Annotated in this window: 229 protein-coding genes, 6 pseudogenes, 3 riboswitches and 1 other annotated feature (1 of these 239 cut by a window edge); of the genes and pseudogenes, 161 read left to right on the top strand and 74 right to left on the bottom strand. The window is 37.2% G+C overall.

From position 1 onward, the window contains the following. Positions 1-323, bottom strand: partial view of a winged helix-turn-helix transcriptional regulator gene (locus tag ACOZBY_RS12085; protein ID WP_422762411.1) — the 5' portion only. 28 nt of this gene lie to the left of the window's left edge; the window shows 323 of its 351 coding nt (coding positions 1-323); the start codon lies at positions 321-323; its stop codon lies beyond the left edge, outside the window. A gap of 111 nt (positions 324-434) precedes the next feature. Between ACOZBY_RS12085 and ACOZBY_RS12080 the strand changes: the two genes are divergently transcribed. Continuing rightward, entirely contained in the window at positions 435-1,490 is a 1,056-nt protein-coding gene (locus ACOZBY_RS12080) for a zinc-binding alcohol dehydrogenase family protein (protein ID WP_012294273.1), read from the top strand. Positions 1,491-1,722: 232 nt separating this feature from the next. On the opposite strand, the gene ACOZBY_RS12075 is transcribed toward ACOZBY_RS12080, so the two are convergent. Next, positions 1,723-2,622: a phosphotransferase enzyme family protein gene (locus ACOZBY_RS12075; RefSeq protein ID WP_422762410.1), complete on the bottom strand. Its 900-nt coding sequence runs from the start codon at positions 2,620-2,622 to the stop codon at positions 1,723-1,725. Between the two features lie 554 nt (positions 2,623-3,176). Next, positions 3,177-3,557 carry a gamma-type small acid-soluble spore protein gene (locus ACOZBY_RS12070; protein ID WP_099805195.1) on the bottom strand — a complete coding sequence of 127 codons (381 nt, stop codon included), beginning with the start codon at positions 3,555-3,557 and terminating at the stop codon, positions 3,177-3,179. Positions 3,558-3,841: 284 nt separating this feature from the next. Between ACOZBY_RS12070 and ACOZBY_RS12065 the strand changes: the two genes are divergently transcribed. The 3 genes from ACOZBY_RS12065 to ACOZBY_RS12055 all read left to right on the top strand — a co-directional run bounded on the left by ACOZBY_RS12065 (position 3,842) and on the right by ACOZBY_RS12055 (position 7,517). Beyond that, the gene (locus tag ACOZBY_RS12065; protein ID WP_012294276.1) at positions 3,842-4,027 is read left to right on the top strand and encodes a hypothetical protein; all 186 of its coding nucleotides are present in this window, start codon (positions 3,842-3,844) and stop codon (positions 4,025-4,027) included. A gap of 390 nt (positions 4,028-4,417) precedes the next feature. Then, the gene (locus tag ACOZBY_RS12060; RefSeq protein ID WP_036215991.1) at positions 4,418-6,502 is read left to right on the top strand and encodes a serine hydrolase domain-containing protein; all 2,085 of its coding nucleotides are present in this window, start codon (positions 4,418-4,420) and stop codon (positions 6,500-6,502) included. A gap of 604 nt (positions 6,503-7,106) precedes the next feature. Next, complete coding sequence (locus ACOZBY_RS12055; protein WP_036215994.1) at positions 7,107-7,517, top strand: hypothetical protein; 411 nt, start codon at positions 7,107-7,109, stop codon at positions 7,515-7,517. Between the two features lie 498 nt (positions 7,518-8,015). Here ACOZBY_RS12055 and ACOZBY_RS12050 read toward each other — a convergent pair whose 3' ends face one another. Continuing rightward, complete coding sequence (locus tag ACOZBY_RS12050) at positions 8,016-8,810, bottom strand: alpha/beta fold hydrolase (protein WP_416277765.1); 795 nt, start codon at positions 8,808-8,810, stop codon at positions 8,016-8,018. Between the two features lie 225 nt (positions 8,811-9,035). Here ACOZBY_RS12050 and ACOZBY_RS12045 point away from each other — a divergent pair, with 225 nt between their 5' ends. The 9 genes from ACOZBY_RS12045 to ACOZBY_RS12005 all read left to right on the top strand — a co-directional run bounded on the left by ACOZBY_RS12045 (position 9,036) and on the right by ACOZBY_RS12005 (position 18,784). After that, the gene (locus ACOZBY_RS12045) at positions 9,036-9,272 is read left to right on the top strand and encodes a DUF3953 domain-containing protein (protein WP_230586158.1); all 237 of its coding nucleotides are present in this window, start codon (positions 9,036-9,038) and stop codon (positions 9,270-9,272) included. 200 nt (positions 9,273-9,472) lie between these two features. Then, positions 9,473-9,895, top strand: a complete 423-nt coding sequence (locus tag ACOZBY_RS12040) for an ester cyclase (protein ID WP_422762409.1) — start codon at positions 9,473-9,475, stop codon at positions 9,893-9,895. Between the two features lie 279 nt (positions 9,896-10,174). Then, a complete protein-coding gene (locus tag ACOZBY_RS12035; RefSeq protein WP_422762408.1) occupies positions 10,175-11,122 on the top strand; it encodes a rhodanese-related sulfurtransferase in 948 nt (315 codons plus the stop codon). A 596-nt stretch (positions 11,123-11,718) separates the two neighbouring features. Then, on the top strand, positions 11,719-15,006 hold the full coding sequence (locus tag ACOZBY_RS12030; protein ID WP_422762407.1) for an S-layer homology domain-containing protein: 3,288 nt from the start codon (positions 11,719-11,721) through the stop codon (positions 15,004-15,006). A gap of 392 nt (positions 15,007-15,398) precedes the next feature. Next, positions 15,399-16,310, top strand: a complete 912-nt coding sequence (locus ACOZBY_RS12025) for a S8 family serine peptidase (protein WP_281487140.1) — start codon at positions 15,399-15,401, stop codon at positions 16,308-16,310. A gap of 22 nt (positions 16,311-16,332) precedes the next feature. Next, entirely contained in the window at positions 16,333-16,896 is a 564-nt protein-coding gene (locus ACOZBY_RS12020) for a hypothetical protein (protein ID WP_281486507.1), read from the top strand. Positions 16,897-16,910: 14 nt separating this feature from the next. Next, entirely contained in the window at positions 16,911-17,186 is a 276-nt protein-coding gene (locus ACOZBY_RS12015; RefSeq protein WP_012294283.1) for a DUF3986 family protein, read from the top strand. A gap of 527 nt (positions 17,187-17,713) precedes the next feature. Next, entirely contained in the window at positions 17,714-18,331 is a 618-nt protein-coding gene (locus tag ACOZBY_RS12010; RefSeq protein WP_422762406.1) for an FMN-binding negative transcriptional regulator, read from the top strand. Between the two features lie 216 nt (positions 18,332-18,547). After that, positions 18,548-18,784, top strand: coding sequence for a hypothetical protein (locus ACOZBY_RS12005; RefSeq protein WP_012294285.1), 237 nt, complete (start codon positions 18,548-18,550; stop codon positions 18,782-18,784). Positions 18,785-19,173: 389 nt separating this feature from the next. Here the strand turns inward: ACOZBY_RS12005 and ACOZBY_RS12000 are convergent, their stop codons facing one another. Further along, positions 19,174-19,266 (bottom strand): YjcZ family sporulation protein, encoded by a 93-nt coding sequence (locus ACOZBY_RS12000; protein ID WP_080695193.1) that lies wholly within the window; start codon positions 19,264-19,266, stop codon positions 19,174-19,176. An 877-nt stretch (positions 19,267-20,143) separates the two neighbouring features. Here ACOZBY_RS12000 and ACOZBY_RS11995 point away from each other — a divergent pair. Then, entirely contained in the window at positions 20,144-21,157 is a 1,014-nt protein-coding gene (locus tag ACOZBY_RS11995; RefSeq protein ID WP_281486505.1) for a S66 family peptidase, read from the top strand. A gap of 61 nt (positions 21,158-21,218) precedes the next feature. Here ACOZBY_RS11995 and ACOZBY_RS11990 read toward each other — a convergent pair whose 3' ends face one another. Further along, a complete protein-coding gene (locus ACOZBY_RS11990; RefSeq protein ID WP_031419681.1) occupies positions 21,219-21,560 on the bottom strand; it encodes a hypothetical protein in 342 nt (113 codons plus the stop codon). Between the two features lie 107 nt (positions 21,561-21,667). Between ACOZBY_RS11990 and ACOZBY_RS11985 the strand changes: the two genes are divergently transcribed. Further along, on the top strand, positions 21,668-22,522 hold the full coding sequence (locus ACOZBY_RS11985; protein ID WP_230584397.1) for a leucine-rich repeat domain-containing protein: 855 nt from the start codon (positions 21,668-21,670) through the stop codon (positions 22,520-22,522). A gap of 456 nt (positions 22,523-22,978) precedes the next feature. Next, the gene (locus ACOZBY_RS11980) at positions 22,979-23,188 is read left to right on the top strand and encodes a hypothetical protein (protein WP_031419684.1); all 210 of its coding nucleotides are present in this window, start codon (positions 22,979-22,981) and stop codon (positions 23,186-23,188) included. Positions 23,189-23,426: 238 nt separating this feature from the next. Here ACOZBY_RS11980 and ACOZBY_RS11975 read toward each other — a convergent pair whose 3' ends face one another. Both ACOZBY_RS11975 and ACOZBY_RS11970 read right to left on the bottom strand, forming a co-directional pair. Continuing rightward, positions 23,427-24,080 (bottom strand): FusB/FusC family EF-G-binding protein, encoded by a 654-nt coding sequence (locus ACOZBY_RS11975; protein ID WP_422762405.1) that lies wholly within the window; start codon positions 24,078-24,080, stop codon positions 23,427-23,429. A gap of 397 nt (positions 24,081-24,477) precedes the next feature. Further along, the gene (locus ACOZBY_RS11970; protein ID WP_031419686.1) at positions 24,478-24,765 is read right to left on the bottom strand and encodes a hypothetical protein; all 288 of its coding nucleotides are present in this window, start codon (positions 24,763-24,765) and stop codon (positions 24,478-24,480) included. Positions 24,766-25,060: 295 nt separating this feature from the next. Here ACOZBY_RS11970 and ACOZBY_RS11965 point away from each other — a divergent pair, with 295 nt between their 5' ends. From ACOZBY_RS11965 to thrS, 10 genes are all read left to right on the top strand, one after another. Next, positions 25,061-25,258 (top strand): hypothetical protein, encoded by a 198-nt coding sequence (locus tag ACOZBY_RS11965; protein ID WP_198696172.1) that lies wholly within the window; start codon positions 25,061-25,063, stop codon positions 25,256-25,258. Between the two features lie 257 nt (positions 25,259-25,515). Continuing rightward, the gene (locus tag ACOZBY_RS11960; protein WP_422762404.1) at positions 25,516-26,163 is read left to right on the top strand and encodes a class I SAM-dependent methyltransferase; all 648 of its coding nucleotides are present in this window, start codon (positions 25,516-25,518) and stop codon (positions 26,161-26,163) included. Continuing rightward, entirely contained in the window at positions 26,164-27,141 is a 978-nt protein-coding gene (locus tag ACOZBY_RS11955) for an HD domain-containing protein (protein ID WP_422762403.1), read from the top strand. A gap of 231 nt (positions 27,142-27,372) precedes the next feature. Then, a complete protein-coding gene (locus ACOZBY_RS11950) occupies positions 27,373-27,771 on the top strand; it encodes a MarR family winged helix-turn-helix transcriptional regulator (protein WP_036161543.1) in 399 nt (132 codons plus the stop codon). Beyond that, positions 27,771-28,118: a DUF3147 family protein gene (locus tag ACOZBY_RS11945; protein WP_012294296.1), complete on the top strand. Its 348-nt coding sequence runs from the start codon at positions 27,771-27,773 to the stop codon at positions 28,116-28,118. Before ACOZBY_RS11950 ends, ACOZBY_RS11945 begins: the two co-directional genes overlap by 1 nt. A 14-nt stretch (positions 28,119-28,132) precedes the next feature. Next, on the top strand, positions 28,133-28,615 hold the full coding sequence (locus tag ACOZBY_RS11940; protein ID WP_012294297.1) for a GNAT family N-acetyltransferase: 483 nt from the start codon (positions 28,133-28,135) through the stop codon (positions 28,613-28,615). Between the two features lie 51 nt (positions 28,616-28,666). After that, entirely contained in the window at positions 28,667-29,128 is a 462-nt protein-coding gene (locus ACOZBY_RS11935) for a hypothetical protein (RefSeq protein WP_031419691.1), read from the top strand. 134 nt (positions 29,129-29,262) lie between these two features. After that, entirely contained in the window at positions 29,263-29,772 is a 510-nt protein-coding gene (locus ACOZBY_RS11930) for a hypothetical protein (RefSeq protein WP_036168112.1), read from the top strand. Between the two features lie 593 nt (positions 29,773-30,365). Continuing rightward, positions 30,366-30,722, top strand: a complete 357-nt coding sequence (locus tag ACOZBY_RS11925) for a hypothetical protein (protein WP_031419694.1) — start codon at positions 30,366-30,368, stop codon at positions 30,720-30,722. Between the two features lie 555 nt (positions 30,723-31,277). Next, on the top strand, positions 31,278-33,191 hold the full coding sequence (thrS, locus tag ACOZBY_RS11920; RefSeq protein ID WP_422762402.1) for a threonine--tRNA ligase: 1,914 nt from the start codon (positions 31,278-31,280) through the stop codon (positions 33,189-33,191). 108 nt (positions 33,192-33,299) lie between these two features. Here thrS and ACOZBY_RS11915 read toward each other — a convergent pair whose 3' ends face one another. Next, a complete protein-coding gene (locus ACOZBY_RS11915) occupies positions 33,300-33,770 on the bottom strand; it encodes a hypothetical protein (protein ID WP_036161549.1) in 471 nt (156 codons plus the stop codon). 165 nt (positions 33,771-33,935) lie between these two features. Further along, the gene (locus ACOZBY_RS11910; protein WP_025117185.1) at positions 33,936-34,106 is read right to left on the bottom strand and encodes an aspartyl-phosphate phosphatase Spo0E family protein; all 171 of its coding nucleotides are present in this window, start codon (positions 34,104-34,106) and stop codon (positions 33,936-33,938) included. 1,019 nt (positions 34,107-35,125) lie between these two features. On the opposite strand from ACOZBY_RS11910, the gene ACOZBY_RS11905 reads away from it, so the two are divergent. Further along, entirely contained in the window at positions 35,126-35,683 is a 558-nt protein-coding gene (locus ACOZBY_RS11905) for a histidine phosphatase family protein (RefSeq protein ID WP_031419699.1), read from the top strand. 154 nt (positions 35,684-35,837) lie between these two features. Here ACOZBY_RS11905 and ACOZBY_RS11900 read toward each other — a convergent pair whose 3' ends face one another. Beyond that, positions 35,838-36,392 carry a GNAT family N-acetyltransferase gene (locus tag ACOZBY_RS11900; RefSeq protein WP_036168120.1) on the bottom strand — a complete coding sequence of 185 codons (555 nt, stop codon included), beginning with the start codon at positions 36,390-36,392 and terminating at the stop codon, positions 35,838-35,840. 173 nt (positions 36,393-36,565) lie between these two features. On the opposite strand from ACOZBY_RS11900, the gene ACOZBY_RS11895 reads away from it, so the two are divergent. From ACOZBY_RS11895 to ACOZBY_RS11885, 3 genes are read left to right on the top strand one after another with little or no spacing between them, the layout of a single operon-like run. Further along, on the top strand, positions 36,566-37,156 hold the full coding sequence (locus tag ACOZBY_RS11895; protein ID WP_232900940.1) for an SMI1/KNR4 family protein: 591 nt from the start codon (positions 36,566-36,568) through the stop codon (positions 37,154-37,156). Then, positions 37,156-37,644, top strand: a complete 489-nt coding sequence (locus ACOZBY_RS11890) for a GNAT family N-acetyltransferase (protein ID WP_036168123.1) — start codon at positions 37,156-37,158, stop codon at positions 37,642-37,644. Before ACOZBY_RS11895 ends, ACOZBY_RS11890 begins: the two co-directional genes overlap by 1 nt. After that, positions 37,641-38,069, top strand: coding sequence for a GNAT family N-acetyltransferase (locus ACOZBY_RS11885; RefSeq protein ID WP_036168127.1), 429 nt, complete (start codon positions 37,641-37,643; stop codon positions 38,067-38,069). Before ACOZBY_RS11890 ends, ACOZBY_RS11885 begins: the two co-directional genes overlap by 4 nt. Before the next feature lie 17 nt (positions 38,070-38,086). Here the strand turns inward: ACOZBY_RS11885 and ACOZBY_RS11880 are convergent, their stop codons facing one another. Beyond that, on the bottom strand, positions 38,087-38,824 hold the full coding sequence (locus ACOZBY_RS11880; RefSeq protein ID WP_036161554.1) for a class I SAM-dependent methyltransferase: 738 nt from the start codon (positions 38,822-38,824) through the stop codon (positions 38,087-38,089). A 903-nt stretch (positions 38,825-39,727) separates the two neighbouring features. Here ACOZBY_RS11880 and ccsB point away from each other — a divergent pair. Further along, positions 39,728-40,897 carry a c-type cytochrome biogenesis protein CcsB gene (ccsB, locus tag ACOZBY_RS11875; RefSeq protein WP_031419871.1) on the top strand — a complete coding sequence of 390 codons (1,170 nt, stop codon included), beginning with the start codon at positions 39,728-39,730 and terminating at the stop codon, positions 40,895-40,897. A gap of 122 nt (positions 40,898-41,019) precedes the next feature. After that, positions 41,020-41,430 (top strand): hypothetical protein, encoded by a 411-nt coding sequence (locus ACOZBY_RS11870; RefSeq protein WP_422762401.1) that lies wholly within the window; start codon positions 41,020-41,022, stop codon positions 41,428-41,430. Between the two features lie 61 nt (positions 41,431-41,491). Here the strand turns inward: ACOZBY_RS11870 and ACOZBY_RS11865 are convergent, their stop codons facing one another. From ACOZBY_RS11865 to ACOZBY_RS11855, 3 genes are all read right to left on the bottom strand, one after another. Next, positions 41,492-41,692: a cold-shock protein gene (locus ACOZBY_RS11865; RefSeq protein ID WP_012294314.1), complete on the bottom strand. Its 201-nt coding sequence runs from the start codon at positions 41,690-41,692 to the stop codon at positions 41,492-41,494. Positions 41,693-41,906: 214 nt separating this feature from the next. Next, positions 41,907-42,533 (bottom strand): response regulator transcription factor, encoded by a 627-nt coding sequence (locus tag ACOZBY_RS11860; protein WP_012294315.1) that lies wholly within the window; start codon positions 42,531-42,533, stop codon positions 41,907-41,909. Then, complete coding sequence (locus ACOZBY_RS11855) at positions 42,508-44,706, bottom strand: ATP-binding protein (protein WP_422762400.1); 2,199 nt, start codon at positions 44,704-44,706, stop codon at positions 42,508-42,510. The genes ACOZBY_RS11860 and ACOZBY_RS11855 overlap by 26 nt, the downstream gene beginning before the upstream one ends. Positions 44,707-44,895: 189 nt before the next feature. Between ACOZBY_RS11855 and ACOZBY_RS11850 the strand changes: the two genes are divergently transcribed. From ACOZBY_RS11850 to ACOZBY_RS11755, 20 genes are all read left to right on the top strand, one after another. Beyond that, positions 44,896-45,819, top strand: coding sequence for a hypothetical protein (locus ACOZBY_RS11850; RefSeq protein WP_325881996.1), 924 nt, complete (start codon positions 44,896-44,898; stop codon positions 45,817-45,819). Positions 45,820-45,897: 78 nt separating this feature from the next. Beyond that, positions 45,898-46,875, top strand: coding sequence for a thymidylate synthase (locus ACOZBY_RS11845; protein WP_012294318.1), 978 nt, complete (start codon positions 45,898-45,900; stop codon positions 46,873-46,875). A 139-nt stretch (positions 46,876-47,014) separates the two neighbouring features. Next, entirely contained in the window at positions 47,015-47,242 is a 228-nt protein-coding gene (locus ACOZBY_RS11840; RefSeq protein WP_230584398.1) for a hypothetical protein, read from the top strand. A gap of 44 nt (positions 47,243-47,286) precedes the next feature. Next, complete coding sequence (locus ACOZBY_RS11835; protein WP_198695974.1) at positions 47,287-47,493, top strand: thymidylate synthase; 207 nt, start codon at positions 47,287-47,289, stop codon at positions 47,491-47,493. Positions 47,494-47,607: 114 nt separating this feature from the next. Beyond that, positions 47,608-48,021 carry an Rrf2 family transcriptional regulator gene (locus ACOZBY_RS11830; protein ID WP_031419864.1) on the top strand — a complete coding sequence of 138 codons (414 nt, stop codon included), beginning with the start codon at positions 47,608-47,610 and terminating at the stop codon, positions 48,019-48,021. A 71-nt stretch (positions 48,022-48,092) separates the two neighbouring features. After that, positions 48,093-48,722 (top strand): NAD(P)-dependent oxidoreductase, encoded by a 630-nt coding sequence (locus tag ACOZBY_RS11825; RefSeq protein WP_012294322.1) that lies wholly within the window; start codon positions 48,093-48,095, stop codon positions 48,720-48,722. Between the two features lie 284 nt (positions 48,723-49,006). Beyond that, on the top strand, positions 49,007-50,428 hold the full coding sequence (aspA, locus tag ACOZBY_RS11820) for an aspartate ammonia-lyase (protein ID WP_012294323.1): 1,422 nt from the start codon (positions 49,007-49,009) through the stop codon (positions 50,426-50,428). 158 nt (positions 50,429-50,586) lie between these two features. After that, positions 50,587-51,831 carry a methyl-accepting chemotaxis protein gene (locus ACOZBY_RS11815; RefSeq protein WP_031419862.1) on the top strand — a complete coding sequence of 415 codons (1,245 nt, stop codon included), beginning with the start codon at positions 50,587-50,589 and terminating at the stop codon, positions 51,829-51,831. Between the two features lie 467 nt (positions 51,832-52,298). After that, positions 52,299-52,601 carry an urease subunit gamma gene (gene ureA, locus ACOZBY_RS11810; protein ID WP_325881997.1) on the top strand — a complete coding sequence of 101 codons (303 nt, stop codon included), beginning with the start codon at positions 52,299-52,301 and terminating at the stop codon, positions 52,599-52,601. A gap of 14 nt (positions 52,602-52,615) precedes the next feature. Beyond that, positions 52,616-52,984 (top strand): urease subunit beta, encoded by a 369-nt coding sequence (locus tag ACOZBY_RS11805; RefSeq protein WP_012294326.1) that lies wholly within the window; start codon positions 52,616-52,618, stop codon positions 52,982-52,984. Next, positions 52,981-54,696, top strand: a complete 1,716-nt coding sequence (ureC, locus tag ACOZBY_RS11800) for an urease subunit alpha (protein WP_012294327.1) — start codon at positions 52,981-52,983, stop codon at positions 54,694-54,696. The genes ACOZBY_RS11805 and ureC overlap by 4 nt, the downstream gene beginning before the upstream one ends. Before the next feature lie 52 nt (positions 54,697-54,748). Further along, entirely contained in the window at positions 54,749-55,195 is a 447-nt protein-coding gene (locus ACOZBY_RS11795) for an urease accessory protein UreE (protein ID WP_012294328.1), read from the top strand. Next, positions 55,137-55,877, top strand: a complete 741-nt coding sequence (locus ACOZBY_RS11790) for an urease accessory protein UreF (protein WP_227256840.1) — start codon at positions 55,137-55,139, stop codon at positions 55,875-55,877. Before ACOZBY_RS11795 ends, ACOZBY_RS11790 begins: the two co-directional genes overlap by 59 nt. Positions 55,878-55,894: 17 nt before the next feature. After that, the gene (ureG, locus tag ACOZBY_RS11785; protein WP_036168136.1) at positions 55,895-56,524 is read left to right on the top strand and encodes an urease accessory protein UreG; all 630 of its coding nucleotides are present in this window, start codon (positions 55,895-55,897) and stop codon (positions 56,522-56,524) included. Next, positions 56,517-57,323 carry an urease accessory protein UreD gene (locus ACOZBY_RS11780; RefSeq protein WP_099805261.1) on the top strand — a complete coding sequence of 269 codons (807 nt, stop codon included), beginning with the start codon at positions 56,517-56,519 and terminating at the stop codon, positions 57,321-57,323. Before ureG ends, ACOZBY_RS11780 begins: the two co-directional genes overlap by 8 nt. A 28-nt stretch (positions 57,324-57,351) precedes the next feature. Continuing rightward, on the top strand, positions 57,352-58,938 hold the full coding sequence (locus ACOZBY_RS11775) for an ABC transporter substrate-binding protein (RefSeq protein WP_422762399.1): 1,587 nt from the start codon (positions 57,352-57,354) through the stop codon (positions 58,936-58,938). Next, the gene (locus ACOZBY_RS11770) at positions 58,928-59,896 is read left to right on the top strand and encodes an ABC transporter permease (RefSeq protein ID WP_036216051.1); all 969 of its coding nucleotides are present in this window, start codon (positions 58,928-58,930) and stop codon (positions 59,894-59,896) included. Before ACOZBY_RS11775 ends, ACOZBY_RS11770 begins: the two co-directional genes overlap by 11 nt. Further along, positions 59,893-60,702 (top strand): ABC transporter permease, encoded by an 810-nt coding sequence (locus tag ACOZBY_RS11765; RefSeq protein ID WP_099805175.1) that lies wholly within the window; start codon positions 59,893-59,895, stop codon positions 60,700-60,702. Before ACOZBY_RS11770 ends, ACOZBY_RS11765 begins: the two co-directional genes overlap by 4 nt. Then, positions 60,695-61,441 (top strand): ATP-binding cassette domain-containing protein, encoded by a 747-nt coding sequence (locus ACOZBY_RS11760; protein ID WP_422762398.1) that lies wholly within the window; start codon positions 60,695-60,697, stop codon positions 61,439-61,441. The genes ACOZBY_RS11765 and ACOZBY_RS11760 overlap by 8 nt, the downstream gene beginning before the upstream one ends. Before the next feature lie 13 nt (positions 61,442-61,454). After that, a complete protein-coding gene (locus ACOZBY_RS11755; protein ID WP_031419855.1) occupies positions 61,455-62,180 on the top strand; it encodes an ABC transporter ATP-binding protein in 726 nt (241 codons plus the stop codon). Positions 62,181-62,222: 42 nt separating this feature from the next. Here the strand turns inward: ACOZBY_RS11755 and ACOZBY_RS11750 are convergent, their stop codons facing one another. Continuing rightward, complete coding sequence (locus tag ACOZBY_RS11750) at positions 62,223-62,441, bottom strand: hypothetical protein (protein WP_236249645.1); 219 nt, start codon at positions 62,439-62,441, stop codon at positions 62,223-62,225. Positions 62,442-62,468: 27 nt separating this feature from the next. Next, positions 62,469-62,615 carry a hypothetical protein gene (locus ACOZBY_RS11745; protein WP_227256842.1) on the bottom strand — a complete coding sequence of 49 codons (147 nt, stop codon included), beginning with the start codon at positions 62,613-62,615 and terminating at the stop codon, positions 62,469-62,471. Between the two features lie 101 nt (positions 62,616-62,716). Between ACOZBY_RS11745 and ACOZBY_RS11740 the strand changes: the two genes are divergently transcribed. The 4 genes from ACOZBY_RS11740 to ACOZBY_RS11725 all read left to right on the top strand — a co-directional run bounded on the left by ACOZBY_RS11740 (position 62,717) and on the right by ACOZBY_RS11725 (position 66,034). Beyond that, entirely contained in the window at positions 62,717-63,097 is a 381-nt protein-coding gene (locus tag ACOZBY_RS11740) for a PH domain-containing protein (RefSeq protein WP_012294339.1), read from the top strand. Positions 63,098-63,417: 320 nt separating this feature from the next. Continuing rightward, positions 63,418-63,681 carry a DUF4190 domain-containing protein gene (locus tag ACOZBY_RS11735; RefSeq protein ID WP_422762397.1) on the top strand — a complete coding sequence of 88 codons (264 nt, stop codon included), beginning with the start codon at positions 63,418-63,420 and terminating at the stop codon, positions 63,679-63,681. A gap of 232 nt (positions 63,682-63,913) precedes the next feature. After that, the gene (locus tag ACOZBY_RS11730) at positions 63,914-64,147 is read left to right on the top strand and encodes a hypothetical protein (protein WP_031419854.1); all 234 of its coding nucleotides are present in this window, start codon (positions 63,914-63,916) and stop codon (positions 64,145-64,147) included. A gap of 712 nt (positions 64,148-64,859) precedes the next feature. Beyond that, positions 64,860-65,043, top strand: a riboswitch (cobalamin riboswitch). A 232-nt stretch (positions 65,044-65,275) separates the two neighbouring features. After that, the gene (locus ACOZBY_RS11725; RefSeq protein WP_422762396.1) at positions 65,276-66,034 is read left to right on the top strand and encodes a hypothetical protein; all 759 of its coding nucleotides are present in this window, start codon (positions 65,276-65,278) and stop codon (positions 66,032-66,034) included. Between the two features lie 108 nt (positions 66,035-66,142). Here the strand turns inward: ACOZBY_RS11725 and ACOZBY_RS11720 are convergent, their stop codons facing one another. Continuing rightward, complete coding sequence (locus ACOZBY_RS11720; protein ID WP_422762395.1) at positions 66,143-68,083, bottom strand: GTP-binding protein; 1,941 nt, start codon at positions 68,081-68,083, stop codon at positions 66,143-66,145. A gap of 174 nt (positions 68,084-68,257) precedes the next feature. Next, positions 68,258-68,445: riboswitch (cobalamin riboswitch) on the top strand. Positions 68,446-68,609: 164 nt separating this feature from the next. Between ACOZBY_RS11720 and ACOZBY_RS11715 the strand changes: the two genes are divergently transcribed. From ACOZBY_RS11715 to ACOZBY_RS11705, 3 genes are all read left to right on the top strand, one after another. After that, positions 68,610-69,605 carry an ABC transporter substrate-binding protein gene (locus ACOZBY_RS11715; protein ID WP_281486488.1) on the top strand — a complete coding sequence of 332 codons (996 nt, stop codon included), beginning with the start codon at positions 68,610-68,612 and terminating at the stop codon, positions 69,603-69,605. A 52-nt stretch (positions 69,606-69,657) separates the two neighbouring features. Beyond that, on the top strand, positions 69,658-70,335 hold the full coding sequence (locus ACOZBY_RS11710) for a precorrin-3B methylase (protein WP_200991277.1): 678 nt from the start codon (positions 69,658-69,660) through the stop codon (positions 70,333-70,335). A 71-nt stretch (positions 70,336-70,406) separates the two neighbouring features. Further along, positions 70,407-72,395 carry a S9 family peptidase gene (locus tag ACOZBY_RS11705; protein ID WP_036161568.1) on the top strand — a complete coding sequence of 663 codons (1,989 nt, stop codon included), beginning with the start codon at positions 70,407-70,409 and terminating at the stop codon, positions 72,393-72,395. An 86-nt stretch (positions 72,396-72,481) separates the two neighbouring features. On the opposite strand, the gene ACOZBY_RS11700 is transcribed toward ACOZBY_RS11705, so the two are convergent. After that, complete coding sequence (locus ACOZBY_RS11700; protein ID WP_422762394.1) at positions 72,482-73,678, bottom strand: class I SAM-dependent rRNA methyltransferase; 1,197 nt, start codon at positions 73,676-73,678, stop codon at positions 72,482-72,484. Between the two features lie 62 nt (positions 73,679-73,740). Further along, positions 73,741-74,658 (bottom strand): alpha/beta hydrolase, encoded by a 918-nt coding sequence (locus tag ACOZBY_RS11695; RefSeq protein ID WP_031419847.1) that lies wholly within the window; start codon positions 74,656-74,658, stop codon positions 73,741-73,743. Between the two features lie 161 nt (positions 74,659-74,819). Here ACOZBY_RS11695 and ACOZBY_RS11690 point away from each other — a divergent pair, with 161 nt between their 5' ends. The 3 genes and pseudogenes from ACOZBY_RS11690 to ACOZBY_RS11680 all read left to right on the top strand — a co-directional run. Beyond that, positions 74,820-75,296 carry a dihydrofolate reductase gene (locus tag ACOZBY_RS11690; protein ID WP_012294348.1) on the top strand — a complete coding sequence of 159 codons (477 nt, stop codon included), beginning with the start codon at positions 74,820-74,822 and terminating at the stop codon, positions 75,294-75,296. Positions 75,297-75,355: 59 nt separating this feature from the next. Further along, positions 75,356-75,850 carry an HIT family protein gene (locus ACOZBY_RS11685; protein ID WP_036161575.1) on the top strand — a complete coding sequence of 165 codons (495 nt, stop codon included), beginning with the start codon at positions 75,356-75,358 and terminating at the stop codon, positions 75,848-75,850. 256 nt (positions 75,851-76,106) lie between these two features. Beyond that, positions 76,107-76,406, top strand: a pseudogene (locus ACOZBY_RS11680) (transposase); the annotation flags it as partial. 123 nt (positions 76,407-76,529) lie between these two features. On the opposite strand, the gene trhA reads toward ACOZBY_RS11680, so the two are convergent. Next, a complete protein-coding gene (gene trhA / locus ACOZBY_RS11675) occupies positions 76,530-77,165 on the bottom strand; it encodes a PAQR family membrane homeostasis protein TrhA (protein WP_422762393.1) in 636 nt (211 codons plus the stop codon). A 274-nt stretch (positions 77,166-77,439) separates the two neighbouring features. On the opposite strand from trhA, the gene ACOZBY_RS11670 reads away from it, so the two are divergent. From ACOZBY_RS11670 to msrB, 5 genes are all read left to right on the top strand, one after another. After that, a complete protein-coding gene (locus ACOZBY_RS11670; protein ID WP_031418146.1) occupies positions 77,440-78,282 on the top strand; it encodes a DegV family protein in 843 nt (280 codons plus the stop codon). A 185-nt stretch (positions 78,283-78,467) separates the two neighbouring features. Then, entirely contained in the window at positions 78,468-79,412 is a 945-nt protein-coding gene (locus ACOZBY_RS11665; RefSeq protein WP_012294354.1) for a GDSL-type esterase/lipase family protein, read from the top strand. 4 nt (positions 79,413-79,416) lie between these two features. Continuing rightward, complete coding sequence (locus tag ACOZBY_RS11660) at positions 79,417-79,998, top strand: YpmS family protein (RefSeq protein ID WP_012294355.1); 582 nt, start codon at positions 79,417-79,419, stop codon at positions 79,996-79,998. Between the two features lie 12 nt (positions 79,999-80,010). Continuing rightward, positions 80,011-80,544, top strand: a complete 534-nt coding sequence (gene msrA, locus ACOZBY_RS11655) for a peptide-methionine (S)-S-oxide reductase MsrA (protein WP_031418147.1) — start codon at positions 80,011-80,013, stop codon at positions 80,542-80,544. After that, on the top strand, positions 80,537-80,965 hold the full coding sequence (gene msrB / locus ACOZBY_RS11650) for a peptide-methionine (R)-S-oxide reductase MsrB (protein WP_012294357.1): 429 nt from the start codon (positions 80,537-80,539) through the stop codon (positions 80,963-80,965). The genes msrA (ACOZBY_RS11655) and msrB overlap by 8 nt, the downstream gene beginning before the upstream one ends. A 218-nt stretch (positions 80,966-81,183) precedes the next feature. Here msrB and ACOZBY_RS11645 read toward each other — a convergent pair whose 3' ends face one another. After that, positions 81,184-83,025, bottom strand: coding sequence for a methyl-accepting chemotaxis protein (locus ACOZBY_RS11645; protein ID WP_422762392.1), 1,842 nt, complete (start codon positions 83,023-83,025; stop codon positions 81,184-81,186). A gap of 247 nt (positions 83,026-83,272) precedes the next feature. Between ACOZBY_RS11645 and ACOZBY_RS11640 the strand changes: the two genes are divergently transcribed. Beyond that, positions 83,273-83,491: a YozE family protein gene (locus ACOZBY_RS11640; RefSeq protein WP_031418149.1), complete on the top strand. Its 219-nt coding sequence runs from the start codon at positions 83,273-83,275 to the stop codon at positions 83,489-83,491. Positions 83,492-83,602: 111 nt separating this feature from the next. Further along, entirely contained in the window at positions 83,603-84,310 is a 708-nt protein-coding gene (deoD, locus tag ACOZBY_RS11635) for a purine-nucleoside phosphorylase (protein WP_422762391.1), read from the top strand. Positions 84,311-84,489: 179 nt separating this feature from the next. Here the strand turns inward: deoD and ACOZBY_RS11630 are convergent, their stop codons facing one another. The 4 genes from ACOZBY_RS11630 to ACOZBY_RS11615 form a co-directional block, all read right to left on the bottom strand. Further along, positions 84,490-84,714: a hypothetical protein gene (locus ACOZBY_RS11630; protein WP_422762390.1), complete on the bottom strand. Its 225-nt coding sequence runs from the start codon at positions 84,712-84,714 to the stop codon at positions 84,490-84,492. Between the two features lie 445 nt (positions 84,715-85,159). Then, positions 85,160-85,501 carry a hypothetical protein gene (locus tag ACOZBY_RS11625; protein ID WP_031418152.1) on the bottom strand — a complete coding sequence of 114 codons (342 nt, stop codon included), beginning with the start codon at positions 85,499-85,501 and terminating at the stop codon, positions 85,160-85,162. A 321-nt stretch (positions 85,502-85,822) separates the two neighbouring features. Further along, the gene (locus ACOZBY_RS11620) at positions 85,823-85,945 is read right to left on the bottom strand and encodes a hypothetical protein (RefSeq protein ID WP_257216131.1); all 123 of its coding nucleotides are present in this window, start codon (positions 85,943-85,945) and stop codon (positions 85,823-85,825) included. Between the two features lie 709 nt (positions 85,946-86,654). Beyond that, a complete protein-coding gene (locus ACOZBY_RS11615; RefSeq protein WP_031418153.1) occupies positions 86,655-86,864 on the bottom strand; it encodes a YjcZ family sporulation protein in 210 nt (69 codons plus the stop codon). Positions 86,865-87,049: 185 nt separating this feature from the next. On the opposite strand from ACOZBY_RS11615, the gene ACOZBY_RS11610 reads away from it, so the two are divergent. Then, positions 87,050-87,520: a GNAT family N-acetyltransferase gene (locus tag ACOZBY_RS11610; RefSeq protein ID WP_416277739.1), complete on the top strand. Its 471-nt coding sequence runs from the start codon at positions 87,050-87,052 to the stop codon at positions 87,518-87,520. Between the two features lie 62 nt (positions 87,521-87,582). Here the strand turns inward: ACOZBY_RS11610 and ACOZBY_RS11605 are convergent, their stop codons facing one another. Together ACOZBY_RS11605 and ACOZBY_RS11600 are read right to left on the bottom strand one after the other, a co-directional pair. Further along, the gene (locus tag ACOZBY_RS11605) at positions 87,583-87,855 is read right to left on the bottom strand and encodes a hypothetical protein (RefSeq protein WP_422762389.1); all 273 of its coding nucleotides are present in this window, start codon (positions 87,853-87,855) and stop codon (positions 87,583-87,585) included. Between the two features lie 51 nt (positions 87,856-87,906). Then, entirely contained in the window at positions 87,907-88,440 is a 534-nt protein-coding gene (locus ACOZBY_RS11600) for a GNAT family N-acetyltransferase (protein ID WP_422762388.1), read from the bottom strand. A 183-nt stretch (positions 88,441-88,623) separates the two neighbouring features. Here ACOZBY_RS11600 and ACOZBY_RS11595 point away from each other — a divergent pair, with 183 nt between their 5' ends. The 3 genes from ACOZBY_RS11595 (at position 88,624) to ACOZBY_RS11585 (ending at position 90,530) form a co-directional block, all read left to right on the top strand. Further along, positions 88,624-88,758 carry a hypothetical protein gene (locus tag ACOZBY_RS11595; protein ID WP_257216129.1) on the top strand — a complete coding sequence of 45 codons (135 nt, stop codon included), beginning with the start codon at positions 88,624-88,626 and terminating at the stop codon, positions 88,756-88,758. Positions 88,759-88,870: 112 nt separating this feature from the next. Next, positions 88,871-89,287: a GNAT family N-acetyltransferase gene (locus ACOZBY_RS11590; RefSeq protein ID WP_422762387.1), complete on the top strand. Its 417-nt coding sequence runs from the start codon at positions 88,871-88,873 to the stop codon at positions 89,285-89,287. 214 nt (positions 89,288-89,501) lie between these two features. Next, complete coding sequence (locus tag ACOZBY_RS11585) at positions 89,502-90,530, top strand: serine hydrolase domain-containing protein (protein ID WP_422762386.1); 1,029 nt, start codon at positions 89,502-89,504, stop codon at positions 90,528-90,530. 32 nt (positions 90,531-90,562) lie between these two features. Here the strand turns inward: ACOZBY_RS11585 and ACOZBY_RS11580 are convergent, their stop codons facing one another. Beyond that, positions 90,563-90,868, bottom strand: a complete 306-nt coding sequence (locus tag ACOZBY_RS11580) for a hypothetical protein (protein ID WP_012294372.1) — start codon at positions 90,866-90,868, stop codon at positions 90,563-90,565. 96 nt (positions 90,869-90,964) lie between these two features. Between ACOZBY_RS11580 and ACOZBY_RS11575 the strand changes: the two genes are divergently transcribed. Next, positions 90,965-91,525 carry an AAA family ATPase gene (locus ACOZBY_RS11575; protein ID WP_422762385.1) on the top strand — a complete coding sequence of 187 codons (561 nt, stop codon included), beginning with the start codon at positions 90,965-90,967 and terminating at the stop codon, positions 91,523-91,525. 28 nt (positions 91,526-91,553) lie between these two features. Here the strand turns inward: ACOZBY_RS11575 and ACOZBY_RS11570 are convergent, their stop codons facing one another. From ACOZBY_RS11570 to ACOZBY_RS11560, 3 genes are all read right to left on the bottom strand, one after another. Further along, a complete protein-coding gene (locus ACOZBY_RS11570; RefSeq protein WP_198695971.1) occupies positions 91,554-92,732 on the bottom strand; it encodes a Ger(x)C family spore germination protein in 1,179 nt (392 codons plus the stop codon). 323 nt (positions 92,733-93,055) lie between these two features. Further along, entirely contained in the window at positions 93,056-94,435 is a 1,380-nt protein-coding gene (locus ACOZBY_RS11565) for an MATE family efflux transporter (protein ID WP_012294375.1), read from the bottom strand. A gap of 17 nt (positions 94,436-94,452) precedes the next feature. After that, positions 94,453-94,932, bottom strand: a complete 480-nt coding sequence (locus ACOZBY_RS11560; RefSeq protein WP_012294376.1) for a DUF6530 family protein — start codon at positions 94,930-94,932, stop codon at positions 94,453-94,455. A 671-nt stretch (positions 94,933-95,603) separates the two neighbouring features. Between ACOZBY_RS11560 and ACOZBY_RS11555 the strand changes: the two genes are divergently transcribed. The 4 genes from ACOZBY_RS11555 (at position 95,604) to ACOZBY_RS11540 (ending at position 100,323) form a co-directional block, all read left to right on the top strand. Next, positions 95,604-96,074 carry a peptide-methionine (S)-S-oxide reductase gene (locus tag ACOZBY_RS11555; RefSeq protein ID WP_036161596.1) on the top strand — a complete coding sequence of 157 codons (471 nt, stop codon included), beginning with the start codon at positions 95,604-95,606 and terminating at the stop codon, positions 96,072-96,074. A 28-nt stretch (positions 96,075-96,102) separates the two neighbouring features. Next, complete coding sequence (locus ACOZBY_RS11550; protein ID WP_422762384.1) at positions 96,103-96,597, top strand: NUDIX hydrolase; 495 nt, start codon at positions 96,103-96,105, stop codon at positions 96,595-96,597. 172 nt (positions 96,598-96,769) lie between these two features. After that, the gene (locus ACOZBY_RS11545; RefSeq protein WP_422762383.1) at positions 96,770-97,108 is read left to right on the top strand and encodes a hypothetical protein; all 339 of its coding nucleotides are present in this window, start codon (positions 96,770-96,772) and stop codon (positions 97,106-97,108) included. A 152-nt stretch (positions 97,109-97,260) separates the two neighbouring features. Further along, entirely contained in the window at positions 97,261-100,323 is a 3,063-nt protein-coding gene (locus ACOZBY_RS11540) for an ATP-binding protein (protein WP_422762382.1), read from the top strand. A 27-nt stretch (positions 100,324-100,350) separates the two neighbouring features. On the opposite strand, the gene ACOZBY_RS11535 is transcribed toward ACOZBY_RS11540, so the two are convergent. Further along, positions 100,351-101,217 (bottom strand): DMT family transporter, encoded by an 867-nt coding sequence (locus tag ACOZBY_RS11535; protein WP_012294381.1) that lies wholly within the window; start codon positions 101,215-101,217, stop codon positions 100,351-100,353. Between the two features lie 215 nt (positions 101,218-101,432). Here ACOZBY_RS11535 and ACOZBY_RS11530 point away from each other — a divergent pair, with 215 nt between their 5' ends. From ACOZBY_RS11530 to ACOZBY_RS11520, 3 genes are all read left to right on the top strand, one after another. Continuing rightward, complete coding sequence (locus ACOZBY_RS11530; protein WP_012294382.1) at positions 101,433-101,903, top strand: Lrp/AsnC family transcriptional regulator; 471 nt, start codon at positions 101,433-101,435, stop codon at positions 101,901-101,903. A gap of 576 nt (positions 101,904-102,479) precedes the next feature. After that, positions 102,480-102,764 carry an ArsR/SmtB family transcription factor gene (locus ACOZBY_RS11525; RefSeq protein WP_419185275.1) on the top strand — a complete coding sequence of 95 codons (285 nt, stop codon included), beginning with the start codon at positions 102,480-102,482 and terminating at the stop codon, positions 102,762-102,764. Positions 102,765-102,811: 47 nt separating this feature from the next. Then, a complete protein-coding gene (locus ACOZBY_RS11520) occupies positions 102,812-103,195 on the top strand; it encodes a VOC family protein (protein WP_422762381.1) in 384 nt (127 codons plus the stop codon). Positions 103,196-103,244: 49 nt separating this feature from the next. On the opposite strand, the gene ACOZBY_RS11515 is transcribed toward ACOZBY_RS11520, so the two are convergent. Both ACOZBY_RS11515 and ACOZBY_RS11510 read right to left on the bottom strand, forming a co-directional pair. Continuing rightward, on the bottom strand, positions 103,245-103,424 hold the full coding sequence (locus ACOZBY_RS11515; protein WP_036161610.1) for a hypothetical protein: 180 nt from the start codon (positions 103,422-103,424) through the stop codon (positions 103,245-103,247). An 82-nt stretch (positions 103,425-103,506) separates the two neighbouring features. After that, a complete protein-coding gene (locus ACOZBY_RS11510) occupies positions 103,507-104,349 on the bottom strand; it encodes a copper amine oxidase N-terminal domain-containing protein (protein WP_031418166.1) in 843 nt (280 codons plus the stop codon). 141 nt (positions 104,350-104,490) lie between these two features. Between ACOZBY_RS11510 and ACOZBY_RS11505 the strand changes: the two genes are divergently transcribed. Then, positions 104,491-104,655, top strand: a complete 165-nt coding sequence (locus tag ACOZBY_RS11505) for a hypothetical protein (protein WP_171821090.1) — start codon at positions 104,491-104,493, stop codon at positions 104,653-104,655. A 130-nt stretch (positions 104,656-104,785) separates the two neighbouring features. Here the strand turns inward: ACOZBY_RS11505 and ACOZBY_RS11500 are convergent, their stop codons facing one another. Both ACOZBY_RS11500 and ACOZBY_RS11495 read right to left on the bottom strand, forming a co-directional pair. Further along, the gene (locus ACOZBY_RS11500; protein ID WP_012294388.1) at positions 104,786-105,268 is read right to left on the bottom strand and encodes a DinB family protein; all 483 of its coding nucleotides are present in this window, start codon (positions 105,266-105,268) and stop codon (positions 104,786-104,788) included. 92 nt (positions 105,269-105,360) lie between these two features. Beyond that, positions 105,361-105,978, bottom strand: a complete 618-nt coding sequence (locus tag ACOZBY_RS11495; RefSeq protein WP_012294389.1) for a LysE family translocator — start codon at positions 105,976-105,978, stop codon at positions 105,361-105,363. Positions 105,979-106,222: 244 nt separating this feature from the next. On the opposite strand from ACOZBY_RS11495, the gene fabZ reads away from it, so the two are divergent. The 3 genes from fabZ to ACOZBY_RS11480 all read left to right on the top strand — a co-directional run bounded on the left by fabZ (position 106,223) and on the right by ACOZBY_RS11480 (position 108,267). Next, a complete protein-coding gene (fabZ, locus tag ACOZBY_RS11490; protein ID WP_036161614.1) occupies positions 106,223-106,648 on the top strand; it encodes a 3-hydroxyacyl-ACP dehydratase FabZ in 426 nt (141 codons plus the stop codon). Between the two features lie 119 nt (positions 106,649-106,767). After that, positions 106,768-107,124, top strand: a complete 357-nt coding sequence (locus ACOZBY_RS11485; protein WP_200991286.1) for a hypothetical protein — start codon at positions 106,768-106,770, stop codon at positions 107,122-107,124. Between the two features lie 396 nt (positions 107,125-107,520). Further along, complete coding sequence (locus ACOZBY_RS11480) at positions 107,521-108,267, top strand: polysaccharide deacetylase family protein (RefSeq protein WP_036168261.1); 747 nt, start codon at positions 107,521-107,523, stop codon at positions 108,265-108,267. Between the two features lie 56 nt (positions 108,268-108,323). On the opposite strand, the gene ACOZBY_RS11475 is transcribed toward ACOZBY_RS11480, so the two are convergent. Further along, positions 108,324-108,596: a hypothetical protein gene (locus tag ACOZBY_RS11475; protein WP_012294394.1), complete on the bottom strand. Its 273-nt coding sequence runs from the start codon at positions 108,594-108,596 to the stop codon at positions 108,324-108,326. A gap of 803 nt (positions 108,597-109,399) precedes the next feature. Here ACOZBY_RS11475 and ACOZBY_RS11470 point away from each other — a divergent pair. From ACOZBY_RS11470 to ACOZBY_RS11445, 6 genes are all read left to right on the top strand, one after another. Further along, entirely contained in the window at positions 109,400-110,914 is a 1,515-nt protein-coding gene (locus tag ACOZBY_RS11470; protein WP_031418171.1) for a S41 family peptidase, read from the top strand. A gap of 71 nt (positions 110,915-110,985) precedes the next feature. Then, entirely contained in the window at positions 110,986-111,888 is a 903-nt protein-coding gene (locus ACOZBY_RS11465; RefSeq protein WP_036168237.1) for a CobW family GTP-binding protein, read from the top strand. Between the two features lie 444 nt (positions 111,889-112,332). Further along, positions 112,333-113,019, top strand: a complete 687-nt coding sequence (locus ACOZBY_RS11460; protein WP_012294395.1) for a CAP domain-containing protein — start codon at positions 112,333-112,335, stop codon at positions 113,017-113,019. A gap of 222 nt (positions 113,020-113,241) precedes the next feature. Next, positions 113,242-114,675 carry a spore germination protein gene (locus ACOZBY_RS11455; protein WP_422762380.1) on the top strand — a complete coding sequence of 478 codons (1,434 nt, stop codon included), beginning with the start codon at positions 113,242-113,244 and terminating at the stop codon, positions 114,673-114,675. After that, positions 114,672-115,700, top strand: a complete 1,029-nt coding sequence (locus ACOZBY_RS11450) for a GerAB/ArcD/ProY family transporter (RefSeq protein ID WP_422762379.1) — start codon at positions 114,672-114,674, stop codon at positions 115,698-115,700. Before ACOZBY_RS11455 ends, ACOZBY_RS11450 begins: the two co-directional genes overlap by 4 nt. Next, the gene (locus ACOZBY_RS11445) at positions 115,690-116,769 is read left to right on the top strand and encodes a Ger(x)C family spore germination protein (protein ID WP_031418179.1); all 1,080 of its coding nucleotides are present in this window, start codon (positions 115,690-115,692) and stop codon (positions 116,767-116,769) included. Before ACOZBY_RS11450 ends, ACOZBY_RS11445 begins: the two co-directional genes overlap by 11 nt. 41 nt (positions 116,770-116,810) lie before the next feature. Here the strand turns inward: ACOZBY_RS11445 and ACOZBY_RS11440 are convergent, their stop codons facing one another. Further along, on the bottom strand, positions 116,811-118,160 hold the full coding sequence (locus ACOZBY_RS11440) for an MATE family efflux transporter (protein WP_099805155.1): 1,350 nt from the start codon (positions 118,158-118,160) through the stop codon (positions 116,811-116,813). 170 nt (positions 118,161-118,330) lie between these two features. On the opposite strand from ACOZBY_RS11440, the gene ACOZBY_RS11435 reads away from it, so the two are divergent. Then, the gene (locus ACOZBY_RS11435; protein ID WP_012294400.1) at positions 118,331-119,407 is read left to right on the top strand and encodes an undecaprenyldiphospho-muramoylpentapeptide beta-N-acetylglucosaminyltransferase; all 1,077 of its coding nucleotides are present in this window, start codon (positions 118,331-118,333) and stop codon (positions 119,405-119,407) included. 72 nt (positions 119,408-119,479) lie between these two features. Here ACOZBY_RS11435 and ACOZBY_RS11430 read toward each other — a convergent pair whose 3' ends face one another. Next, the gene (locus ACOZBY_RS11430; RefSeq protein ID WP_012294401.1) at positions 119,480-120,028 is read right to left on the bottom strand and encodes a GNAT family N-acetyltransferase; all 549 of its coding nucleotides are present in this window, start codon (positions 120,026-120,028) and stop codon (positions 119,480-119,482) included. Between the two features lie 541 nt (positions 120,029-120,569). Between ACOZBY_RS11430 and ACOZBY_RS11425 the strand changes: the two genes are divergently transcribed. The 9 genes from ACOZBY_RS11425 to ACOZBY_RS11385 all read left to right on the top strand — a co-directional run bounded on the left by ACOZBY_RS11425 (position 120,570) and on the right by ACOZBY_RS11385 (position 132,748). Continuing rightward, positions 120,570-122,597: a sensor domain-containing diguanylate cyclase gene (locus ACOZBY_RS11425; RefSeq protein ID WP_036168243.1), complete on the top strand. Its 2,028-nt coding sequence runs from the start codon at positions 120,570-120,572 to the stop codon at positions 122,595-122,597. Positions 122,598-122,710: 113 nt separating this feature from the next. Continuing rightward, positions 122,711-123,388, top strand: a complete 678-nt coding sequence (locus tag ACOZBY_RS11420) for a response regulator transcription factor (protein WP_422762378.1) — start codon at positions 122,711-122,713, stop codon at positions 123,386-123,388. Beyond that, positions 123,385-124,770, top strand: coding sequence for a HAMP domain-containing sensor histidine kinase (locus ACOZBY_RS11415; RefSeq protein ID WP_036161625.1), 1,386 nt, complete (start codon positions 123,385-123,387; stop codon positions 124,768-124,770). Before ACOZBY_RS11420 ends, ACOZBY_RS11415 begins: the two co-directional genes overlap by 4 nt. 232 nt (positions 124,771-125,002) lie before the next feature. Beyond that, complete coding sequence (locus ACOZBY_RS11410) at positions 125,003-127,828, top strand: 2-oxoglutarate dehydrogenase E1 component (protein ID WP_036168246.1); 2,826 nt, start codon at positions 125,003-125,005, stop codon at positions 127,826-127,828. A 91-nt stretch (positions 127,829-127,919) separates the two neighbouring features. Beyond that, positions 127,920-129,176, top strand: coding sequence for a 2-oxoglutarate dehydrogenase complex dihydrolipoyllysine-residue succinyltransferase (gene odhB / locus ACOZBY_RS11405; protein WP_031418188.1), 1,257 nt, complete (start codon positions 127,920-127,922; stop codon positions 129,174-129,176). A 297-nt stretch (positions 129,177-129,473) separates the two neighbouring features. Continuing rightward, a riboswitch (Lysine riboswitch) is annotated at positions 129,474-129,660 on the top strand. A gap of 118 nt (positions 129,661-129,778) precedes the next feature. Further along, positions 129,779-130,636, top strand: coding sequence for a transporter substrate-binding domain-containing protein (locus ACOZBY_RS11400; RefSeq protein ID WP_422762377.1), 858 nt, complete (start codon positions 129,779-129,781; stop codon positions 130,634-130,636). A gap of 170 nt (positions 130,637-130,806) precedes the next feature. After that, positions 130,807-131,532, top strand: a complete 726-nt coding sequence (locus ACOZBY_RS11395; protein WP_012294408.1) for an amino acid ABC transporter permease — start codon at positions 130,807-130,809, stop codon at positions 131,530-131,532. Between the two features lie 12 nt (positions 131,533-131,544). Beyond that, positions 131,545-132,279, top strand: coding sequence for an amino acid ABC transporter ATP-binding protein (locus ACOZBY_RS11390; protein WP_012294409.1), 735 nt, complete (start codon positions 131,545-131,547; stop codon positions 132,277-132,279). A 271-nt stretch (positions 132,280-132,550) separates the two neighbouring features. Further along, positions 132,551-132,748: a DUF6501 family protein gene (locus ACOZBY_RS11385; protein WP_012294410.1), complete on the top strand. Its 198-nt coding sequence runs from the start codon at positions 132,551-132,553 to the stop codon at positions 132,746-132,748. A gap of 46 nt (positions 132,749-132,794) precedes the next feature. Here the strand turns inward: ACOZBY_RS11385 and ACOZBY_RS11380 are convergent, their stop codons facing one another. From ACOZBY_RS11380 to ACOZBY_RS11365, 4 genes are all read right to left on the bottom strand, one after another. Next, positions 132,795-133,868 (bottom strand): toxic anion resistance protein, encoded by a 1,074-nt coding sequence (locus tag ACOZBY_RS11380; protein WP_422762376.1) that lies wholly within the window; start codon positions 133,866-133,868, stop codon positions 132,795-132,797. Beyond that, complete coding sequence (locus ACOZBY_RS11375) at positions 133,865-134,515, bottom strand: 5-bromo-4-chloroindolyl phosphate hydrolysis family protein (RefSeq protein WP_012294412.1); 651 nt, start codon at positions 134,513-134,515, stop codon at positions 133,865-133,867. Before ACOZBY_RS11375 ends, ACOZBY_RS11380 begins: the two co-directional genes overlap by 4 nt. Before the next feature lie 722 nt (positions 134,516-135,237). Next, a complete protein-coding gene (locus ACOZBY_RS11370; RefSeq protein ID WP_031418192.1) occupies positions 135,238-135,519 on the bottom strand; it encodes an acylphosphatase in 282 nt (93 codons plus the stop codon). Between the two features lie 42 nt (positions 135,520-135,561). Then, complete coding sequence (locus tag ACOZBY_RS11365; protein WP_012294415.1) at positions 135,562-137,289, bottom strand: methyl-accepting chemotaxis protein; 1,728 nt, start codon at positions 137,287-137,289, stop codon at positions 135,562-135,564. Between the two features lie 87 nt (positions 137,290-137,376). On the opposite strand from ACOZBY_RS11365, the gene ACOZBY_RS11360 reads away from it, so the two are divergent. The 3 genes from ACOZBY_RS11360 to ACOZBY_RS11350 all read left to right on the top strand — a co-directional run bounded on the left by ACOZBY_RS11360 (position 137,377) and on the right by ACOZBY_RS11350 (position 138,930). Then, positions 137,377-137,697: a DUF1033 family protein gene (locus ACOZBY_RS11360; protein WP_227256844.1), complete on the top strand. Its 321-nt coding sequence runs from the start codon at positions 137,377-137,379 to the stop codon at positions 137,695-137,697. 222 nt (positions 137,698-137,919) lie between these two features. Next, positions 137,920-138,120, top strand: coding sequence for a cold-shock protein (locus tag ACOZBY_RS11355; protein ID WP_004230088.1), 201 nt, complete (start codon positions 137,920-137,922; stop codon positions 138,118-138,120). Positions 138,121-138,444: 324 nt separating this feature from the next. Then, entirely contained in the window at positions 138,445-138,930 is a 486-nt protein-coding gene (locus ACOZBY_RS11350; protein WP_031418195.1) for a YkvA family protein, read from the top strand. A 52-nt stretch (positions 138,931-138,982) separates the two neighbouring features. Here ACOZBY_RS11350 and ACOZBY_RS11345 read toward each other — a convergent pair whose 3' ends face one another. Together ACOZBY_RS11345 and ACOZBY_RS11340 are read right to left on the bottom strand one after the other, a co-directional pair. Then, positions 138,983-139,807 (bottom strand): S1C family serine protease, encoded by an 825-nt coding sequence (locus ACOZBY_RS11345; RefSeq protein WP_031418196.1) that lies wholly within the window; start codon positions 139,805-139,807, stop codon positions 138,983-138,985. A gap of 61 nt (positions 139,808-139,868) precedes the next feature. Beyond that, the gene (locus tag ACOZBY_RS11340; protein ID WP_036161635.1) at positions 139,869-140,477 is read right to left on the bottom strand and encodes a hypothetical protein; all 609 of its coding nucleotides are present in this window, start codon (positions 140,475-140,477) and stop codon (positions 139,869-139,871) included. 169 nt (positions 140,478-140,646) lie between these two features. On the opposite strand from ACOZBY_RS11340, the gene ACOZBY_RS11335 reads away from it, so the two are divergent. The 4 genes from ACOZBY_RS11335 to ACOZBY_RS11320 all read left to right on the top strand — a co-directional run bounded on the left by ACOZBY_RS11335 (position 140,647) and on the right by ACOZBY_RS11320 (position 143,916). Next, positions 140,647-141,117 carry a DinB family protein gene (locus ACOZBY_RS11335; protein WP_031418198.1) on the top strand — a complete coding sequence of 157 codons (471 nt, stop codon included), beginning with the start codon at positions 140,647-140,649 and terminating at the stop codon, positions 141,115-141,117. A gap of 79 nt (positions 141,118-141,196) precedes the next feature. Next, a complete protein-coding gene (locus ACOZBY_RS11330; protein ID WP_012294422.1) occupies positions 141,197-141,754 on the top strand; it encodes a TetR/AcrR family transcriptional regulator in 558 nt (185 codons plus the stop codon). A gap of 19 nt (positions 141,755-141,773) precedes the next feature. After that, complete coding sequence (fabF, locus tag ACOZBY_RS11325) at positions 141,774-143,009, top strand: beta-ketoacyl-ACP synthase II (protein ID WP_197149031.1); 1,236 nt, start codon at positions 141,774-141,776, stop codon at positions 143,007-143,009. A 163-nt stretch (positions 143,010-143,172) separates the two neighbouring features. Then, positions 143,173-143,916 carry an amidohydrolase family protein gene (locus ACOZBY_RS11320; protein ID WP_422762375.1) on the top strand — a complete coding sequence of 248 codons (744 nt, stop codon included), beginning with the start codon at positions 143,173-143,175 and terminating at the stop codon, positions 143,914-143,916. A gap of 49 nt (positions 143,917-143,965) precedes the next feature. Here ACOZBY_RS11320 and ACOZBY_RS11315 read toward each other — a convergent pair whose 3' ends face one another. Further along, positions 143,966-145,570, bottom strand: coding sequence for an ABC-F family ATP-binding cassette domain-containing protein (locus ACOZBY_RS11315; RefSeq protein WP_031418205.1), 1,605 nt, complete (start codon positions 145,568-145,570; stop codon positions 143,966-143,968). 1,163 nt (positions 145,571-146,733) lie between these two features. Between ACOZBY_RS11315 and ACOZBY_RS11310 the strand changes: the two genes are divergently transcribed. Then, a complete protein-coding gene (locus tag ACOZBY_RS11310) occupies positions 146,734-147,270 on the top strand; it encodes an RNA polymerase sigma factor (protein WP_036161640.1) in 537 nt (178 codons plus the stop codon). Position 147,271: 1 nt separating this feature from the next. After that, positions 147,272-148,873: a DUF4179 domain-containing protein gene (locus ACOZBY_RS11305; protein ID WP_422762515.1), complete on the top strand. Its 1,602-nt coding sequence runs from the start codon at positions 147,272-147,274 to the stop codon at positions 148,871-148,873. A 799-nt stretch (positions 148,874-149,672) separates the two neighbouring features. Here ACOZBY_RS11305 and ACOZBY_RS11300 read toward each other — a convergent pair. The 3 genes and pseudogenes from ACOZBY_RS11300 to ACOZBY_RS11290 all read right to left on the bottom strand — a co-directional run. Continuing rightward, positions 149,673-149,861 (bottom strand): annotated as a pseudogene (locus tag ACOZBY_RS11300) (DUF6262 family protein); the annotation flags it as partial. Positions 149,862-150,183: 322 nt separating this feature from the next. Then, a complete protein-coding gene (locus tag ACOZBY_RS11295; protein WP_080695195.1) occupies positions 150,184-150,621 on the bottom strand; it encodes a DUF3021 domain-containing protein in 438 nt (145 codons plus the stop codon). A 4-nt stretch (positions 150,622-150,625) separates the two neighbouring features. Continuing rightward, the gene (locus ACOZBY_RS11290) at positions 150,626-151,072 is read right to left on the bottom strand and encodes a LytTR family DNA-binding domain-containing protein (protein WP_012294430.1); all 447 of its coding nucleotides are present in this window, start codon (positions 151,070-151,072) and stop codon (positions 150,626-150,628) included. A 174-nt stretch (positions 151,073-151,246) separates the two neighbouring features. On the opposite strand from ACOZBY_RS11290, the gene ACOZBY_RS11285 reads away from it, so the two are divergent. The 10 genes and pseudogenes from ACOZBY_RS11285 (at position 151,247) to ACOZBY_RS11240 (ending at position 156,654) form a co-directional block, all read left to right on the top strand. Beyond that, positions 151,247-151,870: a CPBP family intramembrane glutamic endopeptidase gene (locus tag ACOZBY_RS11285; RefSeq protein WP_012294431.1), complete on the top strand. Its 624-nt coding sequence runs from the start codon at positions 151,247-151,249 to the stop codon at positions 151,868-151,870. Positions 151,871-152,300: 430 nt separating this feature from the next. After that, positions 152,301-152,723, top strand: coding sequence for a hypothetical protein (locus ACOZBY_RS11280; RefSeq protein WP_332291399.1), 423 nt, complete (start codon positions 152,301-152,303; stop codon positions 152,721-152,723). 307 nt (positions 152,724-153,030) lie between these two features. Next, positions 153,031-153,993, top strand: a complete 963-nt coding sequence (locus ACOZBY_RS11275; RefSeq protein ID WP_203582582.1) for a helix-turn-helix transcriptional regulator — start codon at positions 153,031-153,033, stop codon at positions 153,991-153,993. A gap of 76 nt (positions 153,994-154,069) precedes the next feature. Continuing rightward, positions 154,070-154,702: a type 1 glutamine amidotransferase family protein gene (locus ACOZBY_RS11270; RefSeq protein ID WP_012294434.1), complete on the top strand. Its 633-nt coding sequence runs from the start codon at positions 154,070-154,072 to the stop codon at positions 154,700-154,702. Positions 154,703-155,136: 434 nt separating this feature from the next. After that, positions 155,137-155,247: pseudogene (locus ACOZBY_RS11265) on the top strand (hypothetical protein); the annotation flags it as partial. Continuing rightward, a complete protein-coding gene (locus ACOZBY_RS11260; protein WP_422762514.1) occupies positions 155,239-155,553 on the top strand; it encodes a transposase in 315 nt (104 codons plus the stop codon). The pseudogene ACOZBY_RS11265 and the gene ACOZBY_RS11260, both read left to right, overlap by 9 nt. Continuing rightward, positions 155,550-155,795 carry a helix-turn-helix domain-containing protein gene (locus tag ACOZBY_RS11255; RefSeq protein ID WP_422762374.1) on the top strand — a complete coding sequence of 82 codons (246 nt, stop codon included), beginning with the start codon at positions 155,550-155,552 and terminating at the stop codon, positions 155,793-155,795. Before ACOZBY_RS11260 ends, ACOZBY_RS11255 begins: the two co-directional genes overlap by 4 nt. Next, positions 155,707-155,973: a hypothetical protein gene (locus ACOZBY_RS11250; protein WP_422762373.1), complete on the top strand. Its 267-nt coding sequence runs from the start codon at positions 155,707-155,709 to the stop codon at positions 155,971-155,973. The genes ACOZBY_RS11255 and ACOZBY_RS11250 overlap by 89 nt, the downstream gene beginning before the upstream one ends. Positions 155,974-155,976: 3 nt before the next feature. Further along, complete coding sequence (locus tag ACOZBY_RS11245) at positions 155,977-156,078, top strand: IS3 family transposase (protein WP_418936748.1); 102 nt, start codon at positions 155,977-155,979, stop codon at positions 156,076-156,078. 3 nt (positions 156,079-156,081) lie between these two features. Then, positions 156,082-156,654 (top strand): IS3 family transposase, encoded by a 573-nt coding sequence (locus ACOZBY_RS11240; RefSeq protein ID WP_325882015.1) that lies wholly within the window; start codon positions 156,082-156,084, stop codon positions 156,652-156,654. Positions 156,655-156,757: 103 nt separating this feature from the next. Here the strand turns inward: ACOZBY_RS11240 and ACOZBY_RS11235 are convergent, their stop codons facing one another. Further along, positions 156,758-157,414, bottom strand: coding sequence for a response regulator transcription factor (locus tag ACOZBY_RS11235; protein WP_012294438.1), 657 nt, complete (start codon positions 157,412-157,414; stop codon positions 156,758-156,760). 184 nt (positions 157,415-157,598) lie between these two features. Further along, positions 157,599-157,958: pseudogene (locus tag ACOZBY_RS11230) on the bottom strand (glutathione-dependent formaldehyde dehydrogenase); the annotation flags it as partial. 1,229 nt (positions 157,959-159,187) lie between these two features. On the opposite strand from ACOZBY_RS11230, the gene ACOZBY_RS11225 reads away from it, so the two are divergent. The 7 genes from ACOZBY_RS11225 (at position 159,188) to ACOZBY_RS11195 (ending at position 166,082) form a co-directional block, all read left to right on the top strand. Next, positions 159,188-159,451: an ETX/MTX2 family pore-forming toxin gene (locus ACOZBY_RS11225; RefSeq protein WP_422762372.1), complete on the top strand. Its 264-nt coding sequence runs from the start codon at positions 159,188-159,190 to the stop codon at positions 159,449-159,451. A gap of 498 nt (positions 159,452-159,949) precedes the next feature. Continuing rightward, entirely contained in the window at positions 159,950-160,930 is a 981-nt protein-coding gene (locus ACOZBY_RS11220) for an epsilon-toxin family protein (protein WP_422762370.1), read from the top strand. Positions 160,931-161,090: 160 nt separating this feature from the next. Then, positions 161,091-161,420, top strand: coding sequence for a hypothetical protein (locus ACOZBY_RS11215; protein ID WP_422762368.1), 330 nt, complete (start codon positions 161,091-161,093; stop codon positions 161,418-161,420). Between the two features lie 24 nt (positions 161,421-161,444). After that, on the top strand, positions 161,445-161,777 hold the full coding sequence (locus ACOZBY_RS11210) for a DUF4288 domain-containing protein (protein ID WP_422762366.1): 333 nt from the start codon (positions 161,445-161,447) through the stop codon (positions 161,775-161,777). 759 nt (positions 161,778-162,536) lie between these two features. Then, positions 162,537-162,974, top strand: coding sequence for a helix-turn-helix domain-containing protein (locus tag ACOZBY_RS11205; RefSeq protein ID WP_036218312.1), 438 nt, complete (start codon positions 162,537-162,539; stop codon positions 162,972-162,974). Next, entirely contained in the window at positions 162,971-164,152 is a 1,182-nt protein-coding gene (locus tag ACOZBY_RS11200; protein WP_422762364.1) for a macrolide family glycosyltransferase, read from the top strand. The genes ACOZBY_RS11205 and ACOZBY_RS11200 overlap by 4 nt, the downstream gene beginning before the upstream one ends. Before the next feature lie 907 nt (positions 164,153-165,059). Next, entirely contained in the window at positions 165,060-166,082 is a 1,023-nt protein-coding gene (locus ACOZBY_RS11195; protein WP_422762362.1) for an alpha/beta hydrolase, read from the top strand. 289 nt (positions 166,083-166,371) lie between these two features. Here ACOZBY_RS11195 and ACOZBY_RS11190 read toward each other — a convergent pair whose 3' ends face one another. Continuing rightward, positions 166,372-167,244 carry a GNAT family N-acetyltransferase gene (locus ACOZBY_RS11190; RefSeq protein WP_196244349.1) on the bottom strand — a complete coding sequence of 291 codons (873 nt, stop codon included), beginning with the start codon at positions 167,242-167,244 and terminating at the stop codon, positions 166,372-166,374. A gap of 668 nt (positions 167,245-167,912) precedes the next feature. Between ACOZBY_RS11190 and ACOZBY_RS11185 the strand changes: the two genes are divergently transcribed. The 3 genes and pseudogenes from ACOZBY_RS11185 (at position 167,913) to ACOZBY_RS11175 (ending at position 171,609) form a co-directional block, all read left to right on the top strand. Continuing rightward, complete coding sequence (locus ACOZBY_RS11185; RefSeq protein WP_422762360.1) at positions 167,913-169,412, top strand: methyl-accepting chemotaxis protein; 1,500 nt, start codon at positions 167,913-167,915, stop codon at positions 169,410-169,412. Between the two features lie 236 nt (positions 169,413-169,648). Next, positions 169,649-169,947: pseudogene (locus ACOZBY_RS11180) on the top strand (MFS transporter); the annotation flags it as partial. Positions 169,948-170,460: 513 nt separating this feature from the next. Further along, a complete protein-coding gene (locus ACOZBY_RS11175) occupies positions 170,461-171,609 on the top strand; it encodes a copper amine oxidase N-terminal domain-containing protein (RefSeq protein WP_422762358.1) in 1,149 nt (382 codons plus the stop codon). A 138-nt stretch (positions 171,610-171,747) separates the two neighbouring features. Here the strand turns inward: ACOZBY_RS11175 and ACOZBY_RS11170 are convergent, their stop codons facing one another. Next, a complete protein-coding gene (locus ACOZBY_RS11170; RefSeq protein WP_031415863.1) occupies positions 171,748-171,948 on the bottom strand; it encodes a hypothetical protein in 201 nt (66 codons plus the stop codon). Positions 171,949-172,538: 590 nt separating this feature from the next. Here ACOZBY_RS11170 and ACOZBY_RS11165 point away from each other — a divergent pair. From ACOZBY_RS11165 to recQ, 5 genes are all read left to right on the top strand, one after another. Further along, the gene (locus ACOZBY_RS11165) at positions 172,539-174,425 is read left to right on the top strand and encodes an FAD-dependent oxidoreductase (protein ID WP_031415865.1); all 1,887 of its coding nucleotides are present in this window, start codon (positions 172,539-172,541) and stop codon (positions 174,423-174,425) included. A 176-nt stretch (positions 174,426-174,601) separates the two neighbouring features. Beyond that, positions 174,602-174,821: a binding site (T-box leader), on the top strand. 45 nt (positions 174,822-174,866) lie between these two features. Next, a complete protein-coding gene (argS, locus tag ACOZBY_RS11160) occupies positions 174,867-176,540 on the top strand; it encodes an arginine--tRNA ligase (RefSeq protein WP_422762355.1) in 1,674 nt (557 codons plus the stop codon). Between the two features lie 100 nt (positions 176,541-176,640). Next, positions 176,641-177,816 (top strand): CynX/NimT family MFS transporter, encoded by a 1,176-nt coding sequence (locus tag ACOZBY_RS11155; protein ID WP_036168277.1) that lies wholly within the window; start codon positions 176,641-176,643, stop codon positions 177,814-177,816. 256 nt (positions 177,817-178,072) lie between these two features. Then, complete coding sequence (locus tag ACOZBY_RS11150) at positions 178,073-179,173, top strand: hypothetical protein (protein ID WP_031415868.1); 1,101 nt, start codon at positions 178,073-178,075, stop codon at positions 179,171-179,173. Positions 179,174-179,180: 7 nt separating this feature from the next. Continuing rightward, entirely contained in the window at positions 179,181-180,953 is a 1,773-nt protein-coding gene (recQ, locus tag ACOZBY_RS11145; protein WP_422762353.1) for a DNA helicase RecQ, read from the top strand. Between the two features lie 77 nt (positions 180,954-181,030). On the opposite strand, the gene msrA (ACOZBY_RS11140) is transcribed toward recQ, so the two are convergent. Then, positions 181,031-181,552: a peptide-methionine (S)-S-oxide reductase MsrA gene (gene msrA / locus ACOZBY_RS11140; protein ID WP_012294459.1), complete on the bottom strand. Its 522-nt coding sequence runs from the start codon at positions 181,550-181,552 to the stop codon at positions 181,031-181,033. Positions 181,553-181,728: 176 nt separating this feature from the next. Here msrA (ACOZBY_RS11140) and ACOZBY_RS11135 point away from each other — a divergent pair, with 176 nt between their 5' ends. From ACOZBY_RS11135 to ACOZBY_RS11125, 3 genes are all read left to right on the top strand, one after another. Beyond that, complete coding sequence (locus ACOZBY_RS11135) at positions 181,729-182,679, top strand: LCP family protein (protein ID WP_012294460.1); 951 nt, start codon at positions 181,729-181,731, stop codon at positions 182,677-182,679. 64 nt (positions 182,680-182,743) lie between these two features. Further along, positions 182,744-183,943, top strand: a complete 1,200-nt coding sequence (locus ACOZBY_RS11130; protein WP_012294461.1) for an AI-2E family transporter — start codon at positions 182,744-182,746, stop codon at positions 183,941-183,943. A gap of 69 nt (positions 183,944-184,012) precedes the next feature. After that, a complete protein-coding gene (locus tag ACOZBY_RS11125) occupies positions 184,013-184,378 on the top strand; it encodes a cupin domain-containing protein (protein ID WP_422762350.1) in 366 nt (121 codons plus the stop codon). Between the two features lie 43 nt (positions 184,379-184,421). On the opposite strand, the gene ACOZBY_RS11120 is transcribed toward ACOZBY_RS11125, so the two are convergent. Further along, on the bottom strand, positions 184,422-185,597 hold the full coding sequence (locus tag ACOZBY_RS11120) for an aminotransferase class I/II-fold pyridoxal phosphate-dependent enzyme (protein WP_012294462.1): 1,176 nt from the start codon (positions 185,595-185,597) through the stop codon (positions 184,422-184,424). A 311-nt stretch (positions 185,598-185,908) separates the two neighbouring features. On the opposite strand from ACOZBY_RS11120, the gene ACOZBY_RS11115 reads away from it, so the two are divergent. Then, on the top strand, positions 185,909-186,724 hold the full coding sequence (locus tag ACOZBY_RS11115) for an ATP-binding protein (RefSeq protein WP_012294463.1): 816 nt from the start codon (positions 185,909-185,911) through the stop codon (positions 186,722-186,724). Between the two features lie 250 nt (positions 186,725-186,974). Here ACOZBY_RS11115 and ACOZBY_RS11110 read toward each other — a convergent pair whose 3' ends face one another. Then, a complete protein-coding gene (locus tag ACOZBY_RS11110) occupies positions 186,975-187,295 on the bottom strand; it encodes a histidine kinase (RefSeq protein ID WP_422762347.1) in 321 nt (106 codons plus the stop codon). 257 nt (positions 187,296-187,552) lie between these two features. Next, on the bottom strand, positions 187,553-188,347 hold the full coding sequence (locus ACOZBY_RS11105) for an enoyl-CoA hydratase/isomerase family protein (RefSeq protein WP_012294465.1): 795 nt from the start codon (positions 188,345-188,347) through the stop codon (positions 187,553-187,555). Between the two features lie 361 nt (positions 188,348-188,708). Here ACOZBY_RS11105 and ACOZBY_RS11100 point away from each other — a divergent pair, with 361 nt between their 5' ends. Further along, positions 188,709-189,584 carry a tyrosine-type recombinase/integrase gene (locus tag ACOZBY_RS11100; protein ID WP_422762345.1) on the top strand — a complete coding sequence of 292 codons (876 nt, stop codon included), beginning with the start codon at positions 188,709-188,711 and terminating at the stop codon, positions 189,582-189,584. A gap of 52 nt (positions 189,585-189,636) precedes the next feature. Here ACOZBY_RS11100 and ACOZBY_RS11095 read toward each other — a convergent pair whose 3' ends face one another. The 3 genes from ACOZBY_RS11095 to ACOZBY_RS11085 form a co-directional block, all read right to left on the bottom strand. Next, entirely contained in the window at positions 189,637-190,491 is an 855-nt protein-coding gene (locus ACOZBY_RS11095) for a transglutaminase family protein (RefSeq protein ID WP_012294467.1), read from the bottom strand. 61 nt (positions 190,492-190,552) lie between these two features. Next, positions 190,553-191,518 (bottom strand): alpha-E domain-containing protein, encoded by a 966-nt coding sequence (locus tag ACOZBY_RS11090; protein ID WP_080720020.1) that lies wholly within the window; start codon positions 191,516-191,518, stop codon positions 190,553-190,555. Further along, the gene (locus tag ACOZBY_RS11085) at positions 191,472-192,959 is read right to left on the bottom strand and encodes a circularly permuted type 2 ATP-grasp protein (RefSeq protein WP_422762342.1); all 1,488 of its coding nucleotides are present in this window, start codon (positions 192,957-192,959) and stop codon (positions 191,472-191,474) included. Before ACOZBY_RS11085 ends, ACOZBY_RS11090 begins: the two co-directional genes overlap by 47 nt. Before the next feature lie 78 nt (positions 192,960-193,037). On the opposite strand from ACOZBY_RS11085, the gene ACOZBY_RS11080 reads away from it, so the two are divergent. The 3 genes from ACOZBY_RS11080 to ACOZBY_RS11070 all read left to right on the top strand — a co-directional run bounded on the left by ACOZBY_RS11080 (position 193,038) and on the right by ACOZBY_RS11070 (position 195,304). Then, positions 193,038-193,451 (top strand): hypothetical protein, encoded by a 414-nt coding sequence (locus tag ACOZBY_RS11080; protein ID WP_422762340.1) that lies wholly within the window; start codon positions 193,038-193,040, stop codon positions 193,449-193,451. A 339-nt stretch (positions 193,452-193,790) separates the two neighbouring features. Continuing rightward, entirely contained in the window at positions 193,791-194,753 is a 963-nt protein-coding gene (locus ACOZBY_RS11075) for a tyrosine recombinase XerC (RefSeq protein ID WP_012294471.1), read from the top strand. A gap of 53 nt (positions 194,754-194,806) precedes the next feature. Further along, positions 194,807-195,304 carry a DinB family protein gene (locus ACOZBY_RS11070; RefSeq protein WP_422762338.1) on the top strand — a complete coding sequence of 166 codons (498 nt, stop codon included), beginning with the start codon at positions 194,807-194,809 and terminating at the stop codon, positions 195,302-195,304. A gap of 80 nt (positions 195,305-195,384) precedes the next feature. Here the strand turns inward: ACOZBY_RS11070 and ACOZBY_RS11065 are convergent, their stop codons facing one another. Then, on the bottom strand, positions 195,385-195,690 hold the full coding sequence (locus ACOZBY_RS11065; protein ID WP_422762336.1) for a hypothetical protein: 306 nt from the start codon (positions 195,688-195,690) through the stop codon (positions 195,385-195,387). A gap of 207 nt (positions 195,691-195,897) precedes the next feature. Between ACOZBY_RS11065 and ACOZBY_RS11060 the strand changes: the two genes are divergently transcribed. The 4 genes from ACOZBY_RS11060 (at position 195,898) to proS (ending at position 200,289) form a co-directional block, all read left to right on the top strand. Beyond that, complete coding sequence (locus ACOZBY_RS11060) at positions 195,898-196,047, top strand: hypothetical protein (protein ID WP_004230023.1); 150 nt, start codon at positions 195,898-195,900, stop codon at positions 196,045-196,047. 203 nt (positions 196,048-196,250) lie between these two features. Beyond that, positions 196,251-196,421 (top strand): hypothetical protein, encoded by a 171-nt coding sequence (locus ACOZBY_RS11055; protein WP_012294474.1) that lies wholly within the window; start codon positions 196,251-196,253, stop codon positions 196,419-196,421. 383 nt (positions 196,422-196,804) lie between these two features. Beyond that, positions 196,805-198,520, top strand: coding sequence for a putative bifunctional diguanylate cyclase/phosphodiesterase (locus ACOZBY_RS11050; RefSeq protein ID WP_227256846.1), 1,716 nt, complete (start codon positions 196,805-196,807; stop codon positions 198,518-198,520). A gap of 332 nt (positions 198,521-198,852) precedes the next feature. Beyond that, entirely contained in the window at positions 198,853-200,289 is a 1,437-nt protein-coding gene (proS, locus tag ACOZBY_RS11045) for a proline--tRNA ligase (RefSeq protein ID WP_036161675.1), read from the top strand. Between the two features lie 43 nt (positions 200,290-200,332). Here proS and ACOZBY_RS11040 read toward each other — a convergent pair. Together ACOZBY_RS11040 and ACOZBY_RS11035 are read right to left on the bottom strand one after the other, a co-directional pair. Then, positions 200,333-200,814: pseudogene (locus ACOZBY_RS11040) on the bottom strand (HAD family hydrolase). Positions 200,815-200,818: 4 nt separating this feature from the next. Continuing rightward, complete coding sequence (locus ACOZBY_RS11035; RefSeq protein ID WP_036161679.1) at positions 200,819-201,316, bottom strand: NUDIX hydrolase; 498 nt, start codon at positions 201,314-201,316, stop codon at positions 200,819-200,821. A 187-nt stretch (positions 201,317-201,503) separates the two neighbouring features. On the opposite strand from ACOZBY_RS11035, the gene ACOZBY_RS11030 reads away from it, so the two are divergent. The 5 genes from ACOZBY_RS11030 to ACOZBY_RS11010 all read left to right on the top strand — a co-directional run bounded on the left by ACOZBY_RS11030 (position 201,504) and on the right by ACOZBY_RS11010 (position 207,569). Beyond that, positions 201,504-202,190: a diphthine--ammonia ligase gene (locus ACOZBY_RS11030; protein ID WP_099805833.1), complete on the top strand. Its 687-nt coding sequence runs from the start codon at positions 201,504-201,506 to the stop codon at positions 202,188-202,190. 238 nt (positions 202,191-202,428) lie between these two features. Beyond that, positions 202,429-202,755, top strand: coding sequence for an ArsR/SmtB family transcription factor (locus ACOZBY_RS11025; protein ID WP_031415897.1), 327 nt, complete (start codon positions 202,429-202,431; stop codon positions 202,753-202,755). Beyond that, a complete protein-coding gene (locus tag ACOZBY_RS11020) occupies positions 202,752-203,162 on the top strand; it encodes an SRPBCC family protein (protein ID WP_031415899.1) in 411 nt (136 codons plus the stop codon). Before ACOZBY_RS11025 ends, ACOZBY_RS11020 begins: the two co-directional genes overlap by 4 nt. A 132-nt stretch (positions 203,163-203,294) precedes the next feature. Next, the gene (locus ACOZBY_RS11015; protein WP_031415900.1) at positions 203,295-206,465 is read left to right on the top strand and encodes an ATP-binding cassette domain-containing protein; all 3,171 of its coding nucleotides are present in this window, start codon (positions 203,295-203,297) and stop codon (positions 206,463-206,465) included. Positions 206,466-206,615: 150 nt separating this feature from the next. Then, complete coding sequence (locus tag ACOZBY_RS11010; RefSeq protein ID WP_031415901.1) at positions 206,616-207,569, top strand: nucleoside hydrolase; 954 nt, start codon at positions 206,616-206,618, stop codon at positions 207,567-207,569. Between the two features lies 1 nt (position 207,570). Here the strand turns inward: ACOZBY_RS11010 and ACOZBY_RS11005 are convergent, their stop codons facing one another. The 3 genes from ACOZBY_RS11005 to ACOZBY_RS10995 are packed head-to-tail and all read right to left on the bottom strand — an operon-like array spanning position 207,571 to position 211,340. After that, a complete protein-coding gene (locus ACOZBY_RS11005) occupies positions 207,571-208,695 on the bottom strand; it encodes a Ger(x)C family spore germination protein (protein ID WP_031415903.1) in 1,125 nt (374 codons plus the stop codon). Beyond that, complete coding sequence (locus ACOZBY_RS11000; RefSeq protein ID WP_012294487.1) at positions 208,682-209,803, bottom strand: GerAB/ArcD/ProY family transporter; 1,122 nt, start codon at positions 209,801-209,803, stop codon at positions 208,682-208,684. Before ACOZBY_RS11000 ends, ACOZBY_RS11005 begins: the two co-directional genes overlap by 14 nt. A gap of 16 nt (positions 209,804-209,819) precedes the next feature. Next, positions 209,820-211,340, bottom strand: coding sequence for a spore germination protein (locus ACOZBY_RS10995; protein WP_012294488.1), 1,521 nt, complete (start codon positions 211,338-211,340; stop codon positions 209,820-209,822). Positions 211,341-211,826: 486 nt separating this feature from the next. Here ACOZBY_RS10995 and ACOZBY_RS10990 point away from each other — a divergent pair, with 486 nt between their 5' ends. The 4 genes from ACOZBY_RS10990 to ACOZBY_RS10975 all read left to right on the top strand — a co-directional run bounded on the left by ACOZBY_RS10990 (position 211,827) and on the right by ACOZBY_RS10975 (position 215,376). Then, positions 211,827-212,708, top strand: a complete 882-nt coding sequence (locus tag ACOZBY_RS10990) for a GNAT family N-acetyltransferase (protein WP_031415905.1) — start codon at positions 211,827-211,829, stop codon at positions 212,706-212,708. A gap of 143 nt (positions 212,709-212,851) precedes the next feature. After that, entirely contained in the window at positions 212,852-213,394 is a 543-nt protein-coding gene (locus ACOZBY_RS10985; protein ID WP_036216250.1) for a glycoside hydrolase family 73 protein, read from the top strand. Between the two features lie 12 nt (positions 213,395-213,406). Next, positions 213,407-214,045, top strand: a complete 639-nt coding sequence (locus ACOZBY_RS10980) for a response regulator transcription factor (protein ID WP_012294492.1) — start codon at positions 213,407-213,409, stop codon at positions 214,043-214,045. Then, entirely contained in the window at positions 214,042-215,376 is a 1,335-nt protein-coding gene (locus ACOZBY_RS10975; RefSeq protein ID WP_031415909.1) for a sensor histidine kinase, read from the top strand. Before ACOZBY_RS10980 ends, ACOZBY_RS10975 begins: the two co-directional genes overlap by 4 nt. A gap of 147 nt (positions 215,377-215,523) precedes the next feature. Here the strand turns inward: ACOZBY_RS10975 and ACOZBY_RS10970 are convergent, their stop codons facing one another. Then, positions 215,524-216,378, bottom strand: coding sequence for a PhzF family phenazine biosynthesis protein (locus ACOZBY_RS10970; RefSeq protein ID WP_036161685.1), 855 nt, complete (start codon positions 216,376-216,378; stop codon positions 215,524-215,526). 157 nt (positions 216,379-216,535) lie between these two features. After that, positions 216,536-217,744, bottom strand: coding sequence for a CynX/NimT family MFS transporter (locus ACOZBY_RS10965; RefSeq protein ID WP_031415913.1), 1,209 nt, complete (start codon positions 217,742-217,744; stop codon positions 216,536-216,538). A 149-nt stretch (positions 217,745-217,893) separates the two neighbouring features. Between ACOZBY_RS10965 and ACOZBY_RS10960 the strand changes: the two genes are divergently transcribed. Then, positions 217,894-218,433 carry a helix-turn-helix domain-containing protein gene (locus ACOZBY_RS10960; protein ID WP_031415915.1) on the top strand — a complete coding sequence of 180 codons (540 nt, stop codon included), beginning with the start codon at positions 217,894-217,896 and terminating at the stop codon, positions 218,431-218,433. Positions 218,434-218,598: 165 nt separating this feature from the next. Here ACOZBY_RS10960 and qoxD read toward each other — a convergent pair whose 3' ends face one another. The 4 genes from qoxD to qoxA all read right to left on the bottom strand — a co-directional run bounded on the left by qoxD (position 218,599) and on the right by qoxA (position 222,374). Beyond that, complete coding sequence (gene qoxD / locus ACOZBY_RS10955) at positions 218,599-218,883, bottom strand: cytochrome aa3 quinol oxidase subunit IV (protein ID WP_031415917.1); 285 nt, start codon at positions 218,881-218,883, stop codon at positions 218,599-218,601. A 1-nt stretch (position 218,884) separates the two neighbouring features. Then, entirely contained in the window at positions 218,885-219,481 is a 597-nt protein-coding gene (gene qoxC / locus ACOZBY_RS10950) for a cytochrome aa3 quinol oxidase subunit III (protein ID WP_012294499.1), read from the bottom strand. Then, a complete protein-coding gene (gene qoxB / locus ACOZBY_RS10945) occupies positions 219,478-221,427 on the bottom strand; it encodes a cytochrome aa3 quinol oxidase subunit I (RefSeq protein WP_422762326.1) in 1,950 nt (649 codons plus the stop codon). Before qoxB ends, qoxC begins: the two co-directional genes overlap by 4 nt. 68 nt (positions 221,428-221,495) lie before the next feature. Further along, positions 221,496-222,374 (bottom strand): cytochrome aa3 quinol oxidase subunit II, encoded by an 879-nt coding sequence (gene qoxA / locus ACOZBY_RS10940; RefSeq protein WP_422762324.1) that lies wholly within the window; start codon positions 222,372-222,374, stop codon positions 221,496-221,498. 350 nt (positions 222,375-222,724) lie between these two features. Between qoxA and ACOZBY_RS10935 the strand changes: the two genes are divergently transcribed. Both ACOZBY_RS10935 and ACOZBY_RS10930 read left to right on the top strand, forming a co-directional pair. Beyond that, complete coding sequence (locus ACOZBY_RS10935; protein WP_197148614.1) at positions 222,725-224,170, top strand: PLP-dependent aminotransferase family protein; 1,446 nt, start codon at positions 222,725-222,727, stop codon at positions 224,168-224,170. 1,417 nt (positions 224,171-225,587) lie between these two features. Continuing rightward, entirely contained in the window at positions 225,588-227,117 is a 1,530-nt protein-coding gene (locus ACOZBY_RS10930) for a DHA2 family efflux MFS transporter permease subunit (RefSeq protein WP_036161689.1), read from the top strand. A 388-nt stretch (positions 227,118-227,505) separates the two neighbouring features. Here ACOZBY_RS10930 and ACOZBY_RS10925 read toward each other — a convergent pair whose 3' ends face one another. Next, positions 227,506-228,414, bottom strand: a complete 909-nt coding sequence (locus ACOZBY_RS10925; RefSeq protein ID WP_422762321.1) for an NlpC/P60 family protein — start codon at positions 228,412-228,414, stop codon at positions 227,506-227,508. 738 nt (positions 228,415-229,152) lie between these two features. On the opposite strand from ACOZBY_RS10925, the gene ACOZBY_RS10920 reads away from it, so the two are divergent. Further along, on the top strand, positions 229,153-230,112 hold the full coding sequence (locus ACOZBY_RS10920; RefSeq protein WP_197148609.1) for a 2-hydroxyacid dehydrogenase: 960 nt from the start codon (positions 229,153-229,155) through the stop codon (positions 230,110-230,112). Positions 230,113-230,177: 65 nt separating this feature from the next. Then, a complete protein-coding gene (locus tag ACOZBY_RS10915) occupies positions 230,178-230,561 on the top strand; it encodes a cupin domain-containing protein (RefSeq protein WP_012294507.1) in 384 nt (127 codons plus the stop codon). The last annotated feature ends 125 nt before the right edge of the window (positions 230,562-230,686 follow it).

The raw sequence follows: 230,686 nt of genomic DNA, 5'->3' as shown, positions 1-230,686 counted from the left end.
CAATCTCTCATCAGTTTGATTATTGGTTCGAGTGTTCGACCGAATTCAGTTAATGAATATTCTACTTTGGGTGGTACTTCTTTAAAGATTTCTCTATGGATTATGCCATCCTTTTCTAATTCACGAAGTTGTAACGTTAGCATTCTTTGAGTAATATCGGGCAATAAACGTCTAAATTCATTGAAACGCTTCGTCCCTGACATAAGGTGATATAAAATCACACCTTTCCATTTACCACCAATTACTGCGAGTGTTGCTTCAACTGGACATCCATAGGCATCCGGACAAGCAGTATATAAAGTTAAATTACTATTATCTGTCATAAAATAACCTCCAAAATATTTAGTATACAAATTGATACTATCCAACAAAAATGTGCGTACTTACATTAAATATATCATCGTATTATTATAGCTGATATAAAGAATTAAAAAATGAATGGAAAAGGAGCAATTTTAATGATGGAAAAAATGAAAGCTGTAGGTCTACATCAATACTTACCTGTTGATGATGCAAAGAGTTTATTAGATATACAAATAGAAAAGCCGGTAGCTAAGGATAGGGACTTATTAATTCAAGTAAAGGCTGTTTCAGTGAACCCTGTTGATTATAAAGTTAGATCTCCGAAAGAAAAGTATGAGGAAATTCCTAAAATTTTAGGGTGGGATGTGGCAGGCATTGTCGTCGAGGCTGGTCCTCTATGTACATTGTTTAAACCTGGTGATGAGGTATATTATGCTGGTGATATAACTCGCCAAGGCTGTAATAGCGAATTTCATCTTGTCGATGAGAGAATTGTAGGTCATAAGCCAAAGTCATTAAATTTTGCAGAATCTGCCGCATTACCATTGACTTCAATTACTGCATATGAGGCCATATTTGATAGAATGAAAGTTAGTCATTTTTCAAACGAAAATAAAAATAAAACAATTTTAATTATTGGTGCAGCTGGTGGGGTAGGTTCTATTGCAATCCAACTAGCTAAATGGGCTGGATTAACGGTTATAGGTACAGCTTCTAGACAAGAGTCACGCATTTGGGCTACTGAACTAGGTGCAGACTTTATGATCAATCACTATGAGGAATTTATTCCACAGCTAAAAAAAATAGGTTTTGAAGCAGTTGATTATATTCTATGTTTGAATTCGACACAAGAATATTGGGTCAATATGGCGGAGGCTATCGCTCCACAAGGAACAATTTGTTCTATTGTAGAAACAGATGAGCCAATGAATTTGACATTACTTAAAAATAAAAGCGCAACATTTGTGTGGGAGTTTATGTTTACACGATCTATGTATCAGACTGAAGATATGAATGAACAACATAAATTATTAAATAGAATAGCAATTCTAGTGGATAGTAATATTTTAAAAACCACAATAACTAAAATTCTATATCCCATTAATGCAGACAATTTGAGAAAGGCGCACTCTATTCTAGAAAATGGAAAAACCATTGGGAAAATTGTGCTTGAGGGTTTTAAATAAGCAATTGTGACTGCCTTTGTATGAGGCAGTCAATTTGCTTATTCAACTAATATGGAGGTAGGGAAAAGCATGTATCCCCAATTTTTTATAAGTGATGATTTCATCCATGAGATTAGAATGCATGTACCTTATCTTTTTAAAATAAATGTGCATAAACTTTATAAATCGTCTGAGGAGTATCTCCAACTAAACCGCAACTGTAGATATAGGAGTATGTACATGTTGAAACAACTTATAAAAAAATGGAAAAATCATTAATACCGGCATATGGTTCTTGATTTCTGATTTTGTCTTCTAAATTCTGTAAAGTATATCCTTGCCATTCTTCTAAATTACCTGTATTCCATTTTTCTTTAAATAATTGATATAAATAAATCTCTCTTATTTTTAAGAAAATAGGAATTTGTATAATTATCTCCTTATGAAGCATATTTTCTGTTCTATAGCCTGCAAAAAAATTACTCATAAAGAGTTCACAAAAAGAATTTGTACTGTCATTGTATGAGCTATGCTGCCAATAAGCATGATAGAAAGCTACTGCAATATCTTGAGCATACCAATTAAAAGAGCAGTCATCAAAATCAATGATAGTTATACTACCTTCCTCATTAATAATGAAGTTTCCTTGATGATAATCATTATGAATAAGCCCGAAAGTATCAGGAGTAATCGTGTATGAAGTGAGACTGTGCCCCAGCTTTTTATATTTCTCGCTAATCCATGGTTCTAACTTGCCTCTAATATTAAATACATCAGGGTTTTCAACTTTCCATTCAGGACGTTCTATCGTTTGTAATTTGAAATCTTTGGATAGTGCATGCATTCTCCCCAAAATTTTACCAATTTTTTTAAACGTTTTTTCATTCCAGTGGGATTTATTTGTAACATCAATGTGATCTCCCTTCATAAATTCAAAATATGTTTTTACCCGTTCTTCCTCATATTCTAAAGGAGTTATTGGCTTGGGTACAAGAACACCTTTTTCATATAAAAAATTCATCCACGCTATTTCCTGTAAAACCATCTCCTTTGTTTTGTTCTTTTCAGAAATTCTAGCGATCTTTTCTTTGTCTTTGATATAAAAAACGTCGTTATTAAATCCTCCATTCAACCTCACACGGTTTTCTTGCATTTTGTTTCCTCCTTTTTAACTATCAATTTACGAGAACATTTTTTATTTAACATTAACCTAGTAACTTCTTTGTCACTTCTTTCGTATTAAATAATAAATTATGCGTCATAATAATAATGTACGATAAATATCCTTTTTTATCTTTCCTATTTAATAAAATGTTAATTAAATTGAAGAAATAGAATTTCGAGTGAAGAGTACCGACAGACTTCGGTAGTATAGGAGGGGGGATAGGTGATGGTATTTCCTCCAATTAAACCAATGCTTTTACATACGGGTAACACCAATGAAATAGTAAACGATGATGAAAATATCTTAAGGTTGCCTTATCCTTTTGACTAAATAAGATAATAGATTTTCTTGACCTAGTAATACTTTGACTGCTGAATTTTCTGAGTTATAGGATGTAGGACTTCTATATAGGAACCATACAGTATTTATTGATTGCGAAGGTGTTGTGCTTAGAAATGGTTACTGGTGTTAAATACTTAACTTACCATGGCAAGTTAAAAAAACAACAGCCAGCAGAGGCTGCAGGCTGTTGTTGATGCGTATTATTTTGAGTTGTTTTCATTTGCAAATCGGCCAGAAGCAAATTTTTTGTTAGCTTCAGCTTGTTGGATTTGCTGTCTGATTTGATTAACATCCGTCTCCATACCAAATTCTTGGCTCATCGAGTTCGTTGAACCAGAAGCTTGGTTTTTGTTAGCTTCAGCTTGTTGGATTTGTTGTTTAATTTGATTAACATTCGTCTCCATACCAAATTCTTGGCTCATCGAGTTCGTTGAACCAGAAGCTTGTATTTTGTTAGCCTCAGCTTGTTGGATTTGCTGTTTAATTTGATTAACATCCGTTTCATTTCCAAATTCAACGTTCATTGCGTTGGGAGTTGCGTTTGGAATTTTTGAGTTAAAGTTTTGATTGTTGTTTGCCATTAAAAATCACCTCCTGAGTTTAGTTTGTACAGAAGGTGAATTAGTATCCGTTTTTTAGTGTGTTAAAAAAATATTATGGTGGTATATCAGGTCCACTTCAATGGTATGATAAAGCTTCAGCAAATTACACGAGATTGACAAGGTGAAATTTAAAACGTATATTGAAAAAGCCTTAAAGAGGCAGATACAACTTTTTCAGATGCCTGTAGAATAGCACGGGATTTCCTAGAATTTAACTATTTTTAAAGTTGTAATCATTCAAGTTATAAAAAAGGACGGATGTAATGAAATATAATAAAACAATTATGCTAAAGCTTATCAATGAACATCGAGCGTTACATGATGAACTAAAAAAGCTAAAATCTGAAATGGGATTAGAGAAAAATTTCGCAGTAAAAGCTTTGTATCATTCATATGTGGCAGAAGATGGCCCTTATATGAAAGAATACCAGGATTTAGAGCGATTATAATAAAAGGCGGTACCACTAAAAAGCATGTTTTGGACAATCATTATTTTCAAAACATGCTCTTTAGATTTGTTCTCATATAAAGGAGAATAGGTACTTTATTATAACAAGTCATTCAATATGGATGGCTTTTTTGTTTTTGTCTTTTTTTGTAGGCGTCATAAGGAATGAGAACAACTGAACTTTCGAACAGTTTAGTGTCATACATAATAGAGGGTGACCAACAAAGCTAATTTAGTCAAATATAAGTCTTAAGACTGATATGGTATAAGCCTATCAATGTATTTACGAGCCTTATAAAACTAAGATATTCTATTTATAGGAAATGTTTCTTGGTTTTGGGAAATGAAAATCTTAAAATCAATCATACCTATCTAAGGAGGGAAATTTTTCATGAAGAAAAAATTATCTGGGGTGTTAGCTGCTACATTAGCGTTAACGATTAGCCTACCAACAGGAGCTCTGGCGGCTTCTGGCAACAATCAGTCTACGGTTTTGGTTAGCCAGGAAGTTGCTAGCCAAGCTCTGCAAAAAATTGCGGCAGAGAAGGCTAATCTACTCATTAAGTCTTATGAGACAACAAGTGTACAGTATGCGCTAATTGATAATGGTCATATTATTGTGTCGGGTCAGACTGGGAAGAACGATATGAAAGGAAAACAGCCGTTGACTAAAGATACCCTATATGGAATTGGTTCAGTCAGTAAAATGTATGCAACGGCGGCTGTGATGAAATTGGTCGATGAAGGAAAAGTTGATTTAGATGTTCCTGTCGTTCACTATGTTCCTGATTTCAAGATGAAAGACGAGCGTTACAAACGCATTACGCCACGTATGCTGCTGAACCACTCATCCGGCTTGCAAGGTACTGGGTATGGTAATAGTTTTTTATTTGACGATAATGATACCTACGCCCATGACAACTTGTTGCAACAATTGTCCACCCAAAGCTTAAAGGCGGACCCAGGTGCATTCTCGGTATACTGCAACAACGGCTTTACGTTGGCTGAGATTATGGTGGAAAAAGTAAGCGGTATGAGCTTTACTGAATTTATACATGAACGGTTTACAAAACCCTTAAAGCTAAATCATACGAAAACACCGCAGGACAAAGAGGAAAACGATAAGCGAGCTGGACTTTATTTTCCTACGTACCATGGGCAACTTCCTGCTGAATCGGTGAATGTGATTGGTACGGGAGGGATCTCTTCCACAGCAGAAGATATGGTACGATTCGCACAAATATTTATGGGACAGGGACAAGGAATTCTCTCTGATAAGGCAGTCAAGGCGATGGAGCAAGAAGAATATAAAAAAGGAATGTGGCCAGAGGATGGAGCCAATATCATCAACTATGGTCTTGGCTGGGATAGTGTGAAGCTATATCCATTCAGTGAGTACGGGATAAAGGGCTTAGCTAAAGGTGGCGATACAGGACTGCAACATGCTTCATTGGTCGTACTTCCTGAACAGAAGATGGCTGTGGCTGTATTGTCATCGGGCGGTAGCAGCTCTACAAATCAAATGATGGCGACAGAAATATTGCTCGCTGCGCTTAAGGAGAAGGGCACGATTAAGGAGATTAAGCCGAACAAATCCTTTGGCAAGCCAATCAAGGCCAAGATGCCTCAAGACATAGTAAAGAAAGCAGGTTTTTATGGCAATAGCTTCAGTCATTTTAAAATAAAAATTACGAACAATGGAGAACTACTTTTACCAGCTATTTCTGAAGAAAAATATGTATATACTGCGAATGGAAGCTTTATTAATGAAACAGGTACCTCCAAGTTCAACTTCGTCACAGAGAAGAATGGCCGAACATATTTGGTGGAAAGCACATTTATAACTTTACCAGGTTTAGGTCAAGTAGCGGTTACTCAATATTTAGCCGAGAAATTAGAAGACAATGTGTTATCGAAGGAAACCGCTGCCGCATGGGCCAAGAGGGAAGGCGTTAAGTTCTATCTCGTCAACGAGAAATTTAGTTCTGCTCAATATCTCTTACCAATGATGCTTACCACACAAATTACTCGCGATGAAGAACTAAAGGGCTATTGGAATGGCAGAAAAATTACAGGTCCAAATACAGCCGCGCATCAGCTTCAGATCCCTGTGATGGCAGGCCGTGATACAACAGAATCTCGTTTCTATACAGAAGGCGGTAATGAATATATGGAGATGTCCGGATTAATATATGTCAGTGGATCCAACTTGAAATCACTGCATGCAGGCCAATCATCCAAAGTTAAGCTGCAAGCAAATGGGCATGCGGAATGGTTTACGATCCCTCAAGCAGCAGCAGGGAAAACAATGACTGTGGAGCTGCCAGCAAAGAGTTCGTTTGCCGTGTATGATGAGGCCGGACAATGCGTCAACTTTACAATTGTGAGCGGCAATAACAAAGTAAAGCTGCCGAAAAACGGAACGGTTGTATTTGCTGGTGCGCCGAACGCGGAAATGGCAATTACGTTGAATTAACTACTCCATTATGTGTGCCATAAACTATGTAGAAGATTATAAATCATACTCAAATGAAAGATAAAATGTAGGGATTCGCCAAAAAATGGCGAGTCTCTTTCCTTTTTAATGATTTTTAACTGTCTATACATAGGAAGAATAATAGGCTCATCTTATGTCGTACAACGGGGTTACTCGCATTAGATTGGCTCCAATTGTTGCTTCGGACATTTTCCCATTATGCGTAGAGGCTGATGATTCTAGTAAGTAATGCGCAGGATGCAAAGTTTATAGGGGACGTGGGAGAGAGCTAGAGCAAATTAGGCATTTGCGTAGGTCGGCTAAGTAAAGAATTGAAACATAAGATGCAGTAAAAATCTACAAAAAATAATTCTTACGGCATAGTGTAGTTTTATAAAAAAGATTGATCGTTCATAATAAAGGTTGATTAAAAATCCTATGCTGATATGCACGATTTTTTTGTTCAATAAACGGGTCATATTATTGAATAACAATTTTTAAAGATATATTTCCAAACGACGCTTTGGTAACTTTATTTGCTTATTTAGACTTGGCTCTTTATTCTTAATAAAGGTTAAACAAGTAACAAGAGGGGCGATAAATAGTGAGGATTCAAGAAGTAGAAGGTTATTTGAAAGGAAAAATAAATGTTGATACAGATTCAGTAGCGTCTATTTGGACAACATTTAAAGAATTTTGTGAGGAAGATATTGTAGGAGAAGATGAAAAGGAAATTTTATTCGAATGTGGTACTTACCGTAAAGAAATGTTTCATTTTTCGTTTGTACGCCAGTTTACTGAATACGAAGATGATGAATATTTAGGAATGAGCCAGCTTCATTGCAAACTATTATTTACTCCTATTGATGAATTTAAAAAATTACAAGTTACAGAATGGTCAATGGATTTTGAAAGCTTAGATGAATTTTTTAGACATATAGAAAATCTTAAAGTATTTAAAAATATAGTTAATTTAAAACCTAAAACAGTTCAAATTTATCAAGATGAATGTTAAGAAGTTGAGCTGTATATCTGTACATCCAATAACGAAATAACGTTCCCAAATAAAGGTTTGGGTAGACACAAAAGCCAAGAAACGCTGTAAAACAAACGTTACTTGGCTTTTTCATTGGATATTGTTTATACATTTTTTATACAAAGGTATATAAAGAGAGTTTACAATAAGACTTTTCAAAATTTTGCAGAAAACATTGTAGGGGTGTTATATGAATAAAAACCTGTATATGGAGACTTTCTAAATCTGTATTCTTCTCAATCCATTATTACAATTGCTGGTGGTTTAAGTGAAACCATCTTCAACAATCGTGCGCGATTGTGGAGCAACACAGGTAATAAATAATCAAACTTTTTTATAAAAACCTAACTTCAAACTGCTAAAGAAAATCCCTTTTGATTAATCTTTTTCAAAAGGGATTCTACTTATTTAACGTAAAATAAGGGTTTTCGAGGTATTTTTGCTCAAACTTTATTGCCAAGCAACACTTATAGAACATTAAATAGTCGTTGATGTGTGGATCAGGTGTTGGTGGATATACTCATTAACTTGATCAGGTCTATCTAAATTAGTTGCGTGATGGGCATTTTTAATTATTTTTAACTGTGACTTTTTAATCTTTATATGTAGATACTCTTGTTGTCTTTGAATCATCGTATCGTGGTCACCATGTAATAATAAGGTAGGACAATTTACTTTTCCTAATTCATGGCCACTTTCCATTCTCGATACGGCATTCCAAATTCGAATCCAATTTTTATAAGACATTGCTGCAACTGTGGAATAAATATAGTGTTTATTTGCTTCGTTAAACTTTGATAGTGTATGTGCCTGTATTTTTGCTAGAAGTGACATTGGAATGAATAAGCTAGAAAATCGATTAACAGGAACTAGTATCTTTTCATACCAATTAAATTTGTTTGTGAAGGGGGTCCCTATTAATGTAAGTGATTTTACGTAATCTGGATAGTGAATGGCGGCTTGTAAAGAAATATGTCCACCCATTGATAAACCACATAAATGGGCCCGTCTAATTTTTAGATGATGCATCAAACCAATTAAATCTTTAGTGAAATCTTCAGCATCTACCTTCCCGTTCGGAAGAGATGAAGCTCCATGACCACGAACATCCCAGGTGATGGTTTGATAATATTTAGAAAAATAATCCACTTGTTTATCCCATTGCTGATGGTCCCATGATGCACCATGAGTAAAAATTAATGGCTCTCCATGTCCTTTTGTTTCATAATACAAATCTACATTATTAATTGTACATTTTGGAATGTAAAACACCTCTCATTTATCTAAGATAATCGTGACTAAATGTTAACATAAAAGTGATTGTCAGAGAAAATATTCCCATTTTACTGCGCCCGATAAATGTGTTAGCGGCAAGACATACATAACCAGCAGATGTTTTACAGATTAGGTATAGAAATTAAAACAAAAGGTTTTTTGGGAATTATATCCATGTTATTAGTTGTATTGTATAATCAAAGATACAATATCTAAAAGGTGATGATTATTTTGCTAACTATATTACAAATTATTTTTTCAATCATAGTAGTATCACTCTCAACTTACGGAATTATCACAGACGATTACCAGTTGAATTTTTTAATGATATTCTTCTTAGGATTATTGATGTTAATTTTAGGGATTAAAGAATTTCAAAGAGAGCAAAAAGTTTATGGTTGGCTTTTTATCGGAGTATTTTTATTGATAGAATATGTATTCATTCAAACTTTTTTATGATTTATTATATCCTATGCACATAGACAAGGTACTACTGCTTTTGCTTTGAAACCTGCATCCAAAAGCAAGAGAGCAACGTTTGGTGGGGCTATGAGAGTGAAAATGGTAGAATTAGATTCCAATTCAATGACTCTTACATTATTATGAAGTATGGGAGATATTAATACCCCCTTCATCATATATAGCAACGGAGGACTATCATGACACCAGAGCATATTGTTAAGAAATTTTTTGAAGAAGTACGTTCAGGCAAAAATCCCGATTACGCAACTGAATTAATGGCAGACCAAGTACTGGCACACCAAGTTATTTCAGAAGAAGAATTAACGGTTAAAAGAACGCCAAAAGATTATGCTGACCATGTAAAAGAAATGGTAGAAGCGTATGGCAATTTTTCATTAGAAATCCAAGAATTTATTGTACAAGATCATAAAGTATATGTACGCTGGAAACAAGTTGGGACGCATGTTGGCGAGGTCGATGGATGTGAGCCAACGAAGCTTCCAGTGATAGAAATAGCAAGCGCAGTTTATAGAATTGAAAATGGAAAAATAGCAGAATATTGGATTCAAATTGATCGTGCTGGTATTGAAAACCAACTCAAACGAAATCAAAGTATTTAACATCCTTCGGGGTGTTTTTATTTTGCCCTGAAGAGTGGGGAAATTTACTCAGGTCTATTGTTGAATAATCTTAATAAACGGAGTCGGACCTAATGGTGGAATTACATTTATTTGTAAAAATATTCCAATGTCCACTTTGCAAATTCTTTATTAATATAGTTATACCCATTTCAGTCTAATTACCGATAGCATTTTAAGTGATTTTCCTTTATGGTTAATAGGTCGTAAAAGACACTATCAGGAATATCCTGCAAATATTGAAATGATAGGTGGAAAACAATGAATTATCAAGTATTATTATATTACCATTACACAACGATTGAAGATCCTGCTGAATTTTCAGCAACGCACTTAGCCATGTGTAATGAAATTGGTTTAAAAGGTCGTATTTTAGTAGCCAATGAGGGCATTAACGGTACTGTGTCAGGTACGATTGAGCAAACAGAGCAATACATGGCAAACATGCAAGCTGATCCATTATTTGAAGGCATAGTCTTCAAGATGGATGCGGCAGACGGGCATGCATTCAAAAAGATGCACGTACGCCCACGACCTGAGTTAGTAAACTTAGGCTTAGAAGAAGACGTAAACCCACATGAATTAACAGGGCGCTACCTGTCACCAGAACAATTCCTTGCTGAAATGCAAGATGAAAATACAGTAGTATTAGATGTGCGTAACACCTATGAATACGATGTCGGCCATTTTCGTGGTGCGATTCGACCAGAAGTAGAAAACTTCCGTGATACACCGGAATGGGTACGTGCAAACCGCGAGTTATTCGAGGGAAAAAATGTTTTAACCTATTGCACGGGTGGGATTCGTTGTGAGAAGTTTTCAGGCTGGATGAAACGTGAAGGCTTTGGCAATGTCGGTCAATTACATGGCGGTGTTGCAACATACGGAAAAGACCCTGTAGCAAAAGGTCAATTATGGGACGGAAAAATGTATGTATTTGATGAGCGTTTAACGGTGCCCATTAATCAAGTAGAGCATGTGATTATTGGTCGTGATCATTATGACGGTGAACCCTGTGAACGTTACATTAACTGTGCAAACCCTGAATGTAACAAGCAAATCATTGCTTCTGAAAAAAATGAAGCAAAGCATTTAGGTGGCTGTACAATCGAATGTACCAAGCATGCGCGCAACCGTTACATCGTGCGTCACCATTTAACAGAAGAGCAAGTAGCTCAAACGATTGAGGCGTTACAAGCAGAAGCATGAAGAGCTGTCTAAGTATACAAAACTTCGTGAAATATTTTTCATAATCTCTATAAATCTTATAGAGATATTTAAAACACTCGAATGAAAGTGTTCAAACTATCCATTTCAAATGGGACTAGTTTGCTCGCTTACGTCGGGTGTTTTTTCTTTTGTATGGAATCATAATGGACTGAGGAAGAGGGGAATAGAGCTAAAGCTGAAGCTGAAGCTGTTTACTATTAGTAATAACATGGGCCTTGTTACTAATGTTTAACTTTCCACGTCCTTCCACGCTGAATAGTGGTGATTTTATAATGTAACATATCTAAAGTGTTGAGGAGTCTTTTCAAGGGGGAATAGGACAAAATAGGACCTATCGCTTTCTGCCATGAATCATTGATGATGGGTCCTTATTTCACATGTTAATCGTTTCAATATTAACATTTGTTAGTATCGATCTATTAATATTTATAGTACATTTAAGAGAGTATACGTATTTATTAATAGAAAGGAAGGATATTCATTATCTTTCTATCAAGGGGGATGTCAATAAGGCATCGAATGAAGTCAGCCTGTGGGGCCAGATAGAAATAAAAGAGAGAAAGAAGGGTAATTCCATGAAAAAAAGAGGCGTTTTCTCCACATTAGCAATAGTCCTATTACTTTTGCCAATAATGGGATCGTTTGCAACATTATTCAATCCAACTCAAGTTAGTGCCGCTACCCTCGAGGGAACAGTTATGAGTAGTTACCAAACAGTTACCAATAATACATACACCGGTACTGTAACCGAATACACATTTAGCCTTCATGGTGTAGTACAGCAAAGCTCTACGCCGCCTACTAATGCTGATTGGGTTACTCCCTCGAACTATTTTGATAACGGTTGGAACCGTAATAGTTGGAATGAAGAGTTTACCTATAGTAACTTCGGTAAAATAACTCAAACAAACAATGCCATGAGTATTCCGGCAACCGCTACCTGGGCAACAATAAATTCTTTTCAGGTTGAAAGCACAAATCAACACGCAATTGGCAATACGATTTTTCAGTATTCCGTTAATGGCGTAGATATACTAACCACAACTAACGCCGTCAACATTCCATCTAATGCGGAGTGGGCCGCCCTTGTTGACTTTAACGATGGTTGGACAAAGACGATTAATCATAGCTTTTCCAAGTATACGATTGATCGGGTCACTCCATTAGTGAAATCACTAAAGATTTCATCTAATAATGGCCATCCTGTATATGCCAAAAAGGGTGATGAGGTAACGGTTTTCTTACAAACAGATATGCCGATTGCAGTCCCTGTTTTGAAAATTGCTGGGATAGAGTTAACGCCTTCAGGAGCGGGAACAGACTGGACAGTATCTCTTGAGTTAACGAATGCTGTGGACGAAGGAGATTTATCAGTGTCTGCTGTTGTATTCTCAGATAAAGGGATTCCAAGCACTGAGCTTACGACCACAACAGATGGCTCATCAGTTATATACGACAACAGCAGCCCAAATCTTTTACATACACTGACGCCTAACCAAGCAACCAATCAAAATGTAACAGTACAGGTGAATTCAACTGATACGATTAGTGGAGTAAAGGTACTAAAATGGGCAGCCGGTACTCACGCAGAGAGTTATTTCACTACTGGTGGTACTGAATTTACTCATAGCTTTACAGCGAACGTCAATGGCCCATACACCGTCTATGCTCAAGATCATGCTGGGAATGAGATCCTATCAGTCATTGTCTCCAATGTTGATCGTCTAGAACCAGATGTGTCACTCACGGCAAGTACAACCGCTGTAACCAATAAGGATATTGCAATAAATGCTACAACAGTGGACAATGTGGCAATCAGTAAACAGCTTTGGGCGGAGGGGCTACAAAGTCCTGCTTATTTTCAAGCAGGTGAAGGAACACCATTCACGAATACATTTTTTGTTCCTAAAAATGGTGTATATACAGTTTATGTAGAGGATACTGCAGGTAATTTTAATCAATCCACAATCAATGTGTCGAACATATTCAAGCAAGCACCCAAATTAACATTAACACCCTCCTTTGTAACACCTACCAATAAAACGGTGTTAGTTGATGTTGAAGGTGAGACGGAGGGAACAACTCAAGGCAATACATTGAATGCTGTCCGCTGGGCAGAGGGAGAGCTGCCAATTGCTTTCTTTGCTTCAGGTGGAGGAGCGGACATTATTGATGAATTAACGTTCGAAGTCATCAAGAGTGGTATATATTCCGTATATGCACGAGATACGGCGGGCAATGAAACCGTTGCAACGATTACGGTGAATATACCACCAGTTACAACAACGGGCCTTGTTCTATCACCAAAAACGGGTCACTTAACAGTAGGAGATACGCAAAAATTCCAGTTAGTAGAACACCTGTCAGATGGGAGCAATCAAGACCAAACGGTAAATACAGCATTTACGGTAAGCGATCCATCCATCGCCACGATGAAAAATAACGAACTCACAGCCATCGCACCAGGAACGGTGACGGTAACAGCAACCTATGGTACGTTATCCGAGACGGCAACAATTACAGTGAAAAAGCCTACACCTACACCAAGTGAGCCAACGACTCCACAGCCAGTAAATCCTGTGGAACCGAAGTCAATACGTACCATAGACATTATTCGTTCTGTTGAACAAGGTATTGTGAAGTATCGAGCAAACGTTTTATTGGATGATGCGCAAATGCTAGTACAACAAATGACGAATCAAGATGCGCAAACAATTCGTCTCATATACCCAGCAGAAACTTCTAAGGCAGAGGCTTATTTGAAACTTTCAAGACATGCAGGATTATTTTTAAACAATCAAAAAACTAATTTTTTCATGCAAACAGCGCTAGCACATTTGAAGGTGCCATCTACATCATTCGATGGCGTGACAGAAGATGTATTCTTCCGCATTGCGCCCGTCAAGGCACAACAGCATGAAGTGATTCATACGAATGCACTACAAAATAAACAAATCCAACAAGCAATGCCCGACGGAGCAGTAGTTTCATTATTAGGAACACCCATGATAATTGAAACGAATCTAAACAATCGCCCCGTAACGATTACGTTACCAATTTCAGCTAAGCTAACAAATGAACAATTGGCTACATTAGTCGTTTATATAGAGCATAGTGACGCTACCACGGAAGTAAAACAAGGGCGTATAGTGGAATTTGAAACAGGCGTGAAAGGGTTCCAGTTTGAAATAGACCATTTCTCTACATTTAGCTTAGTCTATGCCTCAAAAGTTCATGAAGCGATGGAAGTGAATCGATTAGCACCTTATATTCAGGGATACCCAGATGGCACATTTATGCCAAATGCATCAGTAACACGTGCACAAATGGCAATGATGCTAGCGCGTTTCTTAACAAATGGTAATATTCCATCAACGACTGATATTTCATTTAAGGATACAGCCAATCATCCTTCAAAAGATGCGATTGAATTTGTGAAGCAAGTAGGCTTATTTAAAGGTGCAACAGAAACGACATTCAATCCAAATGGCACGATTACACGCGCAGAAATGGCTAATGTAGTGGCGCATTGGACCGAAAGTCTATGTGCACAATATCCATCAAAAGCAATTTGCCATGTCTCTGGAAATCGCCAATCATTTACAGACGTTTTGTCCAATCATTGGGCTGCAAATGCAATCGAACAAGTAAGTACATGGGGAATTATGACGGGGAATAGTGAAACGACATTTAATCCAAACGGTTCCTTAACAAGGGCACAAGCCGTAAAAGTACTCAACCAATTATTTGAACGACCGGCTTTAAAAGGAATCACAACGTCTACATTTAGTGATGTCCCTTCTACACATTGGGCCATTGAAGAAATTGAAGCAGCTGCTACAAAAGGAATAATCAAACCATAAAAAGAAACTACACATGCACGGTATGCGCTAAAGCCGACGTAACATGTGTAGTTTCTTTTTTTGTTCATGCATACCAGTAGAAAATCAGTTATACAACATGAAGAGTTCTAGCATTATGAATAAGCTTTCATAGAAATCTACATAGAACATACTTATTTCTCCAATGCAGAAAGGGAGATAGAGTAAGTATGCGGACTTTTAAACCTTATACCTACTAAAGATGAATAGCCGGCTATCTGATTTTTGGATAGTTGGCTATTTTGAACATTAAAATCTATGATCGTCCAAATAAATGGTACCCCCTCTCTTTGTTATAGTATTCATAAAAAATGTAAAAATATGATATTATATACATTGATAATATTTATAAGGATGGGAATGAATTGTATTTTATGGTAATTAGGAAATTTTTAGTGGTACTAAGTCTTCTGATATCTGCCTCGTTTTTATCTGGATTCCATAGTAATAATGAAAAAGAATTTACATATAGAAGTGATCAATTTTTAAAAGAGAACTGGGCATATAATTATTTAAAAATAGATAATATTAGAGAGAAGTATAATGTTTATGGTAAGGGTATAAAGGTGGGTCTGATTGATACAGGGGTTTCAAATTTTATTGAAGTTACAAATGGAATCAATATTCTTAGTAAGAAAAGTAATTATTATGATGATCATGGTCACGGTACTCACATAGCTGGCATACTAAAAGATAAAGAGTTCGGTATAATTCCTGATTCGGAATTATTTGTTGTTAAGGCTCTGGATAATAAAATGGAGGGTGAAATTGATAACATAGTTTTGGGTATTAATTGGTTAATAAAACAGGATGTAGATATAATTTTATTACCATTAGGGAGTCCGAGTGGTAATGAAGAATTAAAAAAAGTTATTAATAAAGCGATAAGAAAAGAAATATTTGTTGTGTCTTCTGTAGGAAATTTTGGTTTACAAGAGAAATCGGAAGTATTATATCCTGCTAAGTATAAAAACGTAATAGGTGTAGGTGCATTAGCTAAAGATGGGGATATTTGGAGAGGTACAACTTTAGGCAGAGGTGTTAACATACTTCTTCCAGGTCAGTTTATAAAAAGTGTTTCTTTAAAAGGGGAACCTCTTATTTCTAGCGGAACATCCATGGCATCTGCTTATATGGCAGGTATGCTAGCTCTTTATATTGAAAAGTTAAATAGTGAAGGTTACCCTGATGAAGGGGGAAGAATATTACAATTTAATGAAATTTTATATAAATTTACCAAAAATGGTTGTTTAAAGGCGTTTGATAGTGATATATTATTCCCGTAATAATAATTAGGAGGGAATTAAATTGAATTTTAAAAAGTTACTATCAAGTTTTTTAGTATTAACTTTGGTCATTTCCACTTTTAGTTTTTCTAATGTCTATGCACAAGAAAATACTGAAGAATTGGCCGAAAAAGTAAAGCAAGATACAGGGGTAGATGTATCTGAAGTTAGTTTGGAAAATTTTGAATATGATTTTTCTTTCTTAGTAAATGACATTACTTTTAATGAAATGGAAGAATATTTAGTTTTAACAGGACAAGATGTAAATCTTGAAGAATATACTGTTCAAGCACAGTGGGTTCCTGTGGTTGCTGGTGCACTTAGATTATTAACTTCAAAAGTTGGTAAAGAAGGCATGCAAAAAGGTTGGGCAATTGCGAAACCATATGTAAAAAAAGCGCTAGATTATGCAGATGATTATGTAATAGATGGTCCAGGTGGTGGCGGAAGAATTATTCAGGTAAGAAAGAAAAAGGGTGGAGCGCCGATTTTTAGATTAGATTACTACCCTATAAAAACTGGTGGCGATTATAAATTACACTACCATGTTGAACCAGACATGAAAGAGCATCATGTTATATTTTAAATAAAGGGGTATATATGATGAACTTTGAGGAAAATCAACATTTACATGTAGGATTTTACGATAATGGTTTTGATTTAGAAGGAATATTTTTAAAGGTGGAAAACTTGGATAAATGGTGTTTATTTTTCAATTCTACATTTTATAATATGACAATGAAAAATAACTATGATTTGTTTGATACTCACTTTGGCTATATGGTTCGGGAATATGAAATCAAAGAAGTGGATTTAACCTATGAGAAATCTAGTAAGTTATTTAAAGAATTTTTGCTAGAAGAGGGATTAATCTAATATTTTGGTTAAGGAGGATGCTTTCTTTTTGGATATGTTATGTTCTCCAAACCAACGCTTCTTTAATGTCTTTTGAATTTTTTAACAGGACAGCTAGAGGTGACAGCATTAAGAGAATCGGTCGTTTTTTAGCCACAATTGTTATAGCCTTGGATTATAAGAAAACATTGGTTTTTTGATAGTTAAATGAACATACATTATAAACAGTAAATTGCCTCCACCTTTGCTACATACACATAAAGGAGAGGAAAGCCATTATTTCTTCGTTAAAAGAAATAATGGCTTTTATTTTAGGTAACTTAGGTACGAGCATACCCAAAGCAACTTACCTTTAGTAAAATAAAATTTGAAGAGAAATTTGTCAATGAACTATAGAGTAGAGCTACCTAACATAAGTGATGGTGAAGTCTTTATACTGTGATGTTGTGATTTAATTAGTATGGATAATTATTATGAAAATGTTAATAGGAATGGGACTAGAGGGCAATGGTAGGATGGTCCAAAGATTTTTAATAGGAGGGGTTTATATGTTTATTCCAAAATATTATAAAATAACAGATATGAAAGAAATTAATGAATTTATTAACATGAATTCATTTGCAACAATTGTGGCGATAAGTAAGGGGAGACCTATTGCATCTCATGTCCCATTGCTGCTTAATCAAGATCAGGATGACTATTACCTCACGGGTCACTTAGCCTACGGCAATCCTTTATGGAAAGCTTTCGAGGATACGGATCAAATCTTAACTATATTTAATGGTCCACATGCTTATATTTCTTCGTCATGGTATGAGCAAGAAAATGTCCCCACATGGAATTATCAATCCGTTCATATTTATGGAAAAGCAAGTATGATAGATGGAACGGAATTAGAACAGGACTTAACAAAATTACTTGAAAAATATGAAAAATTTCGTGAGAATCCTGTCTTATGGGAAAAGCTTTCTCCTATCATGTTACAAAAAGAAATAAAAGGAATAAAAGGATTTAAAATCAAAGTAGAAGAGGTTCAGGCTGCCTATAAATTAAGTCAAAATCGAAATAATACGGATTACGAAAATATTATAAAAGAGCTATATAAAGAAGGCGACCCACATGCTTTTGCAGTGGCTGAAGCAATGAAGAAAAACAGACATGACTAAAACAAAGGGCAGAAACGAGGTATTAAGAACGTTCCTGCCTTTAAAATTACTTTTAATTAGTGATTTCATCGATTAATAATCAAAAAAGGCTGTCCTATTAATTATTAAAATTATTTAGCTGATTTAAAAAACGGAGCCATTGTATATTGAAAGTGACCTCATAAATTAATTTATATGTAGAATAGAGGCAAGATAAAGTGCAAAAGGGGTGTAAGTATGTGGTGGAAACTTAAAAAAATGATTGATGATGAACAACAAATTGTTTACAGGTATAGTCGCGAAAGTGATGAGTTGGATGGAGAAATTGCGTTTAATAGAGAAACTAATACGTTCCATTGCCTAAACTTAGCAAGTGGTGATACTGAAAGAGGAGTTGAACGGTTCTATCCGCATTTATGGAGAACTATTAGTAAAGAGAATGCGCCAGATGAACATTTTATAGCAATTGGTTAACAGTATTTAGAAAGAAGATAGAGTGAAAATAATCATTCTAATTTATTAAAGCATCCTCTAATGATGAGCCACCTCATAAGTTTGCGACATAAATCTGGGGAGTATATAAATAAACAAACAAAACAAAGCAGTTCAATGATGGATGGACCTAATACTATAAGTGTAATTGCGAGTTCCTTTTAGAGAAACATCGGGATAGGTATTTGAATTCCCAGACAGTTGAGCTGTGAGAAATGAACATTAAAAAAAGGGTCCATTTTCAGTGGCGACCCCTTTATGGTAAATGTAGTAATGGAAGTAGATAAGCATGTTATTTTAAATCGAAGAAGGAAGGTAATTGGGAGACTTTTTGTTATTGTCAAAATAAGACGTTAAATTAATGAACATCACTAGCGCCTTGTGCCGACAATCATTAAAAGTATGAATAGGACAATGATTAGTGCGAATGATAAATTATCATGTTTGCCATAGTTGGTACCCATAATAAATCCCTCCCCTCTATCATCTAGAATATGTAAAGCTAGAGATGGGAGAGATGCTATTCATCTAATATCAATCCCTTTTTTTTGAAAAAATTAGTCATGATAGTATGTTGACTAGGATCGTATGTATGTTAAGTAAATAGAAGATTGCTGAAATCGGTCGCTTAGTGCTGGAATATGAATCGATTATGTCAATTTCTGCGCTTACCCGGGAAATTTTTTTCTTATTTCCTAGGGAAGGAACCTAATACATAAGGGAAATATAAATCATTAGATGTTGAAATAGTGGCGGATAAACAAATTACCGAGGAAATAAGACTGTACATGGAGCCTAATCTTATAGGGATATGATTGCTAACATAAAGGCAACATTCATTCAAAAAGGGAAATATACCTGTTATAGTTGATGCTTTGATAGATAAAAAGTTTGGTGGAAAATAGAGCCAGCATAGTGATTCAAAAGCATTTAAGCGAAGAGTTTAGTGGAAATTTGCTGCTAAAGTTCGTTACTCAGAAACAGCATTTATTAAGTAAATTGACAATCAAACGCCTACTTCAATGAAGATAATACTACCTTTTTTTGTATACACTTGCGGGCACACTTTCTGTTGAAATCAATCCATCATTTATAATAATGAAACGCAAGCACTTGTCTGTGGATATCATGCTAGCATTAAAAATAAAAAATAGCTGGTTCGCAGAGTATTGATAGCTGGATGTAATTATATTGATGTTAAAAGGTGAACTACATTCAGCACAAGGCTTTGGAGATATGAATTACATGAGTGTTATTTGAAATGAAAGGATTGTACATCTCTATAATTTTCTTTGAAAATCTCGCACTTATGTTAAAATGATACAAAATAAAGGGGGGCATATGATGAAATATCCATTATTAAAAGAGGACATCACCATTGGAGTGACAGCACCTTCCTCTGGTGTTCCCGTTGAACTTCATGATTTATTGAAAACAGCCTGTATGCGTATGGAAAATAAAGGGTATAAGGTTGTTTGTGGAGAAACTGCTTGGACTCAGGATAAGGCAAAATCTGCCCCTGCTATAAAACGAGCAGAAGAGTTTAATAATATGATGTCTAATGATGAGATCGACATCATTATTCCACCATGGGGTGGGGAGCTTCTTATTGAAATGCTGGAATATATTGACTTCTCCAATATTCAAACTAAATGGATATTAGGGTACTCAGATGTTAGTCTTTTATTGTTGGCAATGACTTTAACCACTGGTATCGCTACCGCACATGGTACGAACTTAGTAGATTTAAGAGGAGAGTATTCTGATGATACAACCGCTATGTGGCAGTCAGTTTTATCCTTAAAAAAGGGGGAATCCATACTACAGCATTCGTCCAATCAATATCAAAAGGAATGGCAGTTTGATAACCCCACGCCTTATGTTTTTAATTTTACCGAAAAAACGAAATGGCAAACTACATCAGATCATAGGGTGAACATACAAGGGCGGCTACTTGGTGGATGTATCGATACCATCAGACATCTAATTGGAACGAAATTCGGTAATGTTCAAAGCTTTCAAGAAACGCATATACAAGGTGAATCTATTGTATGGTTCTTTGAAAACTGTGAATTATCCACAACTGATTTACGCAGGTCTCTTGTACAAATGAAATTAGCTGGATGGTTTACTAATTGTTCAGGTATGATGTTTGGTAGAAGTGCTGCTAATACATCGGTTGGAAATTACACAATTGAAGATGTGTATCAAGAACTTTCGAAAGAACTACAAATTCCTATTATCTATGACATGGACTGTGGTCATGTGCCACCACAAATCACTTTGATTAACGGAGCTTATGCAGAAATAGATTCATATAATGGTAAAGGCACCATTTACCAACACTTTATATAAGTTTTCCTCAGTGTACAAACACCCTCTAAAAGAGTAGAGGGTGTTTGTATGGTTATGGTGCTTAGATGGAATTACGATAAGCTTTTTGTGTGGAGATGTACGTTGATTTTGATAATATATTTTGGAGATTATGTTTCCCTAATGGACCTAATTTATTTATACTAGAGCCCAACAAACCATCCTTAGCCGCATTTTTAAGTGTTTCAATTTGTTTTGTTGTGAGTTTAGAGGTTTTGCTGCCTTCAATAATTTTATTGACATTATTGATTCTCTCTTTCTCTTTAGAAGTACGGTTAATGTCGTTATTGTTTTGGTTGTTTTGTTTTTGTTGTGTGAGACCATATTTATAAGATCTGCGAGTCATTAAATATTGCATAGTTGCTGAATTTCTCGATGTCATCATAAAATGTTTCCACCTTCCTAATTTTTTAGTATTTACCATACATATCCTATTATCGTCCAAAACTCTCATTACATTAGCTTCAAAATTAAATTATGGAGAAGATGAAGATGAAAATTAACTTAGCACAGATGAATTTAAAAAAACTACCTGATGTAGAGGAATCTCAAATAAAAGAAATAAAGGAATTAAATCTTTTTGATAACGACTTAAGAAAAATACCTACAGAAATATTTGATATGACGAGTATGGAAATACTGAATATTTCAGTCAATAAAATTAACAAATTGCCAGCAGAAATCACGAACTTAAAGAATCTGAGAATGTTAGATGCAGGGCATAATCATATTGACCTCATTCCTCCTGAAATTGGTCATTTAGTGAATATGGAGGACTATTTGTATTTTCATAATAATCAATTGCAATCGATTCCTCCAGAAATCGGCCAGCTTACAAAAGTAAGATATTTAAACGTAAGTGATAATTTGTTGAGTGAACTACCAGAGGAAATAGGGAATTTAAATAAACTGGTAGAACTGCGAATAATGAATAATCGATTAACGGAGTTGCCAGAAGGTTTGAGTAGATTAACGAATTTAAGAGAATTACATTTGAAAAAAAATAAAATAACTATATTGCCTGAAAAGATCGGAGAACTAGCATTATTACGGGTTTTAGATTTAGAAGACAATCAATTACAGAAAATGCCTGATTCCTTACACAAATGTTTAACATTAAGACGGTTAAATGTAAGACATAATAAATTAAGTACGTTACCTGAATCGATAGGTCATTTGAAAAATCTATTGGAATTAGATGTAAGAAGTAATGATTTAAAGGAATTACCGGAGTCATTATTGGCAATGGAAAGCTTAGAACGACTAGATTTAAGGTGGAATCATGAATTAAAGATCCCAAGCTGGTTAGATGAATTAGAGGCAAGAGGCTGTATCGTTTATTTGTAGAAGGGGGATAGTTCGATTTCCGTGAATGCTGCTCTTGAACTTTTAACAACCGTTGTCTATATTGTGATCATAAGTAATCCGAATGTAATGAACCAAGAGTTTATAACTCATATGAGTAAATTATTTACCACAACAACGAAGCAATTTGAAATATGGGTAGTTAGGCGGGGGAATCATCATATTTATTTTATCTGTAGCCATCAATATATTTGATGGATTCCGTAAGGCTCGAATCCGTTAATTCTTTTTGCTATCTTCCATCACTACATCTAGCTTCAATCATTTTAGCTAGTCCAAAAAAGAACATATAGACCAATACGAACGTTGAATAAGATAGCTTCCATCTATTTTTTGTATGCCAGCTCATGTTATAATGAGGAGCTTAAGTTAATTAAGACCTTGAACGGATGCCAAGAAAAGCCTCCGCAGAACGAGACAGTATGGAGGTGTAAGAAAATGAATAAACGTTGGACGATTGGTAAAATTAAAGAATTTGTTGAGAACAATTCGGAAAGTAAGTTGCTAACGACAGAATATCACGGATTTTCTCAAAAGTTACTATTCAAATGTGCATGTGGAAGTAACTTTGAAAAAACATTTACTAAATTTAAAAATAAACATCAACGAAAATGTGATGTATGCCAGCCACCAAAAGAGTCACGCTAAACGTAGTGTCGATACTTAATAAAGCTTTATGTGACCTATAGTATAATAATTTTATATGAGTTTGATTTAAATCACCTTCCTCCTATAGTTCCTTTATAGAGGAGGTGATTTTTTGTGTCTGAAATTATTTCTGAAGTTTTTCCAGGCAGGATGTGGGAGAGGAATACAAGAGTCAAATTGCGCTAGTCATTAAAAAGGCAGAAATGTTGCCTACACAACATTCCCGCCCTTGTTTCAATTATTTATGGGTTATTCGTTGGAAAAATTCGCGCGTTCTATTCATATCTGATACATGCTCATTACATGTTTGGCTATCTGCACAAATATAATTACTATGGTTAGTAAATGTACCCACTACTTGCCCTTTAATGGAAGTCGTAAATAAGCCAACATCTGAATGACGATTACAGACGGCGCAAATACCGCGAACAGTATTGTTGGAAAATATACCTTTAATCCCTTGTAGTTTGTCGTCTTGTTCGAGGACAACGTATTTTCGATGTGTCCCAACATCATCCCATGCTAGGTAACAAATTTGTTGAAAATCAAGTTCATCTAAATTAGGTAGCTTCAGCTTTTTCTCCTTTTTAAACAATGATTTGAGCGTACTAGCTGTCACTGGCTTAAACGGTATGACATAGGCCTTTAACTGCTCTAACAAGGCATCGCCCTGCGCACGATCTGTGACGGTGAAAAGTTGTTCAACAAGCTGTGTTTCCTCAGTGGATAACTCTAATTTGGTAGTAATTTCCGTTTCGACAAGCCCCCGTACTGCAAGAATGACACTTTTGTCCTTCGTTGTGGTAAGGGCATGTAAAATTTTACTTAATTGCTGTTCCAGTAAGTGATAGTTTGCGACCGTTAAGAACGGCTGAATAGTTTGTTTTTCCATTTGAAATCTCTCCTGTTTTATAGGCTAATTTTAAAAGCATTTGGCCTAAGAGATCATTCAATTTCTGTTATGGATATAACTTCATTTAGACCTCTTGGACCTCAGAAGCCGTTCTAGAGCATGCATTACAAGTGAATGCGGACATTTCGATCCCTCCCTTAAGGATTTTGATTTATATAAGTTTTTTATTTTTAGTCTAACAAGTGAATTATCTTGATTTTTTAATTTTATCAAATGTTACGCTTGATTTTCAATAGTCAAATGACCAGTGAAGTGGTGGTAAGTATTTAAACATATATGACCCAATTGCCTTTGAAACTTACTTCATTAACATATTATGCTCATAATCTATATAACAGCCCGTTGGATTTGAAATCTAGAGCTTCTTAAGAGAAATTTAGGATTGTTTGCTTATTTTTAATAAACTAATTATGTTTCTACCATAAAAAAGAATAAAGTAAATAAGTGTAACATCTATAAAGAAATAAAGTATATTAAATTGAATTGAAGTAATACCGTTTTTGGTAAATAAAGAAAATACAGATGATAACTCATTCTCACCGATGTAACTTATAAATTGAAAAGGGGCTCCAAATTTATTGGTACCATAAGATACAAAGAAAATGGACAATAAGGTCATGATAATGCTAATCCATAATAACCCCTTTTTATTTGTAACTTGCATTTAGCCACCTCCTTTTTATAGTTTCACCACCTAATAATTATAACTTAAAAAATTGGAATATGGTATTTTTTGGGAATATTAATTGGAGTATTTTCCAATAAATCTTATTTTTATATGTGTAATTCAAGTTAATAGAAGGAAAATGAGAATGGTACCATTATTAGTAGCAGTAGGGTCATTTTCAGTATAAGTTTTACATCCGCACAGAGTGTTAAAGCGCAGGAGCCAGTAATACAGGAAGAAGTATGCACAGCAGAACAGGGGCTTAGAGAAACTCAACAAAAGTATAATAATATTGAAGAAAACTAATATCGTAGCTGATATTTATGGAGTAAGTGCTTGGACATGGACTCAATCAGGAAAAGGAAAATCAACAATAAGTAACACAACGATTGAAACAGACGGATTTTACACTTTAGGTGTAACTTTAAATGGATTTACCATTGGAGCGAAATTACCAGGTACTATTAAGAGAACTTATGATTTATCATAAATTTTAAAAGTTTATGTAATAGAAAGCCCAGACCTTCCATTAAATTTATGGTCTGGGCTTTTCCTGTTTTCATTAAATTATAATAATATTGACCGTTATCATATGGCAAATGGCTTTATTTATTTTCTGAATTGTTCGGTAAATAAATGATTGCTATAATGGAATGAATTGGTTTATAAAGGAGGAATTGTGATGACACAGAAAATGAATCGTCAACGAAACAATGCTTGGAGAATTTATTCAATTTAGGAGGCACTATGCTATTAAATCAACAAGGTTTTGATCTATGGGCGGATGGTTATGATCAAACCGTTCAACTTAGTGAGGAAAATCAGCAATACCCATTTGCAGGCTATAAAGATATTTTAAATAAAATTTTTAATGAGGTGATGCAAGTCCCAGCTTCGACTGTATTAGATATTGGCTTTGGGACAGGTGTTTTAACAGCTAAGCTTTATGACCATGGGCACATGGTCTATGGTCTTGATTTTTCTTCGAAGATGATGGCTATTGCACAGGCAAAAATGCCACAGGCTAACTTAATCGAATGGGATTTATCGAAGGGTCTACCTGTAACATTGATGAACTATCAATATGATGCAATTGTTAGTACGTATGCCCTACACCATTTTACTGATGAGCAGAAGGTTACGTATATTACACAATTATTACAGCAACTAACACCCGATGGTAAAATTTTAATTGGCGATGTTGCCTTTCAAACAAGAGAGCAGCTAGAACAGTGCCGTCAGGATAGTAAAGGCTATTGGGATGATGATGAGTTTTATTTTGTTCATGAGGAGTTAAAAACTAGGTTGGAGAATTGCTGTCAGCTACAATTTTACCCAATCTCCCATTGTGGTGGTGTTTTTGTCATATCGAACTATACAGAGGTAGAGAGATAAATGCTCATTCAAGACGTTTTATATGGAGAATTCGAAATAGATGGTGTGCTAGAGGAACTTATTCAGTCAGCGCCTGTTCAACGATTAAAAGGAATTCATCAAGCAGGAGCTGGCTATTTGGTGAATCGTCAATGGGCCATTACGAGATACGAGCATTCAATAGGTGTTATGCTGCTGATTAGACGCTTTGGAGGTTCGCTGGAGGAACAAATTGCAGGGTTGTTGCATGATGTTTCTCATACTGCTTTTTCGCATGTAGTAGATGCGGTCCTTGAAAATGCAGAAGAAGATTATCATGATACGATATTGCTAGATGTTACCCAGCCTTCTGCAATTCCAGGAATCCTTAGCAAATACGGTTATAATATGGAGAAAATTTTATGTAATCTAACGAAATGGTCTTTGCTTGAGCAGCCAGCACCAGAACTATGTGCAGATCGAGTAGATTATACATTACGAGATATGTTTCACTACGGACAAGCCTCATTTAAAGATATCCAACGATTTTTACAGGATGTATTTGTATATCAGGGGAAGCTATGTGTGAAAACGATCGATAGTGCAGAATGGTTTGTAAAAACGTATTATCAAGAAGTTATAGATTTTTTTATGGAACCAATCAATATTTATGCAACTAATAAGCTAGCACATGTCCTACAGCTCGCAGTAGCGAAAGGCATTCTATCCATGGTCGATTTTCAAAAAGATGATGCAGCAGTATGGGAGCAATTGAAAGCATCAAATGATGAAGATATTCAACGTTTATTACTACAGCTTCATGAAAAGGTAGAAGTGATTGAGGATGTAGAGAACTATGATATCCATGGCCGACAAAAAGTACGTTTGATTGATCCAAGTGTATATCAATACCAGCAATTGTATAAGGCGAGCGATTTATCAGACTATGTAAAAGAAGTGAACACCTGGGCGAATAAAAAGTTTGAGAAGGGTGTTTATGTGAGAATCATCAATGGTTAGTCTATGACAGATAGGCTAAGGTAATTCATACAAAAGGGGCTATCATAGGATAGCTCCTTTTGCTTGTTAGGCGAACATCGACAAACACAGCATAGACAGCAAGCGTACGTATTTCACTGGCATTTTTGCTCTAGCAAACTATCTGAAAATATAAACTTTATAGGAAGTACTTTTATTATATCGTATTATACGATATAATCGTATTTGACGATATATAGAAGGGGTTCCAATATGATTACAAATATAAATGAGTATTTTACTACGATCTTTTATCATCTACATACAACACATGAAGATGTGATTTCTCACCAAAGCGTGCGGATTTTACAGATGATTCAAAAGGAAGAAGAGGTAACAGTACGCGATATTGCAGGGTTACTGAATATTTCTCCTAATACAGCGTCAGAGCATGTGAAAAAACTAGAGCGACATGGCTGGGTGTCGAAAGAACGTGCGAGCGACGATCAACGTAAGGTAATTCTTCATTTGACAGTCGAGGGCTTACAAGTGCTGAAGAAAAACTCAGAATTAGATGAAGAAAAGCTAAAGCATGCCCTTAATCAGCTATCAGAACAGGAACAACAAGCCATCCTACAGGCATTCCGACGTTTAAGTGAGGTGGCGAAATAATGTACACGTTATTTAAAATTCTTAGCTCAGCAGCAATTATTGGTGTAGTCACAGAAGTGGCTCGAAGATTTCCATCCTATGGGGGGATTATTGCGGCATTACCTTTAGTGAGCATTTTAAGTATTATTTGGCTGACGGTGCAAAGTGAATCGAGTGAGCATATTCAGCGTTTTACAGTTGGTGTTATAGTTGGTTTGCCAGCAACGATGTGCATGCTGTTTGTTATTTACATGGCGATGAAATCCTCTATTCATATTGTCTTCGCTATTGGTTTAGGTATACTTTCCTGGGCGGTTTTCTTGGGCATTCAAAAGGCCATTGCAGGGGTTTTTCATATTTCCATTTAACGAGGAATTCAGACATGACAATCATTGATATTCAACAATTACCACAACAAAATGTACTTCATTTTTTTAAGGAACATTGGGGAACTACAGAAATGGTCATTTCTAGTGGGGTTTATGACTGTAGCCAGTTAGAGGGCTTTGCTTATGTAAATGACCGTCAAGAGGTGATAGGGCTGATTACTTACGTGATTCGTAAGCAAGACTGTGAAATCATTTCCCTCGATAGTCTAGTAGAAGGCAAAGGTATCGGTTCCGGGCTTCTCCAAGCAGTAGAACAGATAGCTTTGGATCACGGTTGTACAAGCATGACGCTTATTACAACGAATGATAATCTACCGGCGCTAAAATTCTATCAAAAACGGGGATATTACTTTATCGAAGTATTACCTAATGCGGTGGAAAAAGCAAGAGCCTATAAATCCTCCATCCCACTTATCGGCAATGAAGGCATTCCAATACGAGATGAGCTACGACTACAAAAACAACTGGACTTGTAAAAAGTCCGGTTGTTTTTTGTTATACTGAAAAAGTGGAAAGAGAGGGAAAGTATGAAAAAAATAGTATTTGCATTATTTCTAAGTGTGCTTTTGGTTGGCGCAGCATTTCTAATTTATCTTAAGAGTAATCCACCACTTGTCATTCAGAGTTACACAAGTAAACAGGGCGACGAAGCGGTAAAGGTCATTGCGATAGAAAATAAAGGATTACGTGAAATTAAGCTTAAGCAACTACTTGTCGGTGACAAACTTCCTGACAGCGCGGAGCTTATCATTAGTAAGTCTGAACCATTTGAGGTCGAAACAAAGCTTGAGGGAAATACAAATATGTCATTTCATAAATTAACGCAAGTAAAGATTTTACCTCGTGCATACATAGATCAACAAGCAATTGGCAAGCAGCCACAGTATTACGCTGTTCAAGTCAAAGCAGCCGACATTGAGAAGGTAAAGATTCAATATGAATATTTACAAATACCTTTTACCCTAACAGCGGAACTCCGAGGCCAATAGATAGATTAAACGCTAATTTTGTCTTATCGCTTATGCGTGTGTCATTTTCTAAGATTGTTTGATGAAAACCACTTACTCCTCCTAAAACATGGTAATATTATAGGAACAGCAATCGTGATACTAGGAGGGACCTAATGGCAATTCTCATAATGGGTATAGTACTATTTATCTGTGTTATCACTGTGGCTTTAGTGTTTATGAAGAAGTTTTCGAGGAATGAAATTATGCTTGAAGTAACAGCCACCTCAGAAGGGAAAAATGAATTAGATCAAGCCATAATGAAAATATATTTTACGTATTCTATCGGTAAACTTGCTAGTAGGAAACGTCAAATCCTAGGCAGTGTTGAGTGGTCTGAAGGATGGATGCCTGTTAGCTATAATCTAAAGGAGAATGGTATGTATCGTGAGGAGAGACTACTTTATGCAACAAAAAATCAGTCTTACTCTACCTTTGAGATTCATGCATCCAATGCAATCGATGAGCAAGGGCGAGGTGAGGGGTATGCAGTTCTCGTATTAGAAAATCCTGAAATTTCCCATAGATCATCTAGAGCTGGTGTTATCCTTGCCGTCACAGCCAATATGATTACATATCAATTATCAGATTCCACTAGCTGGAACAATGATGTTGTCATTAATTAACCTGAGAAAAGCTATCCAGTTTGGGTAGCTTTTTTTAGTGCTAAAAAGTAAAATTAGGCTGATTATGGAACTATATGATGGGAATAACGTATAAAAAGAAGAGGGCCTTGTAGGATGGAGAAGGATATAGGTGAACGAAATGTAAGGAATCGGCGCAAAAATAGGGCTTCGATGACACTTATTTAGAGATGATTTTTAGTATGATCAAATCAGAAAAATACAATCAATTACGTGTTGAACCAGTAGGATTTCGTGAATATAATCCTGTTTTACATCCCAGGAAGTGGGAGACCGAATTTATACGGTTTTCTATGCTCGCTCATACAGCTATTGATTGACTGGGATTAGTAGCAAGATTCCGATCAAGCTATTCGTCAAAGACTAAATCGCCATTTTTTAGGGCTATTTTTAGACCCTCCCTACGAATGTTGTCACACAGGAGCGATTAGCTCAGATGGGTAAGAAAGTATTAGATATGTAGTGACCCTCCATTAGTCAATGACATACAAGGACTCAGCTTTATCTTTACAGAGTACAAGGATAAAAAACCAACTGGATTGACTGTTACCATGCATTGTGAGGGGGAATATAAAATGAAAAAATGGATAATGCCAATGATTCTAGTACTTCTGTTAACAGCCTGTCAGAGCCCTGAAAAGGAAGTTCATTATATCGCCAAAAGTGATCATTGGAAAGCGATCTACCATAGTAATTCTGATCAAGGATTACGCTTATATTATCTTGAAGATAAGGCTGATTTAGGACCATTACAAATCACCATTGAAGGGGAAAAGGAATCCCAAGATATAGTGGATGTGCAGTTGAATAAAGAGGGGTATTATTCCTTTACGAAAAAAGAAAGTGAGAGTTTTTTTAAGCAGAATGCTACGCCAATTATTCATATGCAATGGCAATCTGAAAGTGAGACTTTAGAAATAAAAAATCATTAATGACTAATAATAATACACTATTGATTAACAGGCATGTTTCCTATGCCATAGGCTTATTGTGCATGATGTGCCATGGTATATAATCGACCAGAACAAATGGATAATTTATTTATTTCTATGTTTGACAAAAAAAACTGTATTCGTTATAGTAATTAACAATTTCATGCAAAAATGAAATGGGCAATGATGAGGACAAGAGAATCGATTAACCATTTTCAGAGAGGGAGGCATTCGCTGCAAGCTTCCTAATGTTGTGATCCCTTCTTACTACCTTGGAGCTGTGCTTGGAAACTTGCACCGTCTTTTGCAACGTTACAGCAAAATCAATGAGCCACTAGTCTATTTACTAGTGGGAATTTGGGTGGAACCACGGGTAATGAACACATACTCGTCCCTATGCAGGGGCGGATATGTGTTTTTTTATTTTGATTCCCATTCTAAAGCTGAATGAGGATCATGTCTCGGGTAGGTCCATAGAATTTCGAATTGTGTGAGCACAAACAGGACTTCTATGACGCCAGAGCAAAATTGATAAAAATTAAAGGAGTCGAGAACATGTCAAATCAAGTTATTCACATTCAATTTCCAGATGGTCAACAGCAAGCATTTACAAAAGGCGTGACACTTACCGAAATTGCCCAAGCGATTCGTCCTGAGCTTCGCAAAAAGGCAGTCGCGGGGAGTGTTAATGGAACCATCGTTGATTTGACGCGCCCGATTATGGAAGATGCTCAAATTACATTGTATGATGCAAGCTCTAAGGAAGGGATTGAGGTTATTCGTCATTCAACGGCCCATTTGTTAGCACAGGCTGTCAAACGGCTATACCCCCATGCACGGTTTGGGGTAGGACCCGTGATTGAAAACGGCTTTTATTATGATATTGACATTGCGGATACACTGACACCGAGTGATTTACAACAGATTGAGAAAACGATGAAACAAATTGTGCGGGAAAATGTGCAGATCAAGCGACGAGAGGTTTCACGGAATGAAGCCAAGAAGCTATTTGTTCATGATGCGTTAAAGCTGGAACTGTTGGAGTCTATTCCCGCCGATGAAACCGTGACAATTTATGAGCAGGGGGAATTTTATGATTTATGTCGAGGTTCCCATGTTCCATCTACGGGGAAATTACAACACTTCCAATTAATGCATGTTTCGGGTGCATACTGGCGAGGCGATAGCAACAATCAGATGCTACAACGTATTTATGGGGTTGCCTTTGCTACAAAAGAGGAACTGCAAAAATACTTCGTGTTTTTAGAGGAAGCTGAAAAGCGAAATCACCGTAAACTGGGCAAAGAGCTGTCATTGTTTATGTTTTCAGAGGAAGCACCGGGAATGCCCTTTTATTTAGCAAACGGTCAAATTTTACGTAATGAGCTGGAATCCTATTTACGAAATTTACAAGCAAAATATGACTACCAGGAAGTAAGAACGCCTCTAATGATGAATCAGCGTTTATGGGAACAGTCAGGTCATTGGGATCATTATAAAGATAATATGTACTTTACGCAGGTGGATAATCAAAGCTTTGCCTTAAAGCCAATGAACTGCCCAGGACATATGCTAATCTTTAAAAATAACCTACATTCTTACAGAGATTTACCGATACGAATGGCGGAATTCGGGCAAGTGCATCGACATGAATTTAGCGGAGCGCTGAATGGATTGTTACGTGTTAGGTCATTTTGTCAGGATGATGCACATATCTTTGCTACACCTCAGCAAATTGAGGATGAAATTGCATTGGCACTAAACATAATTGATGAGGTGTACGACGTATTTGGTTTCCAATACACGGTTGAATTATCGACACGTCCAGATGACTATATGGGAGAATTGGCGCTATGGGATCAGGCAGAAGAGGCGCTTGAAAATGTTCTGTTAAATTTAGGCATCGACTATACAATTAATGAGGGGGATGGCGCTTTTTACGGACCTAAAATCGACATCCATATTAAAGATGCTATTCAACGAAGTCATCAGTGTGCCACAGTACAACTCGATTTCCAGCTACCTGAGAAATTCGATTTAACATACATTAATGAACACAATGAAAAAGTTCGACCGATTGTCATCCATCGTGCGGTGTTTGGTTCCATTGATCGTTTCCTTGGTATTCTCATTGAGCACTTTGGAGGGGCGTTCCCCATTTGGCTTGCACCGCAACAAGTGCAAGTCATTGCAGTAGCGGATGCACATCAAGACTATGCCATGCAAGTAGTAAAAGCCCTGCAACATGAGCAAATTAGGGTGCAAATTGACGATCGTCAGGAAAAGCTCGGTAAAAAGATTCGGGAGGCACAATTGCATAAAATACCCTATATCATTGTTATCGGTGATCGGGAGACGGCCAATCAAAACATCTCCGTCCGTAGACACGGACAACAAGCCTCTGTTGAATATACAGTATCACAATTAATGAAAGAAATAACAGAAGCCATCAAACAAAAGAGCTTATAAAAGAAAGCTTGCTTTGAATAGATTTACTATTCAGAGCAAGCTTTTAAAAAAATAATTTCTATTTTTTTGAAATGACTACTAGAATCTAGATGCGATGCATACAATGAATTAAAGGTCCTTGGTCCTCTCTTGGAATTGGGATTGACCAAGTAAAACGGTTTGTGTTTCAGCGTCGATGATTAGAAATTTTCGATAGGTCTCATCGGTATTGTGCTGAAAAGATGCTAAAAAATAAACTTGTCGATTGGGATGAACAAAAGTATGTTGAGAGAGGTCTATTGTTTCTTGTTTACTATTGGTTTTTAAATAAAAGCTTTCCATCGCCTCCGCTATATCTCTATAGGCTATTTTTTGCCGAATATTCCATGAAGCATGGGGATATTCCTCGTAAATTGTACGATTTAGTTGCTGATAAAATTCGTCCTCATCACGAAACGATTGAAATTGGTTGTTTGGGTATTGATATAGTGTATTTATTTCAGTTGGTGTGCAAAGTGTGGGTGCCGTAAGGTCTACTGAATGTTGGGGTGGCAATAATATTTTGGAAACAACCATAAAAGTTAAGATGAATACATGCATTATTCAACCTCCAAATGTCTTCTTATCCAAAACATCGCCTACTTTTTTTGGATCTATACATAAGAGAGGTTGTGCTAGCATGATGCAAAGATAAAACCAGCCAGAATAATGTAGGTTTGGCTTTACCCATATCTATACTTTCTTCTATTATATGCCTCGTTATGATTAGGAAGCTTGTGCTTGTTTTAAATATCTATTTAGTAGGACGTCCAATTCTTGACTGTAATCTACTACAGCCGGGTGAGTGAAACCAAGATCCTTTGCTTTTTTATACATAATTCTACGTTTGATCTCAATTTCCGCCTTCAAGAATTGTTTAAGTAATAAGTTTACCAAGATATTTTCCTCCTAATTTTTTATCCTTATTCATAAAATTAATTCCCTATGACCTCGATTCAACTTTTTCATTGTATATCACTTATATTAAAAAAAATGTCATATTGTGTATCGTAAATCAAATTCGTAATTTAGTCACAGATAGGGACCTTCATCCTGCAAAGTAAAAAACAAACTATTTTTACCTAATAGTAAAATAGTTTCTGATAAAAAACCATTTATTAAATATTAGCTAAGTATTATGACCCTAAATAAGAAGTTATTGGGGTTATTTTCATGTTTTTATTTAGAAAAAATTAAGTGTGAAAAAGATGGGGCTTAAACCATTTATACTATGAAAAAAGTTGTTATTTGATATTGAATTTTCTAACAATTCATGGCGTTATCCGTATCTTGTCACATTTTATCAAATTAGCTTTGATGTTGTTTAGAAATGGGGACATTTCATTGTGTGTGGAGAATTATTGAGAATCTTTGAAATTAATGGAATAATAGAAGGTGGAATGAGGTGGGGAGGTGCATGCTGAAAATGCTAGCTTCTGTCGTTTCTTTTCTATTTCACTAGTAGGAGGAGCCTTTTACAGGAACCATCCATTATGTATATCCAGTCAACCTCCATTCATTTTAGTTATGTAGAAGATTTCCTTTAACAAAAAAGAAGCCTACCCTCCATTTTTAAAATGATGGAAAGCAGGCATTTTCATCAGAGGAAATGCTGTTAATGATAGGAATGAGTGCTGGAGTCCGTATGGATGCATTATATGCCATTACATATAGCGAAAAAAATTTCCAAAAAAAAGCAGTACTATGATGAATCCCTTGAAGGTGATTTGCTCAAAGCGCATGTATTATATAGGTTTATGACCGAATAGTATTCCTGAAGCGATAGGCAGATTGCCCAACTGGAAATTTATGTAGGTAGCCAACGCTATATAGAGGCCTTTACATTACAATTGCAAGAGCGTATTTGGAAGATTCATTTACCTTGATTCAGCAAATGATGAATAGAGCTGACAGGAATGACCGAATTATATTTTGTGAGACATGCACATGCCGATTATTCAGAGGATGAGTATCACCGTCCGCTATCCTTAAAAGGGATTAGGGATGTGGATCGAGTAACAGCCTTATTGAACGATCAGCGAATCGATGCGATATATTCGAGCCCTTATAAAAGAGCCATTCAAACAGTACAGGGTATTGCTAAGTATCATGATGTGCCAATTAAAATAGTGGATGCACTAAAAGAACGACGGCTTGCCAATGGAACGATGGAAGATTTTCAGGAAGCGATACAACGAGTTTGGCAAGAACCAAGTTTTGCGTGGGCAGGTGGGGAATCTAATGAGCAGGCAATGAGGCGTGCTATACAGAGCTTACAATCCATCATTCTTTCTCACCCCCATGACAGCTTAGTTATTGGTACGCATGGCAATATTATGGTGCTGATGATGCAATCCTTTGATGCCCAATATGGTTATGATTTTTGGCAAAGGCTGTCTATGCCTGATGTGTATCGATTATCTTTCCGTGGGCTAACTTTAGTAGAGGTAGAACGTGTATGGCAAAAGGGCTGACAGACAACCAGTGAAGGTTTTTTTAAAGGACTATTACTGAGGCAGTTGGGCAAAACAACAATGTGTCTGTGGGGCAACGTGTTATGCCGATTCGTTAAATCTAGGAGAACTCCAAAGAAGACAAGATTTATGTATCTCCCTTGGGGAACAGCTACTATTTGATTTGTGTCCATTCAGAACGTAATAGACCAAATACTAATATGTCATGGAAGGTGCCGAAGCGGAATATTTCTTTTCGTAAATGCCCTTCCTTAGTAAAGCCGCATTTTTCATAGGAGCGAATAGCTGCCGTATTAAAGCTAAAGACTTGCAGCTTGATTTTTTGGATAGCCATGTATTGGAAAATGAATTCAATAAGTGTTTTCATAGCATCCGTGCCATAGCCCTTTCCTTGCCATTGCTGGCCAATTGAAATACCTACAGAGCAAGTGCTGTTTTGCCAGTTAACGGCGAAAACACCGCAGGAACCAATTAATTGCTGAGTCTCTTTTTCATAGATACCAAAGAAGAATTCATCTTTTTTTCCACTGATAGAACGGAAGAATGTGGAATGGTCCTCCATAGTTTGGGGAAAGGGAATTTCATCATTGGCTAGGAGTAAAGATTTTGTTTCACTTTCAATGGCTACAAATGATTCTAAATCAGCGGGGGCCATTTGCTGTAAAGTAATTAATTGACCCGTTAAAAATGTTTTTACATAATGTTCCATGTATTATTCTCCCTTTAATAAGGGCTGCAAGTATTGTTACAACCCCTAGATTGATAGCAAAACGTTAGCGTCTACTACATTTTTCGCACTCACAGGCACTACTCCTTTAATTAGAATGCTTAAATTGTACCATGTCTACCAATTTCGGGGAATATTTTTTAAGAGAGGAAGGAATGGCAGTGCATACAGCCTATTTTAAAAATTTACTACAATTTTTACCGCAGGAGGAGCAACAACAATTACAGAAGGCACAAGGTGCCTCAGATGCACAAATTGAAAGTTTACTAGAAATATTTCCTAATAGTCCGCAATCCTTAATTGAACTACTACAGGATGTCAACGGCACTTATCATTGCAAGCATGGAAAAGAAACTATCAGTGTGCTTGTACTAGGCTCTGATTTGGGAGAATACCCGTATTATTTAAAGTCAGTTGAACAAATCCTAGCAGATTTTCAACATCAGCGTGACACAATTTTTGAGCGTTATCAGGACTTTTTAGAGTATGTGGACATAGATAATAAGATTAATATGCATGTACCGTTGAATGAGCGATTATGTTTTGCAGATTGCATGAATAATGGAGGAACATCTAGTTTGTATCTTGATTTTTCGCCAACTGAAAGGGGCCAAATAGGGCAAGTGGTTCGATATGTCCATGATCCCGATGGCTTTGAAGTCATTGCCTCTTCGTTTGATGAATATTTACAGCAGCTTGTTGAGGGGGATTATGAATTTACAGCTCTCTACGAGGAGGAGTTTTGATGGCTCTGACTTTAATGCTTTATGAGGACAAGTCTCAATCGTTAGTAGAGCAATATACCATTACAGAAGAGCAGCTTCGTTATACAAAGTCACCAAAGGATAGCATTGAACTTGCTAAGTCGGATGACAGTAGACATGCTGTTTTAGCTTTAGATGGAGATAAGCTAGTAAGCTTTTTTGTGTTACATGAAAAAGAAGGAGTGAGGCCTTATTCCTCGAATGAACAGGCATTATTAATTCGCTCATTTTCTACCGATTATCATGAACAGGGCAAGGGCTATGCTAAGGAAGCTCTACAATTGTTACCAACCTTTGTTCGTCAGCATTTTCCATCCATTAACGAGCTAGTACTAGGCGTTAATATTCCAAATGTAGCGGCACAAGCACTCTATGCAAAATGTGGGTTTGTAGATGAGGGTAAACAGGCGATTGGCTTTGGCGAAGAGCTTAAGGTCATGAGTTATTATATGGAGGGTGTGGAGATTTGAGCGATATAAAAGTGGCAAGGTTGGAGCATTTGGAGGCACTATGTGCAATCGATCATGAGGTGATTGGGAATTCATCCAGAAGTGATGAAATTCAGCAAGCGATCGAGGAGAAACGTTGTCTGCTTCACCATTTTGCTGATGATATTACAGGATTCTTAATTTTTACTCAGGACTTTTTTGGCTATGATTTCATTTCCTTGGTCATGGTTAAGCCATCAGAGCGAAGAAAAGGTATAGCCTCTGCATTAATTAATGCTTATGTAAAAACGTCCACAACGTTGAAGGTTTTTTCCTCTACGAATCAGTCTAATACAACGATGCAAAATGTATTTCAGACGTTAGGGTTTGTCAAAAGCGGCGTTATTGAAAACCTTGATGACGGTGACCCGGAAATTATTTATGTAAAAATAGCCTCACCACAGTAGTAGGGTGAGGCTTGCATTTATTTTTTTGCTTTTACGAATAAAAAGGATGGTCGGCGAAGCTCCTTTTCAATAGAAGGTAGCTGTTGAATAGCTTCATCGCTTGGATGAGGTTCAACAATTTTGTCAATTGATAAGCCATGATCAATTAATGTATTGATGATGGTAGCAATCGTGCGATGATATTTGACCACTCCCTCCACCAGCCATGTTTGCTGTCTTATGCCTTCCTCTTGGTAGTGATCCATTGCATAATGTAGCTGTTTACCTTGTTCATCATACATCCAATTATCCTCCGTCGTTCGACGAGCGGTAGCAATCGGGTGCTCCACTGAGAAAATAAAAACGCCGTCTGGACGTAGCATTCGGGCTATTTGACCAATGACTGCCTCAAAATTTTCAACATAATGAAGCGAAAGTGAGCTTGTGATACAATCAAAACGATTGGCGGATGCTTCATAATCCTCAATAGCTTGTAGTTTATAATCAATTTGTGGATGTGCATTTTCTGACTGAGCGATGGATAGCATATTGCTTGATACGTCCAAAGCAGTCACATGCTTGGCGTGGTGTTGGATACAGTATTGGGCGAATTCTCCCATGCCACAGCCAATATCGAGTACTTGTAAATTCGTTAAAGGTGGCAGTAAAGACTTCATGGTAGGTTGCTCTAAAAGACGATTATAATTAGTTGGTCTTTGACGTAATGCCTTGTATTGATTGAAAAATTCAGGATTGTCATAAATATTTTGTTTCATTTTAACCTCCAGCTTGTGAAACATAACGTTATGTCATTTGTGCGCACTATTATTTTCCCATGGGAAATGAAAAAGAAATAGACTTATAATACAATTTTTTGTAAGATGTAGATAGAGGCATGCCATTATTAAATCGTGTTTTAGTTCCAATTATTAACAATTATTTTTTCGGAAGAAAGCTAGTGGGTTCTACTCATCACAAAGTTTTCTATATAGCCTCACGTCTTTGGTGTATTATTTTCTAACTTTCCTGGAGCATGGTAGAGCGTTACTTGGTGCTACCATGATGATCCCCATGTCTATCGGTGATTCATGTTTAAAAGAATTTCACCCAGCGACCTGTTTTTTTTACAATGTTTTCCTTCATAAAGCCTATATAATTATGGCTCCTATCCAGTATTTTCATATCCTTTTTGTTAAACCTCCTAATACTTTACGCATCATACTTCTTTTCATCATCACTCTTTTTCAACTCGTTTTGTTATACCTAATAGGGTTCACCATTGGTTCAGCCTCCGCGCTTTACTAGAAGAAATTGACTGTCGAGGTAACGTACCTGTTTATTTACTGCCCCTATAGCTGAACTAGATAAGCCCATCCTATGCCAGCAGTGTGGATAGCCGCTTTTTTGTTGCTTACTTTCAATAATTCGTGAATGAGGTCAATCCATTGTGCCTGTTGCTATTTTTCATGGAAGGATGAATGTCTTTTATGGTTAGAATATGACCGTTTCTTCAGATAAACAAGACCTTGTCAAATATCTTATGATTTGTTTCGTCATAAAAATGTAACAATTCTTAAAAATAAAAAAATTTAAAAGGAAATTATGGCACTTCCTGTCATCCGAAGCGTTCTTATTATTTGGAAGCAAATTCCGTATTAAAAGACGTTGGAGGGATTCCGTTGAATCAAGAAACCTTATTAGCCATTAGTAGTAATGCCTTATTTTTTGCCTTCATCCTATTACTGATTGCCATTGTGCCATTAGGACTTGCTGTCAAATCGAAGGGGAAGATGTTTGGTCAGTTTGGTATACTCCTTACCTCTGTTGCCTTTGTCCTACAGCTCGTTTATTTTGTGGTGAGATGGGTAGCTGTAGAACATGCACCCGTCAGCAATATGTACGAATTTATGACGTTCTTTGGCATCATGCTCACAGGGAGTTATCTCATCATCCATTTTTTATACAAGCAACTTGTTGTGGGCTTATTTACAATTCCTGTGTCCTTAATCATTCTTGGCTATGGAAGCGTTTTCGCAAAAGAAGTGTCACCACTCGTTCCGTCTTTACAAAGTCACTGGTTAACTATACATGTGATGACCGTCGCTTTTTCCAGTGCTATTTTATCGGTGTCCTTTGCCACTGGATTAATATTTTTATTAAAAACATTGGATGTTTCCAAAAAATCCATCAGTACATATTCGTTAGAATTCGTCTTGTATTGCTTGGTTGTCGTAATTGGATTTATCGGCATTTCGACTTTTTTCAGCCTTGCAGCGGATGACGTACAGGTACAATTCGAAAATGCTCAAGGTCAGTCAGAAAAAGTAATCTATTCCATGAAACCCTTGATTGTGAATAAAGGAGCGGTCACAGAAACTGGTGATGCGGTTGGATTCATCCAAATGACAAATAAAATAGATGCTAAAAAGTTCAATTCAATTGTCTGGGCATTTATGATTGGTACGGTCCTCTATGCTGCCATTCGTCTGGTCACAAGAAAATCGGTGAGTGCCATATTAAAGCCATGGACAAGTCGCGTACAGCCACAATTAATGGATGAAATCTCCTATCGAGCAGTTGTCATAGGCTTCCCGTTATTCGCATTAGGTGGACTGTTGTTTGCCATGATTTGGGCACAAATAGCTTGGAGTCGTTACTGGGGATGGGACCCTAAAGAAGTTTGGGCATTGATTACTTTTTTATTTTACGCAGCCTTTCTTCATTTCCGTTTATCCAAAGGCTGGGAAGGAGAGAAAACAGCATGGCTTGCCATTATTGGCTTCGGTATCATCGTGTTTAACCAAGTGTTTGTTAATCTAGTGATTGCAGGCTTGCATTCTTATGCGTAGGAACTCCTTTTCTTATTTGCAACAGGACCCCGCTCCTAAATAAATGAGGGAGCAACTCATTCAGATAGATGGCGTGCTTCGAAGTATTCAAGCTAAGCCATACTTATGAAAGGAAAATTGCGATGAAGATGTCCTTTTTTCTAAAATTGAATATGGTTAGTCTGCTGTATGGTTTGATTTTCTTTCTATCTATGGCCTTACAACTCAATTATTATCGACTACTACGACTTACGGGCTGGGCAGGGGATAAGTTGGATCTTTTCCTTCTTATTGTTCAATTAGTGGGGCTTATTGTAGCGACGATATTTATGTATAGGCTCTCAGTTACATGGCTTGGGCATCGTCGATGGGTTTATGCAACAATGATTTTATGGTTCCCGTATACTGTGATGTTCACAATGATTTTTGCCTATCTGTTTCCTATTTCACATCGAGGAGATATGCCAGTCCCAGTGCAAGGACTTATCCTGTTGGTCATGCTTGGGGGATACCCGTTGTATATTGCCATCATAAGTCTTACTACGAGAACATGAAAAAAGAGACATCCAATTTAAGGATGTCTCTTTTCATTTGCTCGTCTATGTGAGGTGAATATTATAGTTTCACTACATTCGTTGCTTGAGGTCCACGGTTGCCTTCTTCTACGCCGAATTCAACTTTTTGGCCCTCTTCTAAAGTTTTGAAGCCATCTGTTTGGATAGCTGAGAAATGTACGAATACATCATTGCCACCTTCCACTGCGATGAAGCCAAAACCTTTTTCTGCGTTAAACCATTTTACTGTCCCTTGTGTCATGTAAACACCCTCCCAAAAAAATTCAACAATCAATTTCTTCAATACATATAAAAAGCGTATTCCCTTTGAATACTCGTTTTTAATCGTAGCAATGAAGTAATGTAATTATTAGTTTTATTATAGTACAGAATTGTTTGTATATCCAGTAAATTCCGTTTTTAGTAAGAAAAAATTTACAATTGTAATCTATTAGTAATGAAACGATCTTCTAGCATTAGTCAATCCATGCCTTTTCCTTTGCAACAATCACTGCCTCCGCACGAGATTCAACGTTTAATTTAACGAATAGCTTGGACAAATAATTCTCAACGGTTCTTTGGGTAACACCGATGGCAGATGCAATGGCTTTATTTGTACAGCCTTGAGCCACGAGCTGTAAAATCTCCTGTTCTTTATCACTGAGCAATACTTCCTGGCGGCTATTCGGCAAGTTAGAGCGTTGCTGGACAAAGTCTAAGAAGTCTGCCGCCAGTAAAATTTCACCACGAAGGGCAGCTTGAATGGTTTGAATGACTTGCTCTTTGGTTGCCAGCTTTGATAATAAACCGTCGATCTTTTTCTCAATTAATAGCTCATAATAATCAGAAAGCTCGTAGCCTGTATATAAAATAATGAGGGCATCTGGTTGTTTTTTCTTAATCATTTCGGCAAGTTGGATACCGTTGATGGGTTTCATGTTAATATCAATAAGAAATAACTGAAAGGCTTCTGTATCCATTCTTCGTATAACTGCTGTACTATCCTGTTCGGTTTCAATCTGGACATTGACTAAATCCTGTAACAATGTTTTTGTACCATCTAAAACGACAGGATGGTCATCTATAATAAGTATGTTCATCATATGAATCCCCGTCCTCTTGTATTTGAATAAAAATATGCATTCCTTCATTATGGCTAGATTGGATGGTAATGTCCCCATTAAAGGCACGGACACGCTCACGAATTCCATTGATGCCCATAGAAGCGGAAGACTGAATTAAATCCTCTATATTACAGCCTACACCGTTATCATCATATTGAAGAATAAAGCCTTGAGGTATCGCTTGAAGGATTAAAGACACTTCTGTGGCATTGGCATGTTTAATCGCATTATTTAATAGCTCCTGTACTAGGCGATAGACGACTAGATGGAGTGTGACATCCTTAAATTCTACTCGTTCAATTTGAGAGCTTACTAAAAAATTGGCTCGTATTTTTACCTTTTGAATTAATTTTTTTAAGGCCATTTGTAAGCCAAAGGTATCCAATAGGGGCGGGCTTAAATTCTCACAATATTCCCGTAAATCCTTTGTGGCATTCAGGAGCTGTTCACGAATATCCAAAATGGTTTCCCTTTGAATTATAGGGGTGCCAGCGAGGACATCAAGTTCTCTTGCTAAATGTAGCTGCTCCTGCAAAACCGTATCATGTAGTTCCTGTGCTAAAATACTCTTTTCCTTCTCAATGATATTCCATAATAGTTTATCAAGCCAAGGAAGGGGTGTATCACTCGTATTTTTCATTTGTTGAACTTCAAGTACTAAATCTTCAATTTGCTGTAAATTATTAATAGACATTGAAACATATAGTGCAAGTAGCTCGAGCCACAGCAGTTCTTCCTTTTGTAGCGCATGCTTAATTTCTAACACTATTTTTTCGTCACCTGCATCATGTAGCAGCAATTGAGTATAGTGGGTTTCGAGAAGGGGAGCAGGTGTATCTTCTGTGACTATGCTTATGTTGAAGGCTGTCGTGCCTAGCTTTTCGGTGATTTCATACTTAAAGCGCTCCAGTAAATCTTGTTGATTTTTAGCCTTCCCCATACGTTGAACGGCGGCATATAAATTATGTACATAATTTCCAGTAGAAGAAAAAATAATTTTTCGATACTTAAAATCAATACGTTCCTTTATATAAAAACTAGCCATCATCACCATGAAAACTAGTAAAAAAATACTTGTAACATGCACTATGGATAATTGTCCCATAAACAAAAGAGCTATACCTGTCGTCAGTAGGAGAGCACTGAAAAACGCCAGAGTCGAATAATAACGTAATCGAGATAATTGGTATTCAATATCAAATAATCGTTCGTTCACTTGGATGAACAGAAATGAAAAAGGTATAAATAATAAAAATAACGAGGCTATGTCAGCGTGTAATAACGGCTTATGCCCTAAAATTTCAGGTGTCACGAAAAACATCAGAAATGGTAAAAACGGAATGATAAAGGCAATGGCAATCAACCGAATTTTAGCCAATTTTGTGCGCAAATAACTCGTTAATAAAATATAAATAGCATATAGCACAAGGATGGCGAATATACCTAAGTTCAGGAGAGGGGTAATCTCTCGGAATGACGGTTTTAAGCCTTCCAATAAGTAACAACCTGGGATGATGAATGGTGAAAAATACAGCCACTTGCTGTCCATATAAGTCCATTGAATTTGAAGATAATGGAAAAAGTGCTGTAAAAAATGAATGAAAAGCAACATGCATAAAATAATACCTATACCAATAACTACTTGGCCAATGAGATTGCCCCTTGCTGATGCCCCTGTACTAATATAGGCCAAGGAGCAGGTTAATAAAAATAACGTCAATAAAAATGTTGGAGGGTTATCCTTGTTGCGTCGCCATAAATAAATAGCTACACCGAAAGCGAGAAGAAAATAGAAAATCGGGAATAGAATTTGCAAATATAATTCTTCTGGCATATCTATATGCCTCACATCAACTGTTTGAATCGTCCCATCAGACTTTTGGATAGTTAGTTGTTTGGCACTTCTAATTAGTGAGAATAATTGCACAGAGCGATTTTCCCAGGAAGGTTGCCCATCAATGGCTAGAACAATATCACCCTGTTCAATATTTTGTTGAGAAGCCCAGGAAGGATAGTAGCTATCCATAATAGCTGCTTGCCCGTTTGTCGTATCAAGGGTGAGACTAATAAAAGGTGTTTTTATGGCAATCGCTAATACGTAGGTGCCGAGCATTAAATAGGTAAGAAAAATACCATATGTCCATTTTTTCATTATGAAACCTCTGTTTGTTAGATGATAATAAACTCCTATATATTATCGCTAATTATTGATAAATTTGGAATACCGAAATATAGGCTTTCGGAAAACCACTATTGCGTTTTCGGAATGACGAAATAGTTTTTTCGGACATGGCTATGATAGTGTAAATTTAATAATTATGACGAAAAGGGGGACTTTTACGTGAAAAAAGGCGTTTTAACACTGATACTTTTTTTCTTGATTGCGTTGATTACGAGCCCATTGACCACGAAGGCTAAGATGGTTAAAGAAGATAAAGTGGAAGTTGAAATTTGTCTAATCGGTAGTGATAACCATTTTGTTTATAAAATTCCAAAGAGATTACATAAAGATATCCCATATACGGAGATGAGAAATGGCATTCAAGCATCCCTAGCCAGCCATTGGGAAATTGAAGAGGCTCGTTACGATACCAATAAATCAGATGTATCCTATACCTTTTACATTCAGGATCTATTTCAAGAAAAACAAGATGGACAGCTAAAAGTAGCCATTCCTTATAGTATTTTGGTAGGAATGTTTGGCGAGCAAGATCCAATTCAATTGAAAATTTTAGCGAGTAAATTATCGAATTGGACGGTGAATACGAAGGATTGGGCAGCACTCGGTTTTATGGAGCCTTTTCCTTTTTTAAGTGAACGTCAATATGTGTATGAAGGAGCCGTTAATGATTTATTAAACCAAAGAGTCGGTCATTTTGATGGTACGATACAGAAACGTCCATTTATCCTTTATGCGGTCATTTATTTTAGTTTTATGGTGGTTCAATTGCTTGCTTGTTTTATTTTATCGAGACGGTTAAAAAGGAAAGTCATCGACAATCCAGCCAATTTACATCAGTTCCGTAAGCTAAATTACATGTATCAATCATTGCCAATCATGATTATTGTTGCGCAAATTGTATTCCTTGTTTTTTCGGGGCTGATTACAGCATTCGGTCTATATTTTAGTCCAGGCATCGATTTATTAGTGATTGTAGGCCCTGTTTTATTAAATATTATTTTGCTTCCTACCTTTTTTGTCACGACAGAGAATGAGATTTCGAGAGAGCTGAAGAACTCTTCCTCTCATTCAGGCTTACAATGAAATAATTTCTTCATACGAAAATCCGGGATGAAATGGTATAATGGTCAACAGCAAACTGGAAGGAGCTGTTGAAGAAAAATGACGCATCCAGAAATGGCGTACTTAAATTTACTACAACATATATTAGAAAATGGCACGAAAAAAGAGGATCGAACTGGGACGGGGACATATAGCGTCTTTGGTTATCAAATGCGTTTTGATTTAAGCAAAGGGTTTCCACTTTTAACGACAAAGCGCGTACCTTTTAAGCTTGTCGCGAGTGAATTGTTATGGTTCATTAAAGGGGATACGAATATCCGTTATCTATTGCAACATAATAATCATATTTGGGATGAATGGGCATTTAAAAGATGGGTGGAATCAGATGATTATACTGGCCCGGATATGACCGATTTTGGTCGACGTTGTTTAGTCGATGACGCATTTAATACCATGTACCAACAAGAGTTAGCCTCTTTTTGTGAGCGTGTTTTAGCCGATGATGATTTTGCTCAAAAATATGGAGAGCTTGGTAATGTCTATGGCAAGCAATGGCGTCATTGGTCAACTTCTACTGGGGAAAGCATCGACCAGTTACAGGATGTCATTCATCAAATAAAGCATAATCCAGATTCACGTCGGATTATTGTCAATGCGTGGAACCCTGAGGATGTAATCAATGCAGGTGCGAAGGGCAGTAAAGCCGCATTGCCACCATGTCATGTTATGTTCCAATTTTATGTATCTAATGGCAAATTAAGCTGTCAGCTTATGCAAAGAAGCTTAGACACTTTATTAGGCTGTCCTTTTAATATAGCTTCTTACGCATTGTTAACTCATTTAATTGCACATGAGTGTGGATTAGAGGTGGGTGAATTTATTCATAGCATTGGGGATGCTCATATTTATGCGAACCATGTAGAACAAGTAAAAGAACAGCTTGCTCGGGAGCCAAAGGACCTACCGACATTACACATCAATCCAAATAAAACTTCGATTTTTGATATCGAGCTTGAGGATTTATCAATCGAGGGCTATGACCCACATCCCGCTATTAAAGCGCCGATTGCGGTCTAACATAAGCAGCAGCCAGTTTGGCTGCTGTTTTTTAGGCTCAATAAGTAGGTCAAAATATATGTTTTACTAAATAGGCTAGCAGTTGGATGACTGATTGCTAGGAACTTGATTATAGTAATTGTGGGATTGTTAGCATGATTTGAAATGGAATGTCGGTCAAATTTATGGTAGAGGTGAAATGGTGAAGAAAACAACAGTACTTCAAGTGGAAGATAATCCCCAACAGTCTAATCATCTAGAACGAAAAATGGTTTCCGAGCAAAAGGCGCAGGACGCTCACACTTCCCATTTATCCCGGCAACAACTTTTCGACATGATGCAAGTGATTGAAGAAATTCGTATGAAAGGCTATAAAGAAAGACTATAAATGTAAGCGCCTTCTAAGCTATAATAGCTGTGGAGGTGTTTTTTATGAACGTAATCTTTCTAGATTCAATCACGGGCGATGAATTATTACACATGGTTTCACACGATGTGGCAGGTATACTTGCGGCTGTACAGGGAGAAAGTGTGACTTTTCCGGTAGGTCATTTTAAATATGAATTTCATAATTTAGATTTTTATGAGGACAATGGGCAAATACGACAGGAGCTAGTGATATATGTAAATAAAATCTAAGTTGTATGTATAATGACATGAAGAAACGTAAAAATAAAGACAGGTAGTGAAAAACAAAGTGCTTGCTTTTTTACTTACCTGTAACTATAATGGTTACAACAGGTGGTGATACATATGGTGAACAGTCGATTTTCGGTGGCGATCCATATTCTTTCGCTAATTGCTACAACATCTGATAAAAGCTTACTTACATCTGACTTTATCGCTGGGAGTGTAAATACAAATCCAGTGGTCGTAAGACGAATGATTGGTGTTCTGAAAAAGGCAGGATTACTTTTATCACATTCCGGGGTTGCGGGGTACGAGCTTTTAGTGGAGCCAAAGAATTTAACACTTTTAGCAATTTATCAAGCAATCGATGGGCCAGAACAGCTTTTTGCAATTCATGATGAGCCAAATCCAGCGTGTGCAGTGGGACGAGAAATCCAACATACTTTGGAAGATGTGTATACATCTATTTGGCAGGCAATGGAAGCACAGCTACACGCACAAACTTTGCAGGATGTGCTAGATCAGCTTCGTACTTAAGCGAAGATGGTCTTTCTGTATCTAACCTGTAACTAAAACAGTTACAACTATAATTTAAGGAGGAACATACAATGAAAATTGCTGTCATTGGTGCAACAGGTAAAGCAGGACAAAAAATAGTAGAGGAAGCGGTGCAACGTGGTCATGAAGTAACAGCCATCGTTCGTTCTGCAGCAAAAGTAACAACAGCTATCCCCGTAATTGAAAAAGACGTGTTTCATTTAACGCAAGAAGAAATGAAAGGCTTCGATGTAGTGGTGAATGCGTTTGGCGCACCAGCAGGTCAGGAGGATTTACATGTGAAAGCTGGTCGTCATTTAATCGAAATATTCAAAGGCATTGATACAAGATTATTTGTTGTCGGAGGGGCAGGCAGCCTTTTTGTAGACCCTGAAAAACAAATTCGTGTGATGGAAACACCAGATTTCCCAGCTTTGTACCTAGCAACTGCGCAAAATCAAGGACAAAACCTACAGGATCTACAACAATCTGCTATCCATTGGACATTTTTAAGTCCGTCTGCATTTTTTGATCCAGAAGGTCCACGTACAGGTCACTATACAGCAGGGGTAGATCATTTATTAGTAAATGAAGCTGGTGAAAGTTATGTAAGCTACGCAGATTATGCAGTGGCAGTATTGGATGAGCTTGAAAATCCTCAACATCAAAATAGCCGTTTTACTGTCACATCGAATAAATAATAGAAGAAGGAACAAACCAATAGAATGGACCTAGTCGGTTATTCTATTGGTTTTTTTGCATAATTGCTGAACGAGACAGTAGCTGTTGTAATACGATCTCAAACAGTTGCCTAATTATTTTGGTAATCGGCTAATAATGCTAGGGCATTATTAAAATGTGCTCGGTTTTTAGCGATTTCTTTGCTTTTTTGAAGGATTTTTTTCGTTTACAGAAAAATGACTGTTTACAATACGACTTTTATTAGCTACTATCAAGTGTGAGTATTACATAAAAGGAGACGACAATGATGTCAACACAACGTATAGAAAAAGATTTTTTAGGTGAGCGCGTATTACCAGCAGAGGCTTATTACGGAATTCAAACATTACGTGCAACGGAAAACTTCCCGATTACAGGCTACACAATTCACTCTTCACTTATTAAAGCGATGGGGATTGTGAAGAAAGCAGCTGCTTTAAGTAATATGGAAGTACACCTATTATCAAAAGAAATTGGTGAGGCAATTGTCGAAGCAGCACAAGAAGTAATTGATGGCAAATGGGATGCAGAATTCCTTGTAGACCCAATCCAAGGTGGAGCAGGAACATCCATCAATATGAATGCCAACGAAGTCATCGCCAACCGCGCCCTGGAAATTTTAGGAAAAGAAAAGGGTGACTATCATACAGTAAGTCCAAACAGTCATGTCAATATGTCACAATCAACAAACGATGCTTTCCCAACAGCTATTCATATCGCTGTGTTAAATTTAATAGATGAATTATTAGAAACGATGGATTATATGCAATCTGTTTTCCATCAAAAAGCAGAGCAATTTGCACATGTCATTAAAATGGGACGTACGCATTTACAGGACGCTGTGCCAATTCGCTTAGGACAAGAGTTCGAAGCTTATTGCCGTGTCATCAACCGTGATATTGTACGTATACGTCAAACACGTCCAAACTTATATGATGTAAATATGGGCGCTACTGCTGTAGGAACAGGTTTAAATGCCTTCCCAGATTATATTAAATCTGTCGATGAGCACCTTGCAGAAATCTCTGGTTTACCATTAAAAGGTGCGACACATTTAGTTGATGCTACACAAAATACAGATGCTTATACAGAAGTATCGGGTGCGTTGAAAATTTGTATGATTAATATGTCGAAAATTGCTAATGACTTACGCTTAATGGCTTCTGGTCCACGTGCCGGCTTAGGGGAAATCCTTTTACCAGCTCGTCAACCAGGTTCTTCTATCATGCCGGGTAAAGTGAACCCTGTGATGCCAGAAGTACTGAACCAAGTGGCTTTCCAAGTAATTGGTAACGACCATACAATTTCATTAGCTTCTGAAGCTGGTCAATTAGAGTTAAATGTTATGGAGCCTGTTTTAGTATTTAACCTTATCCAATCTATCAGCATTATGAATAATGTCTTCCGTGCGTTTACAGAAAACTGCTTAAAAGATATCGAAGCAAATGAAGAACGTATGAAAGAATATGTAGAGAAAAGTGTAGGGGTACTAACTGCTGTGAACCCTCATATTGGCTATGAAGTTGCTGCTCGTCTTGCGCGTGAAGCGATTCTAACAGGTCGTTCAATCCGTGAACTTTGTATTGAAGCGGGTGTCTTAACGAATGAACAGCTAGACCTAATTTTAGACCCATATGAAATGACACACCCAGGTATCGCTGGCTCTAGCATCATGAATTTAAAATAATGGTAAGGACTGTAGATATGCCTTCGTGGCTGTCTACGGTCTTTTTTATGGAGATTTAGACCTTTATTCTTATGAAAAGGGGGCTTTTTCTTATGTTTTTAGGATTATTCAACTATAATAATGGTATGGAAGTAATATTTTAGTTGGAGGAATTTGTTATGAGTTTACGAAATAAGAGTTTACTTGGCTTTTCAGCTTTAAATGTGTTAATGATTATTATTTTATTTTTAGATTTGGCCAATGTAACAACATTAGAATGGCTTGCAACTGTTTTAACCATTTTAGGAATTGTCCTTACACTTTCGTACACGGTCTATGTCCATTTTAAAGTGATACAGCCCATCAAACAGCTGACGGAGGCTGCACAAGGGATTACTACTGGCAAATTAGATACAGTTGTCATTGAGGTACATGACAAAGGTGAAATCTCTCAGCTAGCACAATCTTTTTTAGACATGAAAAATCAATTACGAACAATGACGCAAAAAATTGCGAATAGCTCTACAGATTTATCGACGAGTATTGAAGAATTATCAGCAAGTACAAATGAAATTACGCTAGCTGTGGAAGAAGTAGACCAACAGATAGAGAAAACATCGGATGGCTTGAAGCAAGCTGCACAATCCGCTAGTGATAGTGCCCAAGCTATGCAAGAAACTGTTGATGGAATTGAACGAATTACGGTAGCTACACAGGATGTTTTTAGTCATGCCAAAGAGGCGAATGAGGTTGCTGGAAACGGGGTAAGCATTTTACATGTAGCGAAAGAACAGATGCAATATATTTCATCGTCAACAGAGATAACTAGTGGTCTTATGCAGCAGCTATCCACTAAAATGTCAGATATTAAATCGATGACTGATATGATTACAGCGATTACAGATCAAACGAATTTATTAGCTTTAAATGCTGCCATAGAAGCAGCAAGGGCGGGAGAACATGGTAAAGGCTTTGCAGTAGTGGCCGAAGAGGTGCGCCAATTAGCTGAGCAATCGAAGCAATCTGCTACGCAAATCGTTGACTTAGTCGTAGGTATTGAACATGATACAAAACAAGTCGCTTCCTCTGTGGACGAGGATTTGAAAAATGTTCAGCAAGGTGTTTATGTCATTGATGAGGCGACAAAATCATTTGGGACAATTTCTCAGCATGTAAGTCGAATGAATAACCAGCTTGAAGACATTTCCGCAACAGCTGAACAGCTTGCTAGTAGCGCTAATGAGGTGGCATCAACCGTCATAACGATTGCGGATGGAATGGGCAGATTATCGAATTATACAGAGGCTGTTTTGCAATCAATGGATGAGCAAACTGCGTCTATGCAAGCTGTCAATCACGTCACACAGGATTTAAGCATACAAGCTGATGATTTACAAAAATTAACAAATAAGTTTGGGGTATAAGATATAAGTGAAAAATTTCAAGGGTTTATAGCCCTGAAATACTAACCCTAATAACATAAAATTACAATTTTTTTAGTATAATTTTATTTTCACTTTACTCAACATGATAAGAGGCTTATTTACAGTTGACCGATTTTCTGTAAAATAAGCCTCTTTTTTTGTGAGTTATTTATAAAACTTGTAAATTCACAGATAAATAAAAATGTTGAATTTTTTAATGTAGTTTTTTATAATGGACTAGCTGTTACCTCTATTACTCACTTCAACTATTGCAACCCGCGTTTGCCGGGTCAACAAGTCATTTCTATTTCTCTTCGCATATCCCTTGCGAAATCATAATTTGTAAGACAACAATTATATGCTAAAAAACTAAATGGTTATTAAAAAGCACATGCAATTGAAAGGAAGTATGCTTCGAAAATTGTTATTGAAAGATAATTCTGAATATAGGAAAGAGAGAGATTAATTTGAAGCTATCACCAGTAGAACAAGAAAAACTACTCCTCCATGTAGCAGGAGAACTTGCGCTGAAAAGAAAAGCTCGCGGCTTAAAGTTAAATTATCCAGAAGCAGTTGCCCTTATTAGTAGTTTTATAATGGAGGGTGCTAGAGATGGAAAAACTGTTGCACAGCTAATGAGTGAGGCAAAGCATGTTCTGTCAGCAGAGCACGTAATGGAGGGTGTCGGTGACATGATTTCAGATGTACAGGTGGAATGTACCTTCCCAGATGGTACGAAACTGGTCACAGTTCACCGTCCAATTCAGTAAAGGAGTGTGGGTAAATGATTCCTGGAGAAATCCGACCAAAGAAGGGTGTAATTGAAATCAATGTAGGCAGGGCAACCAAAAAGGTACTAGTAGCCAATACAGGAGATCGCCCGATTCAAGTAGGTTCACATTTTCATTTTATCGAAGTCAATAGATTTCTAGAATTTAATCGAGAAGATGCAATCGGTATGCATTTAAATATTCCATCGGGGACGGCCGTTCGCTTTGAACCTGGGGAAGAAAAAGAAGTAGAGCTTGTCGAATTTGGTGGTAAGCAGCATGTCTTTGGCTTAAATAAGCTAACAGAAGGGTCTACCCATCATAAAGATGAAATTTTAGACAAGGCAATTGAAGGCGGCTTTAAAGGAGCGGAAGAAAAATGAAGGTAACACATGAAGCTTACGCGAAAATGTTCGGTCCTACAGTTGGCGACAAATTGCGTTTAGCCGATACGGATTTGTGGGTCGAAATTGAGAAGGACTATACATCCTATGGAGATGAAGGTGTCTTTGGTGGTGGTAAATCATTGCGTGTTTCGATGGGGCAAAACGGTAAAAATACACGCAATGAAGGTGTGCTAGATACCGTCATCACAAACGTCGTCATCATTGATTATACGGGTATTGTGAAGGCTGATATCGGTATTAAAGATGGTCGAATTATTGGCATTGGCAAAGCTGGCAATCCGAATAGTATGGATGGTGTCGATCAGGACATGATTATCGGCGTAGGGACAGAGGTATATGCAGGTGAAGGGCTTATAGCTACAGCAGGTGCTATTGATACCCATATCCATTTCATCAGTCCCGATCAAGTAGAGACGGCCCTATTAGCAGGAACAACTACTTTTATTGGCGGCGGAACAGGACCAGCAGCAGGTTCAAAGGCGACAAGCTTAACTGCTGGTGAATGGCATCTACATCGCATGTTACAGGCCATGGAAGGCTTTCCAATCAATGTTGGACTACTTGGAAAAGGCAGTGCCTCAGACCCAGCACCAATTATTGAGCAAGTTCGTGCAGGTGCCATTGGTTTGAAAATTCATGAGGACTGGGGGGCAACACCTTCTGCACTAGACCAAAGCTTAACTGTTGCAGATGAATACGATATTCAAGTAGCCCTGCACTCCGATACATTAAATGAAGCAGGATTTGTAGAAGATACAATCAATGCCATCGGTGGCCGTGTTATTCATATTTTCCATACGGAAGGTGCTGGTGGTGGACACGCGCCAGACCAGCTAGTAATGGCATCTTTACCAAATATTTTGCCAGCTTCGACGAACCCTACGAAACCATTTACAACGAACACGATTGATGAGCATTTAGATATGCTGATGGTGTGCCATCACTTGAAGCATGATGTGCCAGAAGATGTCGCATTCGCAGATTCACGTATTCGTCCTGAAACGATTGCTGCAGAAGATATTATGCAGGACTTAGGAATCCTGAGCATTATGTCTTCGGATTCACAGGCGATGGGCCGTGTGGGAGAGGTGACGATTAGGACGTTCCAGACAGCAGACAAAATGAAAAAGCAACGTGGACCTTTACCACAGGATGAGGGCAAGGAGCATGATAATTACCGTGTCAAGCGCTATATGGCGAAGCTAAATATTAACCCAGCAATTGCACATGGTATTAGCCATGAAGTAGGTTCATTGGAAGAAGGAAAATTAGCCGATATCGTTTTATGGGACCCAGCATTCTTTGGCGTAAAGGCAGAAGTGGTCATCAAGGCTGGTATTGCCGTCTATGGGATTACGGGAGATCCAAATGCATCCATTCCAACACCACAGCCAATGAAAGGCCGTCAGACTTATGGCTTCTATGGACAGGGTCCTCAAAATTGTGGCATGACATTTTTACCAAAAATAGCTGTCGAAGAAGGTTTGCCAGAAAAATTAGGCTTGAAAAGAATGATTGGGACGGTTTCGAATTGCCGAAATATTCGCAAATCTGACATGAAACTAAATAGTGAGACGCCAGAAATAGATGTGAATCCAGAAACCTATGAAGTAAAAATTGATGGAGAATTAGCAACATGCGAGCCAGTGGATGTACTACCGATGGCTCAACGATATTTCTTATTCTAAGCAATTAAAGTGAGCGTAACAGCCAATAAAAAGACGATGAGGTGCTAAACATATGTTAATTGAAAAAATCATGGGGAACATTGCACACGAAGAAGAACATCATGAAAAGAAAACAGAGTGGATTGAACTAGAGTGGGAGGAATTAAGTAAACGAATTCTACGCACAGAAACAGATCAAGGTACAGACATTGCTTTACGTTTAGAAGGGGATGAACCATTAAAATATGGCGATTTATTATGGGAGGATGAACACCGTCGTATCGCCATCCGTACAAAATTAGAGCCTGTTATTGTTATAACACCAAACGACATGCATGAAATGGGAAAATCAGCTTTCGAATTAGGGAATCGCCATACCCCTTGCCTAATTGAAAACAATGAAATCATCGTACGAGCGGATCATACGATTAATCCATTATTAGATGAAATAGGGGTGCACTATGAAACAACAGAAAGACGTTTCAAGCAGCCATTCAAATACCGTGGACACTCTCACTAATTTATCGATACTGCAACTATTGCAAATTCATGATTCGGCATTTCCAATAGGTTCTTATACACATTCCTATGGTATGGAAACGTATATTCAAGCAGATCTCATTCGCACAAAGGATCAATTAATCGAATTTTGTCAGGGCTATTTATTTCATAATTTAGTGCATGGAGATGCGATACTAATTCAAGAAGCATTCCACGCAGCAAAAGACAGAGATCTTGCTCGTCTTACAGAGCTGGATGAACTTTGTGGGGCTATGAAGCTGGCCAAAGAATCTAAAGAGGCGAGTGTAAACGTAGGGAAGCAATTTGTGCGAACGGTGACACCACTTATGGAATGCCCTTTTTTATTGCAATGGAAGGAGAAAATTGAGCGTGAAGAAGTGAAGGGACATTACGCTGTGCTTTATGGAATTTATTGCGAGGCACTTGGTGTCAATGTCTTTCACGCAGTGATGACCTTTATGTATGCTTCAATTAGCGGCTTAGTACAAAATGCTGTACGTGCTGTACCATTTGGTCAAAATACAGGTGTCCAAGCATTGAATGAGCTATTGATTTCGGTAGAAGAAGCAGCGCAAACAGTGATGTCGTTAACGATGGATGATTTAACGAATAATGCGTTAGGGATTGAATTGGCATCCATGAAACATGAGTTTTTATATTCCAGATTATTTATTTCATAGAAAGAGAGAGGATAACAATGAAACCAATACGTATTGGCATCGGCGGCCCAGTTGGGTCAGGAAAAACGTCATTAGTAGATCAATTAACACGTGTGATGCATGAGCATTATCAAGTAGCGGTAATTACCAATGATATTTACACAAGAGAGGACGCCCAATATTTAATTACGAATGGCGTTTTAGCCGAAGAGCGTATTATTGGGGTAGAAACAGGAGGTTGTCCTCATACAGCTATTCGTGAGGATGCATCAATGAATTTTGCAGCGATTGATGATTTAACTAAACGCTTCAAAAATTTGGATATAATTTTCATTGAAAGTGGTGGGGATAACTTATCTGCAACATTTAGTCCTGAGCTAGTGCATGGCTATATTTACGTCATTGATGTGGCAGAGGGACAGGATATCCCACGTAAAGGCGGTCCAGCGCTAACGCGTTCAGACTTACTGCTAATCAATAAAACATCATTGGCGCCTCATGTGGGGGTCGATCTAGACATCATGGATCAGGATGTGAAAAAAATGCGTGGTGGCCGTCCATACATTTTTGCAGATGTTCGTTCTCAAACGAATGTAGATAAGGTGGTTGAATGGATTCAGCACCATATGCTACTTGAAGGTGCAGAAGCCGTTGACAACCATGGTTAATCCACAGAAAATAAATCATTTTGGCAAATTAGAAATGGCCTTTGAGCCTAGGAGGGGCTATACACGACTGGTTCATGTATACCAACAGCCTCCCCTAAAGGCTAGCCGTGAATTATATGAAGGTAGTGATCCAACTGCCACAGTATTCTTGATGGAATCCTCTGGTGGGATGGTAGCAGGAGACCGCAATGAAATCAATGTCAAACTTGCGTCAGGAAGCCGAGTAAGGCTGAAGCAACAATCGGCATTGAAAATCTATCCCTCGCATACAGGCAATCATTGTACCCAGGCTATTACCGTTGAGATGGCTGATGAGGCACGATTAGAATGGCTCCCTGAAGTAACTATTCCATTTGAACGAGCCAAGTTTCAAGCAGATACAACCATTCGCATGAAGGAGAGCTCGACATTAATTTGGGGTGAAATTGTTGCACCAGGTCGAGAAATGCGAGGGGAAGTCTTTGATTATCAAGCCTACCAGTCGAAATATAAGGTCTATGTAGAGGAACAACTTATTGCGTTTGATTCCATCCATTTCAAACCACAGGAAATGAATTTTGCAGCGCTTGGCTTGCTCGAAAAAGCACTTTATATCGGCTCTTTATGGATTGTGTCACCACTAGTGAAAAATCTTAACATGCGAGATTTACAGGATTTAATTCAACAGGAGCAATCTCTTCAGGCAAGCGTAACAAAGCTAACAGATCAGGCGATTCATTGTAGATGGCTCGCCAAAGAGCAACGAACACTTCACAAGGAAATAAATCGTATGTTTGAACAGATGACAGCATTATTGTAATTTCCGTTGTGATAAAGGAGATAGTGAATTGAAAAAGTTTTCAGTATGGATACTTCTAATGATACTTTGTCTTGCAGGCTGTACGAAAGAGTCCAGTCAAGGCGAGGAGAAACAGTCATCTGCTTTGTCGTCTTCACAAGCAAATGAGCTTGTTTTTGCGTCAGAGTCTGAGTTTGCAGGTTTAAATCCTCTTTTAGAGGAAACGAATTTAGATGCCTTTTTATTTAGAGGTTTGATGCGTTTCGATGAACACAATGTACCAGTATTTGATATGGCTAAAAGTATTAAAATATCAGATGACCAGATGACGTATACAATTGTGATTAATGATCATGTGCTATTTCATGATGGGCAGGCTTTAACGGTGGACGATATTATTTTCACCATTGAAAGTATTCTTGACGATGCAAACGGCTCCTATTTAAAATCTGATTTTATCCATGTGACGGGCATGAAAAAAATCGACGACACGACAATGACCATCCAATTAGATGAACCATTTACACCGATGCTAGACAAATTAACTGTGCCTATTTTGCCAAAGCATGCCTTCGAAGGACAGGAAATGAGAACCGCTTCATTTAACCAACAACCAATCGGCGCAGGGCCTTATAGGTTTGAACAATGGGATAAAGGGACAAGCCTGACGCTAAAAGCATTTCCTACTTTTTATGGGACAAAGGCTTCGATTGAACAAGTCATTTTTAAATTTATCCCTGATAGCAATGTGCGTGCCCTACAGCTAAAATCGGGTGAGGTGGATATTGCATTACTTGATCCAAATCAGGTTGAGGAACTGTCAAAAGTCGAACGTTTAAAAATGTACGAGGTTGAATCCGCTGATTATCGAGGTGTTTTATTTAATATGAAGTATCCTATTTGGAAGGATGTTTCACTAAGAAAAGCAATTAGCTACGCAACGGATCGTGCAGGCATTGTAAAAGGTATATTACATGGCTATGGAACAGAAGCTTATTCACCGCTACAACAACATAATTTTGTAAATGAAAAAATCGAACATTATACTTACGATGTAAAAAAAGCAAATAAGCTGCTCGAGCAAGCAGGCTGGCAATTAGCCGATGACGGTTTCCGCTATAAGGATGGTCAAAAATTAACATTTACCATTACTGCGCCCATAACTGATACTGTGCGTGTAAATATGGCCAATTATGTGGCAGAGGGCTATAAAGCTGTTGGGGCAGATGTGAAAGTGGCCGCGCTAGATTGGAGCAATATTGTTATTGAAGAAACAGAAGCCTTTATGGTTGGATGGGGAAGTCCCTATGATGCGGACCATCATACCTACAGCCTATTCCATTCTGGAGAATCCAGTCTCACAAGTGCTGGCTATAATTACGGCAGCTATGCCAATGCAAAAGTAGATGCATTGCTAGAGGAAGGCCGTACTACAGTCGATCCTGAGCAACGTAAGAAGGTCTATATGGCATTGCAGGAGGAGCTAGCTCAAGACCCACCTTTTGCCTACTTTGCTTATGTAGATGCTGTATATGGTATCGATAAACAAATTAATGGTGTTAAAGAGCGAATTTTAGGTCACCATGGGGCAGGCTTCTTATGGAATGTTGAGGAGTGGAAATGGAATGATCGCTAAATGGCTTGGGAAGCGAATGATAATGGGGACAATTGTCCTCATTATCGTGAGCTTCCTCTCTTTTTTCATGATGCATGCCGCTCCTGGTAATCCCGCAGCAGCTTATTATGGAGGCAATGCCCAAACATTATCGACCGCAGAGAAGGAACGTATTGAACAAGCCTTTGGACTCGATCAACCTGTTCTCTTACAGTATGGACGGTGGTTAGGTGAAGCACTACAAGGTAATTTGGGATATTCAGCTAAAGAAGGAAGACCTGTTTTGACGATTTTACTTGAGCGGTTACCCAACACACTACAGCTCGTTGTTCTGACGTTATTTCTAGTAACGATTGCCTCTATTTGGCTAGGCTTACAGGCTGGCATGAGGGAGGGCTCATTACTCGACCGCGGACTTTCCATCTTTAGTATTGCAAGCTCAGCCATACCACCATTTTGGCTAGGCATAGTATTCATCATGGTCTTTTCCATAACATTAGGGTGGTTTCCATCTTCAGGAATGAATGATGTGCGGGGCAACGGAGGGTTCATGGATCGTTTATATCATATGGCACTCCCGCTTATAGTCCTCGTGATGTCGCATGTGGGCATCTTTGCCCGTTTTTTGCAGGATAGTGTGAAAGTAGAGAATCATAGCTACTATGTTCAAGTAGCACGCGCGAATGGAGTACCAGAACGTGAAATTCGAAGGATGATTTTACGAAATGCTGTCATTCCTTATATCAATTATGTTGGGGTGACCATCCCATCATTTTTCGGAGGCTCCATTGTGGTCGAAACATTATTTGGTTGGTCAGGCTTAGGACAGCTTTTGGTAAAATCCGTCATGCTCAAAGATTTCCCCGTTTTGATGGGGGCTATTTTAATCATAGGCGTGGTCGTGGTCATCTGTTTATTCGTCATTGACATACTGATGATTGGTTTGAACCCTCGATTAAGAAGAGGGGGCTTTGTATGAGAAAACAGCGATATCCGATTTTTTGGCTTGTGCTTCTAGCTCTTATTTTTACAACGACTATTTTTTCTTCATTATTAGCTCCTTTTGAGCCTAATGTAATGGATATGAATCAAATTTATCAAGCACCTAATGCCACACATTTATTAGGGACTGACCAGTTGGGTAGAGATGTTCTTTCTCGCTTATTGGTGGGGGGGAAGGTGACGCTATTTATTGCCATTGTATCGGTCGTCCTATCTAGCATAATTGGTATCATATATGGGGGCATAAGTGGTTATTTTGGTGGTGCCATTGATGCAGTAATGATGCGTATTCTCGAAGCCTTTTTAACAATTCCTTCATTGGTCATCGTGCTAGCTCTACAGGCAATGATGCAGGGCAGTATGTGGCATATGGCGATGGTGATGGGTATCACGGGATGGTTTGTGACAGCTCGTATCGTCCGCTCAGAGTTTATCCGATTAAAGGAGCAAGAGTTTGTGCAGATGGCGAAAATGTTCCGCACGCCGTTGTGGAAAATTCTCTTTGGCCATTTATTACGTAATTGTATGCCTGCGATATTTGTGGTAACCATTTTTAATTTTGCTGGGGCTATTTTTACCGAAGTTTCCTTAAGCTTTTTAGGAATTGGTGTCCCACCAGCTACTCCATCATGGGGAACAATGCTGTACACAGCGCAAAATGATTTACTTGTGGGGGCTTGGTGGATGGGTCTTTTCCCTGGACTGTTAATCTTTATAACGATTTTATGTGTGCAAGTTATTGGAGGTACTTTCAAACAAGGAGGGAACCGAACGCATGTTTAAAGTTGACAATTTGGCTGTTCAATTAGACGGCAAATCCCTTATTCAAGGCTTGACTTTTACTGTACCTAAAGGTCAAATTACCGCTATCATTGGCGAGAGTGGCAGCGGCAAAAGTACGACCCTTTCAGCTCTGCTTGGGATGCTACCAGCACGAGCAACTATGGAGGGTTCCGTTGTATTTAATGAAAGAAATGTCATGACAATGTCAGAACCGGAGCGTGTGAAGCTACGCAAAAAGCACTTTTTTACCATTTTTCAGGATGCAATGAATAGTTTTTCACCCACCCAAAAAATAAAGCATCAACTCTATAGGTTGACCGCTTCGAGGCTAGGGCAAAAGGAAGAGGAATTTTTAGATAAAATCACAGCCGTTTTAAAGGAGTTAAACCTACCTAAGGATGTGTTAAATCGCTATCCATTTGAGCTTTCAGGTGGCATGCTACAACGCTGCATGCTTGCCTGCGCCTTCTATCATGAACCAGACGTTTTGATGGCGGATGAACCAACCTCTGCTCTAGATATGCTCCATCAACAAGAATTTATCAAATTGCTAAAAAATCTCCATGCCCGCTTAGGGACGACGATACTATTGATTACGCATGATTTAGGAGTTGCTAAGATGGCTGATTCTATTCTGGTGATGAAAAATGGCGAAATAGTAGAAAGTGGGAGAATGTCTGAAATTTTTAAGGAGCCCAAGCATCCATTTACGAAGCGGCTTGTCGCTCATCATTTTTAGGAGGCGGTTGATATTGTTGCTCCATGTAAATCATGTTAGTAAAAGCTATCGAGCAGGACAGCAAGTATTACAGAATATAAACCTAACCGTGGGAAAAGGTGAAATCGTAGGACTCGTAGGAGAAAGCGGCAGTGGGAAAAGTACTTTAGCCAAAGTGATAATGCAGCTAGAAAAGCCTGAAAAAGGGGCGGTGTTTTTTGAAAATCAATTGATGACGAAGCAAAATCGCTCGCATTTTTATGAGAACTGCCAAATCATTTTTCAAAATGCTACGGCTGCCTTAAATCCAGTATGGACCGTCAAGGAATTGTTACGTGAGCCTCTAATGGCAGCACATAAGTCTTTGACTGATCGCGAACTACAGATAATGCTAGAAAAAGTGATGCTCCCAACCGATATATTAGAAGCCCTGCCATCTGAGCTAAGTGGAGGGGAGCGACAACGGGTTAATTTACTAAGGTCGATTTTAGTCGAACCCCAACTATTAGTTTGTGATGAAATTGTTTCGAGTTTAGATCGCTTGATTCAACGAGAAATGATAGATTTATTAATAACTTTAAAAAAAGAAAAAAACATGGCCATTTTATTTATATCGCACGACTTAAAGGCGGTTTCTTATTTGTGTGATCGTATTTATGTCATGAAGTCGGGTAAAATTGTCGATGAGAGCCATAAAGGCGAAGGTGGCTTTGCTTTTACAGACCGATATGCGCAAATGCTGTTTCAAGCCGTAGTATGATTAATCCAAAAACACTTTCCTTATTTGAATGGAAAGTGTTTTTTATTCTTGCAGCAATGATCTAAGTGGGGCAATCAAATCTTCAGAGATGCTATAAATCGTATGGGTATCCTTCACGTTCATCAACGTTCCCTTTTGACCCATTTCCCCTACCCATAGATGGAAGCCATATATATCCACTACTTGTACATCATATGGAGGGGTAGCCATATTAACAATTTCCTTATTTCTCACAGCAGTAGTAATGACTTCATGGAACATTTCAAGAGACTCTTCATCCTCATATTCTTAGATAAAATCAGTATTCACAGTGTCAAATCCTTCGCCGTTAGAAATGCTGACCTTCGCCAATTTGCCCACTGCTAGCTCTTTATCCGTACAGCCTAAAACAACTGTAGCTAGGAGGGACATGATAATAAATAGAAATGCTCGCAATGAACCCCCTCCTTACAGAAAAAATAATACCAAAACTTGGAGTCGTAGCCCGGTTCTCTTCATAATATATTAAACAAACAAAAGCTGAAAGGGGATAAAGAATGGGCTTATTTGATGGATTAATCGGCAATGCAAGCGAGGTGAATTTTGAAAAATTACAGGAGGAGGTCAAAGATTTATTAATTCCAAACGAAACCATCAAAAATGCCTATAAAATTATTAGAGACATATTTATTTTTACGAATAAACGATTAATCCTCATTGATAAGCAAGGAGTTACTGGTAAGAAAACGGAATACCATTCGATCCCCTATAAAAATATTATTCATTTTTCAGTAGAAACGGCTGGTACATTTGATTTAGACGCAGAGCTAAAAATATGGGTATCAGGCAGTTCGCTACCTATCCAAAAAAGCTTCAATAAGGCGACCAATATTTATAAAGTGCAAAGTGTTTTAGCGCAGTATGTTTTAGTCTCGTAATAATGAAATAAAGCCACAATCACGAATCACATACAAAGCCCGCATAGATGCGAGGCTTTTTTGGCTGTGCTTAGAAAGGGGGAATAGGGATGGGGAAATTACTATGTGAGGGGTGTATGCTGTCGCCCCGTTCCAATTAGGGAGCAAGCGCACAGAGCTTAGAAATTAGCAAAGAAATGCTGACTGGTTCTCCCTTACGCATAACCTTTTATATTGTAAAATAATAGATATATTTCAATAATATTGATAGAATTCAATGGATGGAACTGTTTTTTGAAGAAGTGTTATTCGTAACATTAGATTGTTGGGGGGTAATGGAAATGGTTGAAAAAATTGAAATGAATAATAAATCTATCATTTCATTAACGCTTGGTATTCTTTCTATCATCGTACCATTTATTGGATTAGTTCTTGGGATTTTCGGAGTAGTTTTATCAAGAATGTCAACAAAGGAAATTGCTAAAAGCAATGAAAATGGCAGAGGTTTGGCAATTTCTGGTTTAATTTGTAGCGTGATCGGGATTATCATTCAAACCTTTGCAGTATTGTCTATTATCCTTTTTTATTCAATTACTGGTGCTTAGCTTAGTATTTGACCTTAGAAAATACCGTTTTAAGTTGGACGGGAAGAGGAAAAGTGGAAATGGCCATGAGTCAGGATACCAGCCTGTTACGAATACACACCATAAACCTCTTTTTTTGTGTTGAAAATGCATGACCTTCCCAAGCCCCCTGTTTTTAAGATTTTGCTCAAAGCTTTTTTCTTTTTGAAGAATAATAGTTATACACATTACTATTTGTAAAGATGGTGAAACGATGGAACAGATGCTAAAGGAAATAATGTCTCCAAGTCATCAATATAAAGTTCAAATTATAAAACGGAGAGATGGTCTTTTTACAACAGACGTATATATGTGGCAAGAAGACTGCGGATATGAATTTTGGAGTCCTATTAAAAAAGGATTGAGTTTGATTGAGACTGAGGAAGTAGCCGTAACCGTAGCCATTGAACAATTAAGACAATACTCTGGTGAAGTTATTACTCTTTAGTTACATCACTCAACGCTGTCAGATGTAGCGAGAATCGTTGAATCGCGTAGTTGTGCGTATAGGTTTGTCTGAGGTGCGTTTATAGGTTGTTTATGTTAGTATTTCAAAATGATGCAAGTGTCTTATCCCGATTTAACTCGCGGTTTTGCGTTAAAAAAATGAGCGCAGGAATCCCCTGCCCTCGTAACTCATTTTATCAAATATTACATAACTAATAACCTAAATTAAAAGTGTCGTAAATCCTTTTTTAAAAGCCGTTAATCATTCGCTAAAATTTATTCTCATGCGAGTATATACGTCGAATAATAGATGAAGGTGATACGGATGTTAAAAAGAAGATATTCGGTAAAGGACGTATTAGGACAAAACATTAACTAGTTTCGCTGATTTAATATGTGAAAAAGACGACCATTTTGCTGATTCGTTGGAAAAGACCAGAACGTATAGCGGTAAAGAAATTGAAGCTATTAAGTATTATGCTGCGTAGAAAATCCGAGGGGATTTCGAAAGAGATGACCCGCATGAAGCTGAGGAAGTATCATACCATCAAAGTAAATAGGAAGACATGTTGTCAGAATTTCAGAGTTTGTAAGATTAAGTGAAGAAATGGTTTGGAAAATATTGTGATATTTGACTTTAGAAATCCACTACTTTACAATTGATTTTAGTAATCTAATAGGAATGTGGAGTACACCCGATTCCTATGACAATTGAATAGCGTGTAGTAATAGGTGTAAATTGCGTGCAATTTGCTTAAAAGGGAAGTCGGTGTGAATCCGACACTGTCCCGCAACTGTAAATGTGAGCGACTTTTCAGCAACCACTGTCAAATGATGGGAAGGGGAAAAGTGGCGATGACCATGAGTCAGGATACCTGCCTGTTATGAGTACACACCATAAACCTACGAGGAATAGGAGGTGGCATGTTGACAAAACAGAATGCTCTGTTCGTCACAGTACGTCAAACGCCCAAAGTTCATGAAAGGGTTCATTTTCGAACTCCTTCACATTTACTTAGGGTTTGTTTGGCATTGTGTGATGAATCACATTAAAGCGAAGGATTTCCTCAAACATAGAAGGAAGTCCTTTTTGTTTTGAAAATATGTACGCAAAGGGGATGCACATAGGATGAATATTCATGAAACGATAACACAGGAAACGCCTTTTGTAGATATGACCATTTGTAAGCAGCCAAGGACAGAAATTGCTAAAAAAGCGAAAACAAGAATGGTGGTTGAATCACTGATTGATCAATTATTAGCAACGAAGCTGATTCGCAACAACCGCTTTTTTGAGCGAATTTTATATAATAAAGACATTATTTGGATAAGAAATGGTGAGGTAGAAGGCCATCTTTTTGCTCTGGCAACGTTAACGGATCAACTGAAAACGAAGACGAATAGCTTTATGATGTATATGCCGACGAACCCTATTATATATGAGGTGAACGGGGAGCCGTATCACTTAATTACACGCATTGATTCAACACGAGCAAAGCCTAACCTTGATCGCCTTTCACAAGAGCCCAATCCCGTGTTAAGCGCTGCACGTGTCAATGATTTACTATGCTCCATTGTTATACGTTTTTATGAAACTTATATAAATGATTTAATGGAAATTTCTCATCAGGATCAACTAATCGCATTCGCGCAGCAGGAATATAAACAATTTCTGGATGCGGTTCAGGAGTTAAATGGTGATCACTTAAATTGGCATCCACGAGGGAACGGCCATGAGCTATTGTTAACATTAATTGATCAACTACAAATATTAAAAAGTCAGCCTGGTAAAGTTTTAATCGACTTCACTAATACGCAGGGCTATGTGGTGGTTGAACCTGCTTATCAGGTCCATAAGCCCTCAAAGAAAGCTGTCGGTGCGATATGAAAACAAGCCCTCCATGAAGCGGAGGGCTTGTTTTATTTATGCCAGCGTATCATGCTTCATCTGAGGCTATTAGCCTAACACACCGTCCTTGCAAATACTTTACTTGACTTATCCCTGACAGTGCATGGCTGCTTGAGCCTCTTGCCAAGGGACAGTATAGCCTTTGCCTTTAGCGCAAAAAATGCTGGAAGAACTGTATTCAGGGTCCGCATTTTTATCATAGCCTATCTGGCCTATTACTTCTTCTGCATTATGACACACATCATAGCCATCAAATTGGAGGGTAAGTGAGCCTTTCCCATTGGTATAGGCAGCAAAGATTGTGCTATAGCTCATAAAGGTTGCTACAGGTGCACGTCCTGTCAAAACAACGTCAGTTTCGGTGAGGTCTGGGTCGTCGAATGTGCCGGCAGCCTGTTGAATGTCAGTCATCATACGGCCAATAAAATCATTGGAAGCTTTCATTTTAAAGCGATAATATGGCTCAAGCAGGATGTTCTGTGCTTGTTCTAGTCCTTGACGTAGTGCTCGGAAAGTAGCTTCTCGGAAATCACCACCAGAGGTATGCTCATTGTGACCACGCCCCGTTAATAGCGTAAAATGAATATCTGTGACGGCGTAGCCTGTGAGTAAGCCGTGATGATCACGCTCAAACAAGTGCTTCTCAACGAGACGCTGGTTGCCCACTGATAAATCATCGGCATGACAGGCATTACTAAAGGTAATTCCTGCTCCGCGTTCATTAGGCTCCATTAATAAATGAACCTCTGCATAATGCTTGAGTGGCTCAAAATGACCGTAGCCTGTAACGGTTGTCCCAATTGTCTCCATATATAATATTTGCGGCTCTCCAAAAGAAATGTGTAATGCAAAACGTTTCAATAACACGTCAATCAGGACTTCTAACTGAATGACACCCATTATGTGCACATGGATTTCCTGAAATTTTTCCTGCCACACGACACGCAATGACGGCTCCTCGGCCTCTAGTAAACGGAAAATCCTTAATACTTCTTTTATATGTTGCTCACCCTCATATTGAACTTTTGCCTGTAATGTAGGGACAAGCTCATAGGGCAGTGATAGCAATTTACTGCCAATTCGATCCCCAATATTTGCCTGACTGAGCCCTTTAACAGCGAAGATTTCACCAGCCTCAACTTGCTGAACAGTTTCAAATCGACTGCCGTTATATAGGCGAATTTCTGTTACTTTTTCTGTGATATCTCCAAATGTAAATTCATCCCGAATATGTAACTTGCCTGTAAGGGCCTTGATGAACGTTAAACGTTGATGTCCATCATGGCGTATTTTAAAGACCTCTCCTTGAAAAGGTGCTTCTGGCTCGAAGTGAGTACCCGTTAGGAATGGAAGTTGAGCAATAAATTCCTCAATGCCTTCATCCTTCAACGCAGAACCTATAAAACAAGGAAAGGCATCCTCATTTTTAATCATCGTTTGTAGTCTAGTCATGCATTGGCGATGTTCCAATGTTTCATTCAAAAAGTTATCTAGCAGTTCTTCATCACGCTCTGCCAGCCATTCCATAATCGTGCTTGAAACATAGTTTTCCTGCAGTGGTTCATCTATGAGGATTACATGTTCTGAGAAATCCTTATGCAGCTGAGTCATAACAGCTCTCACATCTGCTCCGTCACGATCTATTTTATTAATAAAAAAGAGTGTAGGGACATGATAGTTCCGTAAAAGCTGCCATACAGTTTCTGTATGACCCTGTATACCCTCTACAGCACTAATAATAATGATGGCATAATCCATGACCCGAATGGCACGCTCCATCTCAGGGGAGAAATCGACATGCCCTGGTGTATCGATCAGCGTATATGTATCGTCGCCGATAGTCATGCGACCTTGCTCGGCAAATATTGTAATGCCACGTTTACGCTCAAGCTCATGATTATCTAAATAGGCATCCTGATGATCGACACGACCCCGCGCTTGAATACTATTTGTATGATAAAGCATTTGCTCAGAAAAGGTTGTTTTTCCTGCATCAACATGAGCAAGAACCCCAATCGTCTTGTACATACTAAATCCTCGTTTCTATAGGTGGCTATGTTCTCATTGTATCAGAATACTAGCCAAATAATTCTTGTAAAATGATTCGTCTTTTTGTCGAAATAGTGCTAATATAATGATGATTGCAGATTTTGCAATTTACTCTGATTGCGAATTAACTCATGAACTGCTAGTCTATCAATAGAATGAATAGAACATATTGGTGCAAATGGCATTTGTCATTTTGCTTAAAAGGGAAATCGGTGTAATTCCGATGCTGTCCCGCAACTGTAAATGGGGAGTCTATACAGGATGCCACTGTAGTTTAACTATGGGAAGGTGTATAGATGATGAACCTAAGCCAGGATACCTGCCAGTATGTGTATGCTAACTAAGAACCACGAGGATGGGGATAGTGATAAAGGTAACTATACCGTTTTTTCACTATGCTACTCTCTTGGCGACAAGAGGGTTTTTTTATGCCCTTCCAATGATCCTGGTAGCAAAGAAGTCTCTGATTTCTTTCTATATTTATGACAACAAAGGAGAAAAGGACATGAAAAAATGGAGAAGTATATGGCTGGTCATGCTCATCGCGCTCATCGCAGTTTTAGGAGCGTGTGGTACAAAGGACAAGCCTGATTCAGCAACGCAAACTGAAAAAGTTGAACCGTCTGAGGCGACAACGACTGAGGTAATCATTAAAAATAATGGAACTACCCAAACCTATAAGGAAGCACCTACAAAGGCAATCAGCTTAAATCAGCATGTGACAGAAATTATGCTTGCATTAGGGCTAGAGGATTCCATGGTAGGGACTGCTTATTTAGATGACGAAATCTACGAGCCGCTTCAAGCAGCCTACGATAAAGTTCCTGTTCTTTCAGATCAATACCCAACGAAGGAGCAAGTCATTGATGCCGGGGCAGATTTCTTGTATGCAGGCTGGAAAAGTGGCTTTGGTGAAAAAGGTGTAGGAACACCAGAGGAGCTTGAGGAATTAGGAATTCATACGTATTTACATACAGCTTCTAATATGACAAAGCCAACATTAGAGGATATTTTCACTGATATTCGTCATATTGCAGAAATATTCCGCGTGGAAGATCGCGGCGAAGCATTCATTGAACAAATGACAAAAGATGTCGAAGAAGTTCAAGCTAAATTACCAAAAGATAGAGAAAATTTACGTGTGCTAGTCTTTGACAGTGGTGAAAAAGATGTATTCACAGCTGGCCAAAACTTTATGAATGAGCTGGTGACAATCGCTGGCGGTCAAAATATCTTTGGAGATGTGGAGTCAGGGTGGACAACCGTGTCGAAGGAAGATGCAGTAGATCGCAATCCAGCGGTGGTCGTCATAATTGATTATGGTGAAACAACGGCTGAACAAAAGATAAATTTCTTAAAAAAAGATCCAGCCTTGAAGGAAATGGAAGCAGTCAAAAATGATCGCTTTGTCATCCTTCCACTTTCAGCGGCATCTGAAGGGGTCCGTGCAGCAGAGGCCATTCAAATTTTAGCTAAGGGCTTCTACCCAGAAAACTTTTAAAAATTTCGAGCTAGCAAAGTGCTAGCTCCTTTTTCTTAAGGAGCGATAACTATTGAACGCATTTCGTCAAAACATACCAGATAAAACATTTGAGACCCTTAATCAGCAAGGTGGATTTTCGCGATTAGCAGTAAGCCCTGGCATTATCAATAAGCATTACACACCAGCCCAATTTCAAAAAATAGCAGAAATTGTAGGAGAGAAGGGAGCCATTAAATACTCGGCTTCCTATAGCATATTATTATCGATTCCCTCTAGTGAATTAACTGAAGCTACCCGTGCCTTACAGGAGGCTGGACTGTTTGTTGCATCGTCAGGGCCTCATATTGTTATGAAAGCATGTGATTTTTGTGACGGTGAAAAAATGGAAGCAGTTCCTCAAACAGAACAGCTCTATCAGGCGTTGGATGGTATAACCGTGCCTGCAAGAATGCGAGTCAATGTGAATGGCTGTGCATCCGCCTGTTATAATCCCACATATGATGACATCGGTTTGGTCTATCAGCATGAGAGCTTTGATGTTTATCTAGGAGCCATTCCTATGGGGACGAAAGCACAGGCGGGTACTCTCTTTGCAAAGAGAGTAGGGATCGACCATATTGAAGATTTTTTGCTACAAATCATTCGTCTTTATCAGGACCAAGCTCTTTCCAATGAACCTTTTTATAAGTTTTATCGCAGAACAAAATCGAATGCTGATTGGGAACTAGTAAAAAAATCGATCGAGTAGCAGGAATAATACTTAGGGTGTCGAAATATTGTAGTAGAGCATAGAAAATGACAATACAAAGGAGCAAGAACATGACATCTAAACAAGGGATTCAACCAGAGGATCTTTATCGCTTGAAATCAGTGGCAGATCCACAGCTCTCACCTGATGGGACTGAGGTAGTTTATGTAGAGACACGTATTGATGAGAAGAAAAAAGACTATATATCTAATCTGTTTTATATAAATTTAAAAGACAAACGTCCTCAGCAATGGACATATGGTGACTATCGAACAAGCTCTCCTGTGTGGTCGCCAGATGGCAGTCAAATTGCTTTTTCTTCTACAAGATCAGGCAAGCCGCAAATTTTTGTGCTTTCGAAAACAGGTGGGGAGGCAAAACAAGTAACGTATTGTAAAAACGGTGCGTCAACGCCTGTCTGGTCTCCATGTGGAGAGAAAATTGCCTTTTCCGTTATGCTCGGTAAAGATGAAACTATTCTAGATAAAGCTGAAGATGACAAGAAAGAAGAAAAAGAACTAAAGCCGCTAGAAATCGATAAGATGAAACATAAATCAGATGCTGGTGGATTTACGGATATGGACCAGCATACCCACATCGCTATTGTCGATTTAAAATCTGGTGACTTAGAGCAAATGACAGAAGGGAACAAGCATTGCCATCTGAGTACATGGTCGCCCGATGGCAACTATCTTACGTACTTAGCAGATCAAGCAGAGGATTTAGATTTTTCATTTAATGCGGATATTTACTTATTAGATATAGAAACAAAAAAGAGTCGCAAGGTAACCGAGGGAATTGGCTCTTATTACCAAACATCATGGTCTCCTAATAGCCGCTTCCTTTCCTTCGTTGGGGGAAAACGTGAGTTTGAAAATGCCACACAAGCGAAGCTATGGATTTATGATATGGAACAAAATCTGCTCAACTGTGCCACAAGTGAATTTGATGCCCCTGTCGGTGACTATGTCATCGGTGATTTCCTGCAAGGGGTAGCAGCTCCACCTGTGCAATGGATGAATGATAATCATAGTTTCTACTTCCAAGTAACAGATCACGGCAATGCGGCAATTTATTTTGGTAATGTGGATGGAGAGATTTATCCAGCTATTCACGATGATCAATATGTTTATGGATTTTCATTAGATGCTCAAAATGACCAAGCAGTTGTCGCAATAAGTACGACAACAAATCCGGGCGATTTATATTACGTCAACTTAAAGACGGGTGAAAAAGAACGGTTGACAACCGTCAATGAAGAAGTTTTAAAGACGAGAGAGATAGCTGTTCCTGAGAGTATTGAGTTTGAAGGAGCTGAGGGCTGGAAGGTCAATGGCTGGATCATGAAGCCAGTGGGCTATGAAAAAGGGAAGAAATATCCTCTTATTCTTGAAATCCATGGTGGTCCACATGCGATGTACGGCAACACTTATTTCAATGAATTCCAAATCCTAGCTGCTCAAGGCTTTGCGGTGCTGTATACAAATCCGCGCGGAAGTCATGGCTACGGACAAACGTTTGTGGATGCAGTACGTGGTGATTATGGTGGCAATGACTATCAAGACCTAATGGCTGCAGTGGACTATGCTTTAGAGCACTATGATTTCATTGATCAGGATCGACTAGGTGTAACAGGTGGGAGCTATGGTGGCTTTATGACCAACTGGATTGTTGGGCATACGAACCGCTTTAAGGCAGCAGTTACACAACGCTCAATTTCAAACTGGATTAGCTTTGCAGGTGTGAGTGATATCGGCTATTACTTTACAGACTGGCAAATACAAGCGGGGCTCGATAATATGGAGAAGCTATGGCATCATTCTCCATTGAAGTATGTAGACAATGTTGAAACACCGTTGCTCATTTTACACGGTGAAAAAGATTATCGTTGTCCGATTGAACAGGCGGAGCAATTATTTATCGCCTTGAAATATCGTAAGAAAGAAACAAAATTCGTCCGCTTCCCTGAATCGAATCATGAACTGTCAAGAAGCGGAAAACCAACATTAAGAATTCATCGTCTGGAATATATACGAGATTGGTTTGTGGAAAAACTTTAACAAAGAGGTGGCTTAGGAAGTGAACATACTTCTTAAGCCTTTTTTATCGAAAAAAAGAATCACAGCAAAGTGTGATTCTAGATCAGTTAGTCGATTTTTTGAATAAAAACGACCTTCAAATAATTAAATTCAGGATATTCACGAGGCACACGGAAATCCTTTGGTAAACCGTATTCCTCTACAATTTTATAGCGTGTACGAGTCTCTTTAAATGCTTGGTCGATAAATCCTTTAAACTTTTTCATACCGAAGCTTGCATTATTTGTAGAAGCCACAATAATACCATTTTTGGCTGTAATCGCAATTGTATCCTTCAGTAATTTTGGATAGTCCTTCGCCGTTGAGAACGTCATTTGCTTTGTACGAGCAAAGCTAGGTGGATCTAAGACAACAAGGTCAAATTTTAATGCGTGACGCTGTGCATATTTAAAATAATGAAAAACGTCCATTACTTTTATATCCTGGGCTTCATAATCAATTTGATTGACGCTAAACTGCTCAATTGTTTTGGCTAAACTGCGCTTCGCAACATCAACACTTGTTGTTTTAATAGCTCCTCCAAGCGCGGCTGCTACTGAAAATGCCCCTGTGTAGGAGAAGGTATTAAGCATATTGGCTGTGTTTGCATAGCGCTCACGAATAGCTAATCGTACTTCCCGTTGATCAAGAAAAATCCCTGTCATCGCACCATCATTTAAATGTACTGCATAGGTCATCCCATTTTCCTTGACCAAAATTGGAAATTCGCCAGGAGTCCCCATAACAAAATCATCCTGTTCCATATATTGGCCTTTACCATCAAATCGTTTTTTCTCATAAATAGCTTGGTAGTTGATGGTTTCAGCAAGCGCCTCATAAACGACTTCTTTCAATGAGTAAATACCCTCGCTATACCAACTCACCATATAGTAGCCATTAAAGAAATCGATCGTTAGGCCACCAATGCCATCACCCTCACCATTGAAAACACGGAAGGCTGTTGTATGTTCATTCTGGAAAAATGCTTCTCGGAGTTGTATGGCTTTTTTGAACTTTTTAATGAAAAAAGCTTTATCGATGATTTCATTGATATCAGTCGTCAAGACCCAGCCAATCCCTTTATTTTGAATACCGAAGTAACCTGTACCAATAAAACGATTATGGTGATCCATCAGCTTAAGTAGTGTCCCTTGCTCGGAAGGGAGTTGTCGTGCATCCACCGCATCTTTTGAAATTAATGGGTAGCCTTTTTTTAATTGATCAGCAAAAGGCTGCTTTATTTGTAGGGCAATTGTTTGTGTCATGTTGTCATCCTTTAAAAAACGTTTTGCTCTATTATCGCACTGTTTGGACGGGATAGCCAAACTTATTTCAGGAATTCAGCAATTTTTGCCACTGTTTCGATGGTCGCCTCTTCAAAATAATGCATCTTGCTAAAATAGCTATGAATCAAACCAGACATGGTCATATGCTCTACAGGTACTCCTGCGTCCGCCAGTTTTTGGGCATAACTTAAACCTTCGTCAAAGAGTACATCTGCCTCTGCTGCAATGAGGAGGGTTTTAGGCATATGGCTTACATCCTCAAGTTGTAGAGGAGATACAAATGGATTCGCATAGTTGGATTCCTCTGTATAGTGCTGAGAAAACCATTGCATACCTTTTTTATCGAGGCCGAAATTTTCACCATAAGCCTGATAGGAAACGGTCGTGAAATCTACATTCGTAACGGGATAAATGAGTACTTGTGCTTGCAAAGACGGACCACCCGAAGAAGCAGCTAAGTGGGTCACGACCGTTGCTAAATTTCCGCCGGCACTGTCCCCAGCAACCGTCAACTGAGCAGCATCGCCGCCAAATGCTTTGATATGGTCATGCACCCATACTAAGCTATCGTAGGCATCCTGTAATGGAGTTGGAAAAGGAAATTCTGGAGCTAAACGATAATCTACTGAAACGACAATAGCTTGTGCTTGTTCTGCTAATAGCTGACAGCCAGCATCAACTGACTCTAAATTACCATATACCCAGCCACCACCATGATAATAGACAATAACCGGTAATGGTTGGTGATGAATAGGGATATAGAGTCGTAGCGTAATTTGAGCACCATCACGCACTGTAATTGCTTGTTCTTGTATGGACGCAAGTGTTGGTTTGTGTACGGATTGCCATGGCATAACCGTCCGCATCGCACGAGCTTCCTGTGGTGTGACTTGATAGTAAGGTGTCACACCATGCTGAGCTTGAATATAATGAACAGCTTCTTTTCTTAATGTAGTCATCCTCATCATTCCTTTATCTTGACGTTTATATCTTATATTATAAACTATTCATATAATTTTACTAGGATTTAATTGTAGAAAAAGAAAAATCTTTTATAAAAGAGGTGAAATGATTGAATTGTGTTTATAATAAAAGGGAAGAAAGTATTTGGAGGGACAGTATGATTTCTTTAATTGTGGCACATGATGACAACCATGTAATTGGGTATAATAACGGAATGCCTTGGCATTTACCTGGAGATTTGCAGTATTTTAAAAACAAAACAATGGGCAAGCCAATGATTATGGGCCGAAAAACGTTTGAATCCATTGGTCGTCCACTACCAGGACGTCGTAATATTGTTATTACACGAGATGAAAATTATCGTGCAGAAGGCATTGAAATTGTGACAAGCCTAGAAGAAGCAATAACAATGGCAGGGGATGTACAGGAAATTATGATTATTGGCGGCGAGCAAATTTTCCGTTTATCGATGGAAATAGCAGATCGCTTATATATTACGAAAATCAATCATTCTTTTCAGGGCGATACCTTTTTCCCAAGCTATGAGCAGGATTTTGTAGAGGTTGCTGCTGAACAGCCTGAAACAGCTTCAGAAGGCTATACATTCCAATATCAAATTTTTGAACGTAAATAACATGGAGAGACGCACGGTTTTGCTAGACCGTGCTACTTCTATATTTAGGGGAGATATTGATGCGCAACATAGTATTATCGAGTGGAGAAAATGTTTATGTTGATTGCTTGAGCTGTGCAATCATAAGTGGACAAATCGAGCCCAATGGGGGTGTTCTAATTGAAACGGATTATTTTCACGCCCATCAGGATATAGCTTATCCAATAAAGGGATTAGTTATAGTAGCCTCAAAGCGTCATATTCATTGCTTGGATGAATTAAATAATGACGAAAAACTGGATTACATCCATCTCTTAACAAAAATAAGACAAGCTCAAAGGGAAGTATTGGGCATAGCATACGTTTATTATTTTTACAACGAAGATACGACTCATCATTTCCACATTTGGATGGTGCCTCGCTATGAATGGATGAATGCATTCGGGCGATCCGTTGAATCCTTGAGGCCCGTGTTACTTCATGCCAGGAAAAATATGAATAATGAGGAGCATGAAAAAGAAGTAAGGGAAGCGATTAAGCTTTTAAGAGATTCCATAAAAAATCGCTCCTTGTGAAGAAGGGCACTGAAAAAGTCCATATCTTTTTTTCATTTGGCACTGTGACTCTACTGTTGTTTTCCGAAGCATTCCGCTCGCTTTCCGCGGGCGAGCGCCGAGTCTCCTCCTACGCTTCGCTTCGTGCGGGGTCTCGTCTGTCTCGCTTTCCCGCAGGAGTCGAGCGATGCTTCTGCAAACAACGCAATGTATCATACTATTATTTTAGTCACACTTTCCTTTATCATAAAAGAATGAATATGTAGGTGGAGCCCCAATGATTTCAAATCAGGAAACCCTTAATTTAAGTCCATACATGGCAATCTATGATATTGTTGTGCAAAAAGATAACATGCTTCGCCAGGTCAATGAACTTGTTGAATTTTCATTTTTTTTAGAAGAGCTAAAAACAAAATATTGTTTAGATAATGGACGTAATACCATTCCTCCAATACGCATGTTTAAGTACTTATTATTAAAAGCGATTAATGATGTATCAGACGTCGACCTAGTAGAGCGCTCAAAGTATGATATGTCATTCAACTATTACTTGGATATGGCAACAGAAGATCCAGTGAGACAGAAATAAGGCACTTCCTGTTCAAAATTGAACAAGAAGTGCCTTATTTTTATCTGAAAAAGGTTCGCTTTTATGAAAACATAAGTTTTTCAGTGCCCTCTTATGAAGGGAGCGACTTTTTTATAAATAGAAGTACACACAAGCGTACATGGAAGCACAGCCAGCTAGCACAAAAAGATGCCATATTGCATGGTTATAAGGTAGAGAGCGCCAAGCATAAAAGATGGCACCAATCGTATAAAACAGCCCACCCGCTAGCAATAAAGCAAAGCCGTAAAAGCCTAAGTATAGATAAACGGGCTTAATAGCAAAAATGATTAACCAGCCCATGCCAATATAAAATATTAAAGATAGGACTTCAAAACGATTGATGAAGAAACATTTAAAAAGAACACCTAGGACAGCCAATGTCCAAATAATACATAACAAAGTCAAACCTAATGTGCCACCCACAGCAATTAATAAAAACGGCGTATACGTACCGGCAATTAAAATGTAAATGGACGAGTGGTCCAAAATAGCGAAAAAGTGTTTATATTTTTCTGGCATACTGTGTAGCAATGTGGACATTAAAAACAAGATGATGACAGAGGCACCAAAAATACTAAAAGTAGTAATATGTAGAGCATTACCTGTTTGCACAGCTGTAACCAGTAAAACAACTAGTGCTGGAATACTTGCAAGAAAACCAATACCGTGTGTAATGGCATTCCACAGCTCTTCCTTCCAAGATTTATAGTCAAATGAATCAATCATTTACAACACTCCTTTCGTTCATGTATTTACTATACCCCAATAATTTATATATGAACATTTACATTTGTCATATATTTCATATCAAAAATGTCATAAGGCTGTCATATTCTTTTAGGGGCTTTGATAGACAAGAGTTAAAGGAAACGCTATAGTATCAAAGGTAGCGTTTACATTCTAAAGAAATCAAGGCTTAACCTAATGACAAATGTCATGTTTACATAATGATTCATTAGTCTATATAATAAATTTTAATGAAGTAAAAGGATGTGTCGAAGTGGGACGAATTCATATAGTAACGGACTCAACTTGTGATTTAACTAAAGAAGAAGTAGCACAGCATGGCATACATATCGTGCCATTAACAATTCAAATTGATGGTGAAACATATATAGATGGTGTGGATTTAGAGCCACAACCTTTTTTAGGCTTAATGAAAAATGCTAAAAATTTGCCGAAAAGTTCGCAGCCTGCACCAGGGAAATTTAAGGAATTATATGATGAGTTAGGCAAAGATGGCGATCAAATTATATCCATCCATATGACAGGTGGTATGAGTGGCACGGTGGAGTCAGCACGACAAGCAGCTCAAATGACAGACGCCGATGTGACTGTGATTGACTCACGCTTTATTGCAATTGGTCTAGCTATCCAGCTACGTGAGGCTATAAAAATGCGCGATGCTGGAGCAACGGTTGAGGACATCGTGGCCCGTCTGGATAAAGTACGTGCAAACACACATTTGTATGTGATTGTGGATACCCTTGAGAATCTAATTAAAGGCGGTCGAATTGGTAAAGGAAAGGGCTTTATCGGCTCATTGCTAAACATCAAAGTTATTGCTAACCTAGAGGGTGGCGTTTACAATCCTGTTTCCAAGGTTCGTAGCCATAAACAGGTTGTGAATTACTTATTTAAACAATTCCAAGCAGATACGGCTGGGAAAACAGTTAAAACGGTCGGTATTTCTCATGCAGATGGCCTCATCACAATGGGTAATCCATTAAAAGAGTTAATCGAAGGAACTGGTTTTGATAAAGTTGAAATTGCCTTTACATCCCCAATTATTTCGACACATACTGGACCAGGTGCAATCGGATTTATTTATTTTGCAGAATAATAGTGAGGAGCTACTACATAAGTAAATATGTAGTGGCTTTTTTTCATTTTTTACCTTTTAGCTGGATGCTTGTTCGGCATTTGGAAAAGAGGAAATTTGACAACAACACAAAATTATGTAGAACAGAGGGTAAGTCACTTTTCATTAGGGTATGAACTATTCTATAATAGAAGGTACAGAAAGGGATGGAAGGTGGTCAAATGGACATTTGGCGATTTATGTTGTCATGTTTGATCGTCTTAGTACTAAGTGGTTGTGCAATATCAATCGATGAGCCGAATCCGCAAGCAGAGCCTGACGGCGAGCAAGCAGAAACGGAGCAAGATATGACGCAGGATGAGCAACAAACAGTAGAAGAGGAAAAAACCTCCAAGAATATGTTGACGCAAATTTTTGAACATTTTTTTGAGCCATCAGCAGAGGATTTATCGCAAATTGATGAAGAAAATGCAAAGCAACTGCATTACTTGGCACTGGGAGATTCATTAACAGATGGTGTCGGTGATGAGTATAGTCAAGACGGTTATGTAGGAAGATTAGCAGATTCATTGCTTACGTGGCCTTCGATTTCCGAGGTGGATGTTGATAATCGTGGCAAACGGGGCAGACGTAGTGATCAGCTACTAAAATTAGTGAAAAAAGGGCATTATGATGAAGAGTTGCAGCAAGCGCAGCTCATTTCTTTAACAATGGGTGGCAATGATGTCATGAAAGTGGTTAAACAGGATTTGTTTAATCTGAAGCGTGACGCATTCGATAAAGAATTGCGGACCTATAAGCAGCGCTATAGCAAAATCGTTGAAGGAATTCGTGCAAAAAATCCGACAGTGCCTATCCTACTCATTGGATTCTACAATCCATTTTCGATTGTGACCAATGAGGCGAATGAATTCGATACAATTATCACAGAATGGAATAATGTGATTGAGGAAGTAGCGAGCGAAGATTCCAATGCATGCTACGTATCGGTGGAGGATTTATTTGATTCAAATGAAGAGCTCGTCTATCATACAGATTTTTTCCACCCCAATGCAAAGGGATATGAAAAAATGACAGAACGTATACTAGCAGCAATGGAGCAGTGTGGTATGGAAGAAAAGATTAACAAGGCAATAGGCTTCGAGGAGTGACAAAATGAATAAATGGAAAGTCGCGTTTTTCGCCTTAGCAGGCACAGTGCTTTTTGCAATCCTCCTCGTCGTTTTTTTAGCAACTAGACCAGTAGATGGAGTCGATGTTGCGAAGAGTTCAGCAGGTGAAAGTGAAAGCAAAGGGAATGTACTCGTGGTGCAAACCACAACAAAGGAATTAGAATCGATTTCCAAAAAATATTTAAAAGATGCAGCAAAAGGCTCGCCTTTACCACTTGATTTTACAATCGGCGATGATATTCAATTACGAAGCACACTTACCGTGTTTTATACGGAAATCCCGATTTCCATGAATTTTGATCCAATTGTGGATGACAAGGGCAATATTATTTTAAAGCAGACGGGAATGAATGTCGGGCTATTAAACATTCCGCCGGAGACGACCATGAAAATTATGCGGGATTCGGTGGAATTCCCTTCTTGGATTACCGTGAACCCCAATAAAGCAGAAATCTATATTGATTTATCGCGAATTAACATAGCATCAGGATCACGTGTCCGTGCTAAAGAATTAGACTTACCAAATGACAAAATTTTATTAGAAATTATTGTTCCTGGTGAATAAGGAGTGAAATGAATGGCAAAGCAATATGCAACATTTGCAGGAGGCTGTTTTTGGTGTATGGTCAAGCCATTTGACGAAACACCTGGCATTGAGTCGGTGCTATCAGGCTATACAGGTGGACATGTTGTCAATCCAACTTATGAGCAAGTGTGCTCAGAAACTACCGGACATGTAGAAGCCGTGCAAATCGTATACAATGATGATCTTTATAGCTATGAGCAACTCCTATCCATCTATTGGACCTTAATAGACCCGACAGATGCAGGAGGCCAATTTTACGATCGTGGCGAATCCTACACAACAGCCATTTACTACCATAATGAAGAACAACGTCAACTAGCAGAGCGTTCAAAGGCTGATTTAGAAGCCTCTGGAAAATTTGATAAACCGATCATGGTGAAAATCTTACCTGCTAGCACATTTTACCCGGCTGAGGACTATCACCAATATTATTATAAGAAAAATCCAATGCACTATGAACGCTATTCGGTTGGAAGTGGTCGCCGAGCGTTTCAAGAGCATCACTGGGGGAACAAACATGAATAAAGAACAACGTTTAAAAGAACTCACAGACATGCAATATTATGTGACACAGGAAAATGGGACAGAACCACCATTTCGTAATGAGTTTGATGAGCATTTTGAAGAGGGCATCTATGTAGATATCGTCTCTGGGAAACCACTATTCAGCTCATTGGATAAATACAACTCAGGCTGTGGCTGGCCAGCATTTACAAAGCCCATCCAAAAAGAAGAAGTAACTGAACACTTCGACACTTCCCACGGTATGCGTCGGGTAGAGGTACGCAGTAAAGAAGCAGACTCCCATCTAGGACATGTCTTCCCAGACGGCCCAAGTGAACTAGGAGGCTTACGCTACTGCATTAACTCAGCATCCCTACGTTTCGTAGCAAAAGAAGATTTAGAAAAAGAAGGCTACGGCCAATTCCTATCATTATTCAAATAAAATATCATCCTAGCAAGAGCGACCTTGCTAGGTTTTTTTGTGCATTAACTAAGTAGAGGATAGAATGTGTGAAGTGAGGATAGAACGAGCGGATAGCACCTCTGACCTTGGCTGATTCACACCTCGCCATATTGAAGCATCTCCTCCTCAAAAAATAAGAAGGAATCCTTTCATTGGAAGGATTCCCTCTTAAATTTACAATAACGTTTAGAAAAAACTTAAACTTTAAATGCTCCTACTAGATTTCGCAGGCTGTCAGCTTGTTGAGCAAGCTCAGTGGCAGCCGCGTTGATTTCCTGCATGGAAGCGGAGCCCTGTGTGGCAGCGGCGGCGGATGTTACGGTGTTAGCCGCGGACTGCTCAGCATAGGCATTGACGTGAATGAAGTCGCTCGCTACGGTATTGCTAAAGTCAAGTGTAGATGCAATTTTATCCACCATGGCTGCAATTATCGTTGTTGTTTCTTGTGTATGCGATAAAATGTTGGCCAAAGATTGATTGGTTTCATTGGTTACTTCTACGCCTCGAATGACCGTAGTGACTCCTTCATGGTTTTGAGCAATAATAGATGTAACTTCATCTTGAATAGATGTCACGATAGCAGTTACTTCCTTGGCAGCACTTTGGGATTGCTCAGCTAGTTTTCGAACTTCATCCGCTACCACGGCAAAGCCTCGACCATGCTCGCCAGCTCGAGCCGCTTCAATCGCTGCATTTAAAGCTAGTAGATTTGTTTGCTCGGAAATGGCTGTAATGGTACCAATGATTGATGTAATGTCGGCAGATTTACGACCTAAAGCCTCGACCGTGGATGTTGTGGAAGCCATAGTTTCTTCGATTGATTGCATAACAAGCGAAGATTGCTCCACAGAAAGGCTTCCTTCATCGGCTGCTTGCTGCATGGCTATAGAGGCACGATGTACGGCACTGGCTTGTTCGTTCAATTGATGCATAGAGTGCTCTAAATCGCTCATTTTTTGTTGCGCACTATTCATACTAGAAATGGTATTATCACTATCGCTTGCAATATCTGCAGTCGCATCCGCAATATCTTGAATGGTACGAGCATTTTCATCTGCTAGCGACATGAGCTCCTGACTACTGCTTGATACATGATCAGCCAGTTCACTTACACGTCGAATTAAATTGGAAATGGATTCAATCAACGTATTTGTGGAAGCAGCAATAATGGAAAATTCATCATGATTTCGCACTTTCACACGCCTCGTCAAATCGCCTCCTGCCTGAGCAATATCAAGGATGGAGTCATTAATCGCTTGTGTATTACGTTTCAAAGATTTAAAGAGCATAAAACCAAACATAACAATGGCTAAAAACCCTATAATAGATACGATAAAGAATGTAGTGATCGAAAGGTTTACTTGTTGATTAAGCTTGTCTAATTTAGCTTTATTCGATTCATCCATTACAATATTTATGGATTCAATATTATTATCAATATGGGTTTTCATTGTTTCCCCAGTAGCCCCCATCATAAGCTTACGGGCCTGCTCAAGACCAAGTTCATCACGCATAGTCATCACTTTTTTTGAATAATCCAAGTAATTTCTATAATACTGGTCAATGGCCTGTATATGACCAAGCTCAACTTCCCGATCCTGAAATTGTTCATTTAAAGCCGTTAATTTTTTATTAATAGTATCAATTTTCAAATGATATGAAGTAGAATAAATGCCATTACCTGTAATTAAGTAACTTTGTTCCAAATTCGTCAGCCTTGCAATCTCATACGCAAGTTGATTTACTGTTAACTGCTCTAAGACATTCTTCTTAGTGAAATCCTCCATCTCCTGCTGAAGCTTCTGTATATTGACATAAGACAATATACCCATTACACCATTAATTACAATAAGAAGTGCGAACATCATAAGCACTTTTCCTCTAATTAAATGGTAAAAACGTTGTCGTTTTACTCTATTAGGACGGGGATTGATCCCGTTTTTCTCTTGTATAGAAGCTTTCTTTCTCTTAAAAAAGCTAAAAGTGAAGAGAGTCGGGCGTTTTTTTGCTGCATCATGAATATTCTTAGTCTTTTTCATCGCATCACCTTCCTAATTTTTAGTAATCGATTTCCATTTTATCTTATTTTACTAGATATTTCTATTATTTTTTCTAAAAATTTAAATTTTTCTGATAGCTATAGCTGTGACAAAAGTCAGGATTGTCCAAGAAAATAGTGCTAAAACCTTGGATAGGTAATATATCTTAGTAGTGGAAATTATGACGAATAACGGTTTTTCTGATACACTATCGAAAAGTAAATGCAAGAAAAGGGGAAATTGTGTGATGAAAAAAAGTTTTTATTTATATGTCCTAACATTTCGGGGCGGCGACTGGTCAGACCCTAAGGTACGGTTTGCAGAGGAAATGTTTCATGAGCATAATTTTCCAAAGCAAAGCACAGACTTTAACGAACTATCCAACTACATTGAATCCTATGCTACAGAAAATTTAACAATTGAAGCTTTTGATCATTTGTGGGAATTATATGAGGGACAGGCATAATTGTACGAAAACTATAAATAATTTTTTAGTTGCTAGACGTCTAGCATTGCGTAAATGACAGAAACACAGTATTATTTATAGTGATAACTGACAGAAAAGAGGGATTGCAGTATGAGTGTTCATATTAATGCAAAAAAAGGTGAAATCGCTGACACAATTTTACTTCCAGGAGATCCACTTCGTGCAAAATACATCGCGGAAACATTTTTAGAGGATGTAACTTGCTACAACGAGGTACGTAATATGTTTGGTTATACGGGTACGTATAAAGGCAAACGTATTTCAGTACAAGGAACTGGTATGGGTGTGCCATCTATTTCAATCTATGCGACAGAATTAATGCAAGAATATGATGTTCAAAAATTAATCCGTGTAGGTACTTGTGGTGCAATTCAAAAAGATGTGAAAGTGCGTGACGTGATTTTAGCACAAGCAGCAACATCTGATACACGTATGAACCAAATCATTTGGGGTGGAGCTATCGACTTCGCACCAATCGCAGACTTTGACCTATTATTGAAAGCGTATAACGCAGGGAAAGATGCTGGACTTAACTTACAAGTAGGGAATGTCTTCACAGCAGATTTATTCTACTCAGATGAGCATCAAAATGAAAAATTAGCACAATACGGTGTACTAGCTGTAGAAATGGAATCAGCAGCTCTTTACACATTAGCCGCTAAATTTGGCCGTAAAGCACTTTCTGTTCTAACAGTAAGTGACCACATCATTACAGGTGAAGTAACAACTTCAGAAGAACGTCAAACAACATTCAACGACATGATGGTTGTCGCATTAGAGGCAGCTATTCAAGACTAGTTGATATAACAGCGTTTTCAACATGTATGAAATACCTTAATAAAAGCAACCGACCAAAAAACGACCATTTTTGTAAAATGGAGTTAAAGTAGTCGGTTGCTTTTTCTTTATCTTTCATAGTTAAGTGACTATAGGTATTAACTCCACTGTTCCTCTTTATCTTGTGCTACAATTTTTAATTAAATAACTTTTTCTTTAATCTCATCTGATATATATTTTATTTTCTCAAGTCTCTCAACTACGTAAACGTATTTTAGTTGAGTCGCTGTTGTGAATACACTCGGTAGGTCTTCATCTATACCATTGAATTTTTCGTATGCTAATGCAAGATTGTTATAGTCTTGTTGTACTTCGTTTGCTTTTCCTTCTGTTTTAGTAATTAAAGTATCGAAATCGCCATTCATTACTAATTGAATATATTCTTTTTCGTCTGCTGTAATTTCACGACTATAGGCTCTTACTATTTACACTCCTGTTTTTCTTCACCACATGCAGCTAAACAGGAGTGTAAAAGATGGGTGAAGGTTGTTCTTTGCGGGTTGAGACTAATCAATTGGATGGAATTTTTTTATGTTGCTATTTCAAAATTTAAGCAGGATGATAACAGGAATATAGAGGATGAGGTTAAGTTCGGAACGGGGATTAAGTATGGAAGTAATGAAAGAATTTCATCAAGTGCTGGGTGAGGCGATTGACCATCAAAAAGAAAGAGTAGCGTTGCCATAAGTAAAAATAAAAGGGCTAAAAAATAACTAAAGGTATAAAGAGTGCACTTCTTTATACCTTTAGTCCACAATAAGAGCCTGTTAAAAATAAGGCTCACACGTTTTTAAGCATAGATTTATAAAATTAAAGAATTTGCGTTAATTCTGAATTTACAAATCGTTGGGCATCGATAATTACACCTGAAGCTGTTCGACCGTACACACTGTATAATCCTCCAGTTTGATTAGGAACAATTTCAACCTCATATTGAGCAGAACCACTCACACTTGGAGTTACAAATGTAGAAGCGTTGGCATTAGCAGCAAAAGGAGTTGTTGATAATAACTGTCTCGTGCCGTTTAGTCTGAAAACCCTTACTACTCCTGTTAATAAACCTCCAGTGAGATTAAGAACTTTGATACGAACGCTAGAGGCATTAGCTGGTAGATTTCCTGTATTTTCAATTGGACCAGTAGTTAAAGGCATGTAATTTTCACCTCCTTTTAACTTAAGATTAATAATCTGCAGATTACATTTTCATAATATGCATTACGCTTCTACATTCTATAGACTTATTTATCAAGTACCTTTAAAAATAAAGGCAAAGTGTGAATTGTTTAGTAGAAAATGTATTATTAGTGAATCTATAAACATAGGTGAATCCATATAAAAAGACAAAATACCCTAGTAGTAGCAAAATATAATATGGAGAGATCAAAACAAACCGGACATCTTGAGGAATAACAAAATAGAGCGATTAAAATACATCGCTCTATAAGCCTATTATGTATGTATGCTTTAAAGAAATTACTGGCTTCTTTCGAGTTCGTCGATACGTTTTTCTAATTTTTTGATTTTAGAATCAGCTGAAATAGCAAAGACAAATGACAAACAAGCAAAAGAAAAAGCCATAAGTGCAAAAGAGTCCATTTAAATACCTCCTATTATAAAGAAAAAGTGTTGTAATTAATTTACGGATGCAAATGGAAAAGGTTTCAAATTTACGATTGAAAAAGAGAAAGCTTCAGCGTCTTCACACGCTACAGCTCGAATTGAGATACAAAGGTTACCACCATCAAAAAAATGCGAGCAGAAATGGTTATAGGGGCAAAAACAGCACAGTACGGAATCGGGGTTACTTGACTAAAGGCAACTGGTGGCATAAGCAAACCACTTATGATGCGATGAATAAGATAGTGGTGAAATGGTAAATATCTTTTTGAAATACAGAAGCAATCCTACAAGTTCTGGGGCAATTAAAAAGAGACCACCTTTTTACTGGCAGTCTCCTTTAAAAGCAGTCGACTTTTGGTGACCAAAAGCGACCAACCTCTTATATTTAGTTAACGTAATAAAAAGGTAAACAATTTTAGTTGTATTTTAAATAGTGTAGAATGTTGTTAAATCAACATTCATGAAGTATCCTGTTCTTTAAAAAAGTACAAGTAATTCAACGACATGATGGTTGTCGCATTAGAGCCAGCTATTCAAGACTAATATCGTAATTTGTGAAGCAACCGACAAATGTTAGTCGGTTGTTTTTCTTTTTTTTCTTAGTGAAAATCCAAGGGCCACCTGGCTGTAAAGGACCCTTGGATGATTGACAAAAGAAGTTATAGTTATCTCTTATCACTAATGATTAGCAATCTTCTTTTTGCATGAATGTTGCGCCAACAATGATGAGTAGAATGAATAGAATCACGATTAAGACAAATGTTGAACTATTACCTTTGCCATGGTCCATGCAGTAGCCCATGTTATACTCATTACCATAACCGCTGTAACAGCAATTGTAATTACCTACACTACCATAATATCCTGCATTTCCTACGTTTCCGTAATATCCCATGAAAACCTCTCCTTTCTTCAATTTATAGTATGTAATTTGTCATTGAAGGGAGTGGGGTATTCGTCTAATGTCAGCTAAAAAAGAGGCACGGATAGAATAAGGTCTATCTTGGATACATAAATAAACGCCAATGTACTCCAATTTGAGGTACTATAAAATTAACAAAAGAAAAGGAGAAATAAAAAATGTTTACCTTTCATAAAAATGATAGGACATTCGTGGAAATCGAAAAGGATATTATGAACTCAAATCAGGCATATAATTTAATCGCCTATGATCAAAAGGTTCTTGGGAATGAGGATATTCTAGCTATACATGAAGAAACAGAAGAATTACAGGTTGAAAGATACTTGGTAAAAAAAGGGGATGACTTTCTAGCTATTTTGGATTATGGCATGTTAAGCCCTCGTCATCAAAAACCTTGGATCAGTCTATTGGCGGTCCATAAAAAATATCAAGGTTTAGGATATGCCAAAAAAATATACATGATGTACGAGGAATTAATGAGAAGTCAACGAGCAAACTGTATTCATATCGCAGTACATTCTACTAATAAAAGCGCTGTCAACTTCTGGACTTCGCTTGGTTTTATACAGTTTGACGAGAGAATTTACGAAGATAAAGTTATCCTAAGCTTTGAGAAGATTTTAATTTAAGCATTCTAACTTTACTCCTGTTTATTTTTAAAGAAGTAAAATATAAACAGGAGTGGTATATATTAAAATTTTTTGAATACACCGACGAGAAGTATAACCAGCCCAATGAGAAATAAAAAGGGGAACAAGATGACCATGAGTCCTACTGCTGCAAAACCGTCGCCTTCTTTTATGCCATACAAAATAGATACCACCCAGGCAAACAGTGGTGCTATGACTACCATTAAAGTGATTCCCCAAATAATGAATGTTGTTTTCTTCGATTTACCCAGACATATAATGAAAACGATAGATACGATTAACACCAAAGCAATAGCAACTACGCCAATCGCCAATTTCAACCCTCCTAATCTGTAGTTAAAGGCTGCCAATTCATTTGGGTGCTTTTATGCATCCCATAATAGTTCTACTACTTTATTGACATCATCCCATTCATAAACTAGCTCCTCTACTACTTTGCCCCCAATATTGATGTCTAGGCTTGTTAAAAGCTTTGCGCCAAAATGTTCGTAGAAATATTTTGATGTATTGTCAGCCAACACCTCTACATATATTTTGGAATAGTTTTTCTGCTGAAAGAAAAGAAATAGTTCTTTCAATAAAAGCTTACCTAGACCTTTCCCTTGATAGGCTTCTAGGAGATAGAGTGTTTCTAAATAAATGGAATTGGGAATAGGTGCTGTTTCCCTTTGACTCGCAGAAGAAAAGCCAATAATATCTCCGTCGTCATTTTCAGCTACAAGTATAAATTTAGTAAGATCTTCGAGATGACGTTCCCATAAAAGTGTTCGTTGTGTATAAGATAATTTTTCTAAAAATTCATCTGGAATTATATCTTTATAGGTTGTTCTCCAACTATCGACATGTACTGTCCCAATACCTGTAGCATCTTCGACGATTGCCTTTCTAATTTTCATCATGAACCCTCCCATAATCTATCTTTTAAGTAATATAACATACCATTATTTGGATGGATAATATAAAATAGGAGATACGTATCGTGCAAATTAGTGCAGAAACCTACAAACACCGCAATCATTCGTTATTTCTTGGTACAAGAATAAGAAACACATACATATCACTTATGAAATAGGAGGTTTACCATGAGTAGCAGCTATCAGGTAAGAGACAGCTATTTTATGATTGTTGATCCACTTTCAGTGATTATGATCGGCATGACTTTTTTATTTCTACTAATGTTTGTTTTAGTGTTGTGGAAAAAAAGAAACAACGTATAACATGCCTCGACTATATCCTTATTAAGGGAGTAAGGATAATTCATCCATCCCAACGCTTTTATGAAATAAAACAAGGTCTATCTGTATAACCATAATAGAAAGGTAGAGTGCATTGGAAATTATTCAATCTTATCCTATTCAACCCGCAGTGAAAGTATTATTATCCTATGCCACATCCAAAGCAAAGGTGGATCAGGCATATGATTTGTATGTACATTCCCTGGCATGGAAATTATATGGCTATTACATGGATCAAGAACTTGTTGGCTGTATAGGAATTGAAATAGGTGATGCACATCCGTGTGTCATTAAACATATAGCCGTATCGCCAGCGCATCGTGGGAAAGGAATTGGGCGTAGGATGGTTCAGTCTATTCACCATCATCATTCATTTTCTTCCATTTATGCCGAAACGGATAGAGATGCTGTGATTTTTTATAAAAAGATAGGATTTCACATGACAAGTTTAGGAGAAAAATACCCAGGTGTGGAGCGGTTTGCCTTCCTATTAACGGGTCCTACATTGTAGCATACAGCTTTCAACTAAATACATCATAAATTATCCATCTACGTAGGGAAGAAAGGAGCGGCATCTATTAAAAAGATTTTCGGAGTGTTAGTAATTGGTCCCTTTACCTTATCCTTAAGAGAGAACAATGTGAAACGTCATCGTTATGGGGAAATTTATGGTGCGGTAGTGAACAGTTATTTAAAAAAAATTTAATTAAATTAGGAGAAAATGGATGAATACAAATTTAGATAACATCATACTGGACATTCAACAGAAGATTAATTTTTCAGGTACCGTGCTTGTAGAGAATCCAAAGCAGGGTATCGTAGTCAACCAAAGTTTTGGGTATGCAAATCGTTCTGAGGAAATCAAAAATCATGCAAAAACTCGTTTTGGTATTGCCTCTGGCTGTAAGATTTTTACTGCAATAGCTATTTGTCAGCTAATAGAACAAGAAGAACTTTCTTTTGACACTAAACTATGTGAATGTCTCAATCAGTCATTTCCACATTTTGATAAGGAAATAACGATTAATCATTTACTGACGCATACATCAGGGATATCAGATTATTTTGATGAGGAGGAAATGGATGATTTTGAAGAGTTGTGGATTGAAAATCCAATGTATCAGCTTCGAACATTGAGTGATTTTTTACCTTTATTCCAAAATCGTCCTATGAAATATCAAGTAGGTGCTAGATTTCACTACAATAATGCAGGTTATATTTTATTAGGATTAATTGTTGAGCATATATCAGGTATGGTCTTTTCAGATTACATTCAACAATTTATTTTTGATCGTGTAAAGATGACGGAATCTGGCTATTTTTCATTGGACGCTCTACCTTCTAATACGGCCTTAGGCTATATCGACAATGCAGATGGTACATGGAAAACAAATATCTACTCATTACCTGTCAAAGGTGGTTCTGATGGGGGAGCATTTGTCACAGTAGGTGATATGGCGAAGTTATGGGATGCTCTGATGAACTTTGAACTACTAAATGAAGCTTTAACGAAGCAACTTCTATTAGCACATGTAGAAATGAGTGAAAGTAGTGGTTATGGACATGGCATATGGATTAAGAAAAATAGTCATCAATCTATTTTGAAATATCATGTTATGGGGTACGATCCTGGAGTATGCTTCCACTCGGCATATTATCCAGAATCCTCTTACAAGGTAGTGATCTGTTCCAATCAATCAAATGGAGCAATCGATATGATGAGAGGGATAGAAGAGGGGTTATTTTTAATTTAAGAACTTTGAACTGTACGTAGTCCCTAACAAATTTAAGGGGAAAACCGATTTTGTTTTTTTAGTTTTTTCTGCTTATATGTAATATAAGAGGTTTTCAAGGAAGCATAACTACCAATAGCTGCATAGCCATAAAACCAGCCCATAAACAAGCCAGCTAACAGATGGTGGCGATGGCTGATGAAGACGGAAATGAGTAAGCCGATAACTAAAGCGATGAAGGGGACCCAAAAAGGTTTAATATGGCATAGCTTTTTCATCAACTGTGTTAGCATCATCACCACTGGAACAGCGATGACGGCATCCCAAAAGTTCGTATGTATTAGTGGGAAATGTTCCATTTATTTTTCACCTCGATTAGAACTATATACAACTATTATTTGCTGTGAAAATTATTTTATACTCAAAAATTAAGAGCATTTTCTAGGGGGTAACAAATGAAATTTGTCCTTATATTTGGTCCTCAAGCTGTTGGGAAAATGACAGTTGGGCAGGAATTAGCCAAAATAACTAATTTAAAGCTATTTCATAATCATATGACAATTGATTTAGTTAGTCATTTCTTTGACTACGATACGAAAGAGGGGAAGAGATTAGTCAATTTATTTCGACAGGAGATTTTCAAAGAAGTTTCAGCTAGTCATTTATATGGATTAATTTTCACATTTGTTTGGGCGTTCGATGTTCAAGACGATTGGGATTATGTAAAGGGGGTTACTGAGCTTTTTGAATCCAAAGGGGGCAAGGTATACTATGTAGAACTTGAGGCTGCTTTAGAAGAAAGACTGCATCGCAATAAAGGCTCGAATAGACTGAAGCATAAGCCTTCAAAAAGGGACCTTATTTGGTCTGAAAATGACTTGTTAACCTCAATAGAGAAAAACAGATTGAACTCTTTAGAGGACGAAATCCAATTCCCAAACTATATAAAGATAAACAGCACAAATTTAAGTGCGGAAGATGTAGCAAAAATAGTCCAAGAGCAATTTCACTTATAAAAAAAAACGCTTGGCTCCCAAGCGTTTTTTATTCAGGAGAACCCTGTCTTTTAACTTTAATGATTTCTGAAAACGTTTTGCGTCCTGGATTTATTTGCTGAACATCAATAGATATTTTACGAATAGAGTTCTCTTGTAAAGGGATTTTTCCTTCTTTTTCTATTTTTCTCCATGCTTTGACGTTATCTCGATAGAGTACCTCTGATAATCGAAAAATATCTACATCTAATTTTAATCCCTCCGTATAGGTTTCTCTGATTTCCTTTTTCACTTCCTGAATAATTTGTTTTTTCAATTCCTTTTCGCTGACTTTCCCTTTAAAGCCTTGGACGGTTGCATGAAGTTTTAATTCCACATCAAAATAAACATCCTCTTTATTTACAATAGGTATTTTTTCTACTTGTAATTTATTAATACTAACGGTCAACTCCTCGTTACCGTCAGTTCTTAATTTAAAGGTGATTTCACCTCGGTTTGTGTAATTATGCATCCATTGATTACCTCTAGCAGCCTCATCCTTCAAAAAACCTTTTACGCCGTCTTTCGACAAAATACCGACACCTGAAAAATACGTTTCTTCTACCTTTTCATCGACCGTTTGCCAATCTTTTTTGATGGAGACATAAGGTACAGTCACTTCGTGGTTTGGCTCATTTAACCCAATAACGATTTCTCGTAAATTTTTTGGTTCAATAAACGTTTCTTGTTCTGTTGGGTTGATTGGGTTACTTAGTTTTGAAGAAGACAGTGAATTTTTTAATATTGGTGAGACAAGGAGGACATCGTTCACTGATTCCTTTGTACAATACATCCAAATTTGATATCTTGTATCTCGAAAGCGAATAAACGTATCAATAACTGGGATAAAACGCTCATTTTCCATGGCTCTCTCTGAGAAGATAATATATCTCATATGCCCCCAAAAAATTTGCTGGTCAGACGATCGGTACAATTTGTAGATAGCTTCTTCTATGGTTTTTCCCTTGGCATGACCAATTTCAGCAGGTTCAGTATTTGACCTGGGTTGAACGGATTTAGCGACATCTGCAAAATTAATAATTTGTAAATAGACCTCATATTCATCATTAACGTAATCAACACCGACTGCATTGATATAGTACATTCTTTGTGGCTCTGTAATATCCCAGCAACCTGCGAGCAGGGTTGTAAGAAAAATCATCACTATAAATTTGAAGGTTGTTTTCATGGTTTCTCCACTCTCAAGTAGCTATTTTATAATAATAGCTTGGACAAAAGGTGGTGTTTTTATAAAAAAAAGTAGGGTAATTCAATACGTTTTAATTGTCTATTAAACCTTGGGGTAAAATAAATCGAAGAAGATGAAAAAAATATTTTTTTATTTGTAACTTTTTTAAACGACATACGCCTAATTCATTAGTAGAATACAAAAAACTAAAGCAAGGTAGTAAAATTCACTTTTCACAAGATGACCAGGGCTCACTGACGAGCACCTGGTCATTTTGTGTTTATAGAAAAAAGGACATGAGCTCTTTTCATGTCCTCAATTCTTTAATCGTTAAGCATTGCTTTTAATGTTCGTTTTTGCCAGCCTAGCTTGAAGTAGGTATATTGCATAATGAAATGTACACAGAAGGTAATTGGGTAGGCGAGCCATACACCATTTAAGTCTAATGAAGTGTGGTGGGATAATAGGAACGCTAACGGTACCTGAACTACCCAAATAGTAATAACTAAGAAAATTGTAGGCCATAAAACGACGCCTGTTGCACGCATCGTAGCTGAAACCGTTTGTGTATGACCGAAAATTAAATAACTCCAAAAGGCGATATATAAATAATTTTTGGCAATGAGTACAGTATCATGTGAATCGATAAAAAAGGCCAAAATTGGCTCAGCAAATAGATACATGATAAGTATAATCGCACCACCTAAAAGATAGTTAATACGAACACCCATTTGGCGAATTTTTTTAATCATTTCTGTAGAATTCGCTCCTAATGCTTGAGCGACAAATACAGATGTGGCAATAGCAATACTCATCGCAGGTACCTGTGCATAACTAGCCACCTGATTCACAACACCATAAGCTGCAGTTGCATTGGAGCCATAAACGTTAACAAAGCCTATGACAGCTATTTCTGCCACAGATATAGCAACCATACTAATACTAGATGGAATCGCTAGCTTTAATAATGAAGCTAAAATATCTTTCTTTAATTTAAAATGCTGTAAAATAGATTTGTCTAAACGGAGTAAATGCTTGGTTTTATGCAAATATGCCAGTAACAGAATCATTGTTACTAGGTTTGATAACACAGACGCATAAGCAGCGCCATTTAAGCCAAATGCAGGCAGGCCAAACCAACCGAACAGTAATGGAGGAAGGAAGGCGATATTTAACACAACACTGATTACTAAAAATAGGAATGGTGTTTTCGAATCACCAACTCCACGCATAAAGGTTGTATACACCATATACCAGAACATAATTGGTAACGTGAAGAATAAAATTTGGGCATAGCTAATACTCATATCTAATATATTAGCCGGTGTTTGCATAAAACGTAAAATCCATTCAATAAAAAAGCCACCAAAGATTGCCACAACAATGGATAAAATCGTTGTGAAGGCGAGCGTTACACCAACAACCTCCTTCATCCTAGCATGATTACCAGCCCCGAAGGTTTGCCCCACTAAGATGGAGCTACCTGATCCAATACCAATGGCAAATGCCATTAAAAAGAAGAAAAATGGAAAAAAGGCTGAAATCGCTGCTAATGCATCGACACCCAAATTACGCCCCACTAAAAACATGGCAAAAACCTGCCCAACGGATTGTAGGACATTTGCCAACATAACCGGAATTAAAAAATTTAAAAAGGCCTTCCGAAGCTTTTGATCGTCTTGTAACATTTGTGCATTCATCATTATGTTCCTCTTGAGTTTTAATAACCCATTTCTTTTAAGATTCGTGACAATGTGCGTAGTCGTTCACCGATTAGCTCACCATCATTATTTAACGCTTGCTGAAAGAGCTGAATATCTTCATGGATTTGCTCATTTTCTGTACAAACCTCCACAGTCATGGCATCGCCCTGTAAGCCTACACGCTTAATCACGGGGTTTTCTTCATCATATAAATGCTCATAGCGATAGGCCTCTTTAAAATGAAGTTGCGCCTCACAGACTAAAATAGCAAGGTCAAGCACACGATGTAGGGGAAGCTCTTCTGATTGACGAGACCATTTGCCACCTGTATGACGCCAAACCTTTGCTGAAATATCCACCTTGCCTCTGTCATTCCACTGAGCTAATCCGAGAGAAAGCCCTTGAGCATCAGTTTGATAGGCTGTACGTCCATCGATATTGGCATAGTTTTCGGCAACAATTACGGGTTTATGTTTTAAATGTGTGGGGATGTTCATGAAAAAAACTCCTTATCATTTGGATTTAGTAATTTACTAAATTACTGCTTTAGTAAATTTAGCATTAGCAACTTCATAAGTCAATCTTTAGTGGAAATAAACTTTATTGCATTGGCTAGCGACAAATTGACGGTGATGAAGCTAATTGTATTTCTACGTTTTCCCTTCTTTTTTGAATCATATGGAGATGGACGATTTATGCTGCTAGGCATTAGTAAATAGAATGATAACGAAGTATTTATAAAGGGAAGGAGTATGTACAAGTGTAGGTGTAGGGAAATACATATTTTAAAAAGTATGCTGAATGTTCTGGACTATGTCTTGTGGATTATAGCAAACTTCAATTTCGTCGGTCTTCTTCACTTATGTTCGAGGGAAGCATTTAGATGGTAATTCAAAAGTTCTTAATAGAATGTTTAGACAAGCTGTAACTTTTTCAGGATGAAAACAACTACTGTAATAGTAGGATACAAAACTAAAGCAAAGTAGTAAGCTTCACTTTTTCACAAAAGGACCAGGCTTCCCAACATAGTGGGTATCCTGGTCCTTTTATGTTGAGAGAAAATTGCCTGTAATTTGGTTGAATTTCATGGTAGTATGGAATAAAAATTTAGGAATTTCTTACAAAAATATAGATGGGACTATTTTTTACTATAAAGGGGGGAATGAGATTGGAAGTAGTATACTTTGCAGGTGGTTGCTTATGGGGAGTTCAAGCTTTTATAAAAACGTTACCAGGCGTTGTGTTTACAGAGGCAGGAAGAGCCAACGGAACAAGTTTTACACTTGAGAGTGATTACGATGGGTATGCCGAATGTGTAAAAACAGGATTTGATCCGTCCGTTGTATCCATCAGGGAATTAATGGGGTATTTTTTTGAAATGATTGATCCTTACAGTTTGAATAAACAAGGACAGGATGTAGGCGAGAAATACAGAACTGGCGTTTATAGTGAAAATCCGGAACACTTACTTGAGGCACAGGCGTTTCTTTGTAAGAGAAATGATTATGATTTGATTGTTGTTGAAGTATTACCTCTGACAAATTATGTAAGAAGCGCAGAGGAACATCAAGATAGGTTAGCGAGATGTCCAAACGATTATTGTCATATTCCAGTAGAACTATTAAATAAGTATCAGTAAGAGAGATTATTATTTTAGGAGGAAATAATTGACAACCACTTATGTGAATTGGGGAGAATCCATCGTTACATTAACTTGGGAAAAAAATAACTTATTGCCCCCACATCATCTAATAACAAGTGTTCATGGCTTTTGTTTTCAAGGGGATCAATTAGTATTGGTGGATGTAAATCATCGAGGATGGGATTTTCCAGGAGGACATATTGAACCGGGTGAAAGCCCAGAGGATTGTTTAAAACGGGAAGCACTGGAAGAGGGCTATGTGGAAGGGGAATGTAAGTTGATAGGGCATATTATCGTTGACCATAGTGAAAATCCATTATGGACAAAAAATAGTCCCTATCCTAAAATTGGCTATCAACTATTCTACAAAATGACGATAACAAATCTGCTCCCATTTGAGGGAGAATTTGAATCTGCTCAACGTATGTTTGTAAATCCGAATGATATTGCTTTTTATTATCACAAATGGAATATTCTTTATAAGGAAATATTGGATTGTGCACTACAGCAAAGACCTTAAACAGTAAGGTTTTTTCATTTTCAGCAGAGTTAATAGTAGACCATACACGGCTCTTCTAAATGTTTAAAATGAAACAGACGTGCTCAGTTGGAGATGAACATATACAGTGTTTTCATAAAAATGAAACCTTTACCAATAATTTTCGTAAATTGAAAAGAGAGGGGGTTTTTTAATGAACCGAAAATATTTTATTATGATGGTTATTGCATTTATGATAGAATACGTCCTAACTTATTGGATTGCCTCCGTATTTTCTGTCAGATTTATTGAGGTCATGTTTTTCACAGGGGCTGCCTTTACATTAGGAACGCTCTACTTTACAAGTAGTGGAGGAGCTATGTCAAGGTTTTTTGCAGCACAATCTGGAGCCATAACAGGCATCATCCAGGAGCGAGATCGATTTCAGTTTAAAGCAGGTCCTGTATTTATAGCATCACTACTATTCGTACTGATAGGTTTGGTATTCTTTATCTTACTTGTTACAGGCATCATTCCACCGCAGAAGATATAGTATTTATGGGAAATCAAGATAGTCTCTAGACTGTCTTGTTTTTTTTAGGGCAAAATGGGTTGTTCAGATTCTGTATAAGTTGAGTTGGTAAAATAGGTGGTTATTGAATCACTCTACCATTTTAGATTTAGGAGGTGTTATGGTCATTCACTATGAAACATAGAATTATGGCTATCATTATATTATTTATAGTGTTGTTAACAGGTTCTCGTATGTTGTGGCTCCATTCATTTACGCAGCCAGATCAACCATCTGCAATAAAGGGGCAAATCGATGTCCGTGATTTTGATTTTCAACATGATGCATTAACACTTGATGGCGAATGGTCCTTCCATCCATCACAGTGGTTGATGGATCATCAATCCTCCAACCACTCATACATACAAGTCCCAGATGGTTGGGACAACGTTTTTCGGAAAGGAGAGCAAAGCCCATTTGGATACGGCTCTTATCAACTAAAAATACTGGTTAATACAGAAGAGGCAAGAACCTTTAGTTTAAGAGTCCCAAGTATTCGCAGTGCTGCAGAAATATATGTAAACGATCGCTTAATTGCGAAATCAGGGGAGTTAGGTGAAAATCGAGCGCAAACAATGGCTAAAAATATACCCTTTACAGCATCATTTGAGATAAATGGTGAAAGTGAAATCGAACTGGTCATTCAAGTAGCCAACTTTCAAGATCCTCGTAATGGGGGAATTGTACGCTCTATAAAATTTGGACAAGAAGATGTGATCAATCGGGAGACACAATTGTCCATCACGATGCAGTTATTCGTGGCAGTGGTCTTGGTCCTGCATGCCATTTACTCTGTTATCCTCTATTTAGTTGGAAATAAAGATAAACGCCTACTATTCTTTTCGATCTTAACCGTAAATATCATGTTTTATTATTTATTAGGAAGTGATGATAAACTTCTTTCATTTTGGTTTCCCATCAATTATGATTGGGGATTTATATTAGTCCATCTTTCTATGGTAGGCATTGGCTACTCGTTATTGCAGTGTATAGAGCACTGGCTACCGCCACATTTACAGCACTATAAACGGATGTACACTTTTTTCTGCTTGGTGGCAATCCTATTAGCCTTTACTTTACCGATACGTTATCTTGTTTCCATACAAGCTTTTTATATGGTTATTTTAGGGGCTCCCATAGTGATTACTTTGATTTTGATGACCGGAAAATCCATCAAGGATATTCGCAGTAATGTCTTTATTTTATTAGGCCTAGTGGCTTTTGTGAATAGTATCCTTTGGGATGTCATGCTGCTGATTACAGGAATTAAAGTCATTTCTTATCCATTTGATTTGATGGTGACAATTGCCTGTTTAGCGACATTGTGGTTTAAAGATTACGCAAAGGTACATGCCGATACGAAGAAGCTTGCTCATAAATTGCAAGAGACTGATAAAATTAAGGATGAATTTTTGGCAAGTACCTCTCACGAATTACGGAATCCACTTCATAGCATCATCAATATGTCCAAAGCGGTACTTGATCGTGAAGCCAATCGGTTAACTGCAAAAAGTGTGACTGATTTAGAAACTGTCCTGTCCGTAGGTAATCGGATGTCTTTGTTGTTAAATGATTTGCTGGATGTCGTAAGTTTGAAAGACAATACACAACAATTACAACTAAGTAGGGTTTCCATCCATTCCATTGCTGTGGGTGTTTTTGATATGCTGCGCTTTATGATTGAGGGGAAGCCTGTTCAGTTTGTCCTGAAAATACCTGAAGATTTTCAAAGAGTGCTAGCTGATGAAAATCGTGTGATTCAAATTGTCTTTAATTTAGTGCATAATGCTGTGAAATTTACGAATGAAGGGTCGATTACAATCTCGAGTTATACACGCAATGGAATGGCGAACATCGTCATTACGGATACAGGCATTGGTGTGGACGATGAAACCATGCGTCGAATATTTGAACGATATGAGCAAGGGACGATCAGTAAAACTATGGTAGAAGGAGGGTTTGGGCTAGGACTAAACATTTGTAAGCGGCTCATTGAATTGCATGGCGGTACATTGAAAGCCCAATCTATTGTTGGACAAGGCTCGACCTTTACATTTACATTGCCCTTAGCGGTTGAATCGAATGTCCAAGAGCCACTTGAAAAGGGACGACAAAGTGTTAGCAAGATTCCAGAGCGCATAACACCTTTACAAACTGACTTGGAACATGAACAGAGTACGGAGTTTAATCATCCGCGTATATTGGTAGTGGATGATGAGCCTATTAATTTGCGGGTCGTTGAGACCATTTTAGCGAATGAACAGTATGACATTGTTACGGTGACAAGTGGTATAGAAGCGCTAGTATGTATTCAGTCACACGAGTGGGATTTAGTTATTTCAGATGTGATGATGCCGAAAATGTCAGGGTACGAATTAGTTCGTCTTATTCGGAAGCAATTCTCCATCACCGATTTACCTGTATTATTACTGACAGCGCGTAGTCAACCCCAGGATCTTGAAAATGGTTTTTTAGCAGGTGCAAATGATTATGTGACCAAGCCTGTCGATGCCCTAGAGCTACGATCACGAGTAGCGGCTTTAATAAAGGTGAAGCGATCTATACAGGAGCGTCATCGTATGGAGGCTGCTTGGCTGCAGGCACAAATTGAGCCTCATTTTCTTTTTAATACGTTAAATGCCATTTTAACGTTGAGTGAAATGGATAGTGAGCGAACAAGTAGATTAGTAGAGGCACTCAGTGATTTTTTAAGAGAATCCTATAATTTTCAAAATGTTGAAGCACTTGTGCCGTTAGAAAATGAACTTACGTTAATTCAAGCTTATCTCTATATTCAGCAGGAGCGCTTCGGCGATCGTATTCAGGTTAAATGGGATTTAGAGGCATCTACAGATGTGCTTATTCCATCATTAACGATTCAACCCTTAGTTGAAAATGCCTTACAGCACGGTATTTTAAAACGTACAGAAGGGGGAACGATCCATATTCGGATTTATGAAAGTGAATCACAACTTGAAATTACGGTTTCGGACAATGGTGTTGGCATAGATGAACAACGATTGTCCCAGTTGCTTCAGACAAAACAACAGCCATCCGGAAGCATTGGCTTAATGAATACCCATCTTCGTCTTCAACAGCATTACGGGCAAGGATTGCTCATTACGAGTAAGCTTCATGAAGGAACGGCTGTTTCTTTTGTGGTTCTTGTAAAGAAGCCTGTAAAACAAAATGCATGACACTTCAGTGTGCCATGCATTTTTTCTTTATATAATCGCCTGCGGAACTTTTGCTTTAAACTGAGTGAATAAATAGCATCCCACAATGACGATAAGTCCACCAATTCCCTGAAGCCAAGACATATTTTCTCCAATAAATAAATAGGCGAGAAGGGCGGTGAAAATTGGATTGAAGTTTAAAAAAATCCCCGATGTTGTCGCGCCTAGCTTCTGTACACCGATATTCCAAAATACCATACAAACAACGGTTGAGATAATACCCGTATATAGCATGGAAAGAATGAAAGATGTATTGACATTTGTGAAGGTGAAATCTGTGCTCGTAAATGGTAGGAGCATCAGCACACCAAATATTCCTGCATAAAAGGTAGCCATTAATGGTGAGGTTGTTTGCATAGCCCATTTACTACAGACGGAATACAGTCCCCAAACACACACGGCTGCCAACATCCATAAATCACCTGTATTGAACTGGAAATCCAGCAATAGCTGCCAATCTCCTTTTGAAAGAACGAGAACTACTCCGAACAAGGATAAAATCATTGCCGATAACTGCCACTTTGTTATTTTTTCTTTAAGCAAAACAAACGAAAACAGGGCAATGGATATTGTATTCATAGTAGAGATAAGCCCAGCATTAGTAGATGTCGTACGCTCCAATGCTAAAAATTGAAAGATATTAAAGAAAGCAACCCCAGTAACCCCCATCAACATTAACGGAACAATGGCTTGTTTTGGAGGAACTAATTTTTTTTCTTTCCACCAAACTAAAGGGACAAGGACAATGACAGCAATTAACCATCTGACCGTTGTCAATGTCAAAGGTGATGCATGTGCAACAAGCGTCTTGGCAACAACAAAATTTCCACCCCACAGTAAACTTGTGATAAGCATTAGACCTATATACAATTTAACCAAAGCTCGTAACACCCTCTTTTACCTTTATGTATACTAAGAATCATAGCATTAATTGTCAATTGACTGTATAATATTTTGTGAAAGTGATTTTATTTGAAATAAACTAAAGTTATTGTGATTTTATAAAAATAATCTTCGGAAAAATAGCTTCGTAAATACATAACGAAAAATAATCGAAAGGGGACACAGCTATGGAGGATAGCAAAACGAAAGGTCTAGACAGTATGGATCTTCAAATTTTAGATATTTTGCAGAGAGAGGTTCATATTAGTAATGCCGAATTGGCTAGACGTGTAAACTTATCGCCACCAGCGACACATACAAGAGTCAAACGATTGGAAAACGAAGGATACATCGATCAGCAAGTTGCTATTTTAAATCAGGAAAAACTAGGATTTGATTTACTGTGCTATGTTTTTATGAGTACGGATATCCATCAAGCGAAGGAAATAGAAGAATTGGAAACGAGCTTAAAAACGATGACAGAAATATTGGAATGTCATTGTTTAACAGGTGCCTATGATTACTTATTAAAAATCGTCATTCGAGATCGACAAGAATTGAATCGATTTATTCGGAAATTAAATAAGTTAGGGATCTCTAGAATTCAAACAAATTTATCGTTACGGGAAATCAAATATTCCACGGTGTTACCCTTATAAAAATACAGCAAGTGTGAGTGTTCTACTCATGCTTGCTGTGTTCCTCTTCATGAGAGCTTTTACTCACATGGATTTACTAATACCTGTTTCGTTTTGAATGTCCATGGTGCAATTGTGGAAAATATTTCCTAGTTGGGAGGACAACGAATAAGCGTTAACATTGCTGGTTTAAACCTAGCAAACCAAGCACTATACCAGAAATTGAATAGTCGCATCGCATTACGACAAATATGTAGATAATGATAACAACACAAGACGACATTTTATTTGGCTTAGCGGTTTTGAGTATTTTAGCTGATGTTGTGAATATCTAAAGCGTGAATAATGAGCAGTTGTACAATTTTGCAAAATTGCCCTAGTGAATAAGCATTGCAACAGATATCCATTTGGTAGCTTTTCTTTAATGTGATAGTGCACGACTAACGCCATGTGCTTTAATGGTGATTATAAGACTTAGCTGTCCTCGACAGGTTTTCTAAAAAACGAGTCGGCGACAGCTTTTTTTGTGTGTTTTTGCAAATGATAGACGCTAAAAAATTTAAAAAGAGGGCAAAAAAAGTTGTCTATACTCGTTTTATGAAATGGGACAAAGATGCTATATTTAAAGCACTTGCGAACTCGACTAGGAGGCTTATCATAGATGAACTATGTGAACGAAATGAAATGACCTTGTATGAGCTCACGGTTCGTCTACTTTTGAAGTATGAGCTTTCCATAACGAGACAAGCAATTGCTAAACATCTTGTTGTTTTGGAGGGGACCGGGCTTGTCACTTTCATGAGGAAGGGCAACTACCGAATTGTTATGTTTTACAATGAGCCACTTATTGAAAGAGTGGGTAGAATAATTTTACGAACATGAACAGGTGGAGGCAAGCAAGTTGCTAACTAGCAGAGGAGGCTATTCAAATGAACATTATTGTGAACAGTATTTTTGTAACAGACCAAGCAAAGGCATTGTCATTTTATACAGATAAGCTTGGATTTGTAAAAAAGGAAGACGAACCATTAGGAAAACATAGATGGCTGACGCTTGTATCGCCAAATGATTTAGAAGGAACTGAGCTTTTACTGGAGCCGGATGAACATCCTACCGCAAAGGATTACCAAAAGAGAATATTTGCTGAGGGTATTCCTGCCACGATGTTTGGTGTAGCAGATATCCACGAAGAATACAAGCAATTATTAGAAAAAGGCGTAGAATTTACGATGGTGCCAACAAAAGTGGGAGCGGTCACAATAGCGGTCTTGGATGATACTTGTGGCAATCTTATTCAGATTATCCAAAAATAATTCATATTGAAAGCGTGTTTAGAGTCTAGTCCAAACACGCTTTTTTTATTTATTTGTGTATTGCTAAACCTCGGTCAACATTTAACAAGTCGAGGTTTTCTTTTGGTTGTGCATTCACGGTCTGTTCTTTAGCTTCAGCTTCTTCGCTTGGCGGCGCTTCCTCTGATGAACAGGCTGATAAAGCAAATAATAAAAATAATACCAAACTAAATGACAGTAATTTCTGCATGAGGCAAACCTCCATCCATAAATCGTTGATATGAATATTTTGCACATTTTCATACAGAATATGTTTAGTTTACTGTTATTTTTTAAGCAACGGTGTTGCTAATAATTTTGTTGAATCCGTTGTTAGTGGCCGCATTAATAAGCTTTTGAATAGACTCCTTGTTAATATCTGAGAATATATACCAACTATCATTACTAACATCATGGAGAAGAACAGTAGGATAACCTTCTAATAATTCATCCGGGAATGCCTGATTTAATGAGTACATATCGAACTGCTGAACACTTTTATTGTCAGCGTTTAAAAAATCATATTGTCCAAGCTTATAATAAGATCCAGGTACGTCCAGATTTAATTGCCAAGAATAGTCTTTAGGAGCTTCTACTTTAGCTCCTTTTTGCTGAAAAATCTTGAACATAGCGTGATGATAGCTATTGCCCTTCATTTCTTGAATAATGCCACCCATCGTCATGTGATATTCATAGTGAAGGGCCTTGATTTTTTGATTGTTTAATAATAATGGCTTAGTGGCAATAGTGACAGTACTTTGTTTGTAATCAACTTGACTGCCGAATGTTTCCGCAATAAAGCGAAGCGGTACATAAGTACGATTGTTTTTAAGATATGGTGTTGCATCCAAGTGCTCGGCCTTACCATTTTTCATGACGGTCTGACTGTTTAATGTTAACAAAACAGTTGATTGGTTCATGGTAAGAGTAATTTGTGAATCCTTCCATTGAACCTGTGCACCTAGATTTTCACTAATTACTCGCAAAGGTACCATGGTACGATTGTTTTTGACCTCAGGTGCTGCATCTGTTTTCACAACAACTTCGTCAATCATAAGCTGAGGTGTTGCTGCGTCAGCAGGGGAAGCTGTCCATAATACAGAGGTTAATAATAAGCCTGTAAAGATTTTTTTCATGGAAATTATCCTCCTTTATTTTTACGACCTTATTTTACCATAAAATTCAATTACGATTGTGATAGTTTACTATTTATTAATTTTTAACAGTGTATAAACCGGTTTTGAAATCGAATACTAATCGTGAAAGGAGGTTTTTTTGTGAAGTTTTTAACTTGGGGCATAGTAGGTGCAGCATTGTTCGCTGCTATGAAAGGTTACGGGAAATCAAGTCAAGGACAGAAGGATAGCTACCAACAAACGACAACACCTGTTCAATTAGTAGCTAATGCGAATCCTTTGACAGCTAATACACCGAAACAGTAAGAGGCGTCACGGATTATAGATTATGTTGATCTATAAGCTTGTTATATTTTACATAAAAATCCTATAGTTGCTTGATAAAGATAGATAGAATATTGGTTGATGTCAATCACCCTTAAGTGGCAAAAGGATTTTAAGAAGCTTCCTGCTGAGACTCCTTTAGAATCCGATGAATCGTTAAGACAGCCTGTATATGCATGCCCTCATGGAAAATAGTCCGCCATAACACTTGTTCAATGGTTTGCATGCCCATCTCAATAGGGGAAAATTCTTCCATCAGTCGATGACCATATTGTTCCTTTAGCTGTTCTGGCTGCTGTGCCAATAATATTTTTAATGCCTCAAAAGATGGCGTATTTTCATCAAAATCATCAGGTGAGGTGCCGAACCCAAACCAGTGAACGAAAGAATTTAATTCCTCTTGTTTTTCTTTCGTTAGAGCCTCTATCCATAAATATTGATCAAGATATAAATGGCCCATATTCCAGCGGATATTATTGCGGAAGCCAGTTGGAATGATATGGGCCTTTTCCTCTGTTACATCATCTAGTACTTGTAGTAACTCGCTCCGGTAATGCTGTAGTTGTTGAAATAAATTTTCTTGTCGCTGATTCATTGTAAAACCTCCTTGAAGTATGTATTAGCTATTTTCACCTAATTTCCTGCAAAAAAAAAGAAGAACTCTGATGAGGGTTCTTCTAGTCACATTTATTTACTTTGTGTTTGCAAAGCTAGTCTTACACCGAGACCGATATAGACAAAGCCAACTGTTTTTTCAAGCCAACGGGAGCTGCCACTTGCTTTTGTAAAGATTTTTTCACCGATAAAGCTTGTCACAACAGCTAGTAAAATAGTATACAACGCGCTCATTACTACGAAAGTAATGCCAAGTGTCAGCAGCTGGACTGTAATAGATGTCTCATTATGCTGGATAAATTGTGGTAAAAAGGCAAGGAAAAATAAGGCCGTCTTTGGATTTAGTATTTCTGCTAAAAAGCCTTGGCGGAATGATGTACTCGCAGGGCTTTGTTCCACAGTAGGTTGTTCAATTTTCTTCGGTTTCGTAACAAGCATCTGTATCCCTAAATATACAAGATAAGCTACACCAACATATTTCACCACTTCAAAGGCTGTGGCAGATTGCATTAAAATAGCTGATAGACCTAAAACGGCTGCTAACGTATGGACTAAGTCACCGAGGCCGATACCTAAGGCTGTGTAAATGCCGTTTTTCTTACCACTTTTTAGCGTTTGTGTAATGGTGATAATAACTGCAGGTCCTGGAATTAAAAATAATAAAAGAACTATTGCGATAAAAGATAACATGCTTACCATCCTATTCTAATAAACTAATCATTCTAGGGTGAATGCATGACATATTATATTCTAGTGACTATAGACCTGTCGATAAAGAAATATTGAAAAAGGAATGAAAAAATATTCAGAAAATATTTGAACGAGGTGGTTTATTCAGATTGAATGGAATTTTTATGCATGTAACGATATTATTAGTACCAACTAATAATATTTAATGATAGAATTAGGTCATTAAAAAATGGGAGGTATCTTCATGTTAACTAGTCAACAAATTCAAGAAATTTTGCCACATCGCTATCCATTCCTTTTAGTAGATCGCATTGTGGAATTAGAGGAAGGGAAACGTGCGGTTGGTCTTAAAAATGTGACCATCAATGAGGAGTTTTTTAATGGACATTTTCCTCAGTATCCTGTAATGCCAGGTGTGCTCATTGTGGAGGCATTAGCCCAAGTTAGCGCTGTAATCATGCTGACGAAGGAAGGCAATGAGGGAAGACTAGGATTACTGGCAGGAATAGATGAATGTCGCTTTAAAAAACAAGTGAAACCTGGAGATCAATTACGACTTGAAGTTGAAATTACACGCATAAAAGGCTCAATCGGTAAAGGGAAGGGACTCGCGACAGTTGATGGAGAAATGGTTTGTGAAATGGAGCTTGTGTTCGCGTTTGGTAATTAATGTACGCAATGAAGGGACAATTTTGCCATCTTCAGCGCTTATAGCTGAAGCTTCTTTGTGAAAATGGTCATTAGATGCCTCTAAGCGCACTACACCACTAACTTTCTTTGATATAGTAAATGGACAAACAGCAAACATTTATGAGAGAAAGAGGGGTTTGGGTCGCTGTTTTTGAACGAAAAGAAGGGCTGTTAAGGGCTGAGGATGCATTGGATAATGATTTTTGTGATCGATTTGTACAAAAAATGCATAAACAGATTCACCATAAAAAACGCCATCGAGCTATCTATCAGTGCTATTTTGTTTTTTTTCATCAACAATATACAAAGCTAGAGCTAAGGCTATATAATCCGTATTTTATGGCAGCAGGCGTATCAAATTATGCGTTTAAAGCCAATTTCTATAACATTGAGCGGGGTCATTTTGCCCATTTTTATGTTGATTGCTTCCGTTTTAAATGGCTTGTCCAAATGTAGTATTTGCGATATTTTACAACTTATCAAAATGAAGATGAGCATTATTCAGAGCATCATTGAACATTTACATTTTTAGCCTCTTAAAACGCCAGAACATCGTGACTCGAATAAATGGTCCAATGGTTTATCAAAAAGCTGTTTAACGCTTCACCATAGTCTACATAAGACCAAGTCTAATAGGTCAAAGCGAAGGCTATCAAAATGCCTATAGTCGAAATCTTATTATGATGGACGAGCTTAATTTAGAAGATTTTGGTGTTGTTGGAAAACCTATCTTCACGGCCATTATCTCTCAGTTATGGTAAAATGCATTTTTATTATTTATTGAAACGTAAGCATTTTTTTGCGAATTCCTCAAATAATAAAGTACGAAAAAAATTTTGGGGACGTGAAGATTTGAAAAAAGTATTACTGTTTTTACTGCCACTTTGTTTGGTTACGGTGTCATTTTTTTATGTCAAGGCGAGTACTTATGACAATAAAGGGAGAAAGTATTATGAAGAAGCGGGGCAAATACTATGGGAAATCCAAACGGAGGAGAAAATCATTGCTCTTACTTTTGATGATGGACCACATCGCACCTACACAGCGGATGTTCTGGATGTTTTGGATAAATATCAAGCAAAAGCCACTTTCTTCATTGTCGGTCAAAATGCAGAAAAAAACCCTGAGCTTATTTCGAGAATGTACGATGAAGGGCATGAATTGGCCAACCACACCTATACGCATCCTTTAAAAACAAATGTCTCGAATTTGATGAAGGAAATTGATCAAACCAATGCAACTCTTTACAGTATTACCGGCTTTAAACCAACATTATTCCGTCCGGTGGAAGGGCAATTCTCAGATGCAATGATAGATGCAATTGCCAAAGAGGGCTATAAAGTGGTGATGTGGTCCTGGCATTTGGATACGCTTGACTGGAAAAGTCCAGGAGTTAATCGAATAGTGAATACCGTATTAAAAGGAGTAAAGGCAGGTAATATTGTGTTATTCCATGATGGTGGAGGTAATCGAGCACAAACTGTGAAGGCACTGGAGCAAATATTACCGGAGCTTGAAAAACAGGGTTATCGATTTGTGACGGTTTCAGAATTGCTTGAAGTGCAGATGGCGCATAAAAAAATGGAAAAAAAACAGTAGTGTTGAAAGTCTTCTTTCAACACTACTTTTTATGGTGCTATCTCTTTATGTAAAGGTTATTTTAACAATTTTTTGATGTGCTTCAGCTCACTAATTAAGTAATCAATTTGCTTCTGCATAGTATCAATTTGAACGTTCGACTGACTGTCTCCATTATTATTTTGAGAAGTATCCTTATTAGCGTTGACAAGTGCCTCTAGTGCGAGACCTGATGCAATAGTCTGTAGGCCATCTCCTAGTGTTGAAATGGCAGTACCAATATAAGCTAACTTAGCTGCATAAATTTCTAGGGAATCATTGTTTTGATTGGGCTTATTATTTCTTCCCATTATTTTTCCTCCTTATGTTTGTCATTACTTGCATCATATGCGTGAGGAAGAGAAAAGGAGAACGATTTAATTGATTCACAGGAAATGGTAAAATTAACAAAACGACAGCATATTGGAGGAGCGGTCATTGACATATATATAGATCGTTGAAATGGATAGACAATTGTTGGGGGGAATAGGCTGTTATTGAAGGAGCAAGAAAAAGGGGTTCCTGCATTTCCCTGTTAATTGGAATAAACGATTAGTAGGCTTTCTTATATGTGGAAGTTACGACGGAAACGGAAAACGTCTTAGTCGCAGCCAGCAAGCTATGCCTCTCAGTTGACCTGGTTCAAGATTAAAAGCATGGAAAAGTTGATGGAAAAATCGCCGCCACCCTATGAGGTCTTCTCTGTCATCTATAATGGACAGCTTATTTCTTTTCACCGATTAACGGTTCATTCGGTCTATAAAAAGCTTCAGCACAGTATTAGGAGTACCTGTGTAAAAAAATGTCCATGATTTGAAACTTTTTGAGTCATTGGCACGTTATATTCTTATAGTATTTCTATGAGTCAATTGATTTTTTAGTTGACTGCTACTAGGAAATGAGTAAAATTAGAAGGCAGTACCATTATATACCTAAAGCTTTTATAGGGAACAATGGATTCATGAGCATTAGGATGCTAGATGGTTGGAAGCATGATCAGACAAGGTGTGTCATAAAATTTGGACAGTCTTTTTCTTTTCGTCTTCTGTATAACCTGTTAAGATGGTAATAGTGTGACAACAAGTTAGTGTATATGAGAGTGGTGACAATCAAGATGGATGAACAGAAAAAAGAAAGTACAGAGCAGCAGCAAGAGCCAACGCCTGCTGAAATCAAGCCAGCAGGACAATTTATACAATTAAAACCGTTTAAATTCATCATGCTAATGTTCTTTACAATTCTTATTACTGCCGGCTTAACGATTTTTGCGTTAACATTTGGTGATAAGAAAGTGGTAGAAGTGAAAGTTCCTGTAGAACGTGAGGAATTTACGAAATTATATGAAGCATTTGATTTACTGAAAAATAACTATTACAAAGATATTGAGGATGAAAAAGTAGTTGATGGTGCTATTAATGGCATGTTCGATGCATTAGGCGATCCGTACTCTGATTTTATGGTGAAGGAAGAAGCAGACCAATTTAACTCTGGTTTATCTTCAAGCTTCCAAGGAATTGGTGCAGAAATTCAAGAACGTAATGGTTATATTACAGTTGTGTCACCGATCAAAAATTCTCCTGCTGAAAAGGCAGGCTTATTACCAAAAGATATCATCTTAACGGTCGATGGGAAAAGCATTCAAGGCTTCAGTGCTACAGAAGCAGTTGCGTTAATTCGCGGCGAAAAAGGAACATCTGTAAAATTATCAGTGAAACGTGGCGAAAATACTGAGCCTATACAAATGACTATTGTTCGTGATGAAATCCCAGTAGAAACTGTATACGGTGAGATGCTTGATGGCAATATTGCCCATATTCAAATTACATCGTTTAGTGAACAAACTGCTCAAGAGCTTGAAAAAATCCTTGTTGAGTACGAAGGCAAAGGTATGAAGGGGATTGTTTTAGATTTACGTCAAAATCCTGGTGGCTACTTAAAGGCTGCAGTGGATATTTCTAATTTATTTGTACCAGAAGGCAAAGCCATTGTGCAGGTACAAGAAAAAGATGCAGAACCAGAAGTCACAAATGCGATTGCTGGTAAAAAATACGATTTACCAATCACTGTTCTAGTTGATGGTGGTAGTGCTTCTGCCTCTGAGATTTTAGCTGGTGCCTTAAAAGAATCTGTTGGTGCAAAGGTGGTTGGTGAAACATCCTTTGGTAAAGGCACAGTCCAAAATGTCACTCCGTTGAAGGACGGCTCTAATCTGAAATTTACTACAGGTAAATGGTTAACGCCGAACGGTAACTGGATTAATGAAAAAGGGATTACTCCTGATGTTAAGGTTGCTTACCCATCATATGCCTCGTTACCATACTTGAACGCTTCTATGGAAATGAAGGCAGGTATGCAATCAGACACTGTGAAGGCGGCAGAAGAGATGCTTCAAGTACTAGGGTATGAACCTGGTGAAGTAGATGGTCTTTTCGATGACAATACAGCGCGTGCAGTAGAACAATTACAAGCTGCGAATAATCTTGAAGAGACAGGTGTTTTAACAGGAAATACAACGTATGCATTAATGGATGCGTTACGTGCAAAAATGAAAGCTGATGATCCTCAGTTGCTAAAAGCGAAAGAGCTTCTATTAGGTACAGCTGAAAAGGCTGAGGAAACTACAAACTAACAAATACAGCTGTCGCAACAGTCGTCTTTCACGGCATCTGCGACAGCTTTTTTTATAGGAGGAAGAAGAGAATGAAGGATGTATACCTATTTAGTGGCTTTTTAGGGAGTGGCAAAACATCAATGCTGACAGATGTAATTCGCCAACTAAAAGAAAAAAATTTAAAGCCCGCCGTTATTATGAATGAACTTGGCAAGCTACCATTTGACTCACAGGCCGTGGAAAAGGATATTCCACTCAAAGAGATGCTAGAAGGCTGTATTTGCTGTTCAGGTGCTGAAAAGACGGAGGCACAAATTCAATCTCTTCTATTAGATAGTGATTTTGATGTATTAATAATTGAAACAACTGGTGCTGCTCATCCAGTTGAGGCATTAGATGCGGTGTATTCACCATTGTTTGCTGATCAGCTTAATGTCAAAGGCATTGTTACAGTGGCAGATTCTAAGCTATGGCTTCACCGTGATACTCTGACACCACAAGTACGTTCTCTATTTATGGAACAAATTCGCCATGCTCACTTATTACTAGCGAATAAAACAGATCTTTTAACAGAGGCAGAGCAAGCGCAAGTAGTCTATGAGCTACAAAGCTTAAATCCCCATGCCTTTATTTTGCAAACGACAAATGGACGAGTACCTTTGTCATTGTTAGAAAGCTTAAAGGCAACCGCACAAATGGATAAAACTGATATTGTAAAAGCGCCGATAGCCTCTATGCAACTTGGCTCGCGCTTAGTAGAATTCGCTGATATGGAGTTTACCCAGGAGCAATTTGAAGAATGGGTACGTACCTTACCTGAAACAATTTATCGAATGAAAGGATATGTACCGATTGAAGGAGTTAAAAATCCAATGCTATTCCAATATGCATATGGCATGGTTCAATGGCTACCGGAATATATAAAAATGCCTGCGAAGCTTGTTATTATCGGTGAAAACGTAGGATCTCTTCCTGTCATTGGCATTCAATAAAGAAAATGTAAACCTGTGGATATTTGCACAATTTAGACAATGTGTAGATTACGCAGGTTTTTTTATTTTTATGTAAAGAGAATGTAACGTGTCTGTAATATGTTTGTAATATAAATGGTGAGAAGAGCCACTAGAAGTAGTGATATCACAATTCTGGGGGCTTTCGATAAGGATATTTAGAGGGACTGAATCAGTGAATAACGCATACATTTTGGACTCGCTTTCGGGGCAAATTTACGATAATATTAGCTAGATTTAAAGGGGTGTCAACCCTCTTTCAAACGTAAGTATTTCATAGATTGGTTAATCCTACTAAAAAATATAGCAAAAAAACGTAGATTTTTCGCGTATTTATTTCCGCGTTGGGGTAGTTAGCAAATGCTGGTAAGAATTGAATGAAAATTATCCTTTACGATAAATGGCATAGAAGGAGGAATTGCAAACATGAAAAAAACACTAACTGCAATTTGTGCAACATTTCTTTTAGCAGCTCCAATTCAAATAGCTTCTGCTGCTACAAATACAACAGAGGGGAATTCAGTAAAGCAAACAACAAACTGTAAAGTTTATTATAAATGGTCTAACAATCATAAATGGAATATTCAATTCCCGCAGGCATCTACACCATCTAATGAGACGCCTTCAACAAATACTAATAATACGGCAGCAACGCCAAACAATAATCAATCATCACAAAACGAAAAACCAGCAACACCACCAGCTAGCTCTACACCTTCAACAACAACTTCAGATGTGAACGCATTTGAACAAGAGGTAGTAAAATTAACAAACGCTGAACGTACAAAAGCTGGTTTATCACCATTACAAACGGATGATAAATTAATGGCGGCAGCTCGCGAAAAATCACAGGATATGCAAAGTAATAACTATTTCTCACATACAAGCCCAACATTCGGTTCACCATTTGATCGTATGAAAGCTTTAGGGATTACCTATAAAAGTGCAGGAGAAAACATTGCACAAGGTCAACGTTCACCACAAGAAGTAGTGCAAGCGTGGATGGATTCACCTGGTCACCGTGCTAATATTTTAAATGGTAAGTTTACGCATATTGGTGTAGGCTACGTGAAATCAGGTAATTACTGGACGCAACAATTTATTACTAAATAAGAGTTGTGTTCAAGAAAATGTCTTATAAGTCTACTAGGCTTATAGGGCATTTTTTTGATGGCATGAAGGTAGAAAAGGGGGATGTACAGTTACAGCTAAAAATATTTTTCAGTAAGATGCCAAGATGATATCGTCAGGGCATCTTTTTGGGCGATGAATCCCTCTATAACGCGTTTGAAATAAGCGAAAAATGCTTATACTCTCAAGTAGAGGAGGCGTTTTATGGATAGAGTGGAATATATGATGAAAAGCCTGCAAAAAGCATTCTACCATTCCTCTGATTTGACAGTCAGACAGGTAGATTGGCATGAAGGAAATACTGCTATTTTATGCTTTTACACGTCTCTTGTAGATGCGAAGGAAGTGCAAAAAGTTCTAGATACCATTTATGCACGTTTAGATTCCGATAAACCTTTTTGGAGTGAAACATTAATTACAACATTAGACAATTTTTCATTACCCCTCGCCATTGAGCGAGTATGTCAGGGAGAAACCATCGTTATTTTGCCAGAAACAGGAAAAATGCTGGCACTTACTATAGTGAATGAAGTTCGTCGAAATCTCGAAGAGCCGAGTAACGAAAGTATTTTGCGCGGTTCACATGAAGGTCTGATTGAACGTGTGGATACCAATTTAGCGTTAATACGTAGGCGTGTCAATAATCCTGCACTGGTAGTAAAATCATTTACGATTGGTCGACAAACGAAAACAAAAGCCTATTATCTTTATATGGATGGGGTAATAAAGCCAGAGACATTACAAGAGATAGAGAAGCGGATTGCAGCTCTTCAAATAGATTATTTTTATAGCTCTGGTCAATTAAGTGATGCGTTAGAGGATTCGGTGTTATCTCCCTTTCCACAATTGTTAAATACGGAGCATCCAGATCGTGTAGTAGCCAATTTAGTAGAGGGTAAGGCTGTAGTCATGACGGATATTTCACCGACGGCTTTCATTGGTCCTGTTACTTTTTTTTCTTTCTATCAAACGCCAGATGACTATAATGGTCGAGTTGTCGTCGGTTCTTTTTATAAAATTGTTCGTCTTCTGTCATTTATAACTGCCGTTTTTTTGCCCGCTTTTTATATAGCGATCATTAGTTTTCACTTTGAAGTCCTACCTTTGGAATTAAGTAATCAAGTGAAAAACGATGTCAATGAAATTCCTTATCGACCATTGATTGAAGCGTTGATTCTAGAGATTATTATGGAATTAATTCGAGAGTCAAGTATTCGATTACCACAATCGGTAGGACAAACGATTGGAATCGTAGGGGGGTTAGTAATAGGGGATGCTATCGTAAGTGCGGGATTAGTATCCAATTTAATGGTAATAGTCGTCGCCTTAACGGCTATTTCCAGCTATGTTGTCCCGTCGGTTGAATTAAATAGTACCATTCGGATGATACGTTTTCCCTTTATGGTGCTAGCCTCTTTGTTTGGGTTTTTAGGGATTGTCGTGGGGGTTGTCATATTACTCATTCATCTTATTAATTTGACGTCTTTGAAACAGCCTTATTTTTCGCCTATCATTCCTTTTCAACCGAAGGCTGTGCTGAAAATTTTTTTACGCTGGCCGTTTGTCAAGCCGACCGTGCAAGTCACATCTTTCCAACCACCAAAGGATGAACAAGCCAAAAACGAGGATACACCATGAATGTTTCCTTGACGAAGGCGCAGTTCTTTTTACTATTATTTATATTTCAAACGGGTGTTGTCTACATCGCCTTTCAAACGCCGTTAATTAGCTCCAGTAAAAATAGCTCATGGTTAATTTTTATTGTAGCGAGTGTGATACATTATGGGCTACTTCTATTTTTTGAACGGTATCATTCGTATTTCTATTTAAATGTTTTTTTTCGTTGGGTTTATCAAATCTATTGGCTGTTATTGACTGCTGTATTTATTGTCTATATGAGCTATGTTTTGGCATCGTGGGTATTGCCACAAACACCTGAGTGGATAGTCGTTGTCATTATTGTTGTTCTATCGCTATATGCCAACTTAAGTCGACCCGAAACGGTCATCAATATTGGTGTGATGTTGATTCCTATTATTTTCCTATTCGTCACTTTTCTAATGCTAGCGATACCAGATTTAACTTGGAGTAATCTTTTCCCCATAGAATGGAATCATACAAAACAAATAGGAGCTGGTTTGATTCATAGCATCTATGCGTACTTTGGGATTGAAATGTATCTAATTTACCGACCATTTTTACAAAAAGATTTACAGGTAAAAGGAAAGCCCTTATTGATGTATCAGCTAGTTATTTTTGTGTTTTATTTTATTTCAGTTCTTTTTACACAAATGTTTTTCTCAATCGAAGAAATCAACCTCATACCGGAGCCCATTATGTATATTTTAAAATCCCAGGAAGTTACATTTGTCAAGCGACTTGATATTTTTTTCGTTTATATTTGGCTTTCTTGGTCAATTGTCACCGTCATGATTTTTGGTCTATCTTTTCGAATGCTTCATTTTGTGAAAAAAAAGCAGCATCCAAATAGTCGTATTATTGTGTATCATATTTTTCTAGCCATCCTACCACTCTTTGTCATGCATTTTCGAAGCATTGAGTTGATCAAAAATTCCTTACACTATGTATTTATCTTCTTTACTTTCTTATTACCCATAGTCATTATCGGTTGGAATAAATGGAGGGGAAAAAGTGTATCGTAAAGGGCTAATGATTGCCATGTCGTTCTTACTGCTAGCTGGATGTTGGGATGAGCGCCTTTATAAAAACTCTTCCGTTGTGACACTCGTAGGGATAGAAGGATATGTTGGAGCGTATAAAGGTTATTATGCCTATCCGACTTCGATGACTCAAGACACGGAAATTATCGAAGCAGAAGGATTGTCACCCCGTGAAGTCCGGACAAATGCAAATTTAAAAGTGGAGCAAACACTTGATTTATCGGAGCTATCAACGATTCTAATTTCTGATCATACAGCGAGAGAATCGATCTATGAACTATTGGATATTTATTTTCGGGACCCCCAAAATCCTATATCTATTAAAATGGCGCTTACGGATGGGGATGTCAAACCGTTTGTAGATTTGACAAAAGATTTAACGAATAGTGCTGGAAGCTATTACCAAAGATTTATTGAAAGTTCAGAAGATAATACCTATTTTCCGAAGGTCAATTTACAAGAAGTAGGTTCGATGCTTTTTGATCAGACAATTGATATAGCTTTGCCTTATTTTCAACTTAGTGAAGATAAAAAGCATGTGGTGGCAGGAGGCTTAGGTTTATTTACTGGACCAAGCTTTACGGGCACTGTATTAACACCGTCCCAATCCTTAACGATGCTGCTATTAATGAATCAAAAAAGTAAAGCGGCACGGATGAGCTATCTGTGGCAAAAGGATGGGAAAGTCAATCCGATTACTGTCGATGTATTAAAGGTGAAGCGCAAATGGACTGTCAATGAGGAATTGCGAACAATAGATATGAGCTATACCATTGATGTGGAGGTTGAAGAATTTCCGCACGATCATTTATATAAGGATGAAATTTTTCAGGACGTACAACAAATGATAGAGGAAAAAATGCAAGCTGAATTTGAAGAAGTCTTGCGGATTCTTCAAAATCAAAAGTCTGATACATTAGGGATTGGTCGTTATATTCGGGCTTACCATCCGAACATGTTTAAGGAAGAAGATTGGCATACAGAATTTTCCTCTTTATTACTCAAACCGAAAGTGGATGTAAAAATCATTCGAACAGGAGTTTTACGTTAAAAAAATCGCCTTTCCTAGAACTTAGGATAAGGCGATTTTTATTAGGCAGCAGTCACTCTTTTTTGAACAAGTAGCAAGCGAATCAATAGTGTAGCAGCGCCAGTAGTCAATCCTGCAACGAGTCCAATCCAATAGCCAAAAGGCCCTAAATCTGTGTGGGTCGCAAGCAAATAACCAACTGGTAAACCAATTACCCAGTAAGAAATAATGGCCATAATAAATGTTATCATTACATCTTTATAGCCTCTTAAAGCACCTTGTACAGGGGCTTGGATGGAATCTGATAGCTGAAAAATAGCGGCAAAGACTAAAAATTGCACGGCATATTCAATGACGTTACTATCTGTCGTATACATGTGCGCAACGGGTTCACGGAAAATAAAGAGTATACAAGCAGAAATAAAGCTAAAGATGATGGCAGTACCCACACAAAGATAACTATATGTACGTGCATCTCGCATGCGGCCTGCACCTATTTCAAAGCCCACTAAAATGGTGACACCCATCGAAATGCTTAGGGGCACCATATAAAGGAGGGAAGTGAAGTTAATCGCAATCTGATGGGCAGCAATAATGGTTGTGCTAAAATTACTCATCATCATTGTGACGGCTGAAAAAATACTTGTTTCTGCGAAGAGTGAAATGCCAATCGGCACACCAATCAGCAAAATTTCCTTCCATTGTAGCCATGCAGGCTTGCGCCAATCGTGAAACATACGAAATCGTTCAAAAGGCACTCGTTTTGCGATAATCCAAGCAGTAATGAAGAAAATCAGCCAGTAAGTAATGGCTGTGGCTACCCCGGCTCCAATTCCACCAAGCTCAGGTGATCCAAATTTTCCGAAAATAAAAATGTAATTCAATACAATATTAATAGGTGTTGTCATTAAGGTAATGATCATCGTGACACGTGTTTGTCCGAGTGCATCAATGAAACAACGCATAACAAAAAATAAAAATAGTGGTAATAGACCAGCGCACATCGCATAGATGTAGCCCTTAGCTATAGTATGTACAGATGTTTCTAAGCTCATTTTGCTAAGTATCCAATCGATGCCAAAGAAAAGTCCGATGAAAATAATGATGGACAGTGTAATGGCGACATAAATGCCTTGTTGAACAGCCTTTTTAGCATCCATTTCCTTTTTTGCCCCAACAAGCTGGGAGACAATCGGTGTTATGGCTAGGAGAATGCCAGATAGTCCTGTATAAATCGGCATCCAGATGGAGGAACCAATCGATACACCTGCTAAATCAGACGTCCCATAGCGACTTGACATTAACACATCAAAAAAAGAAACAAGGTAGATGGCTACTTGTGTCACTAGAATAGGGATAATCATTTTTAAAAGTAGTGCGTATTTTTCTTTCAAAGTGGATGTTTGATACATGTATGATACTTCCTTCATTAACATAATGAACAAGTATAGCATATGTAAAGAGAGAAAAGCTGAAATTTTATGGCTTCATCTATATCTTTTCGTTGGCATATAGTAAAATAGAACACTGTAAACAAAAAGTAGTCTACCTACAATGGTTTTTAAGGAATAGGAGAATTCATGTGAAACAACAAACAATCATTTTAACCGGTGGTGGGACAGCTGGCCATGTATCGTTGAACCAAGCGATACTCCCGTCTTTACTTGAACTAGGTTATGATGTCCACTATATTGGCTCAGAACAAGGTATTGAAAAAGAATTAATAGGCGAGGCTTTCCCTGATGTACCTTTTTATGGTATTGCAAGCGGCAAATTGCGTCGTTACTTTTCAATGAAAAATTTTACTGATCCATTTAAGGTGCTTGCGGGAATGATGCAGGCTTTTCGTATTATTAAAAAAGTAAAGCCGCAAGTCGTATTTTCGAAAGGGGGCTTTGTTTCTGTCCCTGTTGTCATGGCAGCCAAACTGGCAGGTGTTCCAGTCGTAATCCATGAATCAGATGTGACACCTGGGCTTGCCAATAAAATTGCTTTACCTTTTGCCTCTCACGTGTTCACCATTTTTGAAGAAACATTGAAGCATTTACCAAATGATAAGGCAACTTGTACAGGTTCCATCATTCGTCCTGAATTGTTGGAAGGGGAAAGAGCAAAAGGATTAGCATACTGTGGCTTTACGACATTAAAACCTGTTTTGCTTGTCATGGGTGGAAGCTTAGGCTCAGTGGTTTTAAATGATGCCCTTCGAAAAAATTTACCAGAGCTTTTAAAACAGTTTTATGTAATTCATCTATGTGGGAAAGGGAATTATGATGAAACGTTAGCTTCATTGCCTGGCTATAAACAATTTGAATATGTGACGACAGAGTTGCCTGATTTAATGCATGCAGCAGACTTCATTGTGTCTCGAGCGGGGTCAAACTCTATCTTTGAATTTTTGGCACTTCATAAACCGATGCTTTTGGTGCCATTATCTGCTCAAAAAAGCCGTGGTGATCAAATATTAAATGCTAATTTATTTAAAAAGCAAGGCTATGCAGAAGTGTTACAGGAAGAAGCTTTAACAAAGGAATCCTTCATGAAGTCTGTTTATACATTAACAGAGCGACAAGTGGAAATGGTTGAAACGATGTCCAAAACAAAGAAACCAAAAACGCCTGACGAGATGGCGTCATTAATTTTGCACTATCAAAAATAAATATCCATTAAAAAAGCTATGAGGGATGTCGATGATGACAACACCTCATAGCTTCTTCTTATATTAATAGGCTTACATTGCTTGCTCTTCGCCTTCTTGCATTTCATAAGCAGTTGTTAAGTAGAATAAATCCTTTGGAATTTTAAATAAATCAAATTGTGCCATACCACTATTTACTTGAGCTAACAAAGTTGGGTGACTTTCATTAGCGCTCACAACATAGGGTAATTTTAACGCAGCACGCTGTGATTTTATATTTTCAACGCGAATACGGAGGAATACCGTATGAAAATTATATTCAAAAAATAACTCGTTTAAAAAAAGCATTTTTGCCTTTTGATTATAGCCTTTTCCTTGGTAAGGGAGTCCAATCCACGTTCCTAAAAAACCTGCACCGTCTTCAACATCGTGTATACTAATGGTGCCGATTGGTTGACCCCAGTCATCAGTAATGGTCCTCGAGATAGCGAGTCCTCTCGCTTCCTCTTCGATCAATTGCTTTGTCATAAACCAGTATTCATCAGCGGATGTGGCTTTCTGACGGACAAAAGGGAATACAGAAGGGTGTGATAATAGCTCATAAAGCTCTGTACATTCATGCAGGTCTCGATGTTTAAGCATACGAAACGCCTCCTTTACTAGGGTAGTTAAAACAATTCCGTTGAAGCATAAAGAAGAAAACTAAATTTCGTACTGGAATTAAAACCCAAAGAACTAGACGTTATAACTATGATATTCCATAATCTCCCGCTGTCTTACTGATTTCGACCATACCGAAAAAAGACTAGTTTTTTAAATATAATATAACATGCTAGCTGTTTGATGCAATCATTTTGCTCGTAAAAAACAAAATTTTAAGTTTAATAGTCAGTAAATTCTGATAAAAGGATAGAAATGATTCATTTATTTGCCATATTTAAAATTAAGTAAATTCTATTACTTTTATCTAAAATTAATCAATTAAATAGTTCTATAGTATTATGTTTTTATATTTAAATAGTTAAATTATCAAAAATGTCCTTAAAAGGATATAATTTATCTAATTCTAGAACGGTAATTTTTTATTTTTATGTTATAATAGCAGAATTAGTTTTTGCGTATGATGACGTATATACATAGCATTTTATTATGATGGCAATGGCCTTTTTCTGGAGGTGACAGTATGGAGTATCTTTTAAGCGAAGATTTTTTTAATGAATTATTTATTGGCAATGATTTTGTTTTTCTTATGAAAAAAGTAAAGGAAGATTTTCAATATATTCGCTTAAACAATGCAGCTCGAGAACTGTTATCGATCGATGTAATTGGAAAAATGCTTTCCGCCGTTACCTCGAATCGAAATTTTTCGATCATTCAGAAAAACTATCATCATGCAATTGAAGAACATATTCAGGTTGACTATGTAGATTATGCATATGTACAGTCGGAGGTTCGTAAATATGAAACAACTGTACGCCCTTTGCGCTATAATCAGGAAGACTTTGTTTTAGCCATTACAAAGGAAATTCATTATGACCGTAGTATTGAAGATAAGTTTTTGTTTATGCGGTCCCTATTCGATCATGCCTTTTTTTCGACTGTTGTGTTATCAGCTGAAGGTATGATTTATGAAGTGAATTCAAGCTTTATGGAAGATTTTCAAATAGATAATGAAGCCGTCAAACAAAAAATGTTTTTTGATTTACCGATTGTTCCTAAAGAAGAAGTTCAGCAAATTAAATGGTATCTACAACAAGCGGCTAGAGGAGAAAACGTTCATGAAAAGTTTGTAAGACTGCTTACGTTGGATCACCAAGAACGCATGTATTTACTGTCACTGTCGCCTGTCATGCAGGAGGATAATTCCTTTGCAATCTTTCTGATTATGCAGGACTTCACACAGTTCACCTTGCAAAAAGCAGAATTACGTTCGAAATCTCACGGCTTTGAAGTGTTTAAGTCGGCATTAAATTCAGCTACGGCCATTGCTATTTTAGATAGTGAATGTCATATTTCAGAAGTGAGCGAGATGTTTTTACAAGCTTCAGGTTACACAGAAGAGGAATTAATTGGTCAGCCTTATGCGCTACTTAAGCCACGGTACCAAACACAAAATTTTTTACAATTAATCAATGATAAACTTGCTAGTGGGGAAATCTGGCGAGGAGAGCTGTGCTATCGGACCAAATATCATGCTGATTATTGGGTGGAGGCAACTATCGTCCCATTAAAAAATGAGTTTGGTGAAATTGAACAAATTTTAACCATTAACTATGATATTACAGACAAGAAAAGAATGTTCACAGAACTAAAAAATATTGAACGAACTTTCCGTCTCATTACGGAAAATACAAATGATTTAATTGTCATCACGAATGAGGATGGAATCATTATTTATGCTTCACCCTCCTATGAAATATATTTAGGCTATGAAAATGTGGAGCTACAAGGTCAGTTTTACAGTGCCATTATTGATACAGAAAGCCAGCATGAATGGCAAACATTTATAAATAACTATACTGGTCAGACAGATACACAGTTCGAGCTTTTATTGAAGGCGAAGGACGGCACACCTATTTGGACAGAAGGCAATGTCACGGTGGTTCATGACCCTGATCGAGAAAAAGTTTCACAAATTATGATGGTGTCCCGTGAAATTACCCATCGTAAAGAGAGAGAAAATGATTTGCTGTATCTTGCCTACCATGATTCTTTAACACAGCTTCCTAATCGCCGTTATTTACAAAAAGAGTTTCCGACAATATTGGCAGAAGCCAACGAAAACAATGCAAGTGTAGCGATGCTTTATTTAGATGGGGATGATTTTAAAGCTGTCAATGATCGCTTTGGCCATGATACAGGGGATGCTTTTATTCAGAGCTTTGGTCAGGCTTTGAGCAAAACCGTTAGAAGTCATGATATCGTTATTCGAATAGGGGGTGATGAATTTCTTGTCATCCTCACAGGTCTAACGAGGGAAATTGAAAAAAGGCATAGTCAAATTATGCATATTATCCGTCGCATTCGAGATGAATTAGCAACAGGCTGGATGATTGAGAATCATCAGTTTACGCCAACTGCTTCAATAGGAATCTCGTATTATCCAGATCATGCCCAAACATTGGATGAATTAATGGATTTGGCTGATCAAGCACTATATAAATCAAAAGAAGCAGGGAAAAATAATCTCTATATTTCGGAAGCCCATTAAAAAAGTCTGTCCACAAATTATTCGTTGTGAGACAGACTTTTTATTTGATGTTATGCTATAACAGTATAGGGATAAAAATCCTACATCGTTATTTCGGAATAGAAGGTGATTATGTGCCTAAGAAAATATTATTAGTGGAAGATGAAAAGCATATTGCGCGTTTTGTTGAGCTCGAATTACAGCATGAAGGCTATGACGTGACGGTTGCCTTTGAAGGGCGGAAAGGGCTATCCCTGGCAACAACAGATGCATTTGATGTGCTATTACTAGACGTGATGCTACCGGGTATTAATGGTATTGAAATTTGTCGGCGAATTAGGACACAATCTCAAGTGCCTATTATTTTAATAACGGCAAGAGATGCTGTTATGGATCGTGTAGCTGGTCTAGATGCTGGAGCAGATGACTACATCGTCAAGCCATTTGCGATCGAAGAACTATTAGCAAGAATTCGAACGATTTTACGTCGTGCAACAACACAAGAGCCCGCAAATAGTGAATGTTTGAGTTTGCGTGATATTGAGATAGATATTGCAGCCTATGAAGTTTTCGTGCAAGGGAATAAACTCGACCTAACTAAGACAGAATATGATTTACTGAAACTATTAATTGAACACAAAAATAGAGTTTGTACACGCGAGCATATTTTAACATCTGTATGGGGCTATGATACAGATATAGAGACCAATGTGGTAGATGTGTATATACGTCATTTACGGTCTAAGCTCCCAGGTGATACGAATGCCTATATTGAGACGGTTCGAGGGGTTGGGTATGTGATGCGTGAATGAATCAGTTACTTATGTACCTCCGTCGTCAATCTTTGCAGAAAAAATGGATGCTCACCTCCAGTAGTGTGATTTTTTTAAGCTATACGATTATTTGCGTGGTTGTTTATATTTCCCTCCATACGTGGCTATTAAATGATGAGGAAAGCAAAGTTGAACGGACTAGCAGGGATATTATTTCATTTTTACAATCACAGGGACCAGATATTACGATTCAACAAATTCAACAAAATACTGGTTTGCTCAAATCGATTGTCGACCGAGATGAAACTGTTAGAATGTTTAATGCGGACGGCGTGGATATTTTGCGTATCAATAATACTTCAGCTGCTGCACCACTTAGCTCCATGCAGGAGATTTTTGAGACGACCATTGATAAGCAGGATGTACTGGTCATGAATGAACCAATACGCTTAGGCTTTTTTCAAGGATATGTCCAGGTTGTCCATCCGCTCACTGGTTTTCAATCGCTCATGCATTATCTATTAACAGCCATGCTCATCGCAGGTGTTGGGGCATTGGTGTTATCAGGTTCTATTGGATATTATCTAGCCAATTATTTAATGAAGCCATTGCGTGAATTACGTGCTTCCATGAAAATGGTGATGGATCAAGGCTTTAATGAGCCCATACAGTTAACCAACACGTCACACGATGAGATTGGTGATTTATTGAACATGTACAATGCCATGATGAATGAGCTGCAAATTTCTTTTACACAGCAGCAACAATTTGTCGCTGATGCTTCTCATGAGCTTCGTACGCCCATCCAAGCAATTGAAGGACATCTTTCTCTGTTGAAAAGATGGGGCAAAAATGATCCAGCTATTTTAGAGGAGTCGATTGATACTTCATTAACAGAAATTGCTCGCATGCGTAAAATGATTGAGGAATTATTAGAGCTTGCAAGACGTGAGGAAAAAGATGAAATGAGTGAGGCGAATGCACTAGCTGTAATTGAAGCTGTTATCGATGAAATGGAGCTTGTACATCCAAAAGCGCGAATTATGCTGTCGAAAAATGATGAAATAGGTCCTTTATTTATAACTGAAAATGCACTAAGTCAAATCATTCGTAATATAATAGAAAATGCAATTCGTTATTGTGAAAAAATTCCTGAGATACAAATTTCTATTTCAGTTGCTGGAAATTATGCATGTTTAGAAATTGCTGATAATGGTATAGGAATAGCAAAAGACAATATTCCTTTTATATTTGATCGTTTTTATCGAGTGGATGAGGCAAGGAACCGTAAAATTGGTGGAACAGGCTTAGGATTAAGTATCTCGAAGATGTTGCTTGAAAAGTATAATGCCACGGTAGAAGTCAAGAGTGAGGTTAATATTGGAACCGTTTTCTCGTTAAAGATCCCGCTAAAATATTAAGAAAAATGCACGCTTTATTTCATTATTCTATCCTTTGCGAAAAAAATTGCTTAATTTGCTAAAAAGAGTTGTATTTTTTGTGAAGAGTAGTAAGATTGAGATGGAAAAAACGTTCTTTAAAATATGGAAAAGTAGTGTGAAACATTCTTTTAAAGAACGGCTAAATATTATATAATTAATTGCAATTTAATTAATGGAACTGCCGTAAGGCAAAATTTGGAGGTCATTTTTCATGTCGAACAACGTTACAACTGTAAGTTCTCCATGGTCAGCTTTCTCTGGTCCTAACCTAGGATATGTGATGGAGCAATACGACTTATTCTTACAGTCTCCTGAAGAAGTAGAACCGGAGTTAGTTTCTTTATTCCAACAATTTGGTGCACCAGTAGTAGTAGAAGGTGAAGTAGCTGTAGCTAGTCATACAGCAGCGGCTCCTGCTGGCGATTACAAAAAAGTGTTAGCCGCTGTGAGATTAGCCGATGCAATTCGTTCACGCGGTCATTTAGCGGCAGATATTTATCCTCTGAAAAACCGTGAACTACAAACAGCTCAAATTGACGAAAGCGCGTTCAACTTAAGCGCTGCAGATTTAGCTGAAATTCCTGCAGCAATCTTCTTCAAAGATGTGCCAGCAAACGTGAAAAATGGTAAGGATGCAATTGACTATTTAAAAGCTATTTATACAAATAAAGTAGCGTTTGAATATGAACATGTAGTAGCTACAGAAGAACGTAATTGGATTCAAGCGCAAATTGAATCAGGCTCTTTCCAACAAGCACTTTCTTCTGATGAAAAGAAAGCCTTATTAGATCGTTTAACACGTGTTGAAAATTTTGAGAAATTTATCCATAAAACATTTGTAGGACAAAAGCGTTTCTCTGGTGAGGGCTTAGATACGCAAATTGTACTATTTGATGAAATCATTAAAACTGCAGAAGCGCTAAGTGTTGAAAAAGTACGTATTGGTATGGCACACCGTGGTCGCTTAAATGTTTTAACACATATTTTAAATAAACCTTATGACATGATGTTCTCTGACTTTGCACATGTATCAAATGATTTATTTATGCCGGAAAATGGTCGCCTTGAAATTACAAAAGGGTGGACAGGTGATGTGAAATACCATATGGGTGCTTCTTATAACCGTGATTCAGGTATGAATGTGAAACTTGCCTACAACCCATCTCACTTAGAAGTGGGCAACCCAGTAGTTCTAGGTGCTACTCGTGCAACACAAGATGACACTTCAAAGCCAGGTCAAGCGGTTCATGATCGTACAAAAGGCTTAGGAATCCTAGTACACGGTGATGCAGCATTCCCAGGTCAAGGTATCGTAACTGAAGTATTAAACTTCGCTAAAACTGAAGGATTTACAACTGGTGGTACTATTCATATTATCGCGAACAATATGATTGGTTTCACTACGGAACAATATGATTCTCGTTCTTCTGTTTACTCATCTGACCCAGCAAAAGGGTATGAAGTACCAGTAGTTCATGTGAATGCAGATAGTCCAGAAGCAGTGGCTCAAGTAGGTCGCTTTGCAGCTAACTATCGTCAAAAATTTGGTAAAGATATTGTTGTTGATTTAGTTGGTTACCGCCGTCACGGTCATAACGAAACAGATGATCCAACGGTTACAAACCCAGAAACATATAAATTAGTTTCTAAGCACGAAACTGTTCGTGCGTTATATGGTGCAGCATTAGTAGCAGAAGGTCTTGTATCAACTGAAGATGTAGCAGCATTAGATACAGCTATCTATGCAGAAATGCAAGCTGCTTACGATCATGTAAAAGAAATGGCTTCAAAAGATGAGCATCATCAATTAGAAATGCCAGAAGAATTAAAAGTAGAGTTCCCACAAATTGATACAGCAGTTGGTGCAGAACGTTTAGGTAAAATCAACGAAGAGCTTCTAGTGTTTGAAGAAAACTTCGAGCCACAGAAAAAGCTTGGAAAAATTTTAGAAAAACGTCGTGATGCATTTGCATCTGCAAAAATCGATTGGGGTCATGCGGAAACTTTAGCATATGCAACAATTATCCAAGATGGCACACCAGTACGTTTCACAGGTCAAGATGCTCAACGTGGTACTTTCTCACAACGTCACTTAGTGCTTCACGATAAAAACAATGGTAATGTCTTTACACCACTTCATCATATTTCTGGTGCAAGTGCATCCTTTACAGTACACAACTCACCACTGACTGAAGCAGGGGTAGTTGGCTTTGAGTATGGTTACAATCTAGAAAATGGCCATGTATTAACAGTTTGGGAAGCACAATTTGGTGACTTTGCGAATATGGCACAAGTAATGTTTGATAACTTCATTTCAGGGGCACGCTCTAAATGGGGTCAAAAATCTGGCATGGTGATTCTATTACCACATGGTTATGAAGGCCAAGGTCCAGAGCACTCTTCAAGCCGTATGGAACGTTATTTACAAATGTCAGCAGAAAATAACTGGTTTGTAGCAAACTGTTCAAATGCAGGTAACTACTACCACTTATTACGCCGCCAAGCAGCGTTATTAGGTACTGAAGGTGTTCGTCCACTTGTGGTTGTATCACCAAAATCATTATTGCGTCATCCATTAGCAGCAGCTAATGCTGAGCAATTAGCAGATGGTTCATTCCAAGAAGTGATTGAACAACCTGGCTTAGGTACAAAAACGGATGCTGTAGAGCGTATCGTATTAGGTACTGGTAAAGTGATGATCGACTTAGCAGATCGCGTGAAAGATGGAGAAGGTTTCGATCACTTACACATTGTTCGTGTAGAACAACTTTACCCATTCCCAAAAGAGCAAGTTGCTGGTATTATTGCTAAGTATCCTAATGCTAAAGAAATCGTATGGGTACAAGAAGAACCTAAAAACCAAGGCTCATGGAATTATGCACTAGAAACATTATATGAACTTGCAGAAGGTAAAAAGCTTCGCTATGTAGGTCGTCCTGCAATGAGCTCAACTTCTGAAGGAGATGCAGATTCTCATAAAGCAGCTCAATCATCACTTATTGAAGAAGCAGTTGCTGAGCCAGTAAAGGTTAAATAATCACATATAAATATTGATAGCTGGGCTACTTGCCCATAAGCAGTAGCCCTTTTATGTGCATCATGCACGTTAATCAAAGGAGGAAATGAAAGTGGCTGAAATTAAAGTCCCTGAATTAGCAGAATCGATTACAGAAGGTAGTATCGCACAGTGGGTAAAAAAAGTGGGCGATCGCGTTGAAAAAGGTGAATTCATCGTTGAACTTGAAACAGATAAAGTAAACGCTGAAATCATTTCTGAAGAAGCAGGTGTATTAACACAAATTTTAGCTGAAGAAGGCGATACTGTACTAGTTGGTCAAGTTATCGCAATTGTAGAAGCAGGCGAAGGCGCAGCAGCTGCACCAGTAGCGGCAGCACCAGCTGAAGCAGCTCCAGCTCCAGCAGCGCCACAAGCAGCACCTGCAGCACCAGTAGCAGCAGCTCCTGTAGTAGAAGAAACTTCTGGTGAGCGTGTCATCGCATCTCCAGCGGCACGTCGACTTGCACGTGAAAAAGGCATTGACCTTGCAGCGGTATCACCAGTAGATCCACAAGGCCGTGTACGTGTACAAGATGTAGCGGCACATGGTACAGCACCAGTAGTAGCAGCACCTACACCAGTAGCAACTACAGGTGGCCCAGTTGTATTCACACCAGCAGCTAATTCTGACCGTGTAACGATTGAAAAAATGAGCCGTCGTCGTCAAACAATTGCAAAACGTTTATTAGAAGTTAAACAATCAACAGCAATGTTAACAACATTCAATGAAATTGACATGACAAACATCATGGCACTTCGTAAACGTAAACAAGAAGAGTTTGTGAAAGCAAACGACATCAAACTTGGTTTCATGTCATTCTTCACTAAAGCTGTTGTTGCAGCACTGAAAAAATACCCATACGTAAACGCTCAAATCTCTGGCGATGAAATTCATTTAAATAACTTCTTTGATATCGGTATTGCAGTATCAACTGAAGAAGGTTTAGTAGTACCAGTTGTACGCGATGCGAATAGCAAAAACTTTGCAGAAATCGAAAAAGATATCGCTAACTTAGCGACAAAAGCTCGTGATAAAAAATTAGGCTTAAATGACATGGCTGGTGGATCATTCACAATCACAAATGGTGGTGTATTCGGTTCATTAATGTCAACACCAATTATGAACGGTACGCAAGCTGGTATTTTAGGTATGCACTCCATTGTAAACCGTCCGGTTGCAGTAAATGGTGAAGTTCAAATCCGTCCAATGATGTATGTAGCACTTTCTTACGATCACCGTATCATCGATGGAAAAGATTCTGTAGGATTCTTAAAAACAGTTAAAGAGTTAATCGAAAATCCTGAAGATTTATTATTAAATTCATAATTCCTTTAAACCCTGCAAACTTTGCAGGGTTTTTTCTTGGCTTCTGTATCACTAAAGTCATTAGTAATTTTGATAATCCAAAACTATTTACTTAGTATAAAAAGAATAGGTAGTAAAAATATGTTGTTTTCCAGCAGATATATGGATAAAAATACGTAGATTAATAATGGATAGGGCAAGCATAATACCCTAATATTGTCATTAATCAGAAAAATGATAAAACTCACTTGACGTACATACTAGTTTTATAGTAGTATCTAAATATCAATTAAATAAACAAACCTCACTAACAAACATCAGTGAGGTAGAGGCGCGGTATTTATTAGTTCATTGTTGAGTACAAGCAAACAAAGACGCAATGAAGAAGGAAATATCGCCGAAGTATAAAAGGAGCTCGTACTTTTATGCTGGGTCTGCAGTGAATAAGTGCAGGACTGTCCTAGTAAATTCATTTCCAGGTTTACTAGGTTGTGCTATCTCGGAAACATGGAATACTAGTGAGGATTTGGGCAACTGTCATAAAAGGTAAGACCTAAGTTCACAAAACTTAGGTCTTTTTTCGTACAGTTGTCTTATTTTTTTACAGAAAAGGGGAGTTTTTCATGAAAAGAAAATGGTTGTTAGTAATGATCTCTATCATGACGGCAATTGTGCTAGCTGCATGTGGCACTAGTGACAAAAAAGAAAGTAGTTCAGGTGATGCTGGCGCAGATAAAGAAGAAGGCAGCGGTGAATTCCGAATTGGAATGGAGGCGGGCTACCCACCATTCAACTGGACACAGCAAAACGATGCAAATGGAGCAGTAAAAATTGCAGATAACGCAGAGTATGCAGGTGGCTATGATGTACAAATGGCGAAAAAAATCGCTGAAGGTTTAGGCAAAGAATTAGTGATCGTCAAATTGGAATGGGACGGCTTAGTACCAGCGCTACAATCTAATAAAATTGATGCAATCATCGCGGGAATGTCGCCAACAGAAGAACGTAAGAAAACAATTGATTTTACTGAAAACTACTATACTTCTGATTTTGTAATGGTTATTAAAAAAGGTAGTAAATATGAAGGTGTCAAATCAATCCAAGATTTCTCTGGCGCAAAAATTACATCACAACTGAATACTTCCAACTACAATGTGATTGATCAAATTAAAGGTGTCAGTAAACAAACAGCAATGGAAAGCTTCCCAGCGATGCGTGTAGCTTTAGAGGCAGGCAAAATTGATGGATATGTAGCCGAACGTCCTGAAGGAATTTCTGCGGCAGCTGCCAACGATAAATTCACATACGTAGCATTTGAAGAAGGCTTTGATACAGATCTTTCAAATACTTCGATTGCTGTAGGCTTACGTAAAGATGATGCTAATCTAGAAAAAATCAATGAAATCCTAAAAGGTATTTCTGAAGATGATCGTCAAGCGATAATGGAAGAAGCTATTTCTCAGCAACCAGCAGCACAATAAAAAAATGGCACGGACTAGTTGCTAGTCCGTGCACTATCATTTCAATCATTATTAAAATGAGAACCTCTCTACATAATGATAATGTCCTAGCGAAATAAATCATAGACTAGTAGAAAAAGCTAGGGCACGAAAAAGATAGCAAGCAACATGACATTGTAAGGAGGAACATCATGAGTCTTGAATGGATACTTTCAATTATTGAAAACAACTGGCAAATGTTTTTACGAGGTGCGTATTATACGTTACTGATTTCGACTATAAGTACAATTATTGGTGCATTTATCGGATTTTTCATCGGAATTATGCATACGATTCCAGTTCGTAAAAAAGGTGTGAAATTTTATAGCTTAAAGCTTATTAATTTTATACTCACATGCTATGTTGAATTTTTCCGTGGTACACCAATGATTGTACAGGCTATGGTTGTCTACTATGGATTAGATATCGCATTTGGCATAGACATGCACTTTATTACAGCGGGGATTTTAGTTGTTTCACTTAATACAGGTGCCTATATGGCAGAAATTGTCCGAGGTGGTATCGTATCGATTGATAATGGTCAATATGAGGCAGCATCAGCTATCGGTATGAATCACTTCCAAATCATGCTTCACGTAGTCCTACCACAAGTAGCACGAAACGTACTGCCTGCGACAGGCAACCAATTAATTATGAATATTAAAGATACAGCTGTACTAAACGTTATTGGAGTAACAGAATTATTCTTCCAAACAAAATCAATCTCCGGTAACAACTTCCGTTATTTTGAATCGTTCTTTGTAGCTTGTATTCTTTATTTCATAATGACATTCACTGCATCACGAATCCTTCTCTATGTTGAAAAACGTTTAGATGGACCAGATGCCTATCAAAAAGAACAAAAAGAAGCAATATAGGGGGACGCACAAATGGCAGTCATTAAAATTGAACATTTAAGTAAATCATTTGGACGTAACCAAGTGTTAAAAGATGTTAATTTTCAAGTGGAAAAAGGAGAAGTTGTTTGCTTAATAGGCTCCTCTGGTTCAGGCAAATCCACTTTACTTCGTTGCATTAATTTATTAGAAACACCAAGTGGTGGGCAAATTATTTATCAAGGGGAAGACATCCTAGATGAAAAACACAATATCCAAGAATATCGAACACATTTAGGGATGGTATTCCAGCAATTCAATTTATTTAACAACCACAATGTTTTAAATAATTGTACGGTGGGGCAAATAAAAGTTTTAAAACGCTCGAAGAAGGAAGCAGAGGAAACAGCGCTTAAATATTTGAACATTGTTGGTATGGAACAATATGTAAACGCAAAGCCTCGACAGCTTTCAGGGGGGCAAAAGCAACGCGTAGCCATTGCCAGAGCATTATCCATGAATCCTGAAGTGATGCTTTTTGACGAACCTACATCAGCACTAGACCCTGAGATGGTAGGGGAGGTATTAAAAGTGATGCGTCAATTAGCTGATGCAGGCAATACGATGCTGATTGTAACGCATGAGATGGAGTTTGCCAAAGAGGTAGCAGATCGCGTAGTCTTTATGGATAAAGGTGTAATTGTCGAAGAGGGCCCACCATCACAGGTATTAATAAACCCTCAGCATGATCGGACGAAAGAGTTTTTAAAACGAACATTAAAGCAGTAGGACCTCATCAAAAAAAGTGAGTCCTATAATAGAGACTCACTTACTTTCTAGAATTCCATTCTGCATAAAGGACAAAGCAGATTACGAATGCTATTGCAATAATAAAAAACCATTGCGGTACACCGCCAAAGCTCATCATAACACCTCAAATGTAAAATTATTTTTGGATAGATTAGGTATTGTATTTCTTTTTTCTCCACAAAAGCCTAAAAATATTATAAAATAGGCATTAGACATTAGCTTTATGCTAGTAAAGAGAGGTAGAGAGAATATGTTACATTTAAAATGGAAAGATGCGCCAACATTACGAACAGTGACTTGCAAACATACCAATGCATCAAAATACCTAGTATCAAATGTTTTAACAGTAGGAAAAGAATATGAAGTAAAAAATGAAACAGAAGAGTTCATTTTTATCATTGATAACACTGGCAACGTCGGTGGCTACTATAAAGATTATTTTGCATAAAAAGAAGATAGGGTGGTTCAGATCATTTACTGAGCCACCCTTTTTTTCATGAATCCCTCTGATAGACTCTTATATCCGTTGTATTTTGCAACTGTTGCTTTTCCTGTTCCGTCGCCGTATGTAAGGCGAACACATCTTTTATAGCTGTTTGTAGCTCATATTGCGTTTCCTTAAATTTCGATACTTGCTGTTCGAATGAAGGTCTTGCAAAACGATCCTGTGTCTGTGATAATCGTTCCTCAAGCTGTGCATAATGATGATCCATATGCATGGATAGCATCATTGCTAGTTGATTTTTCCATAAAGGAATTAATGTGACAATGGAAAACTCAATTTTTTCAGCTAATGTTTGATTCGCTTGCTGTATCATACGAATTTGTGGTGCCGTTTGTAGGGCTACTTGTTGAGAAACCTGTAAATCATAAATACGTTGATCCAGCCTCTCAATTTGTGCAGCGAAATCATTTAGTTGTTGAATGGCAAGAGGCTGTTTATTTGCTTGGACACTTGTTATTTTTGTAGGAAGCTCCACCTCAATGGCCTGCTGCTTTTTCATTTGACCAGCTGCAATCGCAGTAGCTAGTTCCTCGAAAAATCCTCGATTATGTGTATAAAGTGCTTCTAAATTCTCTACATCCCGAATTAGTTGGAGCTGAGCACGTTCCAATTGCACCCCGATACGTTCCACCTGAATACTAATACGCTCAAATTCTGTTAGGGTTTGCTTCACAGTAGGCTCTGTTTTACCACCAAATATTTTTTTGAAAAAGGTTTGTTTTTTTGGCTCTAAAGCTGTCGGGTCTACGCGATCTAAGGTTTGCATTAAGGAGTCTAGCATTTGACCTATTTTGGTCACGTCCTTTTGCTTCACCTGCGCTAACATTCGATCCGCAAACTGGGACAGGGAACGCTGTGAATCCTGTCCTAAAGACAGCAATGATTCAAAATCAGTTAAATCAATTTGGCTGGCATATAGTAAAGCCCGACTTTGCGCAAGAGGCGATAGCGTTTCGTACGTCGCCATCGCCTCATTTTGTGGAGTTGTTTCTAAATAAGATTGTACTAATGGAGAAAGACCAGGAATGGTATTTAATTGAAAAGCATGTTCATCTGCCGTCATTTGTCATCGCCTCGCCAGTCCAATTGTTCTCTACGTCTAAGATTAGAACGATTTGCGAATTCAATCTCCATTTGTAGGTGGTCAATATCATTCGCAAGCGCATCCTTTAAATCAATTTGAATCGTATCATTTAAGTCCGTTAGTGTTTCACGCGTTTTTGATAACGTCAATTGAATTTCTTTATCCTTCACAGGCTGTCTAGAAAGCATTGTATACTTATCAGTTAATTCCACTGCTGAAGGTAAATGCGCATAGAAAAAGGGTTCAACATTGTAAAACTTACGTGGGTCTGTCTTGACAATTTTGACGATGTTTTTTGAAATACGGGTCATCTCAAGTAGTTGTTTAAAAGCAGATACGGAACGTACACGTAAATAGTTTTGACTTAATGTTTGAATTTGCTTATTAGCGGTTGATAATTGTGTTTCAATGTGTTTGAATTCTTCTTTTGTGATACCTGCTATTTGCATGACTTTCTTTTTTTGTCTATGTTTCAGCAACGCTGTACTCGTCGCATATGAACCAGCAAACAGTAAACCACCAAGGAAGAATCCAGGATTTGCTGCAATTGCTGCGATAGAAACAGTTGTTAGCGAAATAACGAAGCTAGCAGTATGTCTAGAAAAAAACTGTCCAATACTAAGCATTGTTTCTTCCTCCTTGCATTTCAATATGTCTATCTTCTTATACGAAATAATCGACATAAAGTTTCAATGAAAAATGAAACCTTACATAAATTTTACTGCGAATCGCAAATTTTCTCAATGATATTACCTAGAATAACTAGGATTAAGTTGTTCAGTATGTATGTCCACTTATTTTTAAGAGATTTGTGAACATCATATCGTATGGATTCGAATTTCTAATGATTAGGTTTATGTGCTGTCTAGCTTGAAATAAACGTGTTGACTTATTTTTCGATCGTGCGGTTCTATTTCCTAGTGTAAGAATTAAGCATGGATGTTACTTTTTTATTCCCTAATACAAAACATCAACAACTGCTTTTAAACGAACCACCAATCTAAGTGTTTATTTTAAAATAGTTTAATAATCCAAAATAGGATAATTATTGTATAATAAAGTCGGTATATACGATAATAGGATTGTGAAAAAAGAAAGCGGTGGAAAAATGAACAATAAAAAAGGAATAATTATTGCTAGCATCATACTCTTATACTGTGTAATTGACGTTATCTATACATTTGTATTATCTGGAAAAATCAATTGGTCTATATTATTTTTAGCCGTATGTATGATTGGTTTAATAGAGGTCGCCATATTCAATAATAAATACCTAAAAAAGAATATAAATCATTAATTATTATAGGGTGCATTTACCTTTAATACCTTGTAAAAAAGAAGAGCCAGACTAAACAATGTCTGACTCCATTCGTACATATCCTTTTAAATCATCATATAACTCTAAAGAAAATGAATTGGAATCGGCTTGGGGACTAACACCCTTTTGGACAAAAAGAAGGAATTCATTCAGCGCTTTTTCAGGTCCTTCTACTTCAACCTCAATTTGCTCGGCAGCATTCAATCTACAATACCCTTTTAGCCCTAATTCAATGGCTTTTTGTTTAATAAAGAATCGGTAGCCTGTCCCATAGACGTCACCAAAAAATTTAATACTTGCTCGTTTGTTCAAGGAAATACCTCCTACCATTAGAGAGGGGATGAGCCTCTCTCTTTATTGCATAACTCGTTCCTTTTCTAAATAGGCAATTAAGTTATTAATATAATATAGAACTTGAGTTGACGCTTCATCTACTTCTTTAAGATGGCTATCAGCTTGTGCGATATTGCCAGCTTTAAAGGCTGTTGCCGCACGCTTCGCTGATTCGTGGACAAGTAAATGATAATTGTCTAAATCATGATAATCCTGTAAATGACCGAAACGCTCCACCGTACGAGAAGCTGTATACCATTTGCCAAGTCGACATTCTCTATGCGAAGAAACATCACTTGGTTCAACATGTTCTAGGCCAAGGAACATATTATAAATGCGCCATTTCCATAAAATATGATCAGCTTTAGATAGCTGTAAAAGGGCTATGGATGAAAGCTGTACATTATTATTGGCAATAATATCATTACGGAAACGATTGATTTCTTTCCCTAAAAGGTGGATATCACTGGATGTATTATGACTATAATCTCGAATATCTTCCTGCAAGCTAGAAATTTCAATCATTCTAGAGGAGACTTCATCGATGGCTGCCGCCTGTTGCTGCGAAATCGCTGCTGTATTGGTCACATCTAAGTTAATACCTTCAATCGCATGGACAATCGCATTCAATAATGGTAACGATTCTTTCGCCTCAACAGTTGCTTCTTTAATGATTGCTGTTGTTTCAGTAATCGAGTCGGAGACTTCATTGGAATAGCTCTTTAAATGGTGAACATTCGTTGAAACCTCGCTCAAAGCCGAGACTGTGCTTTCCGCAAGTTTTCGTACTTCTTGTGCGACAACCGCAAAGCCCTTGCCATGTTCACCCGCACGTGCAGCTTCAATGGAGGCATTTAGAGCCAGTAAATTGGTCTGGTCCGCAATTTGGTTGATTAATGTCACGACTTGTTCAATATCATTCACCCGTTTTTGTAATTCTGAAAAAGATTCTACAATCGAAGTAAACGTTTCTTCCGTTTTAAAGATTTCTGATAATGCATGTTCAATGGCATTTTTACCTTGTGTCGCATGGTCAACAGATTCAGTTGTTTTCTCAGATATATGAGAGGACATGCGGGCAACTTCATTGATTGAAGCGGCAATTTCCTCAGTAGCAGCTGTAGAGGACTGGATCTCCTCATTTTGCTTATCTAAACTAAATACTAAATCTTTCATATACATGATTTTGGCATTGACGTCCATCAAGGATGATATTTCACCCACAACATTCTCAATGATGCGCTCCGTCAATACCTCCACTAATAGTTCCTGATCGACATTGACAGCGGACTGGAAGGATTTCATAAACTGGAAGGCTTTATTGGGCTTCATTCCAAAGTTATGTAAAATATAAGTAGTAATATAAAAGGCAAACTGATTGAAAACGACAATTAATTTACCAGGCTCATATTGATGCTTACGGAATAAATTGAAAAACTTGACGGTTTCATCCACATATTCGTCATCCCGCGTTGCTAGGAAAAATTGTGTTAAGTATTGATTAATGTTTTCTTCACTAATGGTTAATTGAGAGGTAGGGGATATCTCACTTAAATAGTGGTGAAAAATGGCATTCATAGAAGGAGTAATATCTTTTAGCTTTTCGTAGAGCGTCTTTAAATGCTCTTCATCTTGCGTATTGAAATGGTTAAATGCCAATGTTTGATGGAATCGGCCTGTTGCACGTAAATCTGTACCACGTTTTAGTAGTTCTTCTAGCTCAGCTTTAGGTCGAATGCTTGAAAACATATAAAAACCTCCAAAAATTATGTATAATAAGGTAATAATAGCATAATTCAGGTGGTTTTAATAGACATTTCGGGTGTGTTTGCTAAAATGAAAATATCTTATGACAGCAAGGAATGGGCAAATATGTATACAATTATTTACATGAAAGCAGACTATGAGCCTTGGTGGAAATTTGAGGGCTGGGAAGCTTTTATTCAAACACACGATACATTTGAAGCAAAGGAGCAGTTTGAGCTGGCTTTACAGCATAAATTAGCACACTTTCGTTCAACATATGATAATGAAGCAGTAAAAGAAGGGCAATATTGGGCTTTTTGGTCAGAGGATGAAAGTTTCTACTGTGAGGCATGTGATGATGACGCACAAGTATATCATGGAATTATTGCATGTAAAATGGAAGATATGTAAAAATTTTTTGAAATAAAGTAAAAAAACAATTTTCTTTATTTGACAAAATTATGAATGATGGTTATACTTAGGTTAACAATTTAATTGCTTCACCGGAAACATGAATTCACATATTACAAAAAGTGATCGCATTAGTACGGTACTCTTTGTAATATGTGAATTTTTTTCAATCGCTGAAGAAATTACATATTGTTCACTTTTATTTTTTGGAGGTTTTCTTAAATGAAACAAGGTACAGTAAAATGGTTTAACTCAGAAAAAGGTTTTGGATTCATCGAAGTTGAAGGTGAAAACGACGTATTCGTACACTTCTCAGCTATCCAAGGCGAAGGTTTCAAAACTCTTGACGAAGGTCAAAAAGTGGAATTCGAAGTTGTAGATGGCAACCGCGGACCACAAGCTGCTAACGTAACTAAACTTTAATTCTCAGAAATTAAAATTACTTTCGTTAAACCCAGACATCCTATGCAAATAGGATGTCTTTTTTTTATATCATTGCAATGTTCAATGATTATAAATCTTAAAATGGGATAAATATAAAGTAGTACTGGCAATGTGCTATGAAATGGATAGCGCGGCAAAAGATGCAGATAGAAGTGTCAAAGTACTGGATCACGCGCAAAGCGGTGGATAGAATGAGCAGAGTGACGGATAGAACCATAAACGTGAAGGATTGTGCCATGAAAGTAACTGATTAGCGTCATAAAAAGGCAAACAAGGGTACTTACTATTGGAGGTAGATTTATTATGGAAAATTTAGCAAAATTACCGAATGAACAGGAGCAGCAAGATTTTTATCAGAAGTTACGTACAAAATTAGTAGAATTTCTTGGATCGAAAAAGGGGAAAAGCAGTAAATTTACACCGTATTTAATGTTTGTGCCTGATTTATTTCATCTATTAGTGAAAACATTAACCGATGCAGGGGTGGATAAAAAAAGTCGGGCATTGATTGGTGCGTCAATTGCGTATTTTGTGTTTCCAATGGATTTGATGCCTGAGGGAATATTAGGATTTGGTGGCTATTTAGATGATATTGTGTTGGCAACATTTGTGGTGAATACGATTATTAATAAATTAGGGCCAGAAGTGCTGGAAAAGCATTGGACAGGGGATGATCATCTTTTGCATGCCCTCCAGAAGGTCGCTGAGATTAGTGATGAGGTTGTAAGTAAAATACCTGTGAAATCAGCCATTGCTCAGTTTGTGAAACAGGAAAATAAAGATAAATAATATTATTATGTAAACTTAATAGCTGATAAAAATGAACCTGTATCTTACAGGTTCATTTTTTGTTCGCCTGTTCTAATATGTGGTGGAGTTGCTGGACAGGGACAAACAGACCAACTCGTCCTATAGGTTCATATTTCATTGTTGCGAAGATAACACCGATGACCTCACCCTGTTGATTAATGACGGGGCTACCACTATTACCCCGATAAACGGGCGCTTTCAGCATCATTACGGGTTCTTGCCACTCGTCTAATTGAATGGATTCCAGCAATGTTCCCTCATTAGCTATTCCTGTAAAGGCAAGGGGGTTACCAATAAAATGGATATGCTCATTGGAAGGGAAGGTTGGATCATCTGCTAACGGAAGATAAGGGAGCTGTTCTGCTTGTACTTGCAATAAGGCTAAATCCACATCCGGATAGCTTTCGATTAGCTCTGCTTCCATTACTCCTTCATCAGGAAACACAACGGATAAAGTTCGTGCTTGTCCTACTACATGGGCATTGGTGACAATGAGACCATCAGGTGAGATGGCAAAACCAGTGCCTTTACTGGAAGCTGTCGAAATTTCCACAACAGCTTTTTTGTAGGTTTGTATATCTTCTTGTGCGGATAGCTTTGTTGATACTTTCATAAATTCGATAGCTGGAATGGAATAGATTTGAAAAATAAGTGCGAATGTATTGAAAAACAGGACGAAAGCCATACTCCATACAATCCAGCGTACGAATGGCTTGGGTTTTTTTGTTTTTTTGCCTTGAAGACGGTCTTCTTGCTCTTGTGCTAATGCTTTTTGCTGTTCAGTTAACACAAGCTCAATAAATTCTTCTTCCGTTAATTCTTCCTGCTCGTTAGCTGGCTTATGTAGGTCACTCATAGGATGATGCCTCCTTTTGCTACATAACAGGCGCCCAAGCAGAACGCCTGCTATCATCATACTATTCTATTTTTTGTAAGGTTGATGTTACGACAAATGGCTGCTCTTGATCAGACTCCATTCTATCTTCCTTTTTGATGAGTCCAACCCCTTGTGCAAAATAATTGGTCGTTGTGAATTGATCTTCAGTGCGTGTAACTTGGATGACATTCGAATAGACTTTTGTTCCTGTATCGACTTTAGCGGTTATGGATTGAATGGTCCAGCCTTGAAAGCTTGTCCCTACTTGTATAGGTTGTTGCAGTACTGTTTCTAGCACAGGGTAAGCAGCTACTTCTGTTGAACTAGGTAAACGAGGGTTGCTGTCAACGGGTTCACGATAGATAAGCTCAATCTTTGAATCTGTAATGCGATAAATTTTTAATAGGGTGACACCACCATTATCTTCAACCTGAGCGATATGTTGTGGATCTAGATAGGTAGTTTGTAGGGTAAAGCTTGCAAATTCATTTCCTTCACCTTGAAAATAAGCGATAGAGCCATCAGGTGGGAAAAAGGTGAGTAGGGACATTTGATCTTGGACAATTGGGTGCACAGGTTCATTTTTTATTTCTTCATTGCACCCTGTCAGTAAAAGGGCAACAGTAAGTATGAGAATAGGATGTTTCATGGGTACACTCCTTCGCTACTTTTTATAATTATACGTGAATGCAGGGAATTATACGAATCATAGCTAATGTTTATTATAATATTATTATGTAAACTAAAAGCTAGAAACTTGTAACTAGGAAAAAATTTAACTAACATAGAATTGAAGTTAAAAAATGGGGGGCATGGTTATGTATAGACAAGCGGATGATTTTTTACAGGAATGGACAATGGCTGCAGAAGGAACATTGAAAGTATTACAGGCAGTAACTGATGACAAGTTAGATCAAAGTATCGTGGAGGGTCATAGTACACTCGGCTGGCTTGGTTGGCATTTAGTTGGAGCGGCTGGATATTTTAGTTATCTAGCAGGCTTAAAGGTACCAATGATTCGTCAAGAAGACCCTGTACCAACATCAGCAGTAGAAATTGTACAAGCGTATGTGAAAGTTGTGAATGGTATAAAAGAGGAAGCGGCAAAGCTTTCAAATGAAGATTTACTTGAAGTTGTGAATGGCTTTAAAGGACCAATACCAAAAGGCGCATTATTACGTGCATTAATCGATCATCAAACACATCATCGCGGACAAATGACAGTGCTACTTCGTCAAGCTGGTTTACCAGTACCGGGTGTTATGGGACCAACAAAGGAAATGCAATAGACTTCCATTGCAGCAGATAAACAACGTATCTGCTGTATTTTTAGTTGACACTTACCTACTAGTAAGTTAGTATAGAGCCATGACAAATAGAAAATCACAAATTATCGAATTAACATTGAAGAATATTCAAGAAAAAGGTTTCACATCATTTAGTTATGATTATTTAGCGAAAGAGCTCGGTGTCACTAAAGCAAGTATTCATTATCATTTTGAAAAGAAGGAAGACTTAGGGCTGGCTGTTTGCGAAAGAATTCAAAAAGGATTAAGGGAGGTTTATACATTCATTAAGGAATCTACAGTTGCAGCTGAGGATAAACCTTTCGCTTTTATATTACAACGGATAAAATTCCTAGAACAAGATGGTGTTTGTCCCATTTCAGCATTGCATGCGGACTATCAAGAATTATCACCTGCGATGCAAGAAAAAGTTCAACAACTTAGCCAAATGGAAGTAGATGTCTTGGTGGACTTACTTCAGGATGCTAAGCACCATGGCTCATTAAAGTCGACAATGGATTTAGAGGCATTAGCCATATTGCTCATTTCTAGTACGAAGGGTGCCTTGCAATACAAACGCGTTTTAGGGGAAGATTTCTTTCACAAAGTGCTAGATCAATTAAAGGAACTGTTAAAGTAAACGAGGAGGAGAAACATAGATGGTACGTAGAGTAGTTGTTACAGGATATGGTGTCATCTCACCACTTGGTCAAACAGTATCAGACTTGTGGGGGAATATTAAAGAAGGACAATCAGGTATTAAAAGGTTAGAAGCAGAAGAATTCCACGGCATTAATACGCAAATTGCTGGTTCTATCACTGACTTTGATGCCACTAAGTATATGGATAAAAAGGAAGTAAGTAAATATGATCTTTTTGTACAATATGCACTGGCTGCATCTCAGCAGGCTTTGGAGCAAGCAAACTTAAATATGGAGCAAGTTGAGAAGGAACGTCTAGGTGTTTATATTGGCTCAGGTATTGGAGGAATTGAGACGATTTTAGCGAATCATCAAGCCATGCTTGATAATGGACCAAGGAAGGTTTCACCGTTTATGGTGCCGATGATGATTAGCAATATGGCCGCAGGGATTATCGCGATTAAAACAGGCTTTAAAGGGCCAAGCTTTTCACCAGTTTCTGCTTGTGCAACGGGTAACCAAGCGATTGGTGAAGCATTTTTAAATATACGTCACGGCTATGCAGATGGAATTTTAGCTGGTGGGGCTGAGGCACCGATAAATCCGCTGAGCTTTGCTGGATTTTCCCGTATGAAGGCGATGTCTACTAGAAATGATGCACCAGAACAAGCTAGTCGACCATTTGATAGTCAACGTGATGGCTTCGTAATGTCAGAGGGAGCAGGGATTGTGTTCCTAGAGGAATATGAACATGCTAAGCAAAGGGGCGCAACGATTCTTGGAGAGATTGTAGGCTATGGGGTGACGACAGATGCTTTCCATATAACAGCTCCTGACTATACTGGGGCGGCTCGTGCGATGAAACTGGCATTAAAAATGGGCGATATTGACGTGACCGCTGTCGATTATATCAATGCACATGGTACGAGTACACCAGAGGGAGATAAATCGGAAACAAAGGCTATTAAAAGTGTATTTGGTGAGCATGCCTATCAATTAAAAGTGAGCTCTACTAAGTCGATGACAGGTCATCTTTTTGGGGCGGCTGGTGGAATCGAGGCCATCATTACCTTAAAAAGTATTATGGAAGACATCATTCCACCAACGATCAATTACGAAACGCCTGATCCAGAGTGTGATTTGAATTATGTTCCAAACGAGGCGCTTCATCAAACCGTCAACATAGCTTTGTCTAACGGTTTTGGCTTTGGTGGTCATAATGCTGTATTGGCTTTTAGAAAGTTTGAGGAATAATAGCATTCAATGGTATGAAATGAACGTTTCATACCATTTTTTTATGGTCTATAGGAAAGGGTTTACACCTGTATAATAAGTTTTACTTATGGACTTACACAAATAATCAATATTTTCGCTTATGTTCTTTCTATGATATGTTTAAAAGAAGGGGGGATGGATAGTGAGAATTTTTGATGCGCATTTCCATATTATTAATTTTGATTTTCCAATTATAGAAAATCAAGGCTATACACCGCCAAGCTATGTGGTAGAGGATTATCAAAAGGAAACAGCTCTTTTTAATATAGAGGGGGGCGCCCTTGTCTCTGGTTCCTTTCAAGAATTCGATCAGAATTATTTATTGAAGGCTTTGACACAATTAGGTCCTGCTTTTTGTGGCGTGACACAATTACCGTATACAGTGACTGATGATGAAATCCTTCATTTACATAAAAATGGGGTTAGAGCCTTACGCTTTAATAGTCAACGAGGCGGTTCAGAGGATTTATCAAGACTTGATAGCCTGGCAAGAAGAGTGTTTGAGCTGGCAGGCTGGCATAGTGAACTTTATATAGATGCCAAATATTTACCTGAGATTGCTTCAACGCTTGAAGCATTACCAGCTATTTCAATTGACCATTTGGGCTTATCGGAGGAAGGGCTACCACATTTGCTAAAGCTTGTAGAAAAGGGTATACGTGTGAAAGCGACTGGTTTCGGACGGGTAGAATTGAATGTGAAAAATGCTTTGCAAGCCATCTATAGCATCAATCCAGATGCGTTAATGTTTGGAACAGATTTGCCATCGACAAGAGCTAAACGCCCTTTTGAATGGGCGGATGTTGAATTGATTCAAGAGCTTTTTGATGAACAGGCTGCGGATAAAATTCTCTATCAAAATGCTAGGAAATGGTATAACAAGTAAATGCAAAAAATCCTCTACCCAAACGTACGGTAGAGGATTTTTATTGGGATTAGCTTAAACCTTGGCTATCTTTCCACTCTAAGAATTCATCATATGTTAATTGCTTATCTAAAATTGAACCGTCTTCACGGATTTCAATTACACGGTTAGCAATTGTTTGAATGAACTGATGGTCATGAGATGTGAAAATCATTGCCCCTTTGAAACGAATTAAGCCTTCGTTCAATGCTTGAATGGATTCAAGGTCAAGGTGGTTTGTTGGTTCATCTAGTAAAATCACGTTTGCTGTTGCAAGCATCATTTTTGATAGCATACAACGTACTTTTTCTCCTCCTGATAAAACAGAAGGTGATTTTTTCACTTCTTCACCAGAGAACAGCATGCGTCCTAAGAAACCACGTAGGAAGCTTTCTGTTTCATCATCAGGAGAATATTGACGTAACCATTCCACTAATGATTTTTCTGTGCCTTCGAAGTACTTGTCATGATCGTTTTCGAAGTAGCTTTGAGAGGTAGTTACACCCCATTTAAATGTACCAGCATCTGCTTCTTTATCTTCCATTAAGATATCAAGAAGCGCCGTTTTAGCAAGTGGGCTACCCAGTAAAACGATTTTATCTTCTTTGTTCATGGAGAAACGAATATCTTTGAATAGTGATTCGCCCTCATGGCTGGCAGTTAGACCTTCAACTGTTAATACATCATTCCCGATTTCACGACCAATTTGGAAATTGATGAACGGATATTTACGGCTTGATGGTTTAATGTCATCTAACTCGATTTTATCCAGCATTTTTTTACGAGATGTCGCTTGCTTCGATTTAGAAGCATTGGCAGAGAATCGTGCGATAAACGCTTGTAATTCTTTAATTTTTTCTTCTTTTTTAGAATTTTGGTCTTGAGCCATTTTTTGAGCTAATTGAGAAGATTCATACCAGAAATCATAGTTACCTACATATAATTGGATTTTAGAGAAGTCCAAATCGGCAATATGTGTACATACTTTGTTTAAGAAGTGACGGTCATGGGATACAACAATGACTGTGTTTTCAAAGTTAATTAAGAATTCTTCTAGCCATTGAATAGCTTTTAAGTCAAGGTGGTTGGTAGGCTCATCGAGTAATAGTACATCAGGCTGACCAAATAGGGCCTGTGCCAGTAATACTTTTACTTTATCAGAACCTTCAAGATCACCCATTAGCATGTAGTGAAGGTCATCAGAGATACCTAAACCGTTTAATAATGTTGCTGCTTCTGAATCAGCTTCCCAACCGTTTAGCTCTGCAAATTCACCTTCTAGCTCAGCGGCACGCATACCATCCTCATCGGAGAAATCTTCCTTTGCATAGATAGCATCTTTTTCTGTTTTTACGTCATAGAGGCGTTTATTCCCCATAATAACAGTGTCAAGCACTGTATGATCATCGTATTCAAAATGGTTTTGTTTGAGGACAGATAAACGTTCGTCCTTGCCCATTGATACGTTACCCTCTTGTGCTTCAATTTCACCAGAAAGAATTTTTAAGAATGTTGATTTACCAGCACCGTTTGCGCCAATTAAACCATAGCAGTTACCTGGTGTGAATTTTATATTTACGTCTTCAAATAGTTTACGATCGCCATAGCGAAGACCTACATTACTAACTTGAATCATGCAAGTTCCTCCTTTTTTCACAATGGCTCTAGTATATCATGAAATATGTTCCATAGTCTATAAACATTATGACAGCAAGGTTTATTGGCAATTGCTTGAACGGGATATGTGTAGGAATAATGGAGTGTGGAAATACGAATCGAAATAAGTAAGGTTTTTAAACGTTTCTAGGGAAAAGAACAGGTAAGTAAATGAAATTGATTTATCCCTAATTTATTACCTTTTAATACTTAATTGAAAGGAAGATATTAAATGTCTAGAAAAGTAAAAGCATTGAGAATGGATGATGTTGTTTTTCAGCCTAGCTTACAACCCAAGCAATCTGGAGATAATACCAATATGATGGTTATGATACACCAGATTATAAAATAGCTTATTCCTTATCTTTTAGACTTGCTGAAATGAAAGAATTCAGAGTAATTACTGAGATTTCAATAGATAAGGAAACGAGATATAAAGTCTGTGTAATATCTGCTTAGAATTGATTACATTTATTTAAACCTAGCTTCTTGAATACATCTTGAAACCCTGAATCGTAGACACTTAAAAAGTGTAGACTATTCGGGGTTTTTGTTTTATGGCGAAACCCCTATAAATATCTATTGGAATATTAAGTGGCATGTGATTGGATTCATCTGTTCAATATTAAATTTAAAGCTTATTAATAAATGTTCATTTTAAGTAGACCCTAGTTAAACAAAACGATAATGTAGTAATATCAATGTATTGAGTTGTTTGTTAAAAGTTGTTGAATTAAAGGAATCAATACATATTAATTTTTGGTTATGTGAGAGTTAGTTCTGTTGATCAAAATTTAGATTCGCCAGTTGAAGGAGCTTGAAGTGTCACTTTAGGAATCATTTCCCACCTATTCTAACGATAAGTATAAAAAGCCAAATTTCTCATCATTAAAATTGAGAAATTTGGCTTTTATCGTTGCTCTGGAATAGCGCCCGGTTGCTGAATATCAAGTCGGTGATTTGTCTTTTGCTTGTTAAAGTAAGCACGCCGTTAGTTTAAAGAAGTTTATAATTATAATAAGTGTTTTTGAATTATATAAAGTGCTTTCTCCATCATATTCGAAGAAAGTATTCATTTGAAAAATGAACTATTTATAATGCTAAATTGTTACTTGTGTAGAAATCGGAAAAGGAGGTGGGATTGTGGAACAAATTAGCAATGAAAGGGTCTTGTTTCAAACATATTATAAGGACGTCTTCAGAGCTTGCTATTACATGCTTCAAAATAAATACGATGCAGAGGACCTTTGTCAGGATGTATTTGCAAAAGCTTTGAGTGAAGATTTCCAATCTATACAAAATCAAAAATCTTGGTTACTTAGTATTTCTATGAATATGTCTCGAAATTATTTAAAGAAAAAGAACAGACTGCTATTAAAAGAAAACCTTGATTTCCTATCATTGATACGAGTTGACAATACCCAAAATATCGAGCGAACAATACAGCTCAATGAAAATAAAAGTGAGTTAGTCGACTTAATGAACAAACTACCTGTTCGTATACGGAAGGTAATGGTATTGAAATATGTGCATGATTGTAAAGATAGAGAAATCGCTGAAATTCTAAAAATACCTGAAGGGACGGTTAAATCGAGGCTTTTTAAAGGTAAAAAATTAACGAAAGAGTTTATCCAAGTAGATGAAAATTTGTTATTTGAATGGAGGGATCATCGTGAGTAATATGGACGATTTAATGAAAGAAAAAGTGAAGTACGATCAAGTAGATTATCCTACTGAGAATGAAATGTGGAGTAAAATCATCCGTAAACAACAAAATCATAATTTTAAAACTAAAAAACATAGCTATAAACCACAAGTTATATTAACCGTCATTATGTTCACAATTGTTTTATCAGCCACACCTGTATTTGCTAAATATACAACAGAAATCTTGGACTGGATGCGAAATATGAATAGATCAGGCATTATTACTTCTTTAGAAAATGGCTTTGGACAGGAAGTCAATAAAACTGTAGAAAACGAAGCTGGTTTATTAAATATCCATAATATAATTTCAGATCAAAATGGTACTACTATTAACTTTAGCTTAGATATTGATCATGAATATCCAATCGATGCAGCAGATTTTGAACAAGCATTACTCAAAATAAATGACGGAAAAGAAATAAAGCTGGAGACTAACGCAGTATATAATCAGGAAACGGATCAAATAGTAGGGATTCTACATACAGATGAGGGAATCCCGCACAACAGCAATGTTACACTTCAACTTGGAGGTGTAAAGGAGACACAGTTGAAAAGTGTAGAGTTAAAAGATGTGCTTCAATCGAATGCGTTCCCTGAAAAGATTACTATTAATCAAGATGGAATATCACATATAGAATTCACTTCAAATGAATATCAAAACGGGCAGTATACATTGGATTATCTTATTGATCTGGAAAAGTCCAATAACATAGAAAATGCATATTTATCTTATAAAATTCAAGGTGAAAACATTGCCAATTTTGGCGTTACTTATAAACGTCCACAACCAAATGTCATTAAAAGTAGTGATTCACTAGAGATACCACAAGAAATGGTAGAAAAATTAGGGGTATTTTTAAGTTATACTGATACAGTAAGCTATAAACCAGATACATGGAGCCTAGATTTCCAATACAATCAGGATCTTGCTAAAAAATCTACATTTGTTATGAATATAGACGAAAAAATTGAGATAGGCTCTCAGCAACTTCAATTTAATGAGCTTGTTATTACACCGAGTGAGGTAAAGCTTTATTTTGATAAAAAATATATAGATTCTAATTCTAATATAGCTCATTTCAACTATCGTCAGTTTAAATTACGAATTGGTGAACAGGAATTATCGGGATATAATTTTAAAGATTATATTTCTTTTGAAACACTGGGGCTTATAAAGGATATTACGAATAAAGAAATTTCTCTTACTTTAAATGATGCGAAGGTTTCTTATGAAGCTGGGATGCAAGACAAAGTAGAGCTAACAAATATTTCTGAAGTTCCAAAGACTATCAATGCAGAATTAAACGGGTATCCAATTGATATTACCTACTATACGAAAGGTAATGATTTAATTGTTGAATCAGAAAGTAAGAACGAGCAATTTGGAGGTATCACACAAAATGTTATTTATGAGAATGGCAAAAGAATCTTTGCTGAAACTCGTTCTAATGACGGAGTGTTAAGAACACACAACCAAGTAGAAACATTTAAAAATATAAAAGAAAAAGATATTACATTAAACTTCTTCCTTTATACTGTCAATGAGGATCGAGCTAAAACTATTGTTTTACAGTAAATCGTTTGCAGTGTAACTTCTTTCAGCAAATGTTTTATGTAACGTAAGTGAAACGGCAGTTACAAATGTTTTATGTAACGTAAGTGAAACGGCAGTTACAAATGTTTTATGTAACGTAAGTGAAACGGCAGTTACAAATGTTTTATGTAAGTCTTTTCGTAGCGAAAGTACACGACTGCTTGGTGTTTTATGGTAGATTAAGGAGACTGTGAAGAACTGTAAGTCAACAACATGATAATAAAAGGATGACTCATTTGAGTATAAAAAAAGCGTGTTTTGATTAATTCAAAATACGCTTTACTATTTCCTTGGTTGTTGTTTTCGAAAAGATTATTGCTTTTCAACGCTTAACGCATCTAAATGAGTGATTTTTGTTTGCTTTACTTGTGTTTATGTATTGAAAGCTTCGCCTCAAAAAGCTTTCCACGACCGCTAAATACAATACATCTGCATCTAATTGAGGAATTTCCTCTTTGAAAAAATCAACTGTTATGATTTCTTAACTAGATTTTGTGCTTTATATGCTTTGATAAATACTTTCCCTGTTGCCATACTAACTTTTGTTTCTATTCTTTCTGGTTTGTTGTAATGAATAAAACTTTAGTTACGATATTATCTTTTCAAGAAATTTACAACAGTCGTTGCGAAAATTAGTATAAACCAATTTGACTGTTCAACAAACCATCACGATAGGTGCAGTTGTTGTCAATCCAATATTCAGCTAGGATTAACTAAAACGAGACAAATAAAAACACCTCAACACAATTTGCTTTGTTACAAACACCTTCTCCGGAGAATCTTGTTGAGTTCGTAGTGTTTCTATTCTCGAACGGATGTCCTTGTTGTTATAAAGTGTTGCTTTCGATACATAAGCTTCGCCAGACACATTATTAAAATTTATCCGTTCATTCGCTTTTATAAGCCTTTTAATTGCTTCATCTACTTTTTGATGTGTGTTAGCTAGACCTAAAAGAAAAAGGTCAACCAGAAAAAACTGGCTAACCTCATATTACAAACTTTGGCCAGATTGTGGAGGAACACTTTTCAACGGGATTTGATATTGTTGTTAAAATTCAGAGTGCGATTGTGAAGTTTCTCACTTAAACTAACAGGTCAGGTTAGTTGTATAATCTTTGGCTCATGCAGTTATAGCTGTATGAGCCGAAGAATAGTTAGTAGGGGATAAAGATGGAGACTGTTTAATTTAAGTCGTTTGAAAACGAATGGAAATATCCGGAAAAGGAGGCTTGAATACAAAAGAGGCTTCTTATGTTGATTAACCTCTTTAAATAATTTTCTATCAAAGAAATCTATTGATTATTACTACTGTCTGTATGAACAATGATTTTCTGCTTCATTTTTTTTACTTCCGATTGACTATAAAAATAAAATAACAGCCAAACTAGTGCAAAAATTAATACATTAAATAGTAACAATAGAATCGTTAGTTTTATCGAAAATGTTGGAAGCCATTTTAAAGAAAAGGCGACAGCTATAAAGGTCCCTATAGCGATAAAAAAATGACAAGCACTTTGTTGTAAAAATGTTAAACGTTCTGTCCTATAGACGTATGAAGGTAGTATACAGGCAATGCCAACAGTAACTGATCCCAAAATTTGTTGTGGAAAATTAGATATAACAGCTTCTAAAAACAAATCCCCTTTCAACCAATATCCAATAAGATTTACAAAAACAAAAACTGTACAGCCCATACTTATTCCAAACCATAAATTCTTGAAAAAGTTCATGTACTTATACCCCCAAGCGCTCTTTAAATGATTTTTTATAATTGCGTGAAATGACTTCTTTTATTCCTAAAGTAAGCTCGATTTCCATTGTGCCATTAAAGGAAGCTTCAATATTTCTGATTTTTCTAGGATTAATGATGGCAGATTTAGAAATCCGAATAAATCCTTCCCCTAGTTGCTGCTCTAACTCGTACAAAGGTTTATTCATAAGTACACGATTACCATCGTCGCTATATAGTACTAAATCTTTGCCTTCCGTCCTAATAGCTATAACAGAATTAGGCTCGATAATATGTACTTTATTGTTAGCGGTCCCTGTTAAAATTTGTTGTTCTTCTTGTTGTAAGAGTGAGATTGCAGCCTGTATAGTTGGCGTTAATTTAGAAACGCAGATTGTTATGTAGGGTTCATCAATTTGTGGATCAATTTTTATGTCTATCTTCAACTCCATCACCTCTCTATAAAAATATACCATAAATTACAAATCGAATAATGCAGGTTGTCATCCATAAAAAGCATTTCACCTTTCAATAAAGACATGTTACATGTAACGTATTGTTGCTAAACTTTGATGTCGTTATATTAGGCCTTAGAAACATTAATTTAATATAAGGGGACAGTTAATATGAACGAGATCACAACGCTAAAAGAGCAAAGAAAGGCAGGATGGATATTAGCAAGCATATCAAGTATGCTTTCATTAAGTGTTATTTATTGGTATGTAACTAATCCTAAAAAATTTATTGAGAATGGGTTGGGCTATTCTCTGGAACTGCACTTGAACTTACCTATGTGGTTTTTCACTGCATTCATCGTAATCGGGTATATTTCCTATACAATTTCTGCAATACCTTTAGTAAAAAGCAATTTGTTTACATTTTCTTGGCTTAAATTGATTGGTATATGGGCTGCTATTGTAAGTGGAATAGTAGAAGAAGTCGTATTTAGACATTTGCTCATGGAGTATGTATTATCTATTGGATTTTCAAATCTTTCACAAGTAATAATCTCAGGAATTGCGTTTGGAATTGCTCATGGCGCATGGGTGTTATTGCGAGGAGAGATGAAAATTGCGCTTCCAGCAATTCTTTCAACGACAATCTTAGGTTGTCTACTTGCTATGCTCTATATTTATACTGGAAGGAGCACCTTTGCACCAATTGTAGCCCATATTCTAATCAATATGGTAATAGAGCCATGGTTGATGCTAGCTGCTATTTCAGGGAAATGGCAACTAAATAAAAATTAATGGTAATAATTGAGAGGGATGTTGTGTAATTTCGCCTCTCGATATTAAATAATTTTATGGGAAAAGGTTATTTAATTTACCACTGTTAGCAAATTTGAAGTTTTTTCAGGACCTATGAGGTTCAGTTGTTTAATCTAAGCTCTTGAATTCCTATAAAAAAAACGGAGTAATCTTTCATTTTCTGTGATGAATCATCGATTTTACCCGACGTGATGGCTAACGGAGTGATTTAGTTCAACAAGCTATAAGCGATTTTAGGAATAAGCCCATATTTTAGTTATCCCATTAAAGGGCGCTTTACTTGAAGATCATTGAGCTGCATAATGTAGCTCTTTTCTCTTATTGAACTAACGGGGCAGTTTAGTTGAAGAAGAGGCTGATAGTATAGTGAAGCGTTATAAAAGTCACCCTATAAAAGGAGTTTATTAAAATGAGTATGGCAACCTATATTGGTTTGAATTTTTCAGTAAAACTTAATGAGTATTATACAAAGGATGAAGTTGAAATTGATTACGTTTTCTCAGATCAAGAAAATCGTAATGTAGTTAAACAGAAGCATTTTACTACGCCCTATATTTATGAAGTTTCTGAGAAAGGTAAGCCTATTTGGCAACTGAATGAATATCAAAAGATGCATTCACCACATAACTACAAAAAATCCAAAAAAACTTTTCTCTATTTATGTCACTTACTAAAAGAGTTACTTCCACAAGGTGATTATTGTGAAGTTTATATTTGTTGGTTGGGTGAAGAAGATGAAGAGCGTGAGGGTGATTTGAAAATTAACTTAAATAATCTACAGATTGATGCAATAGATATTTATGAAAAATACTTTATCCGCATAGAAAACTAAAGATTCAACTTAAAATAAAATTAGCCTTCTTTTTGTTGAACTTACTAAACTAACGAGGCATTTAGTTGAAGAGTGTTTTTTAACTTGTTGTTCAACCTCCGAGCCAGATTGTTGAATAACACAGTTGATGAGTTATGCCCAAAAATAGAATTAGATTATGAAGAATTATACTTAAATTAACAAGACAGAATTGTCTAATTCATGGAAATAAGTTAAATTCTAATGATAAATGTAAAATTTATTTTTACTAATTAAGTAAAATAAACTTATATGATAGATAGTAAATTCCAAATAGAGGTGGATTTATATGCCTAAAATTGACAATATGTTAGCAATTATATGGATGCTTAGTTCAGGTGAAAAAATTACTGCAAAACAAATTGCAGAAAAGTTAGAGATGAATATAAGGACTGTTTATCGTTATATTGATACACTTTCAACAAGTGGTGTACCAATAATTTCAGACACAGGACATAACGGTGGATATACATTATTAAATAATTTTATTGAAGTTCCTCTTTTTTTTGATTTTGAGGAGCAAACTTCACTATTCCACGCTGCTGTTTTTGCAGAAGAAGCCGGATATTATGGAGGTGAAGCACTAAATAGGGCCATTTCAAAACTAAGTAAATACTCAAATCAAGAGCAGGAAACAAAGATAAATCAACATTTAACTAGTCTTGAAGTAATAAGTCGATTAGGTTCACTCTCTATGGAACCTTTTTTGAAGGAGTTGGAGCAGGCCGTAGCTGACGGGTACTCAGTAAAAATTCTTTACCATAAAAGTGGCGAAAAGCAATTAAATTATAGATTGGTCGATCCGTACAGAATTATCTATTGGAATAATAAGTGGTATGTGATTGGATTTTGTCATCTTAGGAATGATATCCGTAGTTTTAGAATTGATCGAATTGAAAGTCTAATGCTAACCGAAAATAAGTTTAACCGGCCAGAAAATTTTTCAGCAAGTGACTTTTTTATGAAAAACCTCCTTCCAACTATAGAAGATAAGGAAGGGATTACTTCTTTAGTTATTAATGGGAATACAGGGACGTTGGGAGATATTTGCCAACATTGGTTTTTAGGACATTATTTACAAGAACGTACTTCTAATCAAGCAGTATTTCTTCTTGAAAAGGATATTATACATACATATGTACCATATTTACTTTTACCGTATGGTAAATCTATTCAAGTTATTGAGCCAATAAGTCTTAAGAAAAGACTTATTGAAGTTCTGTCGGAATTAATAAAATTTCATCAAGTATAATACAACTTCCCTGACGTTAGGTGTCAGGGAAGTTGTATTATACTAGGCATATCAATTCGGATAGGAGAGTTATTTAATGCAAACAAAAAAAGTTTATCTTTATGTTTTTAATACAATGTCAGACTGGGAATATGGATATTTAATTGCTGAACTAAACTCAGGGAGATATTTCAAAAAAGATTTAGCCCCATTAAGAGTAGTTACAGTAGGAGCTAATAAAGAAATGATTACAACAATGGGAGGACTGAGCATACAACCAGATATTTCTCTTGATGAATGTACGCTTAAGAGTAAAGATCTTTTAGTCTTACCTGGTGGGACTACTTGGAGAGAAGATATTCATCAACCGATCTTAAGAAGAATTGGCGAAGCTTTAAAACTTGGTACTATTGTTGCTGCAATTTGTGGTGCAACTGAGGCTCTTGCGAATATGGGATACTTAGATTCTAGAAAACACACAAGCAATGACTTAGAGTATATTAAAATGGTCTGTCCTAATTATAAAGGAGAAAAATTTCATGAGATGGGACCTGCGGTATCAGGTGTGAATTTGATTACTGCATCAGGGGTAGCACCTCTAGAATTTACTATGGAAGTACTGAAAAAATTAGATGTATTTACACCTGACACATTGCATTCATGGTATAACCTAAATAAGACTCATAAAACTGAATACTTCTTCCAGTTAATGAATTCAATAAATAGCTGATCTAAAAATCAACTTAGCAGTTTTATATTAGTTCAAATAAAAACCATGCTTTAGACACAATGTCAAAGCATGGTTTTTGTATATTACTTAAATATGTTTATGTAAGTAAAAAACTTACAAAGCATTCCTGAAGTTTTTATAAATTGAATTGGTAACTAAATCTTTTTTAATCTTATTGCATATAGGTGTGCTTTTTTCTTTGGTAATAATGTTGGAATGATTTTCAAGAATCGGGCGCGATTGTGGAGCAACACAGGTAGAAAATAATCAAACTTTTTTATAAAACCTAACTTAAAACTGCTAAAGAAGAATCCCTTTTGATCAATCGGATATGCTCCCCTTTAGGTAGACAGATTAAAAAATAAAAATCTGTTTATCTAGGGGGGCATTTTTTTATGGCTCGAAGTAACCACTAAAAAGATGAAAAATTAGCAGTTCTAAGATTTCTTCACAAAGGACAAAAGACAATTTCAGAATTAGCTACTATATTCCAGGTTTCTTATAAAACCATTGAAGAATGGAACTACAAATACGAAATAGATGGAGAAATTGGCCTTGAAGAGTCCACTTCTTGGAATCCTTACTCGAAAGAGCTAAAGTTAGCAGCTGTACAAGACTATTTATCTGGACAATATTCTTTAAAAGAAGTTACAAGAAAATACAAGGTTTCTGACAAATCCGTTTTGAGAAATTGGATTCAAAAGTATAATAGTCATAGAGAATTAAAGGATACCGGGAAAGGAATGACAAACTCTATGACTAAGAACAACGACGTTAGAAGAAAGAATACAGATTGTAAATTACTGTCTAGAACATCAGAAAAACTATCAGCTCGCTGCAGAAACCTATGAAGTGTCTTATCAACAGGTGTTATCAATGGGTCAAAAAATTCGAAGCGAATGGTGAAGAGGCTCTGCAGGATAAACATGGTCGTAAGAAAGAAGAACAGGAGTTAACAGCTGAAGAAAAATTCAAGCTAGAAATGAAACGTTTAGAACGTGAAAATGAACGATTACGTGAGAAAATGCCTTTTAAAAAAAGTTGGAAGAACTCGAAAGGAGGAATCGTTAACAAGCGTTCGTTTACAAAATAAATATAGAGCGATTCAAGAGTTACATGCGAAAGAAAATCTGCCAGTAATCCTTTTATGTGATATTGCCGGTTTATCTCGTGCTGCCTATTATAAATGGCTACAACGTACGCCAACAGTTAGAGAGCTAGAGAATAAAGCGATTCTTCAGGATATCCAAGCTATTTATCGACAAGTCTAAGGAATTTATGGATATCGAAGAATGACTTTAAATATCAATCGTAAATACAATAAAAAGCTCAATCACAAACGTATTTATCGATTAATGCAAATAAGTGGTTTATAATCCGTGATTCGTCGAAAAAGAAAGCGATATGTTTCTTCACCTGCACAACATGTCGCTGAAAATCGATTAAATCGTGAATTTACTGCAAGAAAACCCAACGAAAAATGGGTAACAGATGTGACGGAGTTCAAATTAGGAAATGGAAAGAAAGCTTATTTAAGCGCTATTCTAGATCTTTACGATGGCTCTATTATCAGTTATGTATTGGGGCATTCAAATAATAATGAATTGGTATTTAAGACGTTTGATTTAGCAATGTTTACTTTAAAAGATGGAGAACAACCGTTACTTCATAGTGATCGGGGCTATCAGTACACATCACATGGATTTAAAAGAAGAAGAGATGGAGCAGAGATGATTCATAGCATGTCCCGTGTAGGCAAATGTATAGATAACGGACCAATGGAATCATTTTGGGGAACATTGAAATGTGAAAAGTATTATTTACATAAGTACCAAACATTTGAAGCGTTACAACAAGCGATTGAGGATTATATCCAGTTTTACAATAACGATAGATACCAAGAACGATTAAACGGCTTAAGCCCATTAGAATACAGGGCTAAAGCCGCTTAAAAGCTTTTTATTATTTCCACTGTCTACTTGACAGGGAGCAGTTCAAATATAAAGGCGTGGTTTTAAATCGTTTGATTGAATTCCTCTTCATGATTCTACAATGCTATTCATCAATTTTGTATCCGATACCTCTTACTGTTTTAATATAGGGTATATTTAACTTTTTTCTTATATTTTTTATATGGGCATCAATCTTCCGTGTTTCTCCTGAATATTCATAATCCCAAACCTTTTGTATAATGGTATTTCTAGTAAGAACCTTTTTCTCGTTACGAAGTAGTAGCTGTAAAATTTTAAATTCTTTTGTGGTTAACTGTATTTCCTCTTTATTTACATAAACTTTAATTCTTTTACAATCAACTTGAAGTTGATTAAAATACAAATAATTTTCGAGATTTGTATTATTGCTTCTTCTAAGTACTGCTTGTACTCGTCTAATCAACACATGAAATGGAAATGGCTTAGTTATGTAATCGTTAATCCCAGGATCAAAGCCTTTTATTTTACCTAGTTCTTCTTCTAAAGCAGTTAGAAATATAATGGGTATATTAAATTGACTGCGAAACATTTTGACCACTTCATACCTTTTGGGCATTTTTATATCGAGGAGAATCAAATCATAGGATTGGGATTTTAGTCTCTTTATTCCCTCGTCTGCATCAGATACTACTTCTACATAATAATTATGTGTCATCAAAAACTGCTTAATTAATTCTTGAACTTTTAAATCGTCTACTACTGCAAAAATTTTATAGTTCATTTGATATCCCCCTAGTTTGACATTATAACCACGCTATCTGTAGTTTATGTGGAGAAACCTAGATTTTCTACAAAATTACTCATTTAAAATAGGTGGTAGTGGTTTTTAAGAATGATTCAATGCCCCGGATCTATTGAAAAAGGTACTTTTGCAATAGAGAGACAAAAGTACCAAAACGCTATATTTAGGGTTTTAAAACCACTTTAATACAGTCTTCCTGTTTTGTATCGAATATTTCATAACCATGTTTTGCTTTTTCAAGAGGGAGGACGTGTGTAATGATATCACCTGCGTTCACTTTACCATCTGCGATTAAGTTATAGACATGAGGCATGATATGAACAACTAGGGCTTGTCCAGTACGAATCGCTACATTACGCTGGAACATATCTCCGAGTGGGAAGGCGTTGTATCGACCTCCATATACACCTGTAATTTGGATAGTTCCTCCTTTACGTACAGCTTGACTGGCTGTGACGATAGCTCCCATAGCACCACTTTGAAGTTTTACGCCACTTGAAAGAAATTCGAGAGGCGTCATTTTGAAAGAGGGGAGTAGGGGAAATTCAGGTATGGGGGAATGAATAGTTTTAATAAGAAGATTGTCCATATTAAGTAGTTAAAATAGACTTATACAATAATTATAAACAGAACTTGAAAGCATATATCTTTGTCAACGGTTGGATCGGATTGTTGGTAGTAGCCTATCCAAATTCAATAAAAAGCGAAGGGAAATCATTGTTGGTATTTTGCTTATGTAATAGAGTTCATTACTGTTCGATAATATTGTTCAAAAATTTATTATGCAAGCAGTACGTTAGTATGTAATTAAACCTGATACTATTCTACATTAAAAGATGGAATCAAAGCGCAATTTATCAAATAAAAAGAAAAAAATTGACCGAACTGAGGTTACACCCAGATGTTGTTTACTAAGTCCTTTTTAGCGAATCTGTTTTTGCATTATACTTTTGATATATGGGTGACTCCAACAAATCAAATCCTGAAAGCACCATTTGACCAATGATGGCATATTGCAAGCAACAACTGAAACAATAGAGATTCTAGCTAAACTTAAGAATGAGAGACTTTAAAATAAGAAATATATCCTGAGAAAACAAGACTATTTAGGATAAGGAAGAGAGGTACTATAGTGTAACCTTATTGGAGGTATTAAAGTGTAAGTTACTCCGGAACTCTTCAGTGACCCCCCATGCTTACTGCAAATCATTACCCCATCGGGTCCCAGATTGCTTAACATACAAAGTTACTCCATTAAAAACTTCATAATTACATAAAAAAATGTGTCGTTTGATGAAGAATTTTATTTTTTTACTGCTCTAATTAAGTATTATCACGTTGATTTCAATATTATTTATAATACAAAGTGTGAAAAAGTAAGAAAAACCCCACATTATGAGCCTCTTTTGAGTATGTTTATGGACGATTTGTAAAATACTGTGAAATCTAATAAACTATTAATAAATAAATTATTAGGATGTGATTCTAGAATAAAAAGAAAATATGTATCTAGTGGATTAATAATTGTTACTTTATTAGGTAGTGGTCTTATTCCTAATATTGTCAAAGCTGCTGAAGTTCAAGAGCATAAAAATAATATTCTAAATATGGAAAACACAGGTCCACAAGGAGCCGATTCCACCCATAGCTGGTTTTATACCATATCTTCGTACTCCTGTATTCGGTGAAGATGTTGAATACTCTGGAATAAATTTCAAACAAAATAATGTTACAAATGTGGTACCTATATTTATGGGAGAAAATACTTTTATAAATAATTTAGAGCAAGAACAGACATTTAATATTACTTCTTTTAGTGAATCAATTACCAAAAGTACATCCATTACTACAAAAGGCAAAGTTGGTATTCCTTTTGTAGCAGAGGGTGAGGTATCTGCAATCCTTGAATTTAATTTGTCCACTACAATTAGTACAACAAGCACCATTACTGCCAATTCACAAGCTGTTAAAGTTCCACCAAATAAAATATACAGGCATTTGTCGAAACAAAAATAATTCCTATAAACTAAAAAACATTGTAAATCAGTGCTTATTTATTCTTAGTTCTATTATTTGTGTTTGATAACATCGAAAGTTATGGGGCCTTCACCTCGTTCACTACGGTTTTAGTTTAGACGCTACCATTATACTGAATTTGGGGAGTTGCCCATCAGTATGAGGTATAGTACTAAGTATGTAAATTCTCTGCTCTTATTTCCGTTCAGTTTCTGTTATAGTTTTTCCACAAAAGGTTAATATCTTTTAATCATGTCTTGTACAGTACTGGGTGAGATGAATGAATTAAAACCATACCACTTCAAGCCTCAATCATACTGTAGATATTCCATTACTGAACATTCAATTAAAAATTATATTATTCTACCAATTATTAATTTTTATGGATTATGTATTATAAAATTAATATTTTTTGTTTATTAATCCAAAAATAATAACAACTAAACTTAGTATGTAGCCATACGCTAAATTATACATACTAAAATTGGAGGAGAAATTATGAAAAACAAAGCAAAAGTAATATTAATGGGAGCTACTATTGGTCTAAGTTTACTTTCATCACCAATAGCAATGGCAGCAAATGGAGATAATAATGTTAAAGAGAATCAAAGTATAGCAAATTTTAGTCCCATTAAAAATAGTTTTCCAGATGCAGCAAATGGTTCAAGGTTCCTAGTTAATTACTACGGCAAATATTTGACTTCTAATGGGCTAGGTTCAATTGGTAAACACCCAGAAAATATTGACTTTGAAGTAAAAAATACCTATGGTAAATTATCTATGGAACCTCAAGTAATTAGTCAAAATCCTCTTTGGGCTGGTCAAAGTGACTTACGAAATGATACCGATAGGGATCAAACGTTAAGCTCGCAGGAATTTCGCAAATCATTTTCAAATACTACAACGGCTACAACTGAACATGGATTTATGTTTGGTACTGAAACCAGTCTGGCAACAGGGATACCTTTTCTAGCAGAAGGTAAAATCACACTAAAGGCAGAATATAATTTTAGTAGTAGTCAGGCAAATGAGACTTCGGAAACTGTAGAATATGTTGCTCCTTCTCAATCTATTGTTGTTCCACCACATACTATTGCTAGAGTAGTTGCTGTATTAGAAATTAAAAAAATTAAGGGTGAAATGGATATTTATGCAGAAGTTGGATTAAATAAAGAAAAATTTGGTTATGAGGAGCTTCCAATTTCTAGTATGGGAGGACTTAAGTGGGTATCTCTCGGTTCGATTTATGAAGAGGCTTACAATCAAGCTAAATTATCTGGAACTCATGAATTTCCAGATATTAAAATAATATCAAGAAGTGTCAATAACCCTGATTATTTTTTAGCTAGTGGAAAGGGACGCTTCGAATCAGAATACGGAAGTCTATTTAATGTTCAAGTTGAATATATAAGCACAAAAAGTAATGAAGTTATAAAGACCGAGAATTTGATGGTAAGTCCCACAATAATTTCCGAGTAAATATATAAATAAAGTTATATATTTTGTGGATAATTAAGTGATTTATACATTTATTGTAATAAATAAATTGAATATTAACATTCAGAAAATTGTTCTAAATGGTGCGACATAAAAAAGATATAAGATATTAGAAGACCTACTACTCCCATTTCGTAGACAGATGAAAAAACATACTCCTGCAGCTGCTATCGGAGTTCTATATTTCATACCAGGTATTGGACAAGCCCTCGTAATTGGAACAGGAATCTTCACAGTAGGTTTGGCCACTTATAAAGTAGGAACTTGGATTGGAGACTGTATAAATTCGTTCATTGAAAAAGAGACAGCAGACGAATATATTTCTAAGAACAGAAAAGGCTCTATTAGAAGTGAATTCCCAGGGAAATATTACGGAAAAACTCTCAATGAAATCGAAAAAGATGCCAACAACGGCAATGCTGCAGCAAAAAAAGCAAACAAATTGTTAAATGATAATCGCTTTAAAAAATAATTAAATAGTTTAGGGGTATAAATTATGAAGATATATTCAGTGAAAATATTATTAGAATCTACTGTAATACCAAACACCCATTCATCTAAAACATTCGAAGAAATTATCATATTGGTAGAAGCTCAAAATTCCGATGAAGCAGAAATAAAAATCCGCCAAAAATTTGTTGATGATACTTACAAAAATGCAGATGGTGGGCAAACTACATGGAGTCTTGTAAAAATACTTGATATATTTGAAACTGTTGATCAATTCGAAGGAGATATGAATTTCAAAGAAGTTTATAGTCGCTTTTTACCTTTCGATAAACCAATTACTGCAAATGAAGTCATAAAATTATATTCCCTTGATAAATAAAAAAGGGCAACAGTATTTAATACTGTTGCCCCTTTTTATTTCAATAAAGAAACATCTATTTCTTCAACACTCTATCATTTATATTAATTATCTGGAGTATAAGTGGGGTATTAGCGTTATCATTGTCCTGAAGTGTTGAAACAAGATATTGTGAGAGAGCAGAGCAATTTATAGCTGCTCTTTTTATTTATGCTGTATTAAAAACAAGCTCAAAACTTATTCGTGGTGAATGGACTTTTGAGTTAATATATAAAGAGAATATTATCTGTTCAAGTAAAGTTAATTATAATATTCTTAATAATAGTTATAAAAAACACAAAAACCACCATGCTAAAAATACTGCTTTTTAGAGTAGACATAAGAATGTAAGGAGCCATCTGCTATGAGATTGGATTCTATCTTTGTTAGATAAAGATAATAAGTATAAAAGGTTTAAAATATTAGGTTTACTATTATTGCCTGCCTTATCTTTTATTTTTATTTAAATAATTTAGATATAGAGCAACAAATCAGGCTTTCCCTAGTTGTTTTAATTTTAGGTTTTTCAGATATATTGAAAAAAGCATTTCCTGTGTTGGCATGCAGGATTTTTTAATTGTTCCACAAACGGGTCAGATCATGGAATAACCATCGAATATCGATAGGGTATCTTTCTTGCGTATGAATATTTGCCACAATATTTAACAAGAAATGTTATGAACTGTTGATAGATATCTCCTTAAATCCTCTATATTATAAAAATAAAAGGAGATGAAAAACATGATTGGTATGAATATTCGTGTTTTGCGTAAAAGGCATAAACTAAGTCAAGAACAATTGGCTGAAAAGGTAAACGTATCACGGCAGACCATAGCGAAGTGGGAAAATGGGGAGGCTATACCTGATATTTACAAATTCAAAATGCTCGGTGATATTTTTCAAGTAACCATAGATCAATTATCCCAAAATATGAATGAAGAAGAAGCAAATCGGATTAGTCCTAAAGGGAAGCAGTTCTTTGGTGTTGTGAAGGTAGGAGAACGCGGACAGATTGTAATTCCAAAACATGCACGTGAAATGTATCAGATTCATGCAGGTGATAAACTGGTTGTTTTGGGAGAGGATGCGACAAAAGGAATCGCTGTCTTAAAAAGTGACGGCTTCCTAGAATTTGCAGAGATGATTCGAAATGCGGAATCCAAGGATGAGAGTGAATGAGTAAAATCATCTTTTTTTCGTTACCCGCACATGGTCACACCAACCCCACTATTCCGGTAGTAACCGAATTAATAAAGAAAGGTCATCAAGTTTGGTATTATTCCTTTTTAGAATTTCAGGGCAAAATAGAAGACACTGGTGCTTTTTTTATGGCTTGTGATGAATTCTTACCTAAAGTTACACATTTAGAATTGGATCGTAAGGTTGGCAAAGATTTTGCAGCATTAATTGAAATGGCTGCGGATATAACGATTGCTTTGGATAAAAAGGTGTGTAAAGAATTAAGGGATATTCAGCCAGACTGCATTGTATCTGACTCTTTATGTATTTGGGGAAAATTATTTGCTGAGAAACTAGGAATTCCATATATTTGTTCGACTACTTCGTTTGCCTTTAATCAGTATACAGCAAAACTAATGAAGCGGAGTTTCATGGAAATCTGGAGAATGATTCTAGGCATGCGAAGGATTAACAGAAAAATTAAACTATTAAATGATCATGGTTATCGAGTAGAGAATTTTGTATCGTTAGTTCAAAATGATAATGAAACAGACACCATTGTTTACACTTCGAAAGAATTTCAGCCAATGGCGGATACCTTTTCTGAGCGCTATGCCTTTGTTGGACCGTCCATAAAGCAGTCTATACCGATACAGAATGATAAAAGAGGTAGAAAAGTAATCTACATCTCTCTTGGAACTATACTAAATCAGAATCAGGATTTTTACCAAAACTGTCTCAAAGCATTTGGGAAGACAGACTATGATGTTGTGATGTCAGTCGGAGAAAAAACGGAGATTTCGTCTCTTGATAGCGTACCAGAAAATTTCATAGTGAAAAACGCTGTGGATCAGATCTCGGTATTACAGAAAGCACATGTATTTATTACCCACTGCGGGATGAATAGTACGAATGAAAGTCTATTTTTTGGAGTTCCAATGGTTTTATTTCCGCAACATAGCGAACAAAGAATGGTAGCTGACCGAGTTGCCCAGCTCGGTGCAGGATTAAAACTTAAAAGAAAAACTCCAAAGGATTTAGCAACAGCGGTAGCTGAAGTGCTTACAAATCGAGTATACCAGGAAGAAGCGCAGAAACTGTCGGAAAGCTTTAGGAAAGCTGGTGGTGCGGTAGAAGCAGCTAATGTGATCCTGAGTATAATTGGAGAGAAATCCTAACGCCTTTGTTTTTTACAAAAGTTTATATGGTGAACAAAACTTCAAGAAGCAGCCGCATTTCTTTATTAAGGAATGCGTCTTTCTTCATCTAAAGGGTCAGATTATAGAATAACGTACTTTAACGCTGTGGGAATTTACTATTCTGTAATCTTCAAACAAAAATTGGATGACAAAGTAACTGGGCTAACCCATGATATTCGAGATAATATCATAGAAGTAAAAGACTCTGCTAAATCAACGGTGAAACAGACCATTAATGTACTCAATATGCTGGTGCGAGTTTTCAGTCTGTAGGTAAGCACCGCATTAAGGCTTTTTGCCCCAGTTTTAAATTTTACCAGACCGTTAAACAACCCAGTACGGATAGAAGAACAGATAACTAATTACATTTGGCTGTTTTTTAAATGATAATTCCAAAGGAGGTTATTCAATGAAGAAAATATTTTATATTTGATATTGTCGATATTAACACTAACTGCATGTTGTGAGGAGGAAGCATATAAAGAAGAAGCTAAAGAAAAAACTGTCAATGCTGAAACTGAAGAAGTTTCTGAGAAGAATTCTATCGATGAAGTAGATGAGGAGCTTTATACAAAATATAGACAGTATCATGAAAAACTCAAAAAGCCTAGGTACTCCACATTGCTATTCCACATACATAATATTCTCTTCTAAAGGTTGAAGGTTGAAATCTGATATAATTCATTTGTATGAGGTTCAATAATATCTAAATTAGACTCATTCATCTAATTAGATAAATAATGTGTGGGCGGAAAAAAAGAAGGAGGAAAATCAGAGTTTAAAGGACGCTGATCTTTTTTGCATAACGTAGGGCGTATCCACCCTCTTCTTTTTCCGTCAAGTGAATTTCATATAATAATGAAGTGAGGTAAGGTGTTCATTCAATTTGAAAACTAAAAAAAGATTTTATCAGAAAAAAAAGCGATGGATGATTCCCGTTTATATTATTGTCATTCCTATATTGCTTATATTTATAATTGGTCAGTTTACACCTGTACTTAATACCTTTATTATCAAGCAGCTTTTTGAATCTGATTCTTTTGCATCCCCTAAGGACATTGAAACAATAAAAAGGCAAGTCCATGTTGAAAAAGATATTGTTTATGATGAACATGGAATTGAGAATAGTCTTTTAGATATTTATTATCCGAAAAATATGAAGGAAGAACTCCCTGTTATCATGTGGATACATGGTGGTGCATTTGTATCAGGTAGTAAGGAACAAACGCAAGAATATGGAATGGCATTAGCCAATGAAGGATATGTTGTAGCAAATATAAACTATGCTATTGCACCGGTACAAAAATATCCGGGGCCAATCATACAAACTAACCAAGCTCTTAAATATTTACAGGATAATATTTCGAAATATGGCGGCAATATGAATCATTTATTTATTGGCGGTGATTCAGCAGGTGCACAAATTGCCAGTCAAACCATTGCGATAATAACAAATGAAGCTCTAGCAAAATCAATGGATATTCAACTTACAGTTGATAAAAAACAGTTAAAAGGTGCTCTTTTATTCTGTGGGGTTTATAACATGGATAAAATAGGTGCTCAGTCATCTCCAATAATAAAAAAAGGTATCCAATCAGTATTTTGGGCATATACAGGAACAAAAGATTTCAAGTCTTACTCTAGAATAGATGAGATGTCTACAGTTAAACATGTAACACCTAATTACCCACCTACCTTTTTGACAGTTGGAGATGCAGATCCACTAGCCCCACAATCAACAGAGCTTATAGATGTTCTCAAAAAGAATGGTGTGGAAGTAGAAAGTGTTTTATTTGAAGGAACAAATTCTGACCTAGGTCATGAGTATCAATTTGATTTTACTACTACGCACGCTGAACAAACACTTGGGAAAACGCTTGCCTTCATAAAGAAGTATAGTGGGAAATAGCTCAATACGCACATCAGGTTTGGTTTAATGAAATTGGCTTCTGTCCGTTACTAGTGAGCTAAAAAACATCACATGGTATTAATCATCACCTTTGTAGAAATACCTTGTAACTTCATTTCACTGGCTTTTAATTTTACTTCTTGCCGATGACTCACTCTCATCCCCATAAAAATAAGCACCTCCAATTGATATTAGGATACATTACCCTAAATTCAATTGAAGATGCTTTTTTGTTTTGTCTAACCCGAAGGAGTCAGTTCAAGGGGCAGCCTATCCCTCTTTTTGTTACCTAATTGAGTTTTGTGAAGTATCTTATCTCTTCTTTATCCGTATAAAAGCCAACCGATTCGTATAGAGATAAGGCTGATTTATTTGTCGTTAGTACCATGAGAGTAGCTTTTTGTAGCTTATGAGACTTAAGATATTTCAAAGCCTGTGTAAGCGTAAACTTTGCAATTCCACGCTTTCTCCATGGTTCACGGACAAAAACGTCCTCAATTACACCGTAGTCTTCTTCCTGCCATGTCATTAGTCCGCCAACAATAGTGTCTATTTGACGTATGACCATGGATGTCCATAGCTTGTTTTTTTTGTATTCAGACAATCTATTAAGACCAAGTGGAGCATCTGGCCAAATTTCAGCTTCAATATTAAGGTAATCTCTTTCCTCGCTAGATGTCTCCATGCTCCAGTGTGAGAATTGAAACTCCTCCTGAAGTTTTAACTCCACAACCGGTTCAGTCAAATCTCGATTCATGCTATACAAACTATTCAGAGGGAGATATCCTTTTTGGATAAAAAACTGATTGTTTGCTGTTTCTTTCGAATCGTTACCTACACAAAGTATTGTTCCGTATTCTTGAGGTAAAGTTACCTTTAATTGCTTTGCTCTTGTTAAAAGATATTGATAGACTTTGTCGAGCAACGTAATGTCCTGTTCTCTTTCAGAAATGGTTTTCAGATTAATATATATAGAGTGATTGTTCTCTTTTGAACGACCTGGAGGAACAACGTTAATGATGCTAACTTGCCCCTTAGCGACCATTTTCCCATCTTCAAATGCGCAATAAACGTTACACCAATTATCTTCGTCCCCGACCCACCAAAATGTCGCGTTGTCTTTTGCTGTTACTGATTGGTACAACTCACCAAGTAAAGGCATATCTCCATGTTCGAAGTTACGAATGAAAAATTCTGTTGGTGATTGGCTCAAAATAATACCCCTCTCAATAGTAGGGGGTTCCGCAGTTTAGAGGGCTAGCTATGCGTTTTCCCCTTGAAAAATTTGCCCTTTGCTAACATTTGTTTGCTCACAGTAAACTCCTTCTTTGACTATTATTACCATTTAAAATAACACACTTTAATACTTGTATCTACATATTTTTATCTCTATATTAATTTTTTTCAACAAATTTATAATCGAATTTTGATAACACACTAATTCAATTCTTTTAATAAACCTTCAATGACAAATTCAATTAAAATATATGAATATAGCATTGATTTAGTATGTATTTAAAAAGATTCCTTTGTTTCGCGTTGGATAGCCCGAAAGAAGTAATCAAAAAAATCTCTTTTTATCATAATTCCTGGGAATTTACTAGTAATTTGAGTATTTGGATACAGATTCAAAAAAATATATAGTTCTTAAAGTAAATGAGGTAGCCGTTATAAGGAATATAGTGCATCTAAAAAATATATTATTTTTCGAGTGCTTTTTAACTATTTTTTCGGTTATAATGAGAAAAACACGAAATATGATTCTAGTTTTATAACTAATGATTCTTGAATTAGTCATGTAATCTATACACTATCGAAGGGGAACTAAGAATGTTTTTAAAAAAAGAACGGAACATAACAATTGGCGATCTTATTAAGTTGAGTGAGGCTCAATTGCAAATGGCTAAACAGGGTCAATATGATTTTGAGTATACTTTAGCTTCAACAAATGATGAGGAATTAAACCAGTTAGTACATAATTTAAATCAAGTAAATAGGCTTCGGAAAGAATCTGAAGATCAATTGCAGAAAAAATTGGGTAATGTATTGAAAAGTAATGAAATGGGTCTTTGGGAATTACGAGTATTAAACGGACGCTTGGATGATTCAAACAATGTTTTCACAGCTTCGTCAGAATTAAAAGAGCTCTTAGGGTTTGATAGTTATGCTCTTAAAGACAGTTTTCAAGATTTTTTGAAGGTAATTACAGAGGCGCATCGTTCTGATTTTAAAGAGATGCTAGAGGAGAGTTTAGAAACACAAACTCGATTTAATATGGAGCATTTGATATGCTGTCGTGACGGTCAAGAGCGCTGGATACAGACTACAGGAATGGCTTCCCATCTTGAAGATGATCAGTATCAAATCATTGGTTTGATGATGAATATTCATGATAAAAAAATAAACGTGGAAAAATTACAGGGATATGTAACACGTTATGATTTAATTAATAAAGCTCTGGTAGAAGCGCCATGGGATATGATTGTAGATCAAGGTAATCCATTAAATCCACAGAATTCCTTTTGGTGGAGTGAACAATTTCGAAGAACATTGGGCTTCAAGGATGAACATGATTTTCCAAATATTATGAGCTCTTGGAGTGATCGCTTGCATCCAGAGGACAAGCAGCCTGCATTAGATGCGTTTAGTGCCCATTTATTAGATTTTTCTGGGCGTACGCCATTTCAAGTAGATTATCGCCTTCAATTAAAATCAGGTGAATATCGCTGGTTTCATGCAAACGGTACAACGCTTCGTGATAATGAGGGAGCTCCTTTGCGAGTGGCAGGAACTATTCGAGATATTACACATGAAAAAAAGAAAGAGCAAAATGTGCAAGAAACTATGACACGTATGGAGGAATTATCAGCTTCCATTAATCAAATGGTTGATGGCATTAATTCTATTACTATGCAGGCACAGGAACTGGCGAACACACAGGAAAAAACTACAGAAGCTGCCAATGATGCGAAAGGGGTAGCAGATGAAACACAGATTATATCACATTTTATTCGAGAGATAGCAGATCAGACAAATTTACTAGGGTTAAATGCTGCAATAGAAGCCGCACGTGCAGGAGAACAAGGAAAAGGTTTTGGTGTAGTAGCTGAAGAGGTAAGAAAATTAGCAGTTAATTCGGCTAAGGCAACAGGTAATATTGAATCAAGTTTAATGCAAATAAAGGTTTCTATTGATACAATTATTGACTATATGGATAAAATTAGTGGGCTTGCGCAAATGCAGGCGGCTCTTACAGAACAATTGAATGCCTCGGCAGATGAAATTGGTACAATGTCACAGGATTTGGTGGAATTTTCAAAGCAACAATAAAATAAAAGAGTATTTCGCTAAAAAAGCTTTTATATAAAGCAAATAGGGGAATTCTCATTAAAATAACCAGGTACTCCTAAAGTTTTTTATGAGTATCTGGTTTTATTTATGAGTTTTAAAAAGATGCTTTTTTTTTGACATTCAGTACACGTAGTGCTAGCAGAGATATACTTAGATCAAGAGACTACCTAAAAGTCCCACAGTAACATATCTTATTTTTATTTATTTACTCAGATGGTCATGGTTTATCGGAGGTTGGAATTGCTATAGGATTTCATGTAGATGCTACGTATCTTCCGTCGATCGTAACAGGGATGCTTGTAGATAAAGTCGGACGAACAATTTTTGTATTGCATCAGGAGTGACTTTGTTATTTGCGGTTTATTAGCCGTATTCGCACCGATTCTATGGTTCTATTAATCGTAGCACTTTCTTTAATTGGAATAGGGTGGAACTTAATTAGTGGACTGCACAAACAGTGGATTCGACAGAGCCTTCTACACGTGCAAAAAAACAACTTAATTTAAGGTTCTTTTGTTGACACTCGGTACTACGAAACGAGTGTCGGCACTAATGATACATGAGCATGTTTTGTAAAAAGATGGGTCAAAACATGCTTTTTATATTTGTTCTCATACGTAGGATAAAACAGTCTCGAAACAGTCGTTTTTTAACATACTAGAGAAAGAGGGAGGTAGGGAAAATTCGGTTATGGGGGAAATGAATAGTTTTTATAAACAAAAAAATCACTCTAAATGGAGTAGCATCAAAAAACCAAAAAAATTTAAAAGATAATAAAGATACAAAATTTCAAGTTTACATTAGCTATTCCCATTTATACCCTGCAAGGCAATATTTTTAGCCCCAATCAGCCCCATATCGCCCCAAAAAAGCATTAATCTGCTATAGCTTGTACACTCTCGAAGGTCAGAGCAATAGCCATTAAACGTAGCAACTCTTAATAGAAAAGTGTATAATTTAGCTTATATTGGAAAATGCGAACGTAGTAGTAAATTGAAAATATGCAAAACGTATTGGGGACTATAAAATGAGAAGAAACATTATCAGTACAGTAGTAATTTTTTTATTAATTGTTCCTGTTAGTCTAACTGTGCAGGCAGCAAATCTATTTGAACTTTATAATGATATTACAGAAAATGATCTTCATAACAGTATCATTTTGTCGCCTGAAAGCTCAAAGGCATTTGTTAATGGTAATATGGTTTCTGCCATACAGCCAATTGTAAAAGATGGAAGAACCTTAGTACCACTTCGCTTTATTTCTGAAGGATTTGGTGCAAGGGTAGATTTCAACCCTCAAAATAATACCATAACCATTAAAAATTCGGATAAAACTATAACCTTGAAAATAGGGAACAAGGCAATAGATGTGAATGGCGATTCGATTCAAATGGACGTTTCTGCAGTCCTGCATCATAATACAACCTATATTCCTCTAAGATATATAGGGGAGGCATTTAATAAGAAAGTAGTCTATTTGAAGAATGAAAACCAGCAACCATATAGTTTGATTATTATCAGGGGTGTAAATGCTACGGAGCTTGAAAACCTTAGACTTGTTCGCATTTGTGAATGGCTATTTCAGGGGAAATCAATTATCTATAGCGATCGTTTTATGGCTGTGATGCAAGAAAAAGGTCAATTATTCTTTAGCAATTATTTTTCTGATTTTGAACCCTTTGTTTATGAGGAATTTATTGAGGATGAAAATATAGTTAAACTAGGAGATATTTGGATTAAAACGGATATGGGCAATTTTTATATGGACTACGCATATAGCACTACAAAAGAGTTTATTTTATATTATGTGGATGGACAAGCCATTTCAAGAGTAGCCGTAGAAAAAGCACCGATTAAAGCTGTAAAACCTTATCAGAATCATGTTTATTATCTAACAAGATATGAGCGGGGGATAGTAAATGCGCCTGAAACAAGTAATTTAAAATATGCAACACGAGCAAATGGACAATGGGTTTCTGATTATTTAGGCATGCCAGGTTTTTATTATGGTTTTGATACGATAGGTAATGCCTATAACTGGAAAATAAATGATAATGGCATCTATATTTTCGGTTATAATAGATTTGGCAATTTAAGCTCAGAAGATAGAAAAAAGACTTTTGGAAATTACAGGGTAGACTTAAAGGGGCACCATCATGAGGTCATCAACCCTTAAAGGTTGCGTTTTAAGCTGAATTGGCTGGTTTACGTTCTGTTTTGTATGGAACTTTAGCCAGTCAATTTTTATTTACTCTGTTCCCTATATCTGGAATGGGTACATGGTCGAATGGTTTATATATAGAGGGTTTAACTATTATTTGCGTTTCTTTTTAGTATAAAAAATAAACCAAATAAAATATAGGATTGGCATGAGTGACAAACCTAGTGAAACATATTTATGTTGCTCATTAGGTAAAATAATAATAGAAATAATCGCTAATATAATGGCAGGGAATACAGTGTAAAACCAGATTCGTACAGCTTTATTTTTAAAAGTAAGTTCAAATCGATCCATACAAGAGCACCTCATTTATTAATCCTAAAGACCATTGTTCGGATAATTGGGAATTATTCCCTAATAGAAAATATATCATAGTAAAATAAAAAATAGAAGTAAAATGGTAGGGGTGACAGATAAAACTAGCTCATTAAAGGTTATCGAAAAATATTTTTTGTCCTGTAACTTTATTTGAAGTTGATGCGTCTACTTAGTAGTGTATTTAACTATTTTTGAAAAAGAATAGTGAATTTACATCATTTACCAAAGGGTTTTTAGTTGCTTATCGACAAAAATATAGATTAAAATGATTCTGACTGTTTTTTTATCAGGTACAATGTATCCTGATCAACTACTTGTGCCCGCAAGCACATCCCCGTTTTGACTGCTTACTATAAGTGATGAAACAAACCTTGTCTGCAAATCGGAAAAATATCCCAATCCTTTATATGATGGAATACACGATAATTTCATAGAAAAATACTGTAGAAAATGATATGCCTTATGGTTGTAGGCAAAAAATCAATAGGACATTCAGCTCTTTCAAGTGGCAGAAATGATGATAAAATAAACATGTTATTGGAAATATTAACTATCGGAGGTTTATTATGGGTAAAGGCGTATTATGGACAGCCACTGCTATCCTAGTAGTTTTACTTGGGTTTGGAAGCTACTACTTTATTAAAGAAATAACGAACTCTATGGCATACAATAAATTAGTGGATGAGTATAAAAAGCCAGTACCCATCAACAATATAGAGTCTGAATATGATGTGATTGTCATTGGTGGTGAGCCTGAGGGTGTCGCTGCTGCTGTTGCTTCTGCTCGTAATGGAGCTAAAACCTTATTGGTAGAAAAACGTGAAGAATTGGGTGGATTATTTACATATGGGATGCTAAATTTTCTAGATATTCCACGTGATGGTCATAATAACTCCATCAGTGAAGGTATTTTTAAAGAATGGCATGAGCTAGTGAGAGGCAATGATGCTTTTGGTATCGTCGGAGCTAAAGCAGCGTTTAAAAAGCTGATTGATGAGGAACCCAATTTAACATTGTCGGTGCAAACGGAAGTAGTTAAAACGAATCTTCAACAACAACAACTAAATTCTGTTGAGCTAAAAAATGAATACGGTACATATGTCGTTAAAGGAAAATCATTCATAGATGCTACTCAGGATGCAGATTTTGCGACGATGTCTAAAGTTCCTTTCTTTGTTGGTGGAGAAGATATTGGAATAAAGGATAAGCGCATGGCTGTAACATTAATGCTTCACTTGAAAAATGTCGATTGGGATCAAGTAAAAAAAGCGGCTAAGTCAGATGTATTTGGCGGGGCTAACTTGAATCATACCGTAATGTGGGGCTTTACAAAGCTTCATGATGAATATAAACCTTTGCAAGAAGGTACAAGATTAAGAGGGTTAAATTTAGCCCGAGTGGATGATGAATATTTTATTAATGCATTACAAATTTTCGGAATTGATGGTTTAAATGAGAATTCGAAGCAGGCTGCCATAGCTGCAGGTAAAAAAGAAACATTGCATGTACTAAAATATTTACAGGAAAACTTCCCCGGATTTGAAAAAGCAGAAATTGTCAGCTTCCCGGAAGAGCTTTATGTACGAGAAACTAGACATATTTGGGCTGAATATCAATTACCAATGTCCGATATTTGGCAGAATCGTGATCATTGGGATAGTATTGGGATTGCCTCTTATCCAGTAGATGTGCAGGCTCAAACACCACATGATTATGGGTATGTTATTTCTGCGCCAAAGCAATATGCGATTCCATTCCGATCTCTAGTACCAAAGGATATCGATGGATTACTTGTTGTGGGACGCTCTGCAGGTTATTCATCTTTAGCAGCGGGAAGTGCCCGTATTGTCCCAACTGGTATGGTGACTGGTGAAGCGGCAGGGACAGCGGCAGCACTAGCTCTTCAACAAGATGTTACTTTTAGAGAAATGAGCAAGGATAAGAAATTAATTGCTACATTAAGAGAGCAGTTGGATAAACAAGGTGCCTATGTCGATTCATTTTCTGTGAACTATCCTTATCAGGGCAAATGGTATGATGAAGCCATTCAAACGTTAATTAACTATGGACTTGTTGTTGGCGGCTATGATAATGATTTAAAGGTCGACAGTAAAGCAACGAAAATTAAGTTTGCTAAAATGTTGAAAGAAAGTATGCTACGTGCCGGCGCAGAGAGTACAGCCGATAAAAAAGATAAGCTGGAGATTGTTATTAATAAGGTATATAGCACGGGTGATGAAGCTATTACGCGAGATGAGCTGGCACAATATTTGGCAGATGTGCTCATCGGTGAATCGACTGCAAATAGCTGGGAAAGTTTAATTGATAAAGAAATTGTTTCGGAAAAAGTAGCGAAGAAAGTGAAAGACAATAAGCAACTGAAGTTAAAAGAGATGTATGCCATCATGGCAGATGTCATTCATTATGTAGAAAAAGAACGTTCCTCTAAATGAGGAGCGTTTTTTTATGGTGGATCGTTTGGAATGCCGTCTGTAACTTGTGTAGACGAATGCAGAAGCAATCAGTGCTGCCTATGCAAAATTCTCTAAACGCTCTGAAGCAATGATTCATTCATACAAAAAGCATTGACGCCAAGCGAAGACTCCTGTAAAATATGTCAAAATCATAGAAAAATTCGATGAAAAAGAGAGTAATTGATGGGACAACTGGAAAGCGAGTTAGGGATGGTGTGAGCCTAATACAGAAACCATGAATGAAGCGCACTTTGGAGAAGGTTCTCGAACTAAGAGTAGAGAATAGCGGGGCGTCACCTCGTTAACAATGGAAAGTGGTCATTATGAATGGCAACTAGAGTGGTACCACGGGATTACTATGCTCTCGTCTCTAATTATAGAGGCGAGGGCTTTTTTTATTGAAAAAAGAGGAGGATATACATGAATCAACAAATTGCAAAAAGTATTGCTGAAATTTTAAATCATCAGCTAACAGCTCAAGACGTGGAACAATTACTAGAAAAACCAAAAAGTTTAGAAAGGGGCGATATGGCATTTCCCTGCTTCACCTTGGCTAAAATATGGAAGAAGCCTCCTCAACAAATTGCAATAGACATCGCAAGCCAATTACAAAATGAGATAATCCATCAGGTGCAATCTGTCGGTGGCTATGTCAATATTTTTCTTCATCAAGTAAAAGTGACACAACAAGTGTTGGGTCTTATCATGCAGGAACAACAAAACTATGGTACGAATCTAGCAGAAAGGGGAAGTGTCGTTCTTGACTTTTCTTCGCCCAATATTGCTAAACCGTTCTCTATGGGACATTTACGTTCAACCGTCATTGGTAATGCCTTAGCCAATATTGCAGTGAAAAATGGTTATCAGGCTATTCGTATTAACCATCTAGGGGACTGGGGCACCCAATTTGGCAAGCTAATCGTTGCGTATCAAAATTGGGGTGATAAGGAAGCCATTACAGCATCCCCTATAGAGGAATTATTAAAGATTTATGTTAAATTTCATACTATGGCTGAACAAGATCCTATACTAAATGAAATGGCACGTGCTGCCTTTAAAGCATTAGAAGATGGTGATTCAGAGGCTTTAGCGTTGTGGCAATGGTTCCGTGATGTATCATTAGATGAATTTCAGACTATTTATCAGCTGCTAGGCATCAAATTTGATGAATTTACTGGAGAAGCCTTTTACAATGATAAGATGACAAAGGTTGTAACAGAGCTACAAAACAAAGGGTTACTTATGGAATCGGAAGGTGCATTTGTAGTGGAGATGGAGGAAATGCCTCCATGTTTAATAACAAAAACAGATGGAGCTACACTTTATGCAACACGAGATTTGGCTGCTGCCTTTTACCGACAGCAACAGTATCAACCCAACAAAATTTTCTATGTAGTGGGTAATGAACAAACTCTTCATTTTAAACAATTATTTCAGGTGATTGAAAAAATGGGATATGGCTGGGCAAAAGATTTGCAGCATGTACCATTTGGGATGATGCTTAAAGATGGTAAGAAAATGTCGACACGTAAAGGCAAGGTGGTATTATTAGCTGATGTTTTAGCCGAGGCGATTGCGACAGCTAAGCGTAATATAGAAGACAAAAACCCTCATTTACAGCAGAAAGAGCGAGTGGCTCAGCAAGTAGGAGTTGGGGCGGTAATCTTTAATGACCTAAAATATCATCGTCTAAACGATATAGAATTCTCCATCGAGCAAATGATGAATTTTGAAGGAGAAACGGGGCCATACGTACAGTATTCCTATGCACGTATTTGCTCCATCTTGGCAAAGGGAAATGTGCCTTCTCAATTGAAGTCATATGCTCCACTAGGACAACAGGCTTGGTCAATCATTTTATTATTGGAAAAATTTCCGCAAGTGGTGGACGCCTCATTTAACCAGGCTGACCCATCGCTCATCGCGAAATATGCTTTACAGCTAGCGCGCTTATTCAATAAATATTATGCACACCAAAAAATATTAGCCGATGATGCCCAGCAAGCTTCACGTCTTGCGCTCTGTCATTGTGTAGCGATCGTCTTAAAAGAGTCACTAGCTTTACTGGGTATTGAGTCGCCAGAAAATATGTAGGGAACGGACCACTTACCCAATCATTGACCATTTATAGAATACATGGTAAAAGAATAAAAGAAAACTCTTCTTTTGATAGGCAGCAGAGAGGATTAATCAAATGAATAAAAAACAATGGACCGTTTCACTTATCTTAGTGGTAATGAGTATATTTTTAGTCGCACTAAATATGAGACCGGCTGTAACAGCGATTGGACCACTCTTTAATGTCCTTATGATAAATTTACACGTATCCAATACAAGTATGAGCTTTCTGACATCTATTCCTGTTTTTTGCATGGGTTTATTTGCTCCTTTTGCTGTACCATTTCAGCGCAAGCTTGGCACAAAATTAGCAATCGTGCTATTAATGGCTATTCTTGTCTTCGCAAATGGGCTGCGCTTATTCCAAGAAAGCTATCTTTTATTAGTGGTTACAAGTTTTGCAGCTGGCTTGGCCATTGCGATGATTGGCCCTATATTAAATGCGTATAGTAAGAAAAAATTCCCTCAACGCTTTACGACTGTTATTGGAATTTACTCATTTGGTATAGGCGTTGGTGCGACATTAAGTGCAGCTTTGACTGTGAACTTTTATCACTATTTTGATAATCAATGGACAATAGCACTAGGGATTTGGGCCATACTTGCTATGGTCTCACTAATTATATGGAGCTGGGTAATCCCAAAAGAACAAGGGGCAGATGTTCAAAATTCGGCCAACAACGAGCCGGTACGTAATCCTTGGGTAACAGGTCGTGCTTGGCTGATCGTATTGTATTTTGGCTTACAAACCTCATTGTTTTTCTCAATGATGTCGTGGCTTACACCTCTTTTACAGGACAAAGGCTTGACGCTTGAGGTAGCGAGTATAATGCTGACATTTATGTCGATTATACAAATGATGGGTAATATTGCTGTGCCCATGCTTATGGAAAAATGGACAAATCGATTAGCATGGGTATTGGCGTTAGGCTGTTTTGGGCTGATAGGTTTTACATTATTATGGCTTATGTCAGGTATCTACTTGTGGGTGGCCGTATTTATTATCGGCATTGTTTTAAGTGGGCTATTTCCAATTGGCTTATTGTTACCGCTTGATGAGGCTAGAAATGATCAAGAAGCCAACAGCTGGTCATCCATGGTATTTTCAGGTGGCTTTATGTTAAGTGCTATCATCCCAGTTTTGATTGGCGTTTGCTATGACATGACAGGCAACCATACATGGACGTACGCCATCTTTCTAGCATTGATGCTTGGAATAATTGCCACGACAGGGCTACTACGAAAAAATTAATTCGAGAAGACATGCCATTCAAAATGCATGTCTTTTTTTCTGTCAAAAATATTTTGAAGGCCTAAAATCCATCCATTTTCATAGCAAATCGGAGAATCCATTAATTTTAATAGGTAGAATGAAATAGAACTGAAGGGAATAATGTATTTTACTACTATTTTAATTACAATAATTATATTATGTAAACTTGAAACATCCTAAGTCCTTGATTATGATAGACAAGAGAGATAGTTGAAAAGAAAGTTTTGGTGAAGGTATGTATAAAAAGATGCTCGTATTAGGAGCGGCGGCCATGCTGTTGACAGGTTGTGACAGTCAGATTGGTGCAGGTTGGTTTCAAGCAGAAAAAGCAGAGGTGCCAACAAAAACAGTGGCCAAGCAAGAAGAAAAGATAGTGCCTGAGGTTGAGGTGATAGGTGAGCATGGAGTTGGTGCAGGCATTATTATTCAGCAAAAGGAGGATGAGCTTTATATTTTAACTAATGGCGCACTGGTAGCCTCAAAGCCAACCGCCCTTGTGAAATTTGGTCAGGATAAGCTAGTGGCAGCGAATGTTCATTTCATGTCAACGGCACATAATGTTGCACTGTTGCAAGTGACCTATAAAGCGAATGTGCAAGTTCCAAAAATGTATGAAGGGGAGCTCAATCAGCTGTCAGTTTACGTGAATGGCTTACCTTATACGATTCAAAAATATCAAGATAAAATAGCTGCCTATTATATTGATACACAAGAAAAGCTACCATTAGGGAGCCCGGTGATGGAGGCGGAAAACGGAGCAATTGTGGGGCTTTATTTTAACCGCCAGCAGCAAGGAGAAGCACAACCATACATATTGCCGATAAAGGAAATTCAACCATTTATGCAAAAATGGTTAAAGGATGGCATGAAGGCGAGTGTACGCCTATCCCAATCAAAAAATTTATATCCTTATATAGAGCAGGGGGATCAAGAAACCGTTCAGCAAGCCCTCGAGCAATACGGTGAAAATATTTTTGCGTATAATAAAGATGAAATCATTCTTTTTTTAGATACATTCCATAAGCATTTAAAAGGAGCTGTAACTATTCAAGATGCAAGTGTCATGGAGCCGATAGTAGGGTCAGAAGAATTGGAAGACACTCTGGGCGGCATGGTTGCTTACTATGCCTCTAAGCAAGCGAAGATTCATTTCTCGAACACAGACATTCAAGATATTCGTATAGTGAATCAGCATCTTCAGGTACGAGCTAAAACGGAGTATGTATTGACCAATGCAGCAGGGCAGGAAGCTCTTGCCCATTCCATTATGCTTTACGAAATTATGAAAAATGAACAGGGCGAATACAAGTTACTTCGTCTTACTACTGAGGAGTGAACTTTGCATGGAGCAAGCAAGACAAATGCTACAGCATCATTTTGGTTATGAAGCCTTCAGGCAAGGACAAGCCCAAATTATTGAACAAACATTACATGGACAATCAAGCCTGTGTGTGATGCCAACAGGTGGTGGGAAATCCATTTGCTATCAGATTCCTGCGTTAATACTTGAGGGGCTGACAATTGTCATATCGCCCCTTATTTCTTTAATGCAAGATCAGGTGGAAGCTTTACGAGCAGCTAATATTCCTGCTGCCTATATAAATAGTACATTAACAGCACAAGAAGTGAATGAAACGATGCAGCTAGCTAGTGCTGGTTATTTAAAACTACTTTATATCGCACCTGAACGACTGGAAAGTGCTTCCTTCCTTCAAGCATTGTCCTATTTATCCGTCCCATTAATTGCGGTAGACGAAGCTCACTGTATTTCACAATGGGGTCATGATTTTAGACCAAGTTATCGCTCCATTCAAAAGCTTTTTACACTGTGGCAGCAGAAGCCAACTGTATTAGCTCTTACCGCCACTGCGACACCTGCTGTTTGTGAGGATATTCGGCATTTATTAAACATTGACGAAAATGCAACAGTGATGACAGGCTTTACGCGTGATAACTTGGCACTTTCGGTGCTAATTGGAGAAAATAAAGAACGTTATATTAAAAATTACTTACAGAAAAATAAACAGGAAGTCGGTATTATCTACGCCGCCACACGAAAGGCGGTAGACGCGATTTATGACATGCTTAGTCGTACTGGAGAAGCAGTAGCCAAATATCATGCGGGGCTATCAGAGGAACTACGTATGGCAGAGCAGGAGCGATTTTTAAAAGATGAGGCGCGTATTATGGTGGCTACCAACGCCTTTGGCATGGGAATCGATAAAAGCAATGTGCGCTTTGTCCTGCACTATCAAATGCCTCGGAATATGGAGAGCTATTACCAAGAAGCAGGGAGAGCTGGTCGAGATGGTCTTCCAAGTGCTTGTATATTATTGTATGCCTCCGGTGATGTTCAAACTCAGCGTTTTCTTATTGAGCAATCGCAAGACGAGGCACGAATACCACAGGAATTAGCGAAGCTCCAAACAATGGTCGACTATTGCCATACAGAGGGCTGTCTTCAAAATGCTATTTTAGCGTATTTTGGTGAAGTACAAGAGGAGCCTTGTGGTCGCTGTAGTAATTGTAATGATGGTCGTACCGTGATGAATGTGACAGAGGATGCACAAAAGGTACTGGCTTGTGTTGTACGGATGGGCCAAAAATTCGGCAAGACGATGGTAGCACAAGTACTCATCGGCTCCAAAAATCAAAAAATGACGGAATTTGGGTTTGCTCGTTTATCCACCTATGGTATTTTGAAGGGACATTATTCGTCTAAAGATGTCTCGAACTTTATTGAGTTTCTAATTGCAGAGGGTTTATTGGCTGTTAAACACGGCACATATCCAACTATTTATGTGTCAGCCGAGGGCAAAGAAGTACTACTTGGCCAACGACAGGTCATGCGGAAAGAAGCTGTAACGGTTAAAAAACTGGTAGATAATGATCCATTATTTGAATATTTACGTGTGTTGCGAAAAGAAATTGCAGATGAAGAGAAAGTACCGCCATTTGTAGTATTCTCGGATAAAACATTGCGTGAATTATGTGACAAGAAGCCAGCAGAATTGGACGATTTACGCCACATAAGCGGCATTGGTGAAGTGAAATTTGATAAATACGGCAAACGTTTCTTTGAGGCGTTACAATCGTTTTTAGAAACACCCATCTAGGACAATTTTCGATCAAGCAAGTGCTTTTACAAAAAAGAGAGGTGTCTCAATGAAATGGTTGAGGCACCTCTAATTGTTTATTGATCCCAATGCTTAGTTATAAATTCATCACGGCCGGAAATAGCACGGTCTTGCTGATAGTGATTAGCTTCTTTTTTATAGTAATCTTGGTGATAGTCTTCCGCAGGATAGAAGCGTTCAGCATCCCGAATTTTGGTTACAATAGGTTTATCGAAGCGTCCACTAGTGGCAAGCTTTTCTTTCGAGGCCTCGGCGATTTTCTTTTGTTCATCCGTGTAAGTAAAGATGGCCGTTGAATAGGACTCTCCACGATCATGAAACTGTCCGAAAGCATCAGTGGGATCAATTTGCATCCAATAAATGTCTAGCAGTTGTTCATAGCTAAAAATGGCTGGATCGAATTCAATTTCGACGACCTCTAGATGGCCAGAAGTCCCTTTCTTAACATCCTCGTATGTTGGGTTTTCTAAATGACCGCCCATATAACCAGATGTTACTTTATGTATACCATCCCACTCGACGAATGGCTTAACCATGCACCAAAAACAACCGCCAGCAAAAGTAGCTTTTTCTATCATGTACATCATCCTTTCTTTTGTGAAAATATTATAGCATTGTTTGGCGAAAAAACTGAGCATTTGGGTGTAAAATAACAATAAGATAGATGAAGTTGGGACTTCCTCTATCAACAAATGAAACTTTCCGGCTAATCAATCGTTACATTAACTATAAAAAAATAGAGGAGTTAGTCATTATGGAAGAGCAAGATTATACAAGACGCTCACAACGTCCTAAAAACCGAAAGCTTCGTAAAGGGAGAGCAATTTTCACATTATTATTACTGTGTATCATAGTAGTGGCAGGCTACTCGATTATGCAGTACCGCAGTGGACTAAAGCTTGCCAATCAAACACAAGTCGAGCAGGAGGATTTCTCTGGCGATACGTTAAAAGGCGATATTGAAAATTACTTAATTCTCGGTGTCGATACACGTGGCGAGGAAAAATCTCGAACAGATACGATGATGGTATTATCTTGGAATAAATCAAACAACGATATTAAACTGGTATCCTTTATGCGGGATATTTATGCGGATATCCCTGGCTATCAATCCTATAAGCTTAATACAGCGTACTACTTAGATGGGGTACAGCTACTGAAGGATACACTAACAAATATGTTCGGCTTACCGATTCACCATTATGCCCTTATTGATTTTAAAAACTTTGAATCGTTGGTGGATATTTTAGCACCTAATGGTGTTGAGATGGATGTTGAGAAGGATATGTCCGAAAATATTGGGGTAGAGTTGAAGCAAGGTGTACATCACTTAAATGGACAGGAGTTACTAGGCTATGCACGCTTCCGTCATGATGCAGAAGGTGATTTCGGTCGTGTTGCTCGTCAGCAAAAGGTCATAGAGGCTTTAAAAAATGAGCTTTTGACACCTGCGAATGTATTGCATTTACCAAAATTCGTAGGGGCAGCACAAGGCTATATTACAACCGATTATTCTTCTGCTGAAGAAATGCAACAAGTGCTAAAATTACTATCAAAGGGCAAGGTGAACATTGAAAAAGCAACGATTCCAATCGAAGGAAGCTACCAATTCCAAAACTTTAGCCATGCCGGCGATTCGATCGTGATTGATGTGGAACAAAACAAAGCCTTTTTAAGCGATTTTTTAGGCATTTCACTGGAGTGATGTTTAGCAAAATCCAGCATTATCCTGTAATATAAAGGTAGAGTTTTTTGATTGGGGTGGATATATGGAAAAAGAAAGACCAAAAGAACGTTCAAACCTGTTAGCAACCAAGTTTATTCGTTTCTTAGGTGGTAGAAACCTATTATTTACGCTGGTTATTTTATTATTAGTTGCATGTGTTATTTTTATGTTTAATCAAGTTTCCTTTATCTTTACCCCGCTTCAAGTGTTATTTGAAGTCGTCATTTTACCAGGGGTATTAGCTGTCATTGGGTACTATTTATTACGTCCATTATTGGCGATATTGGTTAGATGGCGTATTCCAAGAATTTGGGGTATTTTAATACTCTACATCGCGGTAGTTGGGGTCATAACACTGCTCGTTGTGTTGGTTTATCCGTTTTTACGTGACCAATTTACGAACTTAGTGCAGGAATTCCCAGAGTATTTTATGAAGTTTACGGAAAAATTTGTTGCATTCTTTAATCATTCACGTTTTAACGATTATTTAGATAAAATTAACTTTGACTACAATGAAGTGGTTAAAAACTTTACTACTGATATGGTAAAAACTGTGAAAGATACGGCTACAAATATAGCACAGGGTGTAGCATCCGGTATTACGGGCTTCCTATCAACGTTAACAGGCATCGTCCTATCGCTTGTAACCGTACCATTTATCTTGTTTTATTTACTAAAAGAGGGCGAAAAATTACCGAAATTTATGCTGAAAGTATGCCCACCGCGTATGCGTAAAGAAGTGACTGAAATTTTCCATGATATGGACAAGCAAATAAGTTCTTACATACAAGGGCAAATTTTAGTATCTATGTGTATTGGTGCAATGGTCACAATTGGCTTCTTAATAATTGGTATGAAATATGCTTTATTGCTCGGCTTCCTTGCGATGATTACAAGTGTAGTGCCTTATTTAGGTCCTGTTATTGCCATCACACCAGCCGTTATTATCGCTCTTGTCACATCACCATTGATGTTGATTAAGCTAGCGATTGTATGGACGATTGTTCAGTTAATTGAGGGAAAATTTATTTCTCCACAAATTATGGGGAAATCGCTCAGTATTCACCCAATTACAATTATCTTTGTATTATTAACGGCAGGCTCGCTATTTGGTGTCCCTGGGGTCATTTTGGGGATTCCAGGTTATGCAATCTTTAAAGTGCTTGTGACTCATCTATTCAAGCTATTTAAACAGCGCTATAACCGTTATGAGGATGACGTTCACCAAAAATATGATGTATAAGAGGATACAGCTACTTCGCTTGACAGTAGCTGTGTTTTTAATAGGAAAAAAAGAACGGGGGAAAATAGCATGACCTACATACCTATTAATTTTCAAGAAAAATTTGCAAAATTCCAAGAGCACTGGTCTCCAAAGGTAATTGCTGAGATGAATGAATATCAATTCAAACTGGTTAAAGTAATCGGAGATTTTGTTTGGCATAAACATGATGATACAGATGAAGTGTTTATGGTGATTGAAGGGGAGCTTGTCATTGAATTTCGTGATGGAGAAGTAAGATTAAAGGAGGGTGAAATGTTTGTCGTACCACGCCAAGTTGAACATAAACCTTACGCTGCAGCCGAGTGTAAAATTTTGCTCGTAGAGCCTGCTGGGGTAGTAAATACGGGTGAGGAAAAAACTGCAATTACTGCTGAAAATGATGTTTGGATTTAATGAATAAAACCCTTCTAGCATGTTGTTAGAAGGGTTTTCTATGTTAGTTTTCTTGTAGTAATTGTACTTGCGCTAAACGATCGACAGCTTCCTGAAGGATTTTCGCTGGTTGCACAAGTGCTAAGCGCAGATAACCTTGTCCTGCCGTTCCAAATACAGTACCTGGAACCGTAACAATGCCAACCTGCTCAATCAATTTAAAAGCGAGTTCGGTGCAATCCATATCATATGGATACTTTGCCCAAACAAACATCCCACCGTTAGAAGGTGCTGCGTCCCAACCTAGTGCCTGTAAGCCATTCATCAATGTTTGATGACGCTCAGAAAAGGTTGCACGTAGGCTTGCTGTAATTTCTTCAGCGTGATCGAGGGCAACGACAGCTGCATCTTGAATAGGCTCAAAAATACCGAAATCTAAATTCGATTTTAATTGCTTTAAAATCGCAATCATTTCAGCATTTCCTGCGATATAGGCAATCCGTGTTCCTGCCAAACTAAAGCTTTTGGAAAGGGAGTTAATTTCCATCCCTACTTCTTTTGCACCTGGTGTAGCAAGGAAGCTAATCGGTCCATCGCCCGTAAAATAAAACTCAGAATAGGCTGCATCATGCAGGACGATGATGTTATATTTTTTAGCAAAGGCAATCACTTTTTCAAAATATGCTAAGGATGGCATCGCTGGTACTGGATTTCCTGGTAAGTTTAAAATTAATAGCTTTGCTTTATGGGCAATATCTTCTGGTACAGCGTCTAAGTCTGGAAGGTAGTTGTTGTCAGCTGTTTGAGGCATGTAATAGGGTGTTGCACCAGCTAAGTGAATGCCTGCGTCATACGCAACGTATGCTGGGTTTGTCGATAGCACGATGTCTCCAGGATCACAAAAGGCCATTGGAAGATGCACTAAGCCTTCTTGAGAGCCAATTGTTTGAATGATTTCAGTAGTAGGATCTAAATCAACGCTGCTACGGCGCTTATAGTAGCGGCTGACAGCCTCATAAAAACGCTGTGTGCCTGTAAGTGTATAGCCATACGATTCAGCTAAACCTGCTCGATAAGATAGATGTTCGCGAATTTTGGCATGTGGAGGAAGATCGGGGCTTCCTAAGCTTAAGTCAATCAGAGTCATGCCCTTTGCTTGCTGCTCTCTCGCAAAATTTTTCAAATCTCCGAAAATTGCTGGTGTAAATAATGACATTTTTTTAGATGGTACGATTTTCAAGACTAGTACACTCCTTGTAGTTGTATAACAGAATAGTAGTTCACATTTTATCATACTAAAGCGAAGAAAGGGACAGATATTCTGAAAAAAGAAAATATTTATATAATGTAGAGGATGTGCGCATAGGCTAGCGAAAATGGATTGCCTAATGTTGGGGAAACCTACTGTAAATTCCGTAAATGTAGAAGTTGTATTATACTTACTATATAGTTTTTCAGTGGGAATCATGGAGTAAACCGATTCATCAAACATCTCTATCAAAGCATGAGGAACAGCTATAAAGATTAATTAGCATAAGAGGGGGGAGGACTTTGAAGGTATATTCGTTAAGTGGACCAAGCGGCACAGGAAAAAGCACTAGCGCTCTATCTTTTGCCCATAAAATTGGCGTACAGGCGATTATCGATGATGGATTACTCATTGTCAATGGCGTGAGAGTCGCAGGAGTTTCTGCTAAATTTGAAAAAAATACAATTACCGCTGTAAGGCGTGCCATTTTTACCGACCAGGAGCACCGTGAGGCAGTCAAGAAGGCGCTAGCAAGCCATCGAGTGGAGTCTATTTTACTAATTGGGACGTCAACGAAAATGACGAATAGTATTGCGAAGCAGCTGGAGCTAGGCGCTATCGAGCATTATTATGATGTGGAAGATATTCGTTCCTTTAAGGACATTCAAAAAGCTCGTTTTATTCGACAAACACAAGGGAAGCATGTTATGCCGATCCCTTACCGACAAGTTGAGCAAAATTTCTTTAAGCGACTGGTGCTAAAGGGAATGGAGATTTTTTCAACAAAACGTGAAAAGATTGGGGAAACAACCATTGTTCGTCCTGATTTTCAACGGGAGTATATTGAGATTAGTAATCATGTTTACGTCCAGCTACTTACGTATTGCTGTCAACAACAGGATTTTGTGCAAAAGGTGGAGCAAGTCCAATTTGTACTTGGTGAACAGGTCCAAGCTATTTTGTCCCTACAGGTAAGGCTACCGATTGATTATCCGTTAGCAGCACGTTTATATAACTTACAACAGGCGGTGCAGACGGAATTTTATCAGCATTTTGGCTATGAATTGGATGCTATCCACGTTCATGCCAAATCAGGTATCCAAAAGAAAAAATCATAAAAAACTCTTACTCCTGTCACTTTAGGAGTTATTTTGCACTTATTTCAATCGTATAAGGAAATATAAAAAAGCCCAATTTCTTAGCATAAAAATTGAGAAATTGGGCTTTTATCGTTGCTCGGGTTTAATATTTATTTGATTCCAATTACTAAACTGCCTCGTGCGGCTTCAACAAGTTATTGTTTGTTGTATGTAAAACTTTATATGTTGCTCTCAAAATATTGCTGATACCTGTTGAAATAAACTATCTTTAATCAGCTTGATTTTTACGATGAACCTCAGTAAGATCTTTTAAATAATATAATGAATAGTCATCTCTAATATCCACTTCAAAAAAGTAATGATTTTTAGTTTCTATATCTTTAACTTCTATTTCAAACAAACCCATTCCTCTCATGTAATCGATTTCTTCAGGTTTTAAATTTTCTCTAGCAATGCCATAGTTAGTTTCCATATAGTTTTCCACATAGTTGTATACGATAGCGTTTCGAGATTTAGAATTAAAATAATTGTAATTAACAAAAATAACTACTATACAAAATAAAAGATTAAAGATAATTTTTTTTTTCATTTACCTCTCCTTCCACCATATCAAGTATCAAGACTATATTTATTAATGATTTCCATTTTTAAACTAGTAAAATGCGATTTTAGTGTCATTACCTAGCAATTTCGATATAATTGCAGAGTTAACGTTATATTTATATCACGTATAGTACTATTAGGAGCTAACGTTTGATCTCTAACATTGTACCTGTGGAAGCGTAGGTATTTCCAAGTCCAGGTGCAGGTACTCCTGTCGCCAGTGGGCGAGAAGAGTACCTATTTTTATTTGGGCTGACGCGTAAACTGTGGCTGGCGTTTTTCAACGAATGCTCGACAACCTTCTGCAAAATCATTGCCGACAAATGGCGTGGAGCCTTTCCATAAGGCTGGAACACTATCGAGGCATTCTTGGACAGACTGCTTTACTGCCAGTAAGGATTCAGGAGACATTCCCGCCACAAGCTTACCCATGCGGATCATGTATTTATTCAAATCCTTCTCTGCTACAAGATAATTGAGCATCCCAAGCTTATAGGCTTCCTCTGCTTTAAACATTCTTCCTGTAAACACTAAATCCTTTGTTGTGGCTGGGCCAACAAGCTGTACTAAACGCTGTGCAAATTTATTATTTAATGTAATCCCTAATTTACCAACAGGAATGCCCAGTTTGGCTTTGTCAGAGCCAATACGAATATCACAGGCTAATGCTAATTCCAAGCCAGCCCCCATTGCAGGCCCATTAATCACACCAATCGTAGGGATAGGCAAGCGCTCAATAGTGGAAATGGTCTTTTCCATATGTATAAACGCCTCTTCAGCCTTGTCGAGAGAAATGGCATTAAATTCTTTAATGTCAGAGCCAGCAGTGAAATTTTGTCCTGAGCCTCGTAAAATAAGGACTTTATTTTTGGGATTATCTAATACTTGCAGGGCAATTTTTGCTAATTGATCCCACATATTTGCGGTTAATGCATTCTTCGCCTGTGGTCGATGGATCGTAATAATTGCTAGCCCAGCAGTTTCTTGATAAATAATTTTTGCGTCTTCTGCTTCCAGTCGAGTCGTCTTTACTTGCATTTTAGAGAGCCCCCTACATATTTGTCTATACCATTATTATATAACACCATGAACGATAAACACGAAATTATACGAATTTTCATATAAAATTGCGTTGTTATACAAAAATAGATGGAATAAATAGCAATTGTCTTACAACAGGGGAATGGAATTTACTATTGTAAGAAAGCAAAAGATGTGAGAAACTAATAGTCGAACATTTGTTTCTTTATGATGCAAGAAGCACTTGAATGATGGGAGCATGTATGAATCTAAAATACAGATTATCCGACACTATATATTATTTAGAAAATAAAAACATACGCTCCACATATATAGTAAAATAAAACTAACTAACGCACAGCACACAAGGAGGGAGCCTATGGTCACACTCAAGGAAGCGTGGAACAGCTATATTTTGCTATTACAGTCATTAAAAAAAAGTCCAGCAACGATGAAGCAATACAATATGGACGGGCAGCATTTTTTATCATTTGCCCATGAAAAAAATTACTTGTATGTAGATCACCACTTTCAAGAGTTATTACAAATCTATGGTCACTATTTAAAGGAAACCTATCACAATATCAATACGTTTAATCATAAAATAGCAACTATGCGTGGCTTTGTAGACTTTATTTTCCTACGAGAATGGATAGAGCCCTTTGATTATCAACATATTTTACAGCCGAGGAAAAGGCAAAAAGAGGCACTACAAGTACTTACAAATAAGCAAATCGGGCAAATGGCTAATGTTTGGCCTATTTATTTTCAATATGCAAAAACAGCAGAGCATGCATGGCTGGCGAGACGCAATGGTTGTATTGTGCAGGTTTTGATGGAGACAGGGTGTAAGCCAGCTGAGCTTGTACGAATGAAGTGGTCGCATTTCCAAAAGGAAAAATCAACTCTTTATATTGCGAATCGAAATGGACGCCGCGAGGTAAAGTGTTCGCCCATACTTATGGACATGCTAGCGCATTATCAGGAAGAAACAGAAACCATGCATGACAAGGAAATGGGGGAATGGGTGTGGGTGAGCGAGGCAAGCCTGACAAAGCCGATTACAACGAAGACAGTGGAACGTATTTTTCAAACGATGTCCAAGGATATTGGGAAAAACGTCAGAGCCACCGATTTGCGTTATACTGTTATGCAAAGGGCGTTTCAACAAGAGAAAACATTGGAACATATTCAGCAAGAAATGGGCTATGTTCGCAAATGGGTACTAACAGAAAGACAACAGCGCTTTGAATAAAAAACGTGCAGGAATTGCGTGTTCTCGCCAATCCTGCACGTGTCAATAATGCTTATAAATGATTCAATGCTTTGACACTTACTTTTACGGTTAAATCATGCTTGCCTCCTGAATAAACCCCTTCAACAGGGCTTATATCACTATAATCTCGGCCAATACACAAAATAATATGGTTTTCTAATACTTCCACGTTATTGGTAGGATCCAGACCAATCCAGCCAATACCAGGTATCATGACTTCTACCCAAGCATGTGTTGCACTATCGCCGACGAGAGCTGAATTTTCATCGACATATAAATAACCACTAACATAGCGTGCAGGAATTCCTTTAGAACGTAATACACCCAGCATAACATGAGTGAAATCCTGGCATACTCCACGCTTTAGGGCAAATGCCTCACTAGCTGTTGTACTTACATCTGTTGCTGACGGGTCGTATTCAAAACTAGAGTATAAGTATTGCATTAAATTAAGCGAAAAGAGCACAGGATTTTCAGCATGGCCAATCGCATGAAAAACCTCCTCCAGCTGTTGCTCTGTCATATACGTAAAATGAGTTGCTTTTAAATAGGGAAGGTAATGTTCATAAAATAGCTGTGAGTGAAAAATAGTCTGCATTTCAGGTGAATATTGAATACGATGAATAAATGGCGCACGCTGGATACTGACAATCGACGATGTATGAATTTCTAGTACTTGATGCTGCTCCGGGATATAAAATGAACCTACTGTATTTCCCCAAATATCCGTATGCTCACGGGTAAGAGAGGATGGAGTAATTGCAATTCGATAGGATAATAGCCGTTGACGCTCATCACTGCGTGGCTTTAAGCGAATCGTATTTAAACTTTGGTCGACTTCAGACTCATATTGAAAAATATTTGTATGTTGAATTTCAAATTTCATCGTGTCCGCTTCCTTCTGCTTACTGACTTGCCTGTTGAAAGGGAGCTGTGATGGATTCCTTTCAAGGTTGTACGCTGGGTTCATATAAATGATAGATTGTCGAGAATGTTTCGCTAAAGGCAATCCATTGACTCAATCTTTCCTCCATGATTGTAATAGCTTCCTCGACGCTCATTGTCCAAAAATCAAGATGATTGAATGCTAAAACAAAGCTTTTGATGGTCGAATGGAGCGTTAAACATTTTGGTGATAAAGGATCATGCTCGATGGACTGGAAAGCTTCTTCTAATTTCTTCAGACAAAACATGACCGAGCAAGGAACATGTTCATCCTGCCATAAATATCGAATGCCCAATAATAAATTTGTTTGGCGATGCTTCTGCAAAAAGGATTCTTTTGCGGCAGCAAGCTCTAATAAAAATGTACCATCCATCTCATGAAGGGATTGGCCTGTTATTTTCTGTTGCTCGAGAATAATTAACGACATCCGCATCGTTTTTTCTGCTCTTTCCAGCCATTTCCCAATTTCCATGAAATAAAAGGGGAGATCGCGATCCATTGTGCCCTCGACCAGTCCAGTCACCATCCACAATGTCTTCCGCACTTCCTGTAAAAAAGCTTGAAGATCAATTAACGGGATAGGTCGATCCATTGTTAGTATGTCCTGCTGCTTCGTTAAATAAAAGGCATTTTGTATTTCCCATAGCTCCGCAGGTATACGATCTCTTGTCACTCGGGCATTTTCTCGAATGGCACGTAAGGTAGCAAGGAGGGCGTTGCCATTTTTCTCGGAAAACAATAGATAATCAATTAATGGATTAACACGTAATGCTGTATAATTAGCTAAATACTCCTCCTTCGAGGCACAAATATTTAAAACAGCCTCCCAATGATCAATATAATCATGTTCTTGCCCAGATTGCTCCAACATATTCAACAGCTGTACCTGTAATATATGTGTATTGGTTTGTGTGCGTTCACTATACCGTGCCATCCAGTATAACGCGTCGGCTACTCGACTCAGCATGCTGCACCTCCTCCTTTAAAATCCATGTGTCCTTAGCACCGCCGCCCTGCGATGAATTGACCACAAGTGAACCTTCTTGTAAGGCCACTCGTGATAATCCACCTGGCAATACATAACAATCCTCACCCTTCATGGCAAACACACGTAAATCCACATGGCAAGGATAAAATCGTCCATTTTGAAAGGCTGGTGCTCTGGACAATTTTATGGTTGGTTGAGCAATATATTGGCATGGATGCTTCATTATTTTTCCTTTAAACAGAGCGATTTCTTCCTCACTTGCATGGGGACCAATGAGCATATCATAGCCCCCGGAGGCACTTACATTTTTAATGACTAGCTCCTGAATATGCTCTAATACCCATGCTCGCTGTTGCTCATCTTCTAAATGATAGGTTTTCACATTCGGTAATATAGGCTCTTCTTGAAGGTAATAGCGAATCATATCAGGCACATAGGCATACATCGCCTTATCATCTGCCACGCCATTGCCAACAGCATTTAAAATGGCCACATTGCCAGCTTGGTAAACTGCCATTAAATGAGGGACACCTAACAAAGAGTCCTCACGAAATGCAATCGGATCTAAAAAATCATCATCAATCCGGCGATAAATAATATCGATTTGTTGTAAACCGTAAATGGTTTTCATATAAACCTTCAAATCCTGTACGACCAAATCGCGGCCCTCTACTAGTTGAATCGTTAAATGCTGAGCTAAAAATACGTGATCATAATAGGCTGAGTTGTACATACCTGCTGTTAGCAGCACCGCTTTTGGTTCTCGTCCTTCCTCCATAGTAGGTGGACGATGAGCAAGCAGTGCTTTTTTCATGTTAGCCATCTGCTTATCCAGAGATAAAATAGTATGCTTAGAGAAAAATTCAGGATACACCTCCTTCATGACGTCACGGTTTTCAAAAACATAAGAAATGCCAGAAGGATTCCGTAAATTGTCTTCCAGCACGAAATATTCACCATTCTCATCCCGTATTAAATCAATACCTGCTAAAAATATATGATTAGCAATTGGTACCTTAAGTCCATGCATGATTGATGAGAAATATGGATTATTTTCTACCAACTGTCTAGGAATATAGCCATCACGAATGATTCTTTGTTCATCATACACATCTTGTAAAAATAAGTTCAGCGCTTCCACACGTTGCTTGACGCCTACCTCAATAATTGCCCACTGTGTTTGAGGAATAATGATAGGGACACAATCAAAGGGCATGGTCCTTTCGGTTCCACCTTGTGCACCATAGACAGTAAAAGTAATTCCTTGTCTGAGAAAGCTTGCTTGTGCTTGCCGATATTTCTCTTCAAGTTGCTCCTGAGAAAAAATGGATAGCTTATGATGAAAAGATCGATAATGGGGCTTCGGTTGATTGCCATCAAACATTTCATCGAAAAACAGACTAGAATCATATAAATTCATCCTATGAATCCCTCCGAATTTGAGTAGTAATAAAAACATGGTACACTGTGAGTAAATACATAAAAGGAGCTAACATTCATGACAATCATTAATCTAATGCAAGCTTATGAACTTGATAAACTATCTAAATTAAATTATTCAGACGAAGAGATTTTGCGTGCTTTACGGGCGGGGGATGTATCAGCTTGGCAGGAACAAGTCCCAAACTATGAATTTAGTGAAACAATGGCACTTTTCCAAGATGGCGAACAAGAGTTCTTAGATGCGTTACATGGCCATTATCGAATTAAGTATGTAACATTGCCTGGCATCCAACGTTTATTGCATCTACGCTTTAATCTTGAAGAAGGGGTAGATTACCGACTTTTAGAAAATGGTATCCAACATTTGATGTGTGATGAGGAAACGGTCACAAAACTACAGCAAATGTTATCGACGAACTGGTCACTTACAAAACAAGGCGATGAGAAGTACTCGGTTTTTGTAAAATAGTCAATTTATCCAAATAATCCCATGCGTGTTGTGAGACGAATCGACATGGGTAGTTACCCACCTTTCTAATTTTCGAGTCGCCTCACAAACCAATAGAAGTATACTAGATTTTAATATTCATCAAACGTCAACTTTATACCTAAAAACCAGTAACTGTCACAATTCTTTTCTTATTTAGTCAAAGGATTCCCTTTAAAAAAAGGGGATCTTTTTTTATTTGCATACACCGAATGTATGTTCTTAATAATAGGAAAATGACCTATTTGTCCAGATAAAGTTCCCAAATTTATATTTGGGAACGTTTTTTATGGTAAAATAGAGCAAATAGAGGTGATTGGAATGCAAAAAACAAAACTACCAAAAATCATGAAGGACTTTCTTGTTTATTTAACGACTATCAAAGGAAAGTCCCAGCGCACAAGAAAAGAATACGAATATGATTTGTCTTTATTTTTCCGTTTCCATACAGCTGTTCAGGAGGATCTGAATATAGAAAATTTAGCAGCAATTGATATTGCCACTATTTCAATAGAAGAAATTCGAGAGATTACATTGGAGGACCTTTATTACTTTATGGAATACTGTGAGGTACAGCGTGGTAATTCTGCAGCTTCAAGAGCACGTAAGGTGGCGACATTAAAATCCTTTTTCAAATATTTAAAAGGCAAACGGCGACTTATTGAGGAAAACCCAGCAGAGGAATTAGAATCGCCGAAAATTGGTCGAAAAAGACCTATCTATATGAATTTTCGAGAAGCTACACAATTTATAGATGGCATACCAGTCAATCAGGCGTCACCAAGAAATTACTGTATGATGATGTTTTTCTTAAACTTAGGAATTCGTGTGACGGAGCTATGCCAGCTCAATATTACATCGATACAGGGACGTCATTTAACTGTTGTCGGGAAGGGTAATAAGGAGCGAACTGTCTATTTGAATGATAGCTGTATGCAGGCACTAGCAGACTATGAAAATAGTGGGAAAACACCGTATAAAGGGAACGGAGATGAGCCTCTTTTTGTTTCACAAAAGGGAACACGTTTTACGCGTCAAACGGTTGCCAAAATCGTGAAACGTATTAATCAGCAATCAGGTCTTCAAAAGGAGCGGCTTACACCACATAAGCTGCGCCATACTTCTGCAACGATGATGTATAAAGCTGGTGCTGATATTAGAAGCTTGCAGCATATTTTAGGGCATTCAAGTGTAGCAACCACTCAAATTTATACACATATTGAGGATGAGCAGCTACAGCAGGTTTTAGAAAACAATCCATTTAATATGGTGCAGGAAAGATGATTTACAGCCATCTCTGTCGAATATAATGGTATAACGAATAAAGGGGGTAGCGTATGCTATTATTAGCAAAGAATCAATTTGATGCTACAAGAGAGCAATTACTTCAGGAGATTAACCTTTTAAGTGATGCAGAATTTAATAGCAAGCCAGATGCACAAAGTTGGAGTATAGCACAAATCTGTCATCATCTTATTTTAGTAGAGGAAGCCACTAAGAAGGCTATTACTTGGGGCTTAACATCCCAAGAACAATTGGCTCCTGAACGAAAGGATATGGGACTGCTGTTAGACCGTACACGAAAAATTCAAGCACCAAACATAGTGGAACCTTCGGAAGAGCCCTTCCAGGTTCAAAGGATGCTGGAATTGTTAGCAACCACAAGAGCGGACTTCCTGGGATTTTTAGATACCATTGAGGATGCGGATGCTTTAACCAAGCGTACAATGAAGCATCCGGCTCTTGGTGAATGTCCACTCGATCAATGGATTGAGCAGATTTATCTTCATGAACAACGGCATATTCAACAAATTCAGGAAATAAAAAATAACTGACAACAGACTCCATATTGATGTGAAAACCCATCTATCCTTTAAGCAGATAGATGGGTAATTTTTTGCGTGTTTATCATTAATCATTCTTTTCCATTTATGTCAGTGTAAATGGCTTTAGCTGTACTGTCCACATACTCAGAAAAAAGCACACTCCCATGGCTATAGGGTTCCATGAGGGGGGCAGTATCAACAAGTGATGCCAGTGCGCGAATCGGAACGCAAAGATAGTTACGGTCCATTAGAGGATGTACATCCTTCTTTATAAATTCATCATGGACAAAAACTCCAATAGCTAGAGGCGCTGCGAGTGTAGGTGTATTGGCTATCATTTCAAAGCCTAATATTAAAATGATTTCTTCTTCAAAGTGTTTATCTCCCGTAATCAAAAGGTTTAGAAGGCATCGTTATTTTACCATTGAATACCGTAAAACACGCCTTATTTTGGAAACACTACGTTCATAAGCGCAAAGCGATGCAAGCTTGTGGCGATTTTTTTCTATCATAAATACTTGACGTTCCTCATAATCTGTTATATATTAAATAAAAATAAAAACAACTGTTATAAAACAGATTGAACCAAGGAGGAACTTTTCATGTCAAAGTATCGAGATGGGTATGAATTTTATTGTGAAATGTGTGAGCGTTATGGGCTAGAACCAATTTCTTTCCGCTATTATGTATTACAGCTATCACAGCAGCAGCTTTCTGCCTATAATATGCAAGCGAAGCAATTAGGAATTTAAAAGGATATGGTTATGATGGAAGCCGACACGAATATTTTATGAAAAGCCCAGCCATACTAAGTAAAATGGACTGGGCTTTCATCTTTTTGAAACTAATTTCAGAACATTCATTGATTTCTAAAGTAGAGATGTAGATAGATTATCAAAATAAAATACAGTTATAGTTCCAGGAAAAGTAGCTCAAGTGAAAGGAAGAATTAAAGATGACTGATTATCGAGAAGGCTATGAATTTTATCGACATATATGCGAGGAGCATGGATTAGAGCCCATTAATTTTCACTATTATATATTAAATTTATCGCAAGAACAGTTAAATGCTTATAATGAGCATGCTAAAACATCTGGAGGATCAATAGAATATGAGGTCTCCTAACTATTAAAATGCCTTACTGCTCATAAGTGACAGTAAGGCATTTTTGTCTATTCAATTTTAAATTCTGAACAATTTATACGTTATTAGTTTTTTGTATTTAATAGAGAAATAGCCTAAGGAAAATACTATCAATAGTACAAAAGTATTTAAAAACCTTAAAATTAGACAATTTTTTTGAGTTAATAATAACTAATATTTGTATTTTATATCAAAAACTATTCCAACCTTCCTGTGAATGATTGCATATTTGGGTTGAATTAACTGCTTTTCTAAGACTATAATATAATTACAGAAAAAAGGGCGATATACCACAACTTTATACCTCGCTGTAAAATAAAGCAAAAGTACCAAACCCTTCATATTTTAATGAATGGAGAATGAGAATGATGAATATCACGCCTAGTAGTAATCAAATGAACTACAGTCTTAAAGAATTGCAAGATATTTTTTCCGCTATGAATAGTTCCATTATTGTGGCAATTACAGATCGTACCGGAAAAATTACTTTTGTTAATGATCATTTTTGTAAAATTTCGAAGTATACGCGTGAAGAATTAGTAGGCCAAGATCACCGTTTACTGAACTCAGGCTATCATCCTAAATCTTTCTTTAGAGAGATGTGGAGAACAATTGGAAATGGTGATATGTGGAATGGCGAGGTTTGCAATCGTGCGAAAGATGGCAGTTTATATTGGGTGAAGACTACTATTTTCCCATTCCTTGATGAGCGGGGAAAGCCCTATCAGTATATCGCTATACGCGTCGATATTACAGCGCAAAAGGATATTAAAAAAATTACCCACATAGCCTATCACGATGAATTAACAGGGCTACCAAATCGTCGTAAATTAGAACAGCGTTTAGAAAATGAATTCCATCAATCTCGACGTTCAGGAGAAAAATTTGCGTTATTTTTCATTGATGTGAATCGTTTTAAACACATTAACGATGGACTTGGTCATATTATCGGTGATATGTTTTTAGTGGAAATGTCGAATCGTTTGAGAAATATTGATTATACCTCTAATTCTTTTTATCGTCACAATAGTGATGAATTTGTCATGATTTTAAATGATGTGAATCGTATAGAGGAAATGGCCAAGGAAATAATAGGTGTCTTTAATGAAAGCTTTGTCGTAGATAACTATGAATTTTATGCGAGTATTAGTATTGGCATTAGTATTTTCCCAGATCACGCAAACACGGTAGAAGAATTACTGAAAAATGCTGATATTGCCATGTATGCTGCTAAATCTACGCGAGGAAATCAATATCGCCTTTACCGTGACAATATGGATGAAGCGAACGATAAATGGCTTTTACTAGAAACAAAATTACATCAAGCTTTAAAAAACGATCTTTTAGAATTACATTATCAGCCCAAAATCGATTTAAAAACAGACACAATTATTGGTATGGAGGCTTTATTGCGCTGGTATGATCCCGAATTAGGGCATATTCCGCCAGATCGATTTATTCCATTTGCTGAAGAATGTGGACTCATTAACGATATTGGGGTATGGGTGCTAGGTAAAGCCAGTGCACAGGCTAAACTTTGGAATGAATCCCATAATCTCAGATTACGTGTAGCAGTTAATATTTCACCCATTCATATTAGTACTTCTGGCTTTGTAGAGATGGTGAAGGATGTTATTGCAGAAACAGGCATTGACCCTCAATTATTAGAAATTGAAATTACCGAAATGAGCATGCTCGATTATACAGAAGATCTAATTAATACAATTAATCAATTGAGAGCTCTTGGGATTACGATCTCCTTAGATGATTTCGGGACAGGCTATTCTTCACTAAATTACTTAAAAAAATTCCCTGTGGATGTACTTAAAATTGATCGTGCTTTCGTGCGTGATATCGTTCCTGAAAAATCAGGCATCGCGATGATTTCGGCGATGATTTCTTTAGCTCATGCGCTCAACCTACAAGTAGTTGCTGAAGGTGTCGAGGAGGAGGCTGAATTAAACGTACTTCGCGAGCATGGCTGCGAGTATGTGCAGGGCTATTATTTTAGCAAGCCTCTTTCTGTCGAGGATTTTACAAATGTTATTGTCCAGTCGTTCACTAATAGCTCCAGTTATTAATTGCTATTTATGAATGATTTTGCTAAAGTGAAAGATAATATACATGACAATTTGATGATGTGGCCAAGTAAGTTAGAATAGTGAAACAGAAAATATAGCATTTGCTGAGAGCTATATCACCGCTTCTTTACTGAACACCTACCACGGAGAAGTTATGAAAACATAACCGAGTCGTTTTCGTTACTAAACGCTAGAGGGTTTTAAGCTTAGCTTAAAGCTAAATTCAAGGTGGTACCACGTCATTCCAGCACAAAGACGTCCTTTATACAAGGACAGCTTTGTGCTTTTTTAATTCAGGAAATCGAATACTTAAAAAAATGGAGGTAAGTACGATGTCAAAACAACTAGAAGATTTTTCAAAATGGTATATCGAAACCATTCAAAAAGCAGATTTAATGGATTATACGCCAGTTCGTGGCTGCATCGCCTTTAAACCAGATGGCTACGAAATTTGGGAGCATATACAGGAGGAAATGGACCGTCGTTTTAAAGACACAGGCCATCGTAATGCGTATTTTCCTATGTTAATTCCTGAATCCTTCTTCCAAAAGGAAAAGGATCATATTGAAGGATTCTCACCTGAGCTTCCTTGGGTGACAGAAGCAGCAGGTGAAAAATTAGAAGAACGCTTAGCACTTCGTCCAACATCTGAGACGATGATTGGTCACCTTTATTCAAATTGGATTAAAAGCTACCGTGACCTACCTGTTCTCATTAATCAATGGGCAAATGTCTTCCGATGGGAAAAGAAAACATTGCCTTTCATTCGTACCTCAGAATTCCTTTGGCAGGAAGGGCATACGGCCCATATAGATGAGGAAGATGCACGTAAAGAAACGATGCAAATGCTAGACATTTATAAAGAAGTGGTGGAACAAGTTCTAGCAATTCCAGTCTATGATGGACAAAAAACGCCATCTGAACGTTTTGCAGGAGCTGTCGATACGTATTCAATTGAGGCGATGATGAAAAATGGGAAGGCTGTGCAAGCAGGTACGTCCCATTATTTAGGAACAAAATTTGCGGAAGCCTTTAACATAAAATATTTAAATAAAGCGAATCAGCACGAATATGTCCACACAACATCTTGGGGGACATCTACACGTTTAATTGGTTCAGTCATTATGGTACACGGTGACGAGCAAGGACTAATTTTACCGCCTCGAATTGCTCCAACCCAAGTAGTGTTAATTCCAGTAGGACCATGGAAAAAGAATCCTCAAATTATGGAGCAGCTGGATGCAATTTTTGCGGCTTTAAAAGCGAAGGGGATTCGCGTGCGACTTGATGATTCAGACCAATCGCCAGGCTTTAAATTCAATGAATGGGAACTAAAAGGAGTGCCTGTTCGTATTGAATTGGGACCACGAGATCTTGAAAACAATCAAGCGCTACTGAAAGCGCGTGATGAGGATGAAAAACAAACGATTGAATTAGCGACTGTTGTGGCAGCTATTGAGGAAGAATTGACGACCATGCAAGCACGTTTACTAGAAAAGGCTCGTCAATTCCGAAACGAAAATACACATTCTACGATTGATACACTGCCACAATTACAGCAGCACATTGAAACAGCTAAAGAAAACGGCTCTATTCCGGGCTGGGTACTTGCTGGATGGTGTGGGAAGGATGTATGTGAGGAAAAAGTGAAGGAAGAAACAAAATACACAACTCGCAATATTCCATTCAATCCGCCAACAATAAAAACGACTTGTATTTGCTGTGGAAATGAAGCAAAACATACGGTTTGGTTTGCCCAAGCATATTAATAGTACACTAACCCCTGAACGAAAACTCAGGGGTTTTGTTCTTCTATGTGAAGAAATTGAATACATGCTCCAACGAATGAATCTCGGCATATGGCTGAATATCCGTGTCATTTTTGCGCATGGATGGATTAAACCATATGCCCTTTATATGTGCCTGTTGACACCCACCAATATCCTTTACTAAGTCATCCCCAATGAAAAGAGTATTCTCTGGTTTCACATTAAGTCTTTTTAAGGCAATTTCAAAAATCCGTCCATCTGGCTTACTCCATCCTACTTCCTCAGGTCTTGAATAGCATGTTTTGGCATGCCATATTGAGGCGGAAAGTCATCAAAAAAAGAGGCTACCACATCCGTTTTATCACTTTTACCAAAGTATTTTTCATCATATTCCCTAAATTTTTGTCGCATTTCATTTTTTATCGCATGCTCGTCATCCACATAACACATTTTTACTAGCCTAAGAAATAATTTATCTACTGGTTCATCTCGATTCAGTAAGGTGTTATCTAAATCAAATAACATAGCTTTACAACCGTTCAACTAAGTCACGACCTTTCATCCAATCAGTGACGTTTTCCTTTAATAAAAAGGTATCGATAATATCTATCGCTTTCTTAACCATATTAGATGGCAATGCATCTAAAGAAAAATAGGCTAGCTGTAAACTCTCATCGTCAAGCATTGTTAGCTGCCCCTCTATTTGTTCAGCTATAAAGACGGCGGTTACTCCATAAACCTCATCTCCGTTTGGATATAGATAATAGTCCTGTTGACCAGATAGCATGGTTATAAAACGAAGTTGGGAAGTCTGTAGCCCAGTTTCCTCTAATAATTCACGTCTAGCTGTATCCTCTAAGCTTTCGCCAGGTTCCATCGCTCCACCAGGTAACCCCCACATTCTTATATCAGAGCGTAGCTGTAGAAGAATTTGTTTCTCCTCATTAAAGACAATCACCGTCGAGCCTACTAAAATAAGGGGCATTGTCCCAACCTGTTGTCTTAGTGCTTTTACATAATCACTCATAACATTCCTCCTTTTCCCATCAACCGTTAAGTACACCTTAACATAAATATCCAGACTCATCGTATGATTGTGATAAAATAAAAGGGTGGTTTCCTTAAATCAAGGAACTTGACTATGCAATGCGATATAAGGTTGTATAGGTCTCAAAAAAATTACAAAGAAAGTCAGTTTAAAAGGAGAAATAGAAATGACAGAAACAACTGGCTGGAAAAATAATGCGCGTAATCATCCATTCATCGCTTCATTCAGTGGGGGAAAGGATAGTGTTTTAGCTTTATATAAAGCATCACAGGTGGGGCGAGCAATTGGTCTCATTGTCATGCTGGAGGAGGAAGGGAAGCGCTCTCGATCTCACGGTATGCCACCTGAGCTTATACAGGCTCAAGCCGATTCTATTGGATTGCCAGTGTATACAGCTGCTGCTAGTTGGACGGAATATGAACATGTATTTATCGATCTTTTAAAAAATGCGAGAAATCAAGGGGCAGAGGTGTTAGTTACGGGTGATTTAGATATGCCTCAGCACGGCTGCTGGCATGATGAGGTTACGAAGAAGGTTGGATTAAAGCTTGGCATGCCATTATGGGAGATGAATCATCGGGATGCTGTTGATGAATTTATTCACTTAGGGTTTGTCACGATAGTGGTGACAGTGAATTTATCGTTAGGGATGACAGAAGAGGATTTAGGACGAATACTTACCCCTGATTATATCAAAGAGCTGGAAGAGCGTAATATTGACCCTTGCGGAGAAGGGGGAGAATTCCATACGACAGTTTTGGATGGACCTCTTTTCCGATATCCCATCAAGGTTCGTAAATGTTCTATTATTCGAGATGGGGAATATGCATTTTTACCATTAGAACTTGCTTAAACATAACCTAATCACAACGATGGATGCCTGTTTAATGGCGTATCCTGCATGAGGTTACAAAAGCATCACATCCAAAACCAATCATAAAAAATGAGCACAAAGGTGATCACCTTTGTGCTTTTTGTATTTATAAGTATAAAATCCATAACAAAATGTCCAAAATAATAATTGACTAGACACTAAACGGTGTCATATAATTAGGACACCATTTAGTGTCCAATTAGAAAGGGTGGTGGTTTTGAATAATAATCATCAAGAGCGTGATGTGTATGTAGCCATTGCTGACCCTACAAGACGCCAATTGATTAATTTATTAGCAAAGGCAGATGAGTTACCGCTGCACGAATTAACAGCTCATTTTGAAATGGGACGTACTGCTGTGTCTAAGCATTTAACGATTCTGAAAGACGCAGGACTTGTGATCGCTCGAAAAGAGGGTAGAGAAACAAGATATAGGCTCAATGCCGCCCCGTTGAAAGAAATACAAGATTGGATATCGATTTACGAAGACTTTTGGAAAGCAAGAATTTCAAAATTACATTTATTATTGGGGGAAGACAAATGAAACCAGATGTAGCATTAGATTTTAAATTTACAAGTTCTATCGAGCAAGTATGGCATGCCTTAACGGATTCGGATACACTTGCAAAATGGATTTGGAACAATGATTTTAAGCCGGTTGTAGGTCATAAATTTCAATTCCGTGCTGAGCCAAACGAATGGTGGGATGGCATTGTCGATTGTGAGGTACTTGAAATTGAAGAGCCTCATAAACTATCTTACACATGGAGAAGTGCAGGAGAAACTACAACAGTAACGTGGACTTTGACACAAGCAGCTGATGGTACAACTCAGTTACATCTCGATCAGGGTGGATTTAGTGAAGAAACAAAAGCTCGTCAAGGAGCAATTGAAGGCGCTAAATACGCTTGGACTAACATGGGTAGTCAGCTCGAAAAAGTATTAGCCTAGTAATTGAATCAGCCTTTATGAAAAAGAGCGCAATTCCTTCAAATGAATTGTGTTCTTTCATTTTCCGAAGGTCGTTCTTCATAGGTAAATAAAGTATCCTTGTGAAAATAGTAAACACGGAAGGAAAACAGAATGAAGATTAATCAACTAATTGCTAATAATATTAACCGTTTACATGTCGACTTACCAGAAGACTTATCCCTTGGCATTGCAGGCTTGTCTGGGTCAGGGAAAACCACCTTTTGTCAAACAATAGGGGAAGAGTCCAAAAAGCGTCTTGTTTCTTTATTACCTAAAGCTGAATATCAATATTTATTTCCTGCGATTATGGAAACAAATTTTAGTGCTATTAAAATGGAGGATATGCCATTAGTTCTTTTTCTAGGGAAATCATCCATATCTACAAATCCACGTTCAACTATCGGTACGCATACAGGTGTATTTAAGGAAATACGTGATCGTTTAGCAGAAGAGTTTCAATTATCTCCAGAAGTTTTTTCCTTTAATAATGCGCTAGGCTGGTGTCCGACATGTAAAGGACGTGGTACTACGAAAAATGTTGAATGTAAAAAATGTCAGGGGAAGCGCTACAGTGAGGAGGTAGAACGTCATCAGCTACCATTAAGAGGTGAACTGTATAGTATTTCCGATATTCATCAATTAAGTGTGGAAACGATCTATTCCTTAGCAACGGAATTAAAGATTAGTGAAGAGAAGCAACATATTCTTCAAAATATTATTCAAATGAATATTGGTTATTTAACATTAAACCGCATTATGGGGACATTATCAGGGGGAGAATTAACAAGACTGTATTTGGCTGAGTTTATGGCAACGAGTGAGAATACAGTGATTATTGTTGATGAAATCTCTGTAGGTCTAGATCATGACACACTCCTGAAAATTTTAGAGCAAATTCAACGACTAGGCTCTAAAAATCAAATTTGGCTAATTGATCATTCGGATACAGTTTTAAATACAGCAGATAAACATCTATTCTTTGGACCAGGTAGTGGAAAATACGGAGGAAAAATCGTGGAAGAATCCCCTCGACCACAGCCCATTTACTGGGAACGAAGTCAGGTAAGACCTAAGACCTTCTATCAATTCCGTGACCTATATTGCCGCAATATCCAAATGGACGAAATAGAAATTCCACAAAATCAGCTTGTCACCTTCACAGGAGAGTCGGGCTGTGGAAAATCAACATTGGTGAATGAGTGTATCGCAAAGGATTTTGTAAAACGTTACCCAAAAGATAAATTAGTGATGGTAGGGCAAGATCGAAATCAATCGATTACAAGTCGATCCACTGTTGCGACATTTCTCGATATTAAAAAGAAGTTAACGAAATATAGTGAGGAAATCGATGATATTTTTCAACGCTCGATTGAAGATATTATCGTGGAGCTCCCAAAGGAAGATATTGCTCATAAACGGTTAAGCTTGCTCATCAAACTTGGCCTAGGCTATTTAACGCTGGAAAGAAAAACACAAACACTATCCACGGGTGAATTTCAATGTGTGCATTTAGTGTCAGAGCTGTTTGCCAATTCTCGAAATCCTCACACACTGTTTATTTTTGACGAGCCTTCCAAAGGATTATCCCAAAATATATTAAACCAATTTATTGATAGTGTGAGGGATATTCTGAAAGATGATTCGATTTCCATTGTTATGATTGAGCATAATGCCTACATGCTTGAAAGCTCTGATTATATCGTTGACTTTGGTAAAAGACAGCAGGGGCCAGTGACACATCTTGATGTAGTGGAGCATGAAGCATATTTTAAACAACCGCACCTTACGAAAAGCACCTCTGACCTACAAATCACATCTACTTTAGCATCGAAAAAGGGTATTCATTATTTACAAGACCATCCTATTAGCTATTTTAAAAATGCAGAAAATATATACAAAGGTGGCATTTTAAAAAGCCTATCATCCATGGCCCGCCTCATTTACGGTGAATATGAATCGAATAAGATTGCCCCTGTCATTGCGATTGATCTTGAGAGGCATTTATACAGCCAATATAGCTTTTTATATGAAATAGCTGGTCTTATCAATCATATTGTCGCGGCCCATCCGACCAATAAGGATACAAGAAGCTTTGATTTCTTTAGCCAAGAAAACCATTGTCCGAGCTGTTCAGGTCGATTACAAATAGAAGAATTCGATTTTGATGTAGTCATCCAAGATAAAACAGTGCCATTCTGGGACGGCTTATTGCATCCAGATGTGATGGAGGTTCTAAAATACTATCAGCATTCAAAATTGGCATTCCTTTTTGAAGAGATACAAAATGAACTGGGGCAAGATATTAGTAAAAGCTATACTGATATGACAGAAGAAGAAAAGCATACATTTTTATATGGTTATTGGGACAAGTCATTTTATGATAAAGCAACAAAATCCTCGAAAAAATGGGAAGGCTTCAATTTTATTATAGGCCGTTATATCGTCATTTCTAAATCCATTATCAAAGAGCAGATGAAGGAAACAAGAAAGATGGTCCCTTGTCCAATTTGTCATGGTTCGGTTCTTAATCACCAAAAGAAATTACGTTTTGGTGACATAGATATTCGAGAAATCATCCATCAACCGATTGATGAGGTCATCAAAATAGTAGGCAATTTACCACCACTTGAAAAAATCCAAGCGATTGTAGGCAGTGATATGTCACTCATTCAGGATGTCTCATTATTGCCAAGGGAAATGCAAGTAGCACTGAAAATGCTGGAAATAGAGCTTGCCAGCTTTGTGGGCTATGAAATTGTTCTACAAAATACATTGCCATTCTGGGATAAAATTAAAGATAATATTGCTTCCATCAGCCGTAAAAACGAGGTTACAATTTGTGATTTCGCTTCTATTTATGAAACGAGAGACACAATTATTGATCAATATTTTACAAATGGTCAATATAAAAAATTAACGTATGTTTATGAAGCTTTAGGCTACAAAAAAATTGTGACGCAAATCAATAAAGTTAAAGGGAGTCATCCATGTCCATTCTGTAAGGGGAAAAAGGTTCTGACGGAAGATGGGCTACATGACGGTGTCTATAAATTAACGGTTCCATGCGTCAGCTGTGGTGCAACCGGTATTAATGATGAGGGCCAAAAGGCAATTATCGAAGGTATTGACGTGCATACATGGCTAACGGGTACGGTCAGTGATGTTGTAAAGGAAGTAAACCAGTTGGGGGTAGTGGGGAAAATTCCTATTTTCAATCGTATTAGAGAGTTAAATAAACAAGAGATGATGGCGGTTTATCAGTACCTTGAACAGAACCGTTAAAATCCTACGTTCGAAGCCCATTTGCCAATTGCAAGTGGGTTTTTTTATGTATCACTAATTTTTCCAAAAAAGTAAACAATCAGTGGCGTCTTGGTTGTATGAACCGTACTATAAGGATAGGTAAATCGGCAGTACAAGGGAGGCCTTTGTTTGAAGAAAAAAGTATTGTTATTCGGTGACATTGGCATCGACGATACGATAGCATTGATTTATGCAAGATTACACAAAGAAATCGAAATTGTCGGGTTAATTGCCGATTATGGCAATGTATCAAGAAAGGATGCGGTAGCTAATATTTATTATGTTATGAAATTATTTGATTTTCCCGAGGGAATTCCCGTTATTTTAGGTGCAGAGATCCCACTAACCGGCGAACAGCCAACGTATTATCCAGAAATACATGGAGAACATGGACTTGGTCCGATTATCCCGAACGAAGATCATGACATAAAAATCGAAAACTTTTTGGAAATTGTTAATATTATCGAGAAACACAAGAATGATGAACTAATCATTGTCAATATTGGGCGTCTTACATCCTTAGCGACCATGTTTATTCTTTATAATCAGCTCATGCAACATGTGAAGGAAATTTATATTATGGGTGGGGCGTTTTGGGTGCCGGGCAATGTTACGACCGTAGCGGAAGCAAACTTTCACGGGGATCCATTTGCGGTTAATATTGTGCTCACCTATGCAAAAAATGTCACAATTATTCCATTGAATGCTACACAGAAGGCAATTGTTACACCAGGAATGGTTAATTATATAGACTCATTTGGAAAGACGAAAATCCTTAAACCATTGATGGAATACTATACAAAATTTTATCAAGAACGGGACCCATCACTACTAGGTAGCCCCGTCCATGATGCTTTAACGCTAATGGCAGCAATTTATCCTGAGATGTTCATCTATGAGTCATATCCTGTGATGGTTGTTGATAAATTAGATGGACCTGCTAGAGGGCAGAGCATTGCCGAAACACGACCGTTTGAAAATATAAATAGTGGTAAAAAAAGACATCGCATTGCATTTGATATCCACTATGATATATTCTTCCATCACTTTATATCTATTATGGCCGGCCATGATTGGCAATAAATTATTCAAAAACACCGTCTCTTAATACCACAAAATCAACATTTACATTTACTTTCATATCCTTATACATTTCATGCCATTTGTCCTTTGTTAAATGGGAATATCTCACAACGCTTCTATATTTCTCACCAAAGCCAAAAATATCGGATTCCACTTTCTGACTATGAGCAATGACTCTTGCTATTTCCTTCGACAATTTTTTTTCAATGGCTTTTTCAAGGGCAATCACGCTGTCTCGGTCACCCTGATTAATATCTGGAAATACTTCTAATACCCTTGATTTGATTTTAATGTTTAAATCAAACGCAGGTGTTTTTGCATCCAGTAATTTCATCTCTCTTGTCGAGTGGATGGCGTCGAAAGCGACCGTTATTTTATCCGCAGGTTTATGGAGTAATTTAGGAGGAATATCTTCTTGCTCCAAAATGGTTTCATATAAACCTACTTTAAACGTATCTCTGACAATTTTTACATAAAAGCTATCCTTTGCAGGAAGTGTACTAACCATTTTGCCACCTTTAAAGAGAGCTACACCACTTAGCTCCACAAATTCACCATCTCTTTTGATGGTAGGCATAGCTAAATCCTGTCCAATGGAATAATAATCATGAGCAATCTGGTGAAGAGTCGCCGAAATCATATATTCCTGTTTCACATTTTGCTCGATTAATCTGAAAACATGCTGACCAATATCCTCAATATTTTGGTATTCGTATTTCAAAAATGGGGCTGCTTTACCTTCCACTACGGCCATATAAATACCGTTGCTGACGCTGGCGTTTTCTAGACTAGTATCAATATAATAACGTAAATCTTCTTTCGCCAATTCTTCACCAAACAAAATAACCCTCATTTGACCAACCATTATTTTTTTTGAAAGTTTTCTGTTCGCTTCCATTCGATTCCCTTTACTTGTGTCATTTTCTGTTGTCAAAATTTCCACTTTACTTTGGAACTCTGGATTGACTTCACGAATAACAGCTGTAGCAGCCATTTTGCTTTCTGTCCCTACATCGTAGCCAACTAATGTGGTTAATCCTACTTTATCTAAAACATTGGTTTGAGCACATCCATATAAAAAAACCAATGAGAGCAGCACAATAAAAGAGCATCTAAGCTTGTTCATTTTTGGTCACCTTCTTTGATGAAACCTTCTTTTTTAATATAGCCAAGATCCATAATAAAATAGGGTAAATAAAAATAACATAAAATGCTATATTGCCAAATAAGGTGTTAATCGTATTGATTTCTGTACGGGTTTGAATGATCATTGTGAAAATGAAAACGATGAAGGAAAAAAGCCAAACAAATGTCGTGGCGCGTATTTTGACTAATCGAATGGCTCCGCGATATGCGGCCCATAAATACAGACATAAATTCGGTATAATAATGAGCATCCAAAAACAAACGGCTATAAATTCAAAACGTTCTATAAAAGGGAAGCTGATAAAGCTAAACAATGTCAATGTTGCCCAAATGGTTTTTAGTAATTTTCCCTCACTGTAATAAGCAATGGACACCATCATGACTACTAGATAAATCAATGTCGTAAACAATAATCCTAAATGAACGGGCTTGCGAATATTTTTTTTGTCTTTTACAAAGGGATAAATAACATTTAAGATTTCGAAGCCGATAATGGTAAAGGTCATGGAATGGGCGCCCTTTAAAATGGAGCGAATGTCGTTTTCTAAAATAGGAAATAAACTTTCCGCTGAGGCATACTTTATTGGAAAAGCTAGCATGGGTAGTATCCATAAGGAAAGTATGATACTGAAAAAGGATACACCGACTATTACTCGAAGCCCACCTGTAAAGGCATAAATAATAATGACTAATAACGTAGCGGACAGAAACCATGTCCCAATACTAGGGAAAATCCATGCGTGAATCACTTCAATATAATTTCGCAAAACAGAAAAAAAGGCGACAGAGCAATAAGTAACATACAACGCATTTAAAAAATTGCCCATCCATTTTCCAAAAATATCTTGTTGGATGCCATATAAATCATGGGAGCCGTATATGTCTAATGTTTTAATCATGCAAAATGTGACTATATGGGTGGCAATGCCTGCTATCAGAACTGAAATCCATGCATCCTGCCTTGCATCTTGATAGATAATGCGTTGAAATCCCTGTATACCGACCCCAATTTGAGCGCTGTGCACGACAAAAAAGAGCAAATAAGCGTTAATCATCTCTTTTGGGTTAAGTTGTGTAGGATTGTTCATTTATTTCACCTTCAGTTCAACTTTTTTCCGGTTTTATTGGCTCAGGCTCGAATTTATTGGTGTCTTTTGGTCTTGTTAACGCAGGTCTTTTCGCTGTATAAGGAATAGGCATTCTGATAATACTATCCCGCATTTCTTTCAACCTTGGTGGATAGAAAGGAGACAAATACGGAGCACCCAAACTTGATTGACGTAAAAGATGAATAAGAATAAAACAAAAAGCTAGCATAATGCCATAAAAACCCCAAAAGCCTGCAAGGATAATGATGGGGAAACGAATCAAACGAATCACGTTGCCCATCATATAACTCGGAGAAGTGAAGGAAGCGAGAGCACTTAAAGCAATGATAATCAATAAAATATTACTCGTAATACCTGCCTGTACGGCTGCTGTACCTATTACGATACCGCCAACGATACCGATGGTTTGTCCAATTTTTGTTGGTAGTCTTGCCCCAGCTTCTCGTAGTAATTCAATAATAAACTCTAATAATAACGCTTCGAATATAGGTGGGAAAGGAACTAAGGCTCTGGACTCACTTAATGGCACTAAAAAGGCTTGTGGAATGACCTCGTAATGAAAGGTTAAAGCGGCCACGTAAAAGGGTGTTAAATAGACGGATAAAAAGAAGGCAGATAGTCGTAATAAACGAAGAAAGGTAGCAATTTGCCATCTTAAGTTTTGATCTTCCTGGCTTTGAAAAAATTCCGTAAAGGCTTGCGGGCAAATAATAGCCATCGAGCTACCATCAACTAAAACACCTATTTTTCCATCTAATAACGCATCACAAAATCTATCTGGCCTTTCCGTTAGCAGCATTTGAGGGAATACTGACAATGAATTATCATCAATCATTTCTGCCAAAACGGCACTATCAAGTAGCTCATCGACATATAAATCCGTTATTCGTTGGCGCATTGTATGGACCATTTGCACATTAGCAATGCCATTCATATATAGCAGTGAGACAGAGGTATTGGTACGCGTGCCGATTTTCAGTTTTTCATTACAAAGGTTAGGACTTACTATGTAGCGACGGATTAAAGAAATATTTGTAGTTAAGCTTTCATTAAACCCAACCTGTGTTCCAATGACCTGTGATTCATTTTCTGGTGCCGATAATGATCGGGATTCTCGCGTAGCGATATTGCCAATAAGAACTTGGGAGCAGCCGTCTATATGAATAACGACAGATCCATTGACCATCGATTCTACTGTTTCCTGTAGTAGATTGGATTTTACAATTTCGGGGATAGAAAGACTTGCCTCAATGCCTTCTAGTGTTTCTTGAGGATTATTGAGCAAATTTGCAATAATGTCATTGTTCAATGTCTGATTATCGACTAAATTATCTATATAAATAAGCGTAATATTATGTGGGATGGCCTTCATTATTAAATCAGCTGGGTTATTCGTTGCATTTTGAATCGACTGAATAAAATGATCAGTTGTCGGGGCGACCCTTACAAGATTTTCTTTTGGTGGCTGTTCAACGGATGGTAGTTGTTTTTTGTTGAAAGCTAGTTTAAATTTCATGCTGAATTGTAGGCTCCCTTCATGGTTAACTTCTTTATAGATTGAACATTTGCAGGATATTCTATACTTATACTATTCTTTTTCAGTCTAACTAACATGGTCGATACATCAGGGAATTCATCTAGACAGCATTTAGCAGAAAGTGGTAAGATTAGAGTATTCTTAAAAACAGAAGGGAAATTAGACATTTATGCTAAAACTTATTATCGCGATTTAAATTCCTATGAATTTAATAGAAGGGCTATTCTATAATGTTAGAAAATTATAGATTTATTTAGTATGGCCCTTTTGCGATAACGAAGAGAAGCATAATCTTGTCTGATTCAAATAAACAGATACTTAAGTAGCCACTAAAGTGGTGAGCATTGTTTTCTGTGTATCAACAAAGGACTTTATGAGGTTTTCTCATAGGGTCTTTTTCTGTTTTTAGGAGGTGAGGATTCCACTAATAAAGATGTATTCCTATATATAATCGGAGGGAAAAACATGAAGAAGTACGAATTGGTGTGTGATTATCGTCATGATGATCGATTAAAGGATAGTTTTAATGATTTAGCCATAAAAACATTTGGTTTGGATTTTCGAGGCTGGTATAACAGAGGGTATTGGAATGACCAATATATTCCTTATTCATTTATACATGAAGGAAAAGTGATCGCCAATGCTTCTGTTTACAAAATGTCGATTTGCATAAATGGCGAGCAATTAAAGGGAATTCAGATTGGGACGGTGATGACCGATGAACATCATCGTCATCAAGGTTTGGCAAAGCAATTGATGCTACATATCATGAAGGAGTACGAAGAAGCCTGTGATTTCATGTATCTCTTTGCCAATGAAACAGTACTCGATTTTTATCCAAAGTTTGGCTTTACGCGTATCCATGAAAGTGAATTCAGCTTAGACCTTACTACAAGACCTATACAACGAAAGCAGACTAGCGTCCAACTGCTGACCATTGATCAAAATCTAGCCCTTCTTGAAGCTTATGCGAAAAATCGTTATACCCATTCAAGTGTGATTGCTGTGGAGCAAAATGAAAGCTTATTAATGTTTTATTTTACGTTAGTTTTCCCGCATGCTATTTACTATTTAGAAGAATCAGAAACAATAGTATTAATGGAGGAAGAAGAAGGGGTACTAAATATTTATGATATCATCTCTTTGCATGCTATCAATGTAGAGGATTTGCTAGCAAGTATTGTCAAGAAAACAACCAAAAAAGTAGTGTTTCATTTTACACCAGAGTTTATGATGGAAGGCATGAATGCAACCATCCTGCCAAATGATGACGACGCTTTATTCGTGCTTTCGAAAAAAACGTTTGTGCAAGGGAATTTTATGTTCCCTTTCACATCGCATTGTTAATTGCAATAGGATGGACTCTATACAAAAGCTCGTACTTTAAAAAGTGCGGGCTTTTTTTGCCACTTTTCATGTTTTGTCAAATAACTGTAACATTGCTGTTTTACGATACAACCATCAGCTTAATGGAAATGAGGTAAAACACAATGAAAAAAATCAGCATGCTATTACTTACAGTTATTTTAGCCCTATACATGGCCAAGCTATTTGGACAGGGTCATAACGACGAAGTAGCATTTATTGATGAAATCGCACCAATAGCGGTGACATTAAATCAGCAAGGTCAAGAAATATTGCCAAGCATAATTATTGCACAGGCTATATTGGAATCGAATTATGGTAAAAGTGAATTAGCTGTTAACGCAAATAACTTGTTTGGGATGAAGGGCAGGTATCATGGTAAATCCGTTAAAATGCCGACAGTTGAATATGAACATAATAAAAGCTATACAACGGAAGCAGAATTTCGAGCTTACCCCGATTGGAATAGTGCATTAAAGGACCATCGTCAGCTATTATTAGAGGGTACCAGTTGGAATGCACATCAATACGAAGAGGTTTTGGCAGCGTCAACCTATCAAGAAGCTGCCTATGCCTTGAAAAAAAGCAATTATTCGACGGATCCTTTATATCCCGAAAAATTAATGGCTATTATCGAACAATATAATCTGGAAAAATATGATCATTAGGAGTTTCATAAAATGAATATACTCATTGCAGATGATGAATTAGCTATGTTAAAGATTTTACAAAACTATTTTCAAAGAGAGGGGTTCACGGTCTTTACCGCAACAAATGGAGAGGAAGCACTTGCCATTTTTTATCAAGAAAAAATTGATTTGGCCATTTTAGATTGGATGATGCCTAAAAAAGATGGGTTGATGGTCTGTCGTGAAATGAAACAAACACAAAAGATAAAGGTCTTACTGCTAACAGCAAGAGACACTGGTGAGGATGAATTTCAAGCGTTAGCAGAGGGGGCTGACGATTATGTCAATAAACCCTTTTATCCTAAGGTACTCATTATGAGGGCGAAAAAATTACTGCAAATCGAAGCTATACAACAGCTACAGAATGTGTCCTTCGATGTGACAAGTAAACGTGTTTGGCGAGCAGGGATAGAAATAGAGTTAACGAAAACGGAATTTGAGCTGTTACGAATTTTTAGCCAAAATCGGAGACAAATCTTGACGAGAGATCAGCTCCTGGATTTAGTGTGGGGATTGGACTATATGGGAGATGCTCGAACAGTGGACACACATATACGACGATTGCGAGAAAAAATAGGGGAGAACATTATCCAAACACATAGAGGTATTGGGTATAGTACAAGCGAATGAAACAGAAAATCGGCACAAAATTAACCATTTATATTACTTTAGTAGTCATACTTACATTTTCTATATCCCTTGGTGTAAGCCAGTTTTTTCTCCCTAAATTTTATCTTTATCAGCTGAATAAAAAAGTATCAGAAGCCTTTGAGACTTATCAAGTTTTAGAGGATGTAGAGTTGGTGGAGCGTCAATTTGATGTCACGATTATAGCAGTTCCATTGGAGGATTCCCTCAATGATCTGAATGAAAATTTAAGACTTCAACTGGCGAGAAAGCATATAGCTCTAAATAAATTTTGGGTTTCCGAGGAAGTACTTCAAACTATCTCGGAAGATAAAGTTGTAGGAAAGCTCTATGATCAGGGGAAGCAAAAGTCTAGCTTTATTGTGCATTATGCGAAAGAAGAGGATCAGCTTGTGATGATTGGAGCCACTATGGCACGTTTTACAGATATAGCCTCTTTTATTAATCGTTTTAATTTAGCCTTTCTAATAGTAAGCATTTTAATCATTATTATAGTTACGGGGCTCCTATCTCGAAAAATAACCAATCCATTAAATGAATTGCAACAAGTAGCAAAGGAAATTGGGGAACTGAATTTTCAACAGACGACCATTCAAACGGGTGATGAAATCGAAGAATTAGCAAAAAGTATTAATAAAATGAGTTTAACCCTTGAATCAGCACAGCAATTATTAACCCAACGAAATCTAGATTTAAAGCAATTTATGATGGGCTTAACACATGAGTTGAAAACGCCTCTCGCCCTCATTAATGTTTACTCAAGTGGGATTGAAGATGGGTTGGATGATGGCACCTATTTAACTGTTATTCATCAGCAAGTGGATCGTATGGAGAAAATCATTACAGATATGCTTTATTATGCTCGAACAGAAGAAAATGCTATGAATGTATCACATTTTGACTTTTTCCAGCTACTACAAGAAATCATCCAAAGCTATCAGCCTTTGAAGGGGGATAAGCAGATAGTTCTTCAATCTGACGTAACTACCTTTATGCTGAATAGTGAGCAGGAAAAAGTCTATTATATTGTAGAAAATTTGGTTAGCAATGCACTAAAATACACCTCGGGCAATGAAATAATGATTACCTTTCATTCGGGTATATTGAAAGTAAGTAATCATACAACGCTTCAGGATATTTCTAAAATATGGCAACCGTTTTATGTAGGGGAAAGCTCTCGAAATAAACATTTCTCTGGAACAGGGCTTGGTCTCGCTACAGTGAAAAGTCTTGCCGAACAGTTAGACTTTGTAACGGAGTCCGCACTATCAAATGGAAAAATAACGTTTACTATAGATTTTACAAGCGAGTAATAATCATAGGTAGTGAATATATGAAAACACGGTTTAGGCATATTCCTAAACCGTGTTCAGACAGAAGACAAACATCTTGTTCAATTAATACAATGTTTGGAATTAAAACGTAGAAAATCTACAGTCTAAGGTTGAGAAATGATATTCTTAACCTTTTTCTATATTTAAAGACTTAGTTTCACAGTAATACCCTTTGCCGCCAACATAAACTTTTTCTATTTCATTCTTGCTATTGGTTGCTAATTTAACTAAAATTTCAGAAGGCGAGTGTAAAGAATAGCCTTGTTCAAATACATAGACTTCTTTTTGCAGGTGATGCTGTTCATAAAGGTAGCAAGCTAATGCACCATTAGAAGTTCCAGTTGCTGCTTCTTCATTAATGTCGTATAGGGGAGCAAAATTTCTGCATATAATACGATTGTCATTAAAAGTATATAGATGCATCCCAACAACATTATAATACTGGCTCATTTCTTTAATTTTTTCAAAATTAGGTTGCAGTGCATATAATTGTGTTTCATTGGTTATAGGAATTAAAATATCTTTTAAGCCTGTCGAGACAATTTGAATGGGGTATTTATTGTCTATAGCTTTACTATCAAAACAGTTGATGAATTCGTTTGAAGATATAACATCATAGAATATCGGTTTGTTTTGTTCCATGAAAATGATGTCATCTTTTATCGTAATAGTAAGAACACCGCTGTTCGTTTCAATTGTATAGCAATCCCTGAAAAGTTTGTGTAAATGCATCAGTATCGTGAAAGAGCCAATTGTAGCATGACCACATAAATCAACTTCTTCTTTTGGTGTAAAATACTCAAATTTATAATCAGCCATTTCAGATTTTGATATAAATGCGGTTTCCGCATAGCCCAGCTGTTTGGCTATTTCCATTTTTTGAGTAGTGGTCAATGTATTCTCATCAAATACTACTCCTGCTTTATTTCCGCCTTGATGATCCTTGCTAAATGCACTTGCAACATAAACGGTTACGTTCATTAGACATCTTCCTTCCTCATTTATAGTGAATTGTAGCATAGAAAAAACTACGTAAAAACGTTGTTGTATAAATATACAATAAAACAAGAGGCGAACTATTTTAGTATCTGAACTCTCCAAAATAGTTTACCTACAGTCAAAAACGCGGTGCCGTCCTTCATCTACTAGGAAGAACGCGAATAGTAGCTGATTCCTTCTTTGTTTTAACCTTTAACGTCAGCCCCATGATAACGATGATAATAATTAATAAGGTGAAAAGGGCAACGTCAAATGTATTTGTCATATCTTTGATAATCCCAACAAGCATTGGTATGATACCACTAATGATATAGCCACCGAATTGAATCATTGCTGTCCATTCACTTGCCTCTTTTGGTGTAGTCGTTGCATCTAAAGGTAAAATCATTGCTAATGGGAATAAACCACCAGCACCAATCCCTGTTAATGTCGCACAGAAAATAGGGGAGATTCCACCCATAATTAACATGAAAATGCCGATAAAGGAGCTTGAAGCACAAAGTAGCATCCAAGGCTTTCTCTTGGAACTATTATTTATTAAGATGGGAATGATAAAGCTGCAAACCATCTGCATGACAGAAAAAATAGTGACGGTCGTTGCAGCGTAGGCGTCACTATATCCCATATCCTGTACTTTTGGAGCGAGCCATGTCGCGAGGGAATAATAAACACCTGATTGGAAACCGAACATAATCATAAGGAGCCAAACATATCGGTTTCCCCAAGGTAACCGACTTTTTTGATTTGCAGTTTTCTCAAATGACTCTTGAGATGGCTTTGATTTTTTAATGATAGGAATCCAAACAATGATACCTATAAGAGCGAATACCGACCATATCGCTAAAGCTGCGTTCCAAGATTGATGAAATGCATGCATAGCAGGAACAACTAAACCAGCACTTAAAGAGGCTCCAATTCCCATACCCGCAGAATATACACCAATCATAGTAGAAGAATATTTAGGAAATTCCTTTTTGATATAGCCTGAAATCAGTGGACCTGTTATGGCAATCCCTATCCCACTAAGAATAGCAGTTAATAATAAAAGGAAGGGGAAAGTTGCCACTAACCGTAAAGCAGTTGATATACCGATTAATAGAACGGATCCACCAATCGTCCACTCAATACCCCATCGTTCACTTAGCTTGCCAGCCAATGGCGCAAAAATCCCCATACAAAATACGGGTAGTGCCGTTAATAAACTTACTACAACACTTGTCATCTGCAAGTCTACTTGAATATTTTTCAATACTGGCGAGATAGATGTTATCGAAGCTCGTAGATTCATGGAAAGTATAAACAAAGAAAAAACGCTCCAAATAATCGGGAAGTTTTTTGATTTCGCCATCACTGAAAACACCTCTTTTAGTTATTATTTGATATACTATAGTTAACTTTTTGTTTAAAAAATAAACTATGATTAACCGACTTGTATAATATAGTATACTATTGGTGCAAAGTCAATGGAAGGGGTGCCATCTATTGCAGGAGGAGCATATGGATTTATCTAGTCAAGTAGGTATGAACTTAAGAGAGATTCGAAAAAATAAAAGGATGAGTCTCGAAGAGCTCGCGAGTGTTAGTAATGTCAGTAAGCTAACATTAGGGAAAATTGAACGGGGGGAAACAAATCCAACTGTTAATATCCTTTGGAAAATATGTAGAGGGCTTCATATTCCATTAATTTCTTTATTATCCTTTGAAGAAAATGTAGAGGTTCACCGTTTTGGATCGGAATATCAATTTGCAGGTCACAATAACGACTGGTTTGTCGAGCCTTTATTCAAAACAAATGGAACTGAATGGTATAGAGGTCGTCTTGATCCTAATAGTGAATATAGTGAGTGTCACTTAGCAGGCTCTGAGGAAGTTGTGCTTGTGTTGAATGGGCAATTGGAGCTGAAGGTCGGAGAGAAAACCCATCTGTTAAATCAATGGGATGTCATTAAGTTCAAGGGTGAAGAACTTCACACGTATATTAATCACTCAGATGAAAAAATACATTTAATGCTGTCATTAACGTATACAACTCCGTGATTGTCCCCTAAAAATTAGGCACGGATGAATGGTAAGGGTTACAAAGTAAAATAGATTGAATCTTTTAAAGAAAGATTTGCTCTCATTCAAAACAAACATCGGTATTTTCACGTAAAAATCGTCCTTACTAAGTTCAAGTAAGGACGATTTTTCACCGTTGTATTATTAAATATAACCCCAAATCATACATAGTAATGTTCCAAAAATGGTAACGAGCGCTATGACTAACCCATAATAAATATTGGTATAGATGGCGGGTTTATCATTCGTTTCACCAGCATGCATAAAGACAACTAACTGTAAGCCTGCCTGAATAAATGCTGTGACTAAAAGTATTGTCATCGTAATAGGCATTGCTATTTGAAAAAAATAGACACACGCTGCAATGATGGTAAGGATTATCGACAAGGCAAATCCCATCACCTGTTTTAGTGGGAATAAATCACTCATTTCACACCATTCCTTTCAAGTAAATGAAGCTGAAGATAAAAATCCAAACCACATCTAAAAAGTGCCAGTATAAGGAGAAGATGAAAGATTTATTGGCTGTTTCAGGCGTTAATCCACGCGTAATTAATTGGTAGACAATAAACATCCCCCAAAACACACCAAATGTGACATGGGCACCATGTGTCCCTAATGTTGTCAAAAGGGTAGCTGTAAAGGCGCTCGTTTGTAAGCCTGCACCAACATGCACATAATGAATAAACTCATAAACCTCAAATCCAATAAATGCTACGCCTAGCAATAGCGTCAACACATAGAACGTAATCATCGCTTTCATATAGCCTTTGCGCATAGCGTGTATGCCTAGACCAATCGTAAAGCTACTAGTGAGAAGAATAAATGTTTCAAATAAAACAGGTGTAATTTCAAAAATATCTGCTCCAGTAGGGCCAGTTCCGGTGCGATCCACTAACACAAAATATGCTGCGAACAGCGTTCCAAAGAGCATGATTTCAGCGCCGATAAAAACCCAAAAGCCTAGTATATTCAATTGATTTTGCTGTGTACTATATTCTAAAGGGAGTGATTGATCGATTTTCATGATTGACTACCTCGCAATTTTGATTCCGTTTCTTTCACTTTTTCGACAGGTACATAGTGTCCAGTGTCTTTTTCCAATGAACGATGAGCCATGCAAATAAAAATACCGATAGTTGTAACAATAGTTGGAATCCACATACCAAATACAAATGAGAAGCCCCAAGCAAAGAATATACAGCCTAGAATGAATGGTATCCCACTGTTATTTGGCATATGAATGTTTTCGTATTTTTCTGGGAACAAATCATGCTGGCGATATTTTGCATCCCATAATGCCTCAGTTGAAATGACATGCGGTACTTTTGCAAAATTATAGTACGGCACTGGATTTGGTGTAGCCCATTCTAATGTACGTGCGTCCCATGGGTCTGAGCCAATGTTTCTTGGTGCATAACGAATGCTGTAATAAACGTTGTATACAATTAACATAAAGCCAATCGTAAGACCAATAGCGCCGACAAAGGAAACCATATTCCACATACCAAAACCTGTGGAAGCTGAGTAAGTATACATGCGGCGTGCTTGTCCATCTAAGCCAGAGAAGAACATCGGCATAAAGGCAAGTAAGGTGCTAAGTGCAATAATCCAAGCCGTCACTTTGCCGATTTTTTCATTTAACATAAAGCCAAACATTTTTGGCCAATAGTAATGTAATCCTGCTAGCATGGCAAATACAACACCAGGAATAATGACCATGTGAAAGTGAGCTACTAAAAACATCGTATTATGGTACTGGTAATCAGCTGCTGACATACCTAGCATTACCCCTGTTACGCCACCAATTGTAAAAGTAGGGATAAACAACATGGCATACAGCATCGGCGTTGTAAAGACAATTTTTCCTTTCCACAGGGTGAATAACCAGTTAAAAATCTTCACCCCAGTGGGCACAGCAATCGCCATCGTTGTTATTGAAAAAATACTATTTGTTAAAGCACCTTGCCCCATTGTAAAGAAATGATGGGTCCATACTAAAAACGATAGGAAGGAGATAATCACCATGGAGCCGACCATCGATTTATAGCCATAGAGATTGCGTCCCGAGAAGGTCGAAATAATTTCACTGTAAAGCCCAAAGGCAGGTAATATGAGAATATAAACCTCAGGATGTCCCCAGACCCAAAAGAAATTCGCCCATAGCATATCCATACCACCATTGGATGTTGTGAAGAAATTCGTAGCAAATAGGCGGTCGAATGTTCCCATGACAAGTGCTACCGTTAATACAGGAAAGGCAAAAACAATAATAACGTTTGCGACTAATGAAGACCACGTAAACATAGGCATTTTCATTAATGTCATTCCTGGAGCACGCATTTTGAGAATGGTAACAATCATATTAATACCAGTAATTAATGTACCTAACCCTGAAATTTGTAGAGCAAACAAGTAATAGTTGACCCCTACAGATTGACTAAATTCATTATTAGCAAGAGGGAAATAATTCGTCCAGCCAGCATCAGGTGAACCCCCAATAACAAAGGAAATATTTAATAGCATAGCTCCCATGAAAAATAGCCAAAAGCTTAATGCATTCAAACGTGGGAAGGCCACGTCTCTTGCGCCGATTTGAAGCGGCACAATGTAATTCATAAAGGCCATAATAAACGGCATCGCCATAAAGATAATCATGACTGTTCCGTGTGTTGTAAATATTTCATTATAATGCTGGGCATCTAGTAATTTATTATCAGGTACTGCCATTTGCGCTCGCATCATAATAGCATCCGCACCACCACGGAATAGCATAAGAATGGCTGAAATTAAATACATAATACCAATGCGTTTATGATCCACTGTTGTTAACCATTCCCGCCAAAGATAACTCCACTTTTTAAAATAAGTTAATCCTACAATAATCGCTATAACCGTTAGACCAATAGCGACCATAGATGCATAAATAGCTGGGCTTGGATGGGGTATAGCAAAACGTTCAAAGTAATCCATCTGACTAGGTCTCCTTTCGACATAAACCTTATCGTAAACTAGTTTCGTTTGAGAAATTCATCATTAATTTATGGAGTGGCATGATCTTTTACGTGGGAAGAGCCATGCTGATGTCCGCCATTTTCACCCTCAGGCGCTGGTAGAAACGTTAAATGCGTTCCATTGAATGTGGCTTGTCCCACATGACCTGGTTGTAGTAACGTATTAAACTTTTCCTCCGTTAATAAATCTGCTGTTTCCTTTACTTCCTTGACCCATTCATCAAATTCATCATGAGTCACCGCTGTAACATTAAACGTATTTTCCGCAAATCCTTTTCCATTAAAGTTTGCATTTCTTCCCATAAACTCTCCGGGCATATCCGCAGCCAAATGCAAGGTATTCACCATATCGGCCATCGCATATTTTTGACCCCCAAGTTGTGGAATCCAGAAGCTAGTAATCGGTCCATACGAATAAAGCTTAAATTCGATTGGACGCTCTGCAGGAATATACAAATAATTTACGGTTTCAATATCTTCTTCTGGATAACTAAAATGCCATTTCCAGTTAGATGTTGCAGCATAAACGACTAAAGGCTTTTCATCTTTGTATTTTTCCGGCGTTGACTCCACCTTGTAATTACTTTGAACTGAAATAATAGACATGTACGCAACAATTAACACAGGGATACCTACACAAATTATTTCAACCATTGTACTTCCCTTAATATGGGGAGGCTTATAGTCGGGACTTTGCTTGGAAGCGCGAAATTTCATTAACATATAAGCTAAAATCACAAAAACGACTAGCACGATAAAGGACATAATCCCTATCGAAAGCATAATATCTTTGGCTTGCACTTGAGCTTGAGGACCTTTTGGGTCTAATACTAAAAGCGGGTCACAGCCCGTTAACATAGTGACAATAGTGAAAAGACCAATTAATCTGAGCCAACTTTTTTTCATAAACAAACCCCTTTAACTGATTCTTTGAAGTGCTATCGGTTACTATAGGCTTGTATGGATTTTGATTCACAATTGATTTTTATGATAGTGGTCCATATTTTGAAAGACAAGGTGTTTTGCAAGATTACACAGAACGTTCTAAAACAACAAAAATAATTTTAGTATAATATTATCGAGAGGAATAAGCGTCAGATAAGGGTTCTCGTAGAATTCTACGGGTTATAATTAAAAGTGGATGGTGAAAGTAATAAGGAAGTGGATGGTTATTAATCATTAACATTCTATTATGATTGACTTTTTAGCTTTTCAGACAAAGCTAGAAATAAGAGGCAATATAGAGGTGAAAAACTATGAATTGGAAACCAGATCGACATGCAAAAAAAGCTATCTATAAACAACTCGCAGAATATATGGAAAAAGGGATTGCTGATGGAACATTTCCGCCCGATAAACCATTACCATCAGAGCGATATTTAGCGAATACTTTACAAGTAAACAGAAGTACAGTTGTTAGTGCCTATGACGAATTAGAAGCAATGGGACTCATTGAACGCAATAGAGGAAGCGGTACGACCATTAGCAAAGATATTTGGGGAATCACACGAAAGCGAATTCCGAGCTGGAATCGATATATTGAGGCAGGCTCCTTTTTACCGAATCTACCAGTTACGCAAAAAATAAGAAAAGAGGCAGTGGATCATAAACTCATCAATTTAGCAACCGGAGAATTATCGGAGGATCTTTTTCCTAAAAGCGCATTAAGAGAGATTACGGCAACACGCTCTTTCATTGGTAGTCTAGGATATGATCATCCTCAAGGAAGTGAGATTTTACGAACGACCCTAGCAAACCATATAAAAACTAGCAGAGGAATTGATACAAATCCTTCTTCCATCCTCATTACGTCTGGAGCTCAACAAGCATTACATTTGATTGTCCAATGCTTGTTAAAGCCTGGAGATGCTGTCGCGATTGAAGATCCTTCGTATAACTTTAATTTACCTATTTTTAAATCGGCTGGATTAAAAATCCATTATCTTCCTGTTCATAAGGATGGCATTAATCCCGATGATTTGCAAGCCCTTTATAAAAAACATCGAATTAAAATGATATTTTTAAACCCAGATTTTCATAATCCAACTGGATCTTCGTTAAATATAAAGAAACGAGAGGCTATTCTAGACATATCGTCCAAGCTCGGGATTCCGGTAGTAGAAGACGATCCCTATAGCTTAACGGCCTTTTCAGGTGAGAAAAGACCAACTTTAAAATCATTAGATACAAACGGAAATGTATTATACATTAGCTCCTTGTCCAAAATCGTAGCTTCAGGTTTACGAATCGGCTGGATTATTGGTCCTACATCCGTTATTGAAAGACTATCCGATGCCAAGCAACAAATTGACTTTGGCCATTCCAGCTTCACACAATGGATAGCGAATGATTTTTTACAGTCCTCCAATTTTAACCTGCATATCGAGCATTTAGTGAAGGAATTGGAAAGACGCCGAGATACTATTGTCCAAAGTCTCCATACGTACTTAAAGGATGAGGTGACATTTTACGCGCCACAGGGTGGCATTCATATTTGGTGCCAAGTAATGGTAGAAGATTATAATGAAACACAATTACTAGAAGAATCCATTCAACGTGGGGTCATCTATGTGCCTGGCTCTACTATGGGATCACAAAAGGGATTTGTCCGTTTTACGTACGCCAGAGAAGATACCGAGTCAATAGACGAAGGAATCAAAAGGTTTGCAGAAGCACTGCATTGTCTAAATGGAAAAAGATGAATTTTTGTTAATTATAGACAAGTGGATGGTTAAATTAACAATGATGTGGATGGTTAAAAAAGTAGGGAAAGTATTTATGATAGAAACATGGATAACCAACATCCATCAAAGCTATCAACAATCATGGACGTGTGGAACGATTCACAATTATTCGCACAAGTAATGAAATCTGTAAATAGGGAAGGTGATAGAGGAACCTTGACTGTAATGCCGAGGACATTAGGGATGAGGTAGATCACTAATGCTAGTAGGTTTTGCGCTTCACAAAGGTTTAGGGAAAAATGCTAGAAAGCCACTTTTAATAAAGAGGTTATAACATTCACAACACCTATCGTTAATGTTGTCTGAAAGCTTTACCTGTTCGAACAGTCTCATTTTTAGCTTTAGCTGCTGATGAAAAAAATCAAGGCAGTCACTACTTATTATATTTTTATGCCCACGAGAATATAGAAGGGATATAGGCACCCCTTATATATTCAATTAAATCTAGTTAAAAACATCACTTAGCCACCTAGCTCCGCAATACCATCAGCGCGCTAGGTGGCTACTTTTATAGAAAGATTGAGAAAATACCTAGTTTCAATATTCTTGTTTACTCGCTAAGGGGAATGATGGTGGAAGTACAGGTAGGTGTGAAATAATATTAGAACACATATTTACAAGGGGAGATGTGGAATTTTTTACGAAGGTTTTTCAAGATGCAGGGGGGTCATTATAGGATGACTGGAACACGGGTGGTTTCTTGTGCAAGGTCTATTAACAGCCACTCAATTGACATAAAATATCAAATGGTGCACAGATTGAAAGCTCTGGGCTAATTGATACATAGGGAAACTATTTTTATTGCACAAGATGCTTCTGTTGATAAACAGAAGCATTTTTTGATTTTATCAAACGTCGGGGTGATGCAGATGAAATTTTAGTCCTTTGACAACGCCTGTACTGTTGTGTAATGCGTTAGCCCAATATGGTGGCACCATTATTAGTGTTTCGCATGACTGCCGATATTTAAAGGAAGTTGTATCAACCATTTATGAATTAACGAATGATGGCTTAATCAAGAAATCAACAATAAAAAAAGTCAATTCTCTGTAAGAAAAGAATCGACTTTTTACAAAAAAATATATGTACAACACATTGAAATCAACAATGGTTTATGGTAAATTTATAGAGATAGACATTGTATAATTAAAGTACCACGCACTTTCCCTATCTTAATTATACAATATACTCTATTCTTTCGTCAACAGTTTTATTATTTATTTTTAAAGGAGTGGTTGCTATGAAATCAGCAAAGGCACTACAACAGATGGGAGGAAAACCTACTCAGCTCATTGACGAAGAAGTCGAGACCTAAAAAGATAATCGAAATTCTCAAGAAAATGAAAAAGATAAAAGAAAGTAGGATTGATATTATATGTCGGAGAATACCATGTCTGCCCAGACAAAAACGCCATACGGCATGATTGCCATTTTATTTATTGGGGCATTTGTAGCGATTTTGAATGAAACATTATTAAACATTGCCCTCCCAGCCATTATGACGGAATTTGACGTAAAAGCCACTGCCGTACAATGGCTTTCAACGGGCTATATGTTGATTAACGGTATTTTAATACCTGCGAGTGCGTTCTTTATTCAACGCTTTACGGATAAAAAGCTATTTATTACCGCCATGGCCTTATTTACGCTAGGTACGTTCCTAGCGAGTATTGCACCAGCATTTGGTGTATTATTAGCAGCCCGTATGATACAAGCTGCAGGCTCAGCCATAATGATGCCTTTACTAATGAATGTTATGCTTACTGCATTTCCAGTTGAAAAAAGAGGGGCAGCGATGGGGATGTTTGGTCTCGTGATGATTACTGCTCCCGCAATAGGACCTACACTTTCCGGCTGGATCATTGAACATTATAGCTGGAGAATGTTATTCGATCTTGTTCTGCCAATTGCCATTTTGACATTAATTTTTGCAGCGTTTAAATTGAAGGATGTGACACCACAACGTGCCATTAAGCTTGATGTGATATCACTCATTTTATCAAGTATCGGATTCGGCGGCCTGCTGTATGGTTTTAGTTCAGCAGGGGAAAAAGGTTGGGACGACATACTTGTCTATGGAACAATCATCATCGGGACGATCGCTTTAATTACCTTTGTCCTTCGTCAACTTCGAATGGATGAACCAATGCTTGAGTTTCGTATTTTCAAATATCCTATGTTTGCCTTATCATCGGCAATTTCCATCGTCATTGCGGTGGCCATGTTCTCTGCAATGATTTTAATGCCTATTTATGTGCAAACAATTCGTGGCATTTCACCAATGGATTCAGGTTTATTAATGCTACCAGGTGCAATTGTAATGGGAATCATGTCTCCAATTACCGGGAAGCTCTTTGATAAATATGGCGCAAGAAGTTTAGCCGTATTTGGTTTAATCATCACCATTGTCACATCCTATTACTTTAGTAAGATAAGTATGGATACGGCTTATTCGACACTTGTTCTTCTGTATACATTACGGATGTTTGGGATGTCAATGGTCATGATGCCAGTTATGACTAATGGGCTGAATCAGCTACCAGCGTATAATAATCCACACGGAACAGCAATGAACAATACACTTCAGCAAGTATCCGGTGCTATTGGGTCTGCTGTATTGATTACAGTCATGAACAATAAAACAACTGCCAAGGCAGAAGAAATAGCTGCTAGCGCTATGAATAATATGAGTGCCAATGCACAGACATCTACACAGGGTGCCGCTGAGCTAAAACAACAAATCATGAATGAAGCCATGCTTCATGGTATTAATTATACCTTCTTTATTTCAACATTGATTGCGGTAATCGCACTCATTCTTGCATTCTTTATTAAGAGAGTTCAACCAAATCATGAAAATATGATGACTCATGAGGATGCTGAACAACAAGTAGACGTGAAATAAGTAGTCAAAAACGGGTGTTGCTAATGATAAGCAGCACCCGTTTTTTAGTGAAAATAAACCTCGGCTTCAGCTACAACTATACAGTGGTTATCTACTGGCTTTGTGCGATAGGAGCTGCTGTTGTATTACCCTTTTTACAACACAAACGAAAAGCCTATTTGTAGAAACACTCAATGCTACGGCTGAAATGGTTCTCTATCTTAGTCCAGTGATACCTATTATTTCATGACCATCTAGGCGATTATCGCCTTTATTTTAACGCGATTGGTTCCCTCTAAAAAAATGGTGCAACAAAACGGTTAAAAATGCTTTGGGTTGAGGGGCGAGCGGAGAAGGGGAGCTTGACATAAAAAAATGGTGTTTCATCCATGTGAAACACCATTCCATATTATTGAGTTAATCGTTGGATAAAAGCATCTAAATGTTCGATTGTCACATAATCGTTAACACCAAATAAATTATCACCTTTACCTACCGTAATTTTATTGGATGCAAGGATGGATACATAGCTGTTAGCCCAATGAGCTCCAGGAACATCTAGAAAGTTTTCTGTTGTTCCTTGTTGTTTTAAGTGGAATGCTTCTACTAAAACTTTTGATAGTTGACCGCGTGTAATAGGTGAACCTGGATTGAATTTCCCGTTTTCATCACCAGTAAAGACACCGATTTTTTTTAGCGCTTCAGCAGCACCTGCATATTTAGACCCTGGCTTTACATCAGGAAAACTTGAATTTGTTTGACTAGTATCTAATTGTAGTTTTTTAGCTATTTTAAGAGCGACTTCTCCACGTGATGAATAAATAGTAAAGTCTATTTCAGCATCTTTTACCTCTCCATAATCCGAGAAGCTTGCAACACGTTTTGCCCCCACGTAACGAGATCCCCAATAATAAGGGTCATTGATTTTATCCATTTTAACCCCTGAACTTGTCGTAGCCGAAATAAAATTGCTGTCACCTATGTAAATGCCAACGTGTGAAACACCGCTTCCCGAAGTATTAAAAAATACAAGATCGCCAGTCTTTAAATTATCTTTTGCGATAGAAGTACCTTGTTGATATTGAGCATTCGATGTACGTTCTAATGAAATACCTACCTTAGAAAATACTAATTGTGTATAGGCTGAACAATCAATACCTGTCTTAATATCTGTGCCCCCATATTTATAAGGAGTGCCAATATATGCTTTAGCTGTATTTGTTATATCTGTATATGTAGCTGCTTGCGCATCGTGAATACCTATTCCTGTAAAGAACATAAAAGACGCAAAAATCGGTAGTAATATTTTTTTCTTCAATTAATCCTTACCCCTTTCAAAAAGCAATCGCTTTTGAACTAAAGTAAGAATATCATGAAACGGTTAAGAGTTATTTTTCAATCATATTACTGATTAACACTTTCCTATAATTCTGACATGTTATTTTTAATCATGTAATGTATCTGCAATAATTATGGTCAATTTTACTAAAAATATATGAATTAATTGGATATTTAGGGATAAAAGAGATATTAATTATATTTATGCTAAATTCCATAATCAATATCTCTTACTAGCAAAATATAAATAGTGGAGATTTAATAATGAATCTTCGTTATAAAAATAGAAAGGAGGGAATTATGGTCAATTGACTTGAATAAATGAAATCTTCATCTAGGTAAGACACTATCAGCTAAAGAATATTCAATCAGAGGCAAGTTTCCAATTTAGATAAAGCGTATTTCTAGTTATTTTAAATAGTAGCTTTAGTCAAAAACATGTAATGTCGTTTCTTTTTTTGTTTAAAGTGAACAATGTTATTTAAATGCTCCTATCCTACAATTAAATTAAGCAATTAACATAATAAAAAATAAAAAAGGAAGTGATTGAAAACGAAAATACCTGATTTTTTTGTGCAATATGTGCAAAAAATCTCAACCACCTCTTGCTGTGAAATAACAGTCTTGAAGAGATGCGAATGTCTCTTCTAGAAACCTATGGTAACTAGTTAATCAACAGACGTATTAGTAAAAAAATAATAGGAAGGAATTGATTGAAATGTTAGTCAAATTATTAGAACCATTAAATGTTTCAGATTCGATCATTGAAAAATTAGCGGAGCCAATCAAACAGGCCGGACACGAATTTGTTTATTACAACAAGAAAACAACGGATAGTGCAGAATTAGCAAAACGTAGTGAAGGTGCAGATGTGATTATGATTGCTAATAATCCTTATCCTACAGAAGTGATTGATCAAAATGCCAATTTAAAATTAATAAATGTAGCCTTTACAGGTGTTGATCATGTAGGTATCGGGCAAGCGAGAAATCAAGATGTTATGATATGTAATGCAGCTGGATATGCGAATCAAGCAGTTGCTGAATTAACAATTGGTTTAGTATTAGATGTGTACCGCCGTATCTCTCAGGGTAATAAAGAAATCCATGCCGATCATTTCCCAGGAGCATTCCAAGGTAGTGAAATTAAAGGGAAAACAGTTGGTTTGATTGGTACAGGAAAGATTGGCATGATGACTGCTCGTTTGTTTAAAGCATTTGGCGCAAAAATAGTAGCTTCAGACCAATCTAGAAGAAATCCAGAAGCTGAAGCTTTGGGTATCGAGTACATGGAATTAGATGAGTTATTAGCACAATCAGATATTGTGTCATTACATATACCACTACTTTCAAGTACAAAAGGATTAATCTCTAAAGAAAAATTAGAATTAATGAAAGAATCAGCTATTCTAATCAACTGTGCACGAGGTCCAATTGTTGATAATGATGCATTAGCCGATGCTTTAAATGAAGGGCGAATTGCAGGAGCGGGAATTGACGTATTTGATATGGAACCGCCAATTCCTGGAGACTATAAACTATTACAAGCCAAAAATGTTATTTTAACACCCCATGTAGGCTTCCTTACAAATGAGGCAATGGAACTACGTGCTAAAATTGCATTTGATAACACCATGGCTTTTTTAGAGGGAAAACCTCAAAATATTATTCGCAGATAATCATTTTCTAATAAACGCTAAATGACGTGGGTATAGTTTGAAATTCGAAACAAGGAGAAAATACTATGACATTAAAACAATTAGCAAGAGAAGATTTAAAAAATCGTATTTTCCATTGGCCTGATATTCAAGAGTTTAGAGAAGAAGAAGCGACAAAACATATTTTTTATGAAACACCTAATACTGTTGGAGCTATATGGTGTATGCGTCCAGGGCAAACTTTGCCACTTCACTCACACGAGAAAGCGGATGATATATGGGTTGTTATTGAAGGGACAGCTGATTATTATCCAGAATGTGGTGAAATGGTTCAAATTAAAGCTGGTGATGTTGTCGTTTCACGTGCAGGAGAAAAGCACGGAATGACTAATAATTCTAGTAGAGATTTCGTCATGTTAGGGTTCGCAGGTCCCACACCAATAGGCTTTATTGCGCATAAACATCATTAAATTAACGATCACGTCTGTTGATTAACTAGTTTTCATAGTAAAAAGATTCCTCCTTGATGATCCATTATCTACAAGGTGGAATCTTTTCTGCGATCACAAAGGACTGTCACATGAGAAAAATTCCA

This window comes from Lysinibacillus sp. NPDC056220 (genome assembly GCF_049315265.1).
Taxonomy (GTDB): Bacteria; Bacillota; Bacilli; order Bacillales_A; family Planococcaceae; genus Lysinibacillus; species Lysinibacillus pinottii.
The sequence above is the reverse complement of the archived record's forward strand: the minus strand, read 5'-3'. Positions and strand labels throughout refer to the sequence as shown.

Bases quoted from the DNA above. Each gene is read 5' to 3' on its own strand.
- ACOZBY_RS11625 (WP_031418152.1), bottom strand. From the start codon at position 85,501: ATGCCTTTAACTACTGGTCCAATTGAAAATACAGGAAATCTACCAGCT.
- ACOZBY_RS10990 (WP_031415905.1), top strand. From the start codon at position 211,827: ATGAAGAAGTACGAATTGGTGTGTGATTATCGTCATGATGATCGATTA.
- ACOZBY_RS11185 (WP_422762360.1), top strand. From the start codon at position 167,913: ATGTTTTTAAAAAAAGAACGGAACATAACAATTGGCGATCTTATTAAG.
- qoxB (WP_422762326.1), bottom strand. From the start codon at position 221,427: ATGGATTACTTTGAACGTTTTGCTATACCCCATCCAAGCCCAGCTATT.
- ACOZBY_RS11485 (WP_200991286.1), top strand. From the start codon at position 106,768: ATGGACAAACAGCAAACATTTATGAGAGAAAGAGGGGTTTGGGTCGCT.
- ACOZBY_RS11925 (WP_031419694.1), top strand. From the start codon at position 30,366: ATGAAAAAATGGATAATGCCAATGATTCTAGTACTTCTGTTAACAGCC.
- ACOZBY_RS11595 (WP_257216129.1), top strand. From the start codon at position 88,624: ATGAGTAGCAGCTATCAGGTAAGAGACAGCTATTTTATGATTGTTGAT.
- ACOZBY_RS11470 (WP_031418171.1), top strand. From the start codon at position 109,400: ATGGATGAACAGAAAAAAGAAAGTACAGAGCAGCAGCAAGAGCCAACG.
- ACOZBY_RS11915 (WP_036161549.1), bottom strand. From the start codon at position 33,770: ATGCATGTATTCATCTTAACTTTTATGGTTGTTTCCAAAATATTATTG.
- qoxD (WP_031415917.1), bottom strand. From the start codon at position 218,883: ATGAGTGATTTATTCCCACTAAAACAGGTGATGGGATTTGCCTTGTCG.
- ACOZBY_RS11475 (WP_012294394.1), bottom strand. From the start codon at position 108,596: ATGGGAAGAAATAATAAGCCCAATCAAAACAATGATTCCCTAGAAATT.
- ACOZBY_RS12060 (WP_036215991.1), top strand. From the start codon at position 4,418: ATGAAGAAAAAATTATCTGGGGTGTTAGCTGCTACATTAGCGTTAACG.
- ACOZBY_RS10930 (WP_036161689.1), top strand. From the start codon at position 225,588: ATGTCGGAGAATACCATGTCTGCCCAGACAAAAACGCCATACGGCATG.
- ACOZBY_RS11030 (WP_099805833.1), top strand. From the start codon at position 201,504: ATGACAGAAACAACTGGCTGGAAAAATAATGCGCGTAATCATCCATTC.
- ACOZBY_RS12045 (WP_230586158.1), top strand. From the start codon at position 9,036: ATGATTATTTTGCTAACTATATTACAAATTATTTTTTCAATCATAGTA.
- ACOZBY_RS11515 (WP_036161610.1), bottom strand. From the start codon at position 103,424: ATGCAGAAATTACTGTCATTTAGTTTGGTATTATTTTTATTATTTGCT.
- ACOZBY_RS11425 (WP_036168243.1), top strand. From the start codon at position 120,570: ATGGAGTATCTTTTAAGCGAAGATTTTTTTAATGAATTATTTATTGGC.
- ACOZBY_RS11835 (WP_198695974.1), top strand. From the start codon at position 47,287: ATGAACGTAATCTTTCTAGATTCAATCACGGGCGATGAATTATTACAC.
- ACOZBY_RS11685 (WP_036161575.1), top strand. From the start codon at position 75,356: ATGCGCAACATAGTATTATCGAGTGGAGAAAATGTTTATGTTGATTGC.
- ACOZBY_RS11510 (WP_031418166.1), bottom strand. From the start codon at position 104,349: ATGAAAAAAATCTTTACAGGCTTATTATTAACCTCTGTATTATGGACA.
- ACOZBY_RS11645 (WP_422762392.1), bottom strand. From the start codon at position 83,025: ATGAAAAAGACTAAGAATATTCATGATGCAGCAAAAAAACGCCCGACT.
- ACOZBY_RS10935 (WP_197148614.1), top strand. From the start codon at position 222,725: ATGAATTGGAAACCAGATCGACATGCAAAAAAAGCTATCTATAAACAA.
- ACOZBY_RS12005 (WP_012294285.1), top strand. From the start codon at position 18,548: ATGTGGTGGAAACTTAAAAAAATGATTGATGATGAACAACAAATTGTT.
- ACOZBY_RS11250 (WP_422762373.1), top strand. From the start codon at position 155,707: ATGAACGATTACGTGAGAAAATGCCTTTTAAAAAAAGTTGGAAGAACT.
- ACOZBY_RS11865 (WP_012294314.1), bottom strand. From the start codon at position 41,692: ATGACACAAGGGACAGTAAAATGGTTTAACGCAGAAAAAGGTTTTGGC.
- ACOZBY_RS11345 (WP_031418196.1), bottom strand. From the start codon at position 139,807: ATGAGTGACCTACATAAGCCAGCTAACGAGCAGGAAGAATTAACGGAA.
- ACOZBY_RS11630 (WP_422762390.1), bottom strand. From the start codon at position 84,714: ATGAATGGCGATTTCGATACTTTAATTACTAAAACAGAAGGAAAAGCA.
- ACOZBY_RS11150 (WP_031415868.1), top strand. From the start codon at position 178,073: ATGTATAAAAAGATGCTCGTATTAGGAGCGGCGGCCATGCTGTTGACA.
- ACOZBY_RS11290 (WP_012294430.1), bottom strand. From the start codon at position 151,072: ATGGAGTTGAAGATAGACATAAAAATTGATCCACAAATTGATGAACCC.
- ACOZBY_RS11200 (WP_422762364.1), top strand. From the start codon at position 162,971: ATGAGTAAAATCATCTTTTTTTCGTTACCCGCACATGGTCACACCAAC.
- ACOZBY_RS11215 (WP_422762368.1), top strand. From the start codon at position 161,091: ATGAAAAAACATACTCCTGCAGCTGCTATCGGAGTTCTATATTTCATA.
- ACOZBY_RS11665 (WP_012294354.1), top strand. From the start codon at position 78,468: ATGGAAGGTGGTCAAATGGACATTTGGCGATTTATGTTGTCATGTTTG.
- ACOZBY_RS11935 (WP_031419691.1), top strand. From the start codon at position 28,667: ATGAAAAAAATAGTATTTGCATTATTTCTAAGTGTGCTTTTGGTTGGC.
- ACOZBY_RS11960 (WP_422762404.1), top strand. From the start codon at position 25,516: ATGCTATTAAATCAACAAGGTTTTGATCTATGGGCGGATGGTTATGAT.
- ACOZBY_RS12035 (WP_422762408.1), top strand. From the start codon at position 10,175: ATGAATTATCAAGTATTATTATATTACCATTACACAACGATTGAAGAT.
- ACOZBY_RS11770 (WP_036216051.1), top strand. From the start codon at position 58,928: ATGATCGCTAAATGGCTTGGGAAGCGAATGATAATGGGGACAATTGTC.
- ACOZBY_RS11940 (WP_012294297.1), top strand. From the start codon at position 28,133: ATGACAATCATTGATATTCAACAATTACCACAACAAAATGTACTTCAT.
- ACOZBY_RS11190 (WP_196244349.1), bottom strand. From the start codon at position 167,244: ATGCCTTTACTTGGTGAGTTGTACCAATCAGTAACAGCAAAAGACAAC.
- ACOZBY_RS11210 (WP_422762366.1), top strand. From the start codon at position 161,445: ATGAAGATATATTCAGTGAAAATATTATTAGAATCTACTGTAATACCA.
- ACOZBY_RS11365 (WP_012294415.1), bottom strand. From the start codon at position 137,289: ATGTTTTCAAGCATTCGACCTAAAGCTGAGCTAGAAGAACTACTAAAA.
- ACOZBY_RS11335 (WP_031418198.1), top strand. From the start codon at position 140,647: ATGTATAGACAAGCGGATGATTTTTTACAGGAATGGACAATGGCTGCA.
- ACOZBY_RS11455 (WP_422762380.1), top strand. From the start codon at position 113,242: ATGGATAGAGTGGAATATATGATGAAAAGCCTGCAAAAAGCATTCTAC.
- ACOZBY_RS10915 (WP_012294507.1), top strand. From the start codon at position 230,178: ATGACATTAAAACAATTAGCAAGAGAAGATTTAAAAAATCGTATTTTC.
- ACOZBY_RS11130 (WP_012294461.1), top strand. From the start codon at position 182,744: ATGGAAAAAGAAAGACCAAAAGAACGTTCAAACCTGTTAGCAACCAAG.
- ACOZBY_RS11615 (WP_031418153.1), bottom strand. From the start codon at position 86,864: ATGGGATATTACGGAAACGTAGGAAATGCAGGATATTATGGTAGTGTA.
- ACOZBY_RS11055 (WP_012294474.1), top strand. From the start codon at position 196,251: ATGACTGATTATCGAGAAGGCTATGAATTTTATCGACATATATGCGAG.
- ACOZBY_RS11975 (WP_422762405.1), bottom strand. From the start codon at position 24,080: ATGGAAAAACAAACTATTCAGCCGTTCTTAACGGTCGCAAACTATCAC.
- thrS (WP_422762402.1), top strand. From the start codon at position 31,278: ATGTCAAATCAAGTTATTCACATTCAATTTCCAGATGGTCAACAGCAA.
- ACOZBY_RS11050 (WP_227256846.1), top strand. From the start codon at position 196,805: ATGATGAATATCACGCCTAGTAGTAATCAAATGAACTACAGTCTTAAA.
- ACOZBY_RS11135 (WP_012294460.1), top strand. From the start codon at position 181,729: ATGGAAGAGCAAGATTATACAAGACGCTCACAACGTCCTAAAAACCGA.
- ACOZBY_RS10985 (WP_036216250.1), top strand. From the start codon at position 212,852: ATGAAAAAAATCAGCATGCTATTACTTACAGTTATTTTAGCCCTATAC.
- ACOZBY_RS10975 (WP_031415909.1), top strand. From the start codon at position 214,042: ATGAAACAGAAAATCGGCACAAAATTAACCATTTATATTACTTTAGTA.
- ACOZBY_RS11995 (WP_281486505.1), top strand. From the start codon at position 20,144: ATGATGAAATATCCATTATTAAAAGAGGACATCACCATTGGAGTGACA.
- ACOZBY_RS11220 (WP_422762370.1), top strand. From the start codon at position 159,950: ATGAAAAACAAAGCAAAAGTAATATTAATGGGAGCTACTATTGGTCTA.
- ACOZBY_RS11415 (WP_036161625.1), top strand. From the start codon at position 123,385: ATGAATCAGTTACTTATGTACCTCCGTCGTCAATCTTTGCAGAAAAAA.
- ACOZBY_RS11360 (WP_227256844.1), top strand. From the start codon at position 137,377: ATGAAAATATCTTATGACAGCAAGGAATGGGCAAATATGTATACAATT.
- ACOZBY_RS11565 (WP_012294375.1), bottom strand. From the start codon at position 94,435: ATGATGAATGCACAAATGTTACAAGACGATCAAAAGCTTCGGAAGGCC.
- ACOZBY_RS10980 (WP_012294492.1), top strand. From the start codon at position 213,407: ATGAATATACTCATTGCAGATGATGAATTAGCTATGTTAAAGATTTTA.
- ACOZBY_RS11285 (WP_012294431.1), top strand. From the start codon at position 151,247: ATGAACGAGATCACAACGCTAAAAGAGCAAAGAAAGGCAGGATGGATA.
- ACOZBY_RS11450 (WP_422762379.1), top strand. From the start codon at position 114,672: ATGAATGTTTCCTTGACGAAGGCGCAGTTCTTTTTACTATTATTTATA.
- fabF (WP_197149031.1), top strand. From the start codon at position 141,774: ATGGTACGTAGAGTAGTTGTTACAGGATATGGTGTCATCTCACCACTT.
- ACOZBY_RS12080 (WP_012294273.1), top strand. From the start codon at position 435: ATGAATGGAAAAGGAGCAATTTTAATGATGGAAAAAATGAAAGCTGTA.
- ACOZBY_RS11735 (WP_422762397.1), top strand. From the start codon at position 63,418: ATGGTTGAAAAAATTGAAATGAATAATAAATCTATCATTTCATTAACG.
- ACOZBY_RS11395 (WP_012294408.1), top strand. From the start codon at position 130,807: ATGAGTCTTGAATGGATACTTTCAATTATTGAAAACAACTGGCAAATG.
- ACOZBY_RS12040 (WP_422762409.1), top strand. From the start codon at position 9,473: ATGACACCAGAGCATATTGTTAAGAAATTTTTTGAAGAAGTACGTTCA.
- argS (WP_422762355.1), top strand. From the start codon at position 174,867: ATGAATCAACAAATTGCAAAAAGTATTGCTGAAATTTTAAATCATCAG.
- ACOZBY_RS11125 (WP_422762350.1), top strand. From the start codon at position 184,013: ATGACCTACATACCTATTAATTTTCAAGAAAAATTTGCAAAATTCCAA.
- ACOZBY_RS11110 (WP_422762347.1), bottom strand. From the start codon at position 187,295: ATGAAAAAAAAAATTATCTTTAATCTTTTATTTTGTATAGTAGTTATT.
- ACOZBY_RS11990 (WP_031419681.1), bottom strand. From the start codon at position 21,560: ATGATGACATCGAGAAATTCAGCAACTATGCAATATTTAATGACTCGC.
- ACOZBY_RS11090 (WP_080720020.1), bottom strand. From the start codon at position 191,518: ATGCTGAGTCGAGTAGCCGACGCGTTATACTGGATGGCACGGTATAGT.
- ACOZBY_RS11495 (WP_012294389.1), bottom strand. From the start codon at position 105,978: ATGTTATCTTTTATCGCAATAGTTCTTTTATTATTTTTAATTCCAGGA.
- ACOZBY_RS11575 (WP_422762385.1), top strand. From the start codon at position 90,965: ATGAAATTTGTCCTTATATTTGGTCCTCAAGCTGTTGGGAAAATGACA.
- ACOZBY_RS12030 (WP_422762407.1), top strand. From the start codon at position 11,719: ATGAAAAAAAGAGGCGTTTTCTCCACATTAGCAATAGTCCTATTACTT.
- ACOZBY_RS11825 (WP_012294322.1), top strand. From the start codon at position 48,093: ATGAAAATTGCTGTCATTGGTGCAACAGGTAAAGCAGGACAAAAAATA.
- ACOZBY_RS11015 (WP_031415900.1), top strand. From the start codon at position 203,295: ATGAAGATTAATCAACTAATTGCTAATAATATTAACCGTTTACATGTC.
- ACOZBY_RS11295 (WP_080695195.1), bottom strand. From the start codon at position 150,621: ATGAACTTTTTCAAGAATTTATGGTTTGGAATAAGTATGGGCTGTACA.
- ACOZBY_RS11805 (WP_012294326.1), top strand. From the start codon at position 52,616: ATGATTCCTGGAGAAATCCGACCAAAGAAGGGTGTAATTGAAATCAAT.
- ACOZBY_RS11790 (WP_227256840.1), top strand. From the start codon at position 55,137: ATGAAACAACAGAAAGACGTTTCAAGCAGCCATTCAAATACCGTGGAC.
- ACOZBY_RS11075 (WP_012294471.1), top strand. From the start codon at position 193,791: ATGCAAAAAACAAAACTACCAAAAATCATGAAGGACTTTCTTGTTTAT.
- ACOZBY_RS12010 (WP_422762406.1), top strand. From the start codon at position 17,714: ATGTTTATTCCAAAATATTATAAAATAACAGATATGAAAGAAATTAAT.
- ACOZBY_RS11535 (WP_012294381.1), bottom strand. From the start codon at position 101,217: ATGCTTATCACAAGTTTACTGTGGGGTGGAAATTTTGTTGTTGCCAAG.
- ACOZBY_RS11005 (WP_031415903.1), bottom strand. From the start codon at position 208,695: ATGAACAAGCTTAGATGCTCTTTTATTGTGCTGCTCTCATTGGTTTTT.
- ACOZBY_RS11080 (WP_422762340.1), top strand. From the start codon at position 193,038: ATGACAATCATTAATCTAATGCAAGCTTATGAACTTGATAAACTATCT.
- ACOZBY_RS11170 (WP_031415863.1), bottom strand. From the start codon at position 171,948: ATGGATCGATTTGAACTTACTTTTAAAAATAAAGCTGTACGAATCTGG.
- ureC (WP_012294327.1), top strand. From the start codon at position 52,981: ATGAAGGTAACACATGAAGCTTACGCGAAAATGTTCGGTCCTACAGTT.
- ACOZBY_RS11105 (WP_012294465.1), bottom strand. From the start codon at position 188,347: ATGCAAGTAAAGACGACTCGACTGGAAGCAGAAGACGCAAAAATTATT.
- qoxC (WP_012294499.1), bottom strand. From the start codon at position 219,481: ATGAAAATCGATCAATCACTCCCTTTAGAATATAGTACACAGCAAAAT.
- ACOZBY_RS11205 (WP_036218312.1), top strand. From the start codon at position 162,537: ATGATTGGTATGAATATTCGTGTTTTGCGTAAAAGGCATAAACTAAGT.
- ACOZBY_RS11860 (WP_012294315.1), bottom strand. From the start codon at position 42,533: ATGATGAACATACTTATTATAGATGACCATCCTGTCGTTTTAGATGGT.
- ACOZBY_RS11385 (WP_012294410.1), top strand. From the start codon at position 132,551: ATGTTACATTTAAAATGGAAAGATGCGCCAACATTACGAACAGTGACT.
- qoxA (WP_422762324.1), bottom strand. From the start codon at position 222,374: ATGAAAAAAAGTTGGCTCAGATTAATTGGTCTTTTCACTATTGTCACT.
- trhA (WP_422762393.1), bottom strand. From the start codon at position 77,165: ATGATTGATTCATTTGACTATAAATCTTGGAAGGAAGAGCTGTGGAAT.
- ACOZBY_RS11095 (WP_012294467.1), bottom strand. From the start codon at position 190,491: ATGAAATTTGAAATTCAACATACAAATATTTTTCAATATGAGTCTGAA.
- ACOZBY_RS11340 (WP_036161635.1), bottom strand. From the start codon at position 140,477: ATGAAACATCCTATTCTCATACTTACTGTTGCCCTTTTACTGACAGGG.
- ACOZBY_RS12000 (WP_080695193.1), bottom strand. From the start codon at position 19,266: ATGGGTACCAACTATGGCAAACATGATAATTTATCATTCGCACTAATC.
- ACOZBY_RS11060 (WP_004230023.1), top strand. From the start codon at position 195,898: ATGTCAAAGTATCGAGATGGGTATGAATTTTATTGTGAAATGTGTGAG.
- ACOZBY_RS11905 (WP_031419699.1), top strand. From the start codon at position 35,126: ATGACCGAATTATATTTTGTGAGACATGCACATGCCGATTATTCAGAG.
- ACOZBY_RS11585 (WP_422762386.1), top strand. From the start codon at position 89,502: ATGAATACAAATTTAGATAACATCATACTGGACATTCAACAGAAGATT.
- ACOZBY_RS11690 (WP_012294348.1), top strand. From the start codon at position 74,820: ATGATTTCTTTAATTGTGGCACATGATGACAACCATGTAATTGGGTAT.
- ACOZBY_RS11350 (WP_031418195.1), top strand. From the start codon at position 138,445: ATGGAAAATTTAGCAAAATTACCGAATGAACAGGAGCAGCAAGATTTT.
- ACOZBY_RS11070 (WP_422762338.1), top strand. From the start codon at position 194,807: ATGCTATTATTAGCAAAGAATCAATTTGATGCTACAAGAGAGCAATTA.
- ACOZBY_RS11500 (WP_012294388.1), bottom strand. From the start codon at position 105,268: ATGAATCAGCGACAAGAAAATTTATTTCAACAACTACAGCATTACCGG.
- ACOZBY_RS11740 (WP_012294339.1), top strand. From the start codon at position 62,717: ATGGGCTTATTTGATGGATTAATCGGCAATGCAAGCGAGGTGAATTTT.
- ACOZBY_RS11530 (WP_012294382.1), top strand. From the start codon at position 101,433: ATGGAGGATAGCAAAACGAAAGGTCTAGACAGTATGGATCTTCAAATT.
- ACOZBY_RS11705 (WP_036161568.1), top strand. From the start codon at position 70,407: ATGACATCTAAACAAGGGATTCAACCAGAGGATCTTTATCGCTTGAAA.
- ACOZBY_RS11380 (WP_422762376.1), bottom strand. From the start codon at position 133,868: ATGACGGCAGATGAACATGCTTTTCAATTAAATACCATTCCTGGTCTT.
- ACOZBY_RS11155 (WP_036168277.1), top strand. From the start codon at position 176,641: ATGAATAAAAAACAATGGACCGTTTCACTTATCTTAGTGGTAATGAGT.
- ACOZBY_RS11955 (WP_422762403.1), top strand. From the start codon at position 26,164: ATGCTCATTCAAGACGTTTTATATGGAGAATTCGAAATAGATGGTGTG.
- ACOZBY_RS11600 (WP_422762388.1), bottom strand. From the start codon at position 88,440: ATGATGAAAATTAGAAAGGCAATCGTCGAAGATGCTACAGGTATTGGG.
- ACOZBY_RS11540 (WP_422762382.1), top strand. From the start codon at position 97,261: ATGAAACATAGAATTATGGCTATCATTATATTATTTATAGTGTTGTTA.
- recQ (WP_422762353.1), top strand. From the start codon at position 179,181: ATGGAGCAAGCAAGACAAATGCTACAGCATCATTTTGGTTATGAAGCC.
- ACOZBY_RS11780 (WP_099805261.1), top strand. From the start codon at position 56,517: ATGGTTAATCCACAGAAAATAAATCATTTTGGCAAATTAGAAATGGCC.
- proS (WP_036161675.1), top strand. From the start codon at position 198,853: ATGTCAAAACAACTAGAAGATTTTTCAAAATGGTATATCGAAACCATT.
- ACOZBY_RS11830 (WP_031419864.1), top strand. From the start codon at position 47,608: ATGGTGAACAGTCGATTTTCGGTGGCGATCCATATTCTTTCGCTAATT.
- ACOZBY_RS11930 (WP_036168112.1), top strand. From the start codon at position 29,263: ATGGCAATTCTCATAATGGGTATAGTACTATTTATCTGTGTTATCACT.
- ACOZBY_RS11700 (WP_422762394.1), bottom strand. From the start codon at position 73,678: ATGACACAAACAATTGCCCTACAAATAAAGCAGCCTTTTGCTGATCAA.
- ACOZBY_RS11580 (WP_012294372.1), bottom strand. From the start codon at position 90,868: ATGGAACATTTCCCACTAATACATACGAACTTTTGGGATGCCGTCATC.
- ACOZBY_RS11950 (WP_036161543.1), top strand. From the start codon at position 27,373: ATGATTACAAATATAAATGAGTATTTTACTACGATCTTTTATCATCTA.
- ACOZBY_RS12065 (WP_012294276.1), top strand. From the start codon at position 3,842: ATGAAATATAATAAAACAATTATGCTAAAGCTTATCAATGAACATCGA.
- ACOZBY_RS11895 (WP_232900940.1), top strand. From the start codon at position 36,566: ATGGCAGTGCATACAGCCTATTTTAAAAATTTACTACAATTTTTACCG.
- ACOZBY_RS11880 (WP_036161554.1), bottom strand. From the start codon at position 38,824: ATGAAACAAAATATTTATGACAATCCTGAATTTTTCAATCAATACAAG.
- ACOZBY_RS11730 (WP_031419854.1), top strand. From the start codon at position 63,914: ATGGAACAGATGCTAAAGGAAATAATGTCTCCAAGTCATCAATATAAA.
- ACOZBY_RS11640 (WP_031418149.1), top strand. From the start codon at position 83,273: ATGAAAAAAAGTTTTTATTTATATGTCCTAACATTTCGGGGCGGCGAC.
- ACOZBY_RS12025 (WP_281487140.1), top strand. From the start codon at position 15,399: ATGGTAATTAGGAAATTTTTAGTGGTACTAAGTCTTCTGATATCTGCC.
- ACOZBY_RS11235 (WP_012294438.1), bottom strand. From the start codon at position 157,414: ATGAACTATAAAATTTTTGCAGTAGTAGACGATTTAAAAGTTCAAGAA.
- ACOZBY_RS11610 (WP_416277739.1), top strand. From the start codon at position 87,050: ATGTTTACCTTTCATAAAAATGATAGGACATTCGTGGAAATCGAAAAG.
- ACOZBY_RS11720 (WP_422762395.1), bottom strand. From the start codon at position 68,083: ATGTACAAGACGATTGGGGTTCTTGCTCATGTTGATGCAGGAAAAACA.
- ACOZBY_RS11305 (WP_422762515.1), top strand. From the start codon at position 147,272: ATGGACGATTTAATGAAAGAAAAAGTGAAGTACGATCAAGTAGATTAT.
- ACOZBY_RS10995 (WP_012294488.1), bottom strand. From the start codon at position 211,340: ATGAAATTTAAACTAGCTTTCAACAAAAAACAACTACCATCCGTTGAA.
- ACOZBY_RS10960 (WP_031415915.1), top strand. From the start codon at position 217,894: ATGGATTTATCTAGTCAAGTAGGTATGAACTTAAGAGAGATTCGAAAA.
- ACOZBY_RS10965 (WP_031415913.1), bottom strand. From the start codon at position 217,744: ATGGCGAAATCAAAAAACTTCCCGATTATTTGGAGCGTTTTTTCTTTG.
- ACOZBY_RS11900 (WP_036168120.1), bottom strand. From the start codon at position 36,392: ATGGAACATTATGTAAAAACATTTTTAACGGGTCAATTAATTACTTTA.
- ACOZBY_RS11760 (WP_422762398.1), top strand. From the start codon at position 60,695: ATGTTTAAAGTTGACAATTTGGCTGTTCAATTAGACGGCAAATCCCTT.
- ACOZBY_RS11765 (WP_099805175.1), top strand. From the start codon at position 59,893: ATGAGAAAACAGCGATATCCGATTTTTTGGCTTGTGCTTCTAGCTCTT.
- ACOZBY_RS11750 (WP_236249645.1), bottom strand. From the start codon at position 62,441: ATGTTCCATGAAGTCATTACTACTGCTGTGAGAAATAAGGAAATTGTT.
- ACOZBY_RS11660 (WP_012294355.1), top strand. From the start codon at position 79,417: ATGAATAAATGGAAAGTCGCGTTTTTCGCCTTAGCAGGCACAGTGCTT.
- ACOZBY_RS11620 (WP_257216131.1), bottom strand. From the start codon at position 85,945: ATGGACTCTTTTGCACTTATGGCTTTTTCTTTTGCTTGTTTGTCATTT.
- ACOZBY_RS11410 (WP_036168246.1), top strand. From the start codon at position 125,003: ATGTCGAACAACGTTACAACTGTAAGTTCTCCATGGTCAGCTTTCTCT.
- ACOZBY_RS11000 (WP_012294487.1), bottom strand. From the start codon at position 209,803: ATGAACAATCCTACACAACTTAACCCAAAAGAGATGATTAACGCTTAT.
- ACOZBY_RS11525 (WP_419185275.1), top strand. From the start codon at position 102,480: ATGAAATGGGACAAAGATGCTATATTTAAAGCACTTGCGAACTCGACT.
- ACOZBY_RS11980 (WP_031419684.1), top strand. From the start codon at position 22,979: ATGAATAAACGTTGGACGATTGGTAAAATTAAAGAATTTGTTGAGAAC.
- ACOZBY_RS11855 (WP_422762400.1), bottom strand. From the start codon at position 44,706: ATGAAAAAATGGACATATGGTATTTTTCTTACCTATTTAATGCTCGGC.
- ACOZBY_RS11890 (WP_036168123.1), top strand. From the start codon at position 37,156: ATGGCTCTGACTTTAATGCTTTATGAGGACAAGTCTCAATCGTTAGTA.
- deoD (WP_422762391.1), top strand. From the start codon at position 83,603: ATGAGTGTTCATATTAATGCAAAAAAAGGTGAAATCGCTGACACAATT.
- ACOZBY_RS11460 (WP_012294395.1), top strand. From the start codon at position 112,333: ATGAAAAAAACACTAACTGCAATTTGTGCAACATTTCTTTTAGCAGCT.
- ACOZBY_RS11695 (WP_031419847.1), bottom strand. From the start codon at position 74,658: ATGACTACATTAAGAAAAGAAGCTGTTCATTATATTCAAGCTCAGCAT.
- ACOZBY_RS11390 (WP_012294409.1), top strand. From the start codon at position 131,545: ATGGCAGTCATTAAAATTGAACATTTAAGTAAATCATTTGGACGTAAC.
- ACOZBY_RS11440 (WP_099805155.1), bottom strand. From the start codon at position 118,160: ATGTATCAAACATCCACTTTGAAAGAAAAATACGCACTACTTTTAAAA.
- ACOZBY_RS10970 (WP_036161685.1), bottom strand. From the start codon at position 216,378: ATGAACGTAACCGTTTATGTTGCAAGTGCATTTAGCAAGGATCATCAA.
- ACOZBY_RS11400 (WP_422762377.1), top strand. From the start codon at position 129,779: ATGAAAAGAAAATGGTTGTTAGTAATGATCTCTATCATGACGGCAATT.
- ACOZBY_RS11970 (WP_031419686.1), bottom strand. From the start codon at position 24,765: ATGCAAGTTACAAATAAAAAGGGGTTATTATGGATTAGCATTATCATG.
- ACOZBY_RS11870 (WP_422762401.1), top strand. From the start codon at position 41,020: ATGAAGATGTCCTTTTTTCTAAAATTGAATATGGTTAGTCTGCTGTAT.
- ACOZBY_RS11715 (WP_281486488.1), top strand. From the start codon at position 68,610: ATGAAAAAATGGAGAAGTATATGGCTGGTCATGCTCATCGCGCTCATC.
- ureG (WP_036168136.1), top strand. From the start codon at position 55,895: ATGAAACCAATACGTATTGGCATCGGCGGCCCAGTTGGGTCAGGAAAA.
- ACOZBY_RS11560 (WP_012294376.1), bottom strand. From the start codon at position 94,932: ATGAACATCCCCACACATTTAAAACATAAACCCGTAATTGTTGCCGAA.
- ACOZBY_RS12075 (WP_422762410.1), bottom strand. From the start codon at position 2,622: ATGCAAGAAAACCGTGTGAGGTTGAATGGAGGATTTAATAACGACGTT.
- aspA (WP_012294323.1), top strand. From the start codon at position 49,007: ATGATGTCAACACAACGTATAGAAAAAGATTTTTTAGGTGAGCGCGTA.
- ACOZBY_RS11375 (WP_012294412.1), bottom strand. From the start codon at position 134,515: ATGCTTAGTATTGGACAGTTTTTTTCTAGACATACTGCTAGCTTCGTT.
- msrA (WP_031418147.1), top strand. From the start codon at position 80,011: ATGGCAAAGCAATATGCAACATTTGCAGGAGGCTGTTTTTGGTGTATG.
- msrB (WP_012294357.1), top strand. From the start codon at position 80,537: ATGAATAAAGAACAACGTTTAAAAGAACTCACAGACATGCAATATTAT.
- ACOZBY_RS11330 (WP_012294422.1), top strand. From the start codon at position 141,197: ATGACAAATAGAAAATCACAAATTATCGAATTAACATTGAAGAATATT.
- ACOZBY_RS11270 (WP_012294434.1), top strand. From the start codon at position 154,070: ATGCAAACAAAAAAAGTTTATCTTTATGTTTTTAATACAATGTCAGAC.
- ACOZBY_RS12015 (WP_012294283.1), top strand. From the start codon at position 16,911: ATGATGAACTTTGAGGAAAATCAACATTTACATGTAGGATTTTACGAT.
- ACOZBY_RS11225 (WP_422762372.1), top strand. From the start codon at position 159,188: ATGGGAGAAAATACTTTTATAAATAATTTAGAGCAAGAACAGACATTT.
- ACOZBY_RS11430 (WP_012294401.1), bottom strand. From the start codon at position 120,028: ATGCTTAAACATCGAGACCTGCATGAATGTACAGAGCTTTATGAGCTA.
- ACOZBY_RS11280 (WP_332291399.1), top strand. From the start codon at position 152,301: ATGAGTATGGCAACCTATATTGGTTTGAATTTTTCAGTAAAACTTAAT.
- ACOZBY_RS11520 (WP_422762381.1), top strand. From the start codon at position 102,812: ATGAACATTATTGTGAACAGTATTTTTGTAACAGACCAAGCAAAGGCA.
- ACOZBY_RS12070 (WP_099805195.1), bottom strand. From the start codon at position 3,557: ATGGCAAACAACAATCAAAACTTTAACTCAAAAATTCCAAACGCAACT.
- ACOZBY_RS11255 (WP_422762374.1), top strand. From the start codon at position 155,550: ATGAAGTGTCTTATCAACAGGTGTTATCAATGGGTCAAAAAATTCGAA.
- ACOZBY_RS11545 (WP_422762383.1), top strand. From the start codon at position 96,770: ATGAACCGAAAATATTTTATTATGATGGTTATTGCATTTATGATAGAA.
- ACOZBY_RS11085 (WP_422762342.1), bottom strand. From the start codon at position 192,959: ATGAATTTATATGATTCTAGTCTGTTTTTCGATGAAATGTTTGATGGC.
- ACOZBY_RS11945 (WP_012294296.1), top strand. From the start codon at position 27,771: ATGTACACGTTATTTAAAATTCTTAGCTCAGCAGCAATTATTGGTGTA.
- ACOZBY_RS11100 (WP_422762345.1), top strand. From the start codon at position 188,709: ATGGTCACACTCAAGGAAGCGTGGAACAGCTATATTTTGCTATTACAG.
- ACOZBY_RS11570 (WP_198695971.1), bottom strand. From the start codon at position 92,732: ATGAAAACAACCTTCAAATTTATAGTGATGATTTTTCTTACAACCCTG.
- fabZ (WP_036161614.1), top strand. From the start codon at position 106,223: ATGTTAACTAGTCAACAAATTCAAGAAATTTTGCCACATCGCTATCCA.
- ACOZBY_RS11275 (WP_203582582.1), top strand. From the start codon at position 153,031: ATGCCTAAAATTGACAATATGTTAGCAATTATATGGATGCTTAGTTCA.
- ACOZBY_RS11315 (WP_031418205.1), bottom strand. From the start codon at position 145,570: ATGATTCAAGTTAGTAATGTAGGTCTTCGCTATGGCGATCGTAAACTA.
- ACOZBY_RS11985 (WP_230584397.1), top strand. From the start codon at position 21,668: ATGAAAATTAACTTAGCACAGATGAATTTAAAAAAACTACCTGATGTA.
- ACOZBY_RS11845 (WP_012294318.1), top strand. From the start codon at position 45,898: ATGACGCATCCAGAAATGGCGTACTTAAATTTACTACAACATATATTA.
- ACOZBY_RS11175 (WP_422762358.1), top strand. From the start codon at position 170,461: ATGAGAAGAAACATTATCAGTACAGTAGTAATTTTTTTATTAATTGTT.
- ACOZBY_RS11020 (WP_031415899.1), top strand. From the start codon at position 202,752: ATGAAACCAGATGTAGCATTAGATTTTAAATTTACAAGTTCTATCGAG.
- ACOZBY_RS10920 (WP_197148609.1), top strand. From the start codon at position 229,153: ATGTTAGTCAAATTATTAGAACCATTAAATGTTTCAGATTCGATCATT.
- msrA (WP_012294459.1), bottom strand. From the start codon at position 181,552: ATGATAGAAAAAGCTACTTTTGCTGGCGGTTGTTTTTGGTGCATGGTT.
- ACOZBY_RS11725 (WP_422762396.1), top strand. From the start codon at position 65,276: ATGAATATTCATGAAACGATAACACAGGAAACGCCTTTTGTAGATATG.
- ACOZBY_RS11815 (WP_031419862.1), top strand. From the start codon at position 50,587: ATGAGTTTACGAAATAAGAGTTTACTTGGCTTTTCAGCTTTAAATGTG.
- ACOZBY_RS11795 (WP_012294328.1), top strand. From the start codon at position 54,749: ATGTTAATTGAAAAAATCATGGGGAACATTGCACACGAAGAAGAACAT.
- ACOZBY_RS11355 (WP_004230088.1), top strand. From the start codon at position 137,920: ATGAAACAAGGTACAGTAAAATGGTTTAACTCAGAAAAAGGTTTTGGA.
- ACOZBY_RS11035 (WP_036161679.1), bottom strand. From the start codon at position 201,316: ATGAGTGATTATGTAAAAGCACTAAGACAACAGGTTGGGACAATGCCC.
- ACOZBY_RS11165 (WP_031415865.1), top strand. From the start codon at position 172,539: ATGGGTAAAGGCGTATTATGGACAGCCACTGCTATCCTAGTAGTTTTA.
- ACOZBY_RS11465 (WP_036168237.1), top strand. From the start codon at position 110,986: ATGAAGGATGTATACCTATTTAGTGGCTTTTTAGGGAGTGGCAAAACA.